General features: G+C 27.8%; 207 protein-coding genes, 13 tRNA genes and 3 rRNA genes (2 of these 223 running past the window's edge). 108 read left to right on the top strand and 115 right to left on the bottom strand.

What is annotated here, in order from left to right; all coding sequences use genetic code 11:
* The 7 genes from folK to ACZ5CK_RS06595 all read left to right on the top strand — a co-directional run.
* Positions 1–458, top strand: the 3' portion of a protein-coding gene (gene folK / locus ACZ5CK_RS06565; protein WP_464582969.1) for a 2-amino-4-hydroxy-6-hydroxymethyldihydropteridine diphosphokinase. Its footprint begins 13 nt before the window's first position; only the last 458 of its 471 coding nucleotides appear in the window; its start codon lies off the left edge, out of view; its stop codon occupies positions 456–458.
* A 258-nt stretch (positions 459–716) separates the two neighbouring features.
* On the top strand, positions 717–2315 hold the full coding sequence (locus ACZ5CK_RS06570) for an IS1634 family transposase (RefSeq protein ID WP_464581035.1): 1599 nt from the start codon (positions 717–719) through the stop codon (positions 2313–2315).
* Positions 2316–2513: 198 nt separating this feature from the next.
* Positions 2514–3377 carry a metal ABC transporter substrate-binding protein gene (locus ACZ5CK_RS06575; RefSeq protein ID WP_464581037.1) on the top strand — a complete coding sequence of 288 codons (864 nt, stop codon included), beginning with the start codon at positions 2514–2516 and terminating at the stop codon, positions 3375–3377.
* 4 nt (positions 3378–3381) lie between these two features.
* The gene (locus ACZ5CK_RS06580) at positions 3382–3765 is read left to right on the top strand and encodes a Fur family transcriptional regulator (RefSeq protein WP_464581038.1); all 384 of its coding nucleotides are present in this window, start codon (positions 3382–3384) and stop codon (positions 3763–3765) included.
* Positions 3758–4498, top strand: a complete 741-nt coding sequence (locus ACZ5CK_RS06585; RefSeq protein ID WP_464581040.1) for a metal ABC transporter ATP-binding protein — start codon at positions 3758–3760, stop codon at positions 4496–4498. The genes ACZ5CK_RS06580 and ACZ5CK_RS06585 overlap by 8 nt, the downstream gene beginning before the upstream one ends.
* A complete protein-coding gene (locus ACZ5CK_RS06590) occupies positions 4491–5318 on the top strand; it encodes a metal ABC transporter permease (protein WP_464581041.1) in 828 nt (275 codons plus the stop codon). The genes ACZ5CK_RS06585 and ACZ5CK_RS06590 overlap by 8 nt, the downstream gene beginning before the upstream one ends.
* A 159-nt stretch (positions 5319–5477) precedes the next feature.
* A complete protein-coding gene (locus ACZ5CK_RS06595) occupies positions 5478–6404 on the top strand; it encodes a magnesium transporter CorA family protein (protein ID WP_464581042.1) in 927 nt (308 codons plus the stop codon).
* A gap of 40 nt (positions 6405–6444) precedes the next feature.
* Here ACZ5CK_RS06595 and ACZ5CK_RS06600 read toward each other — a convergent pair whose 3' ends face one another.
* From ACZ5CK_RS06600 to fabG, 6 genes are all read right to left on the bottom strand, one after another.
* A complete protein-coding gene (locus tag ACZ5CK_RS06600; RefSeq protein WP_464581043.1) occupies positions 6445–7041 on the bottom strand; it encodes a LysE family translocator in 597 nt (198 codons plus the stop codon).
* Between the two features lie 66 nt (positions 7042–7107).
* Positions 7108–7184 (bottom strand) — tRNA-Cys (locus tag ACZ5CK_RS06605).
* A gap of 62 nt (positions 7185–7246) precedes the next feature.
* The gene (gene fliJ, locus ACZ5CK_RS06610; protein ID WP_464581044.1) at positions 7247–7699 is read right to left on the bottom strand and encodes a flagellar export protein FliJ; all 453 of its coding nucleotides are present in this window, start codon (positions 7697–7699) and stop codon (positions 7247–7249) included.
* 14 nt (positions 7700–7713) lie between these two features.
* A complete protein-coding gene (locus tag ACZ5CK_RS06615) occupies positions 7714–9366 on the bottom strand; it encodes a sigma-54 interaction domain-containing protein (protein ID WP_464581045.1) in 1653 nt (550 codons plus the stop codon).
* Between the two features lies 1 nt (position 9367).
* Positions 9368–10300, bottom strand: a complete 933-nt coding sequence (locus ACZ5CK_RS06620) for a radical SAM protein (protein ID WP_464581046.1) — start codon at positions 10298–10300, stop codon at positions 9368–9370.
* On the bottom strand, positions 10300–11049 hold the full coding sequence (fabG, locus tag ACZ5CK_RS06625; RefSeq protein ID WP_464581047.1) for a 3-oxoacyl-[acyl-carrier-protein] reductase: 750 nt from the start codon (positions 11047–11049) through the stop codon (positions 10300–10302). The genes ACZ5CK_RS06620 and fabG overlap by 1 nt, the downstream gene beginning before the upstream one ends.
* Positions 11050–11207: 158 nt before the next feature.
* Between fabG and ACZ5CK_RS06630 the strand changes: the two genes are divergently transcribed.
* Genes ACZ5CK_RS06630 through ACZ5CK_RS06650 form a run of 5 tightly spaced genes read left to right on the top strand, consistent with a single transcriptional unit; the run spans position 11208 to position 17424 of the window.
* The gene (locus ACZ5CK_RS06630; protein ID WP_464581048.1) at positions 11208–13361 is read left to right on the top strand and encodes a RelA/SpoT family protein; all 2154 of its coding nucleotides are present in this window, start codon (positions 11208–11210) and stop codon (positions 13359–13361) included.
* Entirely contained in the window at positions 13362–13814 is a 453-nt protein-coding gene (dtd, locus tag ACZ5CK_RS06635) for a D-aminoacyl-tRNA deacylase (RefSeq protein ID WP_464581049.1), read from the top strand. It begins immediately after the preceding gene.
* Positions 13815–13833: 19 nt separating this feature from the next.
* Entirely contained in the window at positions 13834–14031 is a 198-nt protein-coding gene (locus ACZ5CK_RS06640; RefSeq protein ID WP_464581050.1) for a hypothetical protein, read from the top strand.
* 9 nt (positions 14032–14040) lie between these two features.
* Entirely contained in the window at positions 14041–16722 is a 2682-nt protein-coding gene (polA, locus tag ACZ5CK_RS06645) for a DNA polymerase I (protein WP_464581051.1), read from the top strand.
* Positions 16723–16731: 9 nt separating this feature from the next.
* Positions 16732–17424, top strand: coding sequence for a hypothetical protein (locus tag ACZ5CK_RS06650; RefSeq protein ID WP_464581052.1), 693 nt, complete (start codon positions 16732–16734; stop codon positions 17422–17424).
* Positions 17425–17509: 85 nt separating this feature from the next.
* Here the strand turns inward: ACZ5CK_RS06650 and rbsK are convergent, their stop codons facing one another.
* Both rbsK and ACZ5CK_RS06660 read right to left on the bottom strand, forming a co-directional pair.
* Positions 17510–18427 carry a ribokinase gene (rbsK, locus tag ACZ5CK_RS06655; protein WP_464581053.1) on the bottom strand — a complete coding sequence of 306 codons (918 nt, stop codon included), beginning with the start codon at positions 18425–18427 and terminating at the stop codon, positions 17510–17512.
* Between the two features lie 16 nt (positions 18428–18443).
* Entirely contained in the window at positions 18444–19505 is a 1062-nt protein-coding gene (locus ACZ5CK_RS06660; RefSeq protein WP_464581054.1) for a hypothetical protein, read from the bottom strand.
* A 213-nt stretch (positions 19506–19718) separates the two neighbouring features.
* Between ACZ5CK_RS06660 and argF the strand changes: the two genes are divergently transcribed.
* The 3 genes from argF (at position 19719) to ACZ5CK_RS06675 (ending at position 22363) form a co-directional block, all read left to right on the top strand.
* A complete protein-coding gene (gene argF / locus ACZ5CK_RS06665) occupies positions 19719–20699 on the top strand; it encodes an ornithine carbamoyltransferase (RefSeq protein ID WP_464581056.1) in 981 nt (326 codons plus the stop codon).
* Between the two features lie 18 nt (positions 20700–20717).
* Positions 20718–21659 (top strand): carbamate kinase, encoded by a 942-nt coding sequence (gene arcC, locus ACZ5CK_RS06670; protein ID WP_464581057.1) that lies wholly within the window; start codon positions 20718–20720, stop codon positions 21657–21659.
* Positions 21660–21748: 89 nt separating this feature from the next.
* Positions 21749–22363, top strand: coding sequence for an HAD family hydrolase (locus ACZ5CK_RS06675; protein WP_464582970.1), 615 nt, complete (start codon positions 21749–21751; stop codon positions 22361–22363).
* A gap of 45 nt (positions 22364–22408) precedes the next feature.
* Here ACZ5CK_RS06675 and ACZ5CK_RS06680 read toward each other — a convergent pair.
* The 3 genes from ACZ5CK_RS06680 to ACZ5CK_RS06690 form a co-directional block, all read right to left on the bottom strand.
* Positions 22409–22485 (bottom strand) — tRNA-Met (locus ACZ5CK_RS06680).
* 10 nt (positions 22486–22495) lie between these two features.
* A tRNA-Met gene (locus tag ACZ5CK_RS06685) sits at positions 22496–22572 on the bottom strand.
* Positions 22573–22599: 27 nt separating this feature from the next.
* Positions 22600–22688, bottom strand: a tRNA-Leu gene (locus ACZ5CK_RS06690).
* Positions 22689–22937: 249 nt separating this feature from the next.
* Here ACZ5CK_RS06690 and ACZ5CK_RS06695 point away from each other — a divergent pair.
* Together ACZ5CK_RS06695 and ACZ5CK_RS06700 are read left to right on the top strand one after the other, a co-directional pair.
* Positions 22938–23300 (top strand): hypothetical protein, encoded by a 363-nt coding sequence (locus ACZ5CK_RS06695; RefSeq protein WP_464581058.1) that lies wholly within the window; start codon positions 22938–22940, stop codon positions 23298–23300.
* A gap of 4 nt (positions 23301–23304) precedes the next feature.
* Positions 23305–23568 carry a diguanylate cyclase gene (locus tag ACZ5CK_RS06700; protein WP_464581059.1) on the top strand — a complete coding sequence of 88 codons (264 nt, stop codon included), beginning with the start codon at positions 23305–23307 and terminating at the stop codon, positions 23566–23568.
* Positions 23569–23607: 39 nt separating this feature from the next.
* Here ACZ5CK_RS06700 and ACZ5CK_RS06705 read toward each other — a convergent pair.
* The 5 genes from ACZ5CK_RS06705 to ACZ5CK_RS06725 form a co-directional block, all read right to left on the bottom strand.
* Positions 23608–23684: transfer RNA gene (locus tag ACZ5CK_RS06705), tRNA-Met, on the bottom strand.
* A 10-nt stretch (positions 23685–23694) separates the two neighbouring features.
* A tRNA-Met gene (locus ACZ5CK_RS06710) sits at positions 23695–23771 on the bottom strand.
* Positions 23772–23798: 27 nt separating this feature from the next.
* Positions 23799–23887: transfer RNA gene (locus ACZ5CK_RS06715), tRNA-Leu, on the bottom strand.
* Positions 23888–23955: 68 nt separating this feature from the next.
* Positions 23956–24714: an ATP-binding cassette domain-containing protein gene (locus ACZ5CK_RS06720; protein WP_464581060.1), complete on the bottom strand. Its 759-nt coding sequence runs from the start codon at positions 24712–24714 to the stop codon at positions 23956–23958.
* 4 nt (positions 24715–24718) lie between these two features.
* Complete coding sequence (locus ACZ5CK_RS06725) at positions 24719–24889, bottom strand: hypothetical protein (RefSeq protein ID WP_464581061.1); 171 nt, start codon at positions 24887–24889, stop codon at positions 24719–24721.
* A 390-nt stretch (positions 24890–25279) separates the two neighbouring features.
* Here ACZ5CK_RS06725 and ACZ5CK_RS06730 point away from each other — a divergent pair.
* Positions 25280–25367 (top strand) — tRNA-Leu (locus ACZ5CK_RS06730).
* A gap of 33 nt (positions 25368–25400) precedes the next feature.
* Here the strand turns inward: ACZ5CK_RS06730 and ACZ5CK_RS06735 are convergent.
* The 5 genes from ACZ5CK_RS06735 to surE are packed head-to-tail and all read right to left on the bottom strand — an operon-like array spanning position 25401 to position 28849.
* Entirely contained in the window at positions 25401–26399 is a 999-nt protein-coding gene (locus ACZ5CK_RS06735) for a lysylphosphatidylglycerol synthase transmembrane domain-containing protein (RefSeq protein WP_464581062.1), read from the bottom strand.
* Position 26400: 1 nt separating this feature from the next.
* Positions 26401–26616 carry a heavy-metal-associated domain-containing protein gene (locus ACZ5CK_RS06740; protein ID WP_464581063.1) on the bottom strand — a complete coding sequence of 72 codons (216 nt, stop codon included), beginning with the start codon at positions 26614–26616 and terminating at the stop codon, positions 26401–26403.
* Between the two features lies 1 nt (position 26617).
* Positions 26618–27562: a methionyl-tRNA formyltransferase gene (fmt, locus tag ACZ5CK_RS06745; RefSeq protein ID WP_464581064.1), complete on the bottom strand. Its 945-nt coding sequence runs from the start codon at positions 27560–27562 to the stop codon at positions 26618–26620.
* Positions 27559–28089, bottom strand: coding sequence for a peptide deformylase (gene def, locus ACZ5CK_RS06750; RefSeq protein ID WP_464581065.1), 531 nt, complete (start codon positions 28087–28089; stop codon positions 27559–27561). Before def ends, fmt begins: the two co-directional genes overlap by 4 nt.
* Entirely contained in the window at positions 28073–28849 is a 777-nt protein-coding gene (gene surE / locus ACZ5CK_RS06755) for a 5'/3'-nucleotidase SurE (RefSeq protein ID WP_464581066.1), read from the bottom strand. Before surE ends, def begins: the two co-directional genes overlap by 17 nt.
* A gap of 271 nt (positions 28850–29120) precedes the next feature.
* Here surE and ACZ5CK_RS06760 point away from each other — a divergent pair, with 271 nt between their 5' ends.
* The 7 genes from ACZ5CK_RS06760 to ACZ5CK_RS06790 all read left to right on the top strand — a co-directional run bounded on the left by ACZ5CK_RS06760 (position 29121) and on the right by ACZ5CK_RS06790 (position 37546).
* Positions 29121–31058 carry a hypothetical protein gene (locus ACZ5CK_RS06760; protein ID WP_464581067.1) on the top strand — a complete coding sequence of 646 codons (1938 nt, stop codon included), beginning with the start codon at positions 29121–29123 and terminating at the stop codon, positions 31056–31058.
* A gap of 4 nt (positions 31059–31062) precedes the next feature.
* On the top strand, positions 31063–32154 hold the full coding sequence (locus tag ACZ5CK_RS06765; RefSeq protein ID WP_464581068.1) for a BMP family lipoprotein: 1092 nt from the start codon (positions 31063–31065) through the stop codon (positions 32152–32154).
* Positions 32155–32324: 170 nt separating this feature from the next.
* A complete protein-coding gene (locus ACZ5CK_RS06770; RefSeq protein WP_464582971.1) occupies positions 32325–33869 on the top strand; it encodes an ABC transporter ATP-binding protein in 1545 nt (514 codons plus the stop codon).
* Complete coding sequence (locus tag ACZ5CK_RS06775; RefSeq protein WP_464582972.1) at positions 33844–34920, top strand: ABC transporter permease; 1077 nt, start codon at positions 33844–33846, stop codon at positions 34918–34920. The genes ACZ5CK_RS06770 and ACZ5CK_RS06775 overlap by 26 nt, the downstream gene beginning before the upstream one ends.
* Positions 34917–35867: an ABC transporter permease gene (locus tag ACZ5CK_RS06780; RefSeq protein ID WP_464581069.1), complete on the top strand. Its 951-nt coding sequence runs from the start codon at positions 34917–34919 to the stop codon at positions 35865–35867. The genes ACZ5CK_RS06775 and ACZ5CK_RS06780 overlap by 4 nt, the downstream gene beginning before the upstream one ends.
* 150 nt (positions 35868–36017) lie before the next feature.
* Complete coding sequence (locus ACZ5CK_RS06785; protein ID WP_464581070.1) at positions 36018–37136, top strand: MFS transporter; 1119 nt, start codon at positions 36018–36020, stop codon at positions 37134–37136.
* A 74-nt stretch (positions 37137–37210) separates the two neighbouring features.
* On the top strand, positions 37211–37546 hold the full coding sequence (locus tag ACZ5CK_RS06790; RefSeq protein ID WP_464581071.1) for a hypothetical protein: 336 nt from the start codon (positions 37211–37213) through the stop codon (positions 37544–37546).
* A gap of 9 nt (positions 37547–37555) precedes the next feature.
* On the opposite strand, the gene ACZ5CK_RS06795 is transcribed toward ACZ5CK_RS06790, so the two are convergent.
* Together ACZ5CK_RS06795 and ACZ5CK_RS06800 are read right to left on the bottom strand one after the other, a co-directional pair.
* A complete protein-coding gene (locus ACZ5CK_RS06795) occupies positions 37556–38593 on the bottom strand; it encodes a DUF362 domain-containing protein (RefSeq protein WP_464581072.1) in 1038 nt (345 codons plus the stop codon).
* Complete coding sequence (locus ACZ5CK_RS06800; protein ID WP_464581073.1) at positions 38568–39500, bottom strand: alpha/beta hydrolase; 933 nt, start codon at positions 39498–39500, stop codon at positions 38568–38570. Before ACZ5CK_RS06800 ends, ACZ5CK_RS06795 begins: the two co-directional genes overlap by 26 nt.
* A gap of 129 nt (positions 39501–39629) precedes the next feature.
* Between ACZ5CK_RS06800 and ACZ5CK_RS06805 the strand changes: the two genes are divergently transcribed.
* Positions 39630–40262 (top strand): deoxynucleoside kinase, encoded by a 633-nt coding sequence (locus tag ACZ5CK_RS06805; protein ID WP_464581074.1) that lies wholly within the window; start codon positions 39630–39632, stop codon positions 40260–40262.
* Entirely contained in the window at positions 40250–40876 is a 627-nt protein-coding gene (locus tag ACZ5CK_RS06810; RefSeq protein ID WP_464581075.1) for a deoxynucleoside kinase, read from the top strand. The genes ACZ5CK_RS06805 and ACZ5CK_RS06810 overlap by 13 nt, the downstream gene beginning before the upstream one ends.
* 223 nt (positions 40877–41099) lie before the next feature.
* Here the strand turns inward: ACZ5CK_RS06810 and ACZ5CK_RS06815 are convergent, their stop codons facing one another.
* Together ACZ5CK_RS06815 and msrA are read right to left on the bottom strand one after the other, a co-directional pair.
* The gene (locus tag ACZ5CK_RS06815) at positions 41100–42698 is read right to left on the bottom strand and encodes an IS1634 family transposase (RefSeq protein WP_464581076.1); all 1599 of its coding nucleotides are present in this window, start codon (positions 42696–42698) and stop codon (positions 41100–41102) included.
* A 221-nt stretch (positions 42699–42919) separates the two neighbouring features.
* The gene (gene msrA / locus ACZ5CK_RS06820) at positions 42920–43423 is read right to left on the bottom strand and encodes a peptide-methionine (S)-S-oxide reductase MsrA (RefSeq protein WP_464581077.1); all 504 of its coding nucleotides are present in this window, start codon (positions 43421–43423) and stop codon (positions 42920–42922) included.
* A 674-nt stretch (positions 43424–44097) separates the two neighbouring features.
* Between msrA and ACZ5CK_RS06825 the strand changes: the two genes are divergently transcribed.
* The gene (locus ACZ5CK_RS06825) at positions 44098–44463 is read left to right on the top strand and encodes a hypothetical protein (protein WP_464581078.1); all 366 of its coding nucleotides are present in this window, start codon (positions 44098–44100) and stop codon (positions 44461–44463) included.
* 130 nt (positions 44464–44593) lie between these two features.
* Positions 44594–45331, top strand: a complete 738-nt coding sequence (locus ACZ5CK_RS06830) for a SagB/ThcOx family dehydrogenase (RefSeq protein ID WP_464581079.1) — start codon at positions 44594–44596, stop codon at positions 45329–45331.
* Between the two features lie 32 nt (positions 45332–45363).
* Here the strand turns inward: ACZ5CK_RS06830 and ACZ5CK_RS06835 are convergent, their stop codons facing one another.
* From ACZ5CK_RS06835 to dnaN, 5 genes are read right to left on the bottom strand one after another with little or no spacing between them, the layout of a single operon-like run.
* Positions 45364–45621: a hypothetical protein gene (locus ACZ5CK_RS06835; protein ID WP_464581080.1), complete on the bottom strand. Its 258-nt coding sequence runs from the start codon at positions 45619–45621 to the stop codon at positions 45364–45366.
* 4 nt (positions 45622–45625) lie between these two features.
* Positions 45626–46405 carry an inositol monophosphatase family protein gene (locus ACZ5CK_RS06840; RefSeq protein WP_464581081.1) on the bottom strand — a complete coding sequence of 260 codons (780 nt, stop codon included), beginning with the start codon at positions 46403–46405 and terminating at the stop codon, positions 45626–45628.
* Positions 46406–46409: 4 nt separating this feature from the next.
* Positions 46410–47087, bottom strand: coding sequence for an endonuclease V (nfi, locus tag ACZ5CK_RS06845; RefSeq protein ID WP_464581082.1), 678 nt, complete (start codon positions 47085–47087; stop codon positions 46410–46412).
* Positions 47074–47547 (bottom strand): 2-C-methyl-D-erythritol 2,4-cyclodiphosphate synthase, encoded by a 474-nt coding sequence (gene ispF / locus ACZ5CK_RS06850; RefSeq protein ID WP_464582973.1) that lies wholly within the window; start codon positions 47545–47547, stop codon positions 47074–47076. Before ispF ends, nfi begins: the two co-directional genes overlap by 14 nt.
* Positions 47544–48803, bottom strand: coding sequence for a DNA polymerase III subunit beta (gene dnaN, locus ACZ5CK_RS06855; protein WP_464581083.1), 1260 nt, complete (start codon positions 48801–48803; stop codon positions 47544–47546). Before dnaN ends, ispF begins: the two co-directional genes overlap by 4 nt.
* Positions 48804–48947: 144 nt before the next feature.
* Between dnaN and ACZ5CK_RS06860 the strand changes: the two genes are divergently transcribed.
* On the top strand, positions 48948–49664 hold the full coding sequence (locus ACZ5CK_RS06860; protein WP_464581084.1) for a glycerophosphodiester phosphodiesterase family protein: 717 nt from the start codon (positions 48948–48950) through the stop codon (positions 49662–49664).
* Positions 49665–49677: 13 nt separating this feature from the next.
* Here ACZ5CK_RS06860 and ACZ5CK_RS06865 read toward each other — a convergent pair whose 3' ends face one another.
* From ACZ5CK_RS06865 to ACZ5CK_RS06905, 9 genes are all read right to left on the bottom strand, one after another.
* Complete coding sequence (locus ACZ5CK_RS06865) at positions 49678–50433, bottom strand: hypothetical protein (protein ID WP_464581085.1); 756 nt, start codon at positions 50431–50433, stop codon at positions 49678–49680.
* 38 nt (positions 50434–50471) lie between these two features.
* Positions 50472–51830, bottom strand: a complete 1359-nt coding sequence (locus ACZ5CK_RS06870) for a GlmL-related ornithine degradation protein (protein WP_464581086.1) — start codon at positions 51828–51830, stop codon at positions 50472–50474.
* Entirely contained in the window at positions 51830–52981 is a 1152-nt protein-coding gene (aspC, locus tag ACZ5CK_RS06875) for an aspartate aminotransferase (RefSeq protein ID WP_464581087.1), read from the bottom strand. The genes ACZ5CK_RS06870 and aspC overlap by 1 nt, the downstream gene beginning before the upstream one ends.
* 172 nt (positions 52982–53153) lie before the next feature.
* Positions 53154–54416 carry a UDP-N-acetylglucosamine 1-carboxyvinyltransferase gene (gene murA / locus ACZ5CK_RS06880; protein ID WP_464582974.1) on the bottom strand — a complete coding sequence of 421 codons (1263 nt, stop codon included), beginning with the start codon at positions 54414–54416 and terminating at the stop codon, positions 53154–53156.
* 48 nt (positions 54417–54464) lie between these two features.
* Entirely contained in the window at positions 54465–55088 is a 624-nt protein-coding gene (locus ACZ5CK_RS06885; protein WP_464581088.1) for a diguanylate cyclase domain-containing protein, read from the bottom strand.
* 12 nt (positions 55089–55100) lie between these two features.
* The gene (locus ACZ5CK_RS06890; protein ID WP_464581089.1) at positions 55101–55919 is read right to left on the bottom strand and encodes a hypothetical protein; all 819 of its coding nucleotides are present in this window, start codon (positions 55917–55919) and stop codon (positions 55101–55103) included.
* Positions 55879–56703: an HAD family hydrolase gene (locus ACZ5CK_RS06895; RefSeq protein ID WP_464581090.1), complete on the bottom strand. Its 825-nt coding sequence runs from the start codon at positions 56701–56703 to the stop codon at positions 55879–55881. The genes ACZ5CK_RS06890 and ACZ5CK_RS06895 overlap by 41 nt, the downstream gene beginning before the upstream one ends.
* Before the next feature lie 155 nt (positions 56704–56858).
* Positions 56859–56934 (bottom strand) — tRNA-Ala (locus ACZ5CK_RS06900).
* Between the two features lie 74 nt (positions 56935–57008).
* On the bottom strand, positions 57009–58121 hold the full coding sequence (locus ACZ5CK_RS06905) for a metallophosphoesterase family protein (RefSeq protein ID WP_464581091.1): 1113 nt from the start codon (positions 58119–58121) through the stop codon (positions 57009–57011).
* 34 nt (positions 58122–58155) lie between these two features.
* Here ACZ5CK_RS06905 and ACZ5CK_RS06910 point away from each other — a divergent pair, with 34 nt between their 5' ends.
* The 6 genes from ACZ5CK_RS06910 to ACZ5CK_RS06935 all read left to right on the top strand — a co-directional run bounded on the left by ACZ5CK_RS06910 (position 58156) and on the right by ACZ5CK_RS06935 (position 66297).
* Positions 58156–59691 (top strand): ABC transporter permease, encoded by a 1536-nt coding sequence (locus ACZ5CK_RS06910; RefSeq protein ID WP_464581092.1) that lies wholly within the window; start codon positions 58156–58158, stop codon positions 59689–59691.
* 72 nt (positions 59692–59763) lie between these two features.
* Complete coding sequence (gene prfA / locus ACZ5CK_RS06915; protein WP_464581093.1) at positions 59764–60834, top strand: peptide chain release factor 1; 1071 nt, start codon at positions 59764–59766, stop codon at positions 60832–60834.
* A gap of 11 nt (positions 60835–60845) precedes the next feature.
* The gene (locus ACZ5CK_RS06920) at positions 60846–61643 is read left to right on the top strand and encodes a RidA family protein (RefSeq protein ID WP_464581094.1); all 798 of its coding nucleotides are present in this window, start codon (positions 60846–60848) and stop codon (positions 61641–61643) included.
* Between the two features lie 27 nt (positions 61644–61670).
* Positions 61671–63587 carry a threonine--tRNA ligase gene (gene thrS, locus ACZ5CK_RS06925; RefSeq protein WP_464582975.1) on the top strand — a complete coding sequence of 639 codons (1917 nt, stop codon included), beginning with the start codon at positions 61671–61673 and terminating at the stop codon, positions 63585–63587.
* A gap of 328 nt (positions 63588–63915) precedes the next feature.
* Positions 63916–65514 (top strand): IS1634 family transposase, encoded by a 1599-nt coding sequence (locus tag ACZ5CK_RS06930; RefSeq protein WP_464581035.1) that lies wholly within the window; start codon positions 63916–63918, stop codon positions 65512–65514.
* Positions 65515–65547: 33 nt separating this feature from the next.
* Positions 65548–66297: a His/Gly/Thr/Pro-type tRNA ligase C-terminal domain-containing protein gene (locus tag ACZ5CK_RS06935; RefSeq protein ID WP_464581095.1), complete on the top strand. Its 750-nt coding sequence runs from the start codon at positions 65548–65550 to the stop codon at positions 66295–66297.
* Positions 66298–66400: 103 nt separating this feature from the next.
* Here ACZ5CK_RS06935 and ACZ5CK_RS06940 read toward each other — a convergent pair whose 3' ends face one another.
* Both ACZ5CK_RS06940 and ACZ5CK_RS06945 read right to left on the bottom strand, forming a co-directional pair.
* On the bottom strand, positions 66401–67435 hold the full coding sequence (locus tag ACZ5CK_RS06940) for an L-Ala-D/L-Glu epimerase (RefSeq protein ID WP_464581096.1): 1035 nt from the start codon (positions 67433–67435) through the stop codon (positions 66401–66403).
* A 1-nt stretch (position 67436) separates the two neighbouring features.
* The gene (locus ACZ5CK_RS06945; protein ID WP_464581097.1) at positions 67437–68768 is read right to left on the bottom strand and encodes a transglutaminase domain-containing protein; all 1332 of its coding nucleotides are present in this window, start codon (positions 68766–68768) and stop codon (positions 67437–67439) included.
* A 391-nt stretch (positions 68769–69159) separates the two neighbouring features.
* On the opposite strand from ACZ5CK_RS06945, the gene ACZ5CK_RS06950 reads away from it, so the two are divergent.
* The 4 genes from ACZ5CK_RS06950 (at position 69160) to ACZ5CK_RS06965 (ending at position 70554) form a co-directional block, all read left to right on the top strand.
* Positions 69160–69318: a hypothetical protein gene (locus tag ACZ5CK_RS06950; RefSeq protein ID WP_464581098.1), complete on the top strand. Its 159-nt coding sequence runs from the start codon at positions 69160–69162 to the stop codon at positions 69316–69318.
* An 85-nt stretch (positions 69319–69403) separates the two neighbouring features.
* A complete protein-coding gene (locus ACZ5CK_RS06955; protein WP_464581099.1) occupies positions 69404–69688 on the top strand; it encodes a glycoside hydrolase family 3 N-terminal domain-containing protein in 285 nt (94 codons plus the stop codon).
* Positions 69688–70200 carry a glycoside hydrolase family 3 N-terminal domain-containing protein gene (locus ACZ5CK_RS06960; protein WP_464582976.1) on the top strand — a complete coding sequence of 171 codons (513 nt, stop codon included), beginning with the start codon at positions 69688–69690 and terminating at the stop codon, positions 70198–70200. The genes ACZ5CK_RS06955 and ACZ5CK_RS06960 overlap by 1 nt, the downstream gene beginning before the upstream one ends.
* Before the next feature lie 111 nt (positions 70201–70311).
* On the top strand, positions 70312–70554 hold the full coding sequence (locus ACZ5CK_RS06965) for a fibronectin type III-like domain-contianing protein (protein ID WP_464582977.1): 243 nt from the start codon (positions 70312–70314) through the stop codon (positions 70552–70554).
* A 51-nt stretch (positions 70555–70605) separates the two neighbouring features.
* On the opposite strand, the gene ACZ5CK_RS06970 is transcribed toward ACZ5CK_RS06965, so the two are convergent.
* From ACZ5CK_RS06970 to ACZ5CK_RS06995, 6 genes are all read right to left on the bottom strand, one after another.
* A complete protein-coding gene (locus ACZ5CK_RS06970) occupies positions 70606–70878 on the bottom strand; it encodes an MFS transporter (protein ID WP_464581100.1) in 273 nt (90 codons plus the stop codon).
* 348 nt (positions 70879–71226) lie between these two features.
* Entirely contained in the window at positions 71227–72654 is a 1428-nt protein-coding gene (gene gcvPB, locus ACZ5CK_RS06975) for an aminomethyl-transferring glycine dehydrogenase subunit GcvPB (protein WP_464581101.1), read from the bottom strand.
* Positions 72638–73996, bottom strand: coding sequence for an aminomethyl-transferring glycine dehydrogenase subunit GcvPA (gene gcvPA / locus ACZ5CK_RS06980; RefSeq protein WP_464581102.1), 1359 nt, complete (start codon positions 73994–73996; stop codon positions 72638–72640). Before gcvPA ends, gcvPB begins: the two co-directional genes overlap by 17 nt.
* Before the next feature lie 52 nt (positions 73997–74048).
* Positions 74049–74408, bottom strand: a complete 360-nt coding sequence (gcvH, locus tag ACZ5CK_RS06985) for a glycine cleavage system protein GcvH (protein WP_464581103.1) — start codon at positions 74406–74408, stop codon at positions 74049–74051.
* A gap of 16 nt (positions 74409–74424) precedes the next feature.
* Complete coding sequence (gene gcvT, locus ACZ5CK_RS06990) at positions 74425–75531, bottom strand: glycine cleavage system aminomethyltransferase GcvT (protein ID WP_464581104.1); 1107 nt, start codon at positions 75529–75531, stop codon at positions 74425–74427.
* A complete protein-coding gene (locus ACZ5CK_RS06995; protein ID WP_464581105.1) occupies positions 75531–75746 on the bottom strand; it encodes a putative signal transducing protein in 216 nt (71 codons plus the stop codon). Before ACZ5CK_RS06995 ends, gcvT begins: the two co-directional genes overlap by 1 nt.
* Before the next feature lie 173 nt (positions 75747–75919).
* Here ACZ5CK_RS06995 and pfkA point away from each other — a divergent pair, with 173 nt between their 5' ends.
* Together pfkA and pyk are read left to right on the top strand one after the other, a co-directional pair.
* A complete protein-coding gene (pfkA, locus tag ACZ5CK_RS07000; protein ID WP_464582978.1) occupies positions 75920–76879 on the top strand; it encodes a 6-phosphofructokinase in 960 nt (319 codons plus the stop codon).
* Between the two features lie 11 nt (positions 76880–76890).
* Positions 76891–78309 carry a pyruvate kinase gene (pyk, locus tag ACZ5CK_RS07005; RefSeq protein WP_464581106.1) on the top strand — a complete coding sequence of 473 codons (1419 nt, stop codon included), beginning with the start codon at positions 76891–76893 and terminating at the stop codon, positions 78307–78309.
* A 20-nt stretch (positions 78310–78329) separates the two neighbouring features.
* On the opposite strand, the gene ACZ5CK_RS07010 is transcribed toward pyk, so the two are convergent.
* From ACZ5CK_RS07010 to ACZ5CK_RS07025, 4 genes are all read right to left on the bottom strand, one after another.
* Positions 78330–79298: an HD-GYP domain-containing protein gene (locus ACZ5CK_RS07010; protein ID WP_464581107.1), complete on the bottom strand. Its 969-nt coding sequence runs from the start codon at positions 79296–79298 to the stop codon at positions 78330–78332.
* 51 nt (positions 79299–79349) lie between these two features.
* Entirely contained in the window at positions 79350–81011 is a 1662-nt protein-coding gene (gene hcp, locus ACZ5CK_RS07015; RefSeq protein WP_464582979.1) for a hydroxylamine reductase, read from the bottom strand.
* A gap of 32 nt (positions 81012–81043) precedes the next feature.
* Positions 81044–82240 carry a DUF438 domain-containing protein gene (locus ACZ5CK_RS07020; RefSeq protein WP_464581108.1) on the bottom strand — a complete coding sequence of 399 codons (1197 nt, stop codon included), beginning with the start codon at positions 82238–82240 and terminating at the stop codon, positions 81044–81046.
* A gap of 161 nt (positions 82241–82401) precedes the next feature.
* Positions 82402–83094 carry a Crp/Fnr family transcriptional regulator gene (locus ACZ5CK_RS07025; protein ID WP_464581109.1) on the bottom strand — a complete coding sequence of 231 codons (693 nt, stop codon included), beginning with the start codon at positions 83092–83094 and terminating at the stop codon, positions 82402–82404.
* Between the two features lie 109 nt (positions 83095–83203).
* Between ACZ5CK_RS07025 and ACZ5CK_RS07030 the strand changes: the two genes are divergently transcribed.
* From ACZ5CK_RS07030 to ACZ5CK_RS07040, 3 genes are read left to right on the top strand one after another with little or no spacing between them, the layout of a single operon-like run.
* Positions 83204–84703 (top strand): NAD(P)H-hydrate dehydratase, encoded by a 1500-nt coding sequence (locus tag ACZ5CK_RS07030; protein WP_464581110.1) that lies wholly within the window; start codon positions 83204–83206, stop codon positions 84701–84703.
* Entirely contained in the window at positions 84696–85787 is a 1092-nt protein-coding gene (locus tag ACZ5CK_RS07035) for an RNA polymerase factor sigma-54 (protein ID WP_464581111.1), read from the top strand. The genes ACZ5CK_RS07030 and ACZ5CK_RS07035 overlap by 8 nt, the downstream gene beginning before the upstream one ends.
* A 1-nt stretch (position 85788) precedes the next feature.
* A complete protein-coding gene (locus ACZ5CK_RS07040; RefSeq protein ID WP_464581112.1) occupies positions 85789–86430 on the top strand; it encodes a thiamine diphosphokinase in 642 nt (213 codons plus the stop codon).
* Positions 86431–86468: 38 nt separating this feature from the next.
* On the opposite strand, the gene ACZ5CK_RS07045 is transcribed toward ACZ5CK_RS07040, so the two are convergent.
* The 9 genes from ACZ5CK_RS07045 to argS all read right to left on the bottom strand — a co-directional run bounded on the left by ACZ5CK_RS07045 (position 86469) and on the right by argS (position 95162).
* Positions 86469–87587, bottom strand: a complete 1119-nt coding sequence (locus tag ACZ5CK_RS07045) for an aminotransferase class I/II-fold pyridoxal phosphate-dependent enzyme (protein WP_464581113.1) — start codon at positions 87585–87587, stop codon at positions 86469–86471.
* A 20-nt stretch (positions 87588–87607) separates the two neighbouring features.
* Positions 87608–88405, bottom strand: a complete 798-nt coding sequence (locus ACZ5CK_RS07050) for a prephenate dehydrogenase/arogenate dehydrogenase family protein (RefSeq protein WP_464581114.1) — start codon at positions 88403–88405, stop codon at positions 87608–87610.
* A 19-nt stretch (positions 88406–88424) separates the two neighbouring features.
* Positions 88425–89750 carry a 3-phosphoshikimate 1-carboxyvinyltransferase gene (gene aroA / locus ACZ5CK_RS07055; protein ID WP_464581115.1) on the bottom strand — a complete coding sequence of 442 codons (1326 nt, stop codon included), beginning with the start codon at positions 89748–89750 and terminating at the stop codon, positions 88425–88427.
* Between the two features lie 40 nt (positions 89751–89790).
* Positions 89791–90648 (bottom strand): 3-deoxy-7-phosphoheptulonate synthase, encoded by an 858-nt coding sequence (gene aroF / locus ACZ5CK_RS07060; protein ID WP_464581116.1) that lies wholly within the window; start codon positions 90646–90648, stop codon positions 89791–89793.
* Positions 90649–90964: 316 nt separating this feature from the next.
* Positions 90965–91039: transfer RNA gene (locus ACZ5CK_RS07065), tRNA-Asn, on the bottom strand.
* A 77-nt stretch (positions 91040–91116) separates the two neighbouring features.
* On the bottom strand, positions 91117–91821 hold the full coding sequence (locus ACZ5CK_RS07070) for a hypothetical protein (protein ID WP_464581117.1): 705 nt from the start codon (positions 91819–91821) through the stop codon (positions 91117–91119).
* Between the two features lies 1 nt (position 91822).
* Positions 91823–93001, bottom strand: coding sequence for a TIGR04013 family B12-binding domain/radical SAM domain-containing protein (locus tag ACZ5CK_RS07075; RefSeq protein WP_464581118.1), 1179 nt, complete (start codon positions 92999–93001; stop codon positions 91823–91825).
* The gene (locus ACZ5CK_RS07080; protein WP_464581119.1) at positions 92982–93440 is read right to left on the bottom strand and encodes a hypothetical protein; all 459 of its coding nucleotides are present in this window, start codon (positions 93438–93440) and stop codon (positions 92982–92984) included. Before ACZ5CK_RS07080 ends, ACZ5CK_RS07075 begins: the two co-directional genes overlap by 20 nt.
* Before the next feature lie 12 nt (positions 93441–93452).
* The gene (gene argS, locus ACZ5CK_RS07085; RefSeq protein WP_464581120.1) at positions 93453–95162 is read right to left on the bottom strand and encodes an arginine--tRNA ligase; all 1710 of its coding nucleotides are present in this window, start codon (positions 95160–95162) and stop codon (positions 93453–93455) included.
* A gap of 292 nt (positions 95163–95454) precedes the next feature.
* Between argS and dnaK the strand changes: the two genes are divergently transcribed.
* Positions 95455–97275 carry a molecular chaperone DnaK gene (gene dnaK, locus ACZ5CK_RS07090; protein ID WP_464581121.1) on the top strand — a complete coding sequence of 607 codons (1821 nt, stop codon included), beginning with the start codon at positions 95455–95457 and terminating at the stop codon, positions 97273–97275.
* Between the two features lie 48 nt (positions 97276–97323).
* Here the strand turns inward: dnaK and ACZ5CK_RS07095 are convergent, their stop codons facing one another.
* The 3 genes from ACZ5CK_RS07095 to ACZ5CK_RS07105 all read right to left on the bottom strand — a co-directional run bounded on the left by ACZ5CK_RS07095 (position 97324) and on the right by ACZ5CK_RS07105 (position 100597).
* A complete protein-coding gene (locus ACZ5CK_RS07095) occupies positions 97324–98499 on the bottom strand; it encodes a transglycosylase SLT domain-containing protein (RefSeq protein ID WP_464581122.1) in 1176 nt (391 codons plus the stop codon).
* Positions 98500–98973: 474 nt separating this feature from the next.
* Positions 98974–99174, bottom strand: coding sequence for a hypothetical protein (locus ACZ5CK_RS07100; protein ID WP_464581123.1), 201 nt, complete (start codon positions 99172–99174; stop codon positions 98974–98976).
* Between the two features lie 79 nt (positions 99175–99253).
* Complete coding sequence (locus tag ACZ5CK_RS07105; protein ID WP_464581124.1) at positions 99254–100597, bottom strand: S-layer homology domain-containing protein; 1344 nt, start codon at positions 100595–100597, stop codon at positions 99254–99256.
* A gap of 214 nt (positions 100598–100811) precedes the next feature.
* On the opposite strand from ACZ5CK_RS07105, the gene aspS reads away from it, so the two are divergent.
* The 20 genes from aspS (at position 100812) to uvrA (ending at position 126119) form a co-directional block, all read left to right on the top strand.
* On the top strand, positions 100812–102572 hold the full coding sequence (gene aspS, locus ACZ5CK_RS07110) for an aspartate--tRNA ligase (RefSeq protein WP_464581125.1): 1761 nt from the start codon (positions 100812–100814) through the stop codon (positions 102570–102572).
* A gap of 11 nt (positions 102573–102583) precedes the next feature.
* Entirely contained in the window at positions 102584–103249 is a 666-nt protein-coding gene (gene cmk, locus ACZ5CK_RS07115) for a (d)CMP kinase (protein WP_464581126.1), read from the top strand.
* Positions 103250–103254: 5 nt separating this feature from the next.
* Complete coding sequence (gene ispH / locus ACZ5CK_RS07120) at positions 103255–104097, top strand: 4-hydroxy-3-methylbut-2-enyl diphosphate reductase (RefSeq protein ID WP_464581127.1); 843 nt, start codon at positions 103255–103257, stop codon at positions 104095–104097.
* A complete protein-coding gene (locus ACZ5CK_RS07125) occupies positions 104097–105653 on the top strand; it encodes a S1 RNA-binding domain-containing protein (RefSeq protein WP_464581128.1) in 1557 nt (518 codons plus the stop codon). Before ispH ends, ACZ5CK_RS07125 begins: the two co-directional genes overlap by 1 nt.
* 13 nt (positions 105654–105666) lie before the next feature.
* Positions 105667–106995 (top strand): ribosome biogenesis GTPase Der, encoded by a 1329-nt coding sequence (gene der / locus ACZ5CK_RS07130; RefSeq protein ID WP_464581129.1) that lies wholly within the window; start codon positions 105667–105669, stop codon positions 106993–106995.
* A gap of 13 nt (positions 106996–107008) precedes the next feature.
* Positions 107009–107611: a glycerol-3-phosphate 1-O-acyltransferase PlsY gene (gene plsY, locus ACZ5CK_RS07135; protein ID WP_464581131.1), complete on the top strand. Its 603-nt coding sequence runs from the start codon at positions 107009–107011 to the stop codon at positions 107609–107611.
* Between the two features lie 74 nt (positions 107612–107685).
* Positions 107686–109356 carry a hypothetical protein gene (locus ACZ5CK_RS07140; protein WP_464581132.1) on the top strand — a complete coding sequence of 557 codons (1671 nt, stop codon included), beginning with the start codon at positions 107686–107688 and terminating at the stop codon, positions 109354–109356.
* The gene (locus ACZ5CK_RS07145) at positions 109346–109804 is read left to right on the top strand and encodes a tetratricopeptide repeat protein (RefSeq protein ID WP_464581133.1); all 459 of its coding nucleotides are present in this window, start codon (positions 109346–109348) and stop codon (positions 109802–109804) included. The genes ACZ5CK_RS07140 and ACZ5CK_RS07145 overlap by 11 nt, the downstream gene beginning before the upstream one ends.
* A 12-nt stretch (positions 109805–109816) precedes the next feature.
* Positions 109817–113518 carry a polysaccharide biosynthesis/export family protein gene (locus tag ACZ5CK_RS07150; RefSeq protein ID WP_464581134.1) on the top strand — a complete coding sequence of 1234 codons (3702 nt, stop codon included), beginning with the start codon at positions 109817–109819 and terminating at the stop codon, positions 113516–113518.
* A gap of 48 nt (positions 113519–113566) precedes the next feature.
* Entirely contained in the window at positions 113567–114958 is a 1392-nt protein-coding gene (gene hslU, locus ACZ5CK_RS07155) for an ATP-dependent protease ATPase subunit HslU (RefSeq protein ID WP_464581135.1), read from the top strand.
* 10 nt (positions 114959–114968) lie between these two features.
* Entirely contained in the window at positions 114969–115652 is a 684-nt protein-coding gene (locus tag ACZ5CK_RS07160; RefSeq protein ID WP_464581136.1) for a response regulator, read from the top strand.
* Positions 115642–116079, top strand: coding sequence for an NAD(P)-binding protein (locus ACZ5CK_RS07165; RefSeq protein ID WP_464581137.1), 438 nt, complete (start codon positions 115642–115644; stop codon positions 116077–116079). The genes ACZ5CK_RS07160 and ACZ5CK_RS07165 overlap by 11 nt, the downstream gene beginning before the upstream one ends.
* Positions 116069–116752, top strand: a complete 684-nt coding sequence (locus tag ACZ5CK_RS07170; protein WP_464581139.1) for a potassium channel family protein — start codon at positions 116069–116071, stop codon at positions 116750–116752. Before ACZ5CK_RS07165 ends, ACZ5CK_RS07170 begins: the two co-directional genes overlap by 11 nt.
* 4 nt (positions 116753–116756) lie before the next feature.
* The gene (locus ACZ5CK_RS07175; protein ID WP_464581140.1) at positions 116757–118265 is read left to right on the top strand and encodes a TrkH family potassium uptake protein; all 1509 of its coding nucleotides are present in this window, start codon (positions 116757–116759) and stop codon (positions 118263–118265) included.
* A 3-nt stretch (positions 118266–118268) separates the two neighbouring features.
* Complete coding sequence (hisS, locus tag ACZ5CK_RS07180) at positions 118269–119534, top strand: histidine--tRNA ligase (RefSeq protein WP_464581141.1); 1266 nt, start codon at positions 118269–118271, stop codon at positions 119532–119534.
* A 4-nt stretch (positions 119535–119538) separates the two neighbouring features.
* Positions 119539–120384 carry a hypothetical protein gene (locus ACZ5CK_RS07185; protein WP_464581142.1) on the top strand — a complete coding sequence of 282 codons (846 nt, stop codon included), beginning with the start codon at positions 119539–119541 and terminating at the stop codon, positions 120382–120384.
* A gap of 112 nt (positions 120385–120496) precedes the next feature.
* Entirely contained in the window at positions 120497–120751 is a 255-nt protein-coding gene (gene acpP, locus ACZ5CK_RS07190; RefSeq protein ID WP_464581143.1) for an acyl carrier protein, read from the top strand.
* Positions 120752–120818: 67 nt separating this feature from the next.
* Positions 120819–122405 (top strand): CTP synthase, encoded by a 1587-nt coding sequence (locus tag ACZ5CK_RS07195; protein ID WP_464581144.1) that lies wholly within the window; start codon positions 120819–120821, stop codon positions 122403–122405.
* Complete coding sequence (locus ACZ5CK_RS07200; RefSeq protein WP_464581145.1) at positions 122402–122998, top strand: CPBP family intramembrane glutamic endopeptidase; 597 nt, start codon at positions 122402–122404, stop codon at positions 122996–122998. Before ACZ5CK_RS07195 ends, ACZ5CK_RS07200 begins: the two co-directional genes overlap by 4 nt.
* Positions 122999–123293: 295 nt before the next feature.
* Complete coding sequence (gene uvrA, locus ACZ5CK_RS07205) at positions 123294–126119, top strand: excinuclease ABC subunit UvrA (RefSeq protein ID WP_464581146.1); 2826 nt, start codon at positions 123294–123296, stop codon at positions 126117–126119.
* 50 nt (positions 126120–126169) lie between these two features.
* Here the strand turns inward: uvrA and rd are convergent, their stop codons facing one another.
* Positions 126170–126331 carry a rubredoxin gene (rd, locus tag ACZ5CK_RS07210; RefSeq protein WP_464581147.1) on the bottom strand — a complete coding sequence of 54 codons (162 nt, stop codon included), beginning with the start codon at positions 126329–126331 and terminating at the stop codon, positions 126170–126172.
* Between the two features lie 377 nt (positions 126332–126708).
* Here rd and ACZ5CK_RS07215 point away from each other — a divergent pair, with 377 nt between their 5' ends.
* The 21 genes from ACZ5CK_RS07215 (at position 126709) to ACZ5CK_RS07315 (ending at position 146775) form a co-directional block, all read left to right on the top strand.
* Positions 126709–126942: a DUF3783 domain-containing protein gene (locus tag ACZ5CK_RS07215; protein WP_464581148.1), complete on the top strand. Its 234-nt coding sequence runs from the start codon at positions 126709–126711 to the stop codon at positions 126940–126942.
* An 8-nt stretch (positions 126943–126950) separates the two neighbouring features.
* Positions 126951–129104: a glycogen debranching protein GlgX gene (glgX, locus tag ACZ5CK_RS07220; protein ID WP_464581149.1), complete on the top strand. Its 2154-nt coding sequence runs from the start codon at positions 126951–126953 to the stop codon at positions 129102–129104.
* Positions 129105–129135: 31 nt separating this feature from the next.
* A complete protein-coding gene (locus ACZ5CK_RS07225) occupies positions 129136–130350 on the top strand; it encodes a nicotinamide-nucleotide amidohydrolase family protein (RefSeq protein WP_464581150.1) in 1215 nt (404 codons plus the stop codon).
* Between the two features lies 1 nt (position 130351).
* On the top strand, positions 130352–132403 hold the full coding sequence (locus ACZ5CK_RS07230) for a chemotaxis protein CheW (RefSeq protein WP_464581151.1): 2052 nt from the start codon (positions 130352–130354) through the stop codon (positions 132401–132403).
* Between the two features lie 12 nt (positions 132404–132415).
* Positions 132416–132841 carry a chemotaxis protein CheW gene (locus ACZ5CK_RS07235; protein ID WP_464581152.1) on the top strand — a complete coding sequence of 142 codons (426 nt, stop codon included), beginning with the start codon at positions 132416–132418 and terminating at the stop codon, positions 132839–132841.
* 36 nt (positions 132842–132877) lie between these two features.
* Entirely contained in the window at positions 132878–133243 is a 366-nt protein-coding gene (locus ACZ5CK_RS07240) for a response regulator (protein WP_464581153.1), read from the top strand.
* Positions 133244–133436: 193 nt separating this feature from the next.
* A complete protein-coding gene (locus ACZ5CK_RS07245) occupies positions 133437–133625 on the top strand; it encodes a hypothetical protein (RefSeq protein ID WP_464581154.1) in 189 nt (62 codons plus the stop codon).
* Positions 133609–134391: a flagellar type III secretion system pore protein FliP gene (fliP, locus tag ACZ5CK_RS07250; RefSeq protein ID WP_464581155.1), complete on the top strand. Its 783-nt coding sequence runs from the start codon at positions 133609–133611 to the stop codon at positions 134389–134391. Before ACZ5CK_RS07245 ends, fliP begins: the two co-directional genes overlap by 17 nt.
* Before the next feature lie 5 nt (positions 134392–134396).
* Positions 134397–134663 (top strand): flagellar biosynthesis protein FliQ, encoded by a 267-nt coding sequence (gene fliQ, locus ACZ5CK_RS07255; RefSeq protein WP_464581156.1) that lies wholly within the window; start codon positions 134397–134399, stop codon positions 134661–134663.
* Position 134664: 1 nt separating this feature from the next.
* Complete coding sequence (fliR, locus tag ACZ5CK_RS07260; RefSeq protein WP_464581157.1) at positions 134665–135438, top strand: flagellar biosynthetic protein FliR; 774 nt, start codon at positions 134665–134667, stop codon at positions 135436–135438.
* Positions 135402–136493, top strand: coding sequence for a flagellar biosynthesis protein FlhB (gene flhB, locus ACZ5CK_RS07265; RefSeq protein ID WP_464581158.1), 1092 nt, complete (start codon positions 135402–135404; stop codon positions 136491–136493). Before fliR ends, flhB begins: the two co-directional genes overlap by 37 nt.
* Positions 136494–136497: 4 nt before the next feature.
* Positions 136498–138618 (top strand): flagellar biosynthesis protein FlhA, encoded by a 2121-nt coding sequence (flhA, locus tag ACZ5CK_RS07270; RefSeq protein ID WP_464581159.1) that lies wholly within the window; start codon positions 136498–136500, stop codon positions 138616–138618.
* Between the two features lie 11 nt (positions 138619–138629).
* Positions 138630–140066, top strand: a complete 1437-nt coding sequence (gene flhF / locus ACZ5CK_RS07275) for a flagellar biosynthesis protein FlhF (RefSeq protein ID WP_464581160.1) — start codon at positions 138630–138632, stop codon at positions 140064–140066.
* A complete protein-coding gene (locus ACZ5CK_RS07280; RefSeq protein ID WP_464581161.1) occupies positions 140063–140926 on the top strand; it encodes a MinD/ParA family ATP-binding protein in 864 nt (287 codons plus the stop codon). The genes flhF and ACZ5CK_RS07280 overlap by 4 nt, the downstream gene beginning before the upstream one ends.
* A gap of 4 nt (positions 140927–140930) precedes the next feature.
* The gene (locus ACZ5CK_RS07285) at positions 140931–141575 is read left to right on the top strand and encodes a hypothetical protein (RefSeq protein WP_464581162.1); all 645 of its coding nucleotides are present in this window, start codon (positions 140931–140933) and stop codon (positions 141573–141575) included.
* A complete protein-coding gene (locus ACZ5CK_RS07290) occupies positions 141568–142002 on the top strand; it encodes a chemotaxis protein CheC (RefSeq protein WP_464581163.1) in 435 nt (144 codons plus the stop codon). Before ACZ5CK_RS07285 ends, ACZ5CK_RS07290 begins: the two co-directional genes overlap by 8 nt.
* 34 nt (positions 142003–142036) lie before the next feature.
* A complete protein-coding gene (locus tag ACZ5CK_RS07295) occupies positions 142037–142195 on the top strand; it encodes a hypothetical protein (protein ID WP_464581164.1) in 159 nt (52 codons plus the stop codon).
* Positions 142196–142198: 3 nt separating this feature from the next.
* Positions 142199–142669, top strand: coding sequence for a chemoreceptor glutamine deamidase/glutamate methylesterase CheD (gene cheD / locus ACZ5CK_RS07300; RefSeq protein ID WP_464581165.1), 471 nt, complete (start codon positions 142199–142201; stop codon positions 142667–142669).
* A gap of 153 nt (positions 142670–142822) precedes the next feature.
* On the top strand, positions 142823–143509 hold the full coding sequence (locus ACZ5CK_RS07305) for a FliA/WhiG family RNA polymerase sigma factor (protein ID WP_464581166.1): 687 nt from the start codon (positions 142823–142825) through the stop codon (positions 143507–143509).
* A 1-nt stretch (position 143510) separates the two neighbouring features.
* Entirely contained in the window at positions 143511–143822 is a 312-nt protein-coding gene (locus ACZ5CK_RS07310; protein WP_464581168.1) for a hypothetical protein, read from the top strand.
* A 37-nt stretch (positions 143823–143859) separates the two neighbouring features.
* Entirely contained in the window at positions 143860–146775 is a 2916-nt protein-coding gene (locus ACZ5CK_RS07315) for a DEAD/DEAH box helicase (protein WP_464581169.1), read from the top strand.
* A 325-nt stretch (positions 146776–147100) separates the two neighbouring features.
* Here the strand turns inward: ACZ5CK_RS07315 and rrf are convergent.
* From rrf to ACZ5CK_RS07350, 7 genes are all read right to left on the bottom strand, one after another.
* A 5S ribosomal RNA gene (gene rrf / locus ACZ5CK_RS07320) occupies positions 147101–147214 on the bottom strand.
* A 33-nt stretch (positions 147215–147247) separates the two neighbouring features.
* Positions 147248–150162 (bottom strand): 23S ribosomal RNA (locus ACZ5CK_RS07325).
* A 30-nt stretch (positions 150163–150192) separates the two neighbouring features.
* A tRNA-Ala gene (locus ACZ5CK_RS07330) sits at positions 150193–150268 on the bottom strand.
* A 48-nt stretch (positions 150269–150316) separates the two neighbouring features.
* Positions 150317–151859 (bottom strand): 16S ribosomal RNA (locus ACZ5CK_RS07335).
* Together the 16S, 23S and 5S rRNA genes with 1 tRNA gene alongside form the textbook arrangement of a ribosomal RNA operon.
* 214 nt (positions 151860–152073) lie before the next feature.
* The gene (locus tag ACZ5CK_RS07340; protein WP_464581170.1) at positions 152074–152943 is read right to left on the bottom strand and encodes a hypothetical protein; all 870 of its coding nucleotides are present in this window, start codon (positions 152941–152943) and stop codon (positions 152074–152076) included.
* Between the two features lie 46 nt (positions 152944–152989).
* Complete coding sequence (locus ACZ5CK_RS07345) at positions 152990–153733, bottom strand: hypothetical protein (RefSeq protein ID WP_464581171.1); 744 nt, start codon at positions 153731–153733, stop codon at positions 152990–152992.
* 31 nt (positions 153734–153764) lie between these two features.
* On the bottom strand, positions 153765–154907 hold the full coding sequence (locus ACZ5CK_RS07350) for a hypothetical protein (protein WP_464581172.1): 1143 nt from the start codon (positions 154905–154907) through the stop codon (positions 153765–153767).
* Between the two features lie 123 nt (positions 154908–155030).
* On the opposite strand from ACZ5CK_RS07350, the gene ACZ5CK_RS07355 reads away from it, so the two are divergent.
* The gene (locus tag ACZ5CK_RS07355; RefSeq protein WP_464581173.1) at positions 155031–155852 is read left to right on the top strand and encodes a thermonuclease family protein; all 822 of its coding nucleotides are present in this window, start codon (positions 155031–155033) and stop codon (positions 155850–155852) included.
* A 129-nt stretch (positions 155853–155981) separates the two neighbouring features.
* On the opposite strand, the gene priA is transcribed toward ACZ5CK_RS07355, so the two are convergent.
* Genes priA through panD form a run of 4 tightly spaced genes read right to left on the bottom strand, consistent with a single transcriptional unit; the run spans position 155982 to position 161947 of the window.
* Positions 155982–158264, bottom strand: coding sequence for a replication restart helicase PriA (priA, locus tag ACZ5CK_RS07360; protein WP_464581174.1), 2283 nt, complete (start codon positions 158262–158264; stop codon positions 155982–155984).
* 4 nt (positions 158265–158268) lie between these two features.
* Positions 158269–160263, bottom strand: a complete 1995-nt coding sequence (locus ACZ5CK_RS07365) for an alpha-amylase family glycosyl hydrolase (protein WP_464581175.1) — start codon at positions 160261–160263, stop codon at positions 158269–158271.
* Complete coding sequence (locus tag ACZ5CK_RS07370; protein WP_464581176.1) at positions 160260–161567, bottom strand: nucleotidyltransferase; 1308 nt, start codon at positions 161565–161567, stop codon at positions 160260–160262. The genes ACZ5CK_RS07365 and ACZ5CK_RS07370 overlap by 4 nt, the downstream gene beginning before the upstream one ends.
* A gap of 2 nt (positions 161568–161569) precedes the next feature.
* Positions 161570–161947 carry an aspartate 1-decarboxylase gene (gene panD, locus ACZ5CK_RS07375; protein WP_464581177.1) on the bottom strand — a complete coding sequence of 126 codons (378 nt, stop codon included), beginning with the start codon at positions 161945–161947 and terminating at the stop codon, positions 161570–161572.
* Positions 161948–162096: 149 nt separating this feature from the next.
* Here panD and ACZ5CK_RS07380 point away from each other — a divergent pair, with 149 nt between their 5' ends.
* Positions 162097–163866 (top strand): ATPase, encoded by a 1770-nt coding sequence (locus ACZ5CK_RS07380; protein ID WP_464581178.1) that lies wholly within the window; start codon positions 162097–162099, stop codon positions 163864–163866.
* A gap of 36 nt (positions 163867–163902) precedes the next feature.
* Here ACZ5CK_RS07380 and ACZ5CK_RS07385 read toward each other — a convergent pair whose 3' ends face one another.
* A complete protein-coding gene (locus ACZ5CK_RS07385; RefSeq protein ID WP_464581179.1) occupies positions 163903–164715 on the bottom strand; it encodes a flagellin in 813 nt (270 codons plus the stop codon).
* A 160-nt stretch (positions 164716–164875) separates the two neighbouring features.
* On the opposite strand from ACZ5CK_RS07385, the gene ACZ5CK_RS07390 reads away from it, so the two are divergent.
* The 3 genes from ACZ5CK_RS07390 to ACZ5CK_RS07400 are packed head-to-tail and all read left to right on the top strand — an operon-like array spanning position 164876 to position 174171.
* Positions 164876–166876, top strand: coding sequence for a carboxypeptidase regulatory-like domain-containing protein (locus tag ACZ5CK_RS07390; RefSeq protein WP_464581180.1), 2001 nt, complete (start codon positions 164876–164878; stop codon positions 166874–166876).
* Between the two features lie 13 nt (positions 166877–166889).
* Positions 166890–171515 carry a hypothetical protein gene (locus ACZ5CK_RS07395; protein WP_464581181.1) on the top strand — a complete coding sequence of 1542 codons (4626 nt, stop codon included), beginning with the start codon at positions 166890–166892 and terminating at the stop codon, positions 171513–171515.
* A 13-nt stretch (positions 171516–171528) separates the two neighbouring features.
* A complete protein-coding gene (locus ACZ5CK_RS07400; RefSeq protein WP_464581182.1) occupies positions 171529–174171 on the top strand; it encodes a hypothetical protein in 2643 nt (880 codons plus the stop codon).
* 23 nt (positions 174172–174194) lie between these two features.
* On the opposite strand, the gene ACZ5CK_RS07405 is transcribed toward ACZ5CK_RS07400, so the two are convergent.
* From ACZ5CK_RS07405 to ACZ5CK_RS07440, 8 genes are all read right to left on the bottom strand, one after another.
* The gene (locus ACZ5CK_RS07405; RefSeq protein ID WP_464581183.1) at positions 174195–174839 is read right to left on the bottom strand and encodes a TIGR00153 family protein; all 645 of its coding nucleotides are present in this window, start codon (positions 174837–174839) and stop codon (positions 174195–174197) included.
* Between the two features lie 16 nt (positions 174840–174855).
* Complete coding sequence (locus ACZ5CK_RS07410) at positions 174856–175794, bottom strand: inorganic phosphate transporter (protein ID WP_464581184.1); 939 nt, start codon at positions 175792–175794, stop codon at positions 174856–174858.
* Positions 175795–175963: 169 nt separating this feature from the next.
* Complete coding sequence (locus ACZ5CK_RS07415) at positions 175964–176539, bottom strand: TetR/AcrR family transcriptional regulator (RefSeq protein WP_464581186.1); 576 nt, start codon at positions 176537–176539, stop codon at positions 175964–175966.
* A 151-nt stretch (positions 176540–176690) separates the two neighbouring features.
* Positions 176691–177986 (bottom strand): ABC transporter substrate-binding protein, encoded by a 1296-nt coding sequence (locus ACZ5CK_RS07420; protein WP_464581187.1) that lies wholly within the window; start codon positions 177984–177986, stop codon positions 176691–176693.
* 66 nt (positions 177987–178052) lie between these two features.
* Positions 178053–178619, bottom strand: a complete 567-nt coding sequence (gene coaE / locus ACZ5CK_RS07425; protein ID WP_464581188.1) for a dephospho-CoA kinase — start codon at positions 178617–178619, stop codon at positions 178053–178055.
* The gene (locus tag ACZ5CK_RS07430) at positions 178616–179983 is read right to left on the bottom strand and encodes a glucose-6-phosphate isomerase (RefSeq protein WP_464581189.1); all 1368 of its coding nucleotides are present in this window, start codon (positions 179981–179983) and stop codon (positions 178616–178618) included. The genes coaE and ACZ5CK_RS07430 overlap by 4 nt, the downstream gene beginning before the upstream one ends.
* 28 nt (positions 179984–180011) lie before the next feature.
* Positions 180012–180524 carry an adenine phosphoribosyltransferase gene (locus ACZ5CK_RS07435; RefSeq protein WP_464581190.1) on the bottom strand — a complete coding sequence of 171 codons (513 nt, stop codon included), beginning with the start codon at positions 180522–180524 and terminating at the stop codon, positions 180012–180014.
* A gap of 124 nt (positions 180525–180648) precedes the next feature.
* A complete protein-coding gene (locus tag ACZ5CK_RS07440; RefSeq protein WP_464581191.1) occupies positions 180649–180861 on the bottom strand; it encodes a hypothetical protein in 213 nt (70 codons plus the stop codon).
* Positions 180862–180937: 76 nt separating this feature from the next.
* Between ACZ5CK_RS07440 and ACZ5CK_RS07445 the strand changes: the two genes are divergently transcribed.
* The 3 genes from ACZ5CK_RS07445 (at position 180938) to ACZ5CK_RS07455 (ending at position 184971) form a co-directional block, all read left to right on the top strand.
* A tRNA-Ile gene (locus tag ACZ5CK_RS07445) sits at positions 180938–181014 on the top strand.
* A 476-nt stretch (positions 181015–181490) separates the two neighbouring features.
* Positions 181491–183365 carry a DUF1858 domain-containing protein gene (locus ACZ5CK_RS07450; RefSeq protein WP_464581192.1) on the top strand — a complete coding sequence of 625 codons (1875 nt, stop codon included), beginning with the start codon at positions 181491–181493 and terminating at the stop codon, positions 183363–183365.
* 157 nt (positions 183366–183522) lie between these two features.
* On the top strand, positions 183523–184971 hold the full coding sequence (locus tag ACZ5CK_RS07455) for an aminoacyl-histidine dipeptidase (protein ID WP_464581193.1): 1449 nt from the start codon (positions 183523–183525) through the stop codon (positions 184969–184971).
* Between the two features lie 56 nt (positions 184972–185027).
* Here ACZ5CK_RS07455 and ppdK read toward each other — a convergent pair whose 3' ends face one another.
* The 6 genes from ppdK to ACZ5CK_RS07485 are packed head-to-tail and all read right to left on the bottom strand — an operon-like array spanning position 185028 to position 192511.
* Entirely contained in the window at positions 185028–187694 is a 2667-nt protein-coding gene (gene ppdK / locus ACZ5CK_RS07460) for a pyruvate, phosphate dikinase (RefSeq protein WP_464581194.1), read from the bottom strand.
* 31 nt (positions 187695–187725) lie between these two features.
* Positions 187726–188712 carry an NAD(P)H-dependent glycerol-3-phosphate dehydrogenase gene (locus ACZ5CK_RS07465; protein WP_464581195.1) on the bottom strand — a complete coding sequence of 329 codons (987 nt, stop codon included), beginning with the start codon at positions 188710–188712 and terminating at the stop codon, positions 187726–187728.
* 14 nt (positions 188713–188726) lie between these two features.
* Positions 188727–189905: a metallophosphoesterase gene (locus ACZ5CK_RS07470; protein WP_464581196.1), complete on the bottom strand. Its 1179-nt coding sequence runs from the start codon at positions 189903–189905 to the stop codon at positions 188727–188729.
* Positions 189898–190293 (bottom strand): MazG nucleotide pyrophosphohydrolase domain-containing protein, encoded by a 396-nt coding sequence (locus tag ACZ5CK_RS07475; protein WP_464581197.1) that lies wholly within the window; start codon positions 190291–190293, stop codon positions 189898–189900. The genes ACZ5CK_RS07470 and ACZ5CK_RS07475 overlap by 8 nt, the downstream gene beginning before the upstream one ends.
* A gap of 9 nt (positions 190294–190302) precedes the next feature.
* Positions 190303–191205: an ABC transporter substrate-binding protein gene (locus ACZ5CK_RS07480; protein ID WP_464581198.1), complete on the bottom strand. Its 903-nt coding sequence runs from the start codon at positions 191203–191205 to the stop codon at positions 190303–190305.
* 13 nt (positions 191206–191218) lie between these two features.
* Entirely contained in the window at positions 191219–192511 is a 1293-nt protein-coding gene (locus tag ACZ5CK_RS07485) for a hypothetical protein (protein WP_464581199.1), read from the bottom strand.
* A gap of 78 nt (positions 192512–192589) precedes the next feature.
* Between ACZ5CK_RS07485 and ACZ5CK_RS07490 the strand changes: the two genes are divergently transcribed.
* Complete coding sequence (locus tag ACZ5CK_RS07490) at positions 192590–193732, top strand: MFS transporter (protein WP_464581200.1); 1143 nt, start codon at positions 192590–192592, stop codon at positions 193730–193732.
* A 26-nt stretch (positions 193733–193758) separates the two neighbouring features.
* Here ACZ5CK_RS07490 and ACZ5CK_RS07495 read toward each other — a convergent pair whose 3' ends face one another.
* The gene (locus tag ACZ5CK_RS07495; RefSeq protein WP_464581201.1) at positions 193759–194187 is read right to left on the bottom strand and encodes a hypothetical protein; all 429 of its coding nucleotides are present in this window, start codon (positions 194185–194187) and stop codon (positions 193759–193761) included.
* A gap of 302 nt (positions 194188–194489) precedes the next feature.
* On the opposite strand from ACZ5CK_RS07495, the gene ACZ5CK_RS07500 reads away from it, so the two are divergent.
* Positions 194490–195374 (top strand): mechanosensitive ion channel family protein, encoded by an 885-nt coding sequence (locus ACZ5CK_RS07500; protein ID WP_464581202.1) that lies wholly within the window; start codon positions 194490–194492, stop codon positions 195372–195374.
* On the opposite strand, the gene ACZ5CK_RS07505 is transcribed toward ACZ5CK_RS07500, so the two are convergent.
* From ACZ5CK_RS07505 to ACZ5CK_RS07535, 7 genes are all read right to left on the bottom strand, one after another.
* Positions 195366–196736 (bottom strand): aspartate ammonia-lyase, encoded by a 1371-nt coding sequence (locus ACZ5CK_RS07505; protein WP_464581203.1) that lies wholly within the window; start codon positions 196734–196736, stop codon positions 195366–195368. The two genes, ACZ5CK_RS07500 and ACZ5CK_RS07505, sit on opposite strands and share 9 nt — an antisense overlap.
* Before the next feature lie 2 nt (positions 196737–196738).
* Positions 196739–197941 carry a [FeFe] hydrogenase H-cluster maturation GTPase HydF gene (gene hydF / locus ACZ5CK_RS07510; RefSeq protein ID WP_464581204.1) on the bottom strand — a complete coding sequence of 401 codons (1203 nt, stop codon included), beginning with the start codon at positions 197939–197941 and terminating at the stop codon, positions 196739–196741.
* A 1-nt stretch (position 197942) separates the two neighbouring features.
* Positions 197943–199040: a [FeFe] hydrogenase H-cluster radical SAM maturase HydE gene (hydE, locus tag ACZ5CK_RS07515; RefSeq protein WP_464581205.1), complete on the bottom strand. Its 1098-nt coding sequence runs from the start codon at positions 199038–199040 to the stop codon at positions 197943–197945.
* A 6-nt stretch (positions 199041–199046) separates the two neighbouring features.
* Positions 199047–200465, bottom strand: a complete 1419-nt coding sequence (hydG, locus tag ACZ5CK_RS07520; RefSeq protein WP_464581206.1) for a [FeFe] hydrogenase H-cluster radical SAM maturase HydG — start codon at positions 200463–200465, stop codon at positions 199047–199049.
* Between the two features lie 9 nt (positions 200466–200474).
* Positions 200475–200723 carry a TM1266 family iron-only hydrogenase system putative regulator gene (locus ACZ5CK_RS07525; protein WP_464581207.1) on the bottom strand — a complete coding sequence of 83 codons (249 nt, stop codon included), beginning with the start codon at positions 200721–200723 and terminating at the stop codon, positions 200475–200477.
* A gap of 212 nt (positions 200724–200935) precedes the next feature.
* Entirely contained in the window at positions 200936–201292 is a 357-nt protein-coding gene (locus ACZ5CK_RS07530; protein ID WP_464581208.1) for a class II SORL domain-containing protein, read from the bottom strand.
* A gap of 11 nt (positions 201293–201303) precedes the next feature.
* Positions 201304–201813 carry a rubrerythrin family protein gene (locus ACZ5CK_RS07535; RefSeq protein WP_464581209.1) on the bottom strand — a complete coding sequence of 170 codons (510 nt, stop codon included), beginning with the start codon at positions 201811–201813 and terminating at the stop codon, positions 201304–201306.
* 417 nt (positions 201814–202230) lie between these two features.
* Between ACZ5CK_RS07535 and ACZ5CK_RS07540 the strand changes: the two genes are divergently transcribed.
* From ACZ5CK_RS07540 to ACZ5CK_RS07550, 3 genes are all read left to right on the top strand, one after another.
* The gene (locus ACZ5CK_RS07540; protein WP_464581210.1) at positions 202231–203463 is read left to right on the top strand and encodes an MFS transporter; all 1233 of its coding nucleotides are present in this window, start codon (positions 202231–202233) and stop codon (positions 203461–203463) included.
* Between the two features lie 422 nt (positions 203464–203885).
* Positions 203886–205484, top strand: a complete 1599-nt coding sequence (locus ACZ5CK_RS07545) for an IS1634 family transposase (protein ID WP_464581211.1) — start codon at positions 203886–203888, stop codon at positions 205482–205484.
* Between the two features lie 148 nt (positions 205485–205632).
* Positions 205633–206514 (top strand): MFS transporter, encoded by an 882-nt coding sequence (locus tag ACZ5CK_RS07550; protein ID WP_464581212.1) that lies wholly within the window; start codon positions 205633–205635, stop codon positions 206512–206514.
* A gap of 309 nt (positions 206515–206823) precedes the next feature.
* Here ACZ5CK_RS07550 and ACZ5CK_RS07555 read toward each other — a convergent pair whose 3' ends face one another.
* The 5 genes from ACZ5CK_RS07555 to ACZ5CK_RS07575 form a co-directional block, all read right to left on the bottom strand.
* Positions 206824–207282: a SoxR reducing system RseC family protein gene (locus tag ACZ5CK_RS07555; protein WP_464581213.1), complete on the bottom strand. Its 459-nt coding sequence runs from the start codon at positions 207280–207282 to the stop codon at positions 206824–206826.
* 1 nt (position 207283) lies between these two features.
* Complete coding sequence (locus ACZ5CK_RS07560) at positions 207284–207493, bottom strand: hypothetical protein (protein ID WP_464581214.1); 210 nt, start codon at positions 207491–207493, stop codon at positions 207284–207286.
* On the bottom strand, positions 207490–208050 hold the full coding sequence (locus ACZ5CK_RS07565; protein ID WP_464581215.1) for a sigma-70 family RNA polymerase sigma factor: 561 nt from the start codon (positions 208048–208050) through the stop codon (positions 207490–207492). The genes ACZ5CK_RS07560 and ACZ5CK_RS07565 overlap by 4 nt, the downstream gene beginning before the upstream one ends.
* Positions 208051–208141: 91 nt before the next feature.
* Complete coding sequence (locus ACZ5CK_RS07570; protein WP_464581216.1) at positions 208142–210103, bottom strand: hypothetical protein; 1962 nt, start codon at positions 210101–210103, stop codon at positions 208142–208144.
* Between the two features lie 103 nt (positions 210104–210206).
* Positions 210207–210282 (bottom strand) — tRNA-Pro (locus tag ACZ5CK_RS07575).
* Between the two features lie 149 nt (positions 210283–210431).
* Between ACZ5CK_RS07575 and ACZ5CK_RS07580 the strand changes: the two genes are divergently transcribed.
* Positions 210432–211592: a hypothetical protein gene (locus tag ACZ5CK_RS07580; protein ID WP_464581217.1), complete on the top strand. Its 1161-nt coding sequence runs from the start codon at positions 210432–210434 to the stop codon at positions 211590–211592.
* Here the strand turns inward: ACZ5CK_RS07580 and ACZ5CK_RS07585 are convergent.
* Positions 211548–212771: an alkaline phosphatase family protein gene (locus tag ACZ5CK_RS07585; RefSeq protein WP_464581218.1), complete on the bottom strand. Its 1224-nt coding sequence runs from the start codon at positions 212769–212771 to the stop codon at positions 211548–211550. The genes ACZ5CK_RS07580 and ACZ5CK_RS07585 overlap by 45 nt on opposite strands.
* Before the next feature lie 22 nt (positions 212772–212793).
* Positions 212794–213063, bottom strand: coding sequence for an acylphosphatase (locus ACZ5CK_RS07590; protein ID WP_464581219.1), 270 nt, complete (start codon positions 213061–213063; stop codon positions 212794–212796).
* A 128-nt stretch (positions 213064–213191) separates the two neighbouring features.
* Between ACZ5CK_RS07590 and ACZ5CK_RS07595 the strand changes: the two genes are divergently transcribed.
* From ACZ5CK_RS07595 to ACZ5CK_RS07610, 4 genes are read left to right on the top strand one after another with little or no spacing between them, the layout of a single operon-like run.
* Positions 213192–215159, top strand: a complete 1968-nt coding sequence (locus tag ACZ5CK_RS07595) for a hypothetical protein (RefSeq protein WP_464581220.1) — start codon at positions 213192–213194, stop codon at positions 215157–215159.
* 11 nt (positions 215160–215170) lie between these two features.
* The gene (locus ACZ5CK_RS07600; protein WP_464581221.1) at positions 215171–215935 is read left to right on the top strand and encodes an oxygen-binding di-iron domain-containing protein; all 765 of its coding nucleotides are present in this window, start codon (positions 215171–215173) and stop codon (positions 215933–215935) included.
* Between the two features lie 4 nt (positions 215936–215939).
* A complete protein-coding gene (locus ACZ5CK_RS07605) occupies positions 215940–216695 on the top strand; it encodes an oxygen-binding di-iron domain-containing protein (protein WP_464581222.1) in 756 nt (251 codons plus the stop codon).
* Positions 216696–216706: 11 nt separating this feature from the next.
* Positions 216707–217561 carry a methyl-accepting chemotaxis protein gene (locus ACZ5CK_RS07610; RefSeq protein WP_464581223.1) on the top strand — a complete coding sequence of 285 codons (855 nt, stop codon included), beginning with the start codon at positions 216707–216709 and terminating at the stop codon, positions 217559–217561.
* Positions 217562–217587: 26 nt separating this feature from the next.
* Here ACZ5CK_RS07610 and tpiA read toward each other — a convergent pair whose 3' ends face one another.
* The 6 genes from tpiA to ACZ5CK_RS07640 all read right to left on the bottom strand — a co-directional run bounded on the left by tpiA (position 217588) and on the right by ACZ5CK_RS07640 (position 223682).
* Positions 217588–219555 (bottom strand): triose-phosphate isomerase, encoded by a 1968-nt coding sequence (tpiA, locus tag ACZ5CK_RS07615; protein ID WP_464581224.1) that lies wholly within the window; start codon positions 219553–219555, stop codon positions 217588–217590.
* A 67-nt stretch (positions 219556–219622) separates the two neighbouring features.
* Positions 219623–220627 carry a type I glyceraldehyde-3-phosphate dehydrogenase gene (gap, locus tag ACZ5CK_RS07620; protein WP_464581225.1) on the bottom strand — a complete coding sequence of 335 codons (1005 nt, stop codon included), beginning with the start codon at positions 220625–220627 and terminating at the stop codon, positions 219623–219625.
* 128 nt (positions 220628–220755) lie between these two features.
* Positions 220756–221139, bottom strand: coding sequence for a YbaB/EbfC family nucleoid-associated protein (locus ACZ5CK_RS07625; RefSeq protein ID WP_464581226.1), 384 nt, complete (start codon positions 221137–221139; stop codon positions 220756–220758).
* Between the two features lie 186 nt (positions 221140–221325).
* A complete protein-coding gene (groL, locus tag ACZ5CK_RS07630; RefSeq protein ID WP_464581228.1) occupies positions 221326–222945 on the bottom strand; it encodes a chaperonin GroEL in 1620 nt (539 codons plus the stop codon).
* A 14-nt stretch (positions 222946–222959) separates the two neighbouring features.
* The gene (gene groES, locus ACZ5CK_RS07635; protein ID WP_464581229.1) at positions 222960–223229 is read right to left on the bottom strand and encodes a co-chaperone GroES; all 270 of its coding nucleotides are present in this window, start codon (positions 223227–223229) and stop codon (positions 222960–222962) included.
* Between the two features lie 174 nt (positions 223230–223403).
* Positions 223404–223682, bottom strand: coding sequence for a hypothetical protein (locus tag ACZ5CK_RS07640; protein WP_464581231.1), 279 nt, complete (start codon positions 223680–223682; stop codon positions 223404–223406).
* Between the two features lie 165 nt (positions 223683–223847).
* Between ACZ5CK_RS07640 and ACZ5CK_RS07645 the strand changes: the two genes are divergently transcribed.
* Complete coding sequence (locus ACZ5CK_RS07645) at positions 223848–224777, top strand: alpha/beta hydrolase family protein (protein ID WP_464581232.1); 930 nt, start codon at positions 223848–223850, stop codon at positions 224775–224777.
* Positions 224778–224808: 31 nt separating this feature from the next.
* Here ACZ5CK_RS07645 and ACZ5CK_RS07650 read toward each other — a convergent pair whose 3' ends face one another.
* Both ACZ5CK_RS07650 and ACZ5CK_RS07655 read right to left on the bottom strand, forming a co-directional pair.
* Positions 224809–225531 carry a carbohydrate kinase family protein gene (locus ACZ5CK_RS07650; RefSeq protein ID WP_464581233.1) on the bottom strand — a complete coding sequence of 241 codons (723 nt, stop codon included), beginning with the start codon at positions 225529–225531 and terminating at the stop codon, positions 224809–224811.
* A gap of 375 nt (positions 225532–225906) precedes the next feature.
* Positions 225907–226845, bottom strand: a complete 939-nt coding sequence (locus ACZ5CK_RS07655) for a 5'-nucleotidase, lipoprotein e(P4) family (protein WP_464581234.1) — start codon at positions 226843–226845, stop codon at positions 225907–225909.
* A 178-nt stretch (positions 226846–227023) separates the two neighbouring features.
* Between ACZ5CK_RS07655 and ACZ5CK_RS07660 the strand changes: the two genes are divergently transcribed.
* Together ACZ5CK_RS07660 and ACZ5CK_RS07665 are read left to right on the top strand one after the other, a co-directional pair.
* A complete protein-coding gene (locus ACZ5CK_RS07660) occupies positions 227024–227617 on the top strand; it encodes a class I SAM-dependent methyltransferase (protein ID WP_464581235.1) in 594 nt (197 codons plus the stop codon).
* Positions 227618–227620: 3 nt separating this feature from the next.
* Positions 227621–228298, top strand: coding sequence for a YjjG family noncanonical pyrimidine nucleotidase (locus tag ACZ5CK_RS07665; RefSeq protein WP_464581236.1), 678 nt, complete (start codon positions 227621–227623; stop codon positions 228296–228298).
* A 35-nt stretch (positions 228299–228333) separates the two neighbouring features.
* On the opposite strand, the gene ACZ5CK_RS07670 is transcribed toward ACZ5CK_RS07665, so the two are convergent.
* Together ACZ5CK_RS07670 and ACZ5CK_RS07675 are read right to left on the bottom strand one after the other, a co-directional pair.
* Complete coding sequence (locus ACZ5CK_RS07670; RefSeq protein WP_464581237.1) at positions 228334–230316, bottom strand: methyl-accepting chemotaxis protein; 1983 nt, start codon at positions 230314–230316, stop codon at positions 228334–228336.
* A 99-nt stretch (positions 230317–230415) separates the two neighbouring features.
* Positions 230416–230686: the 3' portion of a class II aldolase/adducin family protein gene (locus ACZ5CK_RS07675; protein WP_464581238.1), read on the bottom strand. Its footprint extends 362 nt past the window's final position; 271 of the gene's 633 nt are visible here — the last part of the coding sequence; its start codon lies beyond the right edge, outside the window; its stop codon occupies positions 230416–230418.

Here is a 230686-nt window from a genome sequence, read left to right on the forward strand (position 1 = left end):
CTAATGTAGGAGATAGATTAAATAATATAAAAAGAGCTATTGAATTATTATCAAAATACGTAGAAATAATAAAAATATCAAATATATATGAAACTGAACCTTGGGGATATACAGAACAAGATACTTTTTTAAACGCTTGTGTCTTAATAAATACAGAATTAGAACCATATGAACTATTAAAAATATGCAAGAATATTGAAAAAGAGCTTAAAAGAAAACAAAGATTTAAATGGGGTCCAAGAGAAATAGATTTAGATATTATATTTTATGGAAATTTAGTTTTAGAAAAAGAAGACTTAAATATTCCTCATAAATATATGTTCGAAAGAGATTTTGTTATTGTACCTCTTAATGATATTTCACCAGATTGGAAACATCCAATATATAATAAAACTATAAATAAAAGATATAATGAAATTGATAAAAGCAAAATAAAAAGATATGAAAAGGAGTCTTAAGGCTCCTTTTTTATTTTATTCATTATTATTTAAAAAAAATAAGTTATAATTGCAAATGATTTGCACCTGACTTTGACACAAAAATGGCGATTTTTGGGTAAATAGGACGGTAGAATGCGGGTTTGAGGTGCGTATTTTTCAGGAAGTCGAAAAAATGTGTGGCTAACTTTTGTTACATATAATTAACTATACATATTGTTATTTAGCTTCTTTTAGTGGTATAATATATATGACAACCACTAAAAGGGGATGATTATAATGTATCCTAAAATATCAAAAGTTAAAGGTAAGAGATATTTAAGGATAATGGAAAGTGTAAGAGAAGGTAAGAAGGTTAAACAAAAGACAGTGGTAAATTTTGGAAATGTTGATAATTACACTAAAAAAGATATAATTAAACTTGTAGATAGTTTGTTAAGGATATTTGAAATAGAAGGATACGAAAAAATAGATGATGATTTAATGGAAGAAATAGCAAGAAAGAATTACGGAATACGATTAATAGTAAATAAGATATTTGACAGATATGAAATGAAAAGATATTTTGAGAAGATGAATACAACATATGATGTAGAAGAGATGTTAAAAATAATGGTAATGAATAGAATAATAGAACCGAGGAGTAAATTAGGAATATTTAATAATTTAGAATATTTAGGATATACACCAGTAGAAGTTAGTGAAGGAAAAGAATTAGAAAAAGATGAAGTTATGTTGCATTGGTTGTATAGAACATTAGATGTATTAGCAGAAAATAAAGAAGGTATAGAAAAACATTTGTATAATCAAAGAATAAGTTTGTTTAATACAACAGTAGATTTAGTATTTTACGATGTAACTACATTAGCCTTTGAAACACAACAAACAAATGAGATATTACAAATGGGATATTCAAAAGATAAGAAATTTAATGAATCACAAATAGTATTAGGTATGTCAATAGATCAAGATAAAATGCCAGTGAGTTTTGATATATATCCAGGTAATACATTTGAAGGACATACATTTAAAGATGCAGTTGAAACAATGAAAAAAGAATATCAATTAGGAAAAGTAATAGTAGTATCAGATAGAGGAATGATGAGTAAAAAAAATATAGAAGTAGTAGAAAATTCCAATTATGAATTCATAGTAGGTAAATCAATTAAACAATTAAAAAAAGTAAATATATTTGATGGAGAATTCATAGAAATAGCAAAAGGAATAAAATATAGAGAAGTTCAATACGATAATAATAGATTACTCATAATATATTCAGAAGAAAGAGCTAAAAAAGATAGAGCAGATAGACTTAGATTAATTGAAAAAGCAAAGAAAATGCTTGAAAATAATAATGTAGATTCAATGAATAAAAGAGGAGCTAAAAAATATTTAAAAGAAGAAAATAAACAGAATTATATATTAGATAATGAAAAAATAAAAAATGATGAAAAATACGATGGATATTATGGAATAATGACAAATACTAAATTAAATCCAAAACAAATATTAGAACAGTATCATACATTATGGAAAGTAGAAGAAACATTTAGAACATTAAAAAATTATCTAGAAACAAGACCTATATTTCATTGGACTCCTAAAAGAATAAAAGGTCATATAGTAATGAGTTTCATATCTTACATAATGCAAAGAACATTAGAATTAGAACTAGAAAAAAATAACATTGATTATTCACATGAAAAAATTAGAGAGACTATTAAAAATATGGAATATTCAGAAGTAAGATTAAAAGACAAATTATTTGCATTAAGAGCCAATTTAAATGAATTTCAAAAATCAATATTAAAAATATTAGAAATAGAAAAACCTAAAAAAATGATGGATTTAGATGAATTTAAAGAAAAATACTTCTAAAATACGCATGAATAGCTAAAAAGAGGGAGGTGTGTGGCTAATTTCTCTTTTTACAAAAAGTTAACAATCGCTGTTTTTCTTATTATTTCTCTTTTTGAGAATTTGAGTTACAAAAGTAGTGTCAAACTCAGGAAAAAAAATAAGTTATAATTGCAAATGATTTGCATTTGCAATTAATTTTTATTTGGAGGTGGTGTAATGAGAAAAGTTCTTGTGCTCTCACTTTTATTAATTGGAATCATTGGATATTCTATAAATATTTCTGTATCCATACACCCATATTACCTAATTTTAAAAGATATAGTTGATAAGGATGATACCATAAATGTTATCGTTCCTGCTGGCAAAAGCCCTCATACATACTCTGTTTCTTCAAAAGATCTTGTAAAAATTTATAAAAGTGATTTAGTAATATTTAATGGTTTAAATTCAGAAATTTTTATAAGCAAAATTATTCCTACTTTAGAAAAAAAGAATATACCTTATATCTATGCAGCAAATTTTATACCAGAAAAAGAATTGATTTCAAATGCAAAACATGATGAAGACCATGATCATGGCTATTATAATCCTCATATATGGCTTAACCCATATTTTGTATATTCTTATATAATTCCTGGAATATTAGATGAATTAAAAAATATTGCTCCTGAGAAAATAAATGTATATAAAAATAATGCAGAAATATTAATCGAAAAATTAAAGTTTTTAGATGCTTATTTATTATTAAAATCACAGGATATAATGGGTAGTATTATAACATTCCATAATTCATTTCCCTATTTTGCAAAAAGATATAATATAAAAATCGTAGGAGTAATTGAAAATTCTCCTGGAGTTGAACCATCAATTTCCGAAATGAAAAAATTATCCGATTTAGCTAAAAAGAATAAAGTTAAAGCTTTATTTTCCGAACCTCAATTAAATAAAAGATTAGCTGAAAAATTAGCTAAATCATTGAAACTGAACTTAGGAGAATTAGACCCTTTAGGAACTGTATATAACTCAATAGATGAAATGTATTTAATGAATTTCTTTGAGATTCTTAATACAACAAGGTGATATTATGAAGTTAACCAGACCAAGAAGAGATATCTTAAATTTATATGAAAAAATAGATCATCCCTTAAACGCCGAGGAAATATATAATCTTCTAAATAATGAATACGATCTTTCTACGATCTATAGAAATTTGAATTTTTTTGAAAAAGAAAATATTTTAAAGTCTATAGTGTTTTCAGATAAAATAACTTACTATTATAAACCAAAGGGTCATTATCATTTTATTTATTGTATTAAATGTAAAAAGTTTGAACGTTTAAATTTATGTTTTGAAAAACAGTTTAAAGAATACATTGAAAAAAATATTGATTTTAAAATCACCGACCATATTCTATATTTTGAAGGAATTTGTAGCGAATGCCAAAAAGAAGGTGACAAAAATGCGTAAAAAAATGATTTCTGTTAAAAATTTGAATTATAAAGTTGAGGATAATGAAATTCTTAAATTTATTACTTTTGATGTTTATGAAAATGATTTTGTAGGAATAATAGGACCTAATGGTGCTGGTAAATCTACTCTTATTAAAACTTTGATTGGTGAAATTGAAAATTACACAGGAAAAATTGAAATAAATGGAAAAATTGGATATGTCCCTCAAAAAGATGAATTTGACAAATCTTTTCCAATAAGAGCTTTTGAAGTAGTCTTGATGGGTATGTATAAAGAACTCGGACTATTTAAAAGATTCAAAAAAGAACATTATGAGAAAGCAAAAAGCACTATGAAAATGCTCGGAATTGATTACTTATATAATAGAAAAGTAGGAAAACTCTCAGGTGGTGAATATCAAAGACTTAGTTTAGCCAGAGCTCTTGTAAGTGATCCCGACATTTTAATCTTAGATGAACCAGAAGCTGGTGTCGATAGCAAAGCTCAAGTGAAAATTTATACCATATTAGAGGAATTAAATAAAAAAGGTATGACAATAATTCTTATAAGTCATGATATATCAATGGTTGTAAAAAAAGCTAATACAATTATGTGTTTAAATAAAACTTTACATTGTCACAAAAATGCTATGGATATGACTGCTGACGATCTAAAGAAAATTTACTCAGAAGAATTAGAATTATTAGTTCATATAAATAAACCATTGAAAGTGGTGAGCAGAAATGATTGAATTATTTTCATATGATTTTATGATATATGCTATTTTAGCTTCTGTATTAGCTGGATTTAGTGCTTCATTATTATCAAATTATATAGTATTAAAGAAAATGGAGTTTATAGGCGAAGGCGCTGCACATACCGCCTTTGGCGGCATAGCATTAGCCATTCTTTTAAATTTAAATATTGATACTGTAAGCATTATTACAGCTGTTCTTTTTGGGACAACAATATATTTTATTAGCAAAAAAGATAGAGTAAATGAAAATAGTGTAATTGGTATGTTATTATCTTTTTCAATGGCTTTAGGTGTAATATTTTTATATTTAAAACCCGGATATACTCCTGAAATAACAAGCTATTTATTTGGAGATATACTAATGGTTAATTTTAATGACGTCAAAATTTTATCTGTTGTTTCTCTTATTATTTTATCAATAATTATTTTATTTAATAAAGAATTAAAATATTATACCTACAACTCAAAAATGGCAAGAAACTTTGGTGTCCCAGTTAACTTTATCAATTATATTTTTTTAGTTATTGTATCAATTGTTGTAGTAACTTCTGTAAAAATAATTGGGATAATTCTTGTTACATCACTTTTAATAACTCCTGGTGTAATCGCAAAGCTTTTTGCAAATTCACTAAATCAAATGTTGATAATTTCTAGTATTGTAGGTACTTTATCAGGATTTTTGGGCATAATAATTGCTTATTATCTTGATATTCCACCTGGACCATCTATTGTTGTAACATTATTTTCATTATTTTTAGGTGCATATATAATAAGTTACTTAAAAAACAAAATATATGTTAAAAAAAATAGTTAGTTTTTTTAACATATAAAAACAACAAAATATTATGATATAATTATGTAGTTAATAGGAATTTTATCCCAATGAAAAAGAGAGGTGAGTTTTATGGATTATTTTAGTTGTAGTGAAGATCCGTTGTCTAGACCGCCATAACAAAGAAGAGGAGGAGATAATATGGTAAAATTTTACAACAGAATAGAACATAAATTAGTGGAGACAAAAAGCTTTTCTCAAGATGCACTTATAAAAGTGGTTAATCCATCATCTGATGAAATACATATGTTATCAAGTTTATTAAACTTTGATCCAGATTTTATAGCTGATTCTTTAGATGAAGATGAAAGAGCCCGTATAGAAGTTGATGAAGATACAATTTTATTAATTTTAAAGGTTCCTATGAGAAATGAAGAAGATGAAAAAATACCTTATAAAACCGTATCGTTGGGTATCATCATTGGTAAAAATTTCATTTTGTTATCAATGAAACAAAATATAGATTTTATAGAAAAAATGATAGAAACAAGTTTATTAAATCCACACAAAAAAAGCAAAATGATTTTTCAAATCTTCTTTAAAAACGCAAAATTGTTTTTAGACTACTTAAAAGAAATAAATAAAACTATTGATTTAATAGAAGAAGAATTGCATAAATCAATGAAAAATAATGAATTAGAAACATTGATGTATCTTGAGAAAAGTTTAGTGTACTTCACTACATCATTAAGGTCTAATGAAATAATGATGGAAAAACTTTTAAAGGGAAAAATACTTGAATTATATGAAGATGATGAAGATTTGTTAGAAGACACTTTAATTGAAAATAGGCAGGCCATTGAAGTTACTAATATATATAGCAATATCCTATCAGGAATGATGGATGCATACGCTTCTGTTATATCAAATAATTTAAATATCGTTATGAAGGTATTGACAGTTGTTACTATATTACTACAAGTACCGACTATACTAACCAGTTTTTATGGAATGAATGTAAAACTCCCTTTTCAACAAAATCCTTTAACTTATATAAATATAATTATTTCTTCTATTATAATTATGATAATGACATATTTATGGTTTAAAGGAAAAAAATGGTTATAATATTTATAAAAAAAGAACTTCCGTTATTGGAAGTTCTTTTTTAATGAAATGCAGATTTTAATATCGATATAGCTGTATATACTAATAAAAGAGACATTATTATATTAAAACTTTTTTCATATTTAGATAAGAACATATTTAATGCACTTCCCATTAAAGCCCAAACTGACGTTCCAAAATAAGCTACTATCCCTAAAAAAATAGACATATTTATCAACATAAAAACAGAATCATAAGCTGGAACTATAAAATTTCCTGTAACTGTAATAGCAAATAATATTGCTTTGGGATTTATGTATTGCATTATAACTCCGGTTTTAAAAGATGCAGAACTCAAAGCTTCTTCTTTTTCATTACTATGATTTAAACTTTTTAACAAAACATATGCTAAATAGAGCATATATGTAAAACCTATAATACCCATAACAACACGGATTTTTGGCATTATTTCAAACAAAACTTTATTAAACAAACCACTAAACAAAACTAAAAATCCAAACCCTACTGCAACTCCCAATAAAAAAGGTATAGTTTTTTTATATCCAAATTTATTAGAATTTGCCATTGAAAGAATATTATTGGGACCTGGCGTAATTACAGCTACAAATGTAAAAGATAAAAAAACTAACCAATCCATATATATCCCCCTAATTCCATTTTTTATATTATACCATAAAAAAACTCCCGGAAAAACCGGGAGTATTGGAGGCAACGGTGGGATTTGAACCCACGAATAGCGATTTTGCAGACCGCCGCCTTAGACCCCTTGGCTACGTTGCCTTAACCGCAACTATTATACCATAAATATTATTAAGGTATATAGAAGAAAATATAAAATTTGTTTAAATTTCATCTTTTTTTCTATAAAACATTTGAATACCTATTTCGTCAAGATTTCTATTTTCTTCTCTTTGAAATTCAATTTTGTATTCTTCAAATTTTCTTTCTTTTAATTTTTCCAGTATTAATCTTTCTTTACGAGCCTCTAAATAATTTTGCCTTTTTTCTTCTTCTATTGCTACTTTTTGTCTATAAACTTCACCTAATCTAATCCTTTCTTTTTCTAAGGATTCCAGATATGAACGCCATTGTTGTATTTCTTGAATATTAATTAAATTGTTTGAAATCTCATATAAATATCTGTTATTCTCATCCTTGATTTTTTTATTAATTTCAACAAGAGCGTTTTCTGCTTTTATTCTTTCAGCGGTTGCTTCCAGAAAAATTCTTTTAGCATCTTCTTCTAATCTTTCCCTCAAATTCTTTAATCTTTCCAAATTAAAATGAAATCTCATTATATAATCACCTTTTATTTTAAACCAAGTTTTTCAAGTTTATAATAAAGATTTCTAACTGTAAGCCCTAATTTTTTAGCCGTAGCAGTTTTATTTCCTTGAAATTCCTTTAAAGTTTCTATTATTATATATTTTTCATATTGCTCTAAAATTTCTTTTAATGTGCCGTTTAATTTATTTTTTCCATTTTCATTAACCTTTAAATCTGGTAAATGTCTTGAAGTTATCATTGTATCTGATTGCGAAAGATTCATCAATGCTCTATCAAGAACATTTTCTAATTCTCTAATATTTCCTGGCCAATCATATTCTTTTAAAATATTCATTGCATCTTCTGATATATTAAAAACTACCTTCTCATGCTTTTGATTTAATATATGTAATATTTGCATCGCCATCTTTGGAATATCTTCTCTTCTTTCTCTTAAAGGTGGAACTTCTATAGTTACAACAGAAATTTTATAATAAAGTTCTCTTGAAAATTTTCCTAATGACATTAATTCTTTTAAATTTTCTGGAGTTGCAAAAATTATTTTTGCATTAGAAACTATTTTCTTCTTCTTATAATATATACTTCCTTCATTTAAATATTCTAATATTAATTCTTGAACTTTAGGACTCATAAGATATGTATTATCAATAAACAGGGTTCCATTGTCCGCTCTTAAGAATAAATTTTCTTTATTTTCAAATAATATTTCTAATTGCTTTTTTTCATCAAGTAATAATAGATTTACTGATACAAAAGGTTCATTTCTTCTTTTGCTATAGTTATGTATAGCTTGAGCTAATATCTCTTTTCCAGAACCAGGCTCTCCATATAGCAATATATTTACATTTGTATTTGCTGCTTTTTTAGCTTGAAATACAACATTTTTCATTATTTCAGATTCACAAGTTATATCTTCAAAATCATATTTAGCCTGATCTTTTTTTAATAATCTTTTTGTTGCTTCTAATTCTCTAATTAATCTTTCTATTTCAGATATATCATGGATAACCCCAACACTACCTTTAAATTCACCTTTAACAAATATCGGATTAACATTAATTAATACTTCTTTTTTGTTTGTAGACAATTTAGTTTTAACATTTAATATTGGTTCTTTTTCTCTTGCACATTTTATATGCATACTTTCATGACCTTCAGCAATATCATATGAGGCTAATTTACCAACTACCTCTTTTGGAGATAATCCTGTAACTTTTGTATATGCCTTATTAACCATTACTATTCTTCCTTCTTCATCAGCAACAGATATAGCATCATAGGTAGAGTCTATTATTGCTCTTAATAATGATTCTAATTCTCTTAAATTAGTTACTTCTTCTGCAAGTTTCTGAATGCTTGTAACATCCCTAAATATAGCTGCAGCTCCTATTATTTCTCCATTTTCATTTTTTATAGGAAATCTAGAAGTTACTATAACTTTCTTACCTAAATTTTGAATTCTATCCAACTCTGGTATTCCAGTTTTTAAAACTATATGAAGTCTGGTATCAGTTATAGTATCTGTTACTTTTGTATGTAACACTTTTTCTTTTGGTATATTTAATATATTAGATGCTGAATTATTTAAAAAAATTATTTCTTCATTTTCGTTTATTAAAATTACAGCCTCTTGAATATCATCTAATATTCTCATAATCATTTCTTCATTCTTCATATCAATCACCTTCTATTAATTTATGTTCTTGAATCCATCCTTTTAAATCTAATTCTAACATCAAATCCACTACTTTATCGTATTCTGTCTTTTTTAAGATCCTATTTATTTCAGGATATTCATTAGCTTTATAAACTGGAACATATTGATCCATAAGACTAATTAAAATATTTTTATCAATTTTCGAAATAAATCTCAATGCTGCTTTTGCCTCATCTGTATTATTTGGTAAAACTAATATTCTAATTATTAAACCTTTTTTCATTACATCATTTTCAAATATATAATTTCCTTTTGTTTGTTTATACATTTCTTTGATGGCTTTTTGAGCATATTCCCAATAGTCTGGCGTTTTGGAATATCTACTAGATGCGTATTCTGTAGTGTATCTTATATCAGCTAAATATATATCTATAACTCCATCCAATATTTTCAGTGTTTCTATAGTTTCATAAGACGAAGTATTCCAAACAAGAGGAACTCTTAATCCTTTTTTAATTGCTATTATTAATGCATCAAAAATAAATGGCAAATACGGTGTAGAAGTAACTAAATCAATATTTTGAACTTTTTTTTCATTTTGCAACCATATAAATTTATTTGCTAAATCTTCTACAGAAATTTCTTTTCCAAAACCTTTTTGCGAGAAATTAAAATTTTGACAATAAACACATTTCATTACACAATTACTAAAGAAAACCCCTCCAGCTCCTGTATCACCAACCAATGGTGGCTCTTCACCTTTATACAATACAAATTCAGAAATTTTTATTTTATCTCCTACTCTACATACACCTAAATTTTTATGCCTATTAGCCATGCATTTTTTTGGACATAAATCACATGCTTTCAATTTTTCATATAGTAAGTCTCGCCTTCGATGTAATTTTCCAGATTCATACAATTTAATGTAATTAGGTATATATTCACCCATTACAATGAAAGACCTCCATCTATTCTTATAACTTGTCCGGTTACATATGAAGAATCATCAGATGCTAAAAATAAAACTACCTTTGCAACTTCTTCTGGTGACCCCATACGTTTCAAAAGAATTCTTTGCAATGCAGCTTCTTTAAATTCTTCATTTAAATCTTTAGTCATATCTGTTTCTATAAATCCTGGAGCTACAGCGTTAACTCTTATTTGTTCCCCTTTCATAGTCAATTCTTTAGCCCATGTCTTCGTCATACCAATTACTCCAGCCTTACTTGCAGAGTAGTTGGTTTGTCCAATATTGCCATCTAAACCAACTACACTTGAAATATTGATAATTGAACCCTCTTTTTGCTTTCTCATAATTTTAGCAACAGCTTTTGTAACCAAAAATACACCTTTTAAATTAACATTTATAACAAAATCAAATTCTTCTTCTTTCATAAGAAGTAATAATGTATCTTTTGTTACACCTGCATTATTAACTAAAACATCTATCCTTTTATATTCTTTAGCTATTATTTTTACTGTATTATTTATTTCTTCTGCATTGGAAACATCAACTTTATAACCTTTAAAAATCCCCTTTTTTAGTGAATTCAATTCTTCTTCAACTTTATTCAAAGCTTCAATATTTCTTGCAAAACCTAAGACTGTAGCACCTTCTTCAACAAATTTTTTACTTATCTCTTTTCCAATTCCTCTATTTGCACCAGTTACAATACATATTTTATCTTTTAATTTCATTTTTCATCCTCCATTTCAAGTTTTTTAGATATAAATATTATATCAAAATTATACCATAATCTTCCTATATTTAGCAAAGGCGATATTTCATAATTTGGACATTTAATTTCATTTAAAAGCGCTTTTATGATATAATTTAAACGAAAGGATGTGGATTAATGGAACAAGAATTCAAAGAATATTTAAATGAGATAGAAAATATTCTAAATAGAAAGCTGGAAAATTCTGAAATAGAAATTTTAAAAAAAGCTTATTTCTTAGCAAAAGAAGCTCATAATGGTCAAATGAGAGCTTCTGGTGAGCCTTTTTTTGAGCATCCAAAAGCTGTTTCAAAAATATTAGCTGAACTAAAAATGGATATTGAAAGTATTGCATCCGCTTTATTACATGATGTAGTAGAAGATTGTGATGTTCCAATAGAAAAAATCGAAAATGAGTTTGGTACTAACATTGCTAGAATAGTTGATGGTGTTACTAAAATAAGTAATTTGAAATTAAATGAAAAATTAAATAAAGTAGATATGAAATCTTTTGAAAAAATTGAAACTTTAAGAAAAATGCTTCTCGCTATGTCAAATGATATTAGAGTAATTATAGTAAAACTTTCAGATAGGTTACATAACATGAGAACGCTACAATATGTCCCACATAAGAAACAAATTATAAAATCCCAAGAAACACTTAAAATATATGCACCTATTGCACATAGATTAGGTATTCACAAAATCAAAGCAGAATTAGAAGATTTATCTTTTAAATACTTGTATCCAGAAGCCTATGAGGATTTAAAGAAAAAATTAGAAGAAAAAGTATTAAATGTACATGATAGAATGGAAGATTACAAAAAGATTATTTCAGAACAATTAGAAAAAAATAATATTAAAGCTACTCTTCAAGGGAGAACTAAACATTTATATAGCATTTGGGAAAAAATGCTCAGAAAAAATAAAAGTTTTGATGAAATATATGATTTTATTGCATTAAGAATTATAACTGAATCCCCAACTGCTTGTTATGCCGCTTTAGGTGTTGTTCACTCGGTTTGGAGACCAGTCCCTGGAAGAATAAAAGATTATATTGCTGTTCCAAAATCTAATGGATATAGATCTATACACACCACAGTTATCACAAATAAAGGTGAGACACTAGAAATTCAAATAAGAGATTGGGAAATGCATGAAGAAAGTGAATTTGGTTTAGCTGCACATTGGGCTTACAAAGAAGGAATTGACTCCAAAAAATTATATTTTGTAAAAAGATTAATGGATTTACACAAAGAAATTGCTCAATCAGCTTTTAATATCAATGAAATCGAAGAAGAATTACAAGCCCACGAAGTTTTTGTTTTTACTCCTAAAGGAGAAATTTTACATTTACCATATGGTGCTACTCCTATAGATTTTGCTTACGCCATACATACAAATGTTGGAAATCATTTTGCTGGCGCAAAAGTTAATGGCAAAATCGTTCCAATTAGTTACGAATTAAAAAACGGTGACATTGTTGAAATAATTGTTAACAGAAATAGTTCTGGTCCAAGTATCGATTGGTTAAAATATGCAAAATCTTCAAGAACAAAACACAAAATAAAAAGATATTACAGATTAAAAAATGAAAAGAATTTAGAAGATAAAGGTAGAGATAAATTAAGAGATATTGCAAAAGACTTAAACATGTCTATAGATAATCTTATTCACGAAATAAAAAATAATCAAGTTTTTTGTGAAAAAAATAAAATAAAAAATGAAGATGAGCTATACATAAGACTTGGTTTTGGCGATCTCAATCCAAAAGAAATATATAAATTATTTGAAAAGAAAGATTTTCCTGAGGATAATCAAAAACATTTTGAACAATCTAAAATCACTTATAAAAGAAAAGGTATCGGGGTTATAGTAGATGGTCAAGATGGAATTGACGTCTATTTTGCTAAATGTTGTAATCCTGTTTTAGGTGATGACATAATTGGAATAGTTAGCAGAAAAGGTATTGGAATACATAGAAGAAATTGTATGAATATCAAAGAAGTCCCCCAGTCACGCATAGTTAACGTATCCTGGATAACTGATGATATTGAAAACTCAAAATTTGTTACTCATCTGCTTATTGAAATGGAAAATAAATCTGTTTTAGATGAAATAAGAAAGAAAGTAAAAATGGAAAAGGCATATATTGAAATGTACGAAACCACCAGAAAAATTGATAGAATAGATTTAAAAATGCGTTTAGCAGTTAAAGATGTACAACATTTAATGAGGGTATTAACAGCTATAAAAAGTATTAAAGGAGTATATAGTGTAAGGAGGAGTTAGATGAGAGCAGTTGTTCAAAGAGTTAAAAAAGCACATGTTGATGTTGATGGAAAAACTGTTGGTAAAATTGGAAAAGGAATATTAGTATTATTAGGTGTTGGACAAAATGATACACAAAAAGATATAGAATGGTTAGCTGATAAAATTGTTAACCTGAGAATTTTTGAAGATGAAGATGAAAAAATGAATCTATCTTTATTAGATGTAAAAGGTGAAATTTTAGTAGTATCCCAATTCACACTATACGGCGATTGCAGAAAAGGCAGAAGACCGTCTTATTCTACCGCTGCTTCACCAGAAAAAGGTAAAGAGTTTTATGAGAAATTTATGATATATTTAGAAGAAAAATATAATTTAAATGTGCAAAAAGGTATTTTCCAAGCTGATATGGAGGTTAATTTGATAAACGATGGCCCGGTAACACTATTATTGGATTCAGAAAAGACATTCTAAAAAATTTGGAGGTGTTATTATGAAAGAGGTAGAAGTAACTGTATTCGTATATTCAGAACATCCATTTGATGCACACATCAGCTCTGAAGGTGCTCAATATGGAATTACTCCACAAAACATTAATAAAATATATAGAGGTGAAATTAAACCAGCAAAAGGTATAGTTGTAAAATTTAAAATGCCTGATGGAACAAAAAAATATGTTAGAGCAGAATAGAGGGAGATAATGAGAAATCTATATTTAATAGATGGAAGTGGTGTCGCATATAGGGCTTTTTTTGCATTGGATCCAGGATTAAAAACTTCTACTGGAATTCCTACAAATGCTATATATGGAGTCACTAAAATGATTCTAAAAATATTAGAAAAATATGTTACCAAAAATGAAGATGCTATTATATTTGTAATGGATAAAAAAACTGTAACTTATAGGCATAAACTTCTTGAAAGCTATAAAGCTAATAGGCCAGAAACACCAAAAATTTTTAAAGATCAAATCCCATATATCTTAGAAATTGTCAACGCATTAGGAATCAAAACAATAGCCGAAGAGGGCTTTGAAGCGGATGATGTCATTGCTACTTTAGCTTTAACAGGTGAAAATAAATTTAACCAAGTTTATATATTATCCTCCGATAAAGATTTAATGCAATTAGTAAATGATAACATCAAAATGCTTAGAATTGGCCGAGGTATAACAGATATCATAGAATATGATATAAAAAAAGTTTATGAAAAATATGGATTTGGTCCTGAAAAAATACAAGATTTTTTAGCTTTAACAGGCGACACTGCAGATAATATACCAGGAGTAAAAGGTATTGGTGAAAAAACTGCTACAAAACTAATAAAAGAATATGGATCTTTAGAAGAAATATATAAAAATATTAGAAATACTACGAAATCTATTCAAAAAAAATTAGAAAATGGAAAAGAAATGGCCTTTTTAAGCAAAAAATTGGTTCAACTTGTTACAGATGTTCCTTTAGATATTAATTGGGAAGAATATATATATAGAGGATTTAACGAAAATTTAGAAAATTTATTAAATAAATTTGAGTTTAGATCAATTCTAAAGGAGTTAGGTTTAAAAGAACAAAAGAAATTAGTTAAAGTTGAAAGTTTACCAGAAATAGATGATTTATCTGGAAAAGGCAATTATGAACTATTATATGAAAAAGATTTGCCAGAATTTTTCGAAAAATTGAAAAATCAAAATATCATATCATTCGATTTAGAAACCACATCTATAGATCCATATCAAGCTGAAATTTTGGGTATCGCTATAGCCTTTGAACCTAAAAAAGGATATTATATTGATATATCTAATGAATCTTATGATAAAAAAATAAAAATATTATCTGAATTATGGAATATATTAAAAAATAAAGATTTAATAGGTCAAAATCTAAAATATGATTTGTCTGTTATGAAAATATATGGTTTCGATTTTAAAGTTCCATATTTTGATACAATGATAGCTGCTTACCTGGTTTCGCCTGATTCACGAAGATTTAATATGGATGATCTTGCAAAAAAATACTTAAATTATGAAACCATAAAATATGATGAAGTTGTAAACAATACTCTTTTTGCAAATACATTAAAAGACATTGATCCAAACAAAGTTGCTGAATATTCTGGGGAAGATGCAGATATTACATTAAGACTTTTTCATGTTTTAAGACCTAAAATCTATGAATTTGAATTAGAAAAAGTTATGTTTGATATAGAAAATCCATTAATTCCGGTTTTAGCAAAAATGGAATTAAATGGAGTATTTTTCGATATACCATATTTAAAGCAATTAGAAAAAGAATATACTAAAATTTCAAATAATATATTACAAGAAATAAAAGAAATAGCTGGATATGATATTAATCCAAATTCTCCAAAACAAATAAGAGAACTTTTATTTGAAAAGTTGGGTCTTATTCCTAAAAGGAAAACTAAAGGTGGTCAGTTCTCAACAAATGCTCAAGTATTAGAAGAAATGAAAAATGATCATCCTATTATACAAAAAATTTTAGATTATAGAAAATATCAAAAACTTTTATCCACGTATATCCAATCAATTCCTAAATTAGTTAATAAAAAAACAAAAAGAGTTCATACTTCTTTTAATCAAACTGGTGCTGCAACTGGTAGATTAAGTAGTAGTGATCCTAACCTTCAGAATTTACCTATTAGAGAAGCTGAAGGAGAAAAAATAAGAAATGCTGTAAAAGCAGAAAAAGATGGTTATGTCCTTTTAAGTGCTGATTATTCACAAATAGAATTAAGAGTATTAGCACATATGAGTAAAGATCCTGTATTAATTGAATCATTTAAAAATGATTTAGATATACACACTATAACAGCTTCAAAACTATTTGATGTTCCGGAAAGTCAAGTAGATCATAAAATGAGGCAAATTGGAAAAATGATTAATTTTTCTATAATTTATGGTGTTTCTTCTTATGGTCTTTCAGAAAGAACTGGTGTTTCTATTAATGACGCCGGTATTTTTATAAAAAAATATTTTGAATTGTATAAAAAAGTAGAAGAATATCAACAACAAATTTTATCAAATTTAGCAAAAAATGGTTATGTTGAAACTATTTTTGGAAGAAAAAGATTTTTAAATAACCTAAGATTAAATAAAAACGACTTAAAACGAACAGCAATAAACACTCCTATTCAAGGAACCGCATCTGATATAATGAAAATAGCCATGATAAAATTAAATGAAAGATTACCAGAATATGCAAAAATGATACTTCAGGTTCACGATGAAATAGTTATAGAGTTGCCAAAGGACAAGGTTGATGAAGTTTCAAAAATTGTTAAAGATACAATGGAAAATGCTGTATCACTTGATGTTCCACTAAAAGTAGATATAAATGTATCAGAAAGGTGGACAAAGTGAGGCGAAAAAATGAAAAAAATATTTTTACTTTTATTATTGGTTAGCAGTATAACATATTTTGGATATACTAGCATTAATTTTGGTTTTATTTTTACATTTGGAAGCACAAATACGACATATAGTCAATATGTTAAATTACATTATATTGATGACTCTTCTATCTCAACAATAACTTTTTTCTTTAAACAATATCCTCAAAAAATCAAAATAAATAGTGAAGATTTTGTTGTTTATTCAAAAAATCAAAAATTTATTACTGGTTCTGGTAAAATTAAGATAGTATATAATGATAAAGAATATGAATTTTTCTTACAAAATGAAGAATTAAATATTGGATTGGATCAAGAAGTTATTCCAAATATTAAATTGATTTCTTACACAAAAAAAGTATCACCAAATAACGATTGGTATAATGATACTTTAAAAATTCTTTTATATTCAAATACTTATGGTTATATAAAATTCAATAATTTAAACATTGAAAAACAAATACAACCTGGAAAAAATGAATTATATTTCCCAGTAAATTACCCAGATGGATATTATAAAGATGACTTAATTGTATATAATAAAAAAGGTAGTTTTTCTGAAGAAATCGATTTTGAAGTTAATAGAAGCAATAAAACTGCAACTAAATATATTTTGTTATCATTATTGGCTTTATTCATTGGATTTATAGGTTATACCATAATAAACAAGTAGGGTCATAAATCCCCTATTTGTTTTATATATCTAAAAAATATGAAAAATATTTGTTCACAAATTAAATAAGTAGGGCTTTATAGCCCTACTTATTTAATTTTAAAAATTCTTCTACTTCCTCTCTAGTAGGAATAGATGATTGAGCACCCTTTCTTGTTATAGCTATTCCTGCTGCTGCAGATGCAAATCGAATTGCTTCTTTAATATTTTTACCTTCTTCTAATGCTACAGCTAAAGCACCATTAAAAACATCGCCTGCTGCTGTTGTATCTACCACATTATCAACTTTAAATACAGGAATTTTTAAAATTGAATTTCTATTATAAAGTATTATATCTTTTTCCCCCTGTTTCAATATTATATTTTTTATACCTAAGTTAAAGAATTTCCTTAAAGTTTCTTTAAGATTTTTCTCTGAGTTTAAATTAAAAAATTTCATGGATAAATATTTAAATTCTTCTTCATTTGGAGTAAAATAATCAACATATTCAAAAATTTCTTTTTCAATATTTTGTGCTGGTGCTGGATCAAAAATTATTATTTTTTTCTTTGATTTTAATGTTTTTGCAATATGTAAAGAAGTTTCAAATGGAATTTCATTTTGTAATAAAAAATACTTATATTCATTCAAAACATTTATCTTACTTTCTACTATTTCAGGTGTGATAAATCCATTAGCGCCTTCAAAAATTATTATTCTATTTTCTCCATTTTTTGTAACTTCTATATAAGCTCTACCCGTTGGTAAATCTGTATATACATATCCCTTTATTTTCATTTTATCAAAATTATTTGATAAAACCTTACCAAAATCATCATTTCCTAATGCAGTAAAAAAATATACTTCTTCTTTAGAAAGTTTTGCAGCTGTAACAGCCTGATTAGCGCCTTTTCCCCCTGGAAAATATTCAAGAGATATTGCTTTTTGTGTTTCACCAGGATTAGTAAATTTCTCTACTGTTAAAACGATATCCATATTAGAGCTTCCTACAACACCTATCATTTTCTCCCCTCCACAATCATTGAAAGTATTTTATCAATTTTTGATATAACATATCTAAATTTATAAGAGAATATAATATCGATCCCCTTATTGTCACTAAATCCCAATCAGAAAAATATGTTTCTTCATTTCTTTTATTTCCTAAATAAAAATAAGATATTAAATCAAAATTTCTTTCTCCAATATTTCCGTCTCCAATTGAATCATCTGAATTTGCTATCCATAAGAAATCCGCGTCTATTAAAACATGTGTAAGTCCAAAAGATAATGCATAAATTTTTTCATTATTATCAATTTCTGCTCTAAATGAACCAGGGAAAAATCTTGATTCTTGCATTATTATAGCTAAGACCAATTCTACCGGAATGTCATTTAACTTAATATTCATCGGATATAATTCTGATGAAGTAAAATGTAATCTACTTAATTCTATATTTGAATGTGTATAGGTATAAGCTATATCTACTATATATTCAGAATATTTTTTAATATCTAAATCAGACAAACTTTTATCTGGATAGTAATAATCGAACCATAATTTAAAAGTAGTATTTGAATTATCATAATATTCTTTTAATTTTCTGTATAATCTATCTACTAAGGCATCTCTTTTTTCATAAGATGTAATTTTTGTTGGATTCAAATTCGAGTAAGATTTTGTAGAATTTGTTGGTATTTCTGCATCATAATAATCAATTAAAAATACGTCTGAGGAATTATTTTTAAAATTATTTTCTGTAATATTTTTTATGTATTCTTTTATTTTAGGATTATAATGTACATCTTCTGACAAACTTTTAGTTTTTGTTGTATTTGCTATTTCTCCGACAAAATATTTATAAAACTCTAAAACATTATCGTCATAATCATAACCAGGCGTATCTGCCAATTCTTTTAATTTATCAAATGTATAATTCCCACCTTTATTATATCCAGTAGCAATTAACCTTATTAACAATTCTTTTTGATTTTGAGTTAAATCAGAAAAATTGGTATCTTCTACTTTAGAAATTATTTTTGTGCATGACGCAAATACAAAAATTAATGATATAATTATAATTAATATATTTTTTTTCATTTTATCACTCCTCATATTTTATTATATTATAACATAAAATTGCATACTCAAGCATACTCAATTATACTTACGCATACTTTCAATAAAAAGGAATAATTATGAAAATTTCTTCATACTCGCTGTTTTTTCAAATATTTTTCGTTTTGAGAAATAGAAAACAAAATGTATAATAAAAACAGTCTATTAATACTTTTATTATAAGGAGGAGAAAATATGCCTATTAATTTAAAAGGTAGAAGTTTATTATCATTAAAAGATTATAAACCAGATGAAATAAAATATTTATTAGATTTAGCTTTCAATTTAAAATCCAAAAAAAGAGCAGGTATTAGAACTGAGTCATTAAAAGGTAAAAATATAGTTTTAATTTTTGATAAAACATCTACAAGAACTAGGACAGCATTTGAAGTTGCTGCATTGGATGAGGGAGCACATGTAACCTTCTTAACAAATAGTCAAATGGGTAAAAAAGAATCTATAGAAGATACAGCTAAAGTATTAGGAAGAATGTATGATGGTATTGAATATAGAGGTTTTAAACAAAAAGTAGTTGAAGATTTAGCAAAATACTCAGGAGTTCCAGTATGGAATGGTTTAACTGATGAGGCCCATCCAACGCAAGGTTTAGCAGATGTTATGACAATGATGGAATTTATTCATAAACCATTAAATGAAATAAAAGTTGCATTTATAGGTGACACAAGAAATAACGTTGCTAACACATTAATGAGAATATCAGCAAAATTAGGTATGCACTATGTTGCAGTAGGACCTGAATCATTAAAACCATCAGACGAAATGATGAACGAAGCTTTAGAAACTGCTAAGGAAACAGGAGCAGTTATAGAATATACTCCTGATTTAGATGGAGTTAAAGGTGCAGATGTAATTTATACTGATGTTTGGGTATCAATGGGTGAAGAAGATAAAATGCCTGAAAGAGTTGAATTATTAACTCCATACAGAGTAGATATGGACTTAATAAAAAGAACAGAAAATCCAAATGTAATATTCTTACATTGCCTCCCTTCATTCCATGATTTTGAAACGATCGTTGCAAGGGAAGCCAAAGAAAGAGGTTTAGATATTAGGGAAGTTACTGATGAAGTATTTAGAAGCAGATATTCAAAAGTTTTTGATCAAGCTGAAAACAGAATGCATACAATAAAAGCTATTATGATAGCTACATTATAAAACTAAGGGGGGAGAAACATGAAGAAATTAGCAGTTGTAGCCATAGGGGGAAATGCAGTTAACAGACCTGGTGAAAAAGCAACAGCAGAAAACATGTTTAAAAACATTAGATCTACTGCATCCTATTTGGCAGACATGATTGAAATGGGTTATGATTTAGTAATCACACATGGAAATGGCCCACAAGTAGGTAATTTATTATTACAACAGGATATAGCAAAAGACACTATACCTCCATTTCCTATGGATGTATTAGGTGCAATGACACAAGGATATTTGGGCTATATGATAGTTCAAGAATTAAAAAACGTTCTAAAAGATAGAAAAGTAGAAAGAGATGTTGCAGCTGTTGTTACACAAATAGTTGTAGATAAAAATGATCCTGGTTTCCAAAACCCAACAAAACCAGTAGGACCATTTTATAGTGAAGAAGATGCTAAAAAAATGATGGAAGAAAAAGGTTGGTTATTTAAGGAAGATGCTGGTAGAGGTTGGAGAAGGGTTGTTCCATCTCCAATACCATTAGATGCTATTGAAAAAAATACTATAAAAGATTTAGTTGAAAATGACGTTATAGTTGTAGCAGGTGGTGGCGGTGGTATACCTGTTATATTAGAAAAAAACGGAGACATAAAAGGAGTAGAAGCTGTTATTGATAAAGATAGAGCTTCTGCATTATTAGCTAAAATTTTAGGTGCTGATGAATTTATTATTTTAACAGCTGTTGAAAAAGTTTATCTTAATTTTAACAAACCAGATCAAAAAGAATTAGATACTATTACAATTGAGGAAGCAGAAAAATATATTAAAGAAGGACATTTTGCAAAAGGTAGTATGTTGCCTAAAATAGAATCTTGTATATCATTTGTAAAAGATTCTGGAAAACCCGCATTAATAACTGATATGGAAAAATTAAAAGATGCTTTAGAAGGAAAAACTGGAACAAAAATTATACCTTAATAAAATTTAACTAAAACCATTGTCTGGATTGTGAATCTCTCCCTCTCCCCACAATCCAGACCTTTTTATTTGGAGGTGAAATTATTTATATATTTTTAGATTATGATGGAACTTTAATAAAAAATCCAGAAGAAGAATTTCAAAAACATTACTTTACTTCTTTTTTAGAATATGCTAAGATAAATGATAAAAACATTATAAATATTATTTTAGAAGCAACATCTGAATTGATAAAAAAGAACAACGAAGATACTAATAATTTGGATTATTATCTCAAAATAATGGCAGAAAAAAATGGAAAAGAAAAAGAATACTGGTATGATTTATTTATCAATTTTTATGAAAATGAATTTCCAAAATTAAATAAAATTATAAAGCTAAATAATGAGTTATTAGAAGCTGTTAAGAAAACTAAACATGAATTAATTTTTGCTTCTAATCCAGTATTTCCAAAAATCGCTGTAGAAAAAAGGCTTAATTTTATAAATATGACTTTTAATGATTTTGAATATGTTTCATATATGGAAAACTCTCATTATTGTAAGCCCAATCCAAAATTTTTTATTGAAATTATAAATAAATTGAAAATAGATCCAAAAGACTGTATTATGATAGGAGATACTGCTTTTGATAAAGCTAGTGAAAAAGTTGGAATTAAATTTATTCATGTAGATGAAAAAAATAAGTGGAAAGATATTTTATAAATAAAAAAAAAGAGAAGCGAAATTGCTTCTCTTTTTTTATTTCATTGGTGGCGGCGAAGAGACTCGAACTCTTGACACTGCGGGTATGAACCGCATGCTCTAGCCAACTGAGCTACGCCGCCATAAAAAAAATGGTAGCGGGGGCAGGATTTGAACCTACGACCTTCGGGTTATGAGCCCGACGAGCTACCAGACTGCTCCACCCCGCACCGCGTAGTAGAGAGAGTAAATAAAAATGGTGCCGAGGGTGGGACTTGAACCCACACGAGTGTCTCCACCCAACGGATTTTAAGTCCGCAGCGTCTGCCAATTCCGCCACCTCGGCAACCTTCTTTGGTTATTTCAACCGTGATTATTTTATCATTTTTTATCCTTTTTGTCAATACCTTTTTAGTTACAAAATCCTTATGAATTTATTGGTGTTTTTTAAATATATTATGATGATATATCAATAATAATCTATAAGTTAACTTTTTGTTTATTAATTTAAATATATTTATCTTATTGACATTTTATGTTAAGAAAGATATAATTAAATTAGTTTTACTAATAGATATAGAAGGATGGGGTAATGATGAAAAAATTTTTATCATTTTTAGCAGGAATTAGTATTTTTATAGCTATATGGATTACAATTTATAACCTTAATAATTTAAATGGTTATAAACTAAATACTTGGATAGACGAAAATGGGAATAAATTAAAAATACCTATTATTAAAACATTAAAGGGAAATACTTTAATTCTTAAAACATATTTTAATAAAACTAATAAAAATTATTTAGTATTTCCCGAACTATCTGGAAATTATGCAGAAATATTTCTAAATAATGTTTTAATAGAAAAAATAGGATATGGTAAAGAAAATCTTGTTAATTTATATTTGAAACCACATTTAATATTTCTAGGAAATAATTTAAAAAATAATAGTTATTGATTATTTGATTAGATATGGTGGAGATGAATTTATTGCAATAATGAAAGATTGTAAAGAAAAAATTGCTATGAATAAATTTTTACAAATCCAAGAAGATTTAAAAAAACATCCTATTCCAGTTTCAATTTCATTTGGAGTTTCAAAATTTAATAAATCATTAGAAAACACTTTAAAAATTGCAGATAAGAATATGTACAGAATGAAGTCAATCCTAAAAAAGACCAGAAAATATAAATATAAATATAAATATAAATATAAATATAAATAAAAAAAGAGAAGCGAAATTGCTTCTCTTTTTTTATTTCATTGGTGGCGGCGAAGAGACTCGAACTCTTGACACTGCGGGTATGAACCGCATGCTCTAGCCAACTGAGCTACGCCGCCATAAAAAAAATGGTAGCGGGGGCAGGATTTGAACCTACGACCTTCGGGTTATGAGCCCGACGAGCTACCAGACTGCTCCACCCCGCACCGCGTAGTAGAGAGAGTAAATAAAAATGGTGCCGAGGGTGGGACTTGAACCCACACGAGTGTCTCCACCCAACGGATTTTAAGTCCGCAGCGTCTGCCAATTCCGCCACCTCGGCAACCTTCTTTGGTTATTTCAACCGTGATTATTTTATCATTTTTTATCCTTTTTGTCAATACCCTTTAGTTACAAATTTCTAAATTTATTTTGATTAAAATTAATAATAAATTCATTAGGGGTAGAATCTGCAATAATTTTTCCATCTTTTAGATATATTATTCTATTACATATATCCAAATATCTAAATAAATTTCTTGTAGCAAAAATCATAACTCTATCTTGTTTAAATTCTGATATTGCATCTTTTATATTTTTTAATAAAATATCATCCAAATGGTCTAATATAGAATCAAACATAAACACATTAGGATTTCTTGCTAAAGATATAAAAATTAATAAACTCAATTTTTCAGCACTAGACCAGTTTGAAAGATCATTATAATATTTTAAACTTTTTAAATCTAAAAATTTTTCCATTAGATTTAATTTTTTCAATAAATCTATATGCTCGTATGAAAACGTTTGAGGAGTTATACCTAAAGATACTTTTAGTAATTCTTTTAAGGAAATATAATTTAGATTTTGTAAATATTGTGGTTCAGTATATGTAATATTATTTCTCAGATAATCTTTATCTTGCTCTCTAACATCTATACCTTTATATTTTATATCGCCTTTACCATACACATTTTGAAAAAGCTCTTCGTTTAAATGGAGAAATGATCTTAACAATGCTGATTTTCCAGAATTTCTTTCACCATAAATCAAAACAGATTCATTGTTGTATAATTCCAAATTTACAGATTGCAAAACTTCTTTATTATTCATATATAAAGAAAAATTCTTTACTTCAATTACAGGCACTTCATCTTCATAATACATCATATTTTCACCTATTTTTGATTTCTTTATCTTCAGACCTCTCATTTACGTTTTGGATGGAATTAAAAAAACGTTTTTTTGTAAAAACCTTTAAATCCTCTTCATTTTGAATCTCTTTTATCTTTTTTAAAAAATCATATTGGGATAAAATGTCTATTTTATCTTTCTTATATTCCATCAAAACACCTCCTACTTAATAATAATACAAAAATATATACAATATTTTGAAAAAATATTTATTTTACCAACATACTATGTAAATTTTTTATGATTTTCATCTTTATTAAAAGTTTCCAAAAAAAATTTTTGGATATAATTTCATATATGTGAATAAAAAATAAATATTAAATTAGTTTTTAGTGTTAACAAAAAATATATCGATTATTATAAGATAAAATAACCCAGACAGTTTGATTAAATATATCTAAAAAACATTTATTTTTAATAAATATCAGTTTGTAGACAAAGTTCAAAATAAAATATTCAAAACAATATTCGGTCATCCGGTGAAAATTCTAGAATAAGCAGTTGACAAAAAATAAAAGTTATTGTATAATATGAAAGGCTTGCCGAGGTGGTGGAATCGGCAGACACGCATGGTTGAGGGCCATGTGGGAGTTTATCCCGTGCGGGTTCAAGTCCCGCCCTCGGCACCAAATAAAAAGAAGGAACCGTGTGGTTCCTTCTTTTTATTTGGTTATTGTTTTTTTATATCTATGATTAAATAATACTACAATACCACCTATTAATAATACATAATAATATATAGAAAATCTCCATAATATTATTACTGCAGGTATTTTATTTTGAGGTAATACATCCGAAAAAACCAGATAAAAAATACTTTCTGCTCCGCCAGATGTACCCGGTGTGGGAACAACTGACGCAGTTATTTGAGTAATTAATGACCTAAAAATTGTGTTTAAATTTATATTTTTATTAAATCCCTTTAAAACCACTGGCAAAACAAGAAAAGAACATGCAAACTGAAAAATACTTAAAAGAAATACTAAAGAAATTTTACAAATCTTTCTTGATTCATTCTTAAAAATATTAATAAACGTTTTTACTTTTACTATAATTTCATCAAAATGTTTATCTGGATTTTTTAATATACCGATTTTTTTTAGTAATTTTACAAAATACAAAGTTGTCTTTATAGCCGCATTTTGATTAATAACATAAAACAATATTAAAAACACTACAAATGAATTTAAAAGCACTCCAGAAATAATACCTATAGTTATGGTATATGGAAAATTAAAGTATGAATATATTATAGCTATAACACCAAAAATTGCCATGGTTATTTGAAAAATAAATGTTTTAAATAAAATTGTCGCTGTGGATTTACTCGGATCAATACCATGCTTAGTTATATATACTATTTGAAATGGTTGACCTCCAGTATAAAATGGAGTTAAATAACTATAAAATTGACCTATAAGAGTAAAATTTAATGCATGTTTCAAAGTTATATCAGGCAATAATAATTTAATTATTGCACTTTCTACTAACCATTTAAATGTTATCAATGCAATTGCTGAATATAAATAAAAATATTTATATTCAGCAAGTTCTTGCAAACTATTCACAAAACCTCTTATTCCTGAAAATAATATTAATATAGTTATCGTTGCTATTATAGCAAATATAAAACCTAATAAATACTTTTTCTTATTTTTCATTTTAATATTTCAACTCAAAACCTTTTGTTTTTAATTTATTGCTAATTTCTTCTCTGGTAACTTTTTCATCATCATAAGTTAATTCTACTGCTCCAAATGCTTTCTCAATTTTAAATTTAATTATTCCATCAATATTTTTTAAAACTTCTTCAATAATATCTGCATCTTTTTCTGTTTTATATCCTTTAATCATATACATGTTAAATGTTTCTGCCATTTCATTCACCCCTTTTTATGTTTTTTAATATATCTCCAACTTTAATTTTTCTACCATTATATGCATCAATTACATTTATTATCTTTTTACCAGGAAATTGAATTCTTTTTATTTTCACACTTCCTTGTCCTGTAAAAACCTCCATACCTTCTTTATCTATTGATAATATTTTACCCGGTACATCATTTTTCATATTACTTAAAGATGCACCATAGAGCTTTATGATTTGATCATTTAATTCACATTTTGCACCAGGTATTGGATCATATGCTCTTATTTTATTAAAAACTCTTTCATTGGTATCAAACCAGTCTATATAAGTATCCTCATTTGTTACTTTATCAGCATATGTTGCCATAGAATCATCCTGATAAATCAATTTCTCCGTATATTTATCAAATTTATTTAAAAATTCTACTAATGACTCACTACCTATTTTAGCTAATCTATTATATAAACTTTCAAAATTATCTTCTAAATAAATTGGTGTTTTTTTAATATACGCTATTGGTCCAGCATCCAATTTTTCCACAATTTTAAATATAGATATCCCCGTTTCTTTTTCGCCGTTTTCCAATGCTCTTTGAATTGGAGCAGCTCCTCTATATTTTGGCAATAATGAAGCATGAACATTCCAACAACCATATTTAGGTAATTTTATTACTTTTTCTTTTAATATCTTTCCATATGCTACTGTAATTATAATATCTGGGCTCAATTCTTTTAAAGACTCATATCCTAATTTCAAATTAACACTTTTCGGTTGAAAAACCGGAATATTATTTTCCTCAGCTATTATTTTTACTGGGGTTGGAATAATTTTTTTACCTCTACCTTTTGGCTTATCTGGTTGTGAAAACACCCCAACTATATTAAATTTTTCTTCTATTAATCTTTTTAAATGAATAGCAGCGAAATCCGGAGTACCCATAAAGACGATTCTCATTTTATTTCAACTTCCCCAAATTCTTTAGCTATTTTTCTTCCTTCTTTCATTAAATCTTTTATCTTGCTCTTTACTTTTGCTTTAGCTGCAGTACTTACTTTATCAACAAATAAAATTCCTTCAAGATGATCATATTCATGTTGAAAAATTCTGGCCGTATATTCATGCAATTCTTCTATAATTTCTTCACCATTTTCATTGGTATATTTCACTTTAACTCCCTCAGGCCTTTTCACATTCAAAAATATTCCTGGAATACTTAAACAACCTTCTTCAAATACAACTTCATCGCCCAAAAACTCTATTATTTCTGGATTAATAACCTTTCTCAATTGTTTTCCATCGTCCATTATAAAAAATCTCTTACTTATGCCTACTTGGGGTGCAGCTAATCCAACACCATCTTCTCTATACATCGTTTCTGTCATTATTTCTAATAAATTTAAAAATTCTTCATCTATTTTATCAACCTTATTAGCCTTTTTTCTTAAAACTGGATCACCAATCAATCTAACCTTCAAATTCATCTTTATCCTCCTTATATTTTTTTAATTTTTTCATATATTCAAAATCTGTTAAGAATGATTTAATAGGTGTTATTGATACATAATTTTCATTTAAAACAAAATAATCAGAGTCTTTTTCGTTGTCATCTTCAATGATTTCACCCAACATCCAATAATATGTATTACCATATGGATCTTTTCTTGCCTCAAAATAATCTCTATACCTTCTTTTACTTTGTCGGGTTATTTTATAACCTTTTATTTGTGAATACTCAACATTTGGAACATTTATATTTAAAGCACTAAATTCAGGCATTTCCGTAATTTCAATTTCTTCAAGAAATCCTAATACAAATTTTGCTGCAGTTTCATAATTTGGATTTTGATAGTCCGCAGAAGAAACTGCAATAGATGGATATCCATTCAAAGACCCTTCAAGGGCTCCTGAAACAGTTCCCGAATATAATAAATCTGTACCTAAATTCGGACCTTTATTTATACCACTTATTATTATATCAAAATTTATATCACTATATATAGCCTCCAATCCAAGTTTAACACAATCTGCCGGAGTTCCATTAACAGCATAACCTAAAAATTCATTATTTGTGTATATTTTTTTCGCCCATAATGGATTTCTTATAGTTATAGCATGTCCTGTTGCACTTCTTTCTACATCAGGAGCTACAACATATACATTATGCTTTTTCTCTAATTCTTTTTTTAAAACAAAAATCCCAGGAGCCATAATCCCATCATCATTTGTTACAAGAATATTCACAAATATCACCTCAAAATTAAATTCTAAAAAAGTTTCCTTTAAAGAACTCTAAACACAACTAATTATAACATTTTTTCTTTAAAAATCTAGATTATTTGCTTTAAACTTTAAAGAAGTTTATTCAGAACAGAATAAACATATAAATTTAATAAAACCTATTACACAATCTTCTTGAATTTTAAAAAAAAATGTGATAATATCCATATGCATTTTTCATATATATTGTGATATAATAATTTTAGTAATTTGAAATTTCTTAGGAGGTGCTTTTGTGAAAAAGAGTGTTTTGATAATTATATTTTCCCTTATAACTATCAGTATTTTTTCTTTAAATATGGCTAATATAGAAAAATCATATGTAGAGTATGTTAATATGTATAATAGCCATTCAGAAAAGTTAAATTGGTTCTTTGAAGAATTAAAAAACATGGGATTATATAAATTTTATAAAACTCAGATGGTTGGAAGTGCTGAATATACAGATAGACCTTCCTATATACCCAAACACCTTTCTTCAATATCCCAAGAACATCATTTTAATTCTCTTGAAGATGAAATTGCTTTTGCAGGATTTCTTGCATATGTTCAAAGCGATTTAGCAGGAAAAAGTTTAAAAGAAGAATCAATTAGATCATTGCCAGCTTTTTATACTGCTCTAGAAGAATATTCTTCATATTTACAAGATACTGGTTTTTTATATGTAAAAAATACAATTGCTTATTCTTTAGGATTAGTTAAAGATTCCCCTAACAAAACATTAAAGAAAATTAGAATGAAAAATAGACGTGCAAAATTAGAAGCTCCTGAATATTATATTTATGAAGGAGACCCTGATTCATTTTTTGATAATATTATAGCAAAGAACAAAGATACTTTAGAAGAAGGAATAAAAGAAATATCGAAGATGGATATTACTGGAGAAGATTTAGAAATAGAAATAGATGATCTTGCTTCAAAAGTTTTATCGTTTGTTCCAGGTACTATAAAAAACGATACTCAACAAGTAATAAATATTTTCTTAAATAACGCAGAGGTTAAAAAAAGCAATGAATGGATAAGATTTTTAATTTATTTAATCGCTCTTATTGTGGTTTTTGCTTTAAGGAAAAAGATTTTATATAAATGGTTATTTCTTGGTATAACATTAAGTGAATTTGTCTACATCATAGGTTATTATAATTTCTCAAAAGATATGATAACATCATTTATTTATGGTACATTTATCTTATTAGCTTTTGCTTTGATACTAATTACTTCCTTCTTTAAAGCATTTGGTAGAAATGTCCACTGGTTAAATAGAATAATAAACATATCTTTAATTGTTTTGTTCTTAGTAATAATGAATATTCCAATGTTTAAAGATGTAAAAGAAATAAAAATGGAAAATAATCCTGATTTTCATAGTTCTATTATGCAAAAAACATTGCTTAATGATGTCCTATTATATCCATATTCTTTTGCAAATAAAGATGTTGCATATATTGATTCACAATTATCGGCTGAGTACTCTGATATAAGATACATATACAATTCAGCTTTAAAAAAGTTCTTGGTTGATTCAGGAAAAAATAAAATTCTCGATTATTTAAAATTTGAAGATGGAAGAGCTAGTGTTGGTTTATTAAAAGATGGATTATATATTGAAAATTATGAAGTATATAATAAATTAACTGATGAATTCAAAAGTGTTTTGGAAGAATTTGAAAAAAATTCTATAAAACGATCTAAATATATTAAAAAAGGTTTAAACAGATACAATACTCATGTTTCAAATATTCTAAAATATTCGGATGAAAATTTTAGAAATTTATTTAAAAATACTTTAGAAAATAAATTAATTAAATCAAATATTCTTGTTAATTATAAGCCTAATTTATTATCAGTATTCTCATCGAAGATTAATGAACCAATTAATATTAAACCTCTTCTCTCTGATTGGGGTAATAGAGTTTTATTATTATTGATCTTAGGATTTTTATATTTCTATTTAAATGAAAACATTATATTAAAAGGTGTAGGTTTAACGATAATGGGAATAGCATCAATCCTATCGTTTATAAAACCACATACATTACACATATTATCCGAATTTAAATATCCTGTTTTAAGTGCTCAAACGTTTAGTATTAACGCTTCAGTTGGGATTTTAATGTTAATATTTACCGCTTTAAGCGGATTATTAATTATCAAATTCTATAAAGGGAGGTAAGGTTATGAAGAAAGCTGTACTTTTAGTTTTATTGATGGCATTGGTAGTTTCTTCATTTGCATTTAAGGTTATTATGGTATCAGACGTAGGGGGTTTAGGTGACAAGTCATTTAATGATGGAACTTGGGCTGGTGTATTAAGAGCAAGAGATAAATATGGTATTGACGTTCAAGTTATTCAATCAAAAGAACAAAGTGACTATGTTGATAATTTATCAAACGCTGCTAAAGAAGCAGATGTTGTTATTGCTGTTGGATTCATGATGAGTAATGCATTATTTGATGTTGCACCACAATATCCAGCAACAAAATTCATCGGTATTGATATTGCTCCTCCAGAAGGCGGAAAAGTACCTAAAAATGTTCAATTATTTTTGTTTAAAGAACAAGAATCAGCATTCTTTGTCGGTTACTTAGCTGCTGCTATGACAAAAACAGGAAAAGTTGGTTTCATTGGTGGTATTGCAATTCCTCCAGTTGAAAGATTTAGATACGGTTACATGGCTGGTGTAAAAACATATAATGATATTTATGGAGAAAATGTTGAAGTTATTGTAGGTTACACAGAATCGTTTACAGACGCTGCAAAAGGTAAATCAATGGCATTAGCACAATATGCAGAAGGCGCTGATATTATATTTGCTGCTGCTGGTGCTTGTGGAAATGGTGTTATTGATGCTGCAAAAGAAAAATCATTAAAATTATACGGAATCGATGCAAATGCTAATTTAGCTACAGTTATTGACAAATATTTTGAAAAAGGTGAAGGTTACTTCGCAATTGGTGTTGACTCAGATCAAGATTATATGGCTCCAGGATATGTTTTAGCAAGTGCTCAAAAGAGAGTTGACAATGCATCATACAAAGGTGTAAGTGATGCTTATAGAAACAGATTTAGAGGCGGAGTAAGAGTATTAGGTGTTCAAGATGATGGTGTAAGTTTATCACAAATGAAATACACAAAAGGTTTAGTACCTGCAAGAGTTTTAGCTGAAATAGAATACTTAAATTATGCTATAAAGAGCGGTTTGTTAGTTGTTCCTGACAATGAAAATGATTTAAACAACTTCTCAGCAGATATTGAATTTCCATTTTAATTAAATTTTTGATTTATGGGGCGGGGTTATCCCGCCTTATTTATAAATTTAAAACATTAATAGTTTGTAAATATTGAAGTCCTTCAATATTTATAAGCTATTAATGTTAGGAGGTGTAAGAGTTGAGTATAGATTTGTCTTCCATAAATAAAAAGGAATATGCCGTTATAATGAAAGACATTGTAAAGCAATTCCCAAAAGTTCTAGCTAATGATCATGTTAATTTTATGCTTAAAAAGGGAGAAGTCCACTCAATTATAGGTGAAAATGGTGCAGGAAAATCCACATTAATGAATCAATTATATGGATTATACACCCCAACATCTGGGGATATTTACATTTTTGGTGAAAAAAAAGTTTTCAAAGGTCCTGGTGATGCAATTAGAGCAGGTATTGGTATGGTTCATCAGCACTTCATGTTAGTTGACACATTAACAGTAGCTGAAAATATTGTATTAGGTTCAGAACCAAAAAATGGTATGCTTTTTGACCTTAAAAAAGCAAGGAAAGAAGTAAAAGAACTTTCAGAAAAATACGGTTTATTTGTTGATATTGATGCTAAAATAGAAGATATCCCTGTTGGCATGCAACAAAGGGTTGAAATTTTAAAAACTATATATAGAGGTGCAGAAATACTTATTTTAGATGAACCTACTGCTGTTTTAACTCCTCAAGAAACAGAAGAACTATTCGAAATTATAAGAAAATTAAGAGATGACGGAAAAAGTATTATTTTTATTTCCCATAAGTTACACGAAGTTATGGAAATAAGTGATAATATCACTGTTATGCGTCTAGGAAAAGTTACAGGTAATGTTGCTGCAAAAGATACGAATGCTAGAGAATTGGCTAATATGATGGTAGGGAGAGAAGTAGTTTTGAGAATTGAAAAACCAGAAAAAACTCCCGGAGAAGTGGCTGTTGAAGTTGAAAATTTATGGGTAAAAGACAATAGAAACTTGGATGCTGTAAGAGGTATAAATTTTAAAATTAGAAAAGGGGAAGTTTTAGGAGTTGCTGGTGTTGCTGGTAATGGTCAAACTGAATTAGTAGAAGCTTTAACAGGTTTAAGAAAAATCGAAAAAGGTAAATATATTTTTAAGGGTGAAGATGTTTCTAAAAAAACTGTTAGAGAATTAAGAGAAAGAAATATTGGACATATACCGGAAGATAGATATAAATATGCAATGGTTAAAGAATATCCTAATTATTACAATTTGATTTTAGGTAAACATTATAAAGAACCTTTTGCAAAAAATGGATTCTTAAACCATAAAGTTATTTATAAGAACGCTGATATATTAATAAAAAGATTTGATGTAAGACCACCAGACGGAACTATTCCTACAGGTAATTTATCAGGTGGTAATCAACAAAAAGTTGTTATTGCTAGAGAGGTTAGTTTTAATCCTGAATTTATTGTTATTGCTCAGCCAACAAGAGGATTAGATGTTGGAGCCATTGAATATGTTCATAAAGAAATATTAAATTTAAGAGACAAAGATGTGGCTGTATTGTTAGTATCTATGGAATTAGAAGAAGTTCTTTCTCTTTCTGATAGAATAATTGTTATGTATGAGGGAGAAATTATGGGTGAGGTAAAACCTGATGAGGTAACCATAGAAGAACTCGGTTTAATGATGGCAGGACACAAACTCGAAGATGTCAAAATCGAAGAAAAGCTATCACATGGAGGGGATTCAATTGAAAAATAAACTCTCAAAAAATGCAATGAATATACTGGTACCCGTTACTTCTGTAATAATAGCCTTATTTATTGCTGGAATCGTTATATTGCTAATCGGAAAAAATCCATTTACTGCTTATTGGGTTATGTTGCAGGGTGCATTCGGAAATAAAGCTGCATTAGCTGCTAATATTTCTAAAATGATGTCTCTTGTTTTAACAGGTTTAGCTGTTGGATTTGGATTTAGAGCTGGTATTTTTAATATTGGTGCTGAAGGACAATTGATGATGGGAGCTATTTTTTCTACAATGGTAGGTCTTAACTTGGGTAGTGTTTCACCAGTATTTGCCATTCCTATTACTATGTTGGCTGGTATTTTAGGCGGTGCTTTTTGGGCTTCAATTGCTGGTTATTTAAAGGCTACCACAGGAGCACATGAGGTTATAACTACTATAATGCTTAACTGGATTGCAGTTTATTTAACAAATTATTTTGTTGCTGGACCTTTAGCTGTTGGGCAAGGTGTGCCAAAATCACCTGAAATAGCCCAAAGTGCCCAATTACCTCCTTTAATGACAGTACAAGCTACAACTTTACCTTCAGGTATTATTGTTTCAATTGTAGCTGCAATACTAGTTTATATACTATTAGAAAAAACAACAACTGGTTATGAAGTTAAAGCTGTTGGTTTCAATCCTTATGCTGCTGAAGCTGGAGCTATATCATTAAGTAAAAATATTGTTTTAACCATGGCAATTAGTGGTGCATTAGCTGGATTAGCTGGTTCAATGGAAGTTATGGCTATACATCATAGAATTTTTGGAGATTTTAGTGGTGGTAAAGGTTTTGATGGTATTTCAATCGCTTTGATAGGTCAGAATAATCCTATAGGTATTATTTTTGCAGCATTCTTAATTTCATCTTTAAGAACAGGTTCAAATGCTATGCAATTCGCAAAAGTTCCTGATGATATTGTTACTATAATTCAAGGTATTATAATATTCCTTGTTGCTGCTGATAGAATTGTTAGAACATTATTACTTAAATTTTCATCTCCTAAAGGTGGTGAATCCAAATGAACGTATTCCAAGCCGTTATATATAGTTTATCTACACCTATTTTTTATAAATTAATGTTAATGAGTGCAACACCTTTAATTTTTGCAGCTCTTGGTGGCGTATTTAGTGAGATCACTGGTGTAACTAATATTGCTTTAGAAGGAATTATGAAAATTGGTGCTTTTACAGCTGTAGTTTTCACCTTCTATACTGGAAATCCTTGGTTAGGACTTATTGGTGCTATTGTTGCAGGTGTTATGTTAGCATGGTTGCACGCTTATGTTTCTATTAGATGGAGTGCGGACCAAATAGTTAGTGCAACTGCTTTAATTCTTATTGCAACTGGATTATCAGGATTTTTAATGGAACCTATTTTTGGCCATTCAGGTCAAACAGATTTTGTTGCAAAAATTCCTAAAATAAAAATACACGCAATTCAAAATGTTCCATTTTTCGGACAAATATTTGATGAAATGAGTATATTTGTTTATTTAGCATTTATAGCTGTAGCTATAAGTTGGTTCTTAATATATAAAACCCCTTTAGGTTTGAGAATGAGAGCTGTTGGTGAAAACCCAAAATCCGCAGATACATTGGGGGTTAATGTTTTTAGAATTAGGTACTTTGGTGTATTAATGAGTGGTGTTTTAGCAGCATTTGCTGGTGCTTATTTAAGTATAGGTGAATTAGGTCAATTCCAAGAAAATATGCCAAGTGGTAAAGGTTTTATTGCTTTAGCTGCTATGATTCTTGGTAATTGGAATCCAGTTGGAGCTATGTGGGCCGCTTTATTATTTGGTGCATCTGATGCTTTGAATATTCAATTACAATCAATTCTTGATATACCTCCTGAAATGAAAGCTTTACTTAACTTATTACCATTTGTTATTACAATTATAGTTGTGGGAGGATTTGTTGGAAAAACAAGACCACCAGCAGCAGATGGTATCCCATACGAAAAAGAATAATTAGTCTGAAAAGCCCGATATTTCGGGCTTTTTTTACAGAATATATAATATAAATTTCATTCGGTTGTTTATAGCAACCGAATTTTTTATTGTTTTTTAATATTTTTTATGATATAATTTGTTCGTAATACTAACAATAGGGGGTATATTATGACTTTTTCTATTTCATTAGCTCATTTTTTAGCTGATTTTTTAAACTCCTTTTTTAAACCACTTGGACCATATTTTATTGAAAAATTTGGAATAGATAGCAGAACTTTTACAAGTTTAATTACTCTAATAGGTGCTTTTTCTTCTTTATTTCAAATTGCCTTTGGATTATTTTTTGATAGAAAAAAAAGAGATGGTGTTTATGTAATAATATTATTATTTTTAGAGATTTTATTAATTTCATTAATTGGTTTTGTAAATAGCTTTTATATTTTAATAACATTAATATTCTTTATTCGTTTAACTAATTCTGCATTTCATCCTGTTGGTGCAAGTTTTGCTGGAAGATTAAATAAAGGTTCTCATATTGCCTGGTTTTCTGTTTTTGGGACATTTGGTGCTGCTTTAGGTCCAATTTTTATTACTTCTTATATAAAATTGTTTGGTATAGAAAAAATGTATTATATTGGTTTTATAAGTCTGTTCTCTTTAATCTTTTTTTATAAAAAATTATGGAATTATGAAAAAACTGAGATATCTAAAAAAAGAATTCCAGATTTTAAAGAAATTTGGTTATTGTTTCCTGTTTTTCTCATGGTTGCTTTAAGAGGATTTATAATGAATATATTTCATACTTTTGTACCTATATACGTTAATTTAAAAGGCTCCAGTTTAATTATAGGTGGTGCAACTTTAAGTATAGGCATGATTGTAGGAATGTTCACTAATTATTATGGAACATATTTAAGAGACAAAATAGGATTTAAATTTATTAATTTCATCGGATTCATGGGAATGGGTGTATTTGGAATATTACTACTATATATGAATACAGAGTTTTTGAGAGTTTTAGCATTTGCTGCATTTGATGCTTTTGGATTTCTAACAATGTCAGCAAATATAGTAGAAGCACAATTTTTAATGCCCAAAAATAAGAGTTTTGCTTCTTCTGTTTCAATGGGATTTGCATGGGCTATTGGTAATTTTGTTTCAAGTGGATATTCTGCACTTTTTGGCAATAATGTAAGTTTTGTGCTTTTTAGCGTTAGTTTGTTTTCAATATTCCTTGGAATAATTTTTCCTGTAATGTATAAAAGAAATAAGATGTCCAAAAATTAAAATTATTGTAACTACACCGCAATTTGTTATTCCTTCAAATATTATATACTATAAAAAAAATTAGGGGGAATTTTATGTTTTTTTATGATGATTTTGAAGATTTAGATGATATTGACAATTTTGATAAATTATTTGAAAAAATGAATAATGTTGAAGAACAATGCCCTGTGTGTGTTCAATGCGGTTATTGTTGTAAACATACACCATGTTATTATGGAAAATGGAATGAAGAAAAAAATCAATGTGAATATTTAACAGAAGATAACAAATGTAGTAAATATAATGAAATTGTAGAATATGAAAATAGCATTAATTTAAAAGTAAAAATGTTTGGATCAGGATGTTGCTTAAATTATTTAAATCCTGAGAGAATTAAAAAAATAAGAGAATTTAATGAAAAAGAGGCTTAAAGCCTCTTTTTATATTATTCTTCTTATTAATTTTATAGCGTCCTGTGGACAAACTTCATGACATACATAACATCTAATACATTTTGAATAATCAATTGTTTTGTTATTATCAATATCTATAGCCTCTGCTGGACATCTATTTTGGCATATTTTACATGAAACGCATTTATCTGGATTTATTTTTGGCACTCTTTCAAAAATTCTTGTTAAATTTGTTACTGTCTCAAATATTGGTGCTGTTAAAGGTAATTTAATCTTTCCTCCTTCCCAATCACTCTCTAATTCATAATGAGGTATTAAATTTCTTTTCATGGCTTCTCTTATTATATAAACATATTTTTCCTTTACTTTTAATGACTTAATTATTGCATGATCTAATGCATAACCATTTTCAGAAACTCCTATAACATTAAATTTTCTAGTAAATCCATTGGCTGGTCCATTACCATCCATACCTAATATACCATCTAATACATTTAGAGTAGGATTTACTATATTATGAATATCTATCAATACATTAGCAAAATTAGTATTTGTCTTTGCTCTAAAATGCCATGCTGATTTTTCTTTCCCTACTACGCATCCAAATGTATTTTTTACAGCTAATGTCATTATCATTTGCACATGTGTTTTTAGTTTGGCAATATTTACAATTTTATCAGCTTCTAAAACTTTTTTAGAGATTTTTATTCCTTTATATATTTCACCATCTACAGCAACAGGTTCATCTAATTCCGTAATAGGAACATCTAATTTTTTACACACATCATAAATACCATTAGCTTTAACTGCTTCTAATGCACTTCCTATAGCTGGACTATCACCTAAATAAGGTTTTGTGCCTAAATCTAATAAAAATTTCAATACAGCCTCAACTACCTTTGGATGAGTTGTTATTCCCGTTTCAACTTTTTTGGGTGATAACAAATTAGGTTTTACTAATACTTTATCCCCACTTTTAAATCTATTTTTATAATTTTCTAAAATAGGTAATAATACCTTTTCAACATTATTATAATCCTTACATGTTTTTAAATATACTTTCATCGTATTTCACCTCTTTTTTGAAAAAACTTATAGTTTTTTTCAAAATATATTTTCTATACAGATATGAAGATAAATGTCCTGTAGGAATTGTGTATAATTCTTTTTGTGTTTTTATCTTTTCATATAAATCTAAAGTAGATTTTTTAGGTATAAATATATCAAACAATGCTCTAAACATAATAACTGGACTTTTAATAAATTTAGCAAATGTGGAAGGATCATATTCAAAACAAGCAATTGGTGCTTTATCTAACTCTATTTCTGGATTTTCTAAACTATTTAAATATTCAGGATATTCTTTTAGATGGTAATTTAAACATTTTTCGGGATTACACTCTTTATTTTCTTCATATTGGACTCTTAGAACACCAGTTACAAAACTCTTCCACGTAATATGATAAAAATTTCCTCCTGTAACTGCTAAAGATAACCCTTTAATATCATTTCTTAATGAAGCAGCTATTGTTGATACCATACCTCCAAAACTAAAGCCCATTAAATATAAATCTGTTTTAAATTTCCCTTTTAAATAATTTAAAGTAGTAAGTATATCCACTACTGAATGCTCAAAACGTGATCTTAAAATATAATTATCCGTAGTTGATAAAAATAACTCTCCACTTTTATGGCCTTTAGGTGTTCTATCAAAATGATAAGGTAAAATCATTAAAGCACTATTATAACCATTTTTAGCAAAATTTTCTGGAAACCATTTTAAATATTTTAAATTTCTAGTACCCAACCCATGTATAAAAAGAAGCGTTTTATCAGATTTAGCATCATATATATACAAAGGTATTTTAGAGGACTCGGGATATTCACATGGATAATTAGATTTTAAAATTGTTTTGCTATTTTCTTCTTTTAATATTATTGGATTATCATCATAATTTTTTGCAAATATCATGTTACACCTCACAATCTATAGTATTTGTGATTTTAATAACTACAACATATAGAAAAATTTAAAGAAAAATAAAGATAAGATACATATTTTTAATATATAATATATTATACCACTTTTGGAGGGGATTATATGGAAAAAATTGCAGAATATTTTAATGGAAAAAATATAAGGATAAATGTTGAAGGAAACATTGGTAGTGGAAAGACTACTTTAGCAAATGCTATTTTTTATAAAATTAATGCAGATGAATTAATATTGGAAGAATTTGAAAATAATCCCTATTTACCATTATTATATAAAAATGAAGATGTAGGTTTTCAAACAGAGATGTTTTTTTTAGTTTCGAGGTATAAACAGTATCATAAAGATTCCTACTCAAATATTGTAGTATCTGATTATGATATGCTTAAAAATAAAATATTTGCTGACATCACAATAACCAACCTAAAAGAAAAAGAAAAATTTTTGAAGATATACGACATTTTAACTGAAGATATAGTGAAACCAGATGTTTTAATTTATATAGATACAGATGTTGATACAGTTGTTGAAAGGATTAAAAAAAGAAACAGAGATATGGAAAAAACCATAGCCAGAGAATATTTAGAAATGGTTGATAAAGGATATAAATCGTATTTTTCAAATTTAAAAGATTATATATACGTAGACGGAAATAATTTTAATGTTTTTGACGAAACTCAATTAAAAGAGTTATTAGAAAATATAGTAAATTATCTGGAGGGGAAAATATGGGTAAAATGATTGTATTAGCGGGGAATGTAGGGGCAGGAAAATCAACATTTACGAAAGTATTATCAGAAAGATTAGATTTTATACCTTATTATGAATCTGTAAATGATAATCCATTTTTAGAAGATTTTTATAAAGATCAAAAAAAATGGTCATATCATTTACAAACATTCTTCTTATTTCATAGATTTAACAGTATAAAACAAATTATAGCTTCTGATGACAATGCTATTTTAGATAGATCAATATATGAAGATGCAGAAATTTTTGCAAGAAACTTATATAATAATGGAAAAATGAGTCAAAGAGAATATGAAACATATAATCAAATATTCTATACAATGCTTGAATATTTAAAAAAACCTGATCTATTAATATATATAAAAACTAGTGTAGATACTATAGTAAAAAGAATTAAAAAAAGAGGAAGAGAGATGGAAATGGCTGTTCCTATTGAATATTGGAAGCAATTAGATGATTTATATAAAGATTGGATAAATACTTATGATCAATCAAAAATATATGTGGTTGATGGAGATAAAATAGATATAGTTGAAAATCCAGAATATATAGATAAAATCGTTCAAGATATATCAGAAATATTAGAATTAGAAAATGTAGAATAAATAATAGCCGCAAATTGCGGCTATTATTTATTTAACTTAAAATTTATCCAAACATTTCTTTTATAATGACAATATGGTTGTTTACCTGTCTCCTGAGTTTGACACTACTTTTGTAACTCAAATTCTCAAAAAGAGAAATAATAAGAAAAACAGCGATTGTTAACTTTTTGTAAAAAGAGAAATTAGCCACACACCTCCCTCTTTTTAGCTATTCATGCGTATTTTAGAAGTATTTTTCTTTAAATTCATCTAAATCCATCATTTTTTTAGGTTTTTCTATTTCTAATATTTTTAATATTGATTTTTGAAATTCATTTAAATTGGCTCTTAATGCAAATAATTTGTCTTTTAATCTTACTTCTGAATATTCCATATTTTTAATAGTCTCTCTAATTTTTTCATGTGAATAATCAATGTTATTTTTTTCTAGTTCTAATTCTAATGTTCTTTGCATTATGTAAGATATGAAACTCATTACTATATGACCTTTTATTCTTTTAGGAGTCCAATGAAATATAGGTCTTGTTTCTAGATAATTTTTTAATGTTCTAAATGTTTCTTCTACTTTCCATAATGTATGATACTGTTCTAATATTTGTTTTGGATTTAATTTAGTATTTGTCATTATTCCATAATATCCATCGTATTTTTCATCATTTTTTATTTTTTCATTATCTAATATATAATTCTGTTTATTTTCTTCTTTTAAATATTTTTTAGCTCCTCTTTTATTCATTGAATCTACATTATTATTTTCAAGCATTTTCTTTGCTTTTTCAATTAATCTAAGTCTATCTGCTCTATCTTTTTTAGCTCTTTCTTCTGAATATATTATGAGTAATCTATTATTATCGTATTGAACTTCTCTATATTTTATTCCTTTTGCTATTTCTATGAATTCTCCATCAAATATATTTACTTTTTTTAATTGTTTAATTGATTTACCTACTATGAATTCATAATTGGAATTTTCTACTACTTCTATATTTTTTTTACTCATCATTCCTCTATCTGATACTACTATTACTTTTCCTAATTGATATTCTTTTTTCATTGTTTCAACTGCATCTTTAAATGTATGTCCTTCAAATGTATTACCTGGATATATATCAAAACTCACTGGCATTTTATCTTGATCTATTGACATACCTAATACTATTTGTGATTCATTAAATTTCTTATCTTTTGAATATCCCATTTGTAATATCTCATTTGTTTGTTGTGTTTCAAAGGCTAATGTAGTTACATCGTAAAATACTAAATCTACTGTTGTATTAAACAAACTTATTCTTTGATTATACAAATGTTTTTCTATACTTTCTTTATTTTCTGCTAATACATCTAATGTTCTATACAACCAATGCAACATAACTTCATCTTTTTCTAATTCTTTTCCTTCACTAACTTCTACTGGTGTATATCCTAAATATTCTAAATTATTAAATATTCCTAATTTACTCCTCGGTTCTATTATTCTATTCATTACCATTATTTTTAACATCTCTTCTACATCATATGTTGTATTCATCTTCTCAAAATATCTTTTCATTTCATATCTGTCAAATATCTTATTTACTATTAATCGTATTCCGTAATTCTTTCTTGCTATTTCTTCCATTAAATCATCATCTATTTTTTCGTATCCTTCTATTTCAAATATCCTTAACAAACTATCTACAAGTTTAATTATATCTTTTTTAGTGTAATTATCAACATTTCCAAAATTTACCACTGTCTTTTGTTTAACCTTCTTACCTTCTCTTACACTTTCCATTATCCTTAAATATCTCTTACCTTTAACTTTTGATATTTTAGGATACATTATAATCATCCCCTTTTAGTGGTTGTCATATATATTATACCACTAAAAGAAGCTAAATAACAATATGTATAGTTAATTATATGTAACAAAAGTTAGCCACACATTTTTTCGACTTCCTGAAAAATACGCACCTCAAACCCGCATTCTACCGTCCTATTTACCCAAAAATCGCCATTTTTGTGTCAAAGTCAGGAATAAATAATAGCCGCAAATTGCGGCTATTATTTATTTAACTTAAAATTTATCCAAACATTTCTTTTATAATGACAATATGGTTGTTTACCTGTCTTTTCATAATAATCCTGATGATAATCTTCTGCTGGATAGAATTCTTTTGCTTTTTCAATAGAAGTTTCTACAGTGTATTTCTCTTCTAAAATCTTTTTTAATTTTTCTGCAATTTCTTTTTGTTTTTCATTTGTATAAAATATTATACTTCTATACTGAGTTCCAACATCTGGTCCTTGTCTATTAAATTCTGTAAAATCATGAATTTCAAAAAAGTATTTAATCAACTCTTCATCAGAAACTATATCTTTGTTATATACAACTTTAACAGTTTCAGCATGGCCTGTTCTTCCTGTACAAACATCTTCATATGTTGGATTTTCCAAATTTCCACCCATATATCCAACTTCTGTATCAATTACACCTTCAAGTTTTTTTAACAAATGTTCAACACCCCAAAAACATCCCGCTGCAAAATAAATTATATCTTTATTCATATTATCTCTCCTTTTTAATCATTGTATATTTATACTTATTACATATATTATATTGTTTTTTTGTTAATTATTTGTTATAATACTTGTAAAGAATACTAACCAGGAGGACTTATGAAAAAAATTCTTTTATTTACTTTTATATTAGCTTTGGTGCTGTATTTCCCTAAAAATGAATATAATAATTTTTTTGATATTTCATCTAAATTTGCTATAATACCGAAATTAATGAAAATTATGTTCCTCAAGGGTTAAGCTATTTTAATGATTGGATTATTATCTCATATTATAGTTATGAGAATAATCCAAGCATTTTAGTTGTCTTAGATAAAAATACTGGAAAGTTTATTAAATATTTAAATATATACTATTCAAATGGAAAACCATATACTGGTCATGCTGGTGGAGTAACAGTTAGTAAAAAGTATGTATGGATATCTTCTGATTATCATCTATACAAGATAAGAATAAATGATTTAATTAATACTGAATCTGGAAATAAAATTACTATTATAGATAGTTTTAAAATTCCTGTAAAAGGTGCTTTTGTTCAATATTATAATAATCATATATGGGTAGGAGAATTTTATCATTTTTATGATTATTTAACTAATGCATCTCACAGATTAATTAATAGAAAAGGTACTGAATATAATGCATGGATAACCGGTTTTTTATTGGATAAAAATGAAGATATCTCTTATCTTGAATATATATTATCAATACCAGATATTGTTCAAGATATAGAATTTACTGAAAATTATATAGTTTTAAGTAGATCATATGGTAGAAAAAATGATTCAAAATTAGAGTTTTATCCTAATGTATTAAATAAAAAACCACATGGAAAAATAAATAATATTCCTTTTTGGTTTTTAGACAATCCAGTAAAAACAATAAATATTTTACCTATGTCAGAAGGGATAACGAAAATAGGCAATTCTTTATATATTTTATTTGAATCTGCTGCTTTAAAATACATAAATTCTGGTAAACATCCAACAAAATATATATGGAAATTAAATTTAAATTCTTGGAATTAAAATAAAACTCATTCAAACGCTTGATTGCTAATCTAAAAAAACGAAGAAAATTATAATTCATCACATTATTTTTATACATTTTCTTTTATGATAATTAAGTGTTTTTAATTTTAGTTGGAGGTGAGTATGAGTGAAAAAATGCGGAAGAGACATTTTGAAATCAAATTGGAAAATGTTAGAAATTGAAAAACCAGATAGAGCAAAAAAAATCCCAATTCCACCATATATTAATCCATATGATGAAAATGGAGAGTTTATAGATTTAATTCCACCAGAAAATATTAAACTTGGAGATATTGATATTAGAAGTGTTTTGGAAAATAGAAAAAGCAGAAGAACTTTTGAAGATAAACCACTAACTTTAGAAGAATTATCTTATTTATTATATTATACTCAAGGCGTAAAAAGTATAGCAAAAAATAAAGTTACTTTTAGAACTGTCCCTTCTGCTGGTGCAACACATCCTTTAGAAACATATTTGTTAATATTCAATGTTAAAGGTATAGAAAAAGGTTTATATAGATATATTCCAACAATCCATAAGCTGCTATTAATAAAAAAAGGGGATTTTTCAAAAGAGATTGTAGATGCAACTTTGGGTCAAACATTTATTGGAAAAGGTGCTGTTGCCTTTGTTTGGAGTGCTATTCCATATAGAACAGAGTGGAAATATTCTTTTGAAGCTCATAAGACAATTGCTATTGACGCTGGCCATGCTTGTCAAAATTTATATTTAACTGCTGAATCAATTAATTGTGGAACATGTGCTGTCGCAGCTTATGATCAAGAGGCTATGGATAAATTAATTGGTGTTGATGGAAATGATGAATTTGTTGTTTATTTAGCTCCCGTTGGAAAAATTAAATGATCTTATATATTAAAAATAGTGGAATAGCGATGCTATTCCACTATTTTGTTTATCCTTTCTATAAAAAAGTCTTTGTCAATTGGTGTAAATATATCTTGAGGATATAAATATATATTAGCAAAAATTTCGTCTATAGGATCAATTACTAATTTTAAATTTGTTCCATTTATATAGTCGACAATTTCTTTAAGTAATTTCACGGAATCTTTGTTATCTGTATTTATTTTGAATTTCCAGGTTTCTATTTTTTCTCCTTTTATTTCTAAAACTTCCATTTCATATTTGTCCACAAAATCACTCCTTCAATATATTATATACTTTATCAATATTATCTTTGAATGTTGCTATTATTTCACCTTTTGAAATATCAAATTCTTTTTGGGATATGCTATAAACTTCCATTCCAGCTTCTTTTGCAATTAAAACACCCGCAGCTAAATCCCATGGACCTAATCCATATTCCCAATAGCCATCAATTTTTCCTTCAGCAAGCATACATAATTCTCCAGCTGCACTACCTAATATTCTTACTTCATGAATATTTTTTTGAACTTTAGCTATTGTTTCATAGGCTTTTTTAAATAACTCTTCTTCATATGGCCATCCAGTTACAAACATTGATTCACTTAATCTCTTATAATCATTTCTAAATAATCTAACTCCATTCAAATAAGAACCTTTATCTTTTTCTGAATAATATAATTTGTTTGTTTCAGGCAAATATACAACTCCATACTTAATTTCACCATTATCCATCATTCCAATAGATATGGAATAAAAATCCATTCCATGAACATAGTTTAGTGTTCCATCTAAAGGATCAATAACAAAAACTTTTTTTCCATTTTTTAATATTCTTTTATCACCATTCCAGGTTTCTTCTGCTAAAATAATTGCATCAGACATCTCATTCATTATAATATCTATTATCAATTTTTGAGATTCCAAATCCGCTTCACTTACTAAATCAGATGAAGATTTTTTTGTTTTGATATTTTTTAATTTTTTCTTTTTCATTAAAAGAATATCCCCAGCTTCTTTTGCAGCTTTTATCATTGTCTGCAAAATATCCATATTATCACCCCGATATTTCCTTTTTAATTTTTTGAGAATACATGTGGGCTAATCTTGTTGGTTCTGGAATTTTGTATTTTGATGTATATTCCAGTGTTATTTCTTTTGCTTCACCGATCGTTATGTAATTTCCAGGAGACACAAAAACGGGTTTTACTTTTTCCCGTGTTCTTAAAACTACTCCAATTTTATTTTTATTTTTATCATATAAATATGAAAAGCATCCTTTTTGAATACAAGGCTCATCATACGTACCATATAATCTTGATTTAGCAATACCAATTGTAGGTAGGTTTATAAAAAAAGACCCATGAGTTGCAATTCCCATTTTTCTTGGATGAGCTATTCCTTGACCGTCAAAAAATACTAAATCTGGCTTTGTTTTTAATTTTTTCCATGCTTCTAAAAACACGGGTAATTCCCTAAAAGCTAATAATCCAGGAATATATGGAAACTCTATTTTTTGAGTATGATATACTAATTCTAACATTTTAAACTTCTTATCTATTACTACAATTATTGCAATTCCAAGATCATTTAAAAAAGATAAATCTACCCCTGCTACTATTTCAGGGAATTTATTAAATGGTTTTAATTTCAATTTTTCTATTAAATTTTTTTGTAACTCAATACAATGTTTAGGATTTAAATCTTTGAAATCATGGATATTAATTATTTCCATTTTCTATTAAAACCACCGCATATGCTTCAATACCTTCATTTTTCCCACCAATCCCTAAACCATTACCAGACTTTCCTTTAATATTAATCTGAGAAATATCAATATTCATTAATTTTGCTAAAGTTTTTTTCATTTCATTTTTATATGGATTCAATTTTACATAAGAAGTTATTACTGTTGAATCAATGTTTATTATTTTAACATCTTTTAATTTTTCCATTGTTTTTTTTAGCAGTATTTTACTATCAATATTTTTATACTCTTCAGTTTCTGGAAATAATTCACCAATATTTTCCAATCCTAATGCACCTAATAGTGCATCAATAATAGAATGAATAAGGACATCCCCATCAGAATGTCCTTTTAAACCTTTATTTGAAGGTATTTCAACTCCACCTATATATAACTTTTTATTTTCTTCAAAAGGATGAACGTCATATCCAAATCCTATTCTCACTATTTCAACCTCACAGGCATTACAATATACATATATGAATCATCACCTACAGGTTTTATCATTGTTTGTGAGCTTTCGCTTGTAATATTAAATTCTACTTCAGAGGTACCAATATGATCAATAGCTTCTCTTAAATATTTTGGTGAATATGCAATAATTATATCTTCACCTTCTTTTTCAATTTCCAATTCTTCTACTGCTAATCCTACTTCCGGTGATTTTGCAGTTAATTCCATGATGCTATCTTTTATTTCCATCTTTACTTGATCATTTCTTGCGGCAATTGAAACCCTTTTCAATACCTTCAAAAATAAATCTGTGGATGTAATAACTTTTGTTTTAAATGCTTGAGGTATTATTCTTACATAATCTGGAAATGTTGCATCTACAACATTCAAAATAATTTCTATATTATCATCATCTAAGAAAAACAATACTCTTGCGCCATCGAAAAATAATTCAACATTTTCAGTTTTAGAGCTTCTTAACACATTTAGTAACTCTTCCATACTTTTTAAGGATAATAAAAATGAAGGTGGAGTATTTAATATTTCCATTGATAGTTCAGATAAAGCCAATCTATAACCATCAGCAGCTACTAAAGTTAGATAGCCACCTTCTCTGAAATCCCAATATATACCATTTAAATTTCTTGATACATTTTCTGAATCTCTTAATGCACAGAATATTACTCTTTCTATCATTGATAATAACTTTTGTCTTTCAAAAGTTATTATTCCCTCTTCAACTTTATTTGGAACTATTTCAGGAAATTCTTCTGGATCCATTGTTGGTAATAAAAATTCTGATTTTCCTGCTATTACTTTTATGTTTTTATCTTCTAAATATATATCTATATTTTCAAAACTCAAATTTTTTACTATATCCATAAAGTTTGCTGCATCTATAACAAATTCAGGTTTTGTTTCTTTTTTTACTATTTCTTCAAATAAAACTTCCTTTTTTTCTTCTACAACATCTATATTTTCATTTAAATTTTCGGCCTCTTTTTCTTCTGTTTCAGAATTAGGTTTAAATAAATCATCAGTAACTTTTTCAACTTTTTCAAAAATTATATTTTTAATAACTCCATGAAATGCTGTTTGTAAATCTGTTGCATATAAATGTAAATCATTTTCTTTAACAGAAAATTTAAACCCAGAAAGCACTGGATTAGTAGTTTTTTTTGCCACTGCTTTAGATGCCATATCCATCAGAGAATTTAATTTACTTCTTTCTACCTGTAATTTATATATCATTTTTTAGCCTCCCCTATTATATTTCTTTCTTATAATCTATTTTACAATAAAAAGGGCATAAAAATCAAGTTTTTAACAAAATCGAGGTATAATATATTAATAGAAAAATATTTTTATATATTTCTTATTAAAGGAGGAGTAAAAATGGCAAATCGTCCAGTAATTTTAGGTCACAGGGGGTATAGAGCAAAGTTTCCAGAAAATACTATTTTAGCTTATCAAAAAGCTATTGAATATGGTGCAGATGGTGTAGAATTAGATGTTCAATTATCAAAAGATGGTGCTTTAATTATTCATCATGATGACAATTTTGAAAAAATTACAGGAAATAAAACAAAGATTAATGAGTTAACTTCTAAAGAAATCAAAAATATTAAGATTGACGGTGAACCAGTTCCAACATTAGAAGAAGTTTTTATTAAACTTCCAGATTACGCATATATAAACGTTGAAATAAAAGATGTAAATGCTACAGAAATGGCTTACAATACAGTAAAAAGTTTTAATGCTTTAGAAAGAGTTTTATTCTCATCTTTTAACGTTGAATCATTAAAAACATTAAGAAGACTAGATAAAAACGTAGATTTAGGGCTTCTAATTGAAGATAAAGAAATGGTTGAAAAAATTATTCCTTTACATAAAGAACTTAATTTTTATTCGATTAATTTACCCGTTGATGGAATAAAGATGCTTGGTTTGGATAATTATAAAAATCTGATTTCTCAATTTATGGAATTAGGACTTCATATAGTATTTTGGACATTAAATGATATTGAGACATTAGAAAAATTAAAAGGGTATTTCGATGCTATAATAACTGATAATGTTGAATTAATTGTTAATTATTATGAAAAAAAGTAGCTGGGATTACCAGCTACTTTGTATTATATTTTAAAATAATTTTTACATTTTTAACCCATAAATCTGCTGATAATTCTTTATCATTAGAACTACAATATGTCCAGAATAACACTCTTAAATATTTTACATTCTTATCTTTTGCAAAATCTCTTATGTTAAAAGATATTTCAAAAGGATTATAAATTGATGCATATAATCTTTTGATCCAAGAATGTTTTTCAAACGGATATGCATCTGTACCCCATGCATATGCTACTCTGTTTATTTCATCTTTATTTTTATCTAAGAATATGAAAATAATCCCTGATATAGCATATTTTTTCTCAGATAATTTTAGCGATTTGGATGTAAATCCCATCATTTCTGACGAAAAATAAATATTTGTATTATTCATATATGGTAATTCAAAATCTTTATATAAATTATTTTCTGTATATCCATCTTTATGAATTCTTAGCCATTCACTATTATCTATTTTATCAATATATATCAAACTGCCATTTTCTCTTCTTCCACCAATTTTCCAATCTTTATAATCTTTAGACATTATAAAATTATAATCAAATACTTCCCTTGAAATTTCAATTTTCACTATGTCATTTTTTTTAATATTAATAATTTTATTTTTTTCTTTTACTGTAAAAACATTGTTTTTCATATTTGTAATAGTTCCTATAATAACCGTTCCATTTTTTAAATAGATTTTTTCACCATACATATTTAGACTAATAAATATAAATAAAATAAATAAAATAAATTTTTTTTTCATTTTTCTCCCCCCTTTTTTATGATAATTATATCATAAAATCAGGTATCAAAAAACTTTATATCTTCTTTTAAAATATTCATTGCTATTTCTTTATCAATAGTTGATATTACACCAATAGGTGCAAAAATATAATTACTATCAACTCCTATTTTTTTTATGTTTCTTGGTAGTAATTCATCTGGATATTTTTTATATTCATTTAAAATAGAAGTTAATATTTCTCTATTATATTTAGATCTAGTTAAAACTCCACCAGTTCCAAAAATATATTTGATTGCTGTTAAATCCTTTCCTTGAGCTATCGTTTTCCTTCCAAGTGGAGTGTATATGTGTTTTTTCTTACCAGCATGTCTTCTAATTCCTTCAACAAAACAATATTCTGCCAGTGTTGCCATAAATTTCTCATTTCTTTCACTTTTCGGATACGGTGATATTTCTTTTACTAATTCATCATAGTTTTCAAACTTTCCTCTTAAATTGTTTTCACCAATTAGATCTATTACAGTATGAGCATTTACAAATACTCCCATATCTCCTTCAACAGTTCGTTTAGCTACAGGTTCAGGTGCAGTCATTATACTCTGTATTTCAGGGTCACCTTCAGTAACAGAATCAACATCTGTTGTTGCACCACCAATATCAACAGTTAAAACATCTTCATATAATTCACTTAATAATTGAGTTGTTTTCATAACAGCAGCCGGAGTAGGTATTATTTTCTCATCTACATATTGCTCTATTTTTTCCATTCCAGGTGCATGAATTATATGTTCTGCAAAAACCTCTTGTATTACTTTTCTTGCTGGTTCAACATTTAATTGATCAACCTTAGGATATACATTTTCTGTTATATATAATTTTTTATTAGATAGTATTTCTTTTACTTCATCAGCTACTGCTATATTACCTGCATATATTATTGGAACATCCAATGGGATACCCTTTAACAACTCTGCATTATGCAACACAGTTTCTTCTTCTCCATAATCTACTCCACCAGCTAAAAAAATAACATTAGGTTTTATTTCGAGTATTTTTTTTATATGAGAAGACCTCATTTTGCCAGCTGTTACATACTTTATTACCCCTCCTGCACCTAATGCTGCTTCTCTTGAAGCTTTAACAGTCATATCATATACAAGACCATGAACAGTCATTTTCAGTCCTCCTGCTGCAGAAGAGGTGGCTAAAAATTTATTCCATGTGATTTTCTCTCCAATTCTTTCCTCAAGTATTTTTATAGCTCTTTCTATACCTAAAGTTATATCACCTTCATTTATAGTTGTATAATGTTCCCCCTGAGATAAAATAATAGGTTTTTTTGAATCTATTTTACCAAAAGCTGTAACAATAGTTGTAGTACTGCCAATTTCAGCTGTAAGTAAATCAACTTCCATTATTTCACCCCATTAACATATTCAAATAACCTATTTAAACCTTTTTCAATCATTTCTGTTGATGTTGCATAGGATATTCTTATAAATCCTTTTGCTCCAAAACCACTTCCAGGAATTACAGCTAATTTTTTAGTCTTTAATAATTGATTAGCAAAATTCAAATCATTATTATCGTATTTGGATATATTAATAAACAAATAAAATGCTCCTTTAGGGTAAATATATTCAAGATCTGATTCTTTCATTTTATTAAGAACAAATTTTCTTCTTTCATTAAATTTATTTATATAATAATTTATATCAACATCAAAAGCTGCAAGAGAACCATATTGTGCTGGAGTATTTATATTAGAGGCTATATGACTTTGTATTTTTTTTATCTCTTTTGAGATTGTCAATGGTGCGACAGAATATCCTACTCTCCAACCTGTCATTGACCATGTTTTAGAAAATGCATTTATTATTATCGTTTTCTCTCTTAATTCATCGATTTGTGTTGGAGAGAAAAATTCTCCTTCAAACACTAATTTTTCATATACTTCATCACTAATAATATATATATTTTTATCCTTTATTAATTCGTATAATTCCAAAAAAGTTTCTTTTGAATAAACTACACCTGTTGGATTATTTGGAGAATTAATAATTATTGCTTTTGTTCTCTCACTTAAATATGGTTTTATATCTGAAGCTTTTGGAATAAAATTATTTTTAAACTTTAAAGGAACATGTATAGGTATTCCTCGAGCTAATTTTATTTGTGCTTCATAACTAACCCATGCGGGATCTAATAAAATAACCTCATCACCTGGATTTAATAACGCTAAAAGAGTATTATATAGCGCTTGTTTACCACCATTAGATACAACTATATTATTAGCATTATAATCTGTTCCTCTAGATTTATTAATAAAATTTGCAATTTTTTCTCTTAACTCATATATACCAGCAGAATCAGTATATTTAGTCTTCCCTTCTAGCATAGCTTTATATGCATTTTCTATTATTTCTTTAGGAGTTATAAAATCCGGTTCTCCAGCTGTTAATTTAACAACATCTTCACCAGCTTTTTCCATTTCAATCGCTTTTGAATTTAGTTCCAAAGTTATAGATGGTTGAATACTTTTAACAATTTTTGATAACAAGATCATCCCTCCAATATCATTATTTCAAATTTATTTTACCTCTATATGAAAAATTTTGCAATATCATTTATGTGTTTTTATGTTAAATATTGAACAAGAATTTCTTAAATTATATATTTACTTAGTTTTTTAGATAGAATATTATATATAAAAAAATAAATGAGCATTAAATGCTCATTTATTCAAAGTATTCTATTTTCAAACCAATTTTTTCTAATTTATCAAACAATTTTTCATAACCTCTAAAAATATGATCTACATTATTTATAACTGTTTCTCCTTCAGCTACTAAAGAAGCAATTAACAATGCGGCTGAAGCTCTTAAATCTGTAGCTTCTAATGGTGCTCCTGATAATTTTGTAACCCCTGTTATTATAGCAGTGTTACTTTCTACAAATATTTTCGCACCCATACGATTTAATTCATCAACATGATTAAATCTAGTTTTAAAAACATTTTCTGTAATTGAAGATCTTCCAGGTATTAAACTAAGCAAAACCATTAATTGAGGTTGCAAATCTGTTGGAAATCCTGGAAAAGTTGCTGTTTCAACATCCACAGGAGATAATTCTAATTTTGAAATACTTTCTATTTTTAAAGTATTATTCTCAACACTATATTTTACACCTATTTTTTCAAATATATCTAATAATGAAAAAATATGTTCTTCAATTATATTCTTTAAAGTAATTCTCTCACCTAATATAGCTCCTAATATAGCATAGGTTCCCGCTTCAATTCTATCAGGAATAATTGAATATTCGGTTCCATATAATTTTTTTACACCATTAATTTTAATATTAGAAGTTCCTTGACCTTCAATTTGAGCTCCCATGGAGATTAAAAAATTACATAAATCAATAATTTCTGGTTCTTGAGCACAATTAGTTAATATGGTTTCTGTATCTTCTAACAAAACAGCTGTAGTTATTAGATGTTCCGTTGCACCAACGCTTGGAAATGGCAAAGATACATGAACTTTTTGTGGAGAGGATATATATTTTGAATGAGTAAAACCATGTTCTATTTTAGATTCTATTCCTAACTTTTTTAACCCCTCTAAGTGAAAATTAACTGGCCTAACACCAATAGAACACCCTCCTGGTAATGCTACTTTAGCATAACCATTTCTAATTGTTAATGGACCTAAAACATTAAATGATGCTCTCATTCTTCTTACTGGACCATAGGGAAGTACCGAATTCATATCTGAATTCCTTTCTATAATTAAAGAATTTTCATCCCAATTTATCTTCTTTCCTGCATTTTCTAATATTTCTATCATTGTATTAACATCTGCTAAATTTGGTATGTTATGCAGAATTATTTTTTCATCTGTTAGCAATGTTGCTGCTAATATTGGAAGGGCTGCATTTTTTGATCCAGAAATAACTATTTCGCCATTAGCTTTTTGTGGTCCTTTTACTTTTATTTTTCCCATAGTTTCTATCTCCAATCTGTGGTCCATTTCTTATCCTCCAATCTAGAACTAATCAAAATATTTTAATATCTCCTTTGTGGTTGTTAAATCTTTTGGTAAATAAAATGAATAAATTTCCAATGTTTCTGGTGATTTCACAAAGTTCTTTAATTGATATTTAATTCTATCTAATACTTTAAATAATGTTTCTTCATCTATATCTGGTATAATAACTGCGAATTGCGATTTTGAATATCTCATAATAAGATCCAAAGGAAGTCTTACATTTCTTCTCAAAATTCTTCCTATTTCCATCTCTGGACCTTTATGATATTCTCCTTCATACTTTAACTCCTTTAATTCTGGTATTTTTATTAATAGTAATCCATAATTATTTCCACTTTCAAAAGCTTTTTCCAGCAGCAAAAAGAATATTTTATCAAAAAATTCTCTTGAATAAACTCTTGTTGACGGATCTATATATTTCCTCTCAACAAACCCTTGAACAAAATCGCTATATGCATTTATTTCTTCTTTTGCAAAGGTGTTATATTCTTCTAACAACTTATTTGTAGAATCTAAAGCTTCTTTTATTTCTTTTATTTCTTTCTCATAATCTTTAATAAGACCTTTCAATTTATCATTCTCTTCTTCAAGCACTTTTACCTTATTTTCATAATCAAATTCATTCATAAATGTTCCCCCTTACCAATCCCAATTTTTTTTAGCTGTATATATATTTACTTTACTATTTAAAAAATCTTTTATCCTATTTTCAACAGTTTTTGAAAAATATACAATACTTTTCTCTTTGCTATTCTCAGGTATTTTTCTATAATATATTTTATAATCTTTTCCTATCCAACCAGTTATAATTATTGAATTGTTAAATATTTCCTCAATTACTTTATCCAAAGAATCATCATATGGAATTTCCCAAGCCAATTTAAGGATTATTTCATCATTAATTTGTATCTTCTTATTTATTTTATCATAAAAAAGATAATTTTGATTATCAAAATCCGATAAATAATAGATTTTTCCTCCTTTTTGGTCTAAAGAATTTTTTATATCTTTATCATATCCTTTGCCCAAATATATCACAGGAAAAATCCCAGAAGATTCAAAACCTCTTATCATAGTATACATAACTTGAGAAACAATATAAGGAGAACTTGCAATATACTTCAAAAAATTATCTGAGCCTTTTTTTAATGTTTTCATATTTCCAAACACAACAAAATCATAACCTTTATTTTTTAAAAAACTTCCTAAGACATTACTAAAATTAAAAATTAAATCGTATGAATTTAAAGATCCTATGACAAAATAATCTAATTCTTTATTGATTTCATTTAAATCCAACCAATAACCATTTATTATCTCTTCATTTGTTGAGTCTTTAAGAGATGTATTTAAATACCCTATAAAATTTTTTTCTTTATATAACGGAATTTTAATAGCATACGCTAATATAGATAGACTAATTATTAGGATAATTAGATAAAATCTTTTCGATAACATTTGCTACACCTTCTTCATCAGAGGATAATGCTACATTTTTTGCAAATTTTTTTACATGATTTGCAGCATTACCCATAGCATATGAGTTTTTCGATAAAATTAACATAGAAATATCATTCTCACTGTCTCCAAAAATATAAGCATTTTCTAAATCTAGATTATACAGTTGAGCTATTCTTTTTAAAGCATTTCCCTTTGATGTGTCTTTATTTAAAAAATCAAGATATATATTAAATGACCTAACAATATTTAATCTATTATTATACATTAACGTCATTTTGTTTTGAAATAAATTTAGCTTTTTTTCATCAGCTATAGTTAATATTTTAGTAGGTCCATTTTTACTATTAATAATATATTCTTCTAAACTATTTACAAGTTTATAATTAACACCAGAATGCTTAGCATAACCTTTAATTTCATTATTATCATTGTCTGTAATTAATTCATCATTCAAATATATTTGTACATGTAAATTTTCCTTCTTAGCTTCATTAATAACTTTTATAGCTAAATTTTTATCAATATCAGATTCGAAAATGGCTTCACCATTATGTGAAACAACATATGCACCATTATATGAAATAATAGGAATTTTTTTTAAAAAAGATAGATATTTGTTTACAACTAATTTAGTAGATTTATACATTCTACCGCTTGCTATTATTATAAAAGCGCCTTTTTCGTATATTTTTTTTATAGCATTTATAGTTCTCTCTGTCATTTTTTCTTTTGAGTTCAATAATGTACCATCTAAATCAAAAATAAAAACAGTTTTATTCATTTTTACCCTCCAGATAAATTATAACATAAAATTAAAAATTTAAAAGTTTTATAATAGAGTTTTTTAATATTTTTTGGTACTTTCCTTAATCATTCTTTTACTAAAATAATCAAGTATAATAAGAAACAGCCTTGGGTTCCCAAGGCTGTTTCTTATGGTGGAGTCGATGGGACTTGAACCCACGACCTCTACCGTGCCATGGTAGCGCGCTCCCAGCTGCGCCACGACCCCACAATCCACAGTTATTATATAATAAAATTTGTTAAAAGTCAATATATCTTCATTAAATAAAGTATTTAGATAATCTATTTAATTTCTGCGAAATCTATTAGTTTATTAATAGGTGTAACATGATGCATATTGTAATCTTTGGATTCTCCTACACCTTTTACAAGAATTTTTATTTTATCTTTTGATAAATACAGTACAACATATTCTAAAACTCCATAAACCACTTTTTTGGTATAAGGGACAAGTTTTTTTTTCACCCCTGCATCAAATGGAGCTCCACCACCACCAGTTGTAATATAAGTTATTCCATTTTTTTCAAATCTTTCATATGCATGAATATGCCCATTAAAAACTAATTTAACTTTATATTTTTCAAAAATTGGCCTCCATACTTTCTCCAATTTTACATATTGCTTTCTCCATATAACAGCAGAATTATTCCAAAATGGATAATGATAAAAAATTATTGTTGTTTTATCATTATTCTTTTTCAAATCCTCTATAAGCCATTTAGTTTGTTCTTTGAATAAATTAGAATATGTTGAAATTTCAGAATCAAGTATTATAAAATGATAATTAGAATATGAAAAGCTATACCATTCTTTATTGTAATTTCCTCCACCATTTGGTAAATCAAATGCATCATAATATATTTTCGCATTTTTTTCATGATTACCTAAAATAGGATAATAAAATGAATTTAAATCTCTTATTACATTAAAAAAATTATTCCAATATCTTTCTTCTTTTCCGTTTTCCACCATATCTCCAATATTTACAACAAATTCTGGATTTTCTTTAATTATATTTTCTACAATCATTCTATGCAATTTATCATAATATCTTGTATCACCATATACAACAGTCTTAAATTCTTTAGCATCATTATTTTTTGTATTAAAAAATCCTTTATAATAATCATTATTAGTAATTACTTCAAAAGTATATTTTGTTGATGGTTTTAACCCTTCTACTTTTAAATGTATTAATCCAGGATTTATATTATCAATTGTCCTAAATAAAACATTATCTTCATATAATTTTACTTGAATATTTTCATCTAATGTTTTAAAATTAATAGTAGCATAAGTTTCTCCTTGATTTGTCAAATACGGCGGCCAAATGAATTTTGCTATTAAAATATTAGTTATTACTATCATTAATATAATCAAAATTATCTTTTTCATTTTGATACCCCTTTCAATTTTTTAGGAGGATACTATGAAGAAAATATATATTTTTATCTTTATTTTTTTATTGTTATGGACTGTACCTATAGGAATTTTGATGTTTAATTATTTTAATTTTAGTGAATTTATTAAAATAATAATGAAATCGAGAACTATAAGAATTTTAAAATATACACTATTACAATCAATCTTATCAGTTTTATTTTCGTTTTTAATATCCATTTTACCAGCACTTTATGTTGCTAATAACAAGAATTATTTAAGCAAAGTATTAGAAGATTCCTTTTTTATTCCCTTCTTTTTTCCACCTATACCAACTATTATTGCCTTTTCATTATTATATGGATCAAACGGAATATTTTCAAATATTTTTCATTTAAACATATTGTACTCTTTAACAGCTATAATTTTAGCCCATTCTTTTTATAATTCACCAATATTCGTAAAATATATTTCGGATTCATTAAGATCTATTCCTAAAAATTATGTTGAGAACGCTATTATAGACGGTGCTAATAAATGGAATATTTTCAAAATCATTAAATTGCCAATAATTTTACCCTCGATTTTAAAAGCATCTTTTTTAGTCTTTACATATTCTTTTGTTAGTTTCGCTATAGTATTATCTTTAGGTGGAATAAGATTTTCCACTTTTGAAGTTGCTATTTTTACCACTCTAAGAAGTTCTTTAGATTTCTCTAAAGCTTTAACCTACGCCATAATACAATTTATTATTTTGCTTATATTGAATTATATCATATCCATTCCAAAAGTATATGAAATTGGTATTGATGAAAATCATAAAGAAAAAAACAACTTATTTACTATTATATTTTCTATTGCATATTTAATATTTGAATACTCCATAGTTTTAACAGGAACATTTTCGGGTTTTTTTGATTTTATAAATAAGAAATTCACTTTAAAGGGTTTCATTAATCTTTTTTCAAAAGAAATAAATTCTTACTATCCGATAATAAGAGCATTTTATAATACACTATTAATTTCATCTATCGTTAGTTTTTTAGTTGTTATATTCACTTATACAATTTTAAGAAATATTAAAACACATAGAGATATGATGATTTCAAACATATTTATTATTTCATCTATGGGTATATCTTCAGCATTTTTAGCTATGGGTTTGTTATACTTAAATATTTATTATTCAATACCTTATTTTATCCTTCTAAGTTTAGGATATATAATAATATCTGTTCCATTAGCCTATACATTTTTACAACAAAGAGTTTTATCCTTTGACTATTCTATAATTGAAGCATCCAAAATAGATGGTGCAAATACAATTAAGTCATTTATATATATAGAATTTCCATTATTAAAAAATACATTAATCGCTGTATTCTTGCAGATATTCGCCATAATTTTTGGGGAATTTACAATATCCTATACTATGCAATCTATTGATTATTTTCCCTTAATTTCAAATGTTAATTATAAACTTTCTACTGCAAGATATTATTTGGAAAGTCAAGCTTTAGCTTCTATAACAATTATCGTTATATTCATAATATTCAATATCTCTAATTTTCTAAATAAAGAATAAAAATATATATATTCCTTTGAAGAAAAAAGGAAAATATGGTATAATACCAAAAAAAGAACAAGGAGTGTTTGTATGGATATTTTATCTTTTAAAGATAAGGTTTTAGAAAAATTAAAAGAGGTTGAAGATAAACTTTCAGATGGTAATATAACATCCAATTTAGATCTACTACAAAGTTTAGGAAAAGAACATAACAGACTATCTACTCTTAGAGATTTATTTAATGAATTAGAAAACGCATTAGCTGACAGAGAGGCTATTGACGAACTAAAACATGCTGAAGAAATAGATGATGAAGAATATAATGAAATGATAGAGGAATCCGAGAAAACCATTAAAAAATTAAATATAGATATTTTAAGTTTATTAATACCAGGAAATGAAATTAATGAAAGAAATATTATCATGGAAATAAGAGCTGGAACTGGTGGCGAAGAAGCTGCTTTGTTTGCATCTGATTTAATGAGAATGTATTTAAAATACGCTGAAAACAAAGGTTGGAAACATGAAATACTTGAATTAAGTGACACTGGAATTGGTGGAACTAAAAATGCTGTTATAAAAATCAAGGGAAAAGGTGTATTTGGAAGATTAAAATATGAAAGTGGAGTTCACAGGGTACAAAGAGTTCCTGTAACAGAGTCAGGTGGAAGAATTCATACTTCAACTGCAACTGTTGCTGTATTACCCGAAGCTACTGATGTTGATGTTAAAATTGATGACAAAGATTTAAGAATAGATACATATAGAGCTGGTGGCGCTGGTGGACAACATGTTAACAAAACTGAGTCTGCTGTTAGAATTGTACACATACCAAGTGGTATCGTCGTAACATGTCAAAATGAGAGATCACAACATCAAAACAAAGAAGCAGCGATGACGATATTAAGAGCAAAATTATATGAAGAAGCTTTAAAAAAGCAACAGGAAAAAATGGTTTCTCAAAGAAGATCGCAAATTGGAACAGGTGAAAGAAGCGAAAAAATTAGAACATATAATTTCCCTCAAAATCGTGTAACTGATCACAGAATCGGTTTTACTTCATATAGATTAGGTTTTATATTAGATGGAGACTTGGATGAAATTATAGATAAATTAATAGAATGGTATTTATCTGAAAAGCTTGAAAATATTGAAATATAGGGAGGGATTATATGAAAATATTCCTTGATATGTTCTACAAATTATCTTGGATTTTAACTGTTATAACTGGCTTTTTTTCAATCGCAACAAATTCAAGAGTTAACGGATTTTTCCTTTTATTTTTTACTATCACTACACTTTCTCAATTAATCGGCACTTATTTACTCGCAAAAGAAAAAGATGGCTTAAAAATATTTGTTCATTATTTTACTATTGTTATAATAGCTATGGCATTTTTAATTTCTATTTCACTTATGAAAATAAATATTATTTCTTTTATTTTATATTTCATAATTTATAATCTAATGCTATCATTCATATTAAACAATTATTTTTTATATTTTGAAAATAAAAATCATCTTTCAAAACTTATTAAAACATTAAATTTAAATTATTTTGATTTTTTCGATTCAGAAATCCATATACGATTATTTAATAATAAAAAAGCTATAATACCGAAAGGCGTTTCTGCTGTTGGCCCGTATTCTCCAGCATTACAAAAAGACAATGAATTATATGTTTCTGGACAAATACCTATAAATTTTGAAACTGGGGAAATTCCTGAGTCTTTTGTAGAACAGTCTAAACAAGCATTAGAAAATTTAAAAGATGTATTAAATGCCGCTGGTTATACTTTTAAAGACGTAGTCCAAGTTAGTGTATACATAACAGATATGTCTAAATTTGGTGAATTTAATGCAATTTATGAAACATATTTTAAAAAACCTTATCCTGCTAGATTTGTAGTAGAAGTTTCTAAACTTCCTAAAGATGTTAATGTAGAAATAGCATGTATTGCAAAGAAATAATATTAAAGGGGTGATATATATATGGATATGATAAAGATAGTACTTCCAGATGGTTCTGAAAAAGAATATAAAAAAGGTATTACTGCAGCTGACATAGCAAAAGAAATTTCAGAAGGTTTATACAGAAAAGCTTTAGGTGCTTTAGTTAATGGAGAGTTATATGATCTTACAAGACCTATTGAAAAAGATTCTACAGTAAAAATCATTACTGATAAAGATCCTGAAGCTCCTGTGATATTTAGACATACTATTGCACATATTATGGCTCAAGCTGTTGTAAGATTATATGGCAAAGACGTAAAATTAGCTATTGGTCCAGTTATAGAAAATGGTTTTTATTATGATTTTGATTTAGAAGAAAAAATATCAGAAGACGATCTACCTAAAATAGAAGCAGAAATGAAAAAAATAATAAAAGAAAATTTACCTATTGAAAGATTTGTAATTTCTAAAGAAGAAGCAAAAGAATTGTTTAAAGATCAACCATATAAATTAGAACTTTTAGAAGACATTGAAGATGAAACAGTAACATACTATAAACAAGGTGAGTTCTTTGATTTATGTAGAGGACCTCATTTACCTTCTACAGGAAAAATTAAACATATTAAATTATTATCTGTTTCTGGTGCTTATTGGAGAGGTAATGAGAAAAATAAAATGTTACAAAGGATTTATGGAACAGCTTTTGCTAAAAAAGATCAATTAGATGAATATTTAAAAATGTTAGAAGAAGCAAAGAAAAGAGATCATAGAAAAATAGGACCTAAATTAGATTTATTTATGTTTGAAAACGAATTAGCTCCTGCAATGCCATTTTTCTTACCAAGAGGTGCAAAGGTTATAAATGAATTATTAGAATTCTCAAGAGAGTTGCATAAAAAATATGGTTATGAAGAAGTTATCACACCATTAATTATGAATATTCAATTATGGCATCAATCGGGACATTGGGATCACTATAAAGAAAATATGTATTTCACAGAAAAAGATGATATACAATATGCTGTAAAACCAATGAATTGCCCAGGGCATATATTGATATATAAATCAAAAGTTTATAGTTATAGAGATTTACCTATAAGATTATCAGAGTTTGGTAAAGTTCATAGATACGAAAGAAGTGGAGTTGTTCATGGATTATTTAGAGTAAGAGCATTTACACAAGATGATGCTCATATTTACTGTACAAAAGACCAAATAGAAGATGAAATAATTAAAGTTATGGACTTTACAAATGAATTATATAGTGCATTTGGTTTTGAATATGAAGCAGATTTAAGTACAATGCCTGAAGATCATATGGGTGATGAAAAAACTTGGGAAGTTGCTACAGAAGCTTTAAGAAAAGCTTTAGAAAGATCTGGAATTAATTATAAAATAAATGAAGGTGATGGAGCATTTTATGGTCCTAAAATTGACTTCCATATAAAAGATTCCATCGGAAGAAAATGGCAATGTGCTACTATACAATTAGATTTCCAAATGCCAGAAAGATTTGATATACATTATGTAGATAATAATAACGAATTACAAAGACCTGTTATGATTCATAGAGCAATATATGGTTCCATAGAAAGATTTTTTGGTATATTAATTGAAAATTTTGCTGGCGCATTCCCAACATGGTTATCTCCAGAACAAGTAGCTGTTATACCAGTTTCTGATAAATATGTTGATGCAGCAAAAGAATTATATGAAAAATTAGATTCTGAAGGTTTAAGAGTTAAGTTAGATTCTTCTAATGCTACAGTTGGATATAAAATCAGAAATGCTCAAATGTTAAAAATACCATATATGATTGTTATTGGTGAAAAAGAACTTGAATCTAAAAAATATAATGTAAGAACAAGAGAAGGAAATACTGTTGAAGATTTAGAACTTGATGACTTTATTAAAACAGTAAAAGAAGAAATCAAAAATAGAAGTTTGAAATTAAGTTATTAAAAAATAAGATTCATGAAATAATTATTGAATTAGAATAATATTATTTCAAAATATAAAAATACTCCATCCTATATTAAGGATGGAGTATTTATTATGAGAATTCCTATAATTTAGGAAATATCTCTGGTATTTTTTCCTGACTTTGACACAAAAATGGCGATTTTTGGGTAAATAGGACGGTAGAATGCGGGTTTGAGGTGCGTATTTTTCAGGAAGTCGAAAAAATGTGTGGCTAACTTTTGTTACATATAATTAACTATACATATTGTTATTTAGCTTCTTTTAGTGGTATAATATATATGACAACCACTAAAAGGGGATGATTATAATGTATCCTAAAATATCAAAAGTTAAAGGTAAGAGATATTTAAGGATAATGGAAAGTGTAAGAGAAGGTAAGAAGGTTAAACAAAAGACAGTGGTAAATTTTGGAAATGTTGATAATTACACTAAAAAAGATATAATTAAACTTGTAGATAGTTTGTTAAGGATATTTGAAATAGAAGGATACGAAAAAATAGATGATGATTTAATGGAAGAAATAGCAAGAAAGAATTACGGAATACGATTAATAGTAAATAAGATATTTGACAGATATGAAATGAAAAGATATTTTGAGAAGATGAATACAACATATGATGTAGAAGAGATGTTAAAAATAATGGTAATGAATAGAATAATAGAACCGAGGAGTAAATTAGGAATATTTAATAATTTAGAATATTTAGGATATACACCAGTAGAAGTTAGTGAAGGAAAAGAATTAGAAAAAGATGAAGTTATGTTGCATTGGTTGTATAGAACATTAGATGTATTAGCAGAAAATAAAGAAGGTATAGAAAAACATTTGTATAATCAAAGAATAAGTTTGTTTAATACAACAGTAGATTTAGTATTTTACGATGTAACTACATTAGCCTTTGAAACACAACAAACAAATGAGATATTACAAATGGGATATTCAAAAGATAAGAAATTTAATGAATCACAAATAGTATTAGGTATGTCAATAGATCAAGATAAAATGCCAGTGAGTTTTGATATATATCCAGGTAATACATTTGAAGGACATACATTTAAAGATGCAGTTGAAACAATGAAAAAAGAATATCAATTAGGAAAAGTAATAGTAGTATCAGATAGAGGAATGATGAGTAAAAAAAATATAGAAGTAGTAGAAAATTCCAATTATGAATTCATAGTAGGTAAATCAATTAAACAATTAAAAAAAGTAAATATATTTGATGGAGAATTCATAGAAATAGCAAAAGGAATAAAATATAGAGAAGTTCAATACGATAATAATAGATTACTCATAATATATTCAGAAGAAAGAGCTAAAAAAGATAGAGCAGATAGACTTAGATTAATTGAAAAAGCAAAGAAAATGCTTGAAAATAATAATGTAGATTCAATGAATAAAAGAGGAGCTAAAAAATATTTAAAAGAAGAAAATAAACAGAATTATATATTAGATAATGAAAAAATAAAAAATGATGAAAAATACGATGGATATTATGGAATAATGACAAATACTAAATTAAATCCAAAACAAATATTAGAACAGTATCATACATTATGGAAAGTAGAAGAAACATTTAGAACATTAAAAAATTATCTAGAAACAAGACCTATATTTCATTGGACTCCTAAAAGAATAAAAGGTCATATAGTAATGAGTTTCATATCTTACATAATGCAAAGAACATTAGAATTAGAACTAGAAAAAAATAACATTGATTATTCACATGAAAAAATTAGAGAGACTATTAAAAATATGGAATATTCAGAAGTAAGATTAAAAGACAAATTATTTGCATTAAGAGCCAATTTAAATGAATTTCAAAAATCAATATTAAAAATATTAGAAATAGAAAAACCTAAAAAAATGATGGATTTAGATGAATTTAAAGAAAAATACTTCTAAAATACGCATGAATAGCTAAAAAGAGGGAGGTGTGTGGCTAATTTCTCTTTTTACAAAAAGTTAACAATCGCTGTTTTTCTTATTATTTCTCTTTTTGAGAATTTGAGTTACAAAAGTAGTGTCAAACTCAGGGATCATATGGGTGATGAAAAAACTTGGGAAGTTGCTACAGAAGCTTTAAGAAAAGCTTTAGAAAGATCTGGAATTAATTATAAAATAAATGAAGGTGATGGAGCATTTTATGGTCCTAAAATTGACTTCCATATAAAAGATTCCATCGGAAGAAAATGGCAATGTGCTACTATACAATTAGATTTCCAAATGCCAGAAAGATTTGATATACATTATGTAGATAATAATAACGAATTACAAAGACCTGTTATGATTCATAGAGCAATATATGGTTCCATAGAAAGATTTTTTGGTATATTAATTGAAAATTTTGCTGGCGCATTCCCAACATGGTTATCTCCAGAACAAGTAGCTGTTATACCAGTTTCTGATAAATATGTTGATGCAGCAAAAGAATTATATGAAAAATTAGATTCTGAAGGTTTAAGAGTTAAGTTAGATTCTTCTAATGCTACAGTTGGATATAAAATCAGAAATGCTCAAATGTTAAAAATACCATATATGATTGTTATTGGTGAAAAAGAACTTGAATCTAAAAAATATAATGTAAGAACAAGAGAAGGAAATACTGTTGAAGATTTAGAACTTGATGACTTTATTAAAACAGTAAAAGAAGAAATCAAAAATAGAAGTTTGAAATTAAGTTATTAAAAAATAAGATTCATGAAATAATTATTGAATTAGAATAATATTATTTCAAAATATAAAAATACTCCATCCTATATTAAGGATGGAGTATTTATTATGAGAATTCCTATAATTTAGGAAATATCTCTGGTATTTTTTGTTCGAATTTTCCTCGGAATATTTCTTCTTTAAGCATTAAATGCGAATCTAAATCATGGAAATCAAAGGCCCCTGTTCCAAGTGCAAAATGAACACTTTGATTTATACCAACACTTGATTCAGACATACATCCTATCATAAGATTTAAATTTGCAGCTTTAACCATTTCTACTATTGCCAGAGCATCAGAAATACCTGATTTCATAAGTTTTATGTTTACATAATCTACAGCTTCTTCTTTTATGAGTCTAAAGACATCATATTTAGATCTCGCACTTTCATCTGCTCCTACTGGAAAAGGAGAATTAAATCTAACGAATTTTAAACCCTCAATATCACTTGCTATAACAGGTTGTTCAAATATTGATATATCAATTCCCATATTGTATACTCTTTTTGCAAATTCCACCGCTTGTTTAGGAGTATATCCCATATTTGCATCAACAATATATTTCGAACCTTTTGTAACCTCTGAAATAGCTTCCATAACTTTAATATCCTCTTCTAAACTTTCTCCAACCTTAATTTTTATAACATTAAAACCTTCATTATGTATAGACTTAGCATCTTCAACCCTGTTATTAAAAGTATCTATCCCGACAGTTTTATCTGTTTCAATTTTCTCTTTAGCTCCCCCTAACATCTGATAAACAGGAACTCCTATTTCTTCAGAAAATGCATCAAGTACTGCATATTGAACAGCTGCTTTTAAACTCGGAGTTGCAAACATCTTATCTGTAATATTGAAAATTTTTCTATAATTTTTAACATCTATTCCCATAATTAATTCCTTTACAAAACTTTCTAATTTAAATAAAGCTTCTACTCTTTCACCATTTACTCTAAAAGAAGGTGCAGCTTCACCATATCCCTTTGCTTCACTATCAAGAGATATTTCTACTTCTATATTAGTTGCCTCTGATGAAATACTTCCAACTATATGAAAAGGTTTTGAATAACTATATTTTTTTAATGAAAATTTTACATCATTTATTTTTCCCATATTATTTACCTCCTATCTCCTTAAAATCTAAAATTTGAATATTATATTTAAAATCATAAATATTTTTACTATCTGCATCTACTTCACCTACTTGATTATCATAAGGATCTGTTCGCCAAAATTCCTTTTTAGGAACAAATTCTTTCATAAAATCTGAATTTGCTACCATTCTAAAAGCATCTAAATTCCCAAAATAAAATTCTCTTAATTCTTGATTATCTTTATAGCGACCACCAAAAGATAAATCTGCAGGAAGCCATCCATATGGTGGTATATAGAATAATGCCCAATCATGAGGTGAAGCTAAGAATGGTGTAATATACCATCCAGATTGCCACCTTGCCGGAATTCCTTCAATTCTACATAAGGTTATAAATAATAATGCCTTAAATCCACAATCACCTTTTAAATTGCTAGCAACAAATTCTGGAATATTTTCATACAATGCATAAGGATAAACATAAGAATAATCAACATTTAAAGTTACCCAATCATATATTTTTTTAGCTTTCTGATATAGATTTTTCTCATCTCCTACTATTTCTTCAGCAAGTTTTTTTAAATATGGAGTAAAAACTATATGTGGTGGTTCTTCTGATAGAAAATCAAAATCTTTTATACTTTCAACTTTTGAAGGTATAACCTTATTTATCCACTCTTTTATTACATATTCAAATTCCACAAAATACTCTTCATCTTTATTACCTTCAAAATAGATTGTCCTTTGAGGGACATTAGACGGTGCTAAAAAATAGTTTTCATGATTTACTGAAATAAGTTTTACATCTTTTTGCTGAAATTCTTCTTTAGGAAATGGCAACCAAACTTTTAATTTTTCATTTTCCACATCTTCAGTGATTTTTAGCGAAATTCTAGCTCTAACCTTATATTCTTTAGGATTATTCCCATCTAAAAGTTCTCTTATCCTTTTATCATTCATATTTCTTGATTGTTCACTGTTTTTGTCTCTTTTTATTCTTTTCTTATATTCTGGAAGTGCAAAGGCGATATTTTGAACAAACCTTTTTTCAAACTTTCTTTCTCCATTAACTAAAATATAATCTAAAAATCCGTTATTTAGAAGATCATAAAACTCTTCATTAGTAAAACTATCTAAAAGTTCTTTTGCTTTAGTAATAGCATCTTTCTCATCATAAGGATAATTTTTTAAAAGTCTTTTTATTCTTTCTTTTTCAAACATCAATCTCATTTTGAGATTTTCTGGTAGGTTCTTTTTAAGCCATCTTTCAATAATACGGCTCGTTAAATCAAAGTTTCCTAAGTATTCTTCTCGAATAATTTCTTCTGGAAGTTTTGTATTCATAAACTCCATAATTACTCCCCCCTTTTCAAAATAGTTAGCTTTACAAATCTTTTACTTAATAATATCACTTTCTATTAAAATTGTCAATAACTTTTTATATAAAAATAAGAAAAATTGCTCCATAATGACTTTATATGCTAATATGTATTATTCCCTTTTTCATATAAAAAGACAATATATTGGCTAATTCGTTGTAGATATATCAAATGTTTATTGTTCAATAATATAAACACATTAATAAAAATAAATAAATTAGTAATTTAGATTTTGGTTAAATCCATTTATATTTTAAAATTAATTTGATATAATATTAAAAATATAGTTGTAATTTTAATATAAAAAATTAGAAAAGTTTATATCAAAGAATTTAGAATAAATAATAATGAAGGAGGAATTAATAATGGATATTGAGCAAACAATTAATGATATGACATTAGAAGAAAAACTAGATTTTATAGTTGGTCCCGGATTTCCAAGTCGATTTGGTAATGATGATGTTGAAGTTCGAGGTACAGTTGGAATTATTAGGGTGTTAAAGGTTTACCGGATATTTATTTAGCAGACGGTCCTGCTGGGTTAAGAATTTTCCCTGATAGACCTAATGATGAAAAAAATATTACGCAACTTCATTTCCTATTGAATCAATGTTAGCTTCTACTTGGAATAGAGAAATATTAAAAAAAGTAGGAGAAGCTATCGGAGAAGAAACAAAAGAATATGGTGTTGATGTATTATTAGCTCCTGCATTAAATATTCAAAGAAATCCATTAGGTGGTAGAAACTTTGAATATTATTCTGAAGATCCTTTAGTATCTGGCGAAATGGCTGCAAGTTTTGTTGAAGATATTCAATCAAAAGGTGTTGGAACTTCCTTAAAACACTTTGTTGCTAATAATCAAGAAACTAATAGAAAAAAATTGATACTATAATTTCAGAAAGAGCTTTGAGAAAAATATACTTAAAGAGTTTTGAAATTGCATTAAAAGCAAAACCATGGACTGTAATGACAGCATACAACAAAGTAAATGGATATTATTGTTCTCAAAATGAGTATTTAATAAAAAAGATTTTAAGGGAAGAATGGGGATTCGATGGAATAGTAATGAGTGATTGGTTTGCAGGTGATTCTGGTGCTCATCAAGTGAAGTCTGGAAATGATTTAATAATGCCTGGTAAATCTTATCAAGTATCAGATTATAGAATTGATGAAAGAGAGGAAATAAAGAAAGGGATTAAAGAAGGGATTTTAACTGAAGATGATATTGATGAAGCAGTAAGAAATTTATTAAAATTAGTAATTAAAACCCCAAAATACAATAATTATAATTATTCTAATAATCCAGATTTAGAAAAACATGCAAAAATAGCATATGAAGATATTTATGTGGGGTATAGATATTTTGATACATTTAAAAAAGAACCTTTATATGATTTTGGATAAGGATTATCATATACTAACTTTGAATATTCTAACTTAAATATTAAAAATAATGATAAAAAATTATATATTTCTTTTGATGTAAAAAATATAGGAAATTTACCTGAAAAAGAAATTGCTCAAGTTTATGTAAGAGCACCAAAAGGTTTAATAGATAAACCATTTCAAGAATTAAAAGGCTTTGGAAAAACAGAATTACTCAATCCTGGTGAAGTAGAAAATATTAAAATAACTATTAATATTAAAGATTTATCTAGTTATTGTTGTGATGGTTGGAAATTAGATAAAGGAGAATATGAAATAAGAGTTGGATCTTCTTCTAAAGATATTAGATTAACTGATAAGATAGTATTATAATTTAACCAATGAATTAACCCATCTTGATCATTCAAGATGGGTTAATTTTGTTTATTCATTTTCAAGGGAAGGATTTAAATCAATATTATCCAATTTTTTTGAAAAAATCAATACATCTAATAATATCAATATCGCTAATATAATAAACAATATATGCACTTCATATCTATCTACCAAAAATCCCATTAATGCCATTCCAATAGGTGTTGCTGCTTGAAACAACACTCCTATTACCGAGAATATTTTTGATCTTTTTTCATTTGGAATAATTCTTTGAAAAAATACTGATATCGGAGTATTTACAAATGCATTTGTTAGTCCCATAATAGTTATTATTGTACCTACTTATACTTGATATCTTTTCATTTCTATTAATACATCTTTCAATTCCTCTATTTGTTCAAAGCCTTCATAATATGAATTGATTCTTTTATTTTTCTTATTTGACTTTTTAATATTAAGCATTTCCACACCCCCCTAATATTAAATTAGATTTTAATATTTTTAATAAATAACTTAATAATTTTGAAGATCAGTTAGTAGTATATCACTTTTTTTAATATTTGTCAAGTGTGACTTTAATATTTTTAAAGTTAATATTAATTTTTTTAAAATCGTTTTTAGGTTATAAAAAAATAATCCGGCAAAGCCGGATTATTTAAATAATCATATTTATCCTCTTAATTTTAATTGTTTGTTGGCTATTGTTTCGTTCAATCTTCTTACAGGAGTATTTCTTGGAGCACCTTTTAATATTTCTGAATCTGTTTTTACTTCTTCTAATATCTTATGCATTACATCCACAAATCTATCTAATTCTTCTTTTGACTCTGTTTCCGTTGGTTCTATCATCATAGCTTCATGAACAATCAATGGGAAATATATTGTTGGTGGATGAATTCCGTAATCTAATAATCTTTTAGCAAAATCAAGTGTTTTTACACCATATTCTTTTAAGAAAGATCCATCTATAACAAATTCATGTTTACATACATCATTAATTGCTATATCAAATTCTTTTTCTAATTTCTTCCTTAAATAATTTGCATTTAAAACTGCCATTTCACTTGCAAATTTCAATCCTTCTTTTCCCATCATTAAAATATAAGTATAAGCTCTAACCATTACGCTAAAGTTTCCATAAAAAGTTCTTAATCTTCCACAACTTTTTGGTATATCATAATTAAAGAAATATTTTCCATCTTCATTAATATCTACAATAGGTTTAGGCAAATAGTCTTTTAATTTTTCTTTTACCCCAACAGGTCCGCTACCTGGACCACCCATACCATGAGGTGTCGAGAATGTTTTATGTAAATTTAAATGAACTATATCAAAACCCATATCTCCAGGTCTTACTTTACCCATAATTGCATTTAAATTAGCTCCATCATAATACAATAATGCATTATGTTCATGAGCTAATCTGGCAATTTCTAATATATCTTTTTCAAACAACCCTAATGTATTTGGGTTTGTAAGCATAATAGCAGCTACACTGTCATCCATTACTTTTTTAAATTCTTCCAAGTCAACCCTACCATCTAAACCTGATTTTACTTCTACTACATCAAACCCTGCCATTTTTGCAGAAGCTGGATTTGTTCCATGAGCTGAATCAGGTAATATTACTTTGGTTTTATCTGTAAAACCATTATCTTCTACATATTTTCTAACAATATGCATACCTGTTAATTCACCATGAGCTCCTGCAGCTGGTTGTAATGTCACAGCATCCATACCGGTTATTTCACCAAGATATTTTTGTAAATTATACATTAATTCCAATGCACCTTGAACTTGTTCTTCATCAAGATAAGGATGAATGTTATTAAATAAATTTGTCATTTCTTCATTTAACATAGGATTATATTTCATTGTACATGAACCAAGCGGATAAAATCCACTATCTACTGAGTGATTTTTTCTTTCAAGTTCATTATAATGTCTTACAACCTCTAATTCATTTACCTGAGGTAAATTTGGTTCTTCCTTCCTTAATAATTCATTTTCTAATTCTATTTCAACTTCTGGAACGTCTAATTTTGGTAAAGAAAATGCTGTTCTTCCTTCTTTAGATTTTTCAAAGATTAATTTCATCTATTTCACCTACCTTAGATACCAAATAATCAATTTCTTCTTTGGTATTTAATTCTGTTACACAAAATAGTCCATAATTTTTCATATCATCAAAAAATCTTCCTAAGTTTAATGGACCAACAAATTTTTCTTCTAACAAAATATCATTAAATTTATCTAAATCAAACTTAGGCTTTATAACAAATTCATTGAAAAATTCTCCTTCAAATACAGGTTCAAATTTTTCTGTTTCAACTAATTTTTTTGCTAAATAATGTGCTTTTTGATAGCTTTGATATGCTATTTCTTTTAATCCTTCTCTACCAATAATACTTAAATAAACTGAAGCAATAACAGCCATTAAAGCATGATTTGAACAAATATTAGATGTAGCTTTTGCCCTTCTTATATGTTGTTCTCTTGTTTGTAAAACCATTACAAAACCTCTTTTACCTTCAGCATCAACTGTTTCACCTATAATCCTTCCAGGCATTTGTCTTATATACTTTTGTTTTGAAGCAAAAAATCCAAATGTAGGACCACCAAATGACATATAATTTCCAAGTGATTGACCTTCTCCTACAACAATATCTGCACCTAATTTACCAGGTGCTTCTAATAATCCTAAAGCTATTGGATATGCATTAACTATCAATAATACTTTTTCTGGTAAAACTTCTTTAATTTGTTTTATATTTTCTATTACTCCAAAGAAATTTGGATAAGATATAACAACAGAACTTGTATTTTCATCTATTTTACTTTTTAAATCTTCTAAATCTATTCTTCCCGTTTTTTCATCATAATTAATTAATTCTATTTCTAATCCTTGAGACTCTGTATATGTTCTTGATACTTCTATATACTCTGGATGAATAGATTTTGCTACTAATGACTTATGCTTTTTGTTAACCCTTGATGCCATCAATATCGCTTCAGCAACTGCAGTGCCACCATCATACATTGATGAATTTGCTACTTCCATTCCTGTTAATTCACATATGGCAGTTTGAAATTCATATAACGCTTGTAGTGTGCCTTGTGACACTTCAGCTTGATATGGAGTATATGCAGTTAAAAAATTTCTTTTTGTAGCTAACTGATATACTGCTGAAGGAACATAATGTTTGTATATTCCTGCACCTCTAAACATTGCATATTCATCTAAATTTATATTTCTTCCAGCCAATTCTTTTAATTCTCTTTTCACTTCTATTTCTGATTTTGATTCTGGTATATTTAATTCTCCTTCAAATAACTTAGGAACATCTTTATATAATTCGTTTATATCATTAATTCCTATAACTTCCATCATTTCTTTTATATCTTCTTCTGTGTGTGGTATATATGGAAATCTTTTCACCTATTTCACCTCACTCTTAAAATTTCATAGACCCGGAAATCCGGGTCTATGATTATAATGAGTTTTTATATTCTTCTTCTGTTAATAAATCATCTAATTCACTTTCATCTGAAAGTTCTAATTTTACAATCCAACCTTTTCCTTCTGCATCTTCATTAATGATTTCTGGAGATGCATCCAATTCTGTATTAACTTCTACAACTTTTCCTGAAACTGGAGAGTAAACATCACTTGCAGATTTTACAGATTCAACAGCACAAAGAGCTTCGCCTTTTTTTACTTCTTTTCCTTCTTCTGGTAATTCTACAAATGTAACGTCACCTAATTCTTCAGCAGCATGATTTGTGATACCTATTGTAGCAATATTACCTTCAACTTCTACCCATTCATGTGTTTTTGTAAATTTCTTCATTTTTAACCCTCCTAAGTTATTTTCTAGATTTTACACTACCTCTATAAAATGGTGTTTTTATTACTTTTGCTTTTACTCTTTTACCTCTAATTTCAACTTCTACTTCTGTATCTTTTTTATAATATGGTTTATTTAACATTGCTAAAGCTATAGGCTTATCTAATGTAGGAGAAACCGTTCCACTTGTAATAAATCCTACTTCTTCATCACCAACAAAAACCTTATAACCATGTCTTGGAATGCCTCTTTCTAACATTTCTATTCCTTTTAATCTTCTTTTAATACCAGTTTCTTTTTCTTTTAACAATACATCTTTTCCTAAAAAATCTTTTTCCATATCAACAGCCCATTTAATACCAGCTTCAAATGGTGTAATTTCATCTGTCATATCATTACCATATAACAGATATGTAGCTTCTAATCTTAATGTATCTCTTGCTCCTAATCCAGCAGGTTTCCCATCATATTTTATTAATAATTCTAATAATTTTCTCCACATAGGCACTGCTGCTTCTCTATCAAAATAAATTTCAAAACCATCTTCACCAGTATACCCTGTTCTAGAAATTAAACATTGAATACCATTTATTCTTCCTTCAGTAAAATTATAATATGAAATTTTTTTCAAATCAACCCCTGAAATTTCTTGTAACATTTCTTCGGCTTTAGGTCCTTGGATTGCAATTTGTGCTGTTTCATCAGATATATTTTTTACTTCTACATCAAAATTCTCTGCTTGCTTTACAATCCAATTGTAATCTTTTTCTATATTAGAAGCATTAACCACTAATAACACATGTTCATCTGAATATTTATAAGCTAATAAATCATCGATAATCCCACCATTTTCATTTAACATTGGAGAATAAACTATTTCTTCCGTCTTGATTTTTTCAACATTATTAGTAATTATATAATTTACGAATTTAACTGCTTCCTTACCCCTAACGTCAATTTCTCCCATATGAGACACATCAAAAATCCCTACATTATTTCTCACTGCATGATGCTCTTCTTTTAATGATGTATACCATACTGGCATCTCCCAACCACCAAATGGAACCATTTTTGCTCCTAATCTAACATGTTCTTCATATAGTGGGGTCCTTTTTAAATTTTCCATTAATCTGCCTCCTTGTTATTTAAAATTTGTATTGCTTTTTCATAATCTTCTTCATCAACATAAACATTCATTATTGTACCATTTCCAAAAAATTCTCTACCTACTCCAATTTCTTTGGGGGATTTTATTAATGCGTTTACTCCTTCAGCTTCCAAAAGTTGTTTTATAATCTGCGCTTCAAAATCATTAACATATGATTTCAATTCCTTCCACATTTTATCACCTCTTTCAACAACTATATTATACATCTAAAACTTGTATTTATAAAGAAAAGAAATTTTATAAAAAACGTGGTATAATTACAATAAGCAGCGATAAATGAAAAATATTTCATATAATCTCAGTTTTTTGGTTTTAAAAACTAAGGAGGGAGAATTTTATGCAAGAAATTAAAAAAATAGGTATTATTACCAGTGGTGGAGATGCTCCAGGAATGAATGCAGCTGTTAGAGCTGTCACAAGAACTGCTGCTTCAAAAGGAATTGAAGTTATTGGTTTTTATAAAGGATATGCTGGTATATTAGATAAAGATTTTACTGAATTAACTTATTCTTCTGTTGGTGGAATTATGGAAAAAGGTGGAACAATATTGAGAACCGCAAGAGTTCCAGAATTTAAAACACCTGAGATAAGATCAGAGGCTGCAAAAAATCTAAAGGATTTAGAAGTAGATGGTTTAGTTGTTATAGGTGGTGAAGGTAGTTTAACTGGCGCAAAATTATTATATGAAGAACATAATGTTCCTGTTATAGGAATTCCTGCTTCTATCGATAATGATATTCCAGATACTGATATGGCTATTGGGGTCGATACATGTTTAAATACTGCTGTTGATGCAATGCAAAAATTAAAAGATACTGCTTCATCTCATGAAAGAGCTTTTATCGTTGAGGTTATGGGAAGGGGCTCAGGATACATTGCATTAATGTCTGGTTTATCTGTTGGTGCAGAAGCAGTCATTATACCAGAAGTTCCTGTTGATTACGATGAATTAACAGATAAAATATGGCAAGAAAGAAAAAGAGGAAAAATTAATTGTATTGTAGTGGTAGCAGAAGGTGCTGCAAGTGCATATTCAGTAGCAAGGCATTTTGAAAATAAGATTGGATATGAAACTAGAATAACAATATTAGGACACATTCAAAGAGGCGGATCTCCTACAGCATTTGATAGAATATTAGCTTCAAGAATGGGATATTCTGCAGTTAATTTCTTATTAGAAGGTAAATTTGGAACTATGGTTGCTTTAGAAAAAGGACAAACAACAACTGTTCCATTAGAAAAAGTTTTAAGTGAGAAAAAAGTTTTAGATCCTAAATTAATTGATTTAGTAAATACATTATCATAAGGAGTGATTATATGAGGAAAACTAGAATCGTTGCAACTATTGGCCCAGCTACAGAATCTGAAAATATGGTTAGAGAATTAATAAAAGCTGGTGCTGATGTATTAAGACTTAACACATCTCATGAAACTCCCGAAGTACATGAAAAACGTATTGAAACTATTAAAAAAGTTAGAAAAGAATTCAAAAAACCTGTTGCAATATTATTAGACTTAGCAGGGCCAAAAATTAGAACAGGCAAATTTAACAAAGATGAAGTAACATTAAAAGAAGGTCAAGAATTTATTTTAACTGCTGAAGATATTGTTGGCGACGAAACAAAAGTCTCAATAAATTATAAGGGATTACCTAAAGATGTAAAGCCAGGAGATTTAATTTTGGTTAACGATGGCAAATTAAAATTAGAAGTAGTCGAAGCTGATGGAGTTAACATAAAAACTAAAGTACTTAATACCGCTACAATAACTCACAGAAGGGGGATTAATGCACCTGGCGCAGATATTAAAATACCAGCTTTAACAGAAAAAGATAAAAAATATATAGAATTTGGAATAGAACATGATGTTGATTATTTTGCTTTATCTTTTGTAAGAAAACCTGAAGATGTTTTAGAAATGAGAGAAATATTAAATTCTTTAAATGCAAAAGATGCTCAAATTATTAGCAAAATAGAAACAAAACAAGCTATTGAAAACGATCTTGAAAAAATTATAGAATTATCTGATGCCGTTATGGTTGCAAGAGGAGATCTGGGAGTAGAAGTTGAAGCTGAAAAAATTCCTGTATTACAAAAAAGAATTATTAGTATAGCAAATAAAAAATCAAAACCTGTTATCACTGCTACACAAATGTTAGAAACAATGATAGAAAATCCTGTCCCTACTAGAGCTGAAACAACAGATATTGCAAATGCTATTTTAGATGGTAGTGATGCTGTTATGTTATCTGGAGAAACATCTATTGGAAAATACCCTATAGAAGCAGTAAAAGTTATGGATAGAGTGGCTAAAGAAACAGAACCATACATGAGTAACTATGGAGCTTTATTTTTTGATTTTGATGAAGAAGACTCTACAACTAATGCAATTTCTAAAGCTGCTAATGAAATAGCTATTTCTGCTGGAATAAAAACTATTGTTGCTGTTACTGACAAAGGATATACCGCTAGAGCAGTTTCAAGATACAGGGAGAATGTTAATATTATTGCTGTTACACATTCAGAAAAAACATATAATAGATTAGCACTTGTTTGGGGAGTTACCCCTATGATCGTAAACGAATTTGTAAGTACTGATACTATGCTTTATATTGTAAAACAAACTCTAAAAAATGAGGGTTTAGTCCAACCAGGAGAAAAAATTATCTTCACTGCTGGCATTCCATATGGTTTCTCAAGCAAAACAAATTTCTTGCATATTGCTGAAATAAAATAATGCTGCGTAAAAGCGCAGCATTATTTTATTAATCCTAATTCACTTTTTATCTTTTTTATTTTTTCTAAATTTTTATTAAAAATTTCTACAAGTTTTGGTTCAAAATCAACTCCTTTTAAAGAATTAATATAATCTATAGCTTTATCAATGGTCCAGGCTTTTCTATATACTCTATCTTGAGTTAAAGCATCAAAAACATCTGCTATAGAAACAATTCTTGCTTCTAAAAGAATATTCTCTCCTCTTAGTCCAAAGGGATATCCTTTTCCATTCCATTTTTCATGATGTTGGAGAGCAATTTTAGCAGCAATGTCGAATACTTTCCACTTCGAATCTTTTAATATATTATATCCTATTACAGGATGTTCTTTCATTATTTCAAATTCTTCGTCTGTAAGTCTATCTGGTTTATTTAATATTGCATCTGAAATACCTATTTTACCAATATCATGCAAAGGAGATGCCAATTTTAATATATTTAATCTTTCTTTGTCTAAGCCATATGATTCTCCAATTATATATGCTATTTCAGCAACACTTCTTACATGTGCTCCTGTTTCGCCGGATCTTGCTTCAATCACATCTGAGAGTTTATATACAATTTGCTTATGAGACTTATACATATCAAGAAAATAATTATTTGAAACAAAACTAAGGTATATATTTTCTATAAAAGTTAATATTATCCCTTTTTCTATAGGATTTATATCATATTTAAATTTTACACAAAATACACCTTTTTCATCTTTATAATTAAATTCTTTTTTTATGGTGTTTACATTAGTTTCTTTAAACTCTTTTTCATTTAATTCACCTATAATTATGTTTCTATATTTTATTCCTATTCTATGTTCTTTTACCAGAGAATAATATTTAATAAACATTTTTACTTTTTCATACCATTCCTCTAAAAAAACAAAAATATTATTAAAACCATGTATATTACTGAAAATAGAAAATTTCCCTAGATAAAATTGTTTGAATATCATAAATATAAATTAAATCCCTCTGCAAAGCAGAGGGAAATATTATAATTAATATTATTTATTTAAGAAAAATTCTAAATCTTCTTCAACACTTTTTATTGGAGAAATTTCAAAATTTTCTACTAATACTTTTAATACGTTTGGTGAAATAAATGCTGGTAATTTTGGACCCAATTTGATTCCTTTTACCCCTAAATATAATAATGCTAATAATACAGCAACTGCTTTTTGTTCATACCATGCTATATTATATTCAATTGGTAATTCATTTATATCATCTAAACCAAATGCTTCTTTTAATTTTAATGCTGTAACTACTAATGAATATGAATCATTACATTGACCAGCGTCTAATACTCTTGGAATACCATTTATATCGCCTAAATCAAGCATATTATATCTATATTTTGCACAACCTGATGTCAATATTACAGTATCTTTTGGTAATTTTTCTGCAAATTCTGTATAATATTCTCTTTCTTTATGTCTTCCATCACAACCACTCATTACAAAGAATTTTTTAATTGCACCAGATTTTACAGCTTCTATTACTTTATCTGCTAATTGAGAAACTTGTTCATGTGCAAAACCTATAACAATCTTCTTTCCTTTTCTTTCTGGAATTGGACCTAATTCTAACGCTTTTTTAATTACTGGTGAAAAATCCTTCGGTTTTCCATCTGTTCTATTTGGAATATGTGTTAATTTATCAAAACCAACCAATCCTGTTGTAAATACTCTATCTTTATATGATTCTTTTGGTGGAACTAAACAATTTGTTGTCATTAATATTGCTCCCCCAAATTCTTCAAATTCTTTATTTTGTCTCCACCATGAACCTCCGAAATTACCTGCAAGATGCTTGTATTTCTTTAATTCAGGATATGCATTTGCTGGTAACATTTCACCATGCGTATATACCATAATTCCCGTACCTTCTGTTTGTTTTAATAATTCTTCTAAATCTAATAAATCGTGACCACTTACTAATATACCTGGTGCATTATATGTTCCTGTATATACTTCTGTAATTTCTGGGTTCCCATATGTCGATGTATTTGCTTTATCTAATAATGCCATAGCTTCTACAGCATATTTACCTGCTTCCATAACTAATCCTATTAATTCATCAACTGTAATATCATCTCTTAATGTTTCTATTAATGCTTTTTGAATAAAATATAATATATCATCATTTGCATACTTTAACACATAAGCATGATCTGCATATGCCGCAATACCTTTTAACCCTATTATCAATAATTGTTTTAATGATCTAATATCTTCATCTTTATCTGCTAATACTCCAACTTCAGAACCTTTTAATTCATAAATTTCTGCACCACCTGGTTTGTACCATTCAGCAGGTTCTGGAACTTTTTCATCAAATGGTTTACCTTCTTTTGTAGCATATGCATCTAAGAACATATGTTTTATTTTTTCTCTTAATTCAATTGCTCTATCTATAAATTCAACCATTCTATCAACTGAAAAGTTTACATTTGTAATAGTGCTAAATAATGCTTCAGCAACATATAAATTAGCTTCATCATCTTTTACACCATATTCTTTTGCTTTTAATGCCCAATATGATAACCCCTTAGTTATCCAAATTAACATATCCTGTAAATTTGCTACTTCAGGAGTTTTTCCACATACTCCTCTAACATTACATCCTATTCCTCTTGCTGTTTCTTCACATTGATAACAAAACATACCCATAATAACACCTCCATAATTAACTATCTCTATTTTTCGTCATAAATTCTTTTTTCTCCAATAATTTCTTGAAGAGGTTTAATATCTTGAGTTACTTCTAATGCACCTAAATATTCTCCTTCTTCATTCCTTACTGCAAAATATCTAATATATACATATTTATCTCCAAGTTTTAACCAAAAATCAGCATTGTCTCTTTTACCTGATTTAAAATCATTTACTATTTTATTTACTATCTCTATACTTTTTGAAGGATGACAATTTTGAACTTTTCTCCCTATAATTGCTCTACTTCTAACAAAAATTCTTTCTTTTGATTCACTGAAATACTTTACTTCATCATTTGCATCTACAAAAGTAATATCAATAGGTAAAGTATTTAACATAAATTTTAATTGTTCAATAGTTAATTCTCCACTAGGCAATTTTATTTTACCTTCTATTACTTCTTCTACATCTTTTTTCTCAATATTCATTGGTTCAGGATCAAATCCACAATATCCTATTTCGTCAAATTGATGCCTAATATCAATCCATTCTTCCTCACTAATTAATTTTAAAGCAGTTGGGAATAATACTGAATGTTCTTTATGCACATGATTCATAAAAAATTCTAATAACACCAAAGATAAATTATATAATTCTTGTTTTGCTTGTACAAAATTCTTATTATCTTTAATAGCTATTAATTGTTTTCTAAATTCTCTAACTTGATCATGTTCCTTCCACATAATTGCTGGTGGTTTTGTTATTCCATGTTTTTCTATATATGGAAACAAAACATTTTCTTCTTTTAAGAAATAATTCTCTGCAGCCATTAAATCATCAAAGTGTAAGTTTAATTTCATAAATAATGGAAATGCTCCTTGAATAGATTTTTTTGTTAATACCTGTTTAGCTACATCTCTAATTTTCTCAACAGTTTTAATAATAAAATCATGTTCTTTCATTAATATGTATATAGGGTGCCATGGTTCTACATCAATTTTTTCCTGTTCAATATATTCCTTAAACAACCCAAGATGGACATCACAAACTGATTGAATTTGATCTATCGTTATACCTTCTTGATCCATTAATTCTTGCTCAATTATTGCAATTTCTTCTGCAGATAACTCTTTTATCACATTTTGAAGTTCTTTTTTCAATTCTTCATTTTCTTTTTCACTATTTACTCTTTTTATCAAATTTTTTAAATATTCTTTCTTATTAAACAATTCACTCATAATATCTCCTCACTTTGTGAAAAAAATTATTTATTTACGATATAATTATAACCTTTTTTATCCAATTTGTCCGTAACCTATGTTACACTCTTAAAAATTAAATTAGTTTTCACAAATACCTAACTTTTGGTAAAAATAACAAACTCCCTTTTTCAAGAGAGTTACAGGCTGCCAACAAATTTTTTTTGAAAATACTTTTTATCTAATATATACACCTTATTTCCTTCTTTTTTTATTATACCCTCACTTTCTAATCGAGAAAATGCTCGAGAAAGTGCTGGTCTTGTAACACCAAACAAATGAGAAAGTTGTTCTATAGAATAATCTAAAATTATTACATTTTCATTTTCATTTTCATTTTTTATTTTTTCATGTAAATAAAATAGTATTTTATCTTTCAAATTATTTAATGTTATAAACCATAATTTTTGAGAAATAAAATTAAACTTTGTACCTAAATATATTATTAATTCTTTTAAAAAATCTTTATTTTCCACACACAAATCAAAAATCTTTTCTTTTTGTATATATGCTATTGTTGATTTTTTTTCTGTAATAATATCAACAGGAATTTTAGAATCTTTGGAAAAAGTGGCTCCTAATGCAAGAATTGATGGAGCTGCCATATCTTCAATACGAATAATTTTCCCATCTATTTCTGTCATTTCAGTCCTAACCCTTCCATGCAATAATATCATTACCTCATCTATTTTTTCACCTCTTGATTTTATTAAGACATCTTTTTCAAATTCTCTAATAATCATTAAATTTTTTTCGATTAACTCTTCTATTTCTGATAATTTTAATTTTTTGAATATATCCAACTTTGAAAATTGATTTACCAATGGATGCATAATATCACCTCTTGGATATTATATAATATTTAGGTTAAATTTAACAAATTTATTTTTATTTTGATAATGTGATAAAATAAAAGTGTAAAAATAAAAAGGAGGAGTTATAATGCATATATTAACTGCAGAAGAAATGAAAAAAATTGATGAAATGACTTCAAAAAATTTTGGAATTGCCCCTGATGTTTTAATGGAACATGCAGCTATATGTTTATATAATGAAATTATAAAAGAATTTAATAAAAACACACACTTTTTATTTGTTTTAGGCACAGGAAATAATGGAGGTGATGGTTTAGCTACTGCTAGATTATTATATAATGAAGGATATAAAAATATAAAAATTATGATAATAGGAAATAATAAAAGTTCTCTTTTTAAAAAAAATTTAGAATCAATAAAAAAATATGATTTTCAAAACTTTATTGAATATGATAGTGAATTTCCAAACCACGTAAAAACTGCTGATTGTATTATTGACGGCATTGTTGGAATTGGATTAAAAGGAGAGTTAAGCAAAAAACATCAAGAAATTATAGAAATAATAAATAAAAACAAGAGAGGGAAGGTTATTTCAATAGATATCCCCTCAGGAATAGATGCTAATAGTGGCAAAATCCTTGGAAATGCCATAAAAGCCGATAAAACTGTTACTTTTGGAAGTTATAAATTAGGAAGTATTTTCTTTCCAGGGAGAGAATTCTCTGGAGAGGTTAAAGTTTCTCCTTTATCTTTTCCTAAAAAGATATTTAATATTTCTCATAGAGAATTGGTCACAAAAGAAATGGTTAAATCATTATTGCCTAAAAGACCGAAATTTTCTCAAAAATATGATTTTGGTAATGTTTTAATATTAGCAGGTTCATCTGAATTCCCCGGCGCTTCAGTACTTTCTGCTATTGGTGCTCAAAAAATAGGTGCTGGTCTTGTTAAATTAATTACTCCATCTTCATTATCTTCATCTGTTTTAGAACATGAGCCTGGAATAATTTATAAATCATTAAATAAAGAAAAATTTTCTTTAAGAGATATTGATACTATATCGAAAAACATTAAAAAAGCATCTGCAATAGTCATAGGACCTGGTTTAGGACGATCTAATGAAACCATGCAGTTTGTAAGAGGTGTTGTTGAAAACTCTAAAGCACCAATTGTTGTAGATGCGGATGCCCTTTATGCAGTAGACGCTTTAACTTTAAGAGAAAATATTGTATTAACACCTCATGTAGGAGAAATGCAAAGAATCGTAAGAACTGATGAAATTGAAATAAGACAAAATTATGAATATACAGAATATTTTGCAAAAAATAAGAAGGCTACTATTGTTTTCAAAGATGCGACAACAATTATTACAAATGGAGAAAAAACATTTTTTAATATTACAGGAAATACAGCTTTATCAAAAGGTGGAAGTGGTGATTTATTAACAGGTATAATTGCCGGATTAATTGCTCAAGGTTTAAATGTTATGGAGGCAAGTATAGTAGCTTCTTATTTATCCGGAAGAACTGCTGAAATAATTAGTTCTGAAAAAACAGAATATTTCTCAACTCCTCTTGATATTGCTAAAAATCTTTATCGTGCATTATTGGAGGTCATAAATGCTTAAAGGAAAACTTATTCAACAATTAAAGCAAAAACAATTATTAAATCAAAAACAAATACAAGCATTGAATATAATACAGATTCCTTTAAATAAACTTGATAATGAAATCAAAGATTTTATACTTGAAAATGTATTTTTAAAATTCGAAGAAGATAATATAAATTTTTATAGTTTAGACTATATGGATTATATTCTAGAAACAACTTCATATAAAAGAAGTTTTTTAGAAGAAATAAAACCTATATATCTTGCTCTTATCCCAAATAACTTAGAAATAATTGCTGAAACGCTTTTTGGTTATTTAGATAATAGAGGAATTTTAACTATATCAAAAAATGAATTTATAAAAAAATATAATATAAAAAATAAAGATTATGATTTATTGATAAAAACTCTTAAGAATTTAGGTCCTACAGGTTTTGCTGAAGAATCTATTGAAAACGCTTTAAAAATAAGAGAAGAATCAGGAGAAAATGGTTTACCTTTATCTAGTTTAGAAACAAATGAAAATATTATTTATGCAAATTCTAAACCGGATATTATATTTTTTAAAGAAAATAATGATATAAAATGGAAAATCAATATCCCTCAAATACCTGAAATTGATGAAATCTATTTGAAAAATTTAAAAAATATAAATGATAAATCCTTAAAAATTTATATTGAAAAAGAAATGGAAAAATTATACATATTAAAAAATGCAATTAAAAAGAGAGAGGAATATTTGGACAAACTTGCTGAATTAATGGTAAATAAAAACAAAGAATTTTTAGAAAACGGTACAAACCTAAAAAGGTTTGGAATAAGAGATGTTGCAAAAAAACTTAATCTCTCTCCTTCAACGATTAGTAGGAGCGTTGCTTCAAAATATTTTGTGAACATTAAAAAAATTACTTTACCCTTTTCTAGTGTTTTTAATACCAAAGAATCCCAAAAAAATGAAAAAGAGATTATAATGAAATTTATAAAAGAGCATATGGATATATCTGATAATAAATTGTCAAAATTAATAAAGGAAAAATTAAATATAAAAATATCTAGAAGAACAGTAAATAAATATAAAAACCAGATTAAGAAAGGAGCTTAAAATGCAAACATTTTTAGTATCCGGAGGAACCCCTCAAAGTAATCTATTTTTCTATAAAAATATTATTAATGAATCAGATATTTTAATTGCTGTTGATAAAGGAATAGAATTATTTAAAAAACTTGATATAGAGCCAGATTATCTAATCGGAGATCTAGATTCAGCATCTCAAGAATCTATTGAATGGGCAGAGTCTAATGATGTTGAGATAATAAAATATAAACCTGAAAAAGATTTTACTGATATCGATTTAGCTATTAATTTCGCAATTAATAATAATTCAGATAAAATTATTATCTCTGGATTTTTAGGAGATAGACTTGATCATATCTTTGGTGCAATATTATTATTAAATAAATATGATAAAAACATTATTTTTATGGAGGAATTTTTAGAAATATCAAAAATCTCAAAAAATTTTAAAAAAAATGTAGAAACTGGTGAAACTTGGTCTATAATTTCATTATCAGAAAAAACAGAAGGAATATATCTTAAAGGATTCAAATATCCCTTAAATAATGATATATTATATTTCAATAATCCTATAGGTATAAGCAACGAAACTATTAACAAACATATTGAAGTTTCTTATTCAAAAGGAAGTTTAATATATTTTAGATGGTTAAAAACTATCGGAGGTTAAAAAGTATGTCTAAAAAGAAAAAATGGATGTAATTTATATTACACAAACTCTTTGATTCTTTTAAAACCCTCTTCTAATTTTTCTATCGAATTTGTAAAGGATAATCTCACAAATCCTTTTTCATTAAATGCACTTCCAGGAATTAAAGCAATTAATTTTTCCTCAAGAATCGTTTTACAAAATAAACTATCATCTTTAATAGGTGATTTAAAAAATAAATAAAAAGCTCCTTTGGGATAAATAAAATCCAATCCAATTTCTTTTGATTTTTTTACAGTAAAATCTCTTCTTTTTTTAAATTCTTTTAACATATAAGAATTATCTACTTTGTCAATAACTGTTGAGGCATATTGAGCTATTGAATTCACAGATGTTGTTGAATGTCCCTGTATTTTTATCATTCTATTGTAAATTAATTGATTTTTTAACGCAACAAAACCTATTCTCCATCCAGTCATTGAATAGCTTTTTGAAAAAGAATTGATATAAATTAATTGATTTTTATCAACATATTTAGCAAAAGATGAAAAATTATCTTCATATACCAAAAAGTCATAAACTTCATCAGTAATCACAAAAATTTTGTTTTCATTTGCTATTCTTGATATTTCTATTATAATCTCTTCTGGATATATAACACCTGTAGGGTTATTTGGAGAATTTACTAAAATAGCTTTGGTTCTCGAAGTAATTAATTTCTTTAATTCATTTATATCTGGTAAAAAAGAATTTTCAAATTTTGTTTTTAAAATTACAGGTTTTGCTCCAGTTAATAATATTACAGGAACATAACTCACCCAAAATGGTGAAAATAAAATAACTTCATCTCCTCTATCCAAAATAGAGAGAAATACATTAAATAAAGCTTGTTTCCCTCCATTTGTCACTAAAATTTCATTTGATAGAAAGTGAATATTTTTTTTATAAAGCAATCTTGAGATTGCATTTCTTAATTCAGGAATACCTTTACTATCAGTATAATTTGTAAAATCATTTTCTAAAGCTTCTTTTGCTTTTTCTTTAATAATATTAGGTGTAGGAAAATCTGGTTCACCTGCAGTTAAATTTATCACATCCTTCCCTTCTTCGATTAATTTCTTAGCTAAAATATTAATTTCTATTGTCTTTGAAATTGGTATTTTATCAACAAAATTCATATAAATTCCTCCCTATTAATTCACAGAACATTATTTCTTAATTTATTTAGAAATTTTTCTAATTCTTCTTTATCCTTTGTCATTATTATATGTTTTAAATACTCCAAATTTGAATTTATTCGTCCTATTTCTTCAACTGTAAGAGAATTAAATAGTATTTCTGAAATTAAATCGGTGTCTTCCATAAGAACACCCTTTGCTATTGATAAATGTTTTGCAAATGTTGTCCCAGGAACAATAGTTTTATCAACACGTCCAGCAAAGACCAACGAAGATATAAATGGTACACTTAACGAATACGCCATCATTTTATCATGTTCATCAAAACTAAGAGAATGAATTTTTAAATCATATTTAGAAAAAAACGATTTAAAAAATTCAAAATATTTATTTTCAGAACCTGAAATAAATATAACATTTTCCCCTTTTAAATTCCCCATATTTGCAAATGTTGGACCAAACATTGGATGAAAAGATACATATCTTAAATTATGTGATTGATAAAATTTTTTCACATCATTTTTTATAGAGGCTATATCTCCAAAAACAATATTTTTCTTATCCTTAATCAGATCTATAATATCTCCAAAAGCATTTATCGTATTTGAAAGCGATGCACAATTTAATATAAAAGTCGGTATAAATTCAGAAACTTTTCTTAAATCATTTGTTACTACATAATTTCCACTCTTTTGAAAATTTTGTTTTTGAATTTCATAAACCATTATTTCGGTATTTTCTATTTTTGATAACTCTTTAGCAAACCATTTTCCCATTCTTCCATGACCTATAATTAATAACTTTTTATTTTCTAACATTTTAACACCTTCTTTCTTATTAATTATTATTAGATATTTCTTTTAATACGTCAAAAAAATTCGGAAAGGATTTTCTTACACAATAGGGGTTATTATTAATAATTACTCCTTCTTCACTTACAAGACCTGCTACAGCTAGAGACATAGCTATTCTATGATCATTTTGTGAATCAACAATTCCACCTTTAACCTTTCCACCTTTTATAAACATTGTCCCTCCATTTTTTGTTTCATACCATATATCTATACCTATATTTTTAAAAGATACAATCAAACTTTCCACTCTATTACTTTCTTTATATTTTAATCTATCTATATTAGTAATCTCACTAATTCCTTTACAATTAGTTGCTAATGTAACTAAAGTCGGAACAACATCCGGGGCATCTTTTGCATCAAATTTAAAGGGAGCATACACTTCTTGAGACTTAGAAACATACATCACATCTTCTGAGAATTCGACATCTACGCCTATTTCTTTTAATATTTCTATTATCACGGAATCAGCTTGTGATGAATTCTCTTTTAATCCATAAATTCCAATTTTACCTCCTGCAATAGCCCCAGCTACTAATATAAAAGCTGCACTAGACCAATCATTTTCAATAATATATTTTGAAAATGAATATCTTTGATTACCTTCAATTTCAAACTCATCCATATCATTTGAATACTTTATTTCTACATTACTATCTTTTAAAACTTCTAAAGTCGCCATTACATATGGAATACTTGTTTTATTAATAATTTTCAATTGGCTTTTTCCAGCAACTATTGGTAATGCCATTAATAATCCTGAAAAAACTTGTGTTGTTAATGAAAGATCTATAACTCCATTATAATGTTTCAAATTCCCACCAACTAATACTGGTACACTACCTTTTGTTAATTGTATGTTCATACCAAAATCTTTTAAAAAACTAACAACATTAAACGGTCTTTTTAAAAGTGAACCTCTCCCAGTAACTGTATAAATTTTATTATTATCTTTTATTAACCCAAGTATAGGAATTATCATTCTAGCGCATAAACCAGATTCTCCACAATTAATAATAGAAATATCTTTAGAATTAAAATTGCTAAATCCACAATTCCCAGAAATTAATATATCCATGCTTACCTCTGATTCATTTATTATAGATATATGAGCTCCTAATTTTTTTATAACTTCAACTGTAGCTAATACATCTTCACACTTTGAAATATTGTATAATTTTGCTTCACCACAGTTGAGTAATCCTGCAAATAACGCTCTAATGGAATAACTTTTGGAAGGTGGAATCAAACACATACCATTTACTGTAGATTTAGATATTTTTATTGTATTATTTGCTTTTTCTATCATTGTTTCCAACTCCTTTTAAGATCTAAAATCATTAATTATATTATATAATTTTTTTATTTTCTACATTTTTCAATGCTTTTTTTATAGCTAAGGCATTTTCCACAAGATATTTGAATTGTTGAGGAGTTAATGCTTGATCTTTATCTGACAATGCTTTTTCAGGACATATATGAACTTCAACAATTATCCCATCCGCTCCCACAGCAGCAGCAGCTTGAGCAAGTGGAATTACAAGAGAATTTTTACCAGCAGCATGAGACGGATCAACAATAACTGGTAAATGGGTGAGTTCTTTTAAAGAAGGAACTGCTGAAATATCAAGAGTATTTCTTGTATAATTTTCAAATGTACGTATTCCTCTTTCACATAAAACTACATTGTTATTTCCTTCTGATAATATATATTCTGCACTATATAAAAGATCAACTAATGTAGAATTCATTCCCCTTTTTAATAATACAGGCTTATTACTCTTTCCAACCTCACGGAGTAAAGAAAAATTCTGCATATTTCTCGCACCAATTTGAAGCATATCTACATATTCAGCTATCCAATGAACATCTCTTGGATCAAGAACTTCTGTAACAATAGGTAATCCTGTTATTTCAGAAGCTTTTTTCAATATTTTTAATCCCTTTAATCCTAGTCCTTGAAACGAATATGGTGATGTTCGTGGTTTAAATACACCACCTCTAAGCATGTGTGCTCCAGCTTCTTTTACTGCAATTGCGGTTTGAATAGTTTGTTCCTCGGTTTCTACTGAACATGGACCAGCAATAAATGCGAAATCTTTTCCAAAAACAACTTCTGAATTTAAAGAACTACTAGATACATGTATTAAACTTTTTTCTCTATTTTTTTTCGAAACTAAACGTAAATCTTTTAAATCATTTCCCATGTATATTCCTCCCTCTTTAAATTATAATATTAATATTCCAATAAAAAAAGCCGCAAGTGCTTTTTTTATTGCACTTACGGCCATTGTTTTTTATATCCTGTTGGTTTAAATAGCAAACCACGCAGGAGACCATAAGTGTTCTCCTGCATAATAATAACATTTATTAAATTTTTCTAATGAACTATTTATTTTTTTCAATATAATAAAAAATTGTTGTTTCATAATAATCCCTCCGAATTTTTTGTATTATATCAAAATTTAATCATAATGTCAAGATAAAAAAAATAAAAAAGCCCAGTTTACGCTGGGCTTTTTATGGCTCCGGCGGAGGGATTCGAACCCCCAGCCTAGTGGTTAACAGCCACCCGCTCTACCGTTGAGCTACGCCGGAACAACTCCAAAACATATTATAACATAACTTTCAAAATAAATCAAGAAAATTTTTTGCTACAAATATTAAATCTTCTTTTATTTTACATAAATAACTTTTGATATTTCAAGCCATCTAATTCTTTTTTCTTTTACAGAATAGACAAAATGTGCATATCCTATTCTATCAGCATGATATAAACCAGATATTCCTATTACTCCTCTTAATTCATATACACCATCATTTCCAAAATCAAAAGGTTCTAATTCTCCTATTCCATCAACAAATAATTCTTTAAATTCACCTATAAACTGTCCATATTTATTATATGCTTTCATTTTTACATATTCATCTTTCCTATCTGATAAATCTAAATAAGTAAAAGCATCTTCGTATTTCACTAAAGCTTTAAAATTGTCCATAAATGATGTTTTTAACTCTAATATTTTATCTTCTGAACTCAATAATTCCCCATTTTCATATGAATATAGATAGTAATATAAAAAATTCCCACTACCTCCAGAATAACCTTTTACAAATACATCTAGTTTTTTATCGCCATCAAAATCATAAAATTCCATTGTAGGTTCATATGCTCCAAATCCTAATTCAATTGTTGTTGATTCTTTACCGATAATACTCAATTTGAGATTATCAATATAAATAGAGCTAATATAATCACCTTCTAATATAACTTTTTCATTAATCATATCCCCATTTAAATCAACATCCTTTTGAATAATAACTTTTGAAAACATAAATAATGGAATTAACACAATTAATAATACTACTATTTTTTTCATTTTATTCACCTCCAAAAAAATGATTATATAATTTTATAGATAATTGTTCCTGTTTATGCCAGTAACCTGCTAATTTTTCATTTCTCGATAAATCACCTAACTTCTTATAATATTTCTTATTTAATTTTCCAGGTCCTACATCAAATAATGGCGTTCCCGGCAAAGGCATAAAGGTGTGAGAATGTATAACAGCATTATATTTTTCCGTTATCTTATCCATAAAATCAAATGTTTTTTTTATATCTTCTTCAGTTTCAAAAGGAAATCCAAATATAAAATCTACATATGGAATGAAACCATGTTCATGTAATAAAGATAATGCATTTTCCACTATTTGTAAATTATGTCCTCTTTTTATTTTAGTCAATATATTTTCACTACCACTTTGAGCTCCAATAATCACCATTTTATTATTTACATACTTTTTTATTATTTTCAAAACTTCTGGTGTAACTGATTCCGGCCTTACATCAGATGGAAAAGAACCAAAATATATTTCCTCCATACCTATTTTCTTTAAATTAAATAGTAATTCTTCAATTTTTTCTACATTTGGAATAACTCCATTTTTTGATTCATAGCCAAATGAATTTGGAGTAATAAATCTTGCAATTTTTCTATTGTGCTTTATCCCTTCTTTTGCATATTCAATTATAATATCTGTATCTCTATGTCTAACTATTCTTCCAAAAAGATTTGGTGTTTGACAATATCCACATACAAAAGGGCACCCTCTTGTAATTTCAATTGGCATAAAATGTTTATTTTTAATTGCATAAGGTGGATAAAAGTTCAAATCCACAAATTCTTTAGAGTATATTATTTTTTTATTAGATCCATTTTTCAAAAAATTGGTGAAGGTTTTCTCACCTTCACCAACAAATATATGATCAAAACCTATTTTTAATGTTTCTTCAGGCATAGCACTTGGATGCGGACCACCTGCTATCACAATAAATCCTTTTTCCTTTAATATTGGAACTTCTTTTTCTACATCAAAGATATCAAAACTCATAAAAGAATAAACTATTAAAGTATCTTCTGGATTATAATCTAATATTTTTTTAAAGTTTTTTTCTAATATTGTTTCTATATTTATATTTTCTTTTTCCATAGCTGCGATTAAAGCAACGATTGAATATCTATTTGATTTAAAAAGTCTAAAGATTATCTTTTTCAACTGTATCCTCCTCAGCTTTCTTCTTTGGTAATATATCTCTTAATCCAGAAGCAAATACCAATATACCTATAATTAAAGCAGAAGCAGTTGATATATTTACATATATGTATGTTCCTATAGCAATAGCGTTTATTAACCAGGCTAATGTGATAAATATTTTATTGTTTTTATAATTGTATAATGAAGAAAATATAGTTGAAAATAAAACTAAAACTATAAATAAATCTATGTTAAAATTCCTAATTATACCAAAAACCGATAATAGAACACCTATAAACAAAAAAGTAATTGTTAGTTTATCGTATTTTTTAGATAAAAATGAAAATATTGCTGTTATTAATCCTGATATTATAGCTAAAATCATAAAAAGAATACTAACTTTTAAGTAATAAGCAGCTACTCCTGACAAAAGTATTGAAAAAACTACAGAATATATCATTTATTTCACTCCTTACATTTTGTCTACAACTTTAATTCCTAATAAATCTAATCCTTTTCTTAGAACTTCACCTGCTAAATGTGATAAGAATAATCTTGATTTTAATATTTTTTCTTTTTCTTTTAGTACTGGTAAACTATTATAGAATGAATTGTATGTTTGAGCTAATTCAAATAAATAATCAGCTATTAAATTAGGCTTATAATCATCTGCAGCTCTCATAACAACTATTGGTAATTGAGTTAATAATAATCCAAGTTTTCTCTCTAATTTTTCATTTATTATTAATTCTGCATTTTCAAATGTATATCCATTATCTTTCGCTTTTCTCTTTAATGATTGTATCCTTGCATAAGTATATAATAAATATGGAGCAGTATTTCCATCAAATGCCAACATTTTGTCCCAATCAAAAATTATATGACTAATTCTATTTTGACTTAAATCTGCATATTTAACTGCACCTATACCAATTACTTCAGCAATTTCATTTTTTTCTTCTTCCGTTAAATTAGGGTTTTTCTCTTCGATAATTGTTTTTGCTTTTTCTACTGATTTATTTAACAATTCTTCTAACTTTATAACATTACCTTTTCTTGTTGAAAATACTCCATCTGCAAATCTCATCAAGCCAAACCAAATGTGTTGATAATTATCATCCCAACCAAGCTTTCTTGCAATATTAAACACTTGTTTAAAATGTGTTTGTTGTCTTTCATCCGTTACATATAATATTCTATTTGGATGGTATGTTTCTCTTCTAAATTTTATACAAGCTAAATCCGATGTTGCATATAAAAATGCCCCATCTTTCTTTTGTATTATGGCTGGTGGAAGATTTTCCTTTTCATCAAAAAATACTACAACCGCACCTTCGCTATATGTTGCAATTCCTTTATCTAATAACATTTTTACTATTTCAGGCATAATATTATGATAATGTGATTCACCATAATATGTATCAAATTCTATATCCATTCTTTTATATATTTTATTATATTCTTTTAAAGACAAATCAATAAATTCCTGCCAGAGTTTTCTGTTTTCTGGATCTCCATCCTGTAATTTTTTTAATTCTTGTCTTGCTTCTTCTAATAAATCAGGATTTTTTTCTGATTCTCTTTCAAATTTTACATATATTCTTTCCATTTCTCCTATTGGATCTTTTTCATAATTTTCTTTATCTAACCATAGTCTATAAGCAACAATTAATTTTCCAAATTGTGTTCCCCAATCTCCTAAATGATTATCACCTATAACATTATATCCTAAATATTTATATATTCTCTTTATTGAATCCCCAATTACTGTACTTCTTAAATGACCAATATGCATAGGTTTAGCTATATTAGGCGAAGAATAATCTATTACCACTGTTCCTTTATCTTCTATAAATGAAAAGTCTGGATTTTCTTTTTCTATTTTTGGTAGATAATTAGTAAGAAATTCATCTTTTATATAAATGTTGATAAAACCAGGACCAGCAATATCAACTTTTTCTATAACTTCGTTTTCAGGAATATTATCTATTATTTCTTGTGCAATTATTCTTGGTGATTTTTTTAGATTTTTAGCATTTATCATAGCAAAATTAGTTTGAAAATCACCAAAATTTTCATTAGATGTTCTTTGAACAACTGGATTTTTTATTTCAACATCAGGATATATCTTTTTCACTGATTCTTCCAATAAATCTTCTAACATTTTTTCTATAAGCTTCATAATACACTCCCCTTTCATTCTCATTTTCTATTACTACAATTATAACATAGATTTTGTTAAAAAAATAATAAATTATTATAATGGGTAAATTGAATTTTTTTATTATTTTTATAGCAATCTATAGTTAAGATTGCTATAAGTTTTAGTAAAAATTATATTATATTATAATATAACTATTATTATTAGTATATTATATTAATTTGTTAAAAATTTTTTTCGATTGAACATTTTTGCGATTTTTGGAGTATAATATATACGGAAATCAAAAGTTTAAATTAAGGAGGTAGATAATATGGCTGAAAAAGAATATGTAGTTGGTATTGACTTAGGTACAACCAACTCAGCTATTGCATGGATGAAACCAGATGGAAACGTTGAAGTTATACCTAATGCTGAAGGAAAAAGAACAACTCCTTCAATTGTACATTTTTCAAAAGATGGTAGCGTAATTGTTGGAGAACCTGCAAAAAGACAAGTTGTTTTACACCCTGATAGAACAATCAGATCAATTAAAAGAAAAATGGGTTCGGATTATAAAGTGTCAATAGATAATAAAAGTTTTACCCCACAACAAATTAGTGCTTTTGTTTTACAAAAATTAGTAAGAGATGCTGAAGCATATTTGGGCGGAAAAATTAAAAAAGCTGTTATCACAGTTCCAGCATATTTTAATGATGCTCAAAGGCAAGCAACAAAAGAAGCTGGAGAAATTGCAGGTTTAGAAGTGTTAAGAATTATAAACGAACCTACAGCTGCATCAATAGCATTTGGTTTAAACAAAGTTCACGAAGATAAAAAAATCGTTGTATATGATTTAGGTGGAGGTACATTTGACGTTTCTATCCTTGATGTTGGAGAAGGGGTTATTGAAGTTGTATCAACATCAGGTAATAACCATCTTGGTGGTGATGATTTCGACCAAAGAATAATTGACTGGTTAGTAGAAGAATTCAAGAAAGAACATAATGCAGACATATCTAACGATAGACAAGCAATGCAAAGATTAAAAGAAGCTGCTGAAAGTGCAAAAATTGAATTATCAACAAAATTAGAGACAGAAATTAATTTACCATTTATCACAGTGGTAAACGGACAACCTGTACATTTACAAAAAACATTAACAAGAAAGAAATTCGAAGAATTAGTAAGAGATTTAATCGAATCAACAAGAGGTCCAATCGAAACAGCTTTAAAAGATGCAGGTTTATCAGCTGATGAAGTTGATGATGTATTGTTAGTTGGTGGTTCTACAAGAATCCCAGCTGTTCAAGAATTAGTAAAATCAATATTCCACAAAGACCCAAGTAAAGGCGTTAACCCTGATGAAGCTGTTGCAGTAGGTGCTGCTGTACAAGCTGCTATTATGACAGGTAACACTGAACAAGATTTAGTATTAGTAGACGTTACCCCATTATCATTAGGTGTTGAAGTAAAAGGTGGATTAATGGAAGTTATTATTCCAAAAAATAGTAAAATTCCTATTAGAAAGAGTAAAGTATTTACAACAGCTGGAGATTTCCAAACTGAAGTTGAAATCGGAGTATTCCAGGGAGAAAGACCTCTTGCAAGAGATAATTTCTTCTTAGGAAGCTTTAAATTAACAGGTATTCCACCAGCACCAAGAGGAGTTCCACAAATAGAAGTTTCATTTGATATAGATGCTAATGGTATTGTTAACGTTTCAGCTAAAGATTTAGGTACTGGAAAACAACAATCAATGGTTGTTACAGGAAGAAACAAATTATCTTCAGAAGATATCGAAAGAATGATTAGAGAAGCTCAAGAATACGAAGAACAAGATAAGAGAAAGAGAGAAGAAATCGAGCTTAAAAACCAAGCTGATGATTTAGCATATCAAGTTGAAAAATTAATTAATGAAAATAAGGATAAAGTTCCAGAAGATCAAAAAACAAGATTAGAATCATTAATTAGTGATGTAAGAGACGCTATAAATAACAATGATATTGCAAAATTAAAAATCGTTATGGAAGATTTAAAGAATGAATCAATGAAATTAGGACAATACATTTATCAACAAGCTCAACAAACAGCTGACGCAAACGCAAATCCTGGACAAAATCCAGAAGATACACAAAATCCAAATCAGCAATAATTAAACAATGCAAAAGCTCCGGTTCAATCCGGAGCTTTTGTAATTAAATTAAGGATAAATTTTATTCCATTCTTTTTCATACTGTAAAACTTTTTTTAAGTAATCAGATGTTTCTTTTCTAGTGTTATTTAATAGATATTTATACAATGAAGATAAATTCATATTATCAAGATTTAATCCTCTTACTCTTTTAGAAATTGCAACAGGTCCCATATTATAACTGGCAATAACCATATACTTTCTTTTTGAATAATCCTTTTCAAATTTAAAATACTTATTGTGTAATAAATATATATATGTTGTTCCATATAAAATATTTTTTTCTGGATTATATAATTCATATACTAATGATCTGGGATTCGGCTTTCTTTTGTAAAGGTATATATAAGCTTCTGTAGCCGCATAACGTGGAATTAATTGCATCAACCCTAACGCTCCACTTTTTGATCTTGCTTTTGGTAAGAACGATGATTCTTTTTGAATAATAGCCAATATAAATGGTTTTGGAATACCATATTTACTTTTCATCTCTGTAATCAAAGGAATATATCCTTTAGCTCTTTCTAAAAATGGATTATTTTTAATAGGAATTTTTGCTGTATATACAACTTTGTTATTTACTTCTTTTTCTTTTACTATTTTAGGTTTCTCTATCTCTTTTTTCTCAACAAGATTATCTAAAATAGGTTTTTTTGTATATTCATCCTTTTTATTAATAGTTTTTTCTGCCTGTTTTTTTATTTTCTTTTCAATTTCTTGTTTAGTTACATTTTTATCAGTTATAACTTTAACTTCTATATACCCATTTTTATTTTTCTCATCTCCTTTAAAAGTGACTATACTAAATGAATTTAAATCATCGGAAAAATCATACCATTTATCAGGTGTATACTCAAATGTTTCTCCCCATATTTTTTCAAATTTTTTCATAAATTCTGTTTCTTGTTTAGCATATTCTTCATAATATTTATCCCACTCTTTTTGACTTTCTTCATATAATTTTCTCCATTCTTCATCCATATATTGCAAATGTTCATTCCATTCTTGATTCATTTCTTCAAAATATTTATTAAATTCTTCAGAAAATAAATCCGAATCAAATATATCATTCATACCGATATCTGTATTTATATCAGTATTAATATCTGGCATTAAAAACGGATCATTATCAGAATATAATAATATAGATACCCCCAGAAAAAAGAATAATAGAATTTTTTTCATATTACCCCTCCAAATATTTATTTAAATACCTTTTTATTCTTACAGATAATTCAATAATTATAATATTATATATATGGATTCCAATTAGATAAAATAAAATAGATAATGTATATAATATTTTATTTCTCATCAAAAAAGAAGGGATTAAAAATTGAAAAAAATATATATAAATAGATATTGAAATTATAGACACAATTATGGGATATATGTATTTTTTAAAATAAACAAAGGAAATTAATGGTAAAAAGAATAATAGAATTAATGGTAAAACTTGCATATGTAATCCAACAAATAAATTTAAAAAGAAAAATCCCACTGTAAATGTAATAGAATAATAAAGATTATTCAACAGCGGGATAAAAATTGGTAATGATAAAGGTATTATATTCGGCGCAATATGAAAAAATTTCGAAATAATATATAACAAAAATGCAATTACTAAATATAAACTGGTTTGAACAATTTTATTTTTTATCAAATACACGGGCAGAGATCTCCTCCTGCACATTCGCAACATGTATCAGCAACCGCTACTGTTCCAATGCATTGCAAACATTCTGTGCAATCATCATTCCTTCTATAATAGCCAGCTCTAAATTTATTTAATTCTTCTTTCATTTCCTCATTATTTTTATATTCATTAAACTTTTCTTTCCAGCTAAAATCTTTTTTCATAAACTCACCACCTCATTTAAATATCAATTATATTATATCATAAAAAAACGGCGGCATAAAGCCACCGTAATTTTTACGTTTAATGATTTGCTGGGTTTATAAAGTATATTGCAACGCCAGCAATACCTGCTGCTATACCCAACCAACTTAGAATATTTGCTTGATTTGCAGTTTTTTCAATTTTATCAATTCTAGCTGTATCTACAACAGAATCTGATGTTGCATAATTTTGTAATTGTGCTTCTAAATCAGATTTCGTTACATAGTTTCCAAGTTTGGATTCAACTTCGGCTGCAACTGCATACTTACTTAGATCTGTCTTTAAAGCATAATTTTTTAATGTTGAATTTAAATCACCTAATGTTGCATATTGTTTTAAATCTGCAAATGTTGGATATTCTTTTAATGTGTCTTTTGTTACATATCCATCAAATTTTAATTCTAAGGCACTTAATTCTTCTGAATTAGCATTTACAGTTGTTTTTAAAGTTTCTAAATTTGCACTTAATTCATCAATCTTTGAACCATTCGCAGAAACACCTGATTTTAATGCGTTCAATTCTGTTTCAACTGAAGAAATCCTGTTTACTAAAGTGTCAATATTTAAACTTTCTAAATCTGACAATTTTGCATAACCCTTTAAATATTCTGATACTTTAGTGTCTATAGCTGTATTAACTGATTCTATATCTGCTTTAGATGATAATTTTGATTCAAAAGAAGCAATTTCTGCTTTTACTGAATCTAAATCAATTGCATTCACTTTTGTTTCTAAATCCGCAACTTTATTTGCTATAACACCTATTGATTCTATAGCTGCTTTATTTGTAGCAACATCTTTTTTAAGTGTTGATAAATCTACTGATAATGATTTTAATTCATTAATAGATTTTTCTAAATTTGATATTCTTTCTTCATAAGTGTTTGTTGTTTCTAATTGAGTTACTCTTTTATCTAAAGAGTCAAGTTTTGAGCTCAAGAAACTAATTACATCATATGCACTTTTTAATTCATTTACTGATTTTTCTAATTCATTGATTTTACTATCTAATGCTGTGGTATCAATATTTGCCATTGCATTTTTAATCATTGAATTTACTTCATCTTTTGATAATCCTTGTGATTGTTTTGAAATTTCTTGAACTTGTTTATCAAGAGATACTACTTTTTCTGCTAATGTTGCAAATAATTGTTGTTCTACATATTTTAATGCTCTATCTAATGCTACAGTTAGTTGGTATCTATTTACTTGCGATAATCCTTGATATGTTCCATCTGGAAAACCTTCAATTATTCCTAAAGAAGATAATCTCTCAATTGAATCATATGCCCAATGATTTACAGGAACATCTTTATACGTTGTAGCCGCAAAAGAAAACGCTGCTAAAGCTAATACCATCATGATGATTAAAAGCTTTTTCATCCTAACACCTCCAAAAAAATTTTTATTATTTATAACTCTCTCTCTTATTTTACCACAAAATTCAAAAAAAATGGTAAAATAAATTAGTATTTTTAGACATATTTTTATGATATACTTTAATAAAATTATTAGAAATACTATAATCACTAATTTTATTTTCTATGTTATTATATCAAATTCCTTAAAATACTCAAAATATACTGGAGGTGTTTCAATGAGATTAAAGAGGTCACATAAATGTGGAGAACTAGGAATTGAGAATATTGGAGAAACTGTTATATTAAACGGTTGGGTTGAAAGAATCAGAGATTTAGGTGGAATTAAGTTTGGATTATTAAGAGATAGATATGGAAAAGTTCAATTTGTTGTAGATCCAGAAAATACTGAAATATATGAAATAGCAAAAAATATAGGAAATGAATACGTTATTGCCATTAAAGGTGTTGTTAGAAAAAGACCTGATGATGCTATTAATAAGAATATGAAAACAGGAGAAATTGAGTTATTTGTGGAAGATTTAGAAATTTTATCAGAATCTGAAACTCCACCAATTTATGTTAATAAAGACGATGATGTTTCAGAAAATTTAAGATTAAAATATAGATATCTTGATTTAAGAAAAGACAAAATGAAGAACAATTTATTATTAAGGCATAAAGCATTGCAAATAACAAGACAATATTTTTCAGAAAATGATTTTATGGAGATAGAAACACCTTATCTAACAAAAAGCACCCCTGAAGGTGCAAGAGATTTCTTAGTTCCCTCAAGATTAAAACCTGGTAATTTTTATGCTTTACCTCAATCACCACAATTATTTAAACAATTATTAATGGTCTCTGGATTCGACAGATATTTCCAAATTGCAAGATGTTTTAGAGATGAGGATTTTAGAGCAGATAGACAACCAGAGTTTTCTCAAATAGATTTTGAAATGTCATTTGTTGAAATGGATGATATTTTGGAATTAACAGAAGGATTATTAAAAAAATTATTCAAAGAATTAGTTAATTATGATTTAGAACTTCCTTTAAGAAGATATACCTATGATGAAGTTATGGATAAATATGGTTCTGATAAACCGGATACAAGATATGGTTTGGAAATTCAAGATTTTACAGATGTATTTAAAAATACTGGTGCAACATTTATTAAAAGTGCTATTGAAAAAGGGGAAAAAGTTAGAGGTATTATTTTAGAAAATAAAGCTGATAAATTTTCAAGAAAAAGAATCGATGAATACACAGAATTTGCAAAATCCGTTGGTGCTGGAGGATTAATTTGGGTAAAAAATGAAAAAGGCAATATTAAATCTTCTATTAAAAAAATTGCTGAACCAGAATTACAAAAGTTAGTAGAAAATAATGTTATAAAAGATAATGATATTACATTTATTTTAGTCGGTGAAAAAGATAACATTAATAAAATATTAGGTCACATTAGAAATAAATTAATAAAAGAAGAAATGCCTAAAAAAGATGGTTTTGATGTATTATGGGTTATAGACTTTCCAATGTTCGCTTGGGATGAAGAGGAAAATAGATTAGTAGCTGAACACCATCCATTTACTATGCCAAAATTAGACGAATTTGAAAAATATGCCGATTCTGACCCATTAAAAATAAGAGCTCAATGTTATGATTTGGTTATTAATGGTTATGAAATGGCTAGTGGTAGTATAAGGGTTCACAGAAAAGATTTACAAAACAAAATATTTGAATTAATTGGTTTAAGTGAAAAAGAAATAAATGAAAAATTTGGATTTTTAATTGAAGCTTTCAAATATGGTCCTCCTCCTCACGGTGGAGCAGCTATAGGATTTGACAGATTAATTGCTATAATGGCTGGAGAAGATTCCATTAAAGAAGTTATTGCATTCCCAAAAACAGCAAGTGGTTCAGATCCTATGACAGAAGCACCTTCACCTGTTTCAGAAAGACAATTAAAAGAATTAAAGATCAATGTTGACCTTTAAGGAGGAGAAGTATGAACAAATTTAAAGTAGCTATAGATGGTCCTGCTGGATCAGGTAAAAGTACTATTGCAAAAGAAATTGCAAAAATTTTTAATTTGTATTATTTAGATAGTGGAGCTTTATATAGAGCTTTTGGATATTATTTAAAAAAACATGGTTTTGATTTACATAATGAAAATGATATAATAAATGCGTTGAAATCTTTTGATATAAAAATAATTGATGGAGATTACTATCTTTTTGATGAAAAGTTGGATTTTCAAATTAGAACTCCAGAAATAGGAAAAGCAGCTTCAATAGTTGCTAAAAATCCTCATGTAAGAGAAAAAGTAAATAATATATTAAGAAAAATCGCTAAAAACAATGGTGTCGTTATTGATGGCAGAGATATAGGAACAGTTGTATTACCTGATGCTGAAATAAAAATATTTTTAACTGCATCCATAAAAGAAAGAGCTGAAAGGCGCTATAAAGAACTCATAGAAAAAGGAGAAAATGTGAAATTTGAAGATATTTTAAAAGATATCGAAAAAAGGGATAAAGCTGATTCCACAAGAAAAATTGCACCTTTAAAACCTGCTGATGATGCAATTATTGTTGATACAACTGGAAAAGATATTAAAACTGTTGTAAATGAAATAAAAAATATTATTGTTTCTAAAATGAATATGGAGTGAATATAATGGAAATTAGATTAGCATCAAAAGTTGGATTTTGTTATGGTGTTGAAAGAGCTTATGAAAAAGCTTTAGAATTAGTAAATAATAACGAAAAAGTATACATATATGGAGATTTGGTTCATAATAATGAAGTTAAAAATGAATTAATGAATAAAGGTGTTGGTTTTTTTTATTCTTTAAATGAATTACCAATTGATTCAAATGAATCAATTGGAATTATTAGAGCACATGGAATACCAAAAAAAGAAAAAGATTTATTAAAAAAAAGATTTAAAGAAGTAATAGATTTAACCTGTCCAATAGTTGAAAATGTTTTTAAATATGCACATGAAATGCAAAAAAAAGGATATTTTATAATTGCCTATGGAAAAAAAGAACATGCCGAAATGATTGGTTTAAAAGGTAATATAGACGAAAACAAAATAGAAATACTAAAAGATCCAAAAACCTTTAAACACAATAAAATATGTGTTATTAGTCAAACAACTATGGATTATCATAATTTTAAAGATTTTGCTTCTGAATTAACTAAAATATCTGAATACAATGAAATCGCGATAAAAGATACAATTTGTTATGAAACAAAAATCAGAGAAACAGAGGCAAAAGATATTGCAATTTGGTCAGAATTTGTTATAATAATAGGAGGAAAACATAGTTCTAACACAAGAAAATTATATGAAATATCTAAAAAATATAATAAAAATTCTATTCATATAGACTCGGTTAATGAATTGAAGAGTTATGAATTATCGAAATATGAAAAAATAGGTATCTTAACAGGTACTTCTACACCAAATAAATCTATAAATGAAGTTATCGAATTTTTAAGGAGGGGTTTTTGATGGTTGAGGATAAAAACGAATTTGAAAAACTTTTAAGTGAGGAAACAGAATTTCAAATAAAGAAGGGGGATATCATCAAGGGTGAAATTATATCTATTAGTCCTGATGGTCTTTTTGTTTCTGCTGAGGGAAAACCTTTTGATGTTTATGTTGGAAAAGATTATTTATTATCTAATATTAAAAATTATAAATTAGGTGATGTTATTAGCGTTAAATTACTAAAGATAAATGAAGCTGAAGGACAAGCTTTTGGCTCTGAAAAAGCCGCTAAAAGAGATATGATTATTGATGAGATAGTTGAAGGAAAAATTGTAAAAGGTAAAATCGTTGAAAAAGTTGAAAAAGGGTACATTGTTGAACTTGAAAATGTTATTAATGCATTTCTTCCTGGTTCATTATCAATGTTAAGTCCAAGAGATGATTATCCAAAAGAGGAAATGGATTTTCTAGTACTTAAAAATGAAAAAAGAAGAAAAAGAATTAATATAGTTGTTTCCAGAAAAGGCTTAGTTGATAAATTCGTTGAAGAATTTTTTAATAATCACCATTTAAACATGATAGTCGAAGGAATCGTAACTGGTATAAAAGAATTTGGATTATTCGTGAGTTTAAACCCATATATAACTGCTTTAGCTCCAAAAAGCGAATTATCATGGGATAAAAAATTCGATCATGGAAAATTCTATTCTATTGGCGATAAAATAAAAGGGGTTATTATTAAACTTGATAAAGAAAATAAAAAGGTATCTATATCTGTTAAAAGATTAAAAAATGATCCATGGGAGGAAATTGATAAAAAATTTCCAGTGGGTGAAGTTGTAAAAGGTGAAGTTATAGAAATATTCCCATTTGGTTTTGCTATTAAGTTAGATGAAGGTATAGAAGGTCTTGTACATGAATCTGAAATATTCTGGACCGGAAAAGGTAAAATAGAAAATGTTGTAAAAGTGGGAGATATTGTTAAGGTAAAAGTCTTAGATATAGATAAAGATAAAAAAAAGATATCTTTAAGTTATAAACAAGTTATTGGTGATCCATGGGAAAATATTGATAATTCATTAAAAGAAGGAGATATTGTTGATGGTGAAGTCGAAAAACTTTTACCAAATGGAATTATTGTAAAATTAGATAATGATTTAACTGGATTTTCCCATGTTTCTGAATTATCCTGGAATTTTGTGGATAATGTGGAAGATTTATTTAAAGAAGGAGATAAAGTAAAGGTTAAAGTATTACATATTGATAAAGAAAATAGAAAAATCAAATTGAGCGTTAAACAAACAAAAGATAATCCTTGGAAAAAAGTTTCTAGCGAATTAAAAAAAGGAGATAAAATTACTGGAAAAGTTTTAAAATACGTTGGTAAAGGTGCTGTTATCTTAGTTGATGAATATGAAGTTGAAGCATTTATCCCTAAATCTAAAATAGATTTACAAGAAAACGAAAATATTGAAGATAAAATAGAAATAGGTAGTACTGTAGAAGGAGAAATATTATCTATAGAATTTGAAAACGAAGAACAAAAAGGAAGTATGATTGTTAGTTTAATAAAATAATTGAGGTGAAATAATGAAACCCGTTGTACTAATAATAGGAAAACCAAACGTAGGAAAATCAACGCTATTTAATAGGTTGATTAAAGAAAAAAAAGCTATAGTAATGGATTATCCAGGTGTAACTAGAGATCAAATATTTAGTGAGGCACGCTACGATGGGCGTGCCTTCACCTTAGTTGACACTTGTGGAATTTTTGAAAAACCTACTAGTGAATTAGAAGAAGTTGCAAAGAATAAAGTTATGGAGTCTTTAAATGATTCTGATTTAATCTTATTTATAACTGATGGAAGAAATGGATTAACCGCTGAAGACTATTATTTAGCTAATGTTCTTAGAAAAGTGAAAAACAAGGTTGTTCTTGTAGCTAACAAAGTAGAATCTTTTGATAAATTTGAAATGGATGTTTTACCAGAACTATACAAACTGGGTTTAGGAGAACCTATACCAATTTCTGCTGAACACAATAAAAATTTAGATGAATTAATTGATGAAATTTTTGAAAAAATACCTGAACATCCAATTGAAGAAGAAAATGAAAATAATATTATTAAAGTTTCACTTATTGGAAGAACTAATGCTGGTAAATCTTCCTTATTTAATGCTATTACTGGTATTAATAGGGCAATTGTTTCCGATGTTCCGGGAACTACAAGAGATACGATTGATGAATTAATTGAAATTAATGGGCAAAAATATCTTTTTGTTGATACTGCTGGTTTAAAGCGAAAATCAAAAACTGAATATGGTAGTGTTGAAATGTATAGTACCGTAAGAACTATTAGAGCTATAGAAAATTCTGACGTTGTAGTTTTACTTATAGACGCAGTAGAAGGAATTACCCAGCAGGACAAAAAGGTAATTGGCACAGCAGAAAATAGAGGAAAAGCCACTGTTATAGCTTTTAATAAATGGGATTTGGTAAAATTTCATGATAAAAGAATTGAAGAGTATCTAAACTTGTTTGAAAAAGAATTATATTTTGTTAGTTATAGCCCTGTTGTATTTACTTCTGCTACCAAACATTGGGGTATTGAAAAACTGATGGACGCAATAGATACTGCCTATAAATCTTACACAAGGCGAATTCCTACAAGCGCATTAAACGCTGCATTAGAAAGATTTATGATGGTTTCACCACCACCTATCAGAAAAGGAAAAAGAATTAAAATTTATTACGGAACACAGGTTGATATAAAACCACCAATATTTACATTTTTTAGTAATATGCCACAACAAATCCCAAAATCCTATCAAAGAGCTATTCAAAATATGATTAGAAGATATATAGATCCTTTTATTGGATCCCCTGTATTTATCAAATTTAAAAGCAGAAATAAATAATGAGGTGATAAAATTGTCTGTTTTTTTATGGATACTCTTTGGATATTTATGCGGTTCCATCCCTTTTAGCTATATTATTGCAAAATTTAAAGGAATTGATATTACAAAAGTTGGTAGTGGTAATGTTGGCGGAACAAATGTTTTAAGGACAGCAGGTGCTTTGTACGGTGTTTTAAGCATGATTTTAGATTTATTAAAATCTTTTATTCCAACATATTTAGCAGTAAAGTTCAGTGGTACAAATATTGCTTATTTTGTTGCATTTTTTTCTGTTATAGGACATATTTTTCCATTATGGCTAAAATTTAAAGGTGGAAAAGGTGTAGCTTCAACTGTAGGAACCTATTTTGCTTTAAATCCTACATTAGCTTTGATTTTTTACTTATTGTGGTTGCCTTTAACTTTAACTACTAAATATGTTTCATTAGCCTCAATTACAACGCTGTCAATAATAGGAATTATTAGTTTCATTTATTCTCCATCATTAGGACTACTAAACGTTATTTTTGCATTAATAAGCATATATAAACATAAAGAAAATATAGAAAGGCTTTTAAATGGTACAGAAAGAAGAACAGATGTTGTAGAAATATTTAAAAAATCTTTAAAAAAATGATGAAAAAAATATTATTTATTTTTTTATTAATGAGTTCTATCATTTTTTCTCAAAATTTAACAGAAAGCGAAAAAATGGCTCGAAAAATTTTTTCAGAGAGCCTTAATGATTATTATTCTGGTAAAAAATATGAAGCTCGATTAAAATTAGAGGAAGCTATGTCTAATCAAATATATTTAAAAGATGTCCCTTATTTTTGGTATTACGCTGCTAAACTTGATCTTTTATTAGGAAATATTGAAAAGGCGAAAGAGGATCTTAACAATATACTTTTCTTTTCTCCATCTAATCAGGAAGCTATTTCCTTGCTAAAATTTATTAATTCTTTAGGGAACATCGGAAAAGATATTATTCCAAAAATTAAAATAAAAGAAATTGGAAAAATAAATAATGTTATAAATAGCAACGAGAAATATTATGTTGCTAATAATTTTGTAGTAATTAATTCTTATGTGTATTTACTTGATATTCAAAATGATCTTATATATTATACCAACTTAGATAATAGCTATGAAAACTGGATAAAATTAGATAATTTTATAGATAAAAAATTTATTCCTTTAAGCATGTATTATGATAATAGAACTGATTATTTTTATATTTCTGGAAATTTGGGATTATATCTAATAAAAGATTTTTCAAAACAAAAAAGTTTCCAATTTGAAAAAATCAATGCCACCGAAAACCTTTTATTGATTGGAATTGATAAAGTTGGAAGATTTTGGACATATAACTCCAAAAAAAATTCATTACAGGTACTTGACTATAATGGAAAATTTTTATCAAATATAATTTTAAATGAAAATTATATGATTACTGCTGCTAGTCTTTTTGAAAACAATATAAATTTATTAGATGTAAAAAATAAACAGTTATTAACATTTTCAACTTTAAATAATAAAATAATTAAATCAACAAAATTCACTAATAAACATTTACCCTTGGATATTGTAACTCTTCCATATAATATAATACTTATTTCTTTTATGAATGATGGAACCTATATCTTCCAAAATAACAAATTTAGCAAGTTGTTTGATTTTCCATACTTATTAAATTATAATAATGGAGTATTGATGAAATTTAATTATTTAAATTATAAACTAATATTAGATAATATTGATTTCGAAAGTGATATAATGCCATATTTTGTATTTTTATATGGTATTAAATTTGATGTTCCAAAAATGACTATTACTGCTAAAATAAGCACTATATTTCCTGGAAACAACTTGATTGATTTTGTAGATAAAAAAATATATATAACTGATTCTGAAGGTAGATATGCTTTTAATTACAATAAAATATTAGAAAAGGCTAACATTTATTATTTTGATAATATGGAACATTTATTTTTGGATATGCTTCCCTTATTAAAAAATGATTCTATTGTAATACTTAATGATGAAAATAATTCTAATTTTGATAAATATATAACAATAAAAAATATAATTCCATTTATTTTTACAAACACTGCTTTATACATAGTCACAGATTATCCTATAAACAATAATGTATTAAATTTAGTTCATTTAACTGGAGGAAGGATAATTCCTAGAAATGATTTGAATATATTTAATTCTTATATAAAAGCAAATAAAAAAATAATTCAACAAGTTTCTTATAAAATATTTCCTCCAATAGCTCCTGGGATTAGACCAGTAAGTGTATATTTACAAATGCGAAATAAAACTATTAGTGATACTATGTATTACTATTCGGAAGGTGTTGGAATTGCAGAATAAAAGTAATTATTATTTAAAAATAGGTAATAAATATTTAAGCTTAAACAATATAGAACTAGCTATTAAGAATTATCTTTTGGCCTTAAACGAAGATTCAAACAACCCTTTAATATATCATAATTTGGGCGTTTCCTATTTAATAAAAAGCGAATTCATTTCTGCAATAGAAAATTTTAAAAAAGCTATAGAACTTGGCTTTAAAAGCGATGAAACATTATACTATTATTTAAAAGCTCTTTTTGATGCAGAAATGTATGAAGAATGTTTAAAAATTGATACAACTGAAAAATTTTTTATAGATATGAATATGATAAAATTAAAAGCAGCTATGAAATTAAACAAAATCAAACTTGCAAAACAGTTATTAAATACTTTAAAGATGAGTGGGTTTTCAAGTCAGGAAATAAATTTAATTGAAAAAATAATTAATTCAAAAAATATACATTAGGAGGTCTTAGTTGTGAAGATTAAAGCATCTATCTTTTTGGTTTTTTTATTAAGTGTTTCTATTTTTGCTAATTACACAATTAGAACGGGTGATGTTTTGGGATTATGGGTTTTTGGGTATCCAGAATATTCGAATCAAAAGATTGTAGTCGGCCCTGATGGACAAATAACAGTTCCTCCAATAGGTAGATTACAAGCTTTAGGAAAAAGTTTAGAATCTCTTGAAAAAGAAATAAAAGAAAAAATAAGCACATATATAAAATCTCCAAATGTTACATTAGGAATAGTTAATTATGCCCCCTTTGAAGTACAGGTCATTGGTAATGTAAAAAAATCTGGCATAATACAATTACCAAAACCAGAATTAAGTTTAACTAAAATAATTTCTTTGAGTGGTGGATTTGCAGAAGCGTGGAAAAGCACTTATGCAATCATAAAATATCCTGATGGCAAAGAAGAAAAATATGATATAACAAATCTTTTTAAAGGTTTATTGTTAGAAAAAGATCCTATTATACCAGAAAATTCAACTATCGTTATCCCTTTCGAATTTAATACTAATATTAACATCTATACTGATTTTGGAATAAAAACAATTCAATATTTTGATGGAATAACTCTAAAAGACATTGTTTCAAATTCAAATATTAACCCTCAAAATTTTGAAAGCTCCATAATAGTATTAAGAAATGATAAAATTCTTTCTTTTTCATTCGATGATTTAAAAGAAAATAAAAATATCCTTCTCCAAAAAGGGGATACCGTTATATTTAATAAATTAGAAAAATATGTTTATGTTTTTGGTTTAAATAAAGGTGGAAAAATTTTATTTGAAAAAGATGAACCATTTACTTTAAAAACTTTAATGGCCAAATTAGGAGTAGATCCTAAATATGTTAGTTATACTGTATATGATAAAGAAAAAGGAAAATTAGAAAACATTAAAGAAAATTCTGAATTAAAAATTGGAGAAATTGTAGAATTTGAAACTATTGAAAATTATGTATATGTTAGCTCAAATATCGGAGGCGGAAAAATTTTATTTGATGTAAAAGAATCATTCGATCTAAACACATTGCTAGGAAAAATGGGTGTAGATAAAAACGATTATAATATTGAAGTATTCAACCCTCAAAATGGTGTAACTACTGAAGCTACTGAAAATATTTCCTTTGTTAAAGGAATGATCGTTAAATTCACTCCTATTGAAAAATTCGTTTATGTTGCTAATAAGGGTAAGGTTTTATTCTCCAAAACTGAAAACTTCGATTTAGATACTTTAGTTGGTAAATTAGGTATTGATAAGGATTTATCTCAAATTAAAATTTTTGATCCTGATTCTAAAGAAACTTTTATTGCTGATAAAAATATTCCTTTGAAAAACAATATGTATATCGATATTATTCCTGTTGAAAAATTTGTTTATGTCGCTAATAAAGGTAAAGTTTTATTCTCTAAAACTGAAAACTTCGATTTAGATACTTTAGTTGGTAAATTAGGTATTGATAAGGATTTATCTCAAATTAAAATTTTTGATCCTGATTCTAAAGAAACTTTTATTGCTGATAAAAATATCCCTTTGAAAAATAATATGTATATCGATATTATTCCTGTTGAAAAATTCGTTTATGTTGCTAATAAGGGTAAGGTTTTATTCTCCAAAACTGAAAACTTCGATTTAGATACTTTAGTTGGTAAATTGGGTATTGATAAGGATTTATCTCAAATTAAAATTTTTGATCCTGATTCTAAAGAAACTTTTATTGCTGATAAAAATATTCCTTTGAAAAACAATATGTATATCGATATTATTCCTGTTGAAAAATTCGTTTATGTTGCTAATAAGGGTAAGGTTTTATTCTCCAAAACTGAAAACTTCGATTTAGATACTTTAGTTGGTAAATTGGGTATTGATAAGGATTTATCTCAAATTAAAATTTTTGATCCTGATTCTAAAGAAACTTTTATTGCTGATAAAAATATCCCTTTGAAAAATAATATGTATATCGATATTATTCCTGTTGAAAAATTCGTTTATGTTGCTAATAAGGGTAAGGTTTTATTCTCCAAAACTGAAAACTTCGATTTAGATACTTTAGTTGGTAAATTGGGTATTGATAAGGATTTATCTCAAATTAAAATTTTTGATCCTGATTCTAAAGAAACTTTTATTGCTGATAAAAATATCCCTTTGAAAAATAATATGTATATCGATATTATTCCTGTTGAAAAATTCGTTTATGTTGTTGGAGATGTTTCAAAAACTCTATACTTTAATAAAACAGAATCAATTGATAAAAAAACAATACTTGCTAAATTAGGAATTTCTGAAGATAAAATACAAAGTTTTGAATACGATGATACTCTAAAACCAGGCTCTATTATAAAAATAAATATAAAGAAAAATTATATATATACTTCTGGTGCTTTTAATTACACTGGAAGATTAGATTTCGATATAAATGAACCGATAACTCTTTCTGCAATTATTTCTAAAGCAAGAGGATTTAATTCCGAATTTAGTGGTGAAATTTTAATAATGAATAATGATAAAACAAAAACTATTACAATAGAAGAAAATAAGATATATAATGATTTAATAGAACCTGGATCCATGATTTTAGCTAAAACTTCAAAAAGAATTGTTTATATTTTTGGTGAAGGTGTTGTAAATGGATCTTATACTGCTAAATTAAATGATTCAGTATGGAATATATTATTAAGAGCTGGATTTATACCTTCAGATAAATACGTAATTGAATTAAAAAATGGCGATTCTATAGAAAATATTAAGGGTTCAAATGCTGAGAGTTTTTTAAGTAAAATACCAATTTCAGGAGAAGTTTATATTAACGTAAGAAAAGTGAAAAATGATAATGTTTTAATTTATAAGAATGGTCAAATCAAGGTTATTACTCCAAAAATTAATGATTATGTTACTTTAATAGATGTATTTAGTTCTGTTGGAGGGTTTTCTCCTTCAAATGAAGGAACAATTATGGTTTATAATAATGATAAAAAAATTGCTGAATATAATTCATTAGATGTAATAAATAATCCTTTAGCAAAAATACCTCAAGGATCTTATGTAAACTTTGTATTAGATGTAAATCTAAATTATATCACTGTATTAGGAAGCACTACACCAAGAAGTATAAAAACAGAAATAGCTGTTCCATTAACTGAAATTTTAGGACAATTATCTATAGATTGGAGAACCCAAAAATATATTGATATTTACAAACCAAATGGAAATATAGAGAATATAGATTTAGATAAAGTTAAAGAATTAAATACAGTATTAATTGAGCCAGGTAGTGTTGTTTATGTTCCTTCAACACATAATCAATATGTTTACATTTTTGGTGAAGTTTTGCATCCAGGTCTTTTACCATATACAAAAGGATTAAACGTTATGGAAGCTTTATTCAAAGCTGGGGTTAATGCTCAAACTGCTGAATTATCAAATGTTTTCTTATTTACTGACGGTCCAAATCAACCACCTATTGTTTTAAATTTAAAGGATTTCTATAATGGAGGTAATGTTCCAGAAAATATGAATAAATTGTTAGAACCTGGAAATATAATTTATGTTCCAAAGAATGTTTTAACTAACGTTGTAAATGTTATGAGCACTGTAAGCAATTTCATGAGTTTCTTTAATAATGGATATACTACTTATAATAACATTAATAATATAATTAGTGGAAAATGATAGAATCCCCCGTTTGGGGGATTAAGCTTTAAACGGAGGTGTAAAAATATGGCAGAATTAACTCCAAAAGAAATAGTAAAAGAGTTAGATAAATATATTATAGGTCAAAATGAAGCCAAAAAAGCTGTTGCTGTTGCACTAAGAAATAGATATAGAAGATTAAAATTACCTGAAGAAATGAAAAAAGAAATTATGCCTAAAAATATTTTAATGATAGGACCTACCGGAGTGGGTAAAACTGAAATAGCCAGAAGATTGGCTCAAATAGCTAATGCTCCTTTTATAAAAGTTGAAGCAACAAGATTTACGGAGGTTGGTTATGTAGGAAAAAATGTTGAATCTATGATAAGAGAATTAGTTGATGTATCTATTAATATGGTAAGAAATGAAATGATGAAAGATGTTGAAGAAAAAGCTGCTGAAATGGTAGAAGAAAAAATATTAGATGCGATAATGGGTGTAAAAAAACATAAACAACCTTCTGCTGGAAATTTCATGGAATTATTTAATATGTTTAATCAAAACCAACCTAAAAAGGAAGAACCTGTAGAAGAATCAAATAATTTCCATAGAAGAGAAGAATTAAAACAAAAACTGAAAAATAAAGAATTAGAAAATATTGAAATTGAAATTGAGGTTGAAGAATCTCCTGCACCAATGTTTGCAGGATTGGGTCCAGAATTTGAAGATATGGGTATTCAAATTGGTGAAATGTTTTCTAATATGATGCCTAAAAAAACTATTAAAAGAAAAATGAAAATAAAAGATGCAAGAAAAGTTTTATTACCAATGGAAGCTGAAAAATTAATCGATAAAGATAAAATGGTTCAAGAAGCTATTGATCGAGCACAAAATAGAGGGATAATATTTATAGATGAAATGGATAAAATAGCTGCTAAATCTGGTGGTTCTGGTCCCGATGTTTCAAGAGAAGGCGTTCAAAGGGATTTATTACCAATAGTTGAAGGTACAACTGTTGTTACCAAACATGGTCCTATTAAAACTGATTATATGTTATTCATAGCAGCTGGTGCGTTCCATGTAGCTAAACCTTCTGATTTAATACCTGAAATGCAAGGAAGATTTCCTATAAGAGTAGAATTAGATGCTTTAACAGAAAAAGATTTTGTAAGAATATTAGTAGAGCCAGAAAATGCTGTTACTAAGCAATATAAAGCGTTATTAGGCACTGATGGTGTAAATCTTGTATTTACAGAAGAAGGAATTCATGAAATTGCAAAAATAGCTTTTGAATTAAATGAAAAAATTGAAAATATAGGTGCCAGAAGACTTTATACCGTGGTTGAAAAAGTATTAGAAGAAATATCTTTTGAAGCTCCTTTAGATTCTGTAGTTGACATTCAAATTACAAAAGAATATGTAAAACAAAGAATTGGAAAACTTGCTGATAATAAGGATTTAAGTGAATTTGTCCTTTAGGAGGATTATTATGCATAAAATACTGATTATTGATGATTCACCAGAAATTGTAATTTTGTATGAAAAAATGATAAATAATTATCTTCAAAATGTTGATTATATAAATACTATAATATATACATTAAATGATTTAAAATCATTTTTAGAAAACGAAGAAAATTTTAATGAAAGATTTTCACTTATAATAAGTGAAATAGAATTGCATGGCGAAATAATTACTGATTATCTAGAAGTTTTAAAAACTTATCAACCTAAAACACCTTTATACATAGTAAGTAATAAAATGAATCTAAATGCTATTAAGAATGTTTTTAAAATCGGAGCTTTGGATTGGATAGAAAAACCCATTGTTCCAGAAGAGTTTGCCATTATGTTAGCTGAATCAATATTTAAAGGTGAAACATTTGAAAGTAAATATAGAAAATTAAAGGACGAAGTTATTAAATTAAAAGAAGAAAATAATTTAGAATTTTTTATTTTAGAAGACAAAATAAGCAAATTAATATATGAAAATCCTAATAGATATGAAGGACATTTCTTGTTGGGATATTTATATTGGAAAAAATTAAAAAATGTTAATCTACTTAAAAAACATTATAATGCATCTTTAGCTCTTTCAGAAAATGCTATAAAGGATAAAGATTTACAAAATTTAATTGTAAAAATCCTGGAGGCTCAAAATAATGAAAAATAAAATAAAATATATAATCATTATTGGCTGTGGAAGATTAGGATCTGAATTGGCCAGAAGGTTCTCAAAAGATCATAATGTTATAGTTGTTGATAAACTTCCAGAAGCCTTGGAAAGATTAAAGAAATATAATTTCACAGGATTTTCAATGGTTGTAGATAGCTCAGATATTGCAATTTTAGAACAGGTTAAAGCTGAAAAAGCTGATTTAATATATATTGTAACTCCTGATGATAATTTAAATTTTATGTTGGCTAATGCATGTAATACATTTTATAAAAAGAAAAATCCTAATTTAAAAATTATAGCTAGAGTTAACGATCCACACAAAAAGAATCTTTTCGAAAAGGCTGGATTAAATATTTTCTGTCCTATAGAACATGCGGTTGATGAATTGGTTGGAAACGAAGGTGTGGAAAATGAAAAATAAAATTTTTTACATAGTAGAAGGAGATAATATAGCATATTCTATTGTTAGAAACCTTTTATATCAAGGTCATAATGTTTACTATATTTCATCAAATAAAGAAAATATTAATAGAATTTTATCATTAAAGGCTTATTATTCAAATTTGGATGGAATACTACATGATCCTACTGAAATTAGTTTCTTGGAAAGTATTGATATGGCTCCTAATAGAGTTGGTGGGGTAATTTCTTTATCGGAAGATGATGCTTTAAATTTTGTTGTTTCGTGGCTAGTCAAGCAATTATATGAAGATATAAGAGTTATTTCTTTGGTAAATTATCCAGAAAATGAAAAACTGTTTTTAAATAATCATATCGAAACTGTAAGTATAACCAACTGGATAGAAAAATTAATAGAAGCTTCTATTGAATATCAAACAAATTTAAGTTTCTTTAATCCATATGCTGATAAATTAGCTATAATAGAGATTAAAATTAAAAATAGTGATTTTGCTGCAAACAAAAGATTAAAGGATTTACATATGCCATTAAATTCTATAGTTAGTATGTTAATAAGAGAAAAGGAAATATTTGTTCCGCAAGGTAATACTGAAATATTACCGGGTGATAAACTGGTTATCTTTTCATTAAAGGATAAAGTTCCAGAAGTTAAGTTAAAGCTCATGAAGGGATGAAAATATGCCTAAATATTTATTAAATTTAAAATATAGATATAAATTGATATTTAAAAATACCGGTTTAATGTTAATAGCCTTTGGAATTGGATTAATTTTATTTGGAACATTTGCAATTTTTTATAAGGATTTTAATTCATTCTATAGTTTTCTTGAATCTGGAATAATAAGCATATTTACAGGTACATTTTTTATATTATTAAGTTGGAACACTAAACAATCAGCCATTAATATACAAGATGCTATTGTCATTATATTTTTAGTATGGACATTATCTATATTTTTTTCTGCACTTCCTTTTGTATTTTCAAATATTTTAAATATTCATCAAGCTATTTTTGAGTCTACAAGCGGATGGACAACAACAGGTTTAACTCTTGTAGATGTTACAAAAATCCCTAAAATATTTTTATTATGGAGAAGTCTAATGCAATACTTTGGCGGTGCTGGATTTGCATTAATAATGGTTATAGCCACAGGTGCATTAGGTGTCGGTTTATATCAAGCAGAAGGAAGAACAGATAATGTTGTACCAAACTTACGAGATTCAGCAAAAATTATTTTTGGAATTTATATTTCATGGGCGATAATAGGAATTATTCTTCTAAAATTCGTTGCTGGATTATCATTTTTTGATTCATTTAATCATACATTAACTGCTTTAGCTACAGGTGGTTTTTCTACAAAAATTAATAGTGTTGGAGAATTTAATAATATCAATGCTGAAATAATTATTATGGCATTAATGATCGCTGGAGGAACAGGATTTGGAGTTCATTATGCAGCATTGAGAAGAAGAGATTTATTTAAAAAAAACCCTGAACCAAAAACTATGTTTTTTATTTTATTAATTTCTATACCTTTAATATTATTTTTCACAACAAAAATGCTTTATGGTTTTTGGGGTGGTTTAAGGTATGCAGCATTTCAAGCTATTTCTGCTTTAACTGGAACAGGATTTTCAACTGTATCTTTTGATAATTGGAATAATTTTGGTCTATTAATAATGACAATTTTAATGATATTAGGTGGTATGATGGATTCAACTTCAGGTGGTTTAAAATTATTTAGGGTCTTTGTTATATGGAAAATTATAATTCATCAAATAAAAAGCTATTTTAAACCTGAAGGAAGCATTTTTCATATAGAGGTTTATAAAGGAATATCTAAAAAGAAAATTTCTTATGATACTTTAAAAGATGTTATTGCAGTTGTTTTTATGTACTTTATTATATATACAATTGGTGTATTAGTTCTTTTGTCATATGGTTATTCTATGGAAGATTCAATGTTTGAATATGCTTCAGCTTTATCAGCTGTAGGTTTATCAGTTGGGATAACAACACCAAATTCTCCTTTAGGTGTAATTTGGATAGAAACTATTGGTATGTATTTGGGAAGACTTGAATTCTTTGTAATATTCTTTGCTATAATTAAAATGCTAAGAGATGTTAAAGATATTCTGCAAATTAAATTCTCTAATTTAAGAGGAGGTGAACCCTTTAAAGGGTAATATATGGGGCAATATCGCAAATTTAAAGGTACACAAGATATATTTGGTGATGAATCAAAATATTGGTATTTTATAGAACAAAAATCTCGTGAAATGTTTTTAAAATATGGATTTAAAGAAATTAGAACTCCTATTATAGAGCCAACAGAATTATTTAAAAGAGGTGTCGGTGAAAACACAGATATAGTTCAAAAAGAAATGTATACTTTTGAAGATAAAGGTGGCAGATCTGTTACATTAAGACCTGAAGGTACTGCTTCTGTTGTAAGGGCTTATGTGGAAAATTCTATGATAAATTTAGGATCACCAATAAAACTATATTATATTGGTCCAATGTTTAGATATGAAAAGCCACAAGCTGGGAGATTACGACAATTTCATCAAGTTGGAATTGAAATATTTGGAACAGACACTCCTATTTCTGATGCAGAAACCATCATACTTGCAGATGAATTATTAAAATCATTTGGTTTAAAAAATTACAAAATTAAAATAAATAGCATTGGATGTCCTAAATGTCGGCCTAAATATAGAGAGATACTAAAAAATTATTATAGGCCTTTATTACCAAAAATGTGTAATGATTGTCAAAATAGATTTGATAAAAATATTATGAGATTATTAGACTGCAAAGTGGATAAAGAATTTTCTAAAGATGCTCCTATTATTTTAGATTATTTATGTGATGAATGTAAGGAACATTTTAATAAAGTAATTGAGTATTTAGATTCAATGAATATAAAATACGAAATAGATCCGAAAATCGTTAGAGGATTAGATTATTATTCAAAAACTGCTTTTGAAATTGAGCATCTTGGTTTAGGAGCACAATCCGTTATTTTAGGTGGAGGACGATATAACTCATTGGTTGAAGAAATTGGTGGGAAAGAAACTCCTGCAATTGGCTTCGGTATGGGTATCGAAAGAATAATTTTGGCTTTAAAAAATGAAAATGTTGAAATTGAGAATCCAGAAACTATAGATGTATACATTGCGTATTCTGGTGATAAAACTGATGTAGAAGCATTGAAACTGTCAAAATTGCTTAAAGATGAAGGGTTAAAGGTATTCTTAAATTTATCAAATAGAAGCATTAGAAATCAAATGAAACATGCTAATAAAATGCATGCAAAATTTGTTGCTATTATTGGTGAAAATGAGATCCATACAGAAACAGTTACAATTAAAAATATGTCAACAGGCGAACAATTCGAAATTGAAAAATTTTGGGCACCTCAAATATTAAAAGAAAAATCTTTATTGGAGTGATTAAATGGTATTTTTAAATCCTTTTATTATTTTTTTAGGAATGATATTATATATTATTCCATATATGTGGCCATTAAGCTTTGCAATTACCATGTTTGTATATCATATATTATTAAAAAATAGAGATGAACACATAAAACGTTTAAAATTATTGTTTAAACAAAAGAATATTGAAACAGTTTCCTTAGAAAAATATGAGATAGGAAATTCTATTAAAGTTCTTATCAGCTATTTAATTTCTTTTTTTGGATTTTCTTTAATATTTATTAAAATATCGAATCAACTTGAAAAAATATATAGTAAAATTTCTTCAATTGAGGATTTACAAAATTTAGAATATACAATACCTAAATTTGATTTATTTCTTTTCTTTATATTTTTATTCTTTATATGGTTTACTTATGTTAAATTAATAAATAAAATCATTAAAGACCAATTTTATATTCAAAACATTGAAATACAAAAAGGAGTTATAGAAAAACCAACTTTAAAATATAGAGATCCAAATTTCGTATTATTTTTAAGAATTATTACTTTTAATCTATATGAATGGTTTTTACTTATGTCTTTAATAAGGGAAACTAATAATTTTTACATCTTAGATGAAACTTATAAAATTGAAAAGGAAATTAAAAATGATAATGATACTAAAGAAGAAAAAAATATTGAAGAAGATATCTCAAAGATATTTAATCCAGAAAATTTTAATAGTAAGGATGAATTATTAAGTTATGTCTATTCTAAACTTTCAAAATTAGATACCGTTAATAGAGCCAAGAAAATGGATGAACTTTTACAAAAAAACATTTTGACTAAAGAAGACATAGAAAAAATTAAAAAAATGTTTTAGATTTTACAAAAAATACACAAAAAATTTACTTGACAACGTGGTAATTTATTAATATAATAATACCGATTTTATTTATTGGCTGTCTTGTGAAAACTTATAGGGAGGTATAAATATGACAAGAGATGAACTTTTTGAAAAAGTAAAAGAAATTATAGTAGAAACATTAAATGTTGAAGAGGAAGATGTTACTCTTGATGCATCTTTTACTGATGATTTAGATGCTGATTCTTTAGAACTTGTTGATTTAACCATGGCTTTTGAATCTGAACTTGGCGTAACCATAGAAGATGAAGAATTGGAAAATATCAAAACCGTTGAGGATGTTGTAAATTCATTAGCAGAAAAATTAAATATAGAAGAAGAATGATGTCCTTTATAAGGGAAGCTTTCGCTTCCCTTATTTTATTTAATATGACCTGCAGGAGGGAGAAACTATGGCTAAAAAATATATAGTTGTTACTGGTGGAGTATTAAGTGGTATTGGAAAAGGAATTGTTTCTGCTTCAATAGGAAGAGTTTTAAAGGATTGCGGTGTTAAAGTCAACTCTTTAAAAATAGATCCTTATTTAAACGTTGATGCTGGAACTATGAACCCTAATCAACATGGCGAAGTTTTCGTTACTGATGATGGTTACGAAGCTGATCTTGATCTTGGTCATTATGAAAGATTTTTAGGTATAAATATGAAAAGATTTAATAATATTACTGCTGGACAAATTTTTAAAAGCATTATAGAAAAGGAAAGAGAAGGAAAATATTTGGGTGCAACAGTTCAAATGGTTCCTCATGTTACTGAAGAAATTAAAAACAGAATTAAAAATATTGATACTGATTTATTAATGATAGAAATAGGAGGAACTGTGGGTGATATTGAAGGTGAAATTTTTTTAGAAGCTGTTAGAGAACTTTCTTTAGAAGAAGGTATTGAAAATTTTTTCTTTATACACGTTACATTCGTTCCATATCTAAATGTTACAAACGAATTTAAAACAAAACCGACTCAACAATCAGTACAATTATTAAGAAAAATTGGTATTCATCCTAACATGTTAATTATTAGAACAGAAAAAACAATTGATTCTGGAAGTTTAGATAAAATTGCATTATTTGCAGGAATTAATAGAAAATATGTTGTTAATCTTCCCGATGCAGAAAATGTTTATGAAGTACCAGAAAAATTATTTAACTTAGGAATACAAAATATTATCGCTGAAAAACTTAATTTAAAAATTGAAAATAAATTAATTTGGAATTATCCAAAAACTTTTTATCCTTTAAAAATAGCTATGGTTGGTAAATATCTTGGAACAGACGATGCTTATAAAAGTATTATAGAAAGTATTTTTTTAAGCGGATCAGAAAAACCTGATTTAATTGATTCGCAAATTATAGAGGATTTAGAGGAATATGAAATTAAAGAATTATTATCAAAATACGATGGTATTATTATCCCAGGTGGTTTTGGTAAAAGAGGTATTGAAGGAAAAATAAAAGCAGTTAAAATTGCTAGAGAAAATAACATCCCTATATTAGGCATATGTCTTGGTATGCAAATTATGGTAATCGAATTTGCCAGACATATTGGTAATTTAAAAAATGCTAATTCATCAGAATTCGATCCAGAAACACCATATCCAGTAATAGATATGATGAAAGAACAAAAAGAAATATTAAAATTAGGTGGAACAATGCGTTTAGGTGCCCAGAAAACAAAAATATTGAAAAATTCTCAATTATTTGATATTTATAATAAAGAAATTGTTTTTGAAAGACATAGACATAGATATGAAGTTAATTTAGAAAAATTCAGTGATTTATTTGCTTATCCTGATGATGAAAATATTGAAAATAAATTAATTATTTCAGCAAAATCCGATTTTGTTGAAGCAGTTGAATTAAAAAATCATCCATTTTTTATAGGCGTTCAATATCACCCAGAATTAAAAAGTAAAGTGGGAAACCCACACCCAATATTTAAAGCTTTTGTTGAAAAATTAAAAGAATTAAAGGAGTTAAAATGAACATATTCATGTTTTTTTTATCGTTATTAATATATTTTATTATTATATATAATATAGAAAAAAGAATTATATTTGAAAGAGCACTCTTATTAAAAACAATTATTTTTAGCTTATTAATACCTATTTTCAAATTAAATTTTTATGAAAAACTTCCATATATGTTATACATCATTTTTATTATATACGGTATTATATTAATATTTTTACCGGAAAAATGGGTAAAAATGGGTAGTTTTAAAATCTATATCAATAAAAAAAGATTGTTTCTTATACCCTTATCTGCTTCAATTACTGAAGAGGTTTTTTTTAGAGGTATATTGAACGAAATTTTATTAAATATTATTGATAATTTAGTTTATATTTCTATTATTTCATCTTTTTTATTTGCATTAGTTCATATTTTTAATCTAATAAATGGAATAGAAAATAAAAAATATTTTATAATTACATTCCCTTTGAGGTTTTTATTTGGATTATTCTTTTCTTATGTTTATTTTAAATATGGACTGTTAAATTCTATAATTTTACATTTTTTAGTCAACTTTCCGGCATTATATAAAATATATATGAGATATAATAAAGCACCTTTTTAGGTGCTTTAGTTTGTAGACAAACTTAAAATTAAATACAATGTATTTTCAAAAATAATATTCACTTATACGGAAAATTCTAAATCCTCGAAAATTTTCAATGACTCATTACATTATTTTTATACTTTTCTTTAGGAAATTCGTATAATTTACAAGTATTTTCTTATATTATTTTTATGTCTATTTTATCAACAGCCGGGATATCTTTTTAAACAGATTTTTCTTTTTTAAGAGGAGTATGTTATAATATTAAATTGGAGATAAATACTCTAAATATCATTTTATAGAGGTGCATGATATGGATTATATCTATGTAAAAGGGGCGAGAGAACATAATTTAAAAAATATTGATGTAAATATACCTAAAAATAAATTAGTTGTTATTTCGGGATTATCTGGTTCTGGAAAGTCCACTTTAGCTATGGATACAATTTATGCTGAAGGACAAAGAAGATATTTAGAATCTGTTTCATCATATGCAAGAATGTTTTTAGGTGAATTAAAAAGACCAGATGTTGAATATATAGAAGGTCTTTCACCTGCTATTGCTATAGAACAAAAGTCTGTTTCACATAATCCAAGATCTACTGTAGGAACTGTTACAGAAATTTATGACTATATGAGAGTATTATTTGCTAGAATTGGAAAACCATTTTGCCCAAAGTGTAATATACCAGTTGAAAAATCATCAATTGATGAAATTATAGAAAAAGTATTTAAAGAGTTTGATGAAAATTCTAGAATATACGTTTTTTCACCTATTGCAAAGGAAAAAAAAGGTGAATTTAAAAAAGAAATAGAGCAAATGAAAAAAAACGGATATAAAAGAATCGAAATTGATGGTGAAATCTTAGATTTAGAAGATATATCATCATTAAAAAAAAGTTATAGACACACTATAAATCTTTTAATTGATAGACTAAAATTAAAAAAAGAAAATTTTGATAGATTATATGAAGCAATAGAACTTTCTTTAAAAGAGTCAGATGGGTTTGTAGAAATACGAGAATTAGATAATGAAAATAAAACAATTAAATCGAAAACCTATAGCGAAAAATTAGTTTGTCCTAAATGTGGTTTTAGTTTTCCTGAAATTACACCAAAATTATTTTCTTTTAATAGTCCATATGGTGCATGTGAAGAGTGTCATGGGCTTGGTTTTAAATATGAATTTGAACCTACATATATACTTGATCCCGATAAAAGTATATACGATGGTGCTGCTAAAACAGGAAAAGATACGTATATGACAAAAAATTTAGAGCGTGTTATATTACATTATAATGATGATCCAAATAAAAAAATTAAAGATTTAAAACCAGAAACATATAATGCATTGTTATACGGCTCAAAGGATAAAATCACATTTGAATATATTACTCCAAATGGAGTATATACTTTCAAAAAACATTTTGAAGGATTATATAATATGTATGAAAGAAGATATAATTCTGCAGAATCTGATGAAATAAAACTAAGATATCAAAATGAATTCATGACAATGAAAACATGTCAAAAATGTGGTGGAAAAAGATTAAAGATTGAATCACTAAGCGTAAAAATAAATGGATTAAATATACATGAAATTTCTGATATGCCTATAAATAAATCAAAAGATTTTTTTGAAAATATACAGCTATCAGATTTTGAAAAAAAAATTGTGGGAGAATTATTAAATGAAATAAAAAAACGCCTTGGATTTCTTGTAGATGTTGGTCTGGGTTATATATCTCTTTCAAGATCTGCTAATACTTTATCTGGTGGAGAATCTCAGAGAGTTAGATTAGCTACCCAAATTGGTTCTGGATTAACTGGAGTAACATATGTTCTAGATGAACCTACAATTGGTTTACACCCCAGAGATAATGATAGGCTCATTAAAACCTTAAGAAAATTAAAAGATCTAGGTAACACTGTTATTATAGTTGAACACGATGAAGAGGTCATAAAGTCTTCAGATTATATTGTTGATTTAGGTCCTGGTGCTGGAATTAACGGGGGAAAGGTGGTATATAGTGGATGGATTAGAAATCTTTTAAAAAATCCAAAAGATTCTTTAACCGGGCAATATGTTTCTGGTAAAAAGAAAATTGAAATTGTAAAATATAAAACAAAGGGAATTGAAAAAAATGAATATATAAAATTATATGGTGCTTCACATAATAATCTAAAAAATATTAATGTTAAATTTCCATTAGGAAAATTTATTGTCGTAACTGGTGTTTCAGGTTCTGGAAAGTCATCATTAGTTATGGATACTTTATATCCAGCATTAATAAAAGAACTAAATGGATCAAGAGTAAAACCAGGACATTATAAAAAAATTGAAGGATTGGAAAATATCGATAATGTTATTGCAATAGATCAATCACCAATAGGTAGAACACCACGTAGCAACCCAGCTACTTATACTGGTGTTTTTGATTTAATAAGAGATTTATTTGCTGCTACAAAAGAAGCAAGAATGAAAGGATTTAATAAAGGTAGATTTAGTTTTAATGTAAAGGGTGGAAGATGTGAAGCATGTAAAGGAAATGGCTATTTAAAAATAGAAATGCAATTCCTGCCAGATGTATATGTCACATGCGATGTTTGTAAAGGAAAAAGGTATAATAAAGAAACATTAAATGTAAAATATAAAGGAAAATCAATTGCCGATATTCTAGATATGTCTGTGGAAGAAGCATTGAAATTTTTTGAAAATATCCCTAGGATTAAAAATATTCTTCAACTGTTAAACGACGTTGGAGTTGGATATATTAAACTTGGGCAACCCGCTACTACTTTATCAGGTGGAGAGGCCCAAAGAATTAAATTAACTTCAGAACTAAGAAAAAGATCTACTGGAAAAACTGTTTACTTCCTAGATGAACCTACTACTGGTTTACATTTTGAAGATGTTAAAAAATTAATTGAAGTTTTACATAAATTAGTTGAAAAAGGAAATACAGTAATTATAATTGAACACAATTTGGATGTTGTAAAAAATGCAGATTATATTATAGATTTGGGTCCTGAAGGTGGCGAGAAAGGTGGTTATATTGTAGCAGAAGGGGCTGTTGAAGATATTATTAAAGCAAATACTTATACTGGACAATATTTAAAAAGAATATTAAATAAATAAGGTTATAAAATAAAGTGCAGCATATATTGCTGCACTTTATTTATTTTAAATTATTCTTGAGGTTCAAACATATCTTTTCCTACACCACACATTGGACATACCCAATCTTCTGGTAAATCCTCAAATGATGTACCTGCAGGTATTCCAGCTGTTGGATCTCCTTCTTCCGGATCATAAATATAACCACAAACTGTACATACAAATTTTTTCATAAAAACCCCTCCTATTTTAATCTTTTTTAATTTTGTAATGGTTCCAAAAATATTATACTATTTTTTATTCAATTTGTCAAGAAAAAAATAAATTATATTTATTCAGTTTGTAAACAAACTCAAAATTAAATACAAAGTATTTTCAAAAATAATATTCACTCATACGGAAAATTCTGAATCCTCAAAAATTCTCATTTTCGCAGGTCGTATTAAACTCACATCCGTGTTCGGTTTCACTCAATTTTGCATCCATGCAAAATTGACCAGCTTCATTCGAATTTTCATTTCTTTTATGCTTTTTAGATATCCTGATATCTTATCTGTAATATATTGTGGTATAATATTAATAACATAAAAACATTAATGGAGGTTATATCATGTACGAAGAAGTAAAAGATACTCCTGTTATAGTTTTAAATGGATTCAATAGTGATGAAATTAATAAAATAATGCGTGCAATAAAAAACGTTGAAGGATTACCAAGAATTATCTTTGCTACAACAACAAAAACAAATGTCAATTGGAAAATAGGAGATTTAATAAAAGAATTAACTCAGGAAGATTTTGAAGTAAAAAAGGCTTTAAAAGAAGCTTTAAATAAAAAAGAATAGTGATATATATGAGTGATGAATTTTATTATGATAACCCTGATAGTACAGTTATTTTAAAAACTGAAAAGGGATATCCAAAATTAGGAGCTACTGTTGACCCAGGTGGGGTTAATTTTGCTTTATTTACAAAAAATGGAAAAAAAGTTATATTAGAACTTTACCAGAATTTCTATGATGATACTCCTTCTCATATTTTTGAATTAGATCCTATAAAAAATAAGACAGGAAATATATGGCATATTTATGTATATGGAATTAAGCATGGACAATTTTATGGTTGGAGAGTAGATGGACGGTATGATCCTATGAATGGATATAGATTTAATAAATACAAACTATTATCTGATCCATATGCAAAGGCAATATCTGGATCATATAACTGGGATGAAGATAGTGTATATGGATATGATAAAAACTCTCCTATGCTAGATTTGTCTTTTTCTACTATAGACTCTGCAAAAAGTCCTACAAAATCTATAGTTATAGATGATAGTGTTTATGACTGGGAAGATGATTTTCATCCAAGAATACCTCTAAAAGATTTAATAATTTATGAAATGAATGTAAGATTGTTTACAATGAATCCAAACTCAAACGTTAAAAACAATGGAACCTTTAATGGAATATTAGAAAAATTAGACCATTTAAAAGAATTAGGAGTTAATGCTGTTGAATTAATGCCAATATTTGAGTTTAATCCAAATTCAATTATAAGAAATAATCCTTTAACTAATGAACGTTTGAAAGATGTTTGGGGATATAATCCTTTAGCTTTTTTTGCAGTAACAGGAAATTACTCTACTGGTTTAAAAATCGGCGAACAAGTTTTTCAGTTTAAAGATTTTGTCAAGAAAATGCATAAAGAAGGCTTTGAAGTTATTTTAGACGTAGTATACAATCATACCGGTGAAGGTAATGAATTAGGACCAACTCTATCTTTTAGAGGTATTGATAACCCTGTATACTACATACTAAATAAAAATAAACGATATTATGAAAATTATTCAGGAACTGGAAATACTTTTAATTGTAATAACACTGTGGTAAAAAATTTGATTATAGATAGTTTGAGATATTGGGTAACAGAAATGCATGTTGATGGTTTCAGATTTGATTTAGCTTCAATATTAGGAAGGGATCCGAACGGAAATTGGATAGGAGATCTATCTTTATTAAAGGATATCGCTGATGACCCAATTATAGCTGGTTCAAAATTGATAGCCGAAGGCTGGGATGCAGCTGGGGGGTATTTTCTTGGAGAATTCCCTGAGGGTTGGGCTGAATGGAATGGAAAATTTAGAGATGCTGTTAGAAAATTCGTTAGAGGAGATGAAGGTTTAGTTGGAGAAATTGCCTGTAGAATTTCTGGTAGTGAAGATTTATATGGTAATAAATCTCCAGTTGCAAGTGTTAATTTTATTACATCGCATGATGGTTTTACGATGTGTGATGTGGTTTCATATAATAATAAACATAATGAGGAAAATGGAGAAAATAATAATGATGGTGCAAATGATAATTATAGCTTTAATTATGGATTTGAAGGAGAAACTGATGACCCGAATATAATAAATATAAGAAAAAGACAAGTAAAAAATTTTTTCACTATCTTAATGCTATCTCAAGGAACTCCTATGATTTATATGGGAGATGAATTTTGCAGAACTCAATATGGAAATAATAATGCTTACTGTCAAGATACTCCAAAAAATTGGGTAGATTGGATGAGAAAGGAAAAATTCCATGATATATTTTTATATGTAAAAAAGCTAATTGACTTTAGAAAAAAACATCATACTTTAAGGCGAGAACATTTCTTTACAGGAAAAGATTATTCTGGAGATGGAATACCAGATATTACTTGGCATGGTATAAATTTAAATCAGCCAGATTTCTCTTATAGTTCAAAATCTTTAGCTTTTATGATAAGCGGATTAGATTTTGTTAATTCTGATGTACCACCTGATAATGACATTTATGTAGCCATAAACTTTTATGATTCCGAATTAAAATTCGAGCTTCCTAAATTACTAAACAAAAATTGGTTTAGAGTAATTGATACTTTTTTTGATTCTCCAAATGACTTTCTAGATTTCCCCCAAAAAACACAAGATTACTATATAGTAAAATCGAAAAGCATTATTGTTCTTATATCAAAGTAAATAAAATCAATTATATTATATGTTGGGAGTGATGGATATAAATATATCTATTATAAGTACAGGCGATGAAATTACTGAAGGAGATATTTTAAATATTACTTCTAAAGAAATATCTAACATATTAACAACTTACGGATTAAAAGTAAAAATGCATATAAATGTATCAGATAACAAAGATGATATTATCAGCGCTTTGAATTTTTTGAGTAACTTTAATGATATAATTATTATTACAGGTGGTTTAGGATCAACAGCGGATGATTTAACAAGAGAAGCTGTTTCTGAATTTTTAAATTCTTATTTAGTGTTTAATAATGAAGTATATCAATACATTATAAATAGATATAAAATTTATGGTAAAATTCCTAATAGACTAATAAAAAAACAAGCTTATGTTATTCCTGATTCTATTATTTTGAAAAATGAATATGGAAGTGCCCCTGGAATGTTAATTAAAAAAGATCATAAAAAATATATTTTATTGCCTGGGCCTCCTTTGGAAGCTATATCTATGTTTAAAAATAATATAAATTTATTCTTAAATTTAAATAATATCACTCCTTCTACTTTTACAAAAATACAGTTTTATAATATTTCTGAATCAAATTTAATGTCTTTATTAGAAGATAAACTAAAATACATAAAGTATTCTACTAAATTAGAGTTAAATATAGGGCCTTCTATAATTTTTAAAGAAAAAAATGAGAAAACAAATGAAATAATTGATTATATATATAAAAATATGAATGATTATATAGTTCCAAACGATCCCATTAAGTATTTAATAGAAACTTTATCGCAAAATAGATACACTATTTCTACTGCAGAATCTTGTACAGGAGGACTTATAGGAAAATTAATAACAGATATTCCAGGCTCATCTAAAGTATACATGGGAAGTATTGTTGCTTATTCAAATAAAATAAAAAATAAAATTTTAAATATAAATGATGATATTTTAGAAAATGATGGTGCTGTAAGCGAAAAAACTGTAAGACTTATGGCAATTAATTCGGCAAAAATCTTAGAATCTGATTTTTCTATTGCAATTAGTGGTTTTGCTGGTCCGAATGGAGGAACAAAAGAAAATCCTGTTGGAACAATTTATTTTTCTTTTTTTGATAAGAAACGTGATATAATATATATTGAAAAGAAACTATATTCTGGTACTCGAGGTTCAATTAGAGAAAAATGTGCTTATTATGCGATAATTAGATTTTTAAAATTGTTTTTTAGGAGGTCATGATATGGGCGAAATGGATGTTTATCTCAATGTATTTATTGAAGAAGCGAATGAAAATTTGCAAAGATTAAATGATGAACTTTTAGAATTAGAAAATAATCCTGAAGATATGGAAAAAGTCAATGAAATATTTAGAGTTATGCATACCTTTAAAGGTATGGCTGGGACTATGGGATTTGACAAAATAGCAAAGGTATCCCATAGAATGGAGAACATATTGGATAAGATAAGAAAAGGTGAAACAAAAGTTGATTCAGATTTGATAGATTTATTATTTAAAACTCTTGATTTATTAAATGAAAGTATTGCAGACATTTCTAATGGGGGAAAAGGCAATTTGGATTCATTAGACGAACTTGTGGAAACTCTTGAAAAATATTCTAGTACTAATTCAAGTGCTACAGTTGAAAATAATAATGAATCTGCGTCCTCTGTAAATGTTGAAGAAGGCACTAACTTACTCTCTCATTTAGATGATATCACAAGAGAATCTTTAAAAAATCTTTATAATGCTGCAAAAGAAAAAAACTTAAATTTCTTTTTAATTAATGTAAAATTTGATAAAAATGTTCAATTAAAAGCCGCAAGAGCTTTTATGGTATTACATAAAATTGATGATATGGGTGGAGAAGTTGTATATACTAATCCTTCCTCTCAAGACATAGAAGATGAAAAGTTCGATTTAGATATTGCGTTGGGTATAATAATAAACAAATCTGCAGAAGAGGTTAGAAATGCTATTTTAGGAATTTCTGAAGTTGAAAGTGTTGCGATTAATGAATTTAAAGAAGCTGATTTTGAGCTTTCAAATAATAACAAACAAGAAAATGAGAAAAACAAAACAAAATCAACTCCGACTAATAATTCCAACAAACCTACTGAGGATTCTACACATAAGAAAAAAATACAATTACAATCTGTAAGAGTAGATATTGAAAAATTAGACCAATTAATGAATTTAATGGCTGAACTTGTTATATCAAGAAGTAGAATTACTGAAACATTGAGAAAATATGAAATAAAAGATGTTGATGAAAGTTTAGCTAATCTAAGTAGAATAACCCTTGACTTACAAAATATAGTTATGAAAATTAGAATGATTCCAATTGCGTTTGTCTTTAATAGATTCCCAAGAGTTGTTAGAGATACAGCAAAGAAATTAAATAAAGAGGTTAATCTTGTAATTGAAGGTGAGGATACTGAATTAGATAGAACTGTGGTAGATGAAATAGGTGATCCTTTAATTCATTTAATTAGGAATTCTATAGATCATGGAATTGAACCTGTTGAAGAAAGAATAAAAAAAGGAAAGCCAAAGGTTGGCACTATTAAGTTATCTGCATGGCATGAAGGTGATGGTGTAGTAATAAGTGTTGAAGATGATGGAAAAGGACTGGATAGAGATACAATAGCAAATAAAGCTATTGAAAAAGGACTTGTGGATCCTGCTATGGTTCAAAATATGAGTGATGATGAAATATTCTCATTTATATTCTTACCTGGGTTTTCAACTAAAAACCAGGCTACAGATTTGTCCGGTAGGGGAGTAGGGATGGATGTTGTTAAAACAGTAGTTGAATCTTTAAATGGTAGTGTTAGTATTTCTTCCAAAAAAGATGTAGGAACAAAGATCACCATAAGGTTACCTCTTACTTTATCTATTATTCAAGTTTTATTAGTTACCATTGAAAATTATGTTTATGCAATACCAATTGCAAACATTGATACAACACAGAAAATTACAGATGGCGACATACAAATAGTTCAAGGTAATGAAGTTTTTGTATTAAGAGGAGAAGTTATTCCATTAATAAGATTAAGAGATGTATTTAAAATGCCAAAATCTGAAGATAGCTCTACAGAGAAAGTGGTGATTGTAAAAACTGCAAATAGAAAATATGGTGTTGTAGTTGATAATTTATTAGGTCAAGATGATATTGTTATAAAATCTCTTGGAAAATATTTAAATTCTGTTAAAGAATTTAGTGGTGGAGCTATTCTAGGTGATGGTAGAATTGCATTGATCTTAGATATAATTAATCTAAATGAACTTTAATGAGGTGATATAATGCAAAAGGAAATATTATCATTTGAGATTTCTAATCAAGAATTTGGTATAGATATAGAATACGTAGAGATGGTGATTGAAAAAGAAGAAATTACACCTGTACCAAATTCCAAAGATTTTATTGAAGGAATTGTAAATCTTAGAGGCAGAATTGTTACAGTTTTTGATTTAACAAAAATATTGGATTTAGATATTGATGAAAATTTTGAATTCGATAGCATAATAATATTAAAACACGAAAAAGAAGAATTAGGTATTTTAGTTAACAAAGTAAATAATGTTATCTCATTTAATGATGAAGAATTAGATATTCTACCTTCAAAAAGTGGAAAATTTATAGGGAAAGTAAATGGTGTTTTGAAATTTGAAAATAGATTAATCGTTTATTTGAATTTGGAAAAATTATTTATGTCTATAGAAGTATGAAATAATAAATAATTATTATAAACGGAGGTGCTTTTAATGGCGATAAAAGTATTAATAACTGATGATGCTGCATTTATGAGAATGTTATTAAAAGATATTGTAACAAAAGCGGGGATGGAAGTTGTTGGAGAAGCTGCAAATGGAGAAGAGGCCGTTCAAAAGTATATGGAGTTAAAACCAGATGTTGTTACTATGGATATTACAATGCCAGTAATGGATGGAATACAAGCAATTAAAGAAATAAAAAAACAGGATCCAGCTGCTAAAATTATAGTATGTAGTGCCATGGGACAGCAAGCTATGGTTATTGAAGCTATACAAGCTGGTGCAAAAGATTTTATTGTAAAACCTTTCCAAGCTAATAGAGTAATAGAAGCTATACAAAAAGTTGTTAGGGGGTGATTTTACGCCCCTTACTTTTTCATCGACTCAAACAAATTTTATAACAAGTTGGACTTTATGGGCTTTTTTCCTTCTTTTCTTTCTTTTAATATTTATTTTATTATTAATATTCATACAAAAAAAATTAATTAATAAAGGTTTACTAAATAGTCCATCGGTTAGAATTGTAAAAAAATTTTACATTGATAGAAATATGACATTAAATATTATAAAAGTACTTGATGACTATTATTTGGTATTATCAAACAATAATTCTATCGCATATTTAGACAAGCTTGATTATGAAAAACTTTCAGAACTATTAAAAGGAAAAAAAGAATTTTTTAATACATTCATTGGAGCATTAAAAAGGGAGAATAAAATTGATGAAGAAAATATTTAATAAAAAATTTTTTCTTTTGATAATATTTTTGATGACATTTTTTATTGGTTCAGCACAAGAACCTTTACCTATACCTGAAATATCTATAAACATAGGTGGAAATACTCCTGGACCAAATACTCTAATCCCAACCTTAGAAATATTATTATTACTAGCGGTTTTATCATTAGCTCCTTCTTTAATTATGATGTTAACATCATTTATGAGAATTATAATTGTATTATCCTTTTTAAGAACCGCTATGGGAAGCAGACAGGCTCCACCAAATCAAGTATTAATAGGTATAGCTCTAATTTTAACTTTTCTAATAATGTCTCCTGTTTTCAATGAAATTTATCAAAAGGCTATAATTCCTTATTCAGAAGAAAAAATATCTTATACTCAAATGTTTGAAAACACTTGGAACCCTATTAAAAAATTTATGATTAATGAGATAGTTGCACACAAAAATCAGGATAATGTTTTTATGTTAGCAGCTAGTGTCCATAAAGAGGTTAAAGACATAAATAATACTCCTCCAGAAATATTAATTCCAGCATTTGCATTAAGCGAATTAGAAATATCTTTTAAAATGGGGGTATTAATATATATACCTTTTATCATAGTTGATATGGTTGTAGCAAGTATATTATTGTCTATGGGAATGATGATGATTCCACCAATTATGATTTCAATGCCTTTTAAATTATTATTATTTATTTTGGTTAATGGCTGGGATTTGTTAATTGGAGGATTAATTAGAAGCTTTCAAATATCAGGAGGTTAATGATATTGACTTTAGAGACCTTTATAGATGTTTTTAGAGATGGTATAACCGTCTTTTTATCTATAATTTCACCAATATTATTAGTAAGTTTAGCTGTTGGTTTAATTATTAGTATTTTTCAAACTATAACTTCTATAAATGAGCAAACATTAACGTTTGCTCCGAAAATTATTATTACCTTTTTGGTAGTTGGCTTGTTATTTGGATGGATTGCACAAAAATTAATGGATTTTACTTATCAGATATTAACTACTTTTTTTGGAATGATCTAATATGGATGTTACAACATTCTTAGAGACAAGATTTTGGGTGTGGGCTATAATTTTCTTTAGAGTTTTAGGATTAAGTGTTTCTGCTCCAATAATAGGATCTAGAACTATACCTTTGTATCTAAGAATATTTTCAACAGTTTTTATTTCATGGATCTCATTACCATTAGTAAATTTATCAATACCTGACTTACATCTTTTTTATTTATTTACTTTAATGGTTTTAAATTTTTTCCTTGGAATATTGATAGGTTTAGTTTCTTATATTCCGGTAGCTGCTATTCAATTCGCAGGGCAATTTTTTGCCTTTCAAATGGGATTTGCAATGGCTGGTATTTTTGATCCAATAAGTGGAGAAGAATCACCAATTATTGGGCAACTGTCTTTTTTACTGGGACTTTTTGCATTTTTATCTTTTAAAATGCATATTAGATTATTTCAAATAATAATAGACTCATTTCATTCTGTACCTTTAATTTTTTCTATAAATGTTAATTTTTTTCCTGAATTAATTTCTGTATTTGGCAAAGTATTTGAAATAGGAATTCAACTTGCAATTCCTATGAGTGCTTTTATGTTATTTATTAATATAAGTCTTGGTATAGTATCAAGAATGATTCCTCAAATAAATGTATTTATTGTAGGGTTACCTCTAAATATTTTGGCAGGAACAGTTATATTATTAACAATTATTGGGGTATGGGTTGAAATTTTCAGTATTAATATGATGGAGATAATAAAATGGATAAATTCTATTATAGGGTTAATTATAAAATAGATCTTCAATTATTTGCAGATCCTAGTAAAACTGAAGAACCTACTCCTAGACGATTACAACAGGCACGTTCAGAAGGTAACGTTCCTGTTTCGAAGGAACTTTTAACTGCTTTTTCATTTTTAGGCGTATCTGTTGTATTTTATGTTTTATCAAAATATTTATTTATGGATCTAAAATCAGCATTTATGAGATATTTGAAATTAGATACAAGTTTCTTAGATGAAAATGCTTTAATGAATTTATTACTTCAACAAAAAAATATTTTTTTAGAAATAGCTATTTTCCTTTTTTCTGCAGCTTTAATTAGTTTAATTCTGGGAATGTTACAAACAAAGTTTTTATTTGCTCCGAAAGCTTTTAAATTTGATTTGGGTAAACTTAACCCTATTAAGGGATTACAAAGAATTTTTTCATTGAGAACTTTATTTGAATTGTTAAAATCCACAGTTAAATTGATTTTAGTAGGATATGTATCTTATAGTATAATGAAAACAAGGTGGCAACAAATAATATCTTTACCATATACAGATACTTCACATGCTATATCTTTTTTAAACTCAATTATAATAGAAATATTTTTTAAATTAGGTATTTTGATGCTATTATTAGGCCTATTTGATTATTGGTATCAAAAAAAAGAATATAAAAAGAATTTAAGAATGACAAAACAAGAAGTTAAACAAGAAATGAAAGATATAGAGGGAGACCCACAAATAAAATCTGCCAGAATGAGAAAATTAAGACAAATTATCAATCAAAACTTAATGAAAGAAGTACCAAAGGCTACGGTTGTTGTCACTAATCCTACTCATTACGCTGTTGCTTTAAAATATGATGAAAACGATAGCAAGGCTCCAATTGTTGTAGCAAAAGGGTATGATAAAATTGCTTTTAGAATAAAAGAAATTGCTAGAGAACATCATATTCCAATTCATAGAAATCCACCTGTAGCAAGGCAATTATATGAAAGAGTTAACATCTATGAGGAAATTCCAGAAGATATGTATGAAATCGTTGCAAAAATAATTGCTACTGTATTAAAAATCCCGAGGTGATTAAATGCCTGAAGCTTTAAATAGATTATTAAAGCAATTTGATTTATTAATACCACTACTTATAGTTAGTGTTGTTATATTGATGGTAATACCTATACCTCCATTTTTATTGGACTTTTTACAATTAGCTAATATATCATTAGCTATTATTTTGTTATTAACTACAATGTATATTAAAAATGCACTTGATATATCTGCATTTCCTACATTATTACTAATAACAACTTTATTTAGATTATCTTTAAATGTCTCCTCTACAAGATTGATTTTATTACAAGGTAAAAATTTTCAAGGAAAGGTTATTAAAGCATTTGGAGATTTTGTTGTTGGCGGAAATTATGTAGTAGGTATTGTAATATTCCTTATTTTAGTTGTTATTCAATTCGTAGTTATAACACGTGGTGCTGAAAGAATAGCTGAAGTAGCTGCTCGTTTTACTCTTGATGCTATGCCTGGAAAACAAATGAGTATAGATGCTGACTTAAGCGCTGGAATAATTACAGAAGAAGAAGCAAGACAAAAAAGAGAAGATATAAGAAGAGAAGCAGATTTTTATGGTGCAATGGATGGTGCTTCAAAATTTGTTCGTGGTGATGCTATAGCTGGTATAATAATAACATTAATTAATATATTGGGTGGTTTGATAATAGGTGTATTGCAACAAGGTCTTGATATTGGTGAAGCAGCTCAATTATATACCTTATTTACTGTAGGTGATGGATTAGTTGCTCAAATACCTGCACTTTTAATATCTACTGCAACAGGTATTGTAGTATCTCGTGCTGCTTCTAAAGATAACCTTGGAAAAGATTTATTAAAAGAATTATCTTCTGAAAAAAGAGTATTATATATGGCTGGTGGCGTTATACTTTCATTAGGTTTATTTACACCATTACCAATATTACCTTCTATTATTTTAGGAGGAGGTATGCTTCTTTTAGCTTATTTAACAACAAGTGGATATTTTCAAAAAATGGTTCCAGCAGCTGGTCCAAAAGAAGGTTTTGAAACGCCTGTTGGGCAGCAATCTGAATCTGGTGAAAGTCAAAGAAAACCTTCATCTGGACCACCTTTGACCTCAGCCGAAGAAGTATCAGAAATTATTCAAAGCGATGTCCTTGAAATAGATATTGGTTATGGTTTAATACCTTTAGCTGATCCAAGCCAAGGTGGGGATTTGCTTGAAAGAATAACTATGGTCAGAAAGCAAATTGCATACGAGTTAGGAATTGTTATTAGCCCCATTAGAGTTAGAGATAGCGTTCTTTTAAGTGCTAATGAATATATTATTAAACTAAAAGGTGTAGAAGTTGGAAGGTTTGAGCTTTTTCCAGATAAATTATTAGCTATTAACTCTGGAATGGCTACAGAAGAATTATCAGGAATTCAAACAAAAGAACCTTCATTTAATTTAGATGCTTATTGGATTGATGAATCACAAAAAGAAGATGCTGTTAATTTAGGTTATACTGTAGTTGATTCTCCAAGTGTTTTTGCTACTCATTTATCTGAAATAATTAAAAAATATGCTCATGAAATTCTTGGTTCAAAAGAAACCGAAATTCTTATTGAAGGATTAAGAATTAAGGAACCTTCTTTAGTTGAAGAATTAACACCATTATTATTTAAAACTTACGAGATAAGAAATGTATTAAAAGAATTACTGTATGAAAGAATCTCTATCAGAAATTTACCTGTAATATTTGAAAAATTAATAGAATTAGGTAATAATGAAATTAAGGATATTGTTTCATTAGTTGAAGGAGTTAGAAGCGCTTTAGCTAGACAGATTTGTGAAAACATGAAATCTGGAGATGGAATTTTACATCTGGTTATTTTAGACAAAAATTTAGAAAATAACTTGAATAATTACACAATAGAATATGGTGGAAATTATACTTTAGCTTTATCTCCTCAATTGTCTCAACAACTTTTAGATAAAATTAGTCAGACACTTGAATCACAAATGATGAAAGGATATAATCCTGTTATTTTATGTAGCTCACCATTAAGATTTTATTTTTCACGTTGGTTGTTATCAAATATTCCAAATGTAAATGTTATTTCATATAATGAAATTATTCAAGAAATTCCTATTTCCGCTGATGAAAATATTGCTGTTTAGAGGTGAATGCTATGAAAGTTAAAAAATATATTGTTAACACAATCCCCGAAGCGATGGAAAAAATAAGAGATGAATTAGGTGAAAATGCTTATATTTTAGATACTAAAAGAATAAGTAAAGGGGGATTTTTAGGGATAGGTGGAAAAAAATATATTGAAGTTACTGCTGTACTTGACGATAATCCAGAAACTGTTGTAAAAAATATAAAAAGGCCATCAGGTCCAGGATTTTCTAATAATACTCAAGGAAAAATAAATGAAATTAAAGAAATGGTAGAAAGAAATAAAAAATTAGATGATAAAATCAAAAGAATAAAACGTGATGAAATGCTTGATGAAAATCCTTATGCACCTGGTAATGATAAACTTGAACTCACTGCAAAAAATGAAATTTTAAAACTTATCGAAGAACAAAGAGAAGTTTCTAAATTATTGGATCAAGATGCAGAAAAATTTTATAGTAATCATAAACAAAACGATTTTGAAAAATTAAATTATAGAAAAGTAACTTACAATAATCCATATAAAAAAATAAATAATAATTCTTTTCAACAAAGTAATCATAATAATATAAACAACAATACATCTCAAAATAAAACTCCAAATAGCGAATTAGTTGAAATTAAAAATTTAATAGAAAAATTATCTAAAAGAGTAATTCTTAACGGTGCAAATCCTTTAATATCAGAATTAATAGAGATATTAAAAAAACAAGATTTATCTGACAATTTAATAGAAGAAATAGTTAACAATATGCCTTCAGATATAACAAAGGAAAATTGGAAATCTAATAGGAATTTTAAAAATTTATTATTTGATATATTCAGAAGTAATTTAACTGTTGAGGTTCCAAATTTACATGGAACAATTATGCTTATAGGACCAACTGGAGTAGGTAAAACTACAACCTTAGCGAAAATTGCAGCTTTAAATAAATTAAATAGTAACAAAAAAGTTGCTATTGCTACTATAGATTTGTATAGAATAGCTGCAACTGAACAATTAAAAACCTATGCTGAAATAATGGATATACCAGCATCGGTATGTTATACTCCTACAGAACTTAAAACAACTGTTGAATCATTAAAGAATTATGATATGTTATTAATAGATACTGCAGGGAGAAGTCATAAGGATGATATACAAATTGGAGAGCTTAAGATGTATATAGACTCAATAAAACCAAATTTTATCTTTCTCGTTATATCTGCTAATATGAGGCTTAGGGATATGATAGATGTATATAATCGTTTTTCAATATGTAAGCCAACACATATTATCATTACAAAATTAGATGAAACTTCTTCATATGGCCAAATTCCATCTGTTGCAAAAGAAACTAAACTTCCAATAAGCTATATCACAACAGGGCAAAATGTGCCTAATGATATTGAAATTCCAAATTCTCAAAAAATCTTTAACCTCTTTTATGAGGAGTTGACATTATGAGTATAATAAAAGATCAAGCAGAAAATTTAAGAAAAACTTTTTCTAAAAATAAAACAAGAATAATTTTAGTAACTGGTGGAAAAGGCGGTGTTGGAAAATCTATTGTAGCTGTAAATACTGCGGTTAATCTGGCCAAATTAAATAAAAAAGTGTTAATTTTTGATACTGATGCTGGATTTGCTAATGCTTCTATATTACTGGGCGTATCTCCAAATGTAAGTATTAAAGATTATTTTGATAAAAAATTAACCCTGGATGAATGTATAGTAAAAACACCATATGGTATTAAATTATTAAGTACAGGTATGGATATAAAAGATTGGATATCATTTCAGAAAAATTTTACAAGAAAAGCTATTGAAGAATTTTTTAATATTGCTAAAGAACATGATTATGTTATTATTGATGTTAGCGCTGGGTATAATGAAAATTTAAAACCATTTTATATAGCCGCTGATAATATTTTATTGGTAACAACACCAGAACCTACGGCTATAGTTAATGCTTATACTGTAGTTAAAGCTTTATCTCTTCTTGAAGTCGATGGTGTTGTTGACGTTGTAATAAATATGATCAGAAAAAAATCCGAAGCCCAAACTGCTGAGCAAGTATTAAGAAAAACAATAAAAGAATATTTATATAAAGATATAAGACATGTTTTTTATATAAATTTTGATCACTTAGTGCATGATAGTGTTAAGTCGCAAATACCTATATCAAGTTTTAAACCTTCATCACATATTGCTAATGATTTAATGTCTATTGCTGAAAATCTTGAGAGTATATCTACTAACGTTGAAGCAAAAAATGATAATTTATTAAAAAAATTATTATTATTATTTGGTTTTTATAATAGGTGAAAATATGGATAAAAAAAATTTTATAAAAAGAATTTTCCTTGTTTTTTTTCCAGGTAATTCAATAAGAATATATATAAAAGATACAGTCTTAAAAGCAAAAATAAAAAGCTTTAAAGGCAAGGAGATAGAATTGATTACACCTAGATATGATTTTATACCAGGTGATAATGTCTCTTTAGAATCCATTTTTGAAGGTGCTTATTATCAAGCGGATTTTCAAATAATTAATGTTGAAAATTTTGGAGAATTTGAAGTTTTGATAAAATTAAAGTTGACGAGTAACTTTAAAATTAAAAACAAACGTTTATCTGAAAGACATTATATATCGATACCTGTAATTATTGAAGATAAATATAATGGTATAGTTTGGGATTTGAATGAGAATTTTTTAGGTGTTGTAATTTTAAATGATTATCTGAACGTAATAAAAAAAAACATAAGTATAAAGCTATCTATTAAAAATTATAATATAACTTTTCATGGTAGTATAAAAAAAATAAGACAAGAATTTTTTAATTTAAGTAAATTTATATTTGAAATAAAAATATTACAAGATCCTACAGGCCTTTTTGGTAAATATTTAAATATTATAAGTGGCGAAAATTTATTTGAAGATAAAACAAATCCGGAGGTGCAATCTAATGAATGAAGACAATTTAGAATTTTTTATGTCTGCTTTTCAAGAAATTACTAACATAGGTATGGGAAATGCTGTAAGTTCTCTTTCTATGATGCTGAATAAAAAGGTAGACATTTCTGTCCCTAACTTAGAAGTAATAAAACTTTCTGATATTTTTTTAAATATGGAAGAACCTGATGAGATATATGCGTGTTCTTATGTAAAAATGGAGGGTGAATTAGAATCTTCACTTGTTTTTTTAATAGAAAAAGATTCAGTTAAAAGATTAATTAAAGAAAGTGTTGGTTTAGAGATTAAAAATATTACAGAATTAGACGAAATGTCTTCATCAATGATTGGAGAATTAGGAAATATAATGTTTGGTTCCTATACCAGTGCTATTTCTCAATTTTTGAAAATAAATATACAAATTACCCCCCCCCCAAGTTGCTGTTGATACTTTTGCTTCATTAATAGCTGAATCTATTGTTATGAGTATTACATTTGAAGACGAGGTCATTTTAACAGAAACTGAAATACAAGTAGAAGATTGGGAAAACATTATAAAAGGAAAAATAGTTTTCTTAATGAATGAAGACAATAGAAATAAATTATTTGAATACGTAAAAAAGGTTTTTTATGGGGGTTAAAAAATGAAAAAAATAATAGGAATAGGCGAATACGCTGTATCAAAATCTCCTGATATATTAGTCACTTTAGGTTTAGGTTCATGCGTTGGAGTTTGTATTTGGGATAAAAATAAAAAAGTAGGTGGTTTAATACACGTAATGTTACCAAAATCACCTAATAGTAATGTTGTAAAACCGGGAAAATATGCAGATTTAGGAATATCCTTATTAATGGAAGAACTAAAAAAAATGGGTGGATCAAATTATACTGCAAAAATTTTTGGTGGTGCTGCAATGTTTAAAGGCTCATCAATGGATGTTGGTAAAAAAAATGTTGAATCAGTAAAGGAACAATTGAAAATTTTAAATATAAGAATTATAGCAGAAGATACTGGGGGAAATAGAGCAAGAAGCATAGAATTTAATTTAGATACTGGTGAAGTAATGGTTAAAAAGGTGGGTGGTGGTGAAAAAGTTGAAATTTTCAAATACTGAACTTATAATATATTTTTCCCTTTTTTTAATATTCTTATTTATAAATTTATTTATATCAAAAAATTTTTTTATTACCTCTCTATTAAGATCAATAATAAGCATAGCCGTTGTCATAATATTGAATACCACAATAAAGGCAGTGATTAATAAATAATGAAAAATATAAACAAAGATGATATAATAAAAAACTTTTTACCCAAAATAAAATATATTGCTTTAAATTTATTATCTACCCTTCCTAAAAATGTTGAATTAGACGATTTAATCCAGGAAGGGATAATAGGGTTGCTTCAATCGTTAGAAAAATACAATCCACAAAAAGGTGTGACTTTTTATACATTTGCTGTAAAAAGAATTAGAGGAGCTATGTTAGACTATTTAAGAAAAATAGATTGGCTTCCAAAAGATTTAAGACATAAAATTAAAAAAATGGAAGAAATTCTTGCTGAACAAAATATAGACGATTATATAAGTGATGACGAATTATCAGAAATGCTTGATATTTCCAAAAAAGAAGTTAAAAAACTTAAAGCTGAGCTTCATAGAAGTCAAATTTTAAGTTTAGATTCATTCTTAATAGGCACTAATGAATTAAATATAGAAATATCAAATGAAGAGAATGACCCAGAAATATTAGCCTATAAAGATTTATTAAAAAATGAACTGAAAAAAGCTATATTAAGTCTAAATGAGAAAGAGCAATTGATCTTATCTCTTTATTATGAAAAGGAATTAACATTTAAAGAAATAGGAAAAATATTAGATATTTCTGAATCAAGGGTTTCTCAAATTCATTCTTCTATTATATCTAAATTAAAGAAAAAACTTGGTGGTGATTAAAATGCCTGATCCTATTAATTTTAGTATATCTTATATAAATAACGTTGATGTTTCAAACAATATTCAACATTTAAATGATGCACTAGTGGCTTCTAAAAGTACAAATCTTGAAGAACACGTTAAAAAAAATGAAGAAGCAAAATCTCAGGTGAAAAATACGGATGAAAAATCTGCATCACATGGTATTAATAATGAAAATAAAAATTCTTCAGAATATAAAAAAAGAAAAAGAGAAAAGAAGAAAGAAGAAGAAGAAAAAGAAAAAATAATAATAGATGAATATAGAGGACATTCTTTAGATGTAAGAATTTAGAATACGGACATAAGTCCGTATTTTTTATGCAGAGGTGATGATTATTTTAAATGATATAATGAATACTATAAAGCAATCAAAGAAGAAATTTAAAATAATAATTTTTCCGGATACATGGAATATAGAAAATTTAGTAGATCAAAAGGTTTTATTATATCCCAATTACGATGTATTTCCATTTGAATCAATTAAAATATCAAAAAAAATAAAGGCTTTAAGAATCAATACATTATTTAATTGTTTAAACAATGATAATAATATTATATTCACTACATTTCACGCAATTAGTAGATATACTATTCCAAAAGACATTTTTATTCAAAACATTCTAAAATTTAAATTAAATCAAGATTTTATTATTAATCCTTTTGTATATGGTTATGAAAAAACTTGGAATGTGTATGAATATGATGAATATTCTCAAAAAGGCTTTGTTAAAGATTTATTTATACCAATATATGAGTACCCTATAAGATTAGAACTATTTGATGACGAAATAACAAGAATAAATTTTTTTGATATAAATTCTCAAAAAAGCATTGAACATTTAAATGATTTTATATTTACACCTGGCTCAGAATTTATGCTTAAATTTGAAAATAACTATTATAATAATTTAAAAAAATTCCTTGATAAAAATAATTATAAAAATGTTTCTTTAGATATAGAATCATTTGAAACATTACCTGATATATTGTACAATCAAAAACAAACACTATTAGACTATATTGATATGAAAAATACTGATATATTTGTTATAAATGAAAATGAAAGCATAAAATCCTACTATAATAGAGAAAGAGAAAATTTAGAATTTATATTTTCTGACGTAAAAAAAGAGTTATATAAAGAATTTAGTGGAGAAAAAATTGAAAATATTTTAAAATTTAAATATAAAAATATCGAGGTTAATAAGCATAATCTTTTAGTAAAAAAAATTACTCCAAAAAAAAGAACTGAAGAAATTCCTATATTAGAATGGGATGATTTAAAAATAAATGATTTAATAGTACATGAGGATTATGGGATAGGTATATATAAAGGATTAGAAAAAGTTAAAACATATTTCGGAGAAAAAGAATTAATAAAAATTGAATATGAGAATAATGCTAAGGTTTTTTTACCTATTGAAAGAATCGATAAAATTACTAAATATGTTGGAGATAAAGATTTAGTAAAAATTGATAAAATAGGCTCTTCATCATGGCAAAAACGCAAGAAAAAAGTTGAAGAAAATATTAAAAGTAAAATAAAAGGATTGATCCAATTATACGCTTTAAGAGAACATACTACTGGTATTGTATTAAATGGTGATGAAGAAATAGAAGAAAAATTTAAAAAAACCTTTGATTATATAGAAACCATAGATCAAGAAAAAGCTATCGAAGAAGTACTAAATGACTTATCTTCTACTAAACCTATGGATAGACTCATTGCGGGCGATGCTGGGTTTGGAAAAACAGAAGTTGCTTTAAGAGCTGTTGTTAGAACTGTAAGTTCAGGCTATCAAGCAGCAATTTTAGTTCCTACAACAATATTAGCTCAACAATATTATGATAATGTAAAAGAAAGATTTGAAGAAGTTGGAATAACTGTAGAATTAATAGATAGATTTAAAACTCAAAAAGAAAAAGATATTATTATAGAAGGAATTAATTCAGGAAAGTTGGATGTAATAATTGGAACCCATGCATTATTAAACAAAAATATAAAATTTAAAAAATTGGGTTTATTGGTTGTTGATGAAGAGCAAAGATTTGGTGTTTTTCAAAAAGAAAAACTAAAAGAAATATCTCATGGCATAAATGTTCTCACAATGAGTGCGACTCCTATCCCTAGAACATTATATTTTTCTATAACTGGTTTAAGAGATTTATCAGTAATATCAACTCCTCCCTTTGGAAGAGTTCCTGTCGAATCCTTTGTGTTTAAATACTCAGATAAAATTATAAGAACTGCAATATTAAGAGAAAAATCAAGAGGTGGTCAGATATTATACATTCACAATAGAATTAATGATTTAGAAGAAATTGAAGAAAGGGTTAGAAAAATAGTTCATGAAGTAAACACCGTTGCAGTTCACGGAAGAATGCCAAAAAGATATTTATCTAAAATAATAAAAATGTTTTATAAAGGAGATATTGACGTTCTAATAGCTACAACAATAATTGAAAATGGAATTGATATACCAAATGCCAATACTTTAATAATAGATGATGCAGAACGTTATGGCATATCTCAATTATATCAATTAAGAGGAAGAGTAGGAAGAAGTAATAAAAGGGCATTTGCTTATTTCTTATATAAATCAAAACTTAAACCTGATACAATGAAAAAATTAGAAGCTATTAAAAATTTTTCAGGACCTGGAAGTGGGCTTAAGCTTGCAATGCAAGATTTAGAAATAAGAGGATTCGGAGATTTATTAGGAATTGATCAAAAAGGTCATATAAACAATGTTGGGTTGCATATGTATAAAGAAATATTAAATAGAACTCTAGCAGAATATTATTCTAAAGATTTTAAAACAAAAGATATAAAAGAAAAAATAGATTTAGAAATTAAAGGGATAAAAATGCCAATTATAATACCAGAAGAATATATAGAAAACCCTGTTGAAAGAATGAGAATATACAGAACTATTGCTAATGAAAACCATATTGAGAATATAGAAAATATAAAAAAAGATATTGAAGATAGATTCGGTAAAATGTCTGAAGAAGTCAATAATTTGTTAGAATATACAAAATTAAGAATTATTGCATACAAAAAAGGAGCAAAAAATATTGAAATATATGATAATAGTTTAATTATTGAATATAAAAATCACTTAGACATTGATATAAAAACGCTAAGAAAATATTCTAAAAGATTTAATCACTTCTCTGATGAAAAGAAAATAGTGATTTATTCAATAGATTCGGAAAAAACATTATTTGAAATTTTTAAATAAGAGGAGTTTTATGCTCCTCATTAATTTGTAAAGAAATTGAATCAAAATAAAACTCATTCAAACGCTCGATTGCTAATCTAGAAAAAACGAAGAAAATTATAAAATAATGCTCTTCACCAAGTGAAAATTCTAAATCCTCGAAAATTTTCGTTTTCGCAAGTCGTATCAAACTCACATCCATGTTCGGTTTCACTCAATTTTGCATCCATGCAAAATTGACCTGCTTTATTCGAATTTTCATTCGTTTTATTTTTGAATTCCAGTAATAAATAATTTCACTATTAAAATAAAACCCCCTGTCTTTTGACAGGGGGAAAAATAAAAAGAGGGGCGCTACCTACTCTCGCATGGATTGCCCATACTACCATCGGCCCAGATATGCTTAACGGTCGGGTTCGGTATGGATCCGCGTGTGCCCATATCTGGTATCTGCACCCCTCAAAACTCATTCACATGTGCATAGTTACTTAATAAGGTCAAGGCCTCGGGCTATTAGTACCGGTCGGCTCAATACATCACTGTACTTACACCTCCGGCCTATCTACGTCCTAGTCTCGAACTGCCCTTACCTCCGAAGAGTGGGAAACCTCATCTCGGGGCCCGTTTCCCGCTTAGATGCTTTCAGCGGTTATCGGTCAGGTACATAGCTACTCAGCTCCTGCTCCTGGCGGAACAGCTGATTCACTAGCGGTACCCTCACACCGGTCCTCTCGTACTAGGTGTGACCCCCCTCAAGTTTCCTACGCCCGCAGCAGATAGGGACCGAACTGTCTCACGACGTTCTGAACCCAACTCACGTACCGCTTTAATGGGCGAACAGCCCAACCCTTGGGACCTACTTCAGCCCCAGGATGCGATGAGTTAACATCGAGGTGCCAATCCGCGCCGTCGATATGAACTCTTGAGCGCGATAAGCCTGTTATCCCCGGGGTAACTTTTATCCGTTGATCGACGGCCCTTCCACTCGGATCCGCCGGGTCACTAAGACCGTGTTTCCACCCTGCTCGACCTGTCAGTCTCGCAGTCAGGCAGGCTTTTGCCTTTGCACTCTCCTGTGGATTTCCAACCCACATGAGCCTACCTTCGCGCACCTCCGTTACTCTTTAGGAGGCGACCGCCCCAGTCAAACTGCCCACCTAACACTGTCCCATCACTGCTCTTCACAATCAATGGTTAGTAACCCATCATGATAAGGGTGGTATCCCACCGGCGGCTCCACCTACCCTTGCGAGCAGGTTTCTCTGCCTCCCACCTATCCTGTACATATCATGACAAGTTACAATGTCAGGCTACAGTAAAACTCCACGGGGTCTTTCCGTCTAACTGCGGGTACTGGGCATCTTCACCCAGTCTGTAATTTCACCAGGCCCTCCGCTGAGACAGTGTCCAAATCGTTACGCCATTCATGCAGGTCGGAACTTACCCGACAAGGAATTTCGCTACCTTAGGACCGTTATAGTTACGGCCGCCGTTTACCGGGGCTTCGGTTCGTACCTCTCAGCACTCCCCTTAACCTTCCGGCACTGGGCAGGCGTCAGACCCTATACGTCCTCTTTCCGAGTTCGCAGAGTCCTGTGTTTTTGGTAAACAGTCGCCTGGACCTTGTCACTGCGACTCCCCAATGCAGTTGCCTACATCAAGGAGCACCCCTTCTCCCGAAGTTACGGGGCTATTTTGCCGAGTTCCTTAGCGGAGGTTAGCCTGCTCCCCTTAGCCTTCTCAGCTCACCCACCTGTGTCGGTTTTCGGAACGGGCATACATTTCCCAGTAAGCGAGGCTTTTCTTGGCAGCCTGGCTACGACCTCGTTGGACCTTCGTCCTCCCCATCACGCTTCAGCCTCCACCGGCGGATTTACCTACCAGCTTCTTCGACCTTTGCGCTTGGATGAGCGTGCCACTTGCTCACGAGGCTTCGCCTTCTGCGTCCCCCCTCTTACTATCGGTCATGTATGGCACAGGATTCTTTACCTGTTTTCCATCGGTTACTCCTTTCGGATTCACCTTAGGTCCCGGCTTACCCTGGGCGGACGACCCTTCCCCAGGTACCCTTGGGCTTTCGGGGGGAAGGATTCTCACCTTCCTCTCGTTACTCATGCCCACATCCGCTCTTGTGCTTCGTCCAGCATTCCTCACGAATTGCCTTCTCCCTACTGCACAATGCTCCCCTACCAATCCGCAGATTCCGCAGCTTCGGGGTACAGCTTCAGCCTCCTTACATTTTCGGCGCAGTCCGCCTCAACCGGTGAGCTGTTACGCACTCTTTTAATGATGGCTGCTTCTAAGCCAACATCCCGGCTGTCTCTGGCAGTCCACTACCTTTCACACTTAGCTGTCCCTTTGAGCCCTTAGCTGGCGGTCTGGGCTGTTTCCCTCTCGACCATGGAGCTTTTCCCCCACAGTCTGTCTCCCAACCACTAAGTTACGGTATTCGGAGTTTGACAAGTTTCGGAGGTTACCCCCCTACGCCTATCAGTGCTCTACCCCCGCAACTCTTGGTTGAGGCCGTGCCTACACACGTTTCGGGGAGATCCAGCTATCACCAGGTTCGGTTGGCTTTTCACCCCTATCCACAGGTCATCCGAATGCGTTTCACTGCATACCGGTTCGGGCCTCCATTGCGTTTCACCGCAACTTCACCCTGCCCATGGATAGCTCACCTGGCTTCGGGTCTGCATACATTGACTTCACGCCCTTTTCAGGCTCGCTTTCACTTCGGCTCCACCTCTCCCGGCTTAACCTCGCCAATGCATGCAATTCGTGGGCACATTAATCAAAAGGCACGCGGTCACTCCGTAGAGCTCCCACTTCTTGTAGGCTTACGGTTTCAGGTTCTCTTTCACTCCCCTCCCGGGGTCCTTTTCACCTTTCCCTCACGGTACTCTTCCGCTATCGGTTGACGGGTAGTATTTAGCCTTGGATGGTGGTCCACCCTGATTCACGCAGGATTCCTCGTGTCCCACGCTACTTGGGAGAGTAATCCAGGAGTTCCTATGTATTTCGCCTACGGGACTTTCACCCTCTCCGGTGTACCTTCCCAGATACTTCGGCTATACATTTTTCACTCCCGAGCCTCATGCAGTTGGCTCCGATTACTTCCCGCTACCCCAGTTAGGCAACGGCTGCACCCTTTTACACCTAACTGGTTTGGGCTCCTCCCCTTTCGCTCGCCACTACTCAGGGAATCTCTTTCGATTTCTTTTCCTCCGGGTACTAAGATGTTTCCCTTCCCCGGGTTCGCCCCGGCTCTCGCCGGTCTTCGGGTTGCCCCATTCGGATATCTGCGGATCTACGCTCGCTTGCAGCTCCCCGCAGCTTTTCGCAGCTTGCCACGTCCTTCTTCGCCTCCCGTCACCTAGGCATCCTCCGTAAGCCCTTTTTACCTTGACCTTATCTTTCACTATGCACTTGTCAATGAGCTGGTGGAGTAGAGGGGACTTGAACCCCTAACCTTCTGCGTGCAAGGCAGACGCTCTCCCAATTGAGCTACTACCCCAACTCCTTCACTACTGAACAGAGACACCCATTCTTCTTTTCTCCTTAGAAAGGAGGTGATCCAGGCGCACCTTCCGGTACACCTACCTTGTTACGACTTAGCCCCCCTCGCTGACTCCACCCTCAATAGGCGTCCTCCTTGCGGTTGGACTACCCATCTTCGGGCGTTTCCAACTCGGGTGGCTTGACGGGCGGTGTGTACAAGACCCGGGAACGTATTCACCGCAGTGTGGCTGACCTGCGATTACTAGCGATTCCGGCTTCATGCAGTCGGGTTTCAGACTGCAATCTGAACTGGGGTAGGGTTTCTGGGATTCGCTCCACCTCTCGGCCTCGCTGCCCTCTGTCCCTACCATTGTAGCGCGTGTGTCGCCCAAGACATAAGGGGCACGATTACCTGACGTCATCCCCTCCTTCCCTCCGCCTCGTCGGCGGCTGTCCCGTTAGGGTTCCCACCTTTACGTGCTGGTAACTAACGGCAAGGGTTGCGCTCGTTGCGGGACTTAACCCAACACCTCACGGCACGAGCTGACGACGGCCGTGCACCACCTGTATAGGCTCCCAGTACCGAAGTACCAGGTCCCCACTATCTCTAGTGAGTACCACCTATATGTCAAGCCTTGGTAAGGTCCTTCGCTTAGCTTCGAATTAAACCACACGCTCCACCGCTTGTGCGGGTCCCCGTCAATTCCTTTGAGTTTCATCCTTGCGGACGTACTCCCCAGGCGGCCCACTTATCGCCTTAGCTTCAGCACGAACGGTACTACCGCTCACACCTAGTGGGCATCGTTTACGGCTAGGACTACCCGGGTATCTAATCCGGTTTGCTCCCCTAGCTTTCGGGCCTCAGCGTCAGGTTTACCCCAGGAGACCGTCTTCACCACCGGCCTTCTTACCTGTATCTACGCATTTCACCGCTACACAGGTAATTCCGTCTCCCTCTAGTAACCTCAAGTCTTCCAGTTTCAGACGCAACTCCTTGGTTGAGCCAAGGTCTTTTACATCTGACTTAGATGACCGCCTACACCCCCTTTACGCCCAGTGATTCCGGGCAACGCTCGCCCCCTACGTATTACCGCGGCTGCTGGCACGTAGTTAGCCGGGGCTTTTCTTTATCTACCCTCATCTGTGAGCCATTCCCTGCTCACTTTATTGTTCGATAAATTCAGGAGTTTACGTCCCGAAGGACTTCGTCCTCCACGCGGCGTCGCTGGATCAGGGTTTCCCCCATTGTCCAATATTCCCCACTGCTGCCTCCCGTAGGAGTGGGGGCCGTGTCTCAGTCCCCCTGTGGCCGGCCACGCTCTCACGCCGGCTACCCGTCGTCGGCTTGGTAGGCTTTTACCCTCCCAACTACCTGATGGGTCGCAGGCAGCTCCCTCAGCCATGCCTTAGCACGCTTTCACCTCTCGGTCTTATCCGGTATTAGCCACCGTTTCCAGTGGTTGTCCCGGTCTGAGGGACACTTTCCTACGCGTTACTCACCCGTTCGCCACTAGTACTACAGCCCGAAGACTGCCTCCTCGTTCGACTTGCATGTGTTAAGCACGCCGCCAGCGTTCGCCCTGAGCCAGGATCAAACCCTCCATCCAAGACTTCGAGTTCGATCTTAACTCTCACTTCTTACTTCCGCTGGGTGTCTCTGTTCACTTGTCAAGGAGCTTCTTCCTTTTTTCTCCCGCAGACCTCTTCGTCCGCGTCCGAGTATATATATTACCATCTTTCTTTCACTTTGTCAACTTACAACTTCGTTAATTTTGTTAATCATTCGTGAATTGATCTCTAATAACGTTATAGATTTATTTTTCAATTATTTAAGGCTAACCATTTTACTATATTAATCATCAATTTTCTATCATCACCATAACTATATCCATTATATAATTTATCTCCAGCTGTCCCTGTTCCATCATCAATAGGTGAAGAATCTCCTATTGCTACAAATTTCCCTTTACCATATTTACCAGCTATAACATATGGACCCCAAGATTCTTTATTATAATATACTACACCAATTATTTTATCTGTATTTATAATATATTCTGCTGTCCCAGCCCACGCTCCTGTTTCTTTAACTCCTTCTGTTATCGGATGTTTTTCCATTTTTGTTATTGGATGTTCAGAATACTGTTTTTCTTTAAATCTAAAACCTAATTTCCCCACAAAATCGTCTTCATAGATATTTTTACTTTCTATTTGATGAGTCCCTTTTAAAAATCCATTAAATATTTCAACAGCATCCCAGCCATCATTATTTCTATCAGCACCAATATGATCTGCAATAAAAAAAACATTTCCTCCATCTAAAATATATTTTATTATTGCATTTTGTTCATCTTTTGTAAATACAACATTTGGTTCAGGTATTATATATACATCATAATTTTTTAAAACATCGTATGTAATAGGCTTATCATCATCTTTTTGATTTCTACCTGTTTCATCGTTTCCCCATTCTTCTACAAGAGCTCCAAGATTCTTTAAATCATCTGCTAAATCTGAAAAACCTCCATGAATAGTCCAATCCGCATTACCTGCTGTTTGAGAGTGAGCATTATCAAATAAAACTTTTTTATTTGATAAATCAAATGCAATATTTTTATTTTGTATTATACAACTTGATAATATTAAAATCATTATTGACATTATTATTACTATAATATATTTAAATTTCATATTTACCTCCATTTCTAAAAAAGAAAGCCCAAACGGGCTTTCGAATTTATTTTGCTGTTACAAAAGAAGAATCTCCAACATAAATTTTAAACCCATAATTATAACCTACTACACCTTTTACTTCATAAAGATTTCCCGTTTCAAGATTAGCAGGCATTGATGAATATTTTACAACTGTTATATCAGCATTTCCATCATCATTTAAATCAAAAACAAAGTGTCCATATCCATCTTTACCTAAATATTTTCCCTCAAATATCACCAAATTTCCTAAATTGTCCATTCCTGGTAAATTATTCATTGTTAAATGATCGGCTTTATCCCAAGGAATTGTTCCCTTTATTGAAGTTGAAACATCAGAATCGTTTTGAGCTAAAGTAAACCTATATTCGAAATATCCATTGTCTTTATCTCTTTCAACATAATATGGTCTTCCTGTTGCATCAAATGTGTCATTCATTTCTATATCTAATGTCTTATCAACCTTAAAGTAAATCCCTGTTCCATCTGAAGTTACACCATATATATATCCATAATTCGAAGCATCATAAACAACTATAACATCTTTTACATTTTTAAGAGGAACAACATCAGGATCTGCTGTATCCCAACCTGCAGTACCTTTAACATAATTATCTTTAATTTCAGCTTTAATATCTGCTATAGAATAAGATACTACCTGAGAGTTTTCATCACCATTTTCTTCATCAACCTTTTCTTTTGTCAAACATCCACTTAATAAAAATACCCCCATCAAAATAACCAATAAATAAATAATACTTCTCTTCACCAAAAACACCCCCTAATTAGTATGATAAACTTTAAAATAATATTCTTGTTAAAGGTCTTTCAGTTATAACAAAGTCTGTCCATGTTGTAAAACTCATAACAAATTTTTGTTCCCCGTCTACTCTACCATTAATATCTTTCATAGCAAAAGTCAAATCAAAATCTTCCCCAATTAATTTAATTCCATAATTTGTAATGTAATCTGTTAAAACTCCATCATCTAAAGAATTCCCCTGGAAAAACAATTCCATTTTCCATGGTCTAGGTAAATAATATCCTAATCTTCCTTCAAACAACCATGTTTTATTTGAAGGATTATTAGTAGCAGCATCTACATCAAGATAATATATATTCTCATTATTTTGATCCATATTATAATACATCAATCCTTTTAAATAAACTGGATAATAATTTATCTTTCCCCCTAAAGCAATTTTAGGTGATGGTAATATTTTAACTAAATCTGAAATATTATTTGTTATTTCAGAAATAGAATCAACAGTTGAAGGAACAGCATATCCAACACCATAATATAATTGAGTAATAAGCTTTCTACTCCATTTTATAGAATTATATCCTGCAAATGATGCAGATAATTTATTATATCTATTATCCTGAGATAAATAGAACATATATTTTGTATATCTATCATCTAAGCCAGCATAAGCATAAATCGATTTATTTTCTAAATCATATGCACCACCAAATTTCATCTCACCAAACGGTTTTATGTATCCACCTACTGCCATATTCATAGGATTTAAAGTATAATTTTTATCTCCTAAATCATCTCTAAAACCGCCTACTCTAAATGAAAAATCTGATCTTAAATCATATGGATAATCTCTAAATTTAAATTTACCAAACATAAGTAAAATATCATATCCTATTTTATATTGTAAATAATAATATCTAGGAAGTTTAAATTTTAACGTCTTATCGTTTAAATCATATAAAAGCGTGGATGAAGGTAGTGTTACATAATCATTGAACCTTAACATTACGTTTGGTGTAATTCCAATATCAAAATATGTTATTGGAAATACATCAGCATAATTATCAGGATCATCTAAATTCATTGTATAAATACCCAATACTGAGAATTTTGTACCACTAAAAGCTGCAAAGGAAAGAAAAACAAGCAACAAAAATACCCCTAAAAATACTTTCTTCATAATAATACCTCCTAAAAGTTTATCTTAAATTGATTCACATAAATGAAATTTGTGATATAATATTACGTCGGATGATTTTAACATAACATTATAACACAAAATAAACGGAGGTGTAATGTAACAATGTATAAAAAAATTTCATTAATTGTAATTATTTTACTCTCATTACTCTTAATTAGTTCATGTTCAAAACAAACAACAAATAATATTCAAAACATGGAAAAATTATATTATGTCAGTAGAGTAATAGATGGTGATACTATAAAAATATATTATAATGGTGATGAGGTATCTGTTAGATTTATTGGAATTGATACTCCAGAAACTCATAGTGGAAGCAAACCCTTAGGCGAATTAGGCGATAAAGCTTATTGGTTTACAAGAAATAAAATATATACAGATAATGCAAAAAAATCATATGTATTTTTAGAATTTGACAATGATAAATATGGAAACTATGATAGATTGTTAGCTTATATATATTATAAAGGAAAAGATGGAAAAATGCATTTTTTGAATAAAGAAATATTAGAAAATGGATGGGCTAGACCATTATTTTATTCTGATACTTCAAAACACAGAGATGATTTTATAGAAGCTTACAAAAAGGCTTTCGAAGACAGAAAGGGAATTTTTCAATTTTTTGATTCAAAAGATAGAATTGTCGAAGATAAGGATTTAACTGATAAGGATATCGGTAAAATTAGGAACGTCAAATTAAAAGTTTCAAATGTTTCCAGCTCAGGATCTTTTTATCATGTTTATTCGGAAAGCGGGAATTTTTATATCAGCATCAGAAGGGACGAATATAATGCCTTTTTTAATAATTTAAACTTATATGATTTAAAAGGAAAAGAGATTATGATTTATGGTGAAGTTTGGAAAGAAAATGGAAAATATGAAATACTGGCAAGAGCAGAATTTGAGTTTACCATTATAAAATAAAATATTCAAAACGATATTCGTTCATCCGGTGAAAATTTTTAATCCTCAAAAATTTTCAAGGATCCTCTTATATTATTTTTTCATATTTTATTTGTCAACAAACTAAAAGCCCAAATTTGGGCTTTTAGTTTATAATAGTGTTGTTGGCGGGTTTAAATAAACATACATTTTTTTATTATATTTTTTTATTATTTCATAAAATTTATCATGATCAATATTTCCTTTAATTACAACCTGATATCTATATTGCCCTCTTAATTTAGGTATTAATGGTTCAGTAGGTTCCATTATGTCAACATCAGAAAAATTACTTTCCAATAATTTATAAAATCCTTCAGCATCCTTTAATGCTTGTTCTTGAACCGTATGAGAAAATATTAATAATAACAAATCAGAATATGGTGGATAATTATATTTCTTTCTATTGCTTAATTCCAATTCAACTACATTATCAAAATCATGTTCTTTAATATATTCAAAAAATGGACTTTCTGATTTAAATGTTTGAATTAATACTTTACCTTTTTCTTTTCTACCAGATCTTCCTGCTACTTGAATCAAAAGAGATGCTGTATGTTCCTGTGATGTATATTCTGGAAAATTCAAATATCTATCGCTATCTAAAATTACTACTAACTTAATATCAGCTATATCTAACCCTTTAGTAATCATTTTAGTTCCAACTATTATTGCAGAACCTTCTTTTTTTATTTCCTCAAATGCTTTATATAAATCATCATTTGTTTTTATTATTTCTCTATCCATTCTAATAATTTTTTTATTTGGAAAAAACTTCAATAACTCATTTACAACCCTTTCCGTTCCGTAACCTCTTAATTGCAATTCCGGATTTCCACATACAGGACAGGATGGCGGAACTTTTTTTTCACTTCCGCAGTAATGACATTTTAATTTATTTTCGTATCTATGATAAGTATATGAGACATCACAATTTTCGCATTTTAATACATTTCCACAATTTGTGCAAATTAAATAATTTGCATATCCCTTTGTTGGAGAAAATATTAAAACCTTTTCTTCTTTTTTTAATGTTTCTTTTATTTCTTCTAATACTTTTTTTGTAAATATCCAGCTTAACTTTTCTTCTTTTTTCATATCTATAATTTCAATATCTGGCATTTCTGTATAAACTCTTTCTTTTAATTCAAATAAATTAATTTCTTTTTCTAATGCTCTTTTAATTTCTCTTAAACTTGGTGTAGCAGATGATAATATCAATTTAATATTTTCTAATTTTGCCCTTATATACCCTATTTCAACTGCATCATAAGAAATTTGATCAAATTGATATAGAGAATTATCGTGCTCTTCATCTATTATTATCATTCCTAAATTTTTTATTGGTATCCAAACAGCACTTCTTGTACCAACTATAATATCTATTTCGCCATTCACTGCTTTGTACCATGTTTTAATTCTTTCGGTGGAATTTATACCAGAATGATAAATTCCTATTTTACTTTCAGGAAATCTCCTTTTTATCCTGTATAAAAATTGTGGAGTTAATGAAATTTCAGGAATTATGATTAAAATTTTCTTCCCTTCTTGAATATATTTTTCCATTACTTCAAAAAATATTTCTGTTTTACCACTTCCCGTTACTCCATATAAAAGATCTATTGATCTTTCTTCTTTTAATAAACCAGTTAATATGTCATTTTGTTTATCTGTTAATTGTACTTTAAATTCATCATCAAAATTTTCTTCTTTAACAATAATATCTATTATATTCTTCTTCTTTAGTGTTTTAAGAACTGTAGATCCTCTATAAATAATTTTATTATTATATAATTCTTCTTCTGTCACTTCTTCTTTTTCTATTAAATAATTTATTACCCTCATTGCAGATTTTGATACTTTTTCATTTAGAATTTCATCTATATTTTTCTTCAGTATTATAATATTGTTCTTTTTTTCAACAGTTTTTTTAATATGAACCGATAAACTAATTAAATCATTTTTTATTAATTCTTTTATACGTTTATTAGCATCTTTCCTATTTTTAAAATTTTTATAGTACTCTTTTAAAAAGATCGGTTTTTCAATACCTGATAGTGACGATTTTGGTAATATTTTAATTTTAAGTTTATCTGAAGATAATGACGGAAATACCAATCTCGCTATTTCACTTATAGGCATGAGAAATTTTTTAGATGCAGAATAAATCAAATTTATATGAGAATCATTTATCAAAGGAATATTATCGATCACTAATTCTATTTCCTTTATTTTATAATCTTTTTTACTGGTTTCTGAAAGAATTACTCCTAACTTTTGTTGATTTCTAAATTCAATTAGCACCCTTCGACCGGGTGCTAATTTTTCTTCATATGAATATGTAAATGTATTATATGTATATGTTCCAAATACTGCCACTTTATAATAATACATAAAATCACTGCCTTATTAAAATCTTGATACTTAATCCTGATATTTTATCTATTGAATTAACCTCATCACCTGTAATATAATCTCTATATTTCCCATTTAACTTCATATTTAATTTTACTGGTATTTTTCTGGAATTTGTCATTACTATAACTTCATCAGTATCTGTATATCTCTTATATACTAATGCTCCTAATTTTGTTTTTAAAACTTTATACTCTCCATACCTCAATGCTTCATGTTCTTTTCTTAATTTAATCATTTTTTTATAATAATTATATATCTCCATATTCCAAAATTCTTTATCCCATGGAAATGGTTTTCTACACCAAGGATCTTTTCCACCATCTAATCCAATTTCATCACCATAATATATTACTGGAGCTCCTACAAATGTCATTTGAATCCCTACAGCTATTTTTAATTTATTAATATCACCATTTAATTCTGTCAATACTCTAGGTGTATCATGACTATCCAACATATTCCACAATGAATTTAAAACTTGAGGTGGATATTTTTCTAAATATAAATTGGTATTTCTTACAAAATTAAAAGCACTTCCTCCCTTTGCATAACCAAGAGTTGCATCCCTAAAGAGATAATTCATTACAGTATCAAAAGCTGGATATTCAAAAAATCTTGTGGAATCCTTCCAATATTCACCACTAATTATTGCTTCATTATTAATCCCTTTCACCAAAGGATAAAAGAAATTCTCCCAAAATGATTCTTTAACCTCATCTGCAGCATCTAAACGCCATCCATCAATTCCATATCCCATCCATTTACCAATCACAGAAGAAATATATGCTTTAACGCCATAATAATCCACATTTAATTTAGGTAAATCAGCATATCCCCACCATGAAAGATAACTATCAGCTGACTTTGTTACAGGGAATTTTTTAATAAAATACCAATTCAAATATTTTGAATTTTTTTGATTTCTAAATATATCCTGCATAGCAAAAAATTCATCCCCAGAATGATTAAAAACACCATCTAAAACTATTTTAATATTATTTTCTTTTAATTCATTTATTAATTTTTCAAATGTTTTTTCATCCCCAAAATGCGGATCTATTTTTAAGTAATCCTTTGTATCATATTTATGGCTGGATACAGATTCAAAAATGGGATTGAAATAAATTGCCTCTACTCCTAAATTTTTTAAATAATTTATAGATTTTATCACACCTTCAAGATCTCCACCATAAAAACCATTTGATCCTAAAGATGAAGATGTATAAGGTCCATACCAATTATTTGTATATTTTGGATCATTGTTTTTATCGCCATTTCTAAATCTTTCTGGAAATATTTGATAATATATTCTTCCTTTAGACCATTCAGGAACGTTCAAATATTTGATAACTGGTTTATCAAAATCAAATTCAAAATAATAATTTTCAGGATATTCTAAAGAAGTTTTTCCATCTTTTATTAAAAATTTATATTTTAAAATATTTGAAGGTGTAAGAATATGAAATCTATACAGTTCTGAATTGTCATATGTTAATTTTTCTTTTTTTAACACTTTTCCATTGCCTATAAATATTACATCTTGAACATCGTTTTTTTGAACTTCCAAGGAAAGATATATTTCTCCTGGTTTAACTGGATTTACATATTTTCTTTCAATTGTATGTTTTACTACTCCGATTATTCCATCATTTATAGACGGAATATATGTTTCCTCATCTTCTACTGTTAATACCGAATATAATTCTCCATTATAATATGCTGTATTTGGATTTTTATAGTCCAAAATCTTTTGATTATCTACTAAAAACAAATATTTATATTTTCCTTCATTTAAATTAAAAACTTTTTTCCATATACCAGTATTTGATTTATTCATACTTACAGGCTTAAAATCAGTAAAATCTCCAATTATATACACAGATGATGCTGGCTTCGTATAATAAACAGTCACATTTCTTGAAAATAGTATTATTGATATAACAATGATTATATTTATTAAAATATGTCTTTTCATATTTTCCCCTTCCTATATATTATTTTCATTTTTTTATCTAATTCATATCTAGAATATTCTTTATTTTTATAATAAAGCGAATAAACATTGGTAGATTTAAAATCATATTCTATCATTTTAAAATATGTTTTTTTATCAATGTTCCACATTTTTCTTTTATTCTTTAAATCTCTTTCAATATTTTTTATTATTGAAACATAATTAGAAGGCGTTGTTATTATAGGATATTCAACTTTATTTCTCATTACTGATAATAATTCTCTACCTTTTTCTGTAAAACCCAACACTCTTAAATATTGAGGGCCTGTATTATTTATGTTTTCAATTAATTCATTGGTAATACCAAAATATATATTTAACAGTGTTCTTTTAATTCTCGTATATGTAAATCTTTTAGATTTAATATTATGATATAACTCTTTAATTGTATTAGTATGTTTTGCAGCTTCTATTATTCTTTGATCCAGACCTTCATTTACACCATAATATTTTTTTAAATTATCTCTACTTAACGTTCTTAAATAAGACAAAAATGAAAGTTCAAAATCTTCAATGAATATTGGCCCTTTTCCTAATTTTTCTTCCCTTTGAATAATTTCAAATGTTTTAAACGGAACGGCATTTTTTATTAACTCATACTTTTTTTCTTTCCATAATTTTCTAATTGCTGTAGCACTAGAAAAATTACCTATAAAATTTTCATCATTATAATCTGATCCCTTTCGCCTTATTGTATGAGGAATTATTTTAGAATTTAATTTTTTTAATGCTATAAGATATTCTAACCCAAGAATATCATTTGATTTTTCTATTATAAGAATTTGTTCTTTGGATAAAATCTTATTTTGTTCAAAATATTCAATTAAAGCATATTTTCTAGCATTCGGGAATGAATAACCCTTTTTTAAATATTTTTTTAGTAATATTTGGTAATCTTCTGGTTGATTATACAAAGTTTCGGCTATTATATCTAACGTTTTTATATCAGCAGATTCACTACCAAATACCACATCTGTTACTATCTTTGTTTTATCTAATAACCCTATCGAGCCAAAGGCAAAACCATTAGCATCTTGAATCGAGTATAAAAATGGAAGTTCAAAAATTATATCTATTCCCATTTCCAGTGCTATTTCTGCTCTAGAAAATTTATCAATAATAGCAGGTTCTCCACGTTGAACAAAATTACCGCTCATAACAGCTACAGTATAATCTGGATTTATGAGTTCTTTAGCTTTTTTTAAATGGTATAAATGCCCGTTATGAAAAGGGTTATATTCAACTATTACCCCTAATACTTTCAAATTTAACACCCCGTTTGAGGACTTTCATGATTCTTTATAATTTTGGGATTATTATTCTCATCAACTACAACAATCTTAGGATTACTTTTTTCTTCTTTAGAATATAAACCATATGCCATTATTATTACAGTATCACCTAATTCTACCATTCTTGCAGCAGCACCATTTAATCCAATTATTCTTGATCCTCTTTCACCTTTTATAACATATGTTTCAAATCTTGCCCCATTGTTAACATCAACTATTTGAACTAATTCATTTTCTTCAATATCAGCAAGTTCCATTAATTCTTCATCAATAGTAATACTTCCTTCATAATGAATATTTTTTTCGGTAACTGTTGCTCTATGAATTTTTCCTTTCAATAACATTTTAAACATCTTATTACCTCCCAAAAAATAGATTCTTATTTAATTTTATCATTAAAAGTTGTATTTTTGATTTAAAAATATAGAATTTTTAAATCAAAAATATCATCTAATATTTTGTGGTATAATTATATTAACAATACAAGATAAGAGGTGATTTTATGTCAAGAACTGTATTAATTAACGGAACTGTTTCTTATTCATCAAACGCACAAATTATTCACAGCAAAATATTAAAGGATTTAGTAATAGAATTTTTAACAGATTTAGAAGAAAGAAATGAAAGTTTATTAACCTTTTTTGCTTTATTTCTTAAAAATGAAGATGCTGTAGAAATAGATGAACGTTATGACTTGGAACAAATTGTAAAAATGTTGTTTGCATTATCAGCTGAAAAAATTGATGAAATCGATGCATCACCTTTTTACAGTTTCCCAAAATTAAGCGATAAAAAAGAACAAATAGTGAAATTTGTTGAGAGATTATATAATCTATGGAGAAACAAACATAGATTTATGATACAAAAAAGTGATTATGTTTCTAACGGCATCCAAAAAATATATAAAGAAATGATACTGGTAAAAAATAATACTGATTTTAAAAGTTTAGTTACAAACTTTTATAGACAAATTCTTATCAATGTTTCTGATGATAGATTAAAAGTTTTAAGACAACTTCCAAGTGGAGCTCAAGTCGCTTTTTCTGTCGATACTCCAAGGTTTAAAGCAAATGTATTTAATGAAAATGAGACCTTATACAATGTTCCATTTGTCTGGGGAGTGGTTTTTGAACCTCCAGTAATATTTTATACCAAATCTAATAAAAGAAGTGGTATATTTAAAGTTATTGATTCTCCTATATTAAATAAAATAAACCTTGATAATCCAGAAGACTGGTTTGCATTTCCTATTCATGTAGGGAAGAGATATATTTTAGTTTATGTATATAAAGAGTTTTTATCTATGGCTGCAGGATTGACTAATTTATTTGAACTTGCAGGATTTGGAATTGTTCAAAGGAAAAAACCTGACGGTATTTATTTTTATGGTTTGGATGATAAATATTTTGAAAAATCCGAATACAAAAATGGAGTAATTTATAGAGAAGATGATGGAACATACATTGGACTTCTTGGTAGAGATGATAGTGTAGATTATTTTGGATATATGAAAAAAGTAATATTAACTATTCATAATTTGAAAGTCATTGACGATGGAAATTTACCAATACATGGTGCTTTAGCTGAAATTGTATTAAAGAATGGTAAAAAAGCAAATGTTATGCTTATGGGTGATAGTGGAGCTGGAAAATCTGAAACATTGGATGCATTAAATAGGCTTTCAAAAGAAGTTTCTGAAGTAAATATATTAATAGATGATATGGGTTCTTTAGAAATAGATGATAATGGTAATGTTGTTGCATTTGGTACAGAAACTGGTGCATTTGTAAGATTAGATGATTTACAACCTGGCTATGCTTATTCCGCAATAGATAGAAGTATTTTTATGAACCCTAACGAAATTAATGCTCGAGTTATTGTCCCATATTCAAATTATAAAGAAATTATACAACCAACAAAAATTGATTATTTCTTTTATGCAAATAATTATACCAAAGTTGAAAATGACGATGATTATATCGTATTTTATAATGATTGGAAAGATGCATATAATATTTTTTCAAAAGGTGCAAGAATGGCAAAAGGAACAACTTCAGAAGTTGGATTAACATATAGCTATTTCGCAAATCCATTCGGAGCTATTCAAAGAAAAGAAAAACATGAAAAAATTGCTCAAAAGTTTCTGAACCAAATGATTAAAACAGGTGTAAAAGTTGGAGAAATAAAAACACAATTGGGAGTTATAGGATTTGAAGATTCTGGGCCAGATTATGCTGCAAAAGCCTTACTAAAATTAATTAGTAATCAATAATAAAAAGGACCGATTGTAAAATCGGTCCTTTTTTGCTTATGGTGATTGTAATATATTTAAAATGGAGTTTGTGTTTAATTGTCCTGTTTGTCCCAGTAACATTGTACTCATTTGTTGCAAGTTTTGATTTCTTAAATATTCTACCATAGTTCTTGCCATATCTGCTCCTGCAATTCTATTCTCTGCTGTTCCTGTATTTTGAACATTATTCAATAAATTCTCTGCTGCAACACCTAATCTGTTAACATAAGATCCTATTTGAGTTCTTGTGCTATTTACCTGCTTTACCGCATTCTCAAGAGTATTTACTGCATTCTCTGCTCCTTCTTGCGTTGTCAAATTAACATCTTCCAAGTTTAATGCTTCTGGTCTCATATCTTGAATCTTTACCTCTAAATTATTATTAGCATTAGTATCAAGAGGTAATTTAGCTTCAAACGTACCATTTAATAATTGCTTATTATTATATTGAGTATCCTTTACAGTTTCAGTAATTCCTTGTTTTAATTGATTAAATTCATCATTAATAGCACTTCTGGACTCTTCTGATAAAGTGTCATTTGCACCTCTAATTGCTAATTCTTTCATTCTATTTAAAGTATCTTGAATGGATGCAATACCTTGATCAGCTACGTTTAATGCTTCTATACCATCATAAATATTTCTTGCCGCTTGATATGCAGATCTAAACTGTGTATTTAATCTTTGTGCAATAGTAAAACCTGCAGGATCCATATTAGCATTTATTAATCTATTCCCACTTGCTAATTGCTGTGATCTTTGCAATAATAAATTCGACAAATTTGATAATCTATTTGTTTGACTTAAATAATTATTTCCGATTCTCATAGGGGTCCCTCCCTCATTATAATATCCTTATAAATTTAGACACCAAATCTCTAAAAAAGTTCAAAATTTACATTTTATTAACGAACTTTATATTTTTTTATCAGTCTTAATGAATATAAGATTAATATTAATTAAACAAATTTGAAATGGGGGTGAATGTATGGAAAAGAAATATTTTTTTATTTTAATTTTCTTAATATTTTTTCTATTTCTATTTTTTTCTTGTGAGAGAATACAGCAAACATCTGATGGGCTTTTAACCTTTTCTGTAAAAGATAAAATTTCAGAAGAACCTATTTTTGGAGCTCAAATAAAAATTACTCAAAATGGTACTTTTAAAGGTTCTGGAAGCACGGATGAAAATGGAAAATATACATTTACTTTAGCTGAAGGAGATTATGACTATGAGATTTCAAAATTAAATTATTTACCTTTAAGTGCAAAAGCTAAAGTTTATGCAAAAGAGGAAAGAAGTGTAAATGTATTATTAGAACCTACTGAAAACAATCCACCTACCTTTATAAGATATATATCTCCTATTGACAATCAAGTTGTCAAAACACAAAAAGTTAACTTCGAATGGAATGCAAATGATGTTGAAAATGACACTATTTATTATAACATTTATCTCAAATACGTTGGAAATAGTTTTATTAAATTAAATGATGTTCCATTAACAGCTAACACATATACTTATGAACCTCCAATAAAAGGACAATATCAGTGGAGAATAGAATTATGGGACGAATTAAACACAGATAACAAGATAATGGTATTAGAAGCTCCAACATTTGATTACGAACCTACTTCAGACTCTACAATAAACCATAAACCAACTATCACTCTAAAAGAACCTATTGATGGATCCACTTTACAACACTCTGAAATATTATTTTCTTGGGAAGCTTCCGATATAGATAAAGATCCTCTTACTTATGATTTATTCCTAGGAGAGTCTTTAAATAGCTTTACAAATATAGTATCTAAATATAATAAAAGTACATATTCATACTCACTTGAATCAACAGGATTATATTACTGGAAGGTTTTAGTTTCAGATGGTAAAGAAACAACAGAATCTGATATTAGTTCATTTACATATAATCCACCATTAAATTCAATTCCAGTAATTTCATTAATTTCACCTTCAGATAATGCAACTTTTAATACAAATAACGTTAATTTTAGTTGGATAGCTACTGATACAGACAATTCTACATTAAGTTATGCACTTAATATTGGAAAATCTGAAACTTCTCTAAAAGAGGTGTTGAATTTTGAAGATAATCAAAATAAAGTATTATCTTATAATTACAAATTACCAGAGCCAGGAGAATTTTATTGGAATGTTGAAGTATCTGACAATGTTAATCCTCCTGTAAAAAGCGAACTGCGAAAAATAACTATTATATCAAAAAATAAACCTCCTGTTATAGATGATTATCATAAACCTGATATTCCTACTGTTGTCGGAACTACCATATCTTTTGAATGGAAAGCTTATGACCCCGAAGGAATACCTTTAAACTTTAACTTCTATATTTCTGATGTTAAATCAGATGTAGAAAATCTAGTTCAAAACAAATATACCAAATTTAATTTAAGTAACAAATATTTAGAAAACATTGAACTAGATTATTCATCCACATATTACTGGAGAATAGTTGCTAAAGATGATATGTATGAAGTTTTAGGACCAATTTGGAGTTTTGAATTTGTAAAAAAAGAAGAAAATACTCTTCCTGATTTATATTTTGCACCTGAAAGTCTTATTGCAACGCCAAATTCAGATCATCACTTTAGAATTAAAACTTCATTTAACTCTAATATTTACGGTTTTGATATAAGATTTTCTTATGATCCTCAATTTGTAAATATAAATGTAAACGATTGTATTCTCGATAATTTATTTAATACTACAAAATTCCATATAATCAAAAAAATCAATGAATATAATGGTTACAATGAATTTATTTTCAGTGCTATATCAAAAGAAAATAATTTTATGTTGCCAGATGATATTATAGACATAAAATTCTCAACAATTAATACTGGAGAAACAAAAATCAAATTTGAAAAATCTACATATATGTTTGGCAAAAATGAACCTGAAATAATGTTCACAGTTGGTGACAATTTAACAGTCACCATATCAGAATAAAGGGGGTGAATGTATGAGAAAATATTATTTGTTTATAATTATTATTTTAATCATACTTACTTTTGCTTCATGTTTTAATTTTAAAAAATCAAATTCTACTGTTATAGAACAAAATTTAAATTCAATAATTATAGAAAAATTCCAAAATGAAACTATAATAAAATCAAATATTGAAGCTGATTCTTTTGAATTTGTTATGGAAAATGTAAATAAAAATGAAATAGTTATAAACTCAAAATTTCTGAAAATTATAAAAAACAATAAAAATTTGAAAATTGCTATTTCTTCTCCTACTATTGTACATAAAGGTGATATACTTCTAAAGATTAAAAAAACAGATTTTAAAATTATTGATATTAAAACTTATAATAGATATACTATAAAAAAATATATTGATTATTATGACAAAGGATTAGCATATGGATTACTTGGTGATTTTGATTTTAATGGAAAGGTTGATATTACTGATTTTTCTTCATTCACATATTTTTACGGTTTGAAAAGAAATGATTTTTATGGAAATTTAAAAGATTTTGATTTAGTTGATATTGGACCTGCTGTTAATTATACTCATAAAGGTATTTGGAACAATATTTTCGATTTAGCGCAACCAGATGGAGAAATTGGGTTAGCTGATTTTTCTATTTTTGCAGCAAATTATAGTATTGATATTTCCTCTCAACAATCAACTATTGTTGTAAATAGTAATACTGATCCATCAACAATATCTGATGAAACAGAGATGAATGTTGTCAATGGACTTATAAAAATTTATGATATTTATTCGGAATTGTTAAATTTTATTTCTCAAAATAGCGATTTAATAAATCTTTTAACGACAGAAAATCCTTCTCCAACAGCATTACTAAAATATATCGTTAATATATCTGATGCCACAGAAACAGCAATTTTAAATATTATAGAAGACATAAATAATTTTTCAGATCTTACTGGAAGTGTTAAAAATGGCTATTTATACGATGATTTGAAATATGAAATTAATAATTTTGATTGGGATTTAGATGGTAATATCGAAAATACTTCTCCTTTAAAATTTAAAGTAATAACTCAAGATGGTTCAAATATCTCAATTCCTTTCTATGATATTTTTACCTTAGATGGCCCTCCAAAATCAATTGAAATTGATCAAACTGGAGGCGATGCAATATTTGATTATGAAATGTTCTTGGGAAATGTTGATGAAAATTATACCCCTGAATTCAACGAAAATGACTATTTATTAATTGATGAAGGCAGTGCTGCTGGAATGAGCATATTAGCAAAAATTATTGGAATTATTGGAAAAACTTTATTCATTTATAATTTAAATGATCCTTCAATTAATATAAAAAATGCTATTAATAACAATGAAGATTTAACACAATATATACCTGAACTTTTATTGACTTTATTACAAAATCCACCACCTTCAGATTCTCAAAAAATATTAGGTAGTGAACTACAGACATCAATATTTGGAAATATGCTAAAATTTAAAGACAGTGCAAAATCTATTGAGTTAATTAACCACATAAAAAACGACCTCTCCTCTTTACATGATTTAATTAAAATGTTATTCGAAGATAAGATTATGGATTATATTTTTCAACCACATGATCCTACCTCTGGAGAAAAACCCCCTATTCTCAAAAATGATTTTGAAATGTCCATGGATTTATTGCATGAAACAGAAAAAATGGTCAATTTAATAAATAACCCCGCTGATGGCGTTGAGATTCCAATTGGATATAATGAATACTTCACATTACATCCAGGAGTATTTTTCAATAACCCTGAAGATTTTTCAGATCTAAATATTTTTCTCCCTGATATTTCTATTATTTCAACATTCGACTCTACCAATCTTTTAATAGAACTACCTGATCCAACATTTAAAGGTTTAATAGAGGGATTACCTGCAACTCTTACTATAAATCTTGAAGAATTAGGAAGAGAAGAATATTTCATTCATCAAGAAGATGTTACTATTATAGGAACTTCTGTCACATTTAAATGGTATCCTTCACCAGATTTAAATGCAACAATAACATATGAGATAATAGCTGATAGAAATGAAGATAATGTATGGAATTATATTGAAGGTAATATACCTTCTCAGAATTTGCTTATCTTTGCTAAAACTTCCAACACTCAAATAACTCTAGAATTGGATGAAGGTGATTACTTCTGGGCAGTTATAGGATATGCTGATTTTGGTAATGGAAAGATTGAAAAAATATATCCAGAAAATCCATACTGGTTCAGTGTATTTTTAAAGAATATATATTATTATATAGATCTTATAAGTCCTTTAGATGAAACTGATTTCTCCGAAATACCTACAGACATCACATTTAGCTGGCAGGCATTTAATTCAGAAAATGGTGAAGATAATCCTATTGATGTTGATTATTATATATTCCACCTTGAAAAACTTGATGGTACAGGTTTCTATATTGAAAGCGAAGAAACTATTAATTCCACAACTATTGAAATAAATGAAGATGGAAAATATGGATGGTGGGTAGATGGCTATTATACAGATCCAGAAACATTTGAAACAATTGAAATACATAGTAATTATTATACATTTAAAGCAGGAAATGTTACTGAAAATACATATTTTTATCCTATAGAACCTTATGACTTTATTTCTGTCCCTCCTGAAACTACATCAACAGATATATATTTCTCATGGGGAGTTAACAATTTGCATACTGAAAGAACTTCAGAAGATATATTTGAATTATATTATAGAGAAGAAGGAACAGACACGTGGCAATCAACAACTAATATTAATGTGTACTGGATGGATGAATTTGGAAATTATGAAGCAGAAGCTCTTATTCTAGGATTTGTCCCTAATAAATCTTATGAATGGAAAGTACGTGCTTATTTAGATAATATTAATTATATTGAAAGTCCAATATGGAACTTTTATATTGGTGAAGAAACACAACTAATAGATTTACATTCAATTCAGCCTTTAGATGGTGAATCTACCACCACAAACAATGTAGAATTTATATGGGAATATGATCCAAATTACACTGGTGATTTTGAGTTACATGTTAGACCAATTGATACCTGGGAAGAAACATATGATACATTAATTACTCCAACTGATTACTCTACAGATACAGACCCTGTTACAGGAGAAATGACATTTAATTATACATTAACTTTACCCGATGGTATTTATAAATGGTGGGTTGATATTCCACAAGAAGAAAATACTGATAATTATAGAGAAACAGAACATAGATGGTTATTTGTTAACTCAACACCTTTTGATGTACTATTAGATTACCCAGAACCATTGTCCACATTTGATTATTACACTATTTCATTTGGTTGGCATGCTAACTTATTCAAAACAGAATATTTGGATGATCTTATTTTTGAAGTAAAGGATGAAAATGATAATATCATATATTCTGAAATAACAAATAGCGACAATTGGATCTCTGTAACTTTTGAAAATCCGGGAATTTATTATTGGTATTTAAAAGATTCTAGTAATAATATTGTTAGTGCTACTTTCACTTTCGAAATTAAAGATTGGTGGAATCCACCAGAAGAAAATGAGATAAATTTATATACACCTTTAAATGGTGAAGTCATTTTGCCAGATGCTACTTATACAAATATTGATTTCTCATGGAGTAATGTGGAAAATATCGATGGTTATTCATTTAATTTTATTCCAGCAAATGTATTTTTAGATTCAGTACAAGGACATATAGATGAAATAGATTATACTCCAAATAACTTTTATTCACTTGAATTAAAAAACGGGATTTATTTATGGAATGTACATACTTATGATTATGAAAATGATATTGATTATCAATCACCTATAAGAAGTTTTAACATATTAAACAATCAAAATATTGAGTTAGATGTTATAGGACCGACAGATAAGGAAAGAGTCACACCATTTGATACTATTTCTTTTGTTGCTACAAGTTTAAGCAATTCAGAAATAACATATTATATATTATTAATGAGTTCATGGGGAGAAATATCCGTAATACCAAATCCATTTGAAAATGCCCTAATTCACCCTTCAGGTTCCCCTGTAGATTTAGAAATATGGAAATTATTTTATAATCAACAATTCGGTGATCTTTATTATTATGCAATAATTGCTGATGATGGTGAAAATATGATTATATCTCCTGTTCAATCATTCTATTATGATAACACATTATATGGAAATTTTGCTTCTTTTGACAAAGAACAAATAAATTTATCTCAAGATTCAACTTTTACTATAAGAACTCAAGGCCCTGATATCAGTAATGTTAAAGGTTTAGAAATACATTTAAAAATAGATCCTGAAACTATAAGTATTGATTCAAGTTCTATACTGCTTACCTCAGATAATGGTTTTATCAAATCTTTTATGAGATACGATAATTGGAATAATGAAGATTATTTAGAAGTAATTATTTCACTATATTCAGACAGCAGTTTAGATTTATCAAATACAGATATAGCTAAATTTACAACAAACTCCACATCTACTAATATACATACTAATATAAACATTATTAATGCTTATGTAACTTTCGAAGACAACATTGCACCTGTAGAACTTGAGGTAGAAAATACTCTCAATGTAACTTCAGAGTAAGGAGGGCGAGGATATGAGAATATATATAAAAATAATTTTAAGTATATTTATAATATCAATTATATTAGTTGGCTGTCTACAAACAAAGACACATGAAACCCAAACAAAAACAGAAGTTAAAAATATTATTGATATAATTTATGAAAACGACAGTTCTTTAATTCTTTCAAAGGTTGAAGGTGATTCTTTTGAATTTCTTTTGAGCGGGGTTAACGTAGAAAATATTGAAATTCCAAATAAATTTATGAGTATAACAAAAAACAAAGAAGGCAAACTATTAATAGCAATTTCTACTGCTGATAATGTAAAACCTGGTGAAGTTCTATTAAAAATTCACTCTGACTCTTTTAATGTAGAAAATATAGATTATTATTCACGAAATTCCATTAAAAAAGAATATTATGATATTGACCAATATAATTGGAAATGGGGAGGCCTTCTAGGAGATTTTAATTTAGATGGAGAAGTTGGTTTAACAGATTTTGCTTCTTTTGTATATTATTACGGTATGGAACCGTGTATAGATGATGTTCCTGAAGAGTTTTCAAGATTTGATATTGGTCCTGCATTAAATATTTCCCAAAAAGGAATCTGGTCTAATATTTACGATTATAAATTAGAAGATTGGAATGTTAATATTATAGACTTCTCAATTTTTACAGCTAATTACGGTCAAAATATAAATTCCGAAACCCCTCCTGGTACCATAACAATAGATTCTTCTACTATACCAGATTCAATTTCCACACCAACATATAGTAATATAGCTTATTTCTTAACAGATATACCTAACTTTATACATAATTTATCAAATATTATTTCAACTCACGAAGATTATATTTCTTCTATTTTAGAAGCATTAAACAATGAAGATCCTAATGAAGTATTATTAAACTTAATAAATATGCCTACAGATTTCAAAAACGATATATTAACTCTTTTAGAAAAATTGGGTACTTACGCAGAAAAACTGCAACTGGACAATTATCTATATGAAGATATTAAATGGATGATAAACGATTTTGATTGGAATAATGATGGAGTTATAACAAATAACGATGAACTACATATAGAAGCTACTGTAACTTATACGAATAATATTGTACAAAAGGAAAGTTTAGGAATATACTCAGATTTAATATTAGGTGATATGTCTAATATAGATAATATCGAATTCATTGGTATTGATTCAAATACTCCCGGTGACGCTATTTTAGATTGGGATTTAGTAGAACAATTAAGTAATAATGGAACAGTAACAGCTGGATATACACCTGTATTTGACGAAAATGACTATTTATTAATTGATGAAGGTTTTGTTTCCATGATAGATTTCATTTTAAAAAATATCTTTGGATATGGAAATATGCTTTTCTTGTATAATCTTACTCCTACAGCAACAGTTATAAATATGCTTGAAAATCATTCTTTTGATGCATCTATCACAGAATTATTATTAAATATGGCAAAAGATGACAATATCATCTCTCAACAGGAGTTAATTGATAATATTTTTGGAAATATGCTAACAGCTAAAAGTGATTTTGAAACACGTGTTGCTTCTATACAACATTCATTTATAACAAGAGATATTCCAATAAAATATGCTATAGATGATTCTATAACTGATTATTTATATATTCCTCACGACATTACATCTGGTCCTATGGATTTAATGGATTTATGGTCATTATCAGATAGTAAATTCACAAAATTATTGATGACAGATATTAATACTCCTGTTAGCATCGGAGGCCATATAATGTTATATCCTGCAGCATTTTTCGAAAATTCTGCTAATTTCCATGATCTAAGAGATTATTTACCAAATATAACTATAGAAGGAACTCTTAATAGCGAAACACCTGAAATCAGCAAAATAACAATTGATTTTCCTGATCCTCATTTTGGAGATCTAATCAGCGGGATTCAAAATTCTATAATAATAGAGAACCCTGATATTTTTCAACCTCCCGAATTACCTTCTACAAATGTTCATATAATTGATTTCAAAATGGAAGGAATTACAAGAATACCCATCCCCGATGAAAATGGTGATGTACATCCAGAAATTGCTCTAAGATTTGATTCCCATATTTCAAGTCCTGAAAATGTTAACTATGCAGAAATATACAAAGATGATGATTATATAACATATTTACACTGGATTGATGAAAATTATTTCTATAATGAAGAATATCGTGATATAGTAGAGACTTCTTATCTTGAAAATAGTTATTATACACTAGAAGTTTATGATTACTCTAATACTCTTGCTGATTCTGCCACATCATTTTTAGGAACATTGTATCCTGTTGATACTTTTGAAATAACTAATCCTCTAAATAATAATACTTTTAATTTAGGAGATAATATTCAACTGACATGGAATATACCAAATAATACATTACCTTATTATGAGGGTGCTGAAATTAATATATTTAAATTTAATGATTCTACTGAAGATTTTGATTGGGAAAATAGAATAAGAGTAGCTGATGACTATGATATGGAAAATTTCTATATAGAAGATGAAACCTTTACAATTCCTGCTTCTATTTTTGATACACAAGGAATATATTTAATAGAATTAGTTATTTATAATTGGTCAGAAAATACATCATTTGAATATCATATTGTAATAAATATCCAATAAAAATAGCCCCTTCGGGGGCTATTTTAAACTTTCCTTTTATATATTATAATTTGAATTCTATCAGAAACATCTTCAGATGTATCTGAAATGTCTGCTATTCTGTGAACTAATTTTTTTAATTGAATCTTTTCCGCTAAAGATATGCTTAATGAAAATATTTTCCTTATTATACTTCTCTCAATAATATCTGTCTCATGTTCATAATTTTCTGTTTTTAATATCATTTCATTTGCTTTTTCAAAATCCTCAAACATTTCTTTAGCTGCTTCTTTAACTGCTTTGTAAGTTACCTGTGATTTTAAAATTAATTCTTCTAAATCCTCTAAAATTTCTTTAGGGACTTCCAAAGATTGCAATTCTATTTCATCTGCAACAGTTTCTGCTTTATTTGCAATTCTATCCATTGCCTCTATAGTACCAAGTAAATCTCCTCTAAAATTTGGAAGAAATGCTCCTGAATACATTTCTGACTCTGCTTGTCTTCTTATGTGATCTGCTTCCGTTTCTGCATTTCTGACTTGTTCAGCTAATTCCTTTACTTTTTGAAAATCTTTATCTAAATTCCTTATAAGCTCAACAAGCTCTTCAATTGTATTATCAACAGCCTCAAGATGTTTATTGAACAATTCTATTATATTTTTTTCTTTTTTACCAAAAAACAATCCCATAGGTTAACACCTCCTACTAAATATTTATCTTAAAAACAACTTTAAAAAGAAAATATATTAAAGAAGTAATTAAACCTGCTGATACTGGAGTATTCACCCATGCAACTACTATCTTTAATAATACTTTTTTATTTGTCAATCTTGATCCTCTGGCAAAACCTGCACCTATAACTGCTCCAACTATAGCTTGAGATGTAGATACTGGTATTCCCAATAATGCGTATATCCATACAGTAATAGATTCACCCAATACAGCAATAAGAGCAGAAAAATAATCAAGTTCTATTATTTGTTTTCCAACCGTCATCATAACTTTATAACTATATGTCAAAACTCCAAAAGATATTGCTAAACCACCTACTAATGCAGCCATACTTACTCCTATACTACTAGCAAACGCACCTGTAATATTTGCAACATTATTTGCACCTAAAGAATATGCCCCGTATGCTCCAATAACTAAAGTAGCAATTTGAACCACTCTTTCTTTTACATAAATAGACTTTATCTTATTAAATGGAATAGATAAAATAATGTATGAAAGATATCCAAATATAGCACCACCTATCGGAGTTCCTACCCACGCCAATACAAGTTTAGTTATAATTCCCCAATTAACTCCACCTTCTATTAAACCAACAGCCATTATAGAACCAACTATTGCTTGTGAAGAAGACACTGGAACTCCAAAATATGTCATTACCGTTACTGTGATTGCAGCAGATAATACCGATATAGAACCTGATAACAAACTTTGTGAAGTTACATTACTAATTGTTTCTATACCTTTAGCCCCACCTAAAATTGCCCCAACTAAAATAAAAATTGCAGATATTATAGTTGCAATTCTATATTTTACAACTCTATTAGATACAGCTGTTCCAAATATATTAGCTGCATCATTGGCACCTAAGGACCAACCAAAAAATATTGCTGGTAATAAATAGAAAAACATTTTTTCACCTTCTTTTGCATAATCTAAAGTACATTACAAGAATATATTCTATAACAAAAGCATTATTCAACAAAATCCTATCATTATTTATAAACATTAATTACAACGAGATAAACTTAAATATCTTCGTAATACTCTTTTTTTAAAAAAAAACGAGGAATAAAATTCCTCATTTAAAACCTTTTATATCTGGTAATTCCTCTTTTTTATTGAAAAAGTTTTTCAAATTCTCTAATTCAGAATCCAAAATATCTGGATTAACCAATATTTTAAAACTAAGACCAATTAAAAATGTTTTTATTAATTCAGCATTATTCTCAAGATTATCTAAGCCAATTTCATGTATCTTCAAAAATTCTTTTATAGTGTTTGTATAATTCATATCAACAATCCTTGCTTTTCTAGAAACCTCTTTCTGCCTATATGGATAAGTTATAATCTGAGAAAAAGCTACCATATATTTTGGAGGAGTAAATAATCTTCTTATTTTTTCTTCAGCTGTAATAGTTTTTTTCTTAAGAATTTCACTAATCCAATCTTCTAAAATTCCCTCACCTGTAGCTACTAAAGCACCATCTTTTGAACCAAAGTAATAATGCAAAGAAGCTATTGTTAAATTAGACATTTCTGAAATATGTCTTGTAGTTGCTTCAGCAATTGACTCTTCAGTAATAATTTTTATAATAGAATCCATTAAATTTTCTTTTCTTTTTGCTCTTAAAGTTGGATTTGGCCTTCTTGCCATAAAAATTAACCTCCTTTTTATATCTTTATAATGAAATTATATCATCATTTTATATAATTGTCAAATCGCTCGATATATTATAATAGTTAATTTTTTGTAAAGATACATTTTAAATAAAAAAATAGGGCGCTTACGCGCCCTATAAATTATGTTATTCTGATAATTCATCATTCTCGATAAGTAAGTTCTTTATTTCTTCAATCATTCTATTATATGCATCTTCAGCAGTTATTTTATCGTATAAGAAATCATTTGTAATAGTACCTAATGACTTTCTAATATCATACCATGCTGCTGGTTTTGGATCAGGTACTGCAGTTTTAAGAGAATTTAAAGCTATAGTTGGCTTTTCATCATTTGCTACATATGATTTCCATTGTGGAGTATCAACAACATCTTTTCTTACAGGAACATACCCTGTGTTAACTGCCCAATATGCTTGATTTACTTTTTCTAATAAATATTTCATAAACATCCATGCTGCTTGTTTTTGTGATTTATCTGCCCATGCAAACATAATTAAATCAGTTCCAGCAATTGGAGAATGTGGTACCCCATCTACTGAAGGTAATGGTGCCCATGACCATTCATATTTACCTTTAATTGATTTTTCTACATATGGTTTTCCAGCAATTGTTCCCATATACATAGCTATCTGACCATTTCCAAATGGATCATTTAAATATCCACCTTGTACAAATGCAACTTCATCAGCCTTTAATTTGTGCATATAATTCAAAACTTTTATTGTTGTTTCTTTGTCCAATGTTATTTTCCATTTTCCTTTACCTGCATATTCTAATACTCTTCCATTCATTGCATATAAGAATGTTTGGAAATCATCTACTGTTGTTCTAAAGCCCAATCCATATTGATCTATTTGCCCATCACCATCAATATCTTCAGTTAATTGTTTTGCAACATCATATAATTCATCTAATGTTTTTGGTGGTTCTACTCCATACAAATCAAATAAATCTACGTTATAATAGTTTGTATATACACTTTTATTAAACGGTATAGAATATATTGTATCTCCCCATGTACACATATCTTTGAATACTTTATATATTTGATTTTCCCATACATCTTTGAATTCTGCATCACCATATATAAATTTGTTAAGTGGTTCTACAATTCCTTCACTTTGAAGATATTTGGATGTCCAGTTTGAATATGCTTGAGCGATAACTGGCAAATTATCTCTTGTACCTTCATTATATGCAACTACAGTACTTAATAATTTTCTTGATAAAGCACCATAATTTCCAACATATACAGGAACAACTTCAATATAAGGATTTTCTCTGTTAAATGCTGCTACTAATTCTTCTAATGTCTTACCATGTCCCCCACCCATAGCATGCCAAAATTCAACTTTGATTTTTTCACCAAAAGAAAAAACCATAACAGACACTAACAATACCACTAAAAGTAGTTTCTTCACCAATAACACCTCCTGAATAGATTTTCATAACATATAATTATACTACACTATAGAACTAAAATCAAATTAAATATTTCCCAAAATACCTAATAATTCCTTTTTAATTGTTTCTATTCCATTATTATTATTTATTTTAAATGTATAGTTATACTTAATATTCCTCTGAGCATTTATAATATCCTTTACTTTTTCTTCACTCATATTTCTATATTTTATTAATCTTTCTTTTCTTTTTTCTTCAGATGAATCAATTAATATTATATAATCACATATTTTCGACAATCCTATTTCTTCGATAAGTGCACCATCAATAAATACTATATCTGTTTTTAAATTCTTAATTTTATTAATAACATATTCCTTAATCAAAGGGTGAACAATAGAATTTAATTCTTTCAACTTTTTTTTATCTTTAAATACTATTTCTCCTATTTTCTTCCTATCAATTGTGCCATTTTCAGAACATATAAATTCTCCAAATTTTTCCTTTAACTTATCTTTAACAGAATCATATTTTAATATCTCATGACCAATTTTATCTAAATCTAACACAACAAAACCAAGATCCCTAAGAATCTTGGCTATTGTACTTTTCCCACTACCAGCATATCCTGTTATACCTATTACTTTCATATGATAAACTTTTCCTTTTTCTCAATTTTTTCCTTTACTTCTTTAGAAAATTCTTCGTACCCTTTTCTTCCCATTAATGCATAAGTAACCTTTTTACCTAATTCAACACCTGGTTGATCATATGTATTAATTTCTAATAATTTTCCCATTACTGCAGTCTGAAATTCATATGAAAAAATAAACTGCCCTACATTAAATGCATTAATCTCTGGAAAAATTATTTTCATATTAGGTTTTCCATGTTCTGTTAATGCATACTCAGTTCCAAAAAGTTCTGTATTAAGAAGTTCAGAAAGTTTTCTTCCACCAAGATAAGAAAGTGCTGAATATCCTTCATGAAGTTTAGGAATCTTAATATCTCTTTCAAACTTTTCTAATTTTATAAGGGTTACTATCTTATCATCTGGTCCTTCATTATATAGTTGTACTTGGGAATGCTGATCAGTTGCACCTAATGCTTTTACTGGAGTTTGACCAACATTCACAATTTCGCCATTAATATTATATTTTTTTCCTAAACTTTCTGCCCATAATTGCCTATACCAATCTGCTAATAATAACAATTTATTTGAATAAGGCATCATTATAGAAATGTTATAACCCTTTTTATAATATAAAAAATGTAGCAATGCATTAAGCGCTGCTGGATTCTCATATACATTTGTATTTTTTGATTTTTCCAGTATATCTTTAGCTCCGTTTATTAAATCTATAATATCAATACCACCAGCTAATGCTGATAATAAACCAACAGGAGTTAATACACTAAACCTCCCACCAACTTCAGGAGGAATTTCTAATGTTTCAATTCCTTCATCCTTTGATATTTGCCTTAAAATTCCATTTTCAGGATCTGTTGTAAATATAATATGTTTTTTTGGATCTAATCCATAACTTTCTATAATTCCTCTTGCTATAAGATAGTTGGACATTGCTTCAGCCGTAGTTCCTGATTTTGAAATCACATTAAATAAAGTTTTATGAGGATCAATTTGATCTAAAATTGATGCAACAAAATCAGGATCCACATTATCTACTATAAAGATTTTAGGTGTTTTTCTACCTTTCATATAATTATAATTTAATGGGTTTAATGTTGTTTGTAATGCAATATTCCCTAATGCTGATCCTCCTATACCTAAAACAACAAAACTTTCAAATGATTGAACCCAATCTTGAATATCTAATATTTTTTCAAGATATTTTGTATCCTTTAACAAGCTAATAAAACCTGGTTCTTCATCCATTATTTCATTAATAATCTCTTTAATTTTTTCTTTATATTCATCAATTTCATCAAATTTTATACCTTTTTCTATATTAGGAAAAAACATATTTGTAAAATCAAACTTTATACCTTTCATACTTACCCCTCCCTTAAAAACTAAAAAATCAATATTTTAATAAAGTTTCCACTCTTACATTAGAAAGTTTTTCTCTTGGGTTTAAAAAACTTAATTCAGCCAAACATAATACACCTGATATATTTGCCTCCAACTTTTTTACTAATGTTTCAATAGCTTTTATTGTTCCTCCTGTTGCCAAAACATCATCTACAATTAAAACTTTTTCTCCCTTAGATAATGCATCTTTATGCATTTGTATTTTTGCTTCACCATATTCTAAGGAATATGAAACTTCTACAACTTCATATGGTAGTTTACCCGGCTTTCTTATTGGAACTAATTTTTTTCCTAATTTATAGGCTAATGCTGAACCAAAAATAAAACCTCTAGCCTCTGGTACAACTATAGTATCAAAATCCAAATCTTTAACTTTCTCAGCCATAGTATCTATTACTCCTTTAAATGCTTCAGGTACAGCTAATAATGGAGTAATATCTTTGAAAATAATCCCAGGCTTTGGAAAATCTGGTATATCTCTTATATACTCTTCAAAATTCATTTTAATTCCTCCCTCATATTTTTTGACAAGGTTATTTTACCATATTTTTTTTAAATTCTAACATATATTTTTTCAAATAAATAAATTTTATACATAAAGAAAAAAAGAGACCTCCCTATAAATCTTAATGAGATCTCTTTTTTCCTTTAATATGATAAGAATAGTTCAATAATAAAATTATCTTTCTTTCTAATTCAACCAAAGTAACTCTATTACCTTCTTTCAATGTTTCAAATGCTGCTTTTATCACGAGCATTCTTGGATATTTGTTTAATGTTATTTTAATCGGATCTACATTATTAAAATTATTTTTACTTTCAACATCTAATGTTTTCATATTTTTTTCACTCCCTTCAAAAAAAACTCTTGACAAATACAAAATTAGATGTTATAATCTAATCGCTTAAGCATTTGGGCTCGTAGCTCAGTTGGTGAGAGCTTCCGGCTCATAACCGGGAGGTCGGTGGTTCGAATCCACCCGAGCCCACCAAAACGGGGTTTTTTTACCCCGTTTTTTTTATACCTATTTTATATTTTAATATATTTTATTTTTTTTGTCAAGTTTTTTTGATTTATATGTTAATTTTTTAAATACTGAAAATAAATTATTTCAAATATTATATTTTATATTACTGTCCAAAATGCATAAAAGAAAAGAAGACTCGAAAATTGCCTAAGCTTCGCTTCGCGAATAATAAAGAATATTATAAAATTAATAGGAATCTTTTATTTATTTTTAATACTATGCATTAAAAATATGTTCATGAATGATTTTTAATGATTTTCAATCTAGCTGTCTGAGTGATTTTAACTTTTTAGATAATCTATATATATTATAACATTTTAATTAAGAAATGCTGAAAAATTGGAACTGTAACTTTGGTTACAGAATATTATATACAAATGGTATATAATATATTTGGATAAAAATTATCAGGATTAAAAATATAAAGGAGTGATTTATATATGGAAAAATTTATAGTTGAAAAAGAAAAATGTATAGCTTGTAGAGCATGTGTAAGAACAGCATCAGAAAATTTCAAAATCAAAGAAGGAAAAGCTGTCGTATTTAAACAACCAGAAAATGAAGAAGAACTAGAAAAAAGTAGAAAAGCAATGGAAATATGTCCTACAAAGGCTATTTTTTCTAAAAATGATGAAAAGCCTATAACTGGAGATTCTAAAGTAAGAGAAACTATTGAAAAATATCCACAGCTGAAAGATGTATTATTAAAAATTTCTCCTAAATTTAAGACAATGCAAAATCCAGTAATGTGGAATACAGTCGCTAAATATGCAACATTTAAAAATGCAGCAAAGATGGTAGGAGTATCATTATGTGAAATACTACATACAGTTAATAAAGAGTTAGGACTTGAGAAAGAATTATATAAATTATTTCCAGAATGCATAAGGGAAACAGAGAAAAAATATAATAGTGTTGAAATTATATGGGAAGAACCAGATACAACTATAAAAATAGCAGAAAATAATATAGAAACATTATCTTTAATAGTAGAACAAATTGAAAATTTGCCATCAGGTAAATCAATTGTATTTGAAGGAGACTTTGAAATTGAGCCGATAATAAAAGTTATAGAATCAAAGGGATATTTATATAATATAAATAAAATAAATGAATATAAAACAAGAATTTCTATATATAATAAAAGTAAGAAAAAGGAAAACGTTGATGAATACGATGTTCTTGATGTTAGAATGATGAATGTGGATCCCTTTGATGTAATAATAAAAAAAGCATATTCTTTAAATCCAGGAGAAGGATTTATTCTTGTACAGACATTTGTTCCAACACCATTAATAAATATGCTTGATGGTATGGGTTTTGACCATAGAGTAGAAGAAGTAGGTCCATATGAGGTAAAAGTATTCTTTACAAGAAGAGTAGAAGATGAAGAGAATATAGAAGAAAATGATGGTAAACCTACTATTACAATACAATCAGCAACGCCAGTTGGATATCCAATAATAATGAGATTGTTGCAATCAAAAAAGATAAAAAAAGCTGTAAATATTAAGGAACTAAAAATTTGGGAGGAAACAGAAAAGCACTTGGGATGGATAATAAACAAGAAAGCGGATATAAGTTTTTCTGCATTGATTACAGCGGCAAAACTTAGAGATGCAGATGTAAAAATGCCTGTAGTATTTGTATGGGATAATTTTACGATTATTACAAGAGGATATACAGCAAAAACATTAGAGGATTTAAAAGGTAGAAAAATTCATGTTCCATTATTTGAAGATGCACCACCAGCTAAAATAACAAAATATTTAATTCAAGCAAAAGGATTAGATGTGAATGATTTTGAATTTACATATGGTAACCCATTTGGAAGGCCTAAAGAAATAATGATGGACTTTTTATCAGGGAAAGCAGATACCGTACTTTTAAGAGAACCAGAAGCAGGATTTGTTATTAAAGCGCTTGAAGAAAGCAATATAGAATATTCTGAATTATCATATGGTGAAATTTGGAATGAGATAAATGAAGGATTTGGATTATTACCAAATGCTGGTGTAGTATTTAAAGGAGAATTAGTTAGAGAACATCCTGAAATAGTTGAAGTATTTCTTGAAGAGTTAAAGGAAGCTATAGAATGGGTAAATAATAATAGAAAAGAAGCAGCAAAACTTTCATTTGATATGATGAGGGCGCCTATCAAAAATGTGGAAAAGTTCTTAGAAAGGGTGACGTTTAAATATGTTTCTGGCGAGGAATTACAGGAAAAAGTATATAAATTTTATGATATTTTAATAAAAAATGATATTATAAATGCAAAATTAGATGATGAACTGATGAAAATATTTAAAATATAAAATAATATATATAATTATTTAATGATACCTCCAACGTAGTTAGTGTAATTACTGAAAATGACACTAACTACGTTGGAGGTATTTTTTAATTTGTTAAGCTAAATATTTATGATATAATATCATTGAAATAATTATACCTACAAAAGGAGGAATTTAAATGAGAGTTTTAGAAGGTTTAGAACCAGAAAAGGTATTTTATTTTTTTGAAGAAATTAGTAGAATTCCAAGATGTTCAGGTAATGAAAAAGCAATAAGTGATTATCTTGTAAATTTTGCTAAGGAAAGAAATTTAGAATATATTCAAGATAAAGCGTTAAATGTTATTATAAAAAAACCAGCAACTAAAGGATATGAAAATGCACCTGGAGTGATTATCCAAGGACATATAGATATGGTATGTGAAAAAACATCTGATTCAACGCATGATTTTTCAAAAGATCCAATTAAACTACAAATTGAAGGAGATTATATTAAAGCTACTAATACAACATTAGGAGCAGATAATGGTATTGCTGTTGCCTATGCATTAGCATTGTTAGATTCAAATGATATTGAACATCCTGCAATTGAAGCCTTATTTACAACTGAAGAAGAAACAGGTATGACAGGAGCTAATGAATTAAATCCTGAATTATTAAATGGCAAAGTATTATTAAACATAGATTCAGAAGAAGAAGGAATATTTTATGTTAGTTGTGCAGGTGGACTAAGGGATATTATAACTTTACCTATAGAATATGTAGAATCAAAAAATAAATATGGATTAAAATTAAAAATTTCTGGCTTACAAGGTGGACATTCCGGAATGGAAATAATTAAACAAAGAGGAAATGCAAATAAATTATTAGGAAGAGTACTATATGATTTAATGAAAAAAACTGATTTGGAATGTGCAACAATAAATGGTGGAGATAAGAGTAATGCTATTCCAAGAGAAGCAGAAGCAGAAATAGTTGTAAATGATATTGAAAAAACAAAAAAAGTAGTTGAATATTGGCAAAAAATATTTAGCAATGAATTTAGTATTTCAGATCCTGATGTAAAAGTAGATCTAGAAGAAATAGAAAAACCATCAAAAGTTTTAAATAATAATTTATTTGAAAAAGCAGTAAATATATTAATGCTTGTTCATGATGGTATTCAAACAATGAGTAAGGCAATAGAAGGACTTGTTGAAAGTTCAAGCAATTTGGGTATTGTAAAAACATATAAAAATCGAATAGAATTTACCTCTGCAACAAGAAGTTCAGTGGAAACATTAAGAGACTTTATACACAATAAATCAGAAATTATTGCTAAATTAAATGGAGCTTCAATAACTACAAATGCACCATATCCAGCATGGGAATATAAACCAGATTCAAAAATAAGAGAATTGATGAAAAAGGTATATAAAAAAATGTATGGGAAAGAACCAAAAATTGCCGCAATACATGCTGGTTTAGAATGTGGTATTCTTTCTGGAAAAATGAAAGATGTAGATATGATTTCCTTTGGTCCTAATTTATATGATGTTCACACTCCACAAGAGAAAATGAGTATATCCTCTGTAAAAAGAACATGGGAATTCTTACTAGAAGTATTAAAAGAAATGAAAAATTATTAAAATTCATCAAATGAATAAAAAACTCCGGGAAATGAATCCCGGAGTTAATTTTATTATTAGTCAGCGTAATTTACAAATTTTCCTCTCTTGAATTTAACAGCTGCTTGTGCTGCTGCTAATCTTGCGATTGGAACCCTGTATGGTGAACAACTTACGTAATCTAATTGTGTTTTGTGGAAGAATTCGATTGATTCTGGATCTCCACCGTGTTCTCCACAAACACCTAATTTTAATTCTGGATTTACTGATCTACCATAATCTTTTGCGATTTTAACCATTCTACCAACACCTGTTTGATCTACGTGTTTAAATGGATCGCTTTCGTATATTCCTTTTTCAATGTAATCATTGATGAACTTACCATAGTCGTCTCTTGAGAAGCCTAATGTCATTTGTGTTAAGTCGTTAGTACCAAAGCTGAAGAATTGTGCAACTTCAGCAATTTCATCTGCTGTAATAGCACCTCTTGGAACTTCGATCATTGTACCAACTTTGTATTCTAAATCAACACCTGCTTCTTCAATTAATTTATCTGCTGTTTCTCTAACGATTTTGTCTAAGTATTTTAATTCTTTAACTGTTCCTACTAATGGAATCATAATTTCTGGTTTAACTTTTTTACCTTCTTTAACCATTTCAATTGCAGCTAATATAATAGCTTTTGTTTGCATTACAGCAACTTCCGGATATGTGATAGCTAATCTTACACCTCTATGTCCCATCATTGGATTGAATTCGTGTAAGTTTTCTACTATTTCCTTTAATTCTTCAACTGTGATACCTAATTGTGGTGCTAATTCTTTCATTTGTTCTTCGTCATTTGGTAAGAATTCATGTAATGGTGGATCTAATAATCTGATTGTTACAGGGAATCCTTCCATTGCCTCAAATAATCCTTTGAAATCATCTTTTTGTAATGGTAATAATTCTTCTAAAGCAGCTTCTCTTTGTTCTACAGTTTTTGATACAATCATTCTTCTCATTTTTTGGATTCTGTCGCCTTCAAAGAACATATGTTCTGTTCTACATAATCCGATACCTTCTGCACCGAAGTTTCTAGCAACTTTAGCATCTCTTGGAATATCAGCATTAGCTCTTACACCTAATACTCTGATTTCATCAGCGAATTCTAATAATTCAGCTACTTCACCTTCTAAACCTTGTGGTTTTATTGTCTTAATTTTACCTAAGTAAACTTTTCCTGTTGTACCATCTATAGAAATCCAATCTCCATCTTTTACAGTAACGCCTCTTGCTGTAAATTCTTTAGCTTCTTCGTCAATAACAATTTCTTCTGCACCAACGATAGCTGGTTTACCCATACCTCTAGCAACAACAGCAGCGTGTGATGTCATACCTCCTGTAGCTGTTAAGATACCTTCAGCAGCGTTCATACCTCCAACGTCTTCTGGGCTTGTTTCTGGCCTTACGAGAATTACAGGTGTACCTTCTTTTGCGAATTCTTCTGCTTCATCTGCGCTAAATACTACTTTACCTGTAGCAGCACCTGGTGAAGCTGGTAATCCTTCTCCAATTTCTTGTGCTTTTTTAACTTCTTCTGTATCAAATGCAGGGTGTAATAATTTATCTATTTGATCTGGAGTTACTCTCATAACAGCTGTAGCTTTATCAATTAAACCTTCTTTTACTAAATCAACAGCAATTTTTACAGCAGCTTTAGCTGTTCTTTTACCAGTTCTTGTTTGTAAGAAATATAATTTACCTTTTTCAACTGTGAATTCAATGTCTTGCATATCTTTATAGTGATGTTCTAATTTATCCATTATTTCTGTTAATTGCTTATATACATCTGGTAAAATTTCATTCAATTTTTCCAATGGGTAAGGTGTTCTTATACCAGCAACAACATCTTCACCTTGCGCATTAGGTAAATATTCACCATATTTTATATTTTCACCAGTATTAGGATCTCTTGTGAAACATACACCAGTTCCACTATCGTCACCCATATTACCAAATACCATCATAACAACATTAACAGCTGTACCTAACAATTCTCCTTCTTTAATTCCGTTAATAGCTCTGTATTTAATAGCTCTTTCATTCATCCAGCTACCAAATACTGCTTCAATAGCAATCCATAATTGTTTTTTAGGATCTTGTGGGAATTCTTTTCCGGCTTTTTTGTAAATTTCTTTGTATAATTCAATAACCTTTTTGAAGTCATCAGCTTCTAATTCTATATCTAATTTAACGCCTTTTTCTTCTTTTACTTGATTTAAAGCTTCTTCAAAATCGTGATGAGGAATACCTAATGCAACATCCCCAAACATTTGAATGAATCTTCTGTATGCATCGTATGCAAATCTTGGGTTGTTTGTATTTTTAGCTAATGCTTCAACTGTTTCATCGTTTAAACCTAAGTTTAGAATTGTATCCATCATACCAGGCATTGAAACTGCAGCACCTGATCTTACTGATACTAATAATGGATTGTCTTTGTCACCAAATTTTTTACCGGAAACTTCTTCTAATCTTTTTAAAGCAGCTTCTACATCAGCTTCTAATGTTTCAGGAAATGATCTATCATGTTTCCAATAGTAGTCACAAACTTCTGTTGTGATTGTAAAACCTGGAGGTACTGGTAATCCCATTCTTGCCATTTCAGCAAGATTAGCTCCTTTACCACCAAGTAAGTTTTTCATTTTTGCGCTACCTTCTGCAACGCCACCTCCGTAAAAATATACCATCTTTTTGTCCATGTGTTTCTCCCTCCTTATCAAATGTAAAAGGTTAAATTTCATTTTTTAATTCTCTTGTCATTAATTCATGAATAGCTTTTCTTGGATCTTTATTTAAATATAGTACTTCATATGTTTTTTCAACTATTGGCATTTCAATATTGGTGTGCTTGATTTCATTATATAAAGCTTTGCATGTATATACGCCTTCAGCAACCATATTCATATTTTCAATAATATCATTTAAGTTTTTGCCTTTACCAATCATTTCTCCTACATATCTATTTCTGCTATGTTGACTATTACATGTAACAATTAAATCACCTAATCCCGCAAGACCCATAAATGTTTCTCTTTTTGCGCCTTTCTTTTCACCATATCTAATAATTTCAGTGAGCCCTCTGGTAATTAATGCAGCTTTTGTATTATCCCAGTTACCTATACCATCTATCACACCAGCTGCAATAGCTATTACATTTTTAATAGAACCACCTAATTCTACGCCGATAACATCACTATTTGTATAAACTCTAAATGATATATTGCTGAAAGTATTTTGGACTATTTTAGACCATTTAACATTTTCAGAAGCTGCGACAATACTTGTTGGTATATCTCTTGCAACTTCTTCAGCATGACTAGGACCACTTAGTACAACATATTTTATATTTTTATCAAATGTTTCTTTTAGAATTTCACTAATTCTTTTTTGAGTGGAAATTTCAATTCCTTTTGCTAGATTTACAATAATTTGATTTGTATAATAAGGTTTTATTTGTTTTGCAACTTCTCTTATAGCCTGTGTTGGTACGGCTAAAACAATTATTTCAGTATCAGAAATAGTGTCTTTTAATTCTAATTCTGGAATTATGGATTTTGGTATGGAAATACCAGGTAAATAATATGGGTTTTCTCCGTTTTTTAAGGAATTAAAAACATGTTTATCTCTTGTCCAAATTTTTACATTGTGACCATTATTTAAAAGAACTTTAGAAATAGCTGTTCCCCAACTTCCAGATCCAATAATACTGATATTCATTTCTTCCTCCTTAATTATATCATATCTTTTATAATAAATTGAGTGTTTAGGCTTTTGTTACTTTCTTTTACTATAAAATAACTTATTTGGGTTCTTCTTAAAAAACGTGTTTTATTTTTAACAGTAGTTTTTTTTACAGTATGTTTCCAGCTTCCTAAGTTGCAATAAAAGACTTCTCCGCCGTTATTTGGAAATATCTCATATGTAGGAACGTGTATATGTCCCATAATAATTCCTTGTAATTTTGATGGAATAATAATATCTTCATCAGAATAACCAATACAATATTTTTTAGGTATTTTTCTATTTTTATATAATATTTTTTTTACATTTTCTAATAAATAATTTGTTTTTTTTGCACCCCTTAAGGAACTAATTATTCTAACAAGTAATTCTCCAAGTTTAATACCACCGATTTTATTTACAAACAAATAGGAGAAAAAGTGAAGTGTAGGATAATTAATTTTTAACCATTCTTTTGATTCTTTGCTTCTTACAAATTTCACAAACATATCTATCCATTTATATTCAAGGTCAAGACCAACAGAATACTTTTTTCTAACTTCCTCTAACCATAAAAATATATCAGTTTTGGGTTCTATGTTATCATAATCCATAAGAATTTCATCTGGCAAAACATTTAAAATTTCTTTATCAAAATATTTTGAAATGAATTTTTCCATTATTTCTCCATAAGGAGGTAAAATTTTTCCAGAAGAAGTTAACGTTAATCTATTTAAAGCATCAAATTGATTACCATGTATTATAAAAAGTTCCCATTTTTCATCGTAATAATATGGATGAATTTCAACGTTTTTTCCTAGAAATTCTCTAAATTTATTTTTAATATTTTCATTAAATAATAGATAATAATCATGATTTCCAACAATATAATGAATAGTATGATTTTGAGAATATTTTCTAAAGGTTTTTATTAATTTATTATGACTTTTCTCTATACTAGTTAATAAAAAATCAGTATCTATGCTTTTAATTATTTCATTAACATCATTTATCTTTCCATTGTTTTCGTAAGATTGCAAAATTTCGAACCCATCACCTACAATAAATAGTTCATTATTTGATTCCTCGTTTAAATTTTCTAAAATTTTTATTAATTCATCATCATATTTAAAATCGTCTTTTTGACTACCATTGCCTATATGTAAATCACTTAAATAAACTTTAGTCAATATTCTCACCTAAATTCTTTTCTGCTTTTTTTCTTTCTCTCCAAATTTTAGAAGCTTCTTCTTTCGAAATTTTTTCATCCCAAAACAACCATGGCTTTCTATTTGAAATTTTTGATACAACACGTTTTATTACTTTGTTAGTAGATATATTATAATCTCTTTCTGCTATTTTCAATAATAGAAATGAGTCATATATTAAATCTCCTAATTCTTCTTCTAAATTATCAATATCATTTTTATTGAGAGCCTCTTCTATTTCTTTTATTTCAGAAGAGGCTTCGTTAACCATAATATTAAGATTTATAGATTCAACCCATGGACATTTATTAATATTTCTTTGAACAATATCACAAAGTTTTTCAAATTCTTTTAAAAATTCTTTATCCATATTATTTCCTTAGTAATCTAAATATAAATTTTTAGGAATATTGGAAATTGCACCGTATTCTTGAAGATTTTTTAAATATAAATTTGTTATTTCTTTTATATCTTTTGTATAATAAATTTCAGACCTTTTAGCTGCTTTTTCTAATACAGGTTTTGGCATTGTTTGCATTATATTAAAAACATAATTTACAGCATCATCAAAATTTTTTTTATAAAATTCATTAGCTGATTGTTTATAGGCATTCAATACTCTTTTTACAAAATTAGGGTTTTCTTTAATTTTTTTATTTGAAACAAAAATTCCAGCTATAGGTAACCTTTTATCTTTTAAATTAAATAAAGAAGCATATAGTTCTTGTAAATCCATTTGCACTTGTATTTTACCATTGGTTTTTACTTCAGCTAATGAAACAAATGGTTCAGGCAAAACAGCTATTGTTTCTTTTCCAGCGGCTAATAATTGTATTATTTCTGGACCGCTTGTAACATATACTATTTCGAAATTAATATTTTTCATTTTTTTGAGTATCTTTAAAATAACATCTGCAGTTTGCCCTGGGCCATGCAATGTAACTATTCTTTTACCATTTAAATCGTTGATGCTATTAATTTTTTGTGAAGAAATTAAATAAAATGTTTTCCATAAAGAAATTCCTGCTAATTTATAATTAGCTCCTTTGTTAATTAACTCTACACCAAGAGCAACTGGCAATACAATAAAATCAGCTTGTCCTTTTAAAACAAGGGTTTGTGCTTGATCAATATTTCTCCAATAATAAGTTTGTAATGTAGGAACTTTATTAATGTATAATCCGGCTGCTGGTAATAATGTTGGTCCTAATGGATTATAAAAGGTTCCAGCAAAAATTACAAGAGTTGCCATTAAGAAAATAAATAAAGAAAATTTCTTCACAATAATCACCTCTTTAATATAAAATTTTTGTTATTTTCTTTGTATAATTAAATATATTTGATTTAATATAAAATGTAATTTCTACTTTACTAAAAGGTTTCGTGAGTGGAAAGTTATTAATTATATAAGAGTTTTCTTTTTTAATTAAATATTTTTTTAAAGAGTTTCCAGCTAAAATTTTTGTATTACCAGATTTTATAGATATTTTAGTTATTTCTATATTGTTAACTGAATTTGTATTTCCATCCTGTATAGAAAACTCATAATATAATAGATTGTTTGATAAATTTTTATCTATAGATATTATTGCTCTTGGAACACTTAATATATTTAATTTTAGAGTTCCGGATAATTTTTTACCATTATAATAAAATTCTATATTATATTCTCCTGGCAATACATTTGAAGTTATGTTTATAATATTATCTATTATATTTATTTCAGGTTTTAAAAAGCTGTTTGATAAAATTTTATATGATATATTGTATATTTTAGTTCGATTATCAAATTTATCTAACAATGTAAAATTTATTTTGGAACTTTTAGGAGGAAAATGTGATAAATCATCATATTGTGTCGCTAAAATTATGATATTTTTATCAAATTTTATTTTGTTTGGAATATTTGGAACTATTTCAAAGTTTATATCTCGAGTAATATAATCATTAATTCTTAAAGAGAATATATATTTTCCAGGTTTAGTTATATTAAATAATTTTAATATATATTTGTCGTTTCTTTTTTCGAAACTATGCTTTACAAAAGGAAATATAGATATGTTTTTTATAGGTTTATAAATAATATTATTAAATTTATCAGTATAATAAATATTCAATGGGATTTCTATTTCCTCGTCAGCAAGGAAAAGATCTTTTTCAACCTCTAAATGAAGATTTTTAGGTTTTTCTGGTATTATATTTATTGAAAGAGAGGTAGATATATTTGAATGCTGAAAAGTTAATGTATATGTTCCTTGTTTTGTAAAATTATAAAAGTATAGATTATTACTATTTTTATATAATTGAATAGTTGCTTCTTTGGATTCGGGAAATATTGAAATATTATCTATAATTTCAGACGGAGTTGCTGCATGTATATTTTCTATATATATATCAAGATTAGTTTTAAAACTTTTTGAAGCAATAAATTCGTTTTTTTCTAAAGATATATTAAAATACTTTTTTTTCATTATAATATTATTAATATTATTAATATTATTATTTTTAAATGCAAAGTTAAAAATTGAACAACTTTGAAGAAATAAAATAAATAAAAATATAAATATAATAATAAAATTCCTTTTCATCTTGCACCCCCGTCATTATTTTGCTATAATGCTATATAATATTATACAATAAAAATTTAATTTTTAAAAGGAGAATATATGAAACAGAAAAATATACAAAAATTGATATTTTTTAGTATTTTTATGTTGTCCCTTGTTGTGAATTCAGTTCCGCCTTTAATGACCACATTACAAGAGACTTTTAATATGTCTGTAGGTGTATCTTCAGTTATTCCTTTTTTTAGGAATATTGGAAATATACTTATTTCTATTTCGGGAGCATTCTTAATAGCAATTATGGGTTTAAGAAGAAGTATAATTATTGGAATGTTATACGAAATTTTAAGTTTAGTTCTTTTTATATTTTCTAATAATTCATACTTGTTAATAATATCTATGTTTTTTTTAGGATCAGCTATGGGGCAGGTTATATTAGTATTGATTTCAATGTTTGACCATCTTGATGAACAGTATCAAAAATATGGACTATTTCATGCTTTTTTTGGTTTCGGAGGTATAATTGGACCTTTAATTATTTCAATAACATTGAAAAATAATATAAATTTCAAATATCCTTTTATTTTTTATTTAGCTATTATATTATCATTATTTTTATTTATCATTATAAAAAGAGTCCCAGAAAATATAAAATATAAGGCATACAATTTTTCAGAAGCATCTGAAGTATTGAAAAATAAATTTATTATAATTCTTATAATAGTTTTTATATTATATTCGGGGTCAGAAATAGGAATAATAACTTGGGGATCAAATTTATTTAAAGATTATTTTCATTTTTCAAAAGAATACGCATCAATATTTTTAAGCCTTTTTTGGATAATGTTTACTATCGGGAGAATTATTACAGATTATCTTTATAAACATATGAAAATAAAGGTTACAATAATCTTTTCTTTTTTAGCTGTTTTAGATATTATTTTTATGTTTCTACTCAGCAAATATTCTCCATATTTGTTTTCATTGTTGGGATTAATGTTGGGGCCTATTTTTCCATCTACTCAAAAATTTTTAAATTCAAATTTATCCCATAGAGAAGTAGGATTAGTAGCTGGAATGGTATCATTGAGTATTGGAATAGGTGGAGCACTTTTAACAACTTTAATGGGGTATTTTGGAGATTTTTCAATGGCATATAGTTACTTAATTCCATTTGTCTCACTTATGATTGTGGCTTTTCTTTCGTGGAAGGTCAAATATTTAAAAGAAATTGAAAATAAATAATAAAAAGTCCGGAAAATTCTTCCGGACTATAATATTAAACCACCATTATTACCTTTGTTTGATTTTTTCATTTGATCTAATTGATTTAATAAATCAGGCGGAGCAACGCTAATATCAGGGGTATCAGCTTGTTGCATTAATTGTTTTAATTGTTCTTCGTATTCTTTCATTTTTTTCTTCATTTCTTCCAAATCAATCTTAATCCAATTTAAAATATCTTTAGACATTTCTTTTGCTTTTTCATCAGGAAGATCAATAGCTTTTCCTTCTAATTCTGTATTTGCTTTAAATTCATCTTTTATAGCTTCTACTAAATTATCTTCTGTCAATAATTCGTTTTTGTATAAAACCCTTAAAGCTATATTGGTTCTAAATTTTAAATCCTCAAGAGACATTTCTAAACCCTCTAATTTAGCCATTATAACATTTATCAATTGATCTAAAGATACTTGCATAAAAAAACCTCCTTTATATTTTCTCTAAGAATTATATATATAATTTTTTAACTTAGTATTTCTATAATATAATTTTTTTATTTATGATATAATATATATGATGCTTCTATTAAAATTTATAGGGGAAATATCTGGTTATCGATGATTCAAATACTTCAAAGGAATATATAAAATATTATTTGCTGAAAACACATTAAAAACTAATAAAATATTGGATAATAGTGATATTTCTCTTATATTTTTAGATTGAAATCTACCTGCAAAAAACGGCATTAAATTTTAGATTAAAATTGAGGTGAATTATGGATTTTTTGAACAGTTTTATAAATAGCAATTATGGAGAGAAAATACTATATTCATTTATAGTAATATTCATTATATATATACTGAAAAAAATAAATGAAAAGCTTATTATAGAAAAAATAAAAGAACCAAAATATAAATATTATTGGAATAAAACAACTAATTATTTATTGGTTATTATAGGTTTTTTAGCAGTTGGTAGAATATGGTTTGTGGGATTTCAATCTTTATCAACATTTTTAGGGTTGTTTTCTGCTGGGTTAGCTATAGCTTTAAAAGAGCTTATTACAAATTTTGCTGGATGGATTTATATAATTTCAAAAAAACCATTTGAAATCGGTGATAGAATAGAAATTGGGAATTTTTCCGGAGATGTTATAGATATTAGTATATTAAATTTTACAATTCTTGAAATAGGAAATTGGGTTAATGCGGATCAAAGTACAGGAAGAATCATTCATATCCCTAATGGAATAATTTTCAATCAAAATCTGGCAAATTATACAAAAGATTTTAGATATATATGGAATGAAATTCCTGTTCTCGTTACTTTTAATAGCAATTGGAAAAAAGCAAAAGAAATATTATTAAACATAGCAATTGAACATTCAGAACATTTAAGTAAAGAAGCTGAAGAAAAATTAAAGAAAGCTGCTGCAAAATACATGATATATTATAAAAAACTAACTCCGATAGTTTATACAAACGTTGAGGATAGCGGTATTTTATTGACAATAAGATATTTGTGTCATCCGCGTAAAAGAAGAGGAACTGCTCATGAAATATGGGAAAGTATTTTAGATGAATTTTCCAAACATAATGATATAGATTTTGCTTTCCCCAGTCAAACTATATATTTAGAATCGCCTAAAGATTCACTTTAGGCGATATTCTAATCCTGCAGATTTATTTGAATTTATTTTATTCATTATCTCCTCGAAATTTAAACTATTTTTTTCTGATAAATTTTTTACTGTTTTTTCAATATCAAAATTATTCTCCTTTAAAGCTTTTGATACTTCATTATATCCAAATATTTCTATTAATGGGGTTACCAAAGTAAATGATTTAATTAGGTTTTTATGACATTTTTCTTCATTTGGTTGAATTAATTCAATATAATTTTCTAGCGAATATGTTGCTTTTTTTAGAAAATCTACTGATTTTAACGTATAATGAATAATCATAGGTGTTAAATGATTCAACTCTAAATTCCCCATACTTGATGCATATGTAATTAAATTATCAAAAGATATCACACTAGTTGATAACTGTATAACATATTCTGGTATAACTGGATTCACTTTACCAGGCATTATAGAACTTCCTGCCTGTACTTTTGGTAATTTAATTTCATTTACTGAATTTGACCCTAAAATCCTTAAATCATTAGATATCTTTATTAAATTTACAGCTAAAGATTTTAATAAACCACTAACCTCAGAAAATACATCTAAATTTTGTGTTGCATCTATTAAATTTTCTGCTTTTGCTATACCAATTTTTGTTATTTCTCTAACCTTGTTTACTATTTTCAAAATATATTCTTTTGGTGCAGCTATTCCCGTTCCTATTGCTGTACCTCCAATATTTACACTTCTTATTCTTTCTTCAACTTTATATAATCTCCATCTATCCCTACTTAATGCATCCGACCACGCGCCAAATTCTTGACCTAATAAAATAGGAACAGCATCCATTAATTGTGTTCTTCCTATTTTTCTTATTTTAATATATTCTTTTTCTTTAACTTGTATTGAATCCTGTAATTTTATCACATTTTCTACTAATTCTCTTAACTCTTTTATAATCGCTATTTTTCCAGCTGTAGGAAAAACATCATTAGTTGATTGATGCATATTTACTTGATCTAAAGGCTCAATAATATATTCAGACTTCTTTCCCCCAAGTATTTCCGTAGCTCTATTAGCAATTACTTCATTTATATTCATATTTATTGATGTACCAGCTCCACCACTCAACGGATCAACTACTATATAATTTTTTAAAATCTTCCATTCATCACATGCTTGAACAATAGCATTTTTTTCATTTTCATTCAAAAATCCTAATTCAAAATTTAAAATAGTTGCAGCTTTTTTTATCATAAAAAATGCCCAAATAAAGCTATTATTTAATTTCTCACCTGTACTTGGGAAATTATTTAAAGCCCTATATGTATGGATTCCATAATAAACATCGTCTGGAATTTCCACTTCACCTATAAAATCTCTTTCGACTCTCATTTTTACACCTTCTTTAATTCTGGAAATACTTCTAAAGCTCTATCTAGAACACCATGTAAATAAGATATTATAACTCCATAATTAACTATTGGTATATTATACATATTAGCAATATTTATTCTTCTTGTCATACTCTTTCTAGTTAAAGTACATCCACCACAATGAATAATCAATTTTGCATCTTTTACTATTTCATAATCAGGAAATTCTGTTCCAGCAAAAAACTCTATATTTAAATTAATTCCTAAATGATTTGTAAGCCATCTTGGGATTTTTACTCGACCTATATCTTCAGTTAACGGTCTATGAGAACAACCTTCCATTATTATCACTTTATCATTTTCTTTTAAACTTTCTATCGCTTTTACTCCTTCAGATAATACTTTCAAATCTCCCTTATGTCGTGCTTCTAATATAGAAAATGTAGTAAGAGGTATATCAAAATCAATATCAGATACGACTTTCATTACACTTTGAGAATCTGTAATTACCAAATCCGGTTTTTGATTTAATTTTTCTAATGTATGTCTTAACTCTCTTTCCTTTGTAACTACTGCAATCGCTTCTCTATCTAATATTTCCCTAATTGCAGTAACTTGTGGCATTATTAACCTTCCTTTGGGAGCTCCTAAATCAATAGGAACTACTAATATTATTAATTGTCCAGGTTCAATCAAATCCGCTACTAAAGGAACCTCTTCTTCTTCAGGTAAAATTTTAGACATTTTTTCTTTTAATTGTTCAATATTCATTTTCTCTTTTGCAGAAATCTCTATATATTCGTATTTACCATATGATTCTCTTATTTTATTTAATTTTTTTAATTCATCTATCTTATTAATTACAATTAAAAAAGGTATATTCAATTTATTAAATTCATCTATTAATTTTTTTTCATATTCTGATATAACATCAGTAACAACTAACAAAGCAATATCCGCCTTATACATAGCTTTATTTGCTTTTTGTATTCTTTTTTCTCCAACTAACCCTTCATCATCTATTCCAGGTGTATCAACAATTGTAACAGGACCTAACGGCACTAATTCCATTGTTCTATATACAGGATCAGTTGTAGTCCCTGGAACATCACTGGTAATTGCTATATCCTGATTTAATATTGCATTTATTAAAGTAGATTTTCCAACATTCCTTTTTCCTGTTATAGCAATATATTTCCTATACCCCTTCATTGCAGAAGCCATATTACGCCTCCATTTCATATATTTTTCTCATAGTATACGGTGGAATTCTTAATCCCATTTCAATAATCTTTTTTGCAGTACCAACTAAATCCACTTTTATTTTTTCATCATATATATTATAATTTTCCCTATATTTATCAGGAGTAATATTAACCATAATTACATTACATCCACAGTTTAACGCTTCATATTGAAATTTTCTATCTATTGTACCAAGTGCAGTTGTTGTTGGCATTTGGGCATATGGTATTGTTAATCTTGTTGCTGCATATGCATTTAATGTTAGCTCCGCTGAACCATTTTCCAAATTTTCCAACGGTGTATTATGTGTGGAAATAAACGGACCCATTCCTATCATTTTAATATTATGTTCTTTCATAAACAATATATCTTTTGCAATATCTTCTAATGTTTGACCTGGTAATCCTATAATATTACCCGAACCTGTTATATACCCCAATTCTACTAAATAATCAAGCAATTCTATTCTCAAATCATAATCTTTATCAGGATGCACATTTTCAAATATCTTTCTATTAATAGTCTCGTGTTTCAACAACACCTTTGAGGCTCCAGCATCTCTAAACTTTTTATATGCTTCTTTACTTCTTTCCCCAATAGATATTGATACTGCTGTTTTTAATTCATGATGTATTCTATATATTAATTCTTCTAAATCATCATCACTATAATACTCATCTTCTCCAGATTGTAAAATTATTGTGGTTAATCCCATTTCAACACCATGTTTTGCTATTTCAAACATTTCGTCAATAGGAATTCTATATCTATAAACTTCATTATTTTGAACTCTAATCCCACAATAATAACAGCTTTTTTTGCAATAATTGCTAAATTCAATTACACCCTTTAAAGTTATAATATCTGTATTTAATTCTTTATTTACTATATCTGCTATCTTATATATTTTTTCTTTTAAATTCTCCTCATTTAAAGAAAGTATCCATAATATCTTTTCATAATTTAAAGTCATATGTTTTAAAAAATAATCAATTAATTCATTTATCTCTAATGGCATTTCTTTTTTTAATTCCATTAATTTTATTTTCAGTCTCTCTAATCTCTTTGAAATATTCATCACCGCCTAAAAATAAAGATCTCTCTCTCCTTCTTTTACTTTTTTGATTTTTTCAAGTAATTGTTCTTTTAAAGGATTATTATTCATATTTTTCAATTCTTCTTCTATTCTTTTTATACCTATTATTTTTGTTTTCTCTGGAGCATAATCTTCAATATATTCTAAAAATGTTAATATAGCATTAGGAGTACAAAATCTTTTAACAAATCCAGGAATTGCAAATTCCATGAAATGCTCTCCTGTTCTTCCTAATCTATAACATCCTGTACAAAATGATGGTAAATATCCTTCTTCAGCTAATTCTTCTATTATCTGATCTAATGTTCTATTATCTCCCAATAAAAATTGACTTCTTTTTATTTTTTCTTCATCTGTTTCATGATAACTCCCAACACCAATTGAAGAACCACCATCTATTTGTGAAACACCAAATTTCATTACTTCATTTCTTATTTCTACAGGTTCTCTTGCAGTTAATATTAATCCTGTATATGGAACAGCAAGTCTTAAAATTGCTACTAATTTTTTAAAGTCATCATCAGAAACAGCATAAGGAGGCCTTTCTGCAAGTGGAGTATCTAATGCAGGTTCCATCCTTGGAAACGATATTGTATGCGGACCTACATTAAATCTTTCTTCAAAATGTATTGTGTGGTATAATAATCCCATTGCTTCAAATTTCCAATCATACAATCCGAATAGTGCACCTATTCCAACGTCATCTAATCCCGCTTTAAATGCTCTATCTAACCCATATAATCTCCAATAATAATTGGATTTCGGACCGCTTAAATGGTATTTTTTATAAGTTTCATAATGATAAGTTTCTTGGAAAATTTGAAATGTTCCTATTCCTACTTCTCTAAACAGCTTATAATCTTCAACAGTTTGAGGTGCTGCATTAACATTAACTCTTCTTATTTCACCCTTACCAAATTTTGTATTATATATAGTCTTAATTGTCTCTGTCATAAATTTTGCATCATATTTTGGATGTTCCCCAAAAACTACTATTAATCTTTTATGACCTTTATTCTCTAAGGCTTTTACTTCTTCAACAACTTCATCTAATGATAAACTTCTTCTTTCAATTGTTTTATTAGTAATTCTAAAACCACAATATTGACAATTATTAATACATTCATTACCAATATATAACGGTGCAAACAATACAATTCTATTACCATATATTCTTCTTTTTAGTTCTCTTGCTCCCTCAAATACTTCTTCAAGTAACTCTTTATCTTCTACATTTAATAATGTAGCCATTTCTTCAGGATCCAATCTATTTTTATCAAGTGATTTTTGAATAATTTCTCTAACTTTAACACGATCAGGATTTTTTGTTTTTTCTAATAAATCTAAAATAGTCTGTTGTGGAATAAAAGATTTTAAATTCTCATTGTCTTTAATAAAATGCATCATAATCTCACCTCATATTCTTAAAGTATTTGTCTTCACTTTGACAGATTCAACCTGACCTAATTTGCCTGATAAAGCTCCTAATTCATCAGTTGTCATTTCAACAACTAAAAATATTATAGCTATACCCTTCTCTTTCATTGGATACCCCACTCTTAAAAGAATCTTTTCACCATAATTGTGTAAAATATCACTTACTTTTTGATAAGCTAATTTTCTGTTATATACAATTATAGAAATAGTACTAATCTTTTTTTCCAATATAAAAACCCCCTTCCTTTTTTATACATCAAGGAAGGGGAATATTATATTCCTTTTCTTTCCCCTCCCTTGATGTTAGGTTTTCACCCTTCATCTCAGGAGAAATTATTCACATTTATTTGTGATTATTATAACATTCGCATATTGCAAAAATGTTAAGAAGTAAAAAATAGTAAATACAATAAAATAAGCGAGCCAAAAGCTCGCTTATTTTATTCAACATCTATTTCTTTTTCTGATTCCCATAAACCATGTAGATTACAATATGAATGAGCTATTAAAGTTCCTTTTTTATCGAGTTTTATATGTGTAATTACATGCGGTTCTGTTACAGATGGGCCAAATTCAAATCTTCCTAAATGAACTGTATTTGGATTTCCCTCAAATTGAACATATAAATCAATCCATGAAATATGGTGTTCTATAGTATTTGGATGTGGAATATCCTTTCCAACTTGTACTTCTACTTTAAATAATTCACCAGCTTTAACTTTTTCTGGTGCATCTATTACTGGAACGTGTTTTTCATTTTTAAAATCAGCACTTTTAATTACATCCCCTAGTTTCATATTATCCCTCCTCAAAATTCTTTGAATTTTTCTTTAGGTGCTCCACAAACTGGACATTTTTCTGGAGCAGCATCGAATGTAGTATATCCACAAACTTCACAAATAAAAATTTGTTTATCTTCTAAATCTTCATTAGATTTTAAATATTCTCTTGCATCATTATACATTTTTTCATGAATTTTTTCTGCTTCTAATGCAAAATGAGCACTTCTAACAGCTTCTTGTTCTTTTTGAAATTCTGCGGAATTTTTATATACAGGATACATTTCTTCTATTTCAAAATGTTCTCCATCTGCAGAATCTTCTAAATTAGCATCAACTGCGCCTAAATAGCCTAATGCTTTAAAATGATTTCTAGCATGAACAAATTCTGCATATGCAATGGCTCTCCATAATTTTGCTAAATTCTTTTTACCCTGTGCTTCAGCATCTTCAGCGTAAATAGAATATTTCATATGAGCTTTTGATTCCCCACAAAATGCATCTTCTAAAAATTTTCTTGTCATTTCTCTTTCAACCATATTATTTCCCCCTTTTTAAATTTAATAAATACAAAATTAAAATTATTTCAATAATATTCTATACAATATAGATTAAGTTTTCATTGCTTTATTATTACAAAATAACTATAGAAGATATATAAAAAACGAAGGCTCGAAACTTGACCAATTTTCATAAAATAAAACTTATAAAAATAATGTGATAAACCTTTGAAGGTTCAGAATTTTCACTGGGTGAAGAACATTATTTTATAGTTTTATTCATTTTTTTAAGATTTGAAATCTAACTATCTGAGTAATTTTAACTTTTTGGACAATATAATATATGAAATATAAAAATATAACTTTAAAAATTTTTTAAAATTTAATTCTAATTTTTAATAGAATATTTTATGGTATAATAATTTGTATGACAAATTAACTATGTGGAGGGTAAGGATGGACAGAAAATATAAAGATATACAATTTTATAAATTTTGTGCATATGGATTCTTAAAAAATCTTCGATTTTTCGAACCATTCTTAATACTTTTTTTTCTTGAAAAAGGATTGTCTTATTTTCAAATAGGTATTCTCTATTCAATAATGAAAATTTCAACTAATATTTTAGAAATACCTACTGGTATTGTTGCAGATTCTATAGGACGAAGAAGATCTATGGTTTTTTCTTTCTCAAGCTACATTATTTCCTTCTTTATCTTTTATATTTCTAAGAGTTTTTATATTTTTTCTCTTTCAATGATTATTTATGCTTTTGGTGAAGCTTTTAGAAGTGGGACACATAAAGCTATGATTCTTGAATATTTAAAAATCAAAGGTTGGAAAGGTATGAAAGTTTTTTATTATGGAAATACCAGATCATGTTCTCAATTAGGCTCAGCAATATCATCATTAATAGCTGCAAGCATTGTATTCTATTCAGGTAGTTATCAATCTATTTTTTTAGCATCAATTATACCTTATATTTTAGATCTTATATTAATGTTAACTTATCCAAAGGAGTTAGATGGTGAATTAAAAGAATTTAATATAGAGAATTTTAAAAAATCTTTTTCTAATGTTTTAAAGGAATTTGCAATTTCATTTAAAAGAATTAACCTTTTAAAAAGCATATTTTTAACAGCAACATATAGCGGTTATTATTCTGCAATAAAAGATTTTTTACAACCAGTTTTGAAAAATTTTGCATTGGCTCTTCCTATTTTTATTTATTTAGATAATACAAAAAGATCTTCTATTGTTATTGGAATAACTTATTTTCTAATATATTTAGCAACTTCATTTTTTTCAAGAAAATCCGGATATTTTTCCGAACGATTTAATAATCTATTTTCACCATTAATAATAACTATGAATTTAGGGTTTATCTTTGGAATTTTTAGTGGCATATTATATGAATATAACCTATACTTATTTTCAATAATATTATACATCGGCATTTATTTAATAGAAAATCTTAGACGACCTATAGGTGTTGCTTATATTTCTGATAATATAAATAGCAATATATTAGCTTCTGTATTATCTGTTGAATCACAATTAAAAACTATTTTAGGTGCAATATTAGTTCCTTTAATGGGGTTAATAGCTGATAAATTTGACATAGGTATTTCTTTAATTGTTATATCTTCCTTGCTTATGCTAATTAATTTTATTTTTATAAAAAAATAATTTGGTAATTTATAGAATGTCCAAAAAGTTAAAATCACTCAGACAGCTCGATTGCATATCTTTAAAAATTATTCATAAACATATTTTTAATGCAAGCATTAAAAATAGATAAAGGTTTATATTAAAAATATAATTTAATACATGTTTAAAACAAATAGGTATTTTAATTTATAAGATTTAATTTTTTTCGCGAAGCGATGCTTAGGCGATCTTCGAGTCTTCATTTTTTCCTGACTTTGACACAAAAATGGCGATTTTTGGGTAAATAGGACGGTAGAATGCGGGTTTGAGGTGCGTATTTTTCAGGAAGTCGAAAAAATGTGTGGCTAACTTTTGTTACATATAATTAACTATACATATTGTTATTTAGCTTCTTTTAGTGGTATAATATATATGACAACCACTAAAAGGGGATGATTATAATGTATCCTAAAATATCAAAAGTTAAAGGTAAGAGATATTTAAGGATAATGGAAAGTGTAAGAGAAGGTAAGAAGGTTAAACAAAAGACAGTGGTAAATTTTGGAAATGTTGATAATTACACTAAAAAAGATATAATTAAACTTGTAGATAGTTTGTTAAGGATATTTGAAATAGAAGGATACGAAAAAATAGATGATGATTTAATGGAAGAAATAGCAAGAAAGAATTACGGAATACGATTAATAGTAAATAAGATATTTGACAGATATGAAATGAAAAGATATTTTGAGAAGATGAATACAACATATGATGTAGAAGAGATGTTAAAAATAATGGTAATGAATAGAATAATAGAACCGAGGAGTAAATTAGGAATATTTAATAATTTAGAATATTTAGGATATACACCAGTAGAAGTTAGTGAAGGAAAAGAATTAGAAAAAGATGAAGTTATGTTGCATTGGTTGTATAGAACATTAGATGTATTAGCAGAAAATAAAGAAGGTATAGAAAAACATTTGTATAATCAAAGAATAAGTTTGTTTAATACAACAGTAGATTTAGTATTTTACGATGTAACTACATTAGCCTTTGAAACACAACAAACAAATGAGATATTACAAATGGGATATTCAAAAGATAAGAAATTTAATGAATCACAAATAGTATTAGGTATGTCAATAGATCAAGATAAAATGCCAGTGAGTTTTGATATATATCCAGGTAATACATTTGAAGGACATACATTTAAAGATGCAGTTGAAACAATGAAAAAAGAATATCAATTAGGAAAAGTAATAGTAGTATCAGATAGAGGAATGATGAGTAAAAAAAATATAGAAGTAGTAGAAAATTCCAATTATGAATTCATAGTAGGTAAATCAATTAAACAATTAAAAAAAGTAAATATATTTGATGGAGAATTCATAGAAATAGCAAAAGGAATAAAATATAGAGAAGTTCAATACGATAATAATAGATTACTCATAATATATTCAGAAGAAAGAGCTAAAAAAGATAGAGCAGATAGACTTAGATTAATTGAAAAAGCAAAGAAAATGCTTGAAAATAATAATGTAGATTCAATGAATAAAAGAGGAGCTAAAAAATATTTAAAAGAAGAAAATAAACAGAATTATATATTAGATAATGAAAAAATAAAAAATGATGAAAAATACGATGGATATTATGGAATAATGACAAATACTAAATTAAATCCAAAACAAATATTAGAACAGTATCATACATTATGGAAAGTAGAAGAAACATTTAGAACATTAAAAAATTATCTAGAAACAAGACCTATATTTCATTGGACTCCTAAAAGAATAAAAGGTCATATAGTAATGAGTTTCATATCTTACATAATGCAAAGAACATTAGAATTAGAACTAGAAAAAAATAACATTGATTATTCACATGAAAAAATTAGAGAGACTATTAAAAATATGGAATATTCAGAAGTAAGATTAAAAGACAAATTATTTGCATTAAGAGCCAATTTAAATGAATTTCAAAAATCAATATTAAAAATATTAGAAATAGAAAAACCTAAAAAAATGATGGATTTAGATGAATTTAAAGGAAAATACTTCTAAAATACGCATGAATAGCTAAAAAGAGGGAGGTGTGTGGCTAATTTCTCTTTTTACAAAAAGTTAACAATCGCTGTTTTTCTTATTATTTCTCTTTTTGAGAATTTGAGTTACAAAAGTAGTGTCAAACTCAGGTGGGACACATAAAGCTATGATTCTTGAATATTTAAAAATCAAAGGTTGGAAAGGTATGAAAGTTTTTTATTATGGAAATACCAGATCATGTTCTCAATTAGGCTCAGCAATATCATCATTAATAGCTGCAAGCATTGTATTCTATTCAGGTAGTTATCAATCTATTTTTTTAGCATCAATTATACCTTATATTTTAGATCTTATATTAATGTTAACTTATCCAAAGGAGTTAGATGGTGAATTAAAAGAATTTAATATAGAGAATTTTAAAAAATCTTTTTCTAATGTTTTAAAGGAATTTGCAATTTCATTTAAAAGAATTAACCTTTTAAAAAGCATATTTTTAACAGCAACATATAGCGGTTATTATTCTGCAATAAAAGATTTTTTACAACCAGTTTTGAAAAATTTTGCATTGGCTCTTCCTATTTTTATTTATTTAGATAATACAAAAAGATCTTCTATTGTTATTGGAATAACTTATTTTCTAATATATTTAGCAACTTCATTTTTTTCAAGAAAATCCGGATATTTTTCCGAACGATTTAATAATCTATTTTCACCATTAATAATAACTATGAATTTAGGGTTTATCTTTGGAATTTTTAGTGGCATATTATATGAATATAACCTATACTTATTTTCAATAATATTATACATCGGCATTTATTTAATAGAAAATCTTAGACGACCTATAGGTGTTGCTTATATTTCTGATAATATAAATAGCAATATATTAGCTTCTGTATTATCTGTTGAATCACAATTAAAAACTATTTTAGGTGCAATATTAGTTCCTTTAATGGGGTTAATAGCTGATAAATTTGACATAGGTATTTCTTTAATTGTTATATCTTCCTTGCTTATGCTAATTAATTTTATTTTTATAAAAAAATAATTTGGTAATTTATAGAATGTCCAAAAAGTTAAAATCACTCAGACAGCTCGATTGCATATCTTTAAAAATTATTCATAAACATATTTTTAATGCAAGCATTAAAAATAGATAAAGGTTTATATTAAAAATATAATTTAATACATGTTTAAAACAAATAGGTATTTTAATTTATAAGATTTAATTTTTTTCGCGAAGCGATGCTTAGGCGATCTTCGAGTCTTCATTTTTTTATACTTTTTGGACATTCTAGTAATTTATTAAAATATAGAAAAATTGCTACAATAATAGGCGGATATTAATCCGCCCATTTTAATTTTGTATTCCTAATTTTAAGTTCAAATTATTTTGTTTAGGTAAAACTTCTACAACTGATGGTTTATATTTCTTTTTAAATATTGTTCTATCTAAATAAGCTATGACTCCATAGGAAATTCCTAATCCAAGAAGACCATATAAAAATGATATCATGTCTTTGCCTGTAATAGAATATGCAATTAATAATGCAATTAAAAAGGATAATAGAGGAAACCCATAAATTATAAAAGAAATTTTAGAAACAGAAAAATCTGGAATTTCTACTATAACATAATCACCAATATTAGGCATCTTTTTAAATTGATTTTTTTCTATTCGCATGATCCTTTCGCTATTGCTTCCAGTTAAATTACATGCACCGCTTATTGCACAGCTTTCACAACTCGAACTTCTAGTACTTATTAAATCTATGTTATGTTCATTTATAGAGTTAACAACAAAAACTTCTCTCATATTACTCCTCCATTTCTAAATCTATAAGTATTTTTGAGATTATTGTCTTTTTATATTTATTTACTATAGTATAACTTTCCTTAGAAAGAAAATAAGCCTTAACATATGTTTTATACATTGTTATTTCCTTTTCTAAAGTTTGATCTATTTGTTCTAAACACTCACCATCCAAGATTTGGTTCATTAAATCATATTTTTTTTCATCGATCATGCGAGATTTTCCTCCTTCAAAAGTTTCTGGAATTTCTTTCGTGCATAATGCAGTCTACTTTTTACACTGCCTAATGGTTTATTTAATTTTTTAGCAATTTCGTCATAACTTAAACCATCAATATCTCTTAGCTTTATAAGTATTCGATCTTCTTCTGATAAATTTTCCATAATTTTATTTATCTTATCCATTTCCATTTCATCTAAAACTTCATTAGATACATTAACGTCTGCTTCTGGTTGAATTCCTAATCCTTCTGAATAATTTTCAGTTAAATCAATATTTTCAACAGGGTTTTTAATCTTTTTTCTTATATAGTCTTTACCAACATTTATTGTAATTTGATAAATCCATGTAGATAATTTAGAATCTCCTCTAAATGTATGTATTCCTTTAAATATTTTATAAAAAACTTCTTGGAGAGCATCTTCTATTTCACTTTGATCGACAAATTTTTTTAATGTTACATAAATTTTTGGAGCATAAGTATTATATAATTCTTCAAAAGCGTTTTTATCCTTCTTCTTTAATTTTTCAATTAATTTTTTTTCATTCAAGAAAAATCACCTCTTTGTGGTTTTTTAAAATTATACCACAAAAGAGGCTGTTACATTCTTTTAGACTATAAATATTATATTTTGTTCAAATTCATTTAACTTCGAGAATTATATTTTGTAAATAAATATTTGTTAGATTTGATAATAATATTGGATTTTCAGGATCAGAAATATCGTATATGATAAGACCTTTTTCACCGTCAGCAACGTATAGATAATTATCTCTTATATATCCTCCATAACAAAAACCTTTGGTATTAACAGTTGAAAGTAATATTGGTTTTGATTTATTTGATACATCGATTAATGAAAAACCTTTTTCACCTTCGGCATAAAATACAACGTTACTTATAGGATCAAAATGAACTCTTCCCCATTCTGAATTAATATTTAATTTAGAAATTAATTTAGGATGTTTTTTATCCTTTACATTAATTATTTTTAATCCTTTATCCCCATCAGCAAGATAAGCTGTATCATTACTTACAACAACGTTATAAGCAAATCCTTCAGCATCAAAATAGCTTAGGAGTTTTGGAATTTTAGGATCTGACACATCAACTATTACAAATCCATCATATCCCATAGGAATATAAGCATAATTGCCATCTACAAAAATTCTTCCTGAAGACCCCTTTAATTCCAGGTAACTTAATGTGCTTAATGAATAATCGTCATTAATTTTTACAACTTCCATTCCAGAACTACCTTCTAAAATATATGCAATATTATTTTTGGCAAATATTGAGTAAACTTTTCCAAATGTTTTGAGTTTTGCAACTTTAACAGGATGATTAATATTACTTATATCTGCAACTATTACACCATTTATCCAATCTGCAATATATGCGTGTTTATCTCTAACATATAATCCAACAGCCCAACCTTCAGTATATACATGATTTATAATTTTTGGTTTTTTAGGTTCTGTAACGTCTATAATGTACATTCCAATGCCACTTCCGGTAGTATATACATATTTTTTATTTTCTTTTACGTTTTTTATTGATAATGTAGTAGAGTCTGATGTGATTAATGTTGATTCTTTAGTAATAACAGTGCTATCTACAGTTAAAGGAGTTGAAATTTCGGTAACTTCTTCTGTTATTAATAAAGGTTTTGTTGAAAAATTCCATATAGAGCTTTCTTTTGATTCATTCTCTGATTTCGCAACAACCTTCCAATAATAATCTTTTCCATAATCAACAGAAATATCATAGAATTGATAACCTAAATCTTGTGCAATTAATGATAGATCATTTGGATCTAATCCCAAATAAACATCAAACAAAGCTTCTTTACCATCGTATTTCCATTTTAAGGTTATATTGGTTTCTAAATTGGTAGCGTCATTAGTTGGAGTAGGATCAAAAGGTTTTCCTAACTCTTTTACGGATTTAGTCTGGAATGCCCAAATTTCTCCATATCTAATACCACCATGTCCATCTTTAGCAACAACTTTCCAATAATATCTGGCATCTTCTTTTAAATTTACTTCTAAGGTATTTTCTTCTATACCAGTTGCAAGTGGTTTCATTGTATCTATAGAACGTCCTAAATATACATCGTAATGAATTTTATCGCCATCAAGGTCTTCACATTCCCAACTTAAATTTGTAATAAGTGGGACATTGGTTTCACCATCAGCAGGTTTTGGATCATGAGGTTTTAATGGTATAGCATTTTCCGTACTAAATAACCAGATATCACTATCAGTTTTATGTTTTTTATCTTTAGCAACAACTTTCCAATAATAAGTTTTATTATAATTTAATACCTTAGAAAAAGAACTTTCTGTTAAATTTGAAGCTATAGGAGTTAATTTGTTTCTATCAGTTGATAAATATAAATCATAGGTTAGAGTATCACCATCAGGATCACTTGCAGTCCATGTAAACACAGTATTTACCGGAATATTTACAGCTCCATTTTTAGGAGTATATAAATCCGGTATTGAAGGGGGGTCATTTTTAAAAACAATTGGTAAAATAACGACACCCGTCATTACAACTATAAAAGCAGATATTGCAAGTATAATAAATTTCAATTTCAAATTAATCACCTCTATTATTTTTATTCAATATATTATTCTATAATAAAAAAATCATTCCTAATTTTATTTAAATAAATAAAAAAGCCAACCATTAGGTTGGCTTTGGTCGGGGCGACTGGACTTGAACCAGCGACCTTTTGCGCCCCATGCAAACGCGCTCCCATCTGCGCCACGCCCCGAGTCGCACACTATTATACCATATTTTATTTTTGTAGTCAATAATTGCTAATTTAAATATTAAAAATTTAGTTTGACTTTTTGAGAGGTATATAATATAATTTATTTGATAAATTTTTCCTATTTTTTAGGATATAAGGAAGTGTATTATATGAATGAAAATGATTATTTAAATTTTGAAATAAAATTAATGGGAAAATTATTGATACCAATTATATTTTTCATATTTATGTATATATCCTATGGTATATTTATTCAAGGATTTTTATCTACTGAAATATACACTTATTTTGGTATTAGTCCAAAAAACTATAATATTCTGAATGGTGCCATTTTTTTAGGTATGTTAATTGGAAATACTTTATATTCAGAAAAGAAAAAAAATAAAAATATATTTTTTAATGTTTCAATAATTCTTGTTTTGTTATATTCAATGATATTTTTTATAAATAATTATGTTTATTTTTTAGTTTTGAGATTATTAACTGGTATATGGTTTGGATACTTGTTTTTATATTTAAATAATTTTTACTTAGAATATAAACTAAGGGTTAACATAAAAGACATAACCTTTGGATGGGGAAGAGCTTTAGGAGCAATATTAGCTTCGATAGTTGCTTTTTATTTTTCTCAGATATTAAGTTGGAAATATGCTTTTTTAATGTTATCTACTGGAATATTTGTGATAATTGGACTTAAAAGTATGTCTTATATATATAAATTTAAGGATTTTAATGAGAATTCGTTCTATTTAAAAAATAAAAATATATTGATATACTCTATTTTATATTTTTTAGTAGGTACTAATTATTACACGTTATCAATGAATATAAAAAATATATTAATGATATATCTTAACGATTATATGTTATCAAATATTGGAATTATTATTTTTTCATTCTCAATATTAATTGGATATATTTTCTCTATCTTTTTATATAATAAATATAACATTTTTACACTTATGAAAGTGCTTACATTGCTCCTAATGATTATTAGTTTTTTTAGTTTATTTTTAGATAATGGTTATTATATTTTAGATTTTTTATCTCTAAATATATTTGTTCAAACAATTATATGGAATATATCATTGCACTATAGTTTCGTAGATCTTAATAAATTTAATCCCACCAAAAGTATTAAATTGATGTTGTTTATGCTAGCTTTAGGTGGAATATTTTATTCGATATTTACATATATTTTTTATGATAAATTATATGTTTTTGTTAATTCATATATTTTTTTTAATTCTATTTTATTATTAATATTATCCAAAAATTATCAAAGGAACAATCATTTCATGAAAAGATAATCCTCCGTGTTTTCCTTTAAGATGAACAAAAGAGCTGCCGTATTTGTAAACAAAACTATAGTTACTTTTTGAAATCATTACAAAATCTCCAATACGTTCTTTGAATGTTTTATTTAATTTATTTCCAAAAAGATTAAATTTTTCTGCTTCATCAATACTTATTAAATTACCATAATCTTTATAATTTGAGTTAAAAAAATCGGAAAATTCTTTTCTGTTTTTTGTATAAAAATACATCATTCTCATTTCTCCACCTGGGGGAACAGATAAATACTTAGAAATATCATCGTCATTAGAAAATCTTATTTCTTTGGTTAAAGGACTCTCAAGCATTCCATGATCTGCAGTTATGAGTATTATGGTATCTTTTAATATATCATCAGTAATTTTTTTAAGAAATTCTTCTTCTAACATCTTTAAAAACCAATATATTTGTGATTTATATTTATAATCTTTTGCACCATATTTATGTCCAATGCTATCAACATGCGAGTAATAAGCAAATTGATATGATTTATCGCCATTTTTTGAAAAGTCTATAAGTTTATCATAAACCATTCCAAATAATTCAACTAATGATTTATAGCCTTTTATATTGCTTCCATTATTATGTATTTTGCTTAATCCACTTCCAACAATTTCAGAATGTGTGTGAATAAATGTTTTTACATCTAAATCATTTAATGTCTCATGAATAGTATTCATTTTTAATATATCATTAACTAGATAGGGTTCAAATATTCCCTTTCCTCCATATAAAGGAGAAAAGTCTATCATATTAACTAATGAACCTAATTCTTTAAAAAATAAAATATATCCTAATATACCATGTTCAGCTGGTGATTTTGCAGTCATAAATGTTGTAATAGCATTAGCGGTAGTTGATGGAAATACAGAAGTTGCTGGTAAAAAATGTTTTTTTCTTAAAAGTGGGAATTCGTTTTTATGTTCTTTCAAAACTAATTTAAATGTATTATAACTCATAGCATCTATCAAAAATAAAATAACATGTTTTTTATTTTTGAAAGGGATAGGGTAAGGAGGATGAAAAGACTCTCCTCCAAAATTATCAATTATCCAATTAGAAATATTTAAAATAGAGTATTTTTCATAATGAGGTAGTATTCCTACACCTTCTATTTTATTATTATAAATTTCTTTTAATATATTTTTCCACATTTTATACACCTGCTTTCAATAATTAATGTTTTATATAAAAATAAGTATAACCATTTGGTGGAACAAATTCCTCTTTTATATTTTCAACAAATGAAATGCCATTTCCTTTTAAAATAAAATATTTTAATTTATCATGACTTTTTTCTGTACATTCTGCCCAAATTTCCACATCTCCATTTGGTAAATTCATAACATATCCTTTGATATCAAGTGTTTCTGCAATTTTTTTTATAAACCATCTAAATCCTACACCTTGTACTCTTCCTGATATAATATATTTTTTAGCAATCATAATAAATCCTCCTAAAAAAATATTTATATATATTTTACCATTTTTAATTTAACATCGTCAAATTTTAGCTTTTTTCTGGTATACTATACGTAAGAAATAAAAATTTTGAAAGGGGGAAGTTTTTGAATATGAAAATAAAATTACATTTGCTAACAGTTTTTTTGCTATTTTCAGTGTTGATAATAGCAAATTCCACAAATACGTTGTTTATAAATAGCTATGAGGAAGGTGTTAGCCTGATAAATTTTGAAAATGCATTAAATCCAAAGCTTATTGCGTCATATCCAAATATTTTAAGTATTAAAAATGTACCTGTTTTTTTCGATTCTAAAGTTACATCATTTTATGTTGATAATAAATATATGGTTATAGGATTAAAATCAAAAAAGATTTATTTTATCGATTTAGAAAAAAACACATCTCAAATATTTGAATTAAAAGATTATCCAACTCAAATAAAAAAATATGAAGATACTATTTATGTTTCTGTGTATAAAAGCGAGATTATTCCATTTAAAATAAGGGGAGATAAAGTAGTAAAAGGTTTTAGAATTAATTCTATTGGTGATACTTATGATTTTGAATTTGTAGATAATTATTTGTATGTAGCAGATGGAATAAAGGGTTTAGCAATATATTCTAAATCTAATGGATCATATAAGTATATGAGACATCTAAAAACTGGAGGGGATGTACAAAAAATATATATAGATGGTTCATATATATATACATTAGATGGAGCAAAAGGAATTTCTGTATTTGATATATCTTTTAAGTTATTGCCATTTCTTGTAAAAACAGTTGATACAGGTGGAGGAGTAAATGCAATTTTAAAAAATGGTAATTACTTATATGTAACAGATAAATGGTATGGGTTAGAAGTTTTTAATTTAAAGGATATTATTAAACCCTCAGAAGATAAAAACGAGAAAATTAAACCTGTTTTTCAACATTATACAGTTAATACTCCAATTGATTTAAAAATGTTAAATGATAATTATTTAGTAGTAACCGATGATTGGGGAGGATTGGAAATATATAATATATCTAATCCAAAATCTCCTGAGTTAGTTAAAGAATTTAATAATCATACTGATTTACAAGGATTATATATATCAGGAGATTACTTATATGCAGCCGATAAAAAAGATGGAATGATTGTGTTTGATATATCCAATCCTGAAAATCCAAAAGAAATAACTTCAAAGAAAACGTTAAATTTAAAATTATTACCTAGGAGATTAGAAAAAACCTTAAATGATGCTGTAAATATTTATGCTAATAATAAATATGCGTATGTTGCTGATAGACAAAATGGATTTACAATTTTTGATATTTCAAATATAAATAAACCTGTATTATTATCTAATTATGTTGATGTGAAGGAAAATAATAATGTTATTTTAGGATATACTAATAATTTTGTAATTGATGGAAACAGAGCTTATATTGCTGATGCTTATAAAGATTTAGTTGTTTTAGATATTGAAAATAAAAATAAGCCTCAAATATTGTCTATTAACAGGGTAACAGGAAGGGCTATGGATGTAGTTAAAAAAGGTGATTATCTATTTTTAACTACCGATGATGTTGGGTTCGAAACATTTAAAATAGTTGAAAATAAAATAAATCATTTATCTCCAAAGTTTAGAATAAATGGATTTGCAAAGAATATTGAAATAAAAGGAGATAAAGCTTATGTTGCAGTTGATTGGAAATATACTGTATTAAAGAATAATACTGTTCCTATAGGAAATCCGGGAGTCTATGTCGTCGATATAAATGATCCAGAAAATCCATTTATTGAAAAAGTTATAAATATTAATAATTCTGGAGTAGAAAAATTTAAGATATTTAATAATTTGGGATTTGCAGCTTTAGGTGAAGAAGGATTTGCAATTATTGATTTAAATAACGGAAAGATATTATCTATGATAAATACACCTGGAAATACTAAAGACTTATATGTAAAAGATAATTATCTTTATGTTGCTGATGGCAAAAATGGTTTAATGATATTTAATATTCAAAATCCAGAAAATCCAATATATGTAAAAAAATTGTTTTGGATGACTTTTGGGGAATTTAATAACTAGGGGATGAACATATGAATTCTTCTTTTCTTTTATTTGAAAATGATGATCATAAATTTATTCATTTGGGATTAGAAAGGTTGAATGTTGAAGGGATATTTACAAATCAATATTTAATAATTCATAATAATGAAGGATTTTTAATAGACCCAGGAGGCTCCCATGTGTTCTCCAGGGTTTTTTCAAATGTATCAAAATATATAGATTTGAGAAATATAAAAGGTGTTTTTTTCTCACACCAAGATCCTGATGTTGCTGCAGGATTGAGTCTATGGGATATTCATTTACCAAATGCTAAATATTATTTTTCTAGGTTGTGGGATAGATTTATGCCTCATTATGGAGTATATAACAAATCTAAAGTTTCTTTAATAGAGGATTATGGTGGAAAATATTATTTTGAAGATGGTGTGGAGTTACAATTTATACCTGCACATTTTTTGCATTCTTCAGGAAATTTTACACTTTATGATCCTACATCAAAAGTATTGTTTTCTGGAGATATTGGAGTTGGTATAATTCAACCTTCGTTTAAAAAAATATTTGTGGATAATTTTAATGAATATAAAAAAGAGATGGAGTGGTTTCATAAAAGATATATGTCTTCAAATAAAATTGTTAATATGTGGATTTCAAAGGTTGAAAACCTTGACGTTGAAATGATGGTTCCGCAACATGGATTGTTATTTAGAAAGAAAGAATATTTAGAATTTTTGGATTGGTTTAGAGAACTGAAATGTGGCGAGGATATAATAGGAAACATATATAATAGGGGGTAGAAAAATGTCAAATTCTATTGTTTTATTTGAAAATGAAAATCATAAATTTATTTATTTGGGAGTAGAAAAAAATAATTTAGAAAGTATTTTTACGAATCAATTTTTAGTAATTCATAATAATGAAGGAGTATTATTAGATCCAGGTGGAGTTCATGTTTTTCCAAGAGTACTTGCTAATGTTTCGGAGCATATTGATACAGATAATATAAAAGCAATATTTTATACTCATCAAGATCCAGACGTTTCTTCAGGAGTTGCTTTATGGAGTTCAACTTTAGAAAATGCAAAAATTTATATTTCTGGATTGTGGGAAAGATTTCTACCACATTTTGGAGTTTTTGATTCTTCTAGTTTGGTACCTATTGAAGATAAAGGAGGAGAAATAAAATTTTCAGATGGAGAATCTTTAAAAATAATACCTGCACATTTCTTGCATTCTCTTGGTAATTTTTCATTATATGATCCTATATCTAAAATATTATTTTCTGGGGATATTGGAGTCGGTATTGTTCAACCTTCTGAAGAAAAAATCTTTGTAGAAGATTTTGAAAATTATATAGAATTTATGAAAGGATTTCATCAACGATATATGGCATCCAATGTTGCTGCAAAAAAATGGGTGAATTTAGTTTCTAAACTTGATGTCGAAATAATGACGCCGCAGCACGGTTTATTGTTTAAGAAGAATGAATATTTAAAATTTCTAAATTGGTTTAAAGATTTAAAATGCGGAGTAGATATCATTGATAAAATTTATTAGGAAGTGAAAAAATGAGTAATAAAAATATAAACAATTTAAAGAATACAATCGAAAAAATTTCGCAAAGTATATACCATGAAAATATTTTAACCTCATTTATAGAAAATTTGGATGAAGTTTTAGGCAAAAGATTTGAAAAAGCTAGTAAAATAACAAATGATGTGGGACATAAAATAATTGAAACAATTGAAAATACCACAGATATTGCTCATTCAATAGAAGATATGTCAAAAAACAGTAGTATAGAAAAAAATAAAGTTTCTGAGCTTAATAAAAATATCATAAATAAATTGCATAATGTTGGTGGAAATTTAAATCAGGTAAAAATAGATGTTTCTGAATCTATTAATTTAGTATCAAACGCTTTAGAAAGTTTTGATGAGGTTAAAGAAATAACTAAGAATATAAATAAAATAGCTAAAAAAACAAATATGTTGTCTATTAATGCATCTATTGAAGCAGCAAAAGCAAAAGAACATGGTAGGGGTTTTGCTGTTGTAGCAGAAGAAATACAAAAATTATCAACAGAAACAAATGAAAGTGCAAAACAAATAAATGATAAGATAAGGAATCTTTCAGAAGAAATAGAAACTGTATTAGAAAAAATAAATTACATTTCTGAATTATTTGAATTAGTTGCAGGAGTAACTGAAGATTCTTTAGATATTCTTGAAAAGAATGAAAAGTTTTTGGATGAATTGGTAAGTTTATTGGAATCGAACACATTAATTTTGGAAGAAAATATTGGAAATTTAAGTATGTCTAAAGATGATATAATAAATTTAATAAATACAATTTCAATGCTTAATGCTGTAATAAAAAATGTTTTAAAGATGCAAAAAGATATAAAAAATATAAAAATATAGCAGGGAATTTTATCCCTGCTATATTTTTATAATATAATAGTTCTCATTATATCTGCTAATTCTATAAAGGATTCTTTTAATGAAGCGCCACCAACTAATCCACCATCAATATTTGGTTTTGTGAATAATCCAAAATAATTATTTGGTTTTACACTACCGCCATATAAAATGGTAATTGAATCAGCTGTATCTTCGTCATAAATTTCCGATAATAATTTTCTTATATATGCATGGACTTCTTCTGCTTGCTCTGGTGTAGCCACTTTTCCTGTACCTATTGCCCAAACTGGTTCATAAGCAACAATTATTTTTTTAGCTTCATCTTTGTTTAAACCGTAAAAACCTTCTTTTATTTGTTTTTCTATAACATTAAATGTTAAATCTTTTTCTCTTTCTTCCAATTTTTCACCTATACAAAATATAGGAGTTAAATCTTTCTCTAATGCTTTTTTTATTTTTTTATTGATAAGTTCATCTGTTTCTCCAAAAATATTTCTTCTTTCAGAATGTCCCAGTATTACATAATTCACACCTATTGCTTTTAACATATCTGCTGAAATTTCACCTGTAAATGCTCCTTTATCTTCAAAATGCATATTTTGTGCAGCAACGCTTATATTTGTACTTGCAGTTAAATCAACGGCTTTTTCTAAAGCCAAAAATGTTGGAGCAATTATTACATCAAACTTTTTTTCTTTTCCTATAGTAGCTGTTAATTTTGAAATAAATTCAGCAGCTTCTATATTTGTTTTATTCATTTTCCAATTACCAGCTAAAATATATTTTCTTTTATTTATTTTTTTTTTGGAAGCTATGCTTGCAATACCAGGTAGCTCTTTACCTTCCAAGAATTCTAATGAAGCGCCTCCACCTGTTGAAACATGAGAAACTTTTCTTTCAAGTCCAAAAAGTTCTATAGCAGCTGCACTATCGCCACCACCTATTATTGTTGTTGCGCCTTCTTCTGTGATATCTGCAACCATCATTGCAACTTCTTTTGTTCCTGTTGCAAAATCTTCTATTTCAAAAACGCCCATAGGTCCATTCCATACAACTGTTTTTGCACCATTTAACTTTGACTTAAATAATTCAATACTTTCTGGACCAATATCTAATCCCATCCATCCATCTTCTATACCATCATCAATTTTTACTATTTTTTTCTCAACGCCAGCTTCTAATTTTTGAGCTACTATAGCATCAACTGGTAAAACAATCTCAACACCCTTTTCATTAGCTTTTTCTAACAATTCTTTAGCTAATTCCACCTTATCTTCTTCAAATCTTGAAGAACCTATTTCTTTTCCTAAGGCTTTTAAGAAAGTAAACATCATAGCGCCGCCAATTAAAATCTTATCTGCTTTTTCTAATAAATTGTTAATAACTCCTATTTTATCAGAAACTTTTGCACCACCTAAAATTACTACATATGGTTTTTCTGGATTTGCTGTAGCTTTGGATAAAAATTTAATTTCTTTTTCCATTAAAAAACCTGCTACACTTGGAATAAATTGTGCAATTCCTACATTTGAAGCGTGAGATCTATGTGCAGTACCAAATGCATCATTTACATGGATATCTGCTAAATCTGCCCATTGTTTTGCTAACTCTGGATCATTTTTTGTTTCACCTTTCATGTATCGTGTATTTTCTAATAATAATACTTCACCTTCATTTAACTCTTCGACAGCTTTTTTAACATTTTCTCCAACAACTTCTGGAACAAATTTTACTTCTTGCTCCAATAATTCTCCTAATCTTTCTGCTACTGGCTTTAATGAGAATTCTGGTTTAGGTTCTCCTTTAGGTCTTCCTAAGTGAGATAATAATATAACTTTTGCACCTTCTTTTAATGCATGTTTTATTGTAGGTAATGCTGCTTTTATTCTTTTATCATTAGTAATAACTCCATCTTTCATTGGAACATTAAAATCTACTCTCATTATAACTTTTTTACCTTTTAAATCCACATCTTTAATAGTCATTTTATTCATTTTCATACCTCCTTATCATTTCTTTCAAAAAAGGGGACTTATAAGTCCCCTTATTTATCTTTTATTATTAAAGTAATTCATACATTCTTTCTGCTAAATCTACAACTCTTGATGAATAACCATATTCATTATCATACCATGAAGCAACTTTTACCAATGTTCCATCCATTACTTTAGTCAATGTTGCATCAAAAATGCCAGCAAAAGTTGTTCCAACTATATCTGAAGAAACAATCATTTCTTCATTGTAACCTAAAATACCTTTTAAGTAAGTTTCTGATGCTTCTTTCATTACAGCATTTACTTCTTCAGCAGTTGTAGCTTTTTCAACAACAACTGTTAAGTCTGTGATTGAACCATCTGGAGTTGGAACCCTTATAGCCATACCATCTAATTTTCCTTGCAATTCTGGAATAACAATTCCTACAGCTTTTGCAGCACCTGTTGTTGTAGGAATAATATTAACTGCAGCAGCTCTTGCTCTTCTTAAATCTGAATGTGGTAAATCTAAAACTCTTTGGTCATTTGTAAATGAATGAACTGTGGTTAATAATCCGGATTTTATACCAAATTTATCATTTAATACTTTAACTACAGGAGCAATTGAATTTGTTGTACATGATGCATTTGAAACTACAACATGATCTTTTGATAATAATTCATCGTTAACTCCTAAAACAACTGTTAAATCTACATCGCCTTTTGCTGGAGCAGTTATAATTACTTTTTTAGCTCCTGCTTCGATATGTGGCATAGCTTTTTCTTTATTTCTGAAAACTCCTGTTGATTCTATAACAATATCTACTCCTAAATCTCCCCAAGGTAAGTTTCTTGGATCTCTTTCTGCAAATACTTTAATTTCTTTACCATTAACAACAAATCCGCCTTCAACAACTTCTACTGTTCCATCAAATTTTCCGTGAACACTATCATATTTTAATAAGTGAGCTAAAGTTTTTGGATCTGTTAAATCGTTTATAGCAACGATATCAAAATTTCCTCTTTTCATCATTTCTCTAAATACTACTCTACCAATTCTTCCAAAACCGTTAATAGCAATTTTAATACCCATTTTAAAAACACCTCCTGAATTATAATAAATTGTTATATTTTTCTCTAATTGTATTATATACCTTATATTTAAAGGTTATATTTTTCATATTTAAAGTTTTAAAGTTGATTATATTTAAATATTGTTAATTACATTCCTAAATTTAATCCACCTAAATATTTTTGAGATATTTTTTCAGTTTCTTCTTCTTTAAACTGTTTAGCTTTTTCAATTGCTTCATTAGTAGCAGCAATTATCATATCCTTTACTATTTCGAATTCTTCATCAGATAATTCATCAGAAATAAAAATATCTTTTACTCTTAAATCTCCTGTAACTATAACCTTTACTACTCCGCCACCGCTTGTTGCATCAAATTCTTTTAAAGCAAGTTCGTTTTCAAAAGCTTTCATTTCTTGTTCCATTAATTCTTGAGTTTTTTGAGCCTCTTGCATTAATTTCATAATATCATTTTTTTTTCCACCAGAAGATTTTAAGCTTCTTCCACCTAAACCTCGAATTTTTTTAGCCATTTCTTTCCCCTCGCTTTTATATATTTGAAATATTGTTTATTACCTATTATCAGTTATATTATACCATAAATCTCAAATTTTAATGATTATGTTTAAATAAATTAAAAAATCTCATTTTCATATGAAAATTTTTTCATATCTATTAAAAAACCCTCCAGCATTCACTGGAGGGTCATATTATTATCATTAATATGCTGGCATATCAGGCATTTCTGGAGCTTTTTCTTCTTTTGGTTCATCAACTACTAATACTTCAGTTGTCAATAACATTGAAGCGATAGATGCAGCATTTTGAACAGCACTTCTTGTAACTTTTGCAGGATCAATAATACCTTTTTCAAACATATCAACAAATTCATCATTTAATGCATCGTAACCATAAGATACTTCGTCTTTTGCTAATACTCTATCAATTATTATAGCACCATCAACTCCTGCATTTAATGCGATTTGTCTAATTGGAGCTTCTAAAGCACTATATACAACTTTAGCACCTATTTTTTCGTCACCTTCTAATTCATCTAATAATGGAGCTACAGCTTTTTTAGCTCTTAATAATGTCACACCACCACCAGGGACAATTCCTTCTTCAACAGCTGCTCTTGTTGCTGATAAAGCATCTTCTATTCTGTGTTTCATTTCTTTTAATTCTGTTTCTGTTGCTGCGCCAACTTTAATTACAGCAACACCACCAGCCATTTTTGCAAGTCTTTCTTGTAAAGTTTCTTTTTCATATTCTGAAGTTGTATTTTCAATTTGAGCTTTTATTTGTTTAATCCTTTCTTTAATATCTTCTTCATTACCTTTTCCACCAACGATTATGGTGTCATCTTTTCTTACTTTTACAACATCTGCTCTACCTAAGTCATTTAAAGTTACATTTTCTAATGTTAAACCAACTTCTTCGCTAATTACAATGCCACCTGTTAAAATTGCAATATCTTGTAACATAGCTTTTCTTCTGTCGCCAAAACCTGGAGCTTTTACAGCTACAGATTCTAATGTTCCTCTTAATTTATTTAATACTAATGTTGATAATGCTTCACCTTCAACATCTTCTGCAATAATTACTAATGGTTTACCTGCTTGTGCAACTTTTTCTAAAACAGGAATTAATGGTTTAACTGTTGATATTTTCTTATCTGTAATTAAAATATATGGATCTTTCATTATTGCTTCCATTTTTTCTGTGTCTGTTACAAAATATGGTGAAATATAACCTCTATCGAATTGCATACCTTCTGTAAAGTCAACAAATGTTTCCATAGTTTTCGAATCTTCTACAGTGATAACTCCATCTTCTCCAACTTTATCCATAGCATCAGCAATCAAGTTTCCAATTTCTTGATTATTTGCAGAAATTGCAGCAACATGTGCAATATCTTCCTTGTTAGATAATTTCTTACTCATTACTTTTATTTCTTCAACAGCTTTTGCAGCAGCTTTTTGGATACCGTTTTTCATTAACATTGGATTAGCACCTGCTGCTACGTTTTTTAAGCCTTCTCTAATCATTGCTTGAGCTAATACTGTAGCTGTTGTTGTACCGTCACCAGCGACGTCATTTGTCTTAGAAGCTACTTCTTTTACTAACTGTGCACCTAAATTTTCAAATTTATCTTTTAATTCTATTTCTTTAGCAATTGAAACACCATCATTTGTTATTGTTGGTGAACCCCAACTTTTTTCTAATACAACATTTCTACCTTTAGGACCTAAAGTTATTTTAACAGCATTTGCAACTTTATCTACACCTCTTTCAAGAGCTCTTCTTGCTTCTTCTGAAAACATCATCATTTTAGCCATTTTACAACACCTCCTTAGTCTTCATATTTTGCTAAAATATCATCTACGTCAATTAAAATATAATCTTCATCGTCTATCTTAATTTCTGTTCCTGAATATTTTGCGAATATTACATAATCACCAACATTAATATCAACATCATCATCTAAAGTACCCAAAGCTACGACTTCAGCTCTCATAGGTTTTTCTTTAGCAGTATCTGGTAATACAATACCACCTTCAGTTTTCTTTTCTTCCACAACAGGTTTTATCAATAATCTGTTACCAAGTGGTTTTACTGTCATTCAAATCACCCTCCTTATTCTTAATTTTTCTATTTTTAGCAGTCAATATATTCGAGTGCTAATTCCTATTGATATAATACCTCTTCTCGAAAAAATATTCAAGTCTGATTATACATGATTATTTGTAATTATATACGAATAAAATAATTTAAATAGAAAAATCTCAATTTTTCTTTATATTTCTTTTTTTGACCAAATAACTTCGTTATTTCTATCGTCATATATTTCTTTTATATCCTCAGGAACAGTTAAGTCATTAGAAAATTCTTGCAAAACTTCAATTATTAAATCTTTGGGCAATGAAGATATTACCCATAAATCACTTAATAAAATTCTATTATTGTTTTTTACAGGAGCTTTTATTATTGAACTTTCTATAGCTTTTAAAAATATCGATAAATCTTCTTCTTTATAAAATCCTTTTCCAGTATCAGCACCATAGTTAATTGGCATTTTATCTCCTCCTTCACAATTTTAAATTTTTATCACTCATATTATATCATTGATTAATTGCTTTTAAATTAACTATATTTACATAAAACTTTTTTAAAGCAATAATATAGAATATCTATAATATAATAAGAGAGATTATGATTTCTAAAAAGCAGGAGGTCTTTTATGTACTTATATCAATATAAAAAAAATACTATAAAATATGAAAAATATAATGAAAATGATTATATTGTTCTCAAATTTCCTGTTAATTATTCTACACATTATGAAGAAAATAAAAATGTTTACGTACATTTATTTGAGCCTTACAAAATTCATGGAGATATAATTTTTTTACACGGTATAGGCAATAATAATATTCCATATTTAGAATGGTATGCGAGGTTTTTTAAAACACAAGGCTACAGAACATCAGTAGTAATTTTACCATACCATCTTAAAAGAACTCCAAAGGGAATGAATGGTGGAGATCCTTTTTATTCAGCAGATCCTGATAAATGCGTAATAGAGTTTCATAATGCAGTAAAAGATGTTAGAAGGACAATAGATTTAATTGAAAGTTTTAATGATTTTAATAAAAATAATCTATCTCTTTTTGGGGTTTCTTTTGGAGGTATTATAGGAACAATGACATTGGCATTGGATAAAAGGATAAAAAAAGGTGTTTTAATGATCACAGGAGGCAATTGGAGATGGATTAATTTTCATTCTCCATATACTTATAAAGTGAGAGAGGAATATAAAGCAAAAGGAAATGCATATGGATGCAATTCGGAAGAATTTTGTATAAATCATTTTAGAAAAGATCCTGTAAATTTTGTATCTAAAAATTTCCAAAGAATAGATGATATTTTTGACAAAGCTCCAATTCCATGCTATTCGTATGATCCAATATCTTTCGCCAAATTTGTTAATCAACCTATTCTTTTTATTAGAGGAATATTTGATAAAATTATTCCCAAAGAAGCTACAGATGATTTAATTTCACTTTTACCCAATGTTTCGGTTCAAAAAATCCCAACAGGTCATAAAAGCAGTATTTTATTCAAAAGATTGGTCGGAAAGAAAATTTTAAATTTTTTACAAAAAAAATAGTGTTATTTTAAAAAGATAAAAAATACTAATATTAAATCAAATAATTTATTTTATTATATGCACCTGGTATATCTAAAACTTTTTCGACTTTATCTATCGAATTTTTTATGGCCTTTTCAATGTGATAATTGTTTAAAATATAATGAATAAAAAATCCATCAAAAATATCTCCCAATCCGGTTTTACATTTTGCAATTTTACCATTTGAATTATATATTTTATTATTAAATTTTACACCTTTATTTCCTTGTTTTATTAAGTCACAATTTCTATATTTGCATTCTTCCTCTGTACCTAATATAAATGCATTTTTAAAAATATTTTTTGCTATAAATGGTCTTGGTCCTATGTCAAAAAATACTTTTTTATAATTTAGTTTTTCAATATTTTTTAATTCATTTTTTGATATTTCTGTGGTTATTATTGCTACATCAGATTTTTTTTCTAAATTAGAATATTTGCTATCATTGATTTTTCTTTCAATACCAATAGGGTTATCATTCTTAGATATAAATATTGCTGTTTTCTTTTCTTTTACTTCAATATCTTTAAATGGAACTATTTCTTTCAAATATTTACCTTTTAAATCATTTCCTATAAAACCATTAAAAGAAATCTCATGACCCAATTTATATAATAAATAGGCTATATTAAATCCAGAACCACCAGGATTTTCAATTATTTCAACTTCATGTGGTTTTTCCCCATAAATATAAACATCATAAAATATAGCACCGTAAATATCTATTTTCATATTATCACTCCAAAAGCATTTGCTTCGCAAAATTTAAATTCTTTTATAAAAAATTTTTTAATATTTACTTTTATTTATTTTCAGGATGTCCAAAAAGTTAAAATCACTCAGACAGCTCGATTGCATATCTTTAAAAATTATTCATAAACATATTTTTAATGCAAGCATTAAAAATAGATAAAGGTTTATATTAAAAATATAATTTAATACATGTTTAAAACAAATAGGTATTTTAATTTATAAGATTTAATTTTTTTCGCGAAGCGATGCTTAGGCAATCTTCGAGTCTTCGTTTCTTTTATACTTTTTGGACATTCTATATTTGTAAACAAACTTAATAGCCTCCTTAAAAGGAGGCTGTAAATATTTTAGAAATTATTGTTCTGGCCATTTTGTTATAACTGCTTTTCTTGCGTTGCTCTTTTCTTCAGGACTTAAGCCCCAATTTCCATTATAAATAGCGCCTTCCCAGTCGCCATAAATTGGATTTGGTAATAAGATGAATTTTACACCATATTCATTTTTAAATTGATCAACTAAAGAATTTCTTTCTTTTAATCCCTTATGTCTGAATACTGATGTGAAATCATTTAAATTATCTCCCATTAATAATACAATTCTATGATCTTTCTCTACCATTTTTCTTCTTGGTTCTTTATCGGATGTATCAGTTCTTAACAAGACATGATCATCTGTAACTTGAGGAAATCCTAAAGCTTTTAAATTCTTCATAGTTCCTTCTTTTACAGCAACTTTTCTATTTGAGATATAATATACATCTGCACCTTTTTCAACAACATAATTCAAAAATTCTACAGCTCCAGGTAATGCCGTTGCTTGTGCTGCATTACACCAATCATTCCAACCCGTTGGGTATGCATGATTTGTATCAATATGTCCTGCATCATATGGACTGTTATTTAAAATAGTTTCATCAATATCAACTATAACTGCTCTTTTCATTGGATCATTATTATTTGCTAAATCATTATCAAAAACCATTTTTGCAACATTGAATGCTTGATAAGCCAAAGCTTTCATTTCTCCAGATGTTTGATACCAATCCATTGCTAAAACCATTTGTTCATTTAAATCTTTTTGCGTATATTCTGGGGTTAGTCTTAATACTTGACCAACAACAATAAGATTTGGGTTTTGAATGTTGTTGTATTTGATCAATTTATCAACACTTACACCTGTGGTTTTAGAAATTTTAGATAAGCTATCCCCACTTTTTACTACATAATAATCTGTATTTGCAAAAATCAAAGCAGAAAATAAAACTGCTACCAATACAATAAGAACTTTTTTCATACTTCACCCTCCTCATAAATTTTTTGTATTAAGTATGATATCAAAAAAAAAATAAAAATGCAATGGTTATATTAAGTTATAAAAAGATATAATAACAAAATAAAAAGAAATATCTATAATTTTAGATAAATATCATATTTTTGGAAAATATGATATAATTAAAACAAGAGGTGATAATATGACCAGATATGATTTTATAGCAAATTTTTATGATATTCTTCTTTACCCATTAGAAAAATCTACAATGAACGATTTTAGAAAAAAATTTGTTCCAAAAATTGAGGGTTACACATTGGATTTAGCTGTTGGAACGGGTCACAATATAGAATATTATCCGCCAAACTCTCATGTTGTTTTAATAGATAAAAGTATAGAAATGCTAAAAATAGCTAAAGAAAGATCTAAAAAAAGAAATGATCTTACACTTGAGTTTGTGCATTCTTCTGTTGAAGATTTATCCTTTAAGGATAACACTTTTGACACCATTTTATCCATAGATGTATTTTGTTCAGTAAAAAATCCTTATAAGTCTATGGAGAATGTTAAAAGAGTATTAAAACATGGTGGAAAAGGTATTTTTGTAGAACATGGATTAACTGGACAATTATTACAGGATATTGTTTTATATTTAACCAATATACTGACATATCCTACAGTTGGATCATCTATGGTTAGGAAACCTTTAGAATATATAAAACATGCAGGGTTTAAATTATTAGAATATGGACATCTTAAACATTCGTTTTATTATTTTCTTGTAAGAAAGGAGTAAAATATGAAATATGAAATAGTATATTTTGATTTAGACCATACTTTGTTAGATTTTGAAAAATCAGAAAAATATGCATTATTTGAAATTCTTAAAAAATTTAATATAAAACCTAAAGAAAAATATTTAGAAATTTATAAACCTATAAATGAAAAATGGTGGAAATTATTTTCTGAAGGTAAATATCCTAAAGAAGTAATTGTAGTTGAACGTTTTAGAGATTTTTTTGCCGAAATAGGGTTAGATTCAAAAATCAATAGTAGTGTAGCATCTGAATTATATTTAGAAAAGCTTTCGCATCTTGCTTTTTTCTTTGATGGTGCAAAAGAGTTTTTAGAAAAATTAAAGAAGCGAAAGCAAAGGATGGCGGCAATTACGAATGGGGTAGAAAAAGTTCAACAGGGAAGAAGTAAAGCTTTGAATTTACATAAATATTTTGAATTTATTTTAACTTCGGAAAAAGTTGGGAAACCAAAACCAAATCCATTAATTTTTTACGAAGCATCGAAAATTTCTGGAGTTCCTATAAAAAAGTCTGTTTATATTGGAGATAATCCTGATTCAGATTATTTAGGGGCTAAGAATGTGGGTATGGACTTTATACTTTATGATCCGGAAGATAAACATAATTTAGATTGTAAAAAAGTTAGAAATTATGATGAATTATTGAAGATATTAATCTAAAAAGGAAGAGCAGAAGCTCTTCCTTTTTTTGTTTGTTATATTTTAAATTGTTTAATTAATTCATTGAGCTCTCCACTTAATTCTGATAACTCTTTCGATGCCTTTGCAACATTTTCGAAATCTTTATTTTGTTCTGCTATTTCATTTTTAAATGATACAACATCTTCTGAAACACTTAAAACTGCTTTATTAGCTGTATCAGTTGCCGCTGCTATTTCTTCTGTTGACGCTGTTTGTTCTTCAGCTGAAGCTGCCGTATTATCAATCATCATCGAAATTTGTTCTATTTTATCTGTAATACTTTCAAATTGCTCCGCAATTTGAAATACCATCTTATTTGTTTCTGTAATACTTTCTACTACATTTTCAGTTTCTTTATCAACCTCTTTTGCACTTTCTTGAATTTTACCTAATATTATTGCTATCTCTTCTGTTGCTTTTTTACTTTCTTCTGCTAATTTTCTTATCTCATCCGCAACAACAGCAAACCCTTTACCAGCTTCTCCTGCTCTTGCAGCTTCTATTGCAGCATTTAATGCTAATAGATTTGTTTGTTCTGTAATTGAATTTATTGTTTCAACAATTTCCTGAATATTTGCCGTTTCATTAGCCAGTGATTTTACTGTTTTTGCATTTTCTTTTGCTTTTTCATTTACATCATTTATTTTTTCCTTTACTTCTTCTACGTTCTTAGCACCTTCTTTTGCCAATTTAGAGGTTTCTGTTGTTCTTTCCATAACTTCTTGAGTAGATTTAGAAACGCTTTGTGCAGCTGCAGCTATTTCTTCTACTCCTGCTGTTGTTTCTTCTAATGATGATGATGCATCCTGAACTTTGGCATTAATTTCTTCCACTTCAATAAAAATATTTTGATTTACACTTGCACTTTTATCAATGGCAGAAGATACTTCTGTTAACATCTGAATCAATGTTTCTGATGAATCTTTTACTTTTTTAACAAGCAATGCAAGAGATTCTATAGTTTGATTCATTATTTGGGCTAATTTTCCTAATTCATTCTTAGAATTTAATTCAACTCTAACATTTAATTCTCCTTTTCCAACTTTTTCCATTTCTTGAGTCATCCTTGAAATTGGTTTTACAATACTATTATTGACAAACATTATTCCGATTATAAATGCAAGAATTATGATGATTCCAAAAATTAAGATATAAATATATGTTTCTTTCCACACAGTATTTTGAATGACAGCTTTAGGTATTGCAGTATATACTGTCCAACCCAATTCTGGTATTTTATAATAAAAAGCAAGTTTAGTAACATTATTATATGTATATTCAACTACACCACTATTATCATTAGCTTTTGTAAAAAATTCCATAGAGCTAACATCAGTTCCCCATTTATCAGGATCTTCATGAATTAAAGTTATCCCTTTTTCATTTATAATATATGGAACCTCTTCTTCAAAAAGCTGATCTCCCAAAAACGAATCAACTAAACTTTTTATTGATAAATCAATTCCTAAAACCCCTACGATATTTCCGCTTTCATCACTTACTGTTTTGGATACTGTAATAAGTATTTTCCCACTGGAAGCATCTGCATATGGTTCTGAAACAACAACATTTCCAGGTTTAGCTATAGCGGCTTTATACCATGGTCTTCCAGTGGGATCATATCCAGCAGGCAATTCAACATCGGGTTTCATAAGCATTGTTTTGTCTTTTAATCCAAGATAAACAGCATCATAGTTTTTATAATTTTTTATAATATTATCAAAAGATTTTAACATCCAAGTTCTTTCATCATATTTGTTATCAAAAGCTCCTCTAACATTTGCATCAGTTGATAACATATTTGCCATATCAAATATGGGTTTAAAATATGTTTTTAAAATTTCCGCACGATTTTTTGTTGAAAATTCCAAATGCCCTGTAATGTTATTATATGTTTTGTTATAATTTTGATATGTACTGATAATAGTAAAAACAACCATAGGAATTACAGAAATTAAAATAATTATCCATATCATTTGACTCTTCAAACTTTTCATATTTCCCCCTCCTTTTTGTTTTCAGCAATGTAATATTATTATACCATAAATTTAACATTTTACAAAAAAACAGCAAGAGATCAAATCTCTTGCTGTTTTTCAAATATTTTTGCTATAAGAAGCTATATATAAATTTCTCATCCATTTAATGTCGTCTTCTGAAAGTTTATGACCTCCGCCCATTAATTCGACATTATATGCGATATTAGCACTTTTTTCTATTATTTCTGCAGCAATTAATGCTTCTTTTAAATTTCTTCCTATAGAGACTATTCCATGATTAGCTAACAATATGCCATATACTCCAAGCTTAAATTTCTTTACAGCTTCAAGAGCTAAATCGAGTGTTCCAGGTAATTTATATTCTGCA

The organism is Marinitoga okinawensis, from assembly GCF_055387075.1.

Excerpts from the sequence above, each read along its gene's own strand:
- ACZ5CK_RS06570 (WP_464581035.1), top strand. The coding sequence starts at position 717 with ATGTATCCTAAAATATCAAAAGTTAAAGGTAAGAGATATTTAAGGATA.
- ACZ5CK_RS06575 (WP_464581037.1), top strand. The coding sequence starts at position 2,514 with ATGAGAAAAGTTCTTGTGCTCTCACTTTTATTAATTGGAATCATTGGA.
- ACZ5CK_RS06580 (WP_464581038.1), top strand. The coding sequence starts at position 3,382 with ATGAAGTTAACCAGACCAAGAAGAGATATCTTAAATTTATATGAAAAA.
- ACZ5CK_RS06585 (WP_464581040.1), top strand. The coding sequence starts at position 3,758 with ATGCGTAAAAAAATGATTTCTGTTAAAAATTTGAATTATAAAGTTGAG.
- ACZ5CK_RS06590 (WP_464581041.1), top strand. The coding sequence starts at position 4,491 with ATGATTGAATTATTTTCATATGATTTTATGATATATGCTATTTTAGCT.
- ACZ5CK_RS06595 (WP_464581042.1), top strand. The coding sequence starts at position 5,478 with ATGGTAAAATTTTACAACAGAATAGAACATAAATTAGTGGAGACAAAA.
- ACZ5CK_RS06600 (WP_464581043.1), bottom strand. The coding sequence starts at position 7,041 with ATGGATTGGTTAGTTTTTTTATCTTTTACATTTGTAGCTGTAATTACG.
- fliJ (WP_464581044.1), bottom strand. The coding sequence starts at position 7,699 with ATGAGATTTCATTTTAATTTGGAAAGATTAAAGAATTTGAGGGAAAGA.
- ACZ5CK_RS06615 (WP_464581045.1), bottom strand. The coding sequence starts at position 9,366 with ATGAAGAATGAAGAAATGATTATGAGAATATTAGATGATATTCAAGAG.
- ACZ5CK_RS06620 (WP_464581046.1), bottom strand. The coding sequence starts at position 10,300 with ATGGGTGAATATATACCTAATTACATTAAATTGTATGAATCTGGAAAA.
- fabG (WP_464581047.1), bottom strand. The coding sequence starts at position 11,049 with ATGAAATTAAAAGATAAAATATGTATTGTAACTGGTGCAAATAGAGGA.
- ACZ5CK_RS06630 (WP_464581048.1), top strand. The coding sequence starts at position 11,208 with ATGGAACAAGAATTCAAAGAATATTTAAATGAGATAGAAAATATTCTA.
- dtd (WP_464581049.1), top strand. The coding sequence starts at position 13,362 with ATGAGAGCAGTTGTTCAAAGAGTTAAAAAAGCACATGTTGATGTTGAT.
- ACZ5CK_RS06640 (WP_464581050.1), top strand. The coding sequence starts at position 13,834 with ATGAAAGAGGTAGAAGTAACTGTATTCGTATATTCAGAACATCCATTT.
- polA (WP_464581051.1), top strand. The coding sequence starts at position 14,041 with ATGAGAAATCTATATTTAATAGATGGAAGTGGTGTCGCATATAGGGCT.
- ACZ5CK_RS06650 (WP_464581052.1), top strand. The coding sequence starts at position 16,732 with ATGAAAAAAATATTTTTACTTTTATTATTGGTTAGCAGTATAACATAT.
- rbsK (WP_464581053.1), bottom strand. The coding sequence starts at position 18,427 with ATGATAGGTGTTGTAGGAAGCTCTAATATGGATATCGTTTTAACAGTA.
- ACZ5CK_RS06660 (WP_464581054.1), bottom strand. The coding sequence starts at position 19,505 with ATGAAAAAAAATATATTAATTATAATTATATCATTAATTTTTGTATTT.
- argF (WP_464581056.1), top strand. The coding sequence starts at position 19,719 with ATGCCTATTAATTTAAAAGGTAGAAGTTTATTATCATTAAAAGATTAT.
- arcC (WP_464581057.1), top strand. The coding sequence starts at position 20,718 with ATGAAGAAATTAGCAGTTGTAGCCATAGGGGGAAATGCAGTTAACAGA.
- ACZ5CK_RS06695 (WP_464581058.1), top strand. The coding sequence starts at position 22,938 with ATGAAAAAATTTTTATCATTTTTAGCAGGAATTAGTATTTTTATAGCT.
- ACZ5CK_RS06720 (WP_464581060.1), bottom strand. The coding sequence starts at position 24,714 with ATGATGTATTATGAAGATGAAGTGCCTGTAATTGAAGTAAAGAATTTT.
- ACZ5CK_RS06725 (WP_464581061.1), bottom strand. The coding sequence starts at position 24,889 with ATGGAATATAAGAAAGATAAAATAGACATTTTATCCCAATATGATTTT.
- ACZ5CK_RS06735 (WP_464581062.1), bottom strand. The coding sequence starts at position 26,399 with ATGAAAAATAAGAAAAAGTATTTATTAGGTTTTATATTTGCTATAATA.
- ACZ5CK_RS06740 (WP_464581063.1), bottom strand. The coding sequence starts at position 26,616 with ATGGCAGAAACATTTAACATGTATATGATTAAAGGATATAAAACAGAA.
- fmt (WP_464581064.1), bottom strand. The coding sequence starts at position 27,562 with ATGAGAATCGTCTTTATGGGTACTCCGGATTTCGCTGCTATTCATTTA.
- def (WP_464581065.1), bottom strand. The coding sequence starts at position 28,089 with ATGAATTTGAAGGTTAGATTGATTGGTGATCCAGTTTTAAGAAAAAAG.
- ACZ5CK_RS06765 (WP_464581068.1), top strand. The coding sequence starts at position 31,063 with ATGAAGAAAGCTGTACTTTTAGTTTTATTGATGGCATTGGTAGTTTCT.
- ACZ5CK_RS06770 (WP_464582971.1), top strand. The coding sequence starts at position 32,325 with ATGAAAGACATTGTAAAGCAATTCCCAAAAGTTCTAGCTAATGATCAT.
- ACZ5CK_RS06775 (WP_464582972.1), top strand. The coding sequence starts at position 33,844 with ATGGAGGGGATTCAATTGAAAAATAAACTCTCAAAAAATGCAATGAAT.
- ACZ5CK_RS06780 (WP_464581069.1), top strand. The coding sequence starts at position 34,917 with ATGAACGTATTCCAAGCCGTTATATATAGTTTATCTACACCTATTTTT.
- ACZ5CK_RS06785 (WP_464581070.1), top strand. The coding sequence starts at position 36,018 with ATGACTTTTTCTATTTCATTAGCTCATTTTTTAGCTGATTTTTTAAAC.
- ACZ5CK_RS06790 (WP_464581071.1), top strand. The coding sequence starts at position 37,211 with ATGTTTTTTTATGATGATTTTGAAGATTTAGATGATATTGACAATTTT.
- ACZ5CK_RS06795 (WP_464581072.1), bottom strand. The coding sequence starts at position 38,593 with ATGAAAGTATATTTAAAAACATGTAAGGATTATAATAATGTTGAAAAG.
- ACZ5CK_RS06800 (WP_464581073.1), bottom strand. The coding sequence starts at position 39,500 with ATGATATTTGCAAAAAATTATGATGATAATCCAATAATATTAAAAGAA.
- ACZ5CK_RS06805 (WP_464581074.1), top strand. The coding sequence starts at position 39,630 with ATGGAAAAAATTGCAGAATATTTTAATGGAAAAAATATAAGGATAAAT.
- ACZ5CK_RS06810 (WP_464581075.1), top strand. The coding sequence starts at position 40,250 with ATGGGTAAAATGATTGTATTAGCGGGGAATGTAGGGGCAGGAAAATCA.
- ACZ5CK_RS06815 (WP_464581076.1), bottom strand. The coding sequence starts at position 42,698 with ATGTATCCTAAAATATCAAAAGTTAAAGGTAAGAGATATTTAAGGATA.
- msrA (WP_464581077.1), bottom strand. The coding sequence starts at position 43,423 with ATGAATAAAGATATAATTTATTTTGCAGCGGGATGTTTTTGGGGTGTT.
- ACZ5CK_RS06840 (WP_464581081.1), bottom strand. The coding sequence starts at position 46,405 with ATGGATATTTTGCAGACAATGATAAAAGCTGCAAAAGAAGCTGGGGAT.
- nfi (WP_464581082.1), bottom strand. The coding sequence starts at position 47,087 with ATGGAAATAATTAATATCCATGATTTCAAAGATTTAAATCCTAAACAT.
- dnaN (WP_464581083.1), bottom strand. The coding sequence starts at position 48,803 with ATGATATATAAATTACAGGTAGAAAGAAGTAAATTAAATTCTCTGATG.
- ACZ5CK_RS06860 (WP_464581084.1), top strand. The coding sequence starts at position 48,948 with ATGGCAAATCGTCCAGTAATTTTAGGTCACAGGGGGTATAGAGCAAAG.
- ACZ5CK_RS06865 (WP_464581085.1), bottom strand. The coding sequence starts at position 50,433 with ATGAAAAAAAAATTTATTTTATTTATTTTATTTATATTTATTAGTCTA.
- ACZ5CK_RS06870 (WP_464581086.1), bottom strand. The coding sequence starts at position 51,830 with ATGGAAGTTGATTTACTTACAGCTGAAATTGGCAGTACTACAACTATT.
- aspC (WP_464581087.1), bottom strand. The coding sequence starts at position 52,981 with ATGATCTTGTTATCAAAAATTGTTAAAAGTATTCAACCATCTATAACT.
- murA (WP_464582974.1), bottom strand. The coding sequence starts at position 54,416 with ATGGGAAAAATAAAAGTAAAAGGACCACAAAAAGCTAATGGCGAAATA.
- ACZ5CK_RS06885 (WP_464581088.1), bottom strand. The coding sequence starts at position 55,088 with ATGAATGAATTTGATTATGAAAATAAGGTAAAAGTGCTTGAAGAAGAG.
- ACZ5CK_RS06890 (WP_464581089.1), bottom strand. The coding sequence starts at position 55,919 with ATGTTATCGAAAAGATTTTATCTAATTATCCTAATAATTAGTCTATCT.
- ACZ5CK_RS06895 (WP_464581090.1), bottom strand. The coding sequence starts at position 56,703 with ATGAATAAAACTGTTTTTATTTTTGATTTAGATGGTACATTATTGAAC.
- ACZ5CK_RS06905 (WP_464581091.1), bottom strand. The coding sequence starts at position 58,121 with ATGAAAAAGATAATTTTGATTATATTAATGATAGTAATAACTAATATT.
- ACZ5CK_RS06910 (WP_464581092.1), top strand. The coding sequence starts at position 58,156 with ATGAAGAAAATATATATTTTTATCTTTATTTTTTTATTGTTATGGACT.
- prfA (WP_464581093.1), top strand. The coding sequence starts at position 59,764 with ATGGATATTTTATCTTTTAAAGATAAGGTTTTAGAAAAATTAAAAGAG.
- ACZ5CK_RS06920 (WP_464581094.1), top strand. The coding sequence starts at position 60,846 with ATGAAAATATTCCTTGATATGTTCTACAAATTATCTTGGATTTTAACT.
- thrS (WP_464582975.1), top strand. The coding sequence starts at position 61,671 with ATGATAAAGATAGTACTTCCAGATGGTTCTGAAAAAGAATATAAAAAA.
- ACZ5CK_RS06930 (WP_464581035.1), top strand. The coding sequence starts at position 63,916 with ATGTATCCTAAAATATCAAAAGTTAAAGGTAAGAGATATTTAAGGATA.
- ACZ5CK_RS06940 (WP_464581096.1), bottom strand. The coding sequence starts at position 67,435 with ATGGGAAAAATAAATGATGTAAAATTTTCATTAAAAAAATATAGTTAT.
- ACZ5CK_RS06945 (WP_464581097.1), bottom strand. The coding sequence starts at position 68,768 with ATGGAGTTTATGAATACAAAACTTCCAGAAGAAATTATTCGAGAAGAA.
- ACZ5CK_RS06950 (WP_464581098.1), top strand. The coding sequence starts at position 69,160 with ATGGATATTGAGCAAACAATTAATGATATGACATTAGAAGAAAAACTA.
- ACZ5CK_RS06955 (WP_464581099.1), top strand. The coding sequence starts at position 69,404 with ATGTTAGCTTCTACTTGGAATAGAGAAATATTAAAAAAAGTAGGAGAA.
- ACZ5CK_RS06970 (WP_464581100.1), bottom strand. The coding sequence starts at position 70,878 with ATGGGACTAACAAATGCATTTGTAAATACTCCGATATCAGTATTTTTT.
- gcvPB (WP_464581101.1), bottom strand. The coding sequence starts at position 72,654 with ATGAAATTAATCTTTGAAAAATCTAAAGAAGGAAGAACAGCATTTTCT.
- gcvH (WP_464581103.1), bottom strand. The coding sequence starts at position 74,408 with ATGAAGAAATTTACAAAAACACATGAATGGGTAGAAGTTGAAGGTAAT.
- gcvT (WP_464581104.1), bottom strand. The coding sequence starts at position 75,531 with ATGGAAAATTTAAAAAGGACCCCACTATATGAAGAACATGTTAGATTA.
- ACZ5CK_RS06995 (WP_464581105.1), bottom strand. The coding sequence starts at position 75,746 with ATGTGGAAGGAATTGAAATCATATGTTAATGATTTTGAAGCGCAGATT.
- pyk (WP_464581106.1), top strand. The coding sequence starts at position 76,891 with ATGAGGAAAACTAGAATCGTTGCAACTATTGGCCCAGCTACAGAATCT.
- ACZ5CK_RS07010 (WP_464581107.1), bottom strand. The coding sequence starts at position 79,298 with ATGATATTCAAACAATTTTATCTAGGGAAATTTTCTATTTTCAGTAAT.
- hcp (WP_464582979.1), bottom strand. The coding sequence starts at position 81,011 with ATGTTTTGTTATCAATGTGAAGAAACAGCAAGAGGAATAGGATGTAAT.
- ACZ5CK_RS07020 (WP_464581108.1), bottom strand. The coding sequence starts at position 82,240 with ATGAGTGAATTGTTTAATAAGAAAGAATATTTAAAAAATTTGATAAAA.
- ACZ5CK_RS07025 (WP_464581109.1), bottom strand. The coding sequence starts at position 83,094 with ATGCATCCATTGGTAAATCAATTTTCAAAGTTGGATATATTCAAAAAA.
- ACZ5CK_RS07030 (WP_464581110.1), top strand. The coding sequence starts at position 83,204 with ATGCATATATTAACTGCAGAAGAAATGAAAAAAATTGATGAAATGACT.
- ACZ5CK_RS07035 (WP_464581111.1), top strand. The coding sequence starts at position 84,696 with ATGCTTAAAGGAAAACTTATTCAACAATTAAAGCAAAAACAATTATTA.
- ACZ5CK_RS07040 (WP_464581112.1), top strand. The coding sequence starts at position 85,789 with ATGCAAACATTTTTAGTATCCGGAGGAACCCCTCAAAGTAATCTATTT.
- ACZ5CK_RS07045 (WP_464581113.1), bottom strand. The coding sequence starts at position 87,587 with ATGAATTTTGTTGATAAAATACCAATTTCAAAGACAATAGAAATTAAT.
- ACZ5CK_RS07050 (WP_464581114.1), bottom strand. The coding sequence starts at position 88,405 with ATGTTAGAAAATAAAAAGTTATTAATTATAGGTCATGGAAGAATGGGA.
- aroA (WP_464581115.1), bottom strand. The coding sequence starts at position 89,750 with ATGATAGAAAAAGCAAATAATACAATAAAAATATCTAAATCTACAGTA.
- aroF (WP_464581116.1), bottom strand. The coding sequence starts at position 90,648 with ATGGGAAATGATTTAAAAGATTTACGTTTAGTTTCGAAAAAAAATAGA.
- ACZ5CK_RS07070 (WP_464581117.1), bottom strand. The coding sequence starts at position 91,821 with ATGAAAAAAATAGTAGTATTATTAATTGTGTTAATTCCATTATTTATG.
- ACZ5CK_RS07080 (WP_464581119.1), bottom strand. The coding sequence starts at position 93,440 with ATGATATATTCTGTAGTTTTTTCAATACTTTTGTCAGGAGTAGCTGCT.
- argS (WP_464581120.1), bottom strand. The coding sequence starts at position 95,162 with ATGAAGCTTATAGAAAAAATGTTAGAAGATTTATTGGAAGAATCAGTG.
- dnaK (WP_464581121.1), top strand. The coding sequence starts at position 95,455 with ATGGCTGAAAAAGAATATGTAGTTGGTATTGACTTAGGTACAACCAAC.
- ACZ5CK_RS07095 (WP_464581122.1), bottom strand. The coding sequence starts at position 98,499 with ATGAAAAAAATTCTATTATTCTTTTTTCTGGGGGTATCTATATTATTA.
- ACZ5CK_RS07100 (WP_464581123.1), bottom strand. The coding sequence starts at position 99,174 with ATGAAAAAAGATTTTAGCTGGAAAGAAAAGTTTAATGAATATAAAAAT.
- ACZ5CK_RS07105 (WP_464581124.1), bottom strand. The coding sequence starts at position 100,597 with ATGAAAAAGCTTTTAATCATCATGATGGTATTAGCTTTAGCAGCGTTT.
- aspS (WP_464581125.1), top strand. The coding sequence starts at position 100,812 with ATGAGATTAAAGAGGTCACATAAATGTGGAGAACTAGGAATTGAGAAT.
- cmk (WP_464581126.1), top strand. The coding sequence starts at position 102,584 with ATGAACAAATTTAAAGTAGCTATAGATGGTCCTGCTGGATCAGGTAAA.
- ispH (WP_464581127.1), top strand. The coding sequence starts at position 103,255 with ATGGAAATTAGATTAGCATCAAAAGTTGGATTTTGTTATGGTGTTGAA.
- ACZ5CK_RS07125 (WP_464581128.1), top strand. The coding sequence starts at position 104,097 with ATGGTTGAGGATAAAAACGAATTTGAAAAACTTTTAAGTGAGGAAACA.
- der (WP_464581129.1), top strand. The coding sequence starts at position 105,667 with ATGAAACCCGTTGTACTAATAATAGGAAAACCAAACGTAGGAAAATCA.
- ACZ5CK_RS07140 (WP_464581132.1), top strand. The coding sequence starts at position 107,686 with ATGGCTCGAAAAATTTTTTCAGAGAGCCTTAATGATTATTATTCTGGT.
- hslU (WP_464581135.1), top strand. The coding sequence starts at position 113,567 with ATGGCAGAATTAACTCCAAAAGAAATAGTAAAAGAGTTAGATAAATAT.
- ACZ5CK_RS07160 (WP_464581136.1), top strand. The coding sequence starts at position 114,969 with ATGCATAAAATACTGATTATTGATGATTCACCAGAAATTGTAATTTTG.
- ACZ5CK_RS07165 (WP_464581137.1), top strand. The coding sequence starts at position 115,642 with ATGAAAAATAAAATAAAATATATAATCATTATTGGCTGTGGAAGATTA.
- ACZ5CK_RS07170 (WP_464581139.1), top strand. The coding sequence starts at position 116,069 with ATGAAAAATAAAATTTTTTACATAGTAGAAGGAGATAATATAGCATAT.
- ACZ5CK_RS07175 (WP_464581140.1), top strand. The coding sequence starts at position 116,757 with ATGCCTAAATATTTATTAAATTTAAAATATAGATATAAATTGATATTT.
- hisS (WP_464581141.1), top strand. The coding sequence starts at position 118,269 with ATGGGGCAATATCGCAAATTTAAAGGTACACAAGATATATTTGGTGAT.
- ACZ5CK_RS07185 (WP_464581142.1), top strand. The coding sequence starts at position 119,539 with ATGGTATTTTTAAATCCTTTTATTATTTTTTTAGGAATGATATTATAT.
- acpP (WP_464581143.1), top strand. The coding sequence starts at position 120,497 with ATGACAAGAGATGAACTTTTTGAAAAAGTAAAAGAAATTATAGTAGAA.
- ACZ5CK_RS07195 (WP_464581144.1), top strand. The coding sequence starts at position 120,819 with ATGGCTAAAAAATATATAGTTGTTACTGGTGGAGTATTAAGTGGTATT.
- ACZ5CK_RS07200 (WP_464581145.1), top strand. The coding sequence starts at position 122,402 with ATGAACATATTCATGTTTTTTTTATCGTTATTAATATATTTTATTATT.
- uvrA (WP_464581146.1), top strand. The coding sequence starts at position 123,294 with ATGGATTATATCTATGTAAAAGGGGCGAGAGAACATAATTTAAAAAAT.
- rd (WP_464581147.1), bottom strand. The coding sequence starts at position 126,331 with ATGAAAAAATTTGTATGTACAGTTTGTGGTTATATTTATGATCCGGAA.
- ACZ5CK_RS07215 (WP_464581148.1), top strand. The coding sequence starts at position 126,709 with ATGTACGAAGAAGTAAAAGATACTCCTGTTATAGTTTTAAATGGATTC.
- glgX (WP_464581149.1), top strand. The coding sequence starts at position 126,951 with ATGAGTGATGAATTTTATTATGATAACCCTGATAGTACAGTTATTTTA.
- ACZ5CK_RS07225 (WP_464581150.1), top strand. The coding sequence starts at position 129,136 with ATGGATATAAATATATCTATTATAAGTACAGGCGATGAAATTACTGAA.
- ACZ5CK_RS07230 (WP_464581151.1), top strand. The coding sequence starts at position 130,352 with ATGGGCGAAATGGATGTTTATCTCAATGTATTTATTGAAGAAGCGAAT.
- ACZ5CK_RS07235 (WP_464581152.1), top strand. The coding sequence starts at position 132,416 with ATGCAAAAGGAAATATTATCATTTGAGATTTCTAATCAAGAATTTGGT.
- ACZ5CK_RS07240 (WP_464581153.1), top strand. The coding sequence starts at position 132,878 with ATGGCGATAAAAGTATTAATAACTGATGATGCTGCATTTATGAGAATG.
- ACZ5CK_RS07245 (WP_464581154.1), top strand. The coding sequence starts at position 133,437 with ATGACATTAAATATTATAAAAGTACTTGATGACTATTATTTGGTATTA.
- fliP (WP_464581155.1), top strand. The coding sequence starts at position 133,609 with ATGAAGAAAATATTTAATAAAAAATTTTTTCTTTTGATAATATTTTTG.
- fliR (WP_464581157.1), top strand. The coding sequence starts at position 134,665 with ATGGATGTTACAACATTCTTAGAGACAAGATTTTGGGTGTGGGCTATA.
- flhB (WP_464581158.1), top strand. The coding sequence starts at position 135,402 with ATGGATAAATTCTATTATAGGGTTAATTATAAAATAGATCTTCAATTA.
- flhA (WP_464581159.1), top strand. The coding sequence starts at position 136,498 with ATGCCTGAAGCTTTAAATAGATTATTAAAGCAATTTGATTTATTAATA.
- flhF (WP_464581160.1), top strand. The coding sequence starts at position 138,630 with ATGAAAGTTAAAAAATATATTGTTAACACAATCCCCGAAGCGATGGAA.
- ACZ5CK_RS07280 (WP_464581161.1), top strand. The coding sequence starts at position 140,063 with ATGAGTATAATAAAAGATCAAGCAGAAAATTTAAGAAAAACTTTTTCT.
- ACZ5CK_RS07285 (WP_464581162.1), top strand. The coding sequence starts at position 140,931 with ATGGATAAAAAAAATTTTATAAAAAGAATTTTCCTTGTTTTTTTTCCA.
- ACZ5CK_RS07290 (WP_464581163.1), top strand. The coding sequence starts at position 141,568 with ATGAATGAAGACAATTTAGAATTTTTTATGTCTGCTTTTCAAGAAATT.
- ACZ5CK_RS07295 (WP_464581164.1), top strand. The coding sequence starts at position 142,037 with ATGAGTATTACATTTGAAGACGAGGTCATTTTAACAGAAACTGAAATA.
- cheD (WP_464581165.1), top strand. The coding sequence starts at position 142,199 with ATGAAAAAAATAATAGGAATAGGCGAATACGCTGTATCAAAATCTCCT.
- ACZ5CK_RS07305 (WP_464581166.1), top strand. The coding sequence starts at position 142,823 with ATGAAAAATATAAACAAAGATGATATAATAAAAAACTTTTTACCCAAA.
- ACZ5CK_RS07310 (WP_464581168.1), top strand. The coding sequence starts at position 143,511 with ATGCCTGATCCTATTAATTTTAGTATATCTTATATAAATAACGTTGAT.
- ACZ5CK_RS07315 (WP_464581169.1), top strand. The coding sequence starts at position 143,860 with ATGATTATTTTAAATGATATAATGAATACTATAAAGCAATCAAAGAAG.
- ACZ5CK_RS07340 (WP_464581170.1), bottom strand. The coding sequence starts at position 152,943 with ATGAAATTTAAATATATTATAGTAATAATAATGTCAATAATGATTTTA.
- ACZ5CK_RS07350 (WP_464581172.1), bottom strand. The coding sequence starts at position 154,907 with ATGAAGAAAGTATTTTTAGGGGTATTTTTGTTGCTTGTTTTTCTTTCC.
- ACZ5CK_RS07355 (WP_464581173.1), top strand. The coding sequence starts at position 155,031 with ATGTATAAAAAAATTTCATTAATTGTAATTATTTTACTCTCATTACTC.
- priA (WP_464581174.1), bottom strand. The coding sequence starts at position 158,264 with ATGTATTATTATAAAGTGGCAGTATTTGGAACATATACATATAATACA.
- ACZ5CK_RS07365 (WP_464581175.1), bottom strand. The coding sequence starts at position 160,263 with ATGAAAAGACATATTTTAATAAATATAATCATTGTTATATCAATAATA.
- panD (WP_464581177.1), bottom strand. The coding sequence starts at position 161,947 with ATGTTTAAAATGTTATTGAAAGGAAAAATTCATAGAGCAACAGTTACC.
- ACZ5CK_RS07380 (WP_464581178.1), top strand. The coding sequence starts at position 162,097 with ATGTCAAGAACTGTATTAATTAACGGAACTGTTTCTTATTCATCAAAC.
- ACZ5CK_RS07385 (WP_464581179.1), bottom strand. The coding sequence starts at position 164,715 with ATGAGAATCGGAAATAATTATTTAAGTCAAACAAATAGATTATCAAAT.
- ACZ5CK_RS07390 (WP_464581180.1), top strand. The coding sequence starts at position 164,876 with ATGGAAAAGAAATATTTTTTTATTTTAATTTTCTTAATATTTTTTCTA.
- ACZ5CK_RS07395 (WP_464581181.1), top strand. The coding sequence starts at position 166,890 with ATGAGAAAATATTATTTGTTTATAATTATTATTTTAATCATACTTACT.
- ACZ5CK_RS07400 (WP_464581182.1), top strand. The coding sequence starts at position 171,529 with ATGAGAATATATATAAAAATAATTTTAAGTATATTTATAATATCAATT.
- ACZ5CK_RS07405 (WP_464581183.1), bottom strand. The coding sequence starts at position 174,839 with ATGGGATTGTTTTTTGGTAAAAAAGAAAAAAATATAATAGAATTGTTC.
- ACZ5CK_RS07410 (WP_464581184.1), bottom strand. The coding sequence starts at position 175,794 with ATGTTTTTCTATTTATTACCAGCAATATTTTTTGGTTGGTCCTTAGGT.
- ACZ5CK_RS07415 (WP_464581186.1), bottom strand. The coding sequence starts at position 176,539 with ATGGCAAGAAGGCCAAATCCAACTTTAAGAGCAAAAAGAAAAGAAAAT.
- coaE (WP_464581188.1), bottom strand. The coding sequence starts at position 178,619 with ATGAAAGTAATAGGTATAACAGGATATGCTGGTAGTGGGAAAAGTACA.
- ACZ5CK_RS07430 (WP_464581189.1), bottom strand. The coding sequence starts at position 179,983 with ATGAAAGGTATAAAGTTTGATTTTACAAATATGTTTTTTCCTAATATA.
- ACZ5CK_RS07435 (WP_464581190.1), bottom strand. The coding sequence starts at position 180,524 with ATGAATTTTGAAGAGTATATAAGAGATATACCAGATTTTCCAAAGCCT.
- ACZ5CK_RS07440 (WP_464581191.1), bottom strand. The coding sequence starts at position 180,861 with ATGAAAACATTAGATGTTGAAAGTAAAAATAATTTTAATAATGTAGAT.
- ACZ5CK_RS07450 (WP_464581192.1), top strand. The coding sequence starts at position 181,491 with ATGGAAAAATTTATAGTTGAAAAAGAAAAATGTATAGCTTGTAGAGCA.
- ACZ5CK_RS07455 (WP_464581193.1), top strand. The coding sequence starts at position 183,523 with ATGAGAGTTTTAGAAGGTTTAGAACCAGAAAAGGTATTTTATTTTTTT.
- ppdK (WP_464581194.1), bottom strand. The coding sequence starts at position 187,694 with ATGGACAAAAAGATGGTATATTTTTACGGAGGTGGCGTTGCAGAAGGT.
- ACZ5CK_RS07465 (WP_464581195.1), bottom strand. The coding sequence starts at position 188,712 with ATGAATATCAGTATTATTGGATCTGGAAGTTGGGGAACAGCTATTTCT.
- ACZ5CK_RS07475 (WP_464581197.1), bottom strand. The coding sequence starts at position 190,293 with ATGGATAAAGAATTTTTAAAAGAATTTGAAAAACTTTGTGATATTGTT.
- ACZ5CK_RS07485 (WP_464581199.1), bottom strand. The coding sequence starts at position 192,511 with ATGAAAAGGAATTTTATTATTATATTTATATTTTTATTTATTTTATTT.
- ACZ5CK_RS07490 (WP_464581200.1), top strand. The coding sequence starts at position 192,590 with ATGAAACAGAAAAATATACAAAAATTGATATTTTTTAGTATTTTTATG.
- ACZ5CK_RS07495 (WP_464581201.1), bottom strand. The coding sequence starts at position 194,187 with ATGCAAGTATCTTTAGATCAATTGATAAATGTTATAATGGCTAAATTA.
- ACZ5CK_RS07500 (WP_464581202.1), top strand. The coding sequence starts at position 194,490 with ATGGATTTTTTGAACAGTTTTATAAATAGCAATTATGGAGAGAAAATA.
- ACZ5CK_RS07505 (WP_464581203.1), bottom strand. The coding sequence starts at position 196,736 with ATGAGAGTCGAAAGAGATTTTATAGGTGAAGTGGAAATTCCAGACGAT.
- hydF (WP_464581204.1), bottom strand. The coding sequence starts at position 197,941 with ATGGCTTCTGCAATGAAGGGGTATAGGAAATATATTGCTATAACAGGA.
- hydE (WP_464581205.1), bottom strand. The coding sequence starts at position 199,040 with ATGAATATTTCAAAGAGATTAGAGAGACTGAAAATAAAATTAATGGAA.
- hydG (WP_464581206.1), bottom strand. The coding sequence starts at position 200,465 with ATGATGCATTTTATTAAAGACAATGAGAATTTAAAATCTTTTATTCCA.
- ACZ5CK_RS07530 (WP_464581208.1), bottom strand. The coding sequence starts at position 201,292 with ATGAAACTAGGGGATGTAATTAAAAGTGCTGATTTTAAAAATGAAAAA.
- ACZ5CK_RS07535 (WP_464581209.1), bottom strand. The coding sequence starts at position 201,813 with ATGGTTGAAAGAGAAATGACAAGAAAATTTTTAGAAGATGCATTTTGT.
- ACZ5CK_RS07540 (WP_464581210.1), top strand. The coding sequence starts at position 202,231 with ATGGACAGAAAATATAAAGATATACAATTTTATAAATTTTGTGCATAT.
- ACZ5CK_RS07545 (WP_464581211.1), top strand. The coding sequence starts at position 203,886 with ATGTATCCTAAAATATCAAAAGTTAAAGGTAAGAGATATTTAAGGATA.
- ACZ5CK_RS07550 (WP_464581212.1), top strand. The coding sequence starts at position 205,633 with ATGATTCTTGAATATTTAAAAATCAAAGGTTGGAAAGGTATGAAAGTT.
- ACZ5CK_RS07555 (WP_464581213.1), bottom strand. The coding sequence starts at position 207,282 with ATGAGAGAAGTTTTTGTTGTTAACTCTATAAATGAACATAACATAGAT.
- ACZ5CK_RS07560 (WP_464581214.1), bottom strand. The coding sequence starts at position 207,493 with ATGATCGATGAAAAAAAATATGATTTAATGAACCAAATCTTGGATGGT.
- ACZ5CK_RS07580 (WP_464581217.1), top strand. The coding sequence starts at position 210,432 with ATGAATGAAAATGATTATTTAAATTTTGAAATAAAATTAATGGGAAAA.
- ACZ5CK_RS07585 (WP_464581218.1), bottom strand. The coding sequence starts at position 212,771 with ATGTGGAAAAATATATTAAAAGAAATTTATAATAATAAAATAGAAGGT.
- ACZ5CK_RS07590 (WP_464581219.1), bottom strand. The coding sequence starts at position 213,063 with ATGATTGCTAAAAAATATATTATATCAGGAAGAGTACAAGGTGTAGGA.
- ACZ5CK_RS07595 (WP_464581220.1), top strand. The coding sequence starts at position 213,192 with ATGAAAATAAAATTACATTTGCTAACAGTTTTTTTGCTATTTTCAGTG.
- ACZ5CK_RS07600 (WP_464581221.1), top strand. The coding sequence starts at position 215,171 with ATGAATTCTTCTTTTCTTTTATTTGAAAATGATGATCATAAATTTATT.
- ACZ5CK_RS07605 (WP_464581222.1), top strand. The coding sequence starts at position 215,940 with ATGTCAAATTCTATTGTTTTATTTGAAAATGAAAATCATAAATTTATT.
- ACZ5CK_RS07610 (WP_464581223.1), top strand. The coding sequence starts at position 216,707 with ATGAGTAATAAAAATATAAACAATTTAAAGAATACAATCGAAAAAATT.
- tpiA (WP_464581224.1), bottom strand. The coding sequence starts at position 219,555 with ATGAATAAAATGACTATTAAAGATGTGGATTTAAAAGGTAAAAAAGTT.
- gap (WP_464581225.1), bottom strand. The coding sequence starts at position 220,627 with ATGGGTATTAAAATTGCTATTAACGGTTTTGGAAGAATTGGTAGAGTA.
- ACZ5CK_RS07625 (WP_464581226.1), bottom strand. The coding sequence starts at position 221,139 with ATGGCTAAAAAAATTCGAGGTTTAGGTGGAAGAAGCTTAAAATCTTCT.
- groL (WP_464581228.1), bottom strand. The coding sequence starts at position 222,945 with ATGGCTAAAATGATGATGTTTTCAGAAGAAGCAAGAAGAGCTCTTGAA.
- groES (WP_464581229.1), bottom strand. The coding sequence starts at position 223,229 with ATGACAGTAAAACCACTTGGTAACAGATTATTGATAAAACCTGTTGTG.
- ACZ5CK_RS07640 (WP_464581231.1), bottom strand. The coding sequence starts at position 223,682 with ATGCCAATTAACTATGGTGCTGATACTGGAAAAGGATTTTATAAAGAA.
- ACZ5CK_RS07645 (WP_464581232.1), top strand. The coding sequence starts at position 223,848 with ATGTACTTATATCAATATAAAAAAAATACTATAAAATATGAAAAATAT.
- ACZ5CK_RS07650 (WP_464581233.1), bottom strand. The coding sequence starts at position 225,531 with ATGAAAATAGATATTTACGGTGCTATATTTTATGATGTTTATATTTAT.
- ACZ5CK_RS07655 (WP_464581234.1), bottom strand. The coding sequence starts at position 226,845 with ATGAAAAAAGTTCTTATTGTATTGGTAGCAGTTTTATTTTCTGCTTTG.
- ACZ5CK_RS07660 (WP_464581235.1), top strand. The coding sequence starts at position 227,024 with ATGACCAGATATGATTTTATAGCAAATTTTTATGATATTCTTCTTTAC.
- ACZ5CK_RS07665 (WP_464581236.1), top strand. The coding sequence starts at position 227,621 with ATGAAATATGAAATAGTATATTTTGATTTAGACCATACTTTGTTAGAT.
- ACZ5CK_RS07670 (WP_464581237.1), bottom strand. The coding sequence starts at position 230,316 with ATGAAAAGTTTGAAGAGTCAAATGATATGGATAATTATTTTAATTTCT.